We start from the raw sequence: 230,686 nt of genomic DNA, 5'->3' as shown, positions 1-230,686 counted from the left end.
GGATAAAAATGGTATAAAATCTTGTCTTTTATGACAAAAATATCAATGTTTCAGTAAATATAAAATATTTTTGTAATATTTCTACACAAAACCGTCAAGAAACGGTAATATTCAAACGGTATGATAGAAGCATAGTAAAAAGGAGAATTTTTAGAAATGACATTAACAACTAAACAAATTAAATTAACTCTTGCAGGAGCAGCAACTTTTCTTGCTTTCCTTGCACCATCACTTGCTTTTGCGGATGAAACAGTCACTTATACAGTGAAACCAGGTGACACTCTTTCAGAGATCGCTGAGAAGTACAATACTACTGTTGAAAAATTGGCAGAAAAAAATAAGATAGAGGATATTCATCTGATCTTTGTGGACCAAGTTTTGGTCATCGAGGGGACAGCTCCAGCTGCGACAACTTATGAAGCACCAGCTGCAACAGGAGAAACAATCGAAGAGGCTACGACTTACGAAGAAATAACTGAAACAACAACTTACGAAGCGCCAGCTGCTACAACAAGCACTTCTTATGAAGAAGAAAGCTACACAGCTTCAACTGTAAGTGGTTCTGAAGCAGAAGCCAAAGAATGGATCGCTCAAAAAGAATCAGGTGGTAGCTACACAGCTACAAACGGACGTTACATCGGACGTTACCAATTGACAGATTCATACTTGAACGGTGACTACTCAGCTGAAAACCAAGAACGTGTAGCAGATGCCTACGTTGCAGGACGTTACGGTTCATGGGCAGCTGCCAAGAACTTCTGGCTTAACAACGGTTGGTATTAAGAACTAACTAACAGAAACAGAATAAGAAGTAAAAGTCGAGGAATTTCCTCGACTTTTTTATATTTCCTTCGGTTGATGATAGGTCTCTACTTCTTTTTTGAGATGAGATAGCATGGAGGTCTCATCGGTTAGCTTCAGAAGGGAGAAACCTTTTTGGATAAGTTTAGAATCATCCGTACAAATCCCAATACGGACATAGCAGATAGCAAGCCTATCGTAGTTTTTCTTGTTCTTGGCATCCTCCAGTAAAGTGTAGCAGATTTGTTGGCACATGTTTTTATCTTGATTGTATAAGTAAATGGTGGAGAGGTTGAGTAGGATTGCCATTCGCAAGTCATATAAATGTTGATAGTTTTTATAGATTTCCAGGCGTTGCAAGATTTTTCCAGTGATAAGATGGATATGTTCTATAGGAAAGGTAAAGAGAATGGTATTGAGGATTTTTAAGTCATTCTCGTACCAAGTGTCCTGCTTTTCTATTTTCTTCCACAGCTTCTTTACAGTATTGTTAACTTCGGTTGACAGCTTTTTAGTCCCATTTTGGCGGATATAGATAACAATTTCTAGCATATCTCGTATCTCTTTGATAGGGAGATCGTGGTGGATCTTGAGGTAGTCTTGACATTTTTGAAATAGTTTTTCGAGTTCACTAGTCCCTAGGATTGAGCTCATATTGAGATAGGTTTGCATAATTTCTGTGCGTTGACTTGGTTGATAAAGTTGACAGATATAGTCAAACTCTTCAAAGGTCATATTGACTTGCTGGAGAAGAAACTCCATATTCTCATATTTAGGAGTTGTTTTCCCGCTTTCGATTTTTGATAGGCTGGTTCTTGAGAGAATATCCCCACAGACCTTCTCTTGGGTCAACCCTTTTGACTCACGGATTTCTTTATAAACATTTCCAAAATCGTAGCGCATGATTTTCTCCTTATTTGTGAAAAAGTTAACAATAAATTGAAATTGATTAAAAATATTGTATCATAGTAGTATAAAAAGTAAAAAAGAAATCTAAAATAAATCTGTGAAAAAGGTTGACATAGTTTAAAAATGGAACCAAAGATAAGAGGAAAAAGGATGAGTAGTGTAGATAAAATTCGTAAAATACACATTATCGTATGTTGGATGTATATATTTTTATCATTCAAGGGGATTATAAATGACACGGAGTATTTTTTGCTTATTTTTTTAGCTTTTATCTACTCAATAGTATCACTGCCTCTATATTCTGTGAAAAATAAAATAGTATCTATCTGTCTAGCCATAAATTCGGTTCTGTTAATGAGTTTCCCAATTTTAATCAATAAATTTTTCCCAGAAAGTTTTTTCACTTATATCGTATTAATAAGTGTTTTTATCCTAGAGTTAGCAATCTTTCATTTAATTGGTAAAGATTTTGATACTAAATTGACTAACGAATATAAAAAAATTAGTCAGTTCAAAAGCAAGGTGTCTCAATCTCCTCGGATAAAATACTTAGAGATTTCTAGTTTCATATTAACCATATTTCCATTTATTCTTCATGGTACAGTTGATAATCATGTACTGACTCTTATCTTTTTGATAAAAATTTGTGTAGATACTACGATAAAATTTTTATTCATCAGATTATTTGACACAAGTACTTTAATGAAGAGGAGAATATTTTTTCTTTTCGCATTGGATGTTATAGTTTACTTGTTTTTAGGATATCTTTTAGTGATTCAAAAAGCAGGCTATTTGTTTTCAGTTTTACTTCTTTTCTCTAATTTTTCAGTTCCATTTATCAAAGAAAAGGAATACGAATTATTTAAAAATAGTAATTAATAGAAACATAGGTTAAGTCTTAGAATAGCTTAAAATCAGATATGATAAAGGGAAATAGTCTTATCTAGGGAACTAAGTGCTATAAACACAGTCGACGATCACTTATTAGGAATACATTTTAATTAGGCTTAATAAGAATGGAGAAATCCTATGGAGAACGTATGACTCTTAAGCTTCAAATACCTTAGTTCTCGTGATTTTTGAGCTATTCTAGCTTTAGAATCCTTCAGAACGTAAAATTTTAAGCAGTCAAAGACCTAGAATACTCATAAAACATTTATTTTATAGCAATTCTAAGTTTAGAATTGCATGGATATATATATGTATTTGAGCTGTTCGATAGTTTGGACAGCTCTATTCTGAGAAATCTGAGCTATCAATGCTTTAGAATAGTATTTCGCCAATGGTTTTTATTGAAGGATTGCTTATTTTATGCTATTCTAAAATAAAACTGATTTAATGGAGCAAATGGAGAATCGTTACATGAAATATTTTTTTGCAGGAATTGGTGAGATAAGATTTATTAGTTATCTATTGTCTCTATGTGTAGGACTAGCCCCTCTTTTTCATATCTATGTTATAGGTTCTGAAATGAGTTTTGTGAACATAGTATTATCTATTTTGGGAATTATATTTGTTTGTATTTTAACTATTGCTCGATTTTATAGGAAGTTTTTCTATAAAGAATAGTTTGGATTTGAAAAGTGTCCAGATTGAAGAAAAAGTCCATTTTGGACAATTTTCTTCAATCTTTTTCTTTTACTAGAGAAAGTAGAAAACTCTTAAAAATAGCATTATATCAGCATTCCTAAGAGTTTCTACTATATAATAGCCAACCTTCAAAAGAGCAATTTTGCAACTCTGATAGGGTTTGTTTACGTTCTGAGAGTCCTTTAGGACTCTTTTTTGTTTTGCTAGAACAAAAAGTGTAAATATCTTTTCAGAATGATCTTTTTGTATGAATTCAATGCAATGTTTTAAATTGTCTTAAAACTCAAATAGTATAAATAAGCTTATTATATGTAAAAATATATCATATAATAAGAATTTTCTTGATTGAAGTGGAATAAAATACAGTTTTGACTTGACAAACGAGGTTGATAAGTGTATTATTTATACAATTTAAAAGTATAAAAATAAGAGGGGGGTTTTCTATGAATAAAGTAAAGAAGGTGCTGATGGCGATGTTTAGTTTGCTTATGTTTCCCTTATTGTTTGCTTGTAGTAACAGTCAGTCCCAAGGTGTTGAAGCCATTAAGGCTAAAGGAAAATTGGTGGTGGCCCTAAATCCAGAGTTTGCTCCATTTGAATACCAGAAATTGGTTCATGGGAAAAATCAGATTGTAGGTTCAGATGTTGAGCTAGCCAAAGCCATCGCAAAGGAACTAGGTGTAGAAGTGGAGTTCTCTCCAATGAGTTTTGACAATGTACTAGCTAGTCTTGATTCAGGTAAGGCCGATCTTGCCATATCAGGTGTTTCTAAAACGGAAGAGAGAAGTCAAGTTTACGATTTTTCAATTCCCTACTACGCTTCGAAAAATAAGGTTATCGTAAGAAAATCTGAATTAACGAATTACCAATCAGTGAAGGATTTAGCTCAGAAAAAGGTTGGAGCGCAGAAAGGTTCTATCCAGGAAACTCTGGTCAAAGAAACCTTACAGAATTCTTCTCTCGTTTCACTTCCTAAAAATGGAAATTTGATAACAGATTTGAAATCAGGGCAACTGGATGCTCTTATCTTTGAGGAACCAGTGGCGAAAGGATTTGTAGAGAATAATCCAGACCTAGCCGTCGCTGAGTTTGATGTTGACAATGACAAAGAAGATTCCTACGCTGTTGCGATGAAAAAAGACAGTAAAGAATTAAAAGAGGCGGTTGACAAAACCATCCAGAAGTTGAAGGATTCTGGGGAGTTGGACAAATTGATTGACGATGCTTTTAAAGCCTCTATCGAAAAATAGAAAGAAGGATGAGAAATGAGTAAGGAAAAAGTTATTTTAGCCTATTCAGGTGGATTGGATACGTCAGTTGCTATTACATGGTTAAAAAAAGACTATGATGTGATCGCTGTTTGTATGGATGTGGGTGAGGGAAAAGATTTGGAGTTCATCCATGATAAAGCTCTCAGGGTTGGGGCTGTAGAGTCTTATGTCATTGATGTTAAGGAAGAATTTGCTAATGATTATGTTTTAGTGGCCCTTCAGGCTCATGCCTACTATGAACAAAAGTATCCCTTGGTATCTGCTCTGAGTCGCCCTCTTATTTCAAAAAAACTCGTTGAAATAGCTCATCAGACGGGGGCAACCACAATTGCTCATGGTTGCACAGGTAAGGGAAACGACCAAGTTCGGTTTGAAGTCTCTATTGCAGCTTTGGATCCCAATTTAAAGGTGGTTGCGCCTGTTCGTGAGTGGAAATGGTCTCGTGAAGAAGAGATCCAATATGCCAAAGAAAACGGCGTTCCAGTTCCAGCTGACCTTGACAATCCTTACTCTGTCGACCAAAATCTATGGGGACGTGCAAATGAATGTGGTGTCTTGGAAAATCCTTGGAACCAAGCGCCAGAAGAAGCATTTGGAATCACATCTTCTCCAGAAGAGGCACCAGACAGTCCAGAATTTATTGACCTTGAGTTTAGCTGCGGGGTGCCCATCTCCCTCAATGGTGAGAAGATGAAAGTGGCTGATTTGATTCAAAAGCTAAATGAAATTGCAGGCAAACACGGTGTCGGTCGTATTGACCATGTGGAAAATCGCCTAGTCGGTATTAAGTCAAGAGAGATTTATGAGTGCCCAGGTGCTGTGACTTTATTGGCAGCTCATAAGGAGATTGAAGACTTGACTCTCGTGAGAGAAGTGGCTCATTTCAAACCTATTATCGAAAATGAGTTGTCCAATCTCATCTATAATGCCTTGTGGTTTAGCCCAGCAACTCAGGCTTTGATTGCCTATATCAAGGAGACACAGAAAGTTGTCAATGGAACTGCAAAAGTTAAACTCTATAAGGGGAACGCCCAGGTAGTGGCTCGGAAATCTCCAAATTCTCTTTACGATGAAAATTTGGCGACTTATACTAGTGCGGATACCTTTGACCAAGATGCAGCCGTTGGATTTATCAAGCTTTGGGGGCTTCCGACTAAGGTTTATTCAGAAGTTCAGAAAAATGTTGAGTAGTGACGCGATAGAAAGGGACGACAAGATATGTCGAAAAATACAAAATTATGGGGTGGTCGATTTGAAGGCGCTGTGGAAGAGTGGGTAGAACAGTTCGGTGCGAGTATTTCCTTTGACCACCAGCTGGCAAAATTTGATTTGATGGGCTCCCTAGCTCATGTTCAAATGCTAGGACAGACTGGCATTTTAAGCTTGGAAGAGGCAGAGCAGATCCAAGATGGTCTGAAAGCTTTGTTGCGAGATTTAGAGACAGGAGAGCTTCATTTTGATATTGCAAATGAAGATATTCATATGAACATGGAAGTGTTGCTGACAGAGAAAATCGGTCCTCTGGCTGGAAAACTACACACGGCTCGTTCTCGGAATGACCAAGTCGCAACGGATATGCACTTATATCTAAAGGAGCAACTTGACCATGTCTTGGATAAGTTGGCGAATCTGAACAGTGTTTTGCTGGATTTGGCTGAAAAACATGTGGAAACCATTATGCCAGGCTATACCCATTTACAACACGCCCAACCGATTAGTTTTGCCCACCATCTCATGGCTTATTACAATATGTTTCAAAGGGACAGCGAACGTTTTGCATTTAACCTAAAACATACGGACCTATCTCCACTGGGTGCGGCTGCATTGGCGGGGACAACTTTTCCAATCGATCGTCAATTATCGAGTGATTTACTGGGCTTCCAACAACCCTATACCAATTCCTTGGATGCAGTGAGTGACCGTGATTTTATCTTGGAATTTCTATCAAATGCCAGCATTTTGATGATGCATATGAGTCGTTTTTGTGAGGAAATCATCAATTGGTGCAGTTTTGAGTATCAGTACATTAGCTTGTCTGATAGCTTTTCAACAGGTTCATCTATCATGCCCCAGAAGAAAAATCCTGATATGGCCGAATTGATTCGAGGGAAGACAGGACGGGTTTACGGGCACTTACTTGGACTATTGACCGTCATGAAATCTTTGCCTCTGGCTTACAATAAGGATTTGCAAGAGGACAAGGAAGGCATGTTTGATACAGTAGAAACGATTTTGAATTCTCTGGATGTGTTGGCAGGTATGCTATCGAGCATGCAGATTAATAAGGTCAAAATGCAGCAATCTACAGAGAATGATTTTTCGAATGCGACCGAACTGGCAGATTATTTGGCTGGAAAAGGCCTCCCCTTTAGAGAAGCGCATGAAATAGTAGGGAAATTGGTTCTAGACTCTATCAAGCATGGTAAAAACATCCAAGATTGGGACTTGAAGGAGTTGCAAGCCTACCATCCCTTGATTGAAGAGGATATTTATATCTACTTGCGTCCGGAGACTGCTGTTCAGAGACGGAATTCCTTAGGAGGAACCGGCTTTGAGCAAGTGAAATACCAGATAGAACAAGCGAAAAAAGAACTTAAAGGGGAAAATTGATTCATTTGCAAAGTAAGAAAGAGAGGCTGAGATGATTTATCAGCCTCTTTCTTGTCTTCTCCAACCAAGCGTGTTATAATGAATACTGCTCAAGCGACCTTCAATCGTTAAAGCACACACGACCTTCAATCGTGAATTAGTCATTTCGTTTATCTTTTATTACGTCGTTAACTCGTCTTGCCTAACTCAAGTTATGCCTGCGACTCGTTGCCTAGTCCTAAAAGCAAACGAAAAGACTATACTTAAAGAAATTCTATTGAAAGTCATAATGAATAGAATTTTGAAGGGTATGAATAAACGAATAGATGGGAGACTTACCATGAGTGATAACTCTAAAACACGTGTTGTCGTGGGGATGAGTGGTGGTGTTGATTCGTCGGTGACGGCTCTCTTGCTCAAGGAGCAGGGCTACGATGTGATCGGTATCTTCATGAAGAACTGGGACGACACAGATGAAAATGGCGTCTGTACGGCAACCGAAGATTACAAGGATGTGGCTGCGGTGGCAGACCAGATTGGCATTCCTTACTACTCTGTCAATTTTGAAAAAGAGTACTGGGACCGCGTTTTTGAGTATTTCCTAGCAGAATACCGTGCAGGACGCACGCCAAACCCAGATGTTATGTGCAACAAGGAAATCAAGTTCAAGGCCTTTTTGGACTATGCCATGACCTTGGGAGCAGACTATGTAGCGACGGGGCATTATGCTCGAGTGGCGCGTGATGAGGATGGCATCGTTCACATGCTTCGTGGCGTGGACAATGGCAAGGACCAGACCTATTTTCTCAGCCAGCTTTCGCAAGAACAACTCCAAAAAACTATGTTCCCGTTGGGACATTTGGAAAAGCCTGAAGTTCGCAGACTCGCAGAAGAAGCAGGACTTGCGACTGCTAAGAAGAAAGACTCGACAGGGATTTGTTTTATCGGAGAAAAGAACTTTAAAAACTTCCTCAGTAACTACCTGCCAGCTCAGCCTGGTCGCATGATGACTGTGGATGGACGCGATATGGGTGAGCATGCAGGTCTGATGTATTATACGATTGGTCAGCGTGGCGGACTTGGTATCGGTGGCCAACACGGAGGAGACAATGCGCCGTGGTTCGTTGTCGGAAAAGACCTAAGCAAGAATATCCTCTATGTCGGACAAGGTTTCTACCATGATTCGCTTATGTCAACCAGTCTAGAGGCCAGTCAAGTTCACTTTACTCGTGACATGCCAGAGGAATTTACGCTCGAATGTACAGCTAAATTCCGCTACCGTCAGCCTGACTCTAAGGTGACAGTACATGTCAAAGGAGATAAGGCAGAAGTTATCTTTGCGGAACCGCAACGCGCGATCACACCAGGACAGGCAGTTGTCTTTTACGATGGCGAAGAGTGTCTCGGTGGTGGTTTGATTGACAATGCTTATCGAGATGGACAAGTTTGTCAGTACATTTAGATTGACAAATTTTCTCAATTTGCTACAATAATAAAAGCAATAGAAATGATGGTCAAAGCTCATGGATGTTGCAGGCTTTTTGTCCTGCACTTCTTTGGAGTTTTGACTGTTTTTGTGTCGTTTAATGGAAAGGACAAAAATGACTCAACAAGACTTTCGGACAAAAGTGGAAAATACTGTTTTTGGTGTTCGGGCGACAGCCTTGATTCTCCAAAATGGCAAGCTCCTAGTCACCAAAGACAAGGGCAAGTATTACACTATTGGCGGTGCGATTCAAGTCAATGAAAGCACGGAAGACGCGGTAGTCCGTGAAGTGAGGGAAGAACTGGGTGTCAAAGCTCAAGCTGGGCAGCTAGCTTTCGTGGTTGAAAATCGTTTTGAACAGGACGGTGTTTCCTATCACAACATCGAATTTCATTATCTGGTGGACTTGCTTGAAGATGCTCCATTGACCATGCAGGAAGACGAAAAACCGCAGCCTTGTGAGTGGATTGACTTGGATGAACTCCAGAATATACAGCTAGTTCCAGCCTTTTTAAAAACAGCCCTACCAGATTGGGACAGCCAACTAAGACACATTCATCTTGAAGAATAGGAGAGAAAATGATGGTTAAGCTTATTGCCCATGTACTTATTCATAGTGGTGGTGATTATTTGCTCATTCAGCGTTCGGAAATTAAAAGAGGAGAACCCAACGTTTATCCAACTTACTGGGATATTCCTGGTGGCGGGGTTGAAAAGGGTGAACTTCCGCGAGATGGTGCTCTTAGAGAATGCATTGAAGAAGCGGGAGTTAGGCTAGATAGCAGTTCGCTCAAACTTCTTCACGAAGATAGTCAACTGGATGCCTCTAAGGATACGGTCTTTACTCGCTTAGTTTATAAAGCAGAGTGGGTTGGGGAGAAGCCAATTATCAGATTAGATCCTGAAGAGCATACACACTTTAAATGGGTTACTATGGCTCAAGCTCTAGAGGAGGAGAAGTTAGTTCCTTATTTGCGAGAAATTTTTGAAAGGTTAAGAAATGACTTATAATTTTACAGAAGAATACGATATTATTGTAATCGGTGCGGGACATGCTGGGGTCGAGGCTTCCTTGGCTGCCAGCCGTATGGGCTGTAAAGTCTTGCTTGCGACTATCAACATTGAAATGCTGGCTTTCATGCCTTGTAATCCCTCTATCGGTGGTTCTGCCAAGGGGATTGTCGTGCGTGAAGTCGACGCCCTTGGTGGTGAAATGGCCAAGAATATTGACAAGACCTACATCCAGATGAAGATGCTCAACACTGGGAAAGGTCCAGCTGTCCGTGCTCTTCGTGCGCAGGCTGACAAGGAGCTTTACTCTAAGGAAATGCGCAAGACAGTTGAAAATCAAGAGAATCTCACCCTTCGTCAGACCATGATTGATGAAATCTTGGTGGAAGATGGCAAGGTTGTCGGTGTTCGTACAGCGACCCATCAAGAATATGCTGCTAAGGCTGTTATCGTGACCACAGGAACTGCCCTCCGTGGGGAAATCATCATCGGAGACCTCAAGTACTCGTCTGGCCCTAATCACAGCCTAGCTTCGATTAACCTAGCTGATAATCTCAAGGAACTGGGCCTCGAAATCGGTCGTTTCAAGACAGGAACCCCTCCACGTGTCAAGGCTTCTTCTATCAATTACGATGTGACAGAAATCCAACCAGGAGACGAAGTGCCTAATCACTTCTCCTACACTTCACGTGATGAAGATTATGTCAAGGACCAAGTACCATGCTGGTTGACTTATACCAACGGTACCAGTCATGAGATTATCCAAAACAACCTTCACCGTGCGCCTATGTTTACAGGTGTGGTCAAGGGAGTGGGGCCTCGCTACTGTCCGTCAATTGAGGACAAGATTGTGCGCTTTGCGGATAAGGAACGTCACCAACTCTTCCTTGAGCCGGAAGGGCGCAATACAGAGGAAGTTTATGTTCAAGGTCTTTCAACTAGTCTGCCTGAGGATGTACAGCGTGAGTTGGTTCATTCTATCAAAGGGTTGGAAAATGCAGAGATGATGCGAACAGGTTATGCTATTGAGTATGATATGGTCTTGCCTCATCAGTTGCGTGCGACTTTGGAAACCAAGAAAATCTCAGGACTTTTCACAGCTGGTCAGACCAATGGTACATCAGGTTATGAAGAGGCAGCTGGTCAAGGGATTATCGCGGGTATCAATGCGGCTCTGAAAATCCAAGGCAAGCCTGAATTGATTTTGAAGCGCAGTGACGGTTATATCGGGGTGATGATTGATGACTTGGTGACCAAGGGAACCATTGAACCCTACCGTCTCTTGACCAGTCGTGCTGAATACCGTCTCATCCTCCGTCATGATAATGCCGATATGCGTTTGACCGAGATGGGTCGTGAGATTGGACTTGTGGATGATGAACGCTGGGCTCGTTTTGAAATCAAGAAAAATCAATTTGACAATGAGATGAAGCGTCTCGATAGCATCAAACTTAAGCCAGTCAAGGAAACCAATGCCAAGGTTGAGGAGATGGGCTTCAAGCCGTTGACAGATGCAGTGACAGCCAAGGAATTCCTTCGCCGTCCAGAAGTGTCTTACCAGGATGTGGTGGCCTTCATCGGGCCAGCTGCTGAGGACTTGGATGACAAGATTATCGAATTGATTGAAACAGAAATCAAGTATGAAGGCTATATTTCCAAAGCCATGGATCAGGTTGCCAAGATGAAACGCATGGAAGAAAAACGCATTCCAGCCAATATTGATTGGGATGACATTGATTCTATCGCAACAGAAGCTCGCCAGAAGTTCAAACTCATCAATCCAGAAACCATCGGCCAGGCCAGCCGTATTTCGGGAGTAAACCCAGCAGATATTTCTATTTTGATGGTGTATTTGGAAGGTAAAAATCGTAGTATTTCTAAAAATCAAGAAAAGAAAGCATAGAGAAAAACAGCCCCGAAGACGGGGCTGTTTTGTTGGTTTATTCTTCTTCATCTGGTGTGAGGATCATCGGGATGATGATCGGTTCACGTTCTGTATTTTCATAGAGGAAGGGGCGAATAGCGTTGACAATGGCGCCATTGACAGATTGCACGCTAGCGTCCTTGTTTTTCAGTGCGATACGAATTGCATTGAAGAGGATGCGCTGGCTTTGGCGAATCAAGTCACCAGATTCTCTCATGTAGACAAAGCCTCGGCTGAGGATATCAGGCCCAGACAAGATCATTTTAGACTTGAAGTCAACAGTAGCGACTGCTAGAACGACACCGTCTTCAGATAGATCACGACGATCTTTGAGGACAGCCGCACCGATTTCGCCGATACGATTTCCATCGACATAGATGTCTTGGGCATTGAAGTGACCTGCGATACGGGCTGAGTTAGCAGTAAGGGCAAGCACATCACCATTGCTCATGATAAAGATATTGTCCTTCTCGACACCCGTATCCACCGCTAGTCCAGCGTGGACTTTCTGCATACGGTATTCACCATGGACAGGCATGAAGTATTTGGGCTTGATCAAGCGGAGCATGAGTTTTTGCTCTTGCTGACCACCGTGTCCAGAGGTGTGGATATTGTTAATCTTACCGTGGATGACTTCGACACCAGCTTCTGAGATAATGTTAATCAACTTGTTGACGCTAGTGGTGTTTCCAGGGATTGGGCTAGAAGAGAAGATAACGGTATCACCGGGTTGGAGTTGCACCTGACGGTGGGTTCCGTTAGCGATACGAGAGAGGGCTGCCATCGGCTCGCCCTGGCTACCTGTACAGAGAATCAGAACCTCGCCTGCAGGGTAGTCTTTGATTTCATTTGGCTCAATAAAGGTTCCCTTAGGAGCTTTGATGTAGCCAAGCTCGATTCCGTTGACAATGGCCTTTTCCATCGAACGTCCAAAGACAGCAATCTTGCGTCCAGTCTTAACAGCGGCATCCGTTGCCTGCTGGAGACGGAAGATATTTGAGGCAAAGGATGCAAAGATGATGCGTCCTTCAATGCCTTGGATAATCTTCATGATGGACTGACCAACGACTTTTTCAGAGTTGGTAAAGGTTGGCACTTCTGCATTTGTCGAGTCAGAGAGAAGGCAGAGCACACCCTCTTCACCAAGGGCTGCCATCCGGTGCAAGTCTGCAGGTTCCCCAACTGGAGTAAAGTCAAACTTAAAGTCACCCGTACAGACGATTTTTCCTTGAGGAGTATGAATGACAATTCCCAAAGGCTCTGGAATAGAGTGGGTTGTTCTAAAGAAAGTTGCCTTGAGATTTTTAAAGGTCAACTCAGTGTTGTGGTTGATTTCGTAAAGTTTGGCGTTGCGCAAGAGACCGTGTTCTTCGAGTTTCCCACGGATCAAAGCCAAGGCAAGTGGTCCAGCGTAGATAGGGACATTTGCTTGCTTGAGCAGGAAAGGAATTCCACCGATGTGGTCCTCGTGTCCGTGTGTGATCAAGACAGCCTTGACGCGGTCGATATTGTCTACGATGTAAGAGTAGTCGGGGATAACGTAGTCGATACCCAGCAAGTCATCTTCCGGGAATTTAATCCCAGCATCGACGATGATAATCTCATCTTGGTATTCAATTCCGTATGTATTTTTCCCGATTTCTCCCAGACCACCGATGGCAAAAACGCCGACTTCTTCAGGTTTAAGAGTATAGGCCATATTAGAACTCCGTGATTTCGAAGGCGCCAGTTTCTTTTTCGTAATCTAGCAATTTGTCAGACAAGAGTTCGATATACTCGATATTGTACTCTGGGCGATTTTCTTCGACAAGTTGACGAGCAGCGATACGGCCCTCAAGTTCTGAGCTGGCATCGATGTCTAGGTAAAGTGAGCGTGTTGTTTCACGACGTGGGCTACGTTCTTTTGTTTCTTGATAAAAAACTTTGTAAATCATATAGTTCCTTTCTATTTTACAGGTCAGCTTATTCCAAACTTTTAGTAGAGATTTGCTTGATTTCATTCCATTTTGTGTCTAGATTGACCTTGATTCGTTACAATTATTTCAATTATACCACAAAATGAAAAATTAGTAAAAGACGGAAAATGAGAAAGTTGTGAGGGAAAGAGGGGCAAAAAGATAGATAGAATTTGGTTGGAGAGCACTTAGGTGTTATAATGGAAAGAGAAAGGGAAATTTATGGATGGGAACGTTCCCTATAGCTTTTAAAACAAGGAGGATTAAGGATGTTTAGTTTGTTTGAATTTGCGATTGGGGTTCGCCTCTTGATGTTTGTAGTCTTTGTAGCTTGTGTTTATGGAGGAAATCTTATTTTTACATATCTAGAGCACCGAAAAACAAAATTCCTTTGGAAGCTGACCTTTGTAATACTCTACTCTATATTTCTGCTTCTTGTCACCTATGTTGTCTGGTTTGTTTTTCACTTCGGTTTAAATGCTTAAACTTAATTATTCATCTAAATAAACAGATACGAAAAGTTCACCCCGTCTTGATAGAAGGGGCGGATTTTTCTATTTTTAGATGAGCTCTTTATTGTTACGATGATGATTTCTCGCATCGAAAACCGAGTTGAAGCATATATGACTTATCTAAACTTCCTATGAAGGACCTTTCAATTGCCTTGGTTACTTTTCTATTCGGAAAAGATAGAAAAATCTACAACTTTTTTAAAATTTTTGTGCCTTCCTCTTTGTTTAAGTGGCAGGCACTTTTGTTTGGAAATAAAGAAAATTCCCATGCGCTGGCTTTTGTAGTATAATAGTAAACAGACAAAAAGATAGGAATGTGTTATGAAAGTATTAGCTTTTGATACGTCCAGCAAGGCTCTTTCTCTAGCCATTTTAGAGGACAAGCAGGTTCTTGCCGAGATGACGATTAATATCAAGAAGAATCACAGTATTACCCTCATGCCAGCCATCGATTTTTTGATGGCAAGTTTGGATTGGACACCCAAGGATTTGGATCGAATCGTGGTAGCTGAAGGACCAGGTAGCTACACAGGTTTGCGAATCGCGGTAGCAACTGCCAAGACCTTGGCTCATACCCTGAACATTGAGTTAGTTGGCATGTCTAGCCTCTTGGCTCTGGTACCGCGCCAACAAGAAGGCTTATTTGTTCCCCTGATGGATGCACGTCGCAACAATGTTTACGCAGGATTTTATGAAAATGCCAAACCTGTCATGCAAGAAGCACACCTGTCCTTTGCGGAAGTGCTAGAGCAGGTCAAGAATGCTGAACAGGTAACCTTTGTCGGAGAAGTTGGCCCCTTTGTGGAGCAGATCCAAGAACAGCTACCACAAGCTAGTTACCAGGAAACCTTGCCAAATGCAGCTAATCTAGCTCTTTGGGCATGGGACAAGAAAGCAGACTCCTTGCACGATTTTGTACCAAACTATCTCAAGCGTGTAGAAGCTGAGGAAAACTGGCTCAAGAACCATACCGAGTCTGGTGAGTCTTACATTAAACGCCTATGATAGAAATCAAACGAATCCAACAGCAACCTGACCTGGCTCAAGCCATCTACGCTGTCATGGCAGATGTTTACCCAGTCAGTCCTTGGACGCTGGAACAAATCCAAGCAGACCTGTCCCAAGACCAAACTTGGTATGCTCTGGCTTATGATGGGACAGAAGTGATTGGCTTTCTAGCCGTTCAGGAGAATCTCTTTGAGGCAGAAATCCTGCAAATCGCTGTCAAAGGAGCCTATCAGGGTCATGGAATTGCATCAGCCTTGTTTGCAACATTGCCGACAGATAAGGAAATTTTCCTTGAAGTCAGAAAGTCAAATCATCGAGCGCAAGCATTTTACAAGAAAGAAAAGATGGCGGTCATCGCTGAGCGAAAGTCCTATTACCATGACCCAGTCGAGGACGCCATCATCATGAAGAGAGAAATAGATGAAGGATAGATATATTTTAGCATTTGAAACATCTTGTGATGAGACCAGTGTTGCCGTCTTAAAAAACGACGACCAGCTCTTGTCCAATGTCATTGCTAGTCAAATTGAGAGTCACAAACGCTTTGGGGGCGTGGTGCCAGAAGTTGCCAGTCGTCACCATGTCGAGATCATTACAGCCTGTATCGAGGAGGCTCTAGTAGAAGCAGGAATTACCGAAGAGGACGTTACAGCTGTTGCGGTTACCTATGGACCTGGATTGGTTGGAGCTCTGCTAGTTGGTTTGTCAGCTGCCAAGGCCTTTGCTTGGGCGCATGGTCTACCACTTATCCCCGTTAACCACATGGCTGGCCACCTCATGGCGGCTCAGAGTGTGGAGCCTTTGGAGTTTCCTTTGTTGGCCCTCTTGGTCAGCGGTGGCCACACAGAGTTGGTCTATGTTTCTGAGGCTGGCGATTACAAGATTGTTGGGGAGACACGAGATGATGCGGTTGGGGAGGCTTATGACAAGGTCGGTCGTGTCATGGGCTTGACCTATCCTGCAGGTCGCGAGATTGATGAGTTGGCTCATCAGGGGCAGGATATTTATGATTTCCCTCGTGCCATGATTAAGGAGGACAATCTAGAGTTTTCATTCTCAGGTTTGAAGTCTGCCTTTATCAATCTCCATCATAATGCTGAGCAAAAGGGAGAAAGCCTGTCTACAGAGGATTTGTGTGCATCCTTCCAAGCAGCAGTCATGGATATTCTTATGGCCAAAACCAAGAAAGCTTTGGAGAAATATCCTGTTAAAACCCTAGTCGTGGCCGGTGGCGTGGCTGCCAATAAAGGTCTCAGAGAACGCTTGGCAGCTGAAATCACAGATGTCAAGGTCATTATCCCTCCTCTGCGCCTATGTGGAGACAATGCAGGCATGATTGCCTATGCCAGCGTCAGCGAGTGGAACAAAGAAAACTTTGCAGGCTTGGATCTCAATGCCAAACCGAGTCTCGCTTTTGATACCATAGAATAAAGAGTCAGCTTTGAGCTGGCTTTTTTGCTAAAATATTTTATAATATGATAAAAAAAGTAAAATTTTTTACGAATAGAATAGTAAAGGGAATCTTTAAAAGGGAGTTTAGCCATGATTGAAAAACAGGAATTGGGAGAATTTTACAAGGAATTACGCTTGGCGCGAAAACTCAAGCAGTCAGATGTAGCTTGTGATGGACTGACAGCATCCCAGCTATCCAAGTTTGAACTAGGACAGTCTATGCTGTCTGCGGATAAGCTGATCCTAGCTATCCAAGGGATAAATGTGACCTTTGATGAGTTTGGGCACAAGCTTAATAACTACCAAGAATCTCCCCATATGCGATTTGGTCGAAAGGTTGTGGATCGCTTTGCCCATCAAGATATAGCGGGTTTAGAGCAACTATTAGAGAAGGTCGAGCAGGAACAGATAGCGCAGACCTATCGTCGTTTGAATGCTATTGTGATTAAAAACGCTATCCATTCTCTGGATAAAAACTATCTGCTAGAAGAGGAGGATAGCGAGTTTTTGACTAGCTACCTCTATGCTATCGAGTCTTGGACCTGGTTTGAACTCTATCTTTTTTGCAATACCATGCCCTTCTTGAGTAATCAAGATCTGATCTTTTTATCAACCTCCTTACTCGAAAAATCCAAGGAATTTAAAGAATTGGCACACAATAGACTGTATATGAAAAGTGGCTATCTGAATATCATATCAGAGCTCATAGAGCGTAAGCTTTTCTCTTACATCCCAATCTTTGAGTCCGAGTTGGAGAGCATGCTTCGTCCGTATGATGTTTTTGAGAAATTATTGTGGCAATTTTTAAAGAAGATGAGTGTTTTCCTTCAAACTAAGGGAAGCAATCAAAAAGAGATTGAACACTTTATCCAATCTCTGCAAATATTAGAAAATCCACAATTAACAGCCCTTTTTGAACTACGCTTACAGCAATATAAAGAACTTATCGATTAGCTAAAGATGGGAAATGATAATAATATCAGCAACGATTGTCAATAATGCTATGATTTGTTTCTTCATTTCATGTCCTCCTACATAATGGTAACTATATTATATCAGTGAAATAATCAAATCAATCAAAATCGCAAATGTGAAATTTCCATGAGAAAAAATATCAAATATGCGATTTTCTAAAATAAGCCAATTTTCGTGTTACACTGTTCTTGTAAGACATTTGAAGCAAATCCTAGGTCGCAGAAGTGGTTTACAAATAACATAATTGAAGGAGTGTAAATGATGTTGAATTTACAATTTGCAGAAACAATGGAACTAACAGAAGTGGAGTTAGAGGCAGTTTACGGAGGAAGCCTTGTGGTTAACCCAGGCAATGGTGGTGGAATTGCTTTACCGATTTGGGGAGGCGGAGGTATTGGACCAAGCCCTTACGGAGCTTTTGATTGGATGAAAGGACTCTGGGCAGGTTTGGCTGAAAGAAGACGTAAATAAAACTTAAAAGGATCAACTATGAAAGGGAAAGAAACGAAATTTTATCTAGGGACCATTTTGGTGCTTGTGTCCTATTACTTGATTTTTAATCTTGTAGCAAAATTAGACTCAGTGAGCCAGTTATCTGATTTGGGATTTTATGGGATTCAAATTTTATTGATAGTAATTGAGGGAATTGTTGCTACTGTGGTTCTTGTAAAGAGTCAACGTTGGAAAGAGTACGGTCGATTCGAGTTTCGTTGGTCCTATCTGGGTATCTTCTTTCTTTCCTTTCTATTGATGTTTTTGTGGGTAAATATAACGACTCGGATCTTTCCCAGCACGCAAAATGGGAGTGCAATAGTGAAAGAAGCAGCTAATTTGACAGGAATTAGTTACTTTATAACGCGCATTTTATACGGTAGTCTCATTGCTCCTATAGTTGAAGAGTTGGTTTTTCGGGGGCTTCTGATGACATCCCTAACTAAATTTAAAAAATACTATGTTGACATAATTGTCTCCTCGACTCTATTCAGTCTTATCCATGTTTTGCAATATGGATGGGTGATAACAGACTTCATCATTTATGCAGGAGCAGGTCTGCTACTCTGTATGCTCTTTCGTTATACACGTTCAATTTATTGGTCAATGGCACTCCACATCTTGTGGAATAGCTTTTTAATTATCGTGAGTTTATTGGTGTTTGGGTATTAGGATTGGCAGAATTTTTTACATCACATAGATAAGGCTGGCTGCCCAGTCTTTTTCTTATTATGACGGTTTGTTACTGACTCTTGCTCAATTTAAAACAAAAAGAAGCATTTTTAAAATCAATCACGGAATCCGATTCTATCAAAGTTTGTCAGTCTGAGAGTTTTTTAGTATAGTAGAAATATGAAATTTACAAAAATAATCAGTAGTCTGCTTGCTCTTGGAGCTTTACTCATGCTTTTATCAGCTTGCCAGAATATCAAAAAGACACAACTGGTCTTGTTTGAATCCCTTTCATTCGGCATGTCTCCTAAATCCTTTGAAGAAGTATTTGGAGAGGCTAGCGAAGTGGAGGAGGAAACAGAAATGGCCTATCGCGATACTTGGCGTGCTGAAGACCCTTATTTCTATAAAACAGGGCGTCTTTTCTATGATTACGAAAATATTGCTTTGAATGGTTATACAGGTCGAGCAAGATTCACATTTTCAAAATCACATCGCTTGGAAAAAGCGACAGTTCATATTCCTGTAGCTTCAAAAGGGGAGCAATATGTAGTGCTCAACAATCTATCCCAGACTATAAAAAAAGAAATTGAAGCTCTTCCAAATGTTCAATCTGTAACTACCGAGACGGTAGGACTATACGATGACGGCTATCGCTATAAAGTCAAGTTGAAAGGACAAAGGAGAGAATTTTGGATCGATGTTTATCCGACAGAAGATGAAGATGCTAAAGAAATTGAAGATAAAAAGTATACTATTCGGGTGGATCAGTTTAGGATGCATTAATAACACTCATGGGATTTCAGCATTTTTTGCTAGCTACTAGTTTCAAACTCTAAACTTTTTTCTCTTCTTTTAATGTGTTATAATAGTCCTTGCTGTGGCTGTGACCTTGAACAGCCTCAATCGAAGAGAATAAGAGGAGAAAGATGAAAGAAAAAGGATTTTGGGAAGGTGTACAGGCTGCCATGCCGACTGCCCTTGGCTATGTCAGCATTGGTCTGGCTTGCGGGATTATCGGTGCACCTTATGTGACACCTGTTGAGATGGGCTTGATGAGCTTCTTTGTTTATGCTGGGAGCGCCCAGTTTGCCATGTTGGCATTGATTGCAGTACAAGCGCCTGTAGCAGCTATTGCTATGACGGTCTTTTTGATCAACTTGCGACTCTTTTTGCTGAGCTTGCATGCGTCGACTTATTTCCGTCATACTAGTCTCTGGCAAAATATCGGTATGTCCAGTCTCCTGACAGATGAGACCTATGGGGTTTTGATGGGAGAATTAGCCCATACAGATAAGGTTCATCCCATGTGGATGCACGGGAACAATCTCAATAGTTATGTAGCCTGGTTTATTGGGACAGTTGCGGGGACAGCTTTAGGTGCCCTTCTTCCAAATCCTGAGGTCTTTGGATTAGACTTTGCCCTTGTTGGGATGTTTATCGGGATTTTTACTTCGCAATTTCAGATTATGCAAAGACGGGTCCCTGTCCGCAATCTGCTGCTGATCCTAGCAGTTGTTGCGGTGTCTTTCTTTTTGCTCTTGACGGTGGTGACTCAGTCGCTAGCTGTTCTGTTTGCGACCTTGCTAGGTTGTACCATGGGGGTGGTCTTAGATGGTCAGTAAGTATATATTAATGGCAATCGTCTTTTCTGGATTGGTGACTTGGATTCCCCGTATGATTCCTTTCATCTTGGTTAAGTACAAGGGGTTGCCAGCTATCGTTGAGCAGTTTTTGAAGTTCTTACCTGTTTCCATTATCTTTGCCTTGATCCTTTCAAGCGTAGTGACCGGCAAGGTTGGGAGCCTTCCCCAAATCAAATGGCTGGACTTTTTAGCAGTCTTTCCAACGGCATTGGTAGCCTTCCGCTACCGCAATCTAGTGGGTACGGTTCTTTTTGGAGTAGTCCTGATTGCAGTCTTGCGTCTGGTCTTTTAGTCAGCCATAAAAAAAACCTATCACCGAGATAGGTATCATATAATGGCGAAAAAAATTTTTTTCTGTTAAGATAGTACAGTATTCTATTTTGGAGGAAATGACATGAAAAAAATCGTCAAATATTCATCTCTTGCTGCTCTAGGACTTGTTGCCGCAGGTGTACTAGCAGCTTGCTCAGGTGGAGATAAGAAAGATAGCGCATCTAGCGAAGCAGCAACATCTGCTAAGAAGGAAATTGTCGTAGCGACCAACGCTTCACCAAAACCATTTAACTACGAAGAAAATGGCGAGTTGACTGGTTATGAGATTGAAGTAGTCCGTGCTATCTTTAAAGACTCTGACAAGTACGATGTTAAGTTTGAGAAGACAGAGTGGTCAGGTGTCTTTGCAGGTCTTGACGCTGATCGCTACCAAATGGCTGTGAACAACATCAGCTATACCAAAGAACGTGCTGAAAAATACCTTTACGCAGCTCCAACTGCTAAAAACCCTAACGTTCTCGTTGTGAAGAAGGACGACAACAGTATTAAGTCTCTCGATGATATTGGTGGAAAATCTACTGAAGTCGTTCAAGGAACAACAACAGCTAAACAACTGGAAGACTATAACAAACAACACGCAGACAACCCAACGGTTCTTAACTACACCAAGGCTGATTTCCAACAAATCATGTCTCGTTTGAGCGATGGTCAATTTGACTACAAGATTTTTGATAAAATCGGTGTTGAAACAGTTATCAAAAACCAAGGTTTGGACAACTTGAAAGTGATTGAGCTTCCAAGCGACCAACAACCTTACGTATACCCACTTCTTGCTAAAGGTCAAGATGAGTTGAAATCATTTGTAGACAAACGTATCCAAGAACTCTACAAAGATGGAACTCTTGAAAAATTGTCTAAACAATTCTTCGGAGACACTTACCTTCCAGCAGAAGCTGACATTAAATAGTCTTATGAAATCATTCAGTCTGAGAAAGGCGGATGATTTTCTAATTTTTAGACATATAGTTTTAAACTATATGTCTGCCTATCTAATAACAATTTGCGAAATCAAATAAAGTATGAGATACTATTACAGTATTATTTTTAAAGGAGATGGAATCATGAAAATCAAAAAATGGCTCGGTGTAGTAGCTATCGCTACAGTCGCAGGTTTGGCTCTTGCAGCTTGCGGAAATTCAGAAAAGAAAGCGGACAATGAAACAGTTGTTAAAATCGCAACAGTTAACCGCAGTGGTTCTGAAGAAAAACGTTGGGATAAAATCCAAGAATTGGTTAAAAAAGATGGTATTAAATTGGAATTCACAGAGTTCACTGACTACTCTCAACCAAACAAGGCAACTGCTGATGGCGAAGTAGACTTGAATGCCTTCCAACACTACAACTTCTTGAACAACTGGAACAAAGAAAACGGGAAAGACCTTGTAGCGATTGCAGATACCTACATCTCACCAATCCGCCTTTACTCAGGTAAAAATGGAGAAGAAAACAAGTACACGAAGGTGGAAGAAATCCCAGATAAGGGTGAAATTGCTGTACCAAACGATGCAACAAACGAAAGCCGCGCGCTTTACTTGCTTCAATCAGCTGGTTTGATTAAATTGGACGTTTCTGGAACTGAACTTGCTACTATCGCAAACATCAAAGAAAATCCAAAGAATTTGAAAATCACTGAATTGGACGCTAGCCAAACCGCTCGTTCATTGTCATCAGTTGACGCTGCCGTCGTAAACAATACCTTCGTTACAGAAGCAAAATTGGACTACAAGAAAGCACTCTTCAAAGAACAAGCTGACGAAAACTCAAAACAATGGTACAACATCATCGTTGCGAAAAAAGATTGGGAGTCATCACCTAAAGCGGATGCCATCAAGAAAATTATTGCAGCTTACCACACTGATGAAGTGAAAAAAGTTATCGAAGAAACATCAGACGGTTTGGACCAACCAGTTTGGTAATAAGACACAGGGAGGTGGGAGAGAGTTTCCACCTCTTGCTTTTGTATAGAGAGTTGATTTTAAAGAAGCACTTGCAGTCGTTCCAAGGACGCAAGTACGTAGTAGAAAGAGAGAGAAAATGGTTTTTCCTAGCGAACAAGAGCAGATTGAAAAATTTGAAAAGGATCATGTGGCCCAGCATTATTTTGAAGTTTTGCGTACCTTGATTTCCAAGAAATCAGTCTTTGCTCAGCAGGTTGGACTCAAGGAAGTCGCAAACTATCTGGGTGAGATTTTCAAACGTGTTGGGGCTGAAGTGGAGATTGATGAGACTTACACGGCTCCCTTTGTCATGGCGCATTTCAAGAGTTCGCGTCCAGATGCCAAGACCTTGATCTTCTATAATCACTATGACACCGTGCCAGCGGATGGCGACCAGTTGTGGACAGAGGATCCTTTTACCCTTTCTGTGCGAAATGGCTTTATGTATGGACGTGGGGTTGACGACGACAAAGGCCACATCACAGCTCGTTTGAGTGCTTTGAGAAAGTATATGCAGCACCATGATGACCTGCCTGTCAATATCAGCTTTATCATGGAAGGGGCAGAGGAATCTGCTTCCATGGATCTAGATAAGTATTTAGAGAAACACGCAGACAAACTGCGTGGGGCGGACTTGCTAGTCTGGGAACAAGGGACCAAGAACGCCTTGGAACAGCTGGAAATCTCTGGCGGAAACAAGGGGATTGTGACCTTTGATGCTAAGGTGAAAAGTGCGGATGTGGATATCCACTCGAGTTATGGTGGTGTCGTGGAATCAGCTCCATGGTATCTTATCCAGGCCTTAAGTAGTCTACGTGCAGCAGATGGCCGAATCCTAGTAGAAGGCTTGTACGAGGATGTTCAAGAGCCAAATGAACGAGAACTAGCCTTGGTAGATACCTATGCCCAACGCAATCCTGAGGAAATTAGTCGCATTTATGGCTTGGAATTGCCTCTCTTACAAGAGGACCGCGCAGCCTTTCTAAAACGTTTCTTTTTCGAGCCAGCCCTTAATATCGAAGGGATTCAGTCAGGTTATCAAGGGCAAGGGGTTAAAACGATTTTGCCAGCAGAAGCTAGTGCTAAGCTAGAGGTTCGTTTGGTTCCTGGCCTAGAACCGCATGATGTTCTGGAAAAAATTCGGAAACAGCTAGACAAAAATGGCTTTGATAAGGTAGAATTATACTATACCTTGGGAGAGATGAGCTATCGAAGCGATATGAGTGCGCCAGCCATTCTCAATGTGATCGAGTTGGCCAAGAAATTCTATCCACAGGGCGTATCAGTCTTGCCAACAACAGCGGGAACAGGACCGATGCATACGGTCTTTGACGCCCTGGAAGTGCCAATGGTGGCTTTCGGTCTAGGAAATGCCAATAGCCGAGACCACGGTGGAGATGAAAACGTGCGAATCGCCGATTACTACACCCATATTGAATTAGTAGAGGAGCTGATTAGAAGCTATGAGTAGAGATATTATCAAGTTAGATCAGATTGATGTGACTTTTCACCAGAAGAAGAGAACCATCACAGCGGTCAAGGATGTGACTATTCACATTCAAGAAGGGGATATCTACGGAATCGTTGGATATTCTGGAGCAGGGAAATCAACCCTTGTACGGGTGATTAACCTCTTGCAAAAACCATCTGCTGGGAAAATTACCATTGATAACGACGTCATTTTTGATGGCAAAGTGACCTTGACGGCCGAGCAGTTGCGTCGTAAGCGTCAAGACATTGGAATGATTTTCCAGCATTTCAACCTGATGAGTCAAAAGACAGCAGAGGAAAATGTAGCCTTTGCCCTCAAACACTCTGGACTCAGCAAGGAAGAAAAGAAAGCCAAAGTAGCCAAGTTGTTGGACTTGGTTGGTTTGGCAGATCGTGCTGAAAACTACCCTTCACAGCTATCAGGAGGGCAAAAACAGCGTGTGGCCATTGCGCGTGCCTTGGCCAATGATCCAAAAATCTTGATTTCAGACGAGTCAACTTCTGCCCTTGATCCTAAGACAACCAAGCAGATTTTGGCCTTATTGCAAGATTTGAACCAAAAATTAGGCTTGACTGTTGTCTTGATTACGCATGAAATGCAGATTGTCAAAGATATTGCCAACCGTGTGGCAGTTATGCAGGATGGGCATTTGATTGAAGAGGGCAGTGTCCTTGAAATCTTCTCAGACCCTAAACAACCTTTGACTCAGGACTTTATCTCAACTGCGACAGGTATTGATGAAGCCATGGTTAAGATTGAGAAGCAAGAAATCGTAGAACATTTATCTGAGAACAGTATTTTAGTGCAGCTCAAGTATGCAGGGGCTTCGACAGACGAACCACTTTTGAATGAATTGTACAAGCGTTACCAAGTAACGGCCAATATCCTCTATGGGAATATCGAAATTCTCGATGGCACTCCCGTTGGAGAATTGGTTGTGGTCTTGTCAGGAGAAAAAGCAGCGCTAGCAGGTGCTCAAGAGGCTATCCGTCAGGCTGGTGTGCAGTTAAAAGTATTGAAGGGAGGACAGTAAGATGACAGAGTTTATTCAAACTTACTTACCAAATGTCTACAAGATGGGCTGGGCTGGTCAAGCTGGCTGGGGAACGGCTATCTATCTAACTCTTTATATGACGGTTCTTTCCTTCATCATTGGAGGGTTCTTGGGGCTAGTGGCAGGTCTCTTCCTTGTCTTGACAGCGCCAGGTGGTGTCTTGGAAAATAAGGTTGTCTTCTGGATTTTAGACAAGATTACCTCTATTTTCCGTGCGGTTCCTTTCATCATCCTCTTGGCGATCTTGTCTCCACTTTCTCACTTGATTGTCAAGACTAGTATTGGGCCAAATGCAGCCCTTGTGCCACTTTCTTTTGCAGTCTTTGCCTTCTTTGCCCGTCAGGTGCAGGTTGTCTTGGCTGAGCTGGATGGCGGTGTCATTGAGGCGGCGCAGGCTAGTGGAGCGACATTCTGGGACATCGTGGGTGTTTACCTATCCGAAGGTCTTCCAGATTTGATTCGTGTGACGACTGTGACCTTGATTTCCCTTGTTGGGGAAACAGCTATGGCCGGTGCGGTCGGAGCTGGCGGTATTGGTAATGTAGCCATTGCCTATGGATTTAACCGTTTCAATCACGATGTGACAGTTTTAGCAACCATCATTATCATCTTGATTATCTTCACGATCCAGTTCTTAGGAGATTTCTTGACCAAGAAATTAAGTCATAAATAAAAAGAGCCGAAGAGCTCTTTTTTAGTGATTAGATTTTGTGTGCAAACTTTTTACGAATAGCTTGCCCAAGCAAGGCACCAATTAAGGCACAAAGGAGGATGCTTGAAACAAAGAGAAGGATTTTGTCCCACTCTGGAGCGACCATGATACGGTCAATGTATTCTTGGGATTTTCCACGCGCGAGTAAGGTAGCCACGTAAGCTTTGGGACGGATCCACATGAGGAAGATAGGGCCACTTGTACTAAAAGCAAAGACGAGGAAGGAGAGAAGATTTTTAATCTTATCCTGATAGTTGCCGAGGCGAGCGATAGCATCTGCTGCAAGACCACAGGCGAGTCCTGGTAGAAAAGCGCCAGCGCCGTGTTTACTAGCTAGAAAAAAGAGAGCCATAAAGAGTCCGAGAGTGGTAATCGCTCCAAAACGAGGAACCTTTGCCAAAAGAAGCATGTAGACACTGCCACCGACAAGGGCAGAAAAGGCAGGCGCGTAGAACATATTGCCCGTTGAATCGACCAAGTGTCCAAGTACTACTCCGATTCCTAGACAGAGGAAGTAGAGGACGACGGCTAAGAGGGTAGTTAAGATATTTTTCTTCATGAGAATCTCCTTATATAAAACTGTCAAAATCAATTGTATCACGCTTTTAGAGGATTGTAAATGGGAGCTCTATGTTTTTGAAAACGTTTGAAATATGATATAATAGTCACATAGTTGTTTTAAGGAGGATATTATGGGAAAGTTTCTAGAATTCGTCTTTAATCGTTTCTTTTTAGGAATGATTGCGACGGCTTTTTTCTGGTTATTAACACTAGCAGGAGGTGTGGTCTTTGGTTTGGCACCAGCTAGTGCAACTCTTATTAGTTTATATGCGGAGCACGGTTATACTTATCGAGCTTATAGTTTGAAAGAAGCTTGGGAATTGTATAAGAGTAGCTTTGTCAAGAGTAACCTAGCTTTCTATAGTTTTGTACTTGTAGATCTAGTCTTAGTCTATGGTTTGTACCTTTTGGTTCAATTGCCTCATCAGACTATCTTCCATCTCTTGGCAACCTTTCTCAATATCCTTGTTGTTGCCTTTGTTTTTTTGGCTTATACCGTTTCATTGAAACTCCAAGTTCACTATGAGCTCTCTTATCGAAATACTGTAAAACTCGCTCTTATCGGAATTTTTATGAATTTGCCGGCAATTGCCAAGGTTTTATTTGGTACGGTCATGCTTGTAGGAATTGGTTACTATATGCCCGCCTTGCTTTCCTTCGTAGGAATTGGGATGTGGCATTTCTTTATCAGTGATATGTTGGAACCTGTATATGAAAGTATCCATGAAAAATTGGCGACAAAATAAAATGAAGCCGTTCTGGCTCCACTCGCTCTTGCGCATCTATACCTTGGTGATGATTGTGATCATTGCAAGTTTTGCGGTCATGCTCTCCTATGCTGACTGGAGTTCCCGTGAAAAAGAAGCCCAGCGAGTAGCTCAACGTGTAACGACTCGAACAGTGAGTGAGATTGAATATTACCACAGGGAGTCGACTCAGCTAGCGCAGGAACTGGTTGAAAATCGAGCACGGATTGAAGGGATTTACAAGTATTTTAGTCTGAGTACATCGGATTATTTTTACTGGCTGTTGCAACGTAAAGCGTCTCCCTATGTCTCAGTATCCTTGTATGAAAACATTGATGATTTGTATGTAAGAAATGACTTTGTGACAGGTGTTGCAATTGTTTTGCAAGACTACAAGGAAGTCTACGTTTCTACTAGAGAGAAACGTAGCGGGGAGAAAATTCCAGCAGAAAATTTCAAACCAGCAGCCAATAGTTTTGCCATACCAGTACTTGATCCTAACTCCGATCAGTCTCTAGGTGTTATCTACATTTCTTTATCGCAGGATGTACTTTACCAAGCAATTGATAATACTCGCGGTCTGATTCCTGTGGCCGTGACGATCACCTCCCCTTTTGATACTGAATTGTTTCATATAGGGGAAAATGTAGTAGCTGAACGCGAAAATTGGATTGTTGGTTTGACATCACATGGCTATCAAGTCCAATCAGCAGTTCCTAAGGATTTTGTTCTTACTGGGACTTTAACTAGTTCCGCTGTCATTGTTGGTTTGAGTGGTCTCTTTATTATTATTTTATATGTGACCTTGAGGCAGACCTTCTCCAATTACCAAAAGCAGGTTGTGGACTTGGTAGAGTCTATCGAGGTTATTGCCCAAGGAGAAGAGGGACTTCGGATCGATACTTCTGAAAAAGATCAAGAATTGCTGCTCATTGCAGAAACCACTAATGATATGTTGGATCGTCTGGAAAAAAATATCCATGATATCTATCAGCTAGAGCTCAGTCAGAAAGATGCCAATATGCGGGCCTTACAAGCTCAAATCAATCCTCACTTTATGTACAATACCTTAGAGTTTCTGCGCATGTATGCCGTCATGGAAAGCCAAGATGAACTGGCGGATATTATCTATGAATTTAGCAGTTTACTACGCAATAATATCTCCGATGAGCGGGAAACGACGCTGAAGCAAGAATTAGAATTTTGTCGCAAATACAGCTATCTCTGTATGGTACGTTATCCAAAGTCAGTTGCCTATGGTTTTAAGATCGCACCCGAATTAGAAAATATGAAGATTCCCAAGTTTACGCTCCAACCATTGGTCGAAAACTACTTTGCCCACGGTATTGACCACCGTCGAACAGATAATGTCATCAGCATCAAGGTCTTGAAGGGCCAAGGTTTTGTTGAAATCCTAGTGGTAGACAATGGTCGCGGGATGACTGCTGAGAAACTAGCTAGCTTGCAAGAAAAACTAACTCAGAGAAGTTTTGAGCACGAGGCAAGCTATAGCGGAGAGCGACAATCAATTGGAATAGTCAATGTACACGAACGCTTTGTTCTCTATTTTGGGGATCGCTACCAAATCAGTGTCGAGTCAGCTGAGCAAGAAGGTGTTCGTTACCGTATTACTATTCAAAATGAATAGAAAGGAAGGGAAATGTATAAAGTTTTATTAGTAGACGACGAGTATATGGTGACAGAGGGGCTCAAGCGATTAATCCCCTTTGAAAAATGGGATATGCAAGTCGTCGCAACAGCCAATCATGCTGATGATGCTTTAGACTATGTCAAGGAAAATCCAGTAGATGTGATCATTTCCGATGTCAATATGCCAGATAAGACAGGGCTTGAGATGATTAAGGAAATGAAGGAGCTGCTTCCAGATACCTATTATATCTTGCTGTCAGGTTATCAGGAATTTGACTATGTCAAGAAAGCAATGAACCTGAGTGTCGTGGATTATCTGGTGAAGCCAGTGGATAAGGTTGAGTTGAGTCATTTATTAGAAAAAATTGCGAGCCAACTTCAGGAAAAAGTGGAGCAGAGCCAGACTCTCAGCCAAGAATTGGATGAAGAAGGCTTTGTCAACTTCTTAGCAGGTAAAGACAACTGGTGGATAGGTCTTTCCAAGGAAAAGCAGGGCTCCTTCACTATTCCTTACTATGTTTTAGGTCAAGACTGGCAGATTTTTATCTCTGATCAACCACTAGATGGAATCGTAGTGACGCCTTTTGTAGCGCCCTACCAACAAGCCTTTGAAAAATGGAAGATCAACGCAGAAAAAGCTCTCTTTTACGGTTCTGTCAATCTAGAAAAATCCGAGAGTCTATTTGCTTATTATGAACCGATTTATCGCGTGATTATCCAAGGAAATATCAATCAAATCATCGAAGAATTAACCCTGCTGGAGAAGGTTGTCTTAGAGAACACACCGCGCGTGGCTATCACCAAACAGCTCTTCACCCAGTTTGTCATGGATGTCTTCCACTTGTTTGAGCACTTAAAAGCGGATGATATGACCGAGATTGTCAAAGCTATCCATGCCATTAACACCTTTGAAGAATTGGTTGCCTATATCAAAGAAACCTTGACCAAGTTCTTTGGCCAGTACCGCATGAATGAAAATGTGGTGAGTGTTCTGGAGGTGATTGGGCGTGATTATCAGAAAGAGCTCTCACTTAAGGATATCAGCAAGGATCTCTTTATTAATCCTGTCTATCTCGGTCAGCTGATCAAGCGAGAAACCAACTCAACCTTCGCAGAACTGCTCAACAAACAGCGCATCAAGGCGGCGCAACAGCTCTTGCTTTCAACCAATGATAGTATTGAAGATGTTTGCTATGCTGTTGGTTACAGCAATGTTGGATATTTCTACAAGGTTTTCCGTAAATTGTGCGGAAAATCACCAAAAGCTTACCGCAAACAAGTCGAAAGTTCCCTGTAAAACTTGTATTTACGTGCAAAAAATGCTATAATGTCCAAAATACCTTAAGGAGGAAAAATTATGAAAAAGAAACCAATTTATCTTTGGGTTCTATTAGTCCTATCAGCATTGATTTCAGCTATGTCTTTGTTTGGAATACTAAGTCCAGTTCCTAGTAAAGAAACACTAGGTGCCAGTCAAGCTCAAATTCAAGGTGCTAGCGCCCAGCAACTGGAGGATACGATTAATTATCTACATAAGACAGCTGAATTATCGCATTCGACTGTTAACATCGTTTTGATTATTTTATCTGCGATTTTAGTAGTCACAGGTATTGTGCTCTTGGTTCGTAATAATTTGCAATATGCAAATTATGCTTACATTGCTTATGTTTTGCTTGCCATTGTTGGTTCGATTTATACTTACATGGGTATGCAAGATGCTGTACAAGCCATCCGTGATGAAACTTTGCGACTAGGAACAGAAGTCCTTGGAAAGGGAACAACGATTTTATTTGTTGTTATCAATGTCCTCTTCCTTGCCATTGTCTTTTACAAGATGTGGCGTCAACAAAAGGACTTGACTGAGGAAGTCGAAACAGAAGAACTCGCATAAGAGTTGACAAAAGGGAACTATCAAGTTACAATCTTGTTAGTTCTTTTTATATCGTAAACATAAAAATCGAGGTTAACATGAAAAAAATATCCTTAGTGTATATCAGTTTGAGCGGGAATACAGAGAGTTTTGTAACTCGACTTAAGGACTATCTCTTGTCTCAGTACGAAGGGATTGAGGTCCAAAAGATTCATATCAAGGATCTGGTCAAGGAAGGTCAAGAATTCTTTGATATGGATCACCCTTATGTCGCCTTCTTACCAACTTATCTAGAAGGTGGAAATGGTGTCGATAACGGCGATGTTGAGATTTTAACGACTCCAGTGGGTGATTTTATCGCCTATGGGGACAATGCCAGTAAGTGTTTTGGTGTAGTGGGATCTGGTAATCGCAATTTTAACAATCAATACTGCCTGACAGCCAAGCAGTATAGCCAGCGCTTTGGTTTCCCGGTCCTAGCAGACTTTGAAATGCGTGGTATGCTGGGAGATATTAAAAAGGTCGCAGCGATTATTGCGGATTTGTATGGATTGGATTCAGAAAGTTAGAATCGTTCAAGTAGGCAGTTGGATTTTCTCAACTGCCTTTTGAATGCAGAAAAAAGCACCCAGACGAGGGTGATACTTTGTGAACTAACCTGCTTTTCCGATGGCAAGTGCATAGATAAAGAAGATGGCAAATCCAAAGAGGAAAATCAATCCTGCGATAGCGAGGAGTTTTAGCCAAGAAGGAAGATTTTTATTTTCACCTGTCACCAACACATAGTTCAAAAGGGCAAAGAATGGTGTTGTAAGAAAAGATCCAATCATGGCAAAGCGGAGCATGGTTGAAACTTGACCAGCAAAGAACTTGATGATGACGATACCAATGATAGCTGTGATGGTCATCCAGATGTTCAAAGATTTACGATTATCCTCTTTTTGATTTGCCAAGAGTTGAAGGGAGGCCTGGTTGACACGTGAATAGCCATCGATGACAGTAATGACTGTCCCAAAGATACAGAGGAAAGCGATGAAGGTAATCAAATATCGAGACCATTCCCCAAGAACAGAGGCATACATACCCACAAATTGCGAGATGTATTTGGCAGAAGCAGCTTCAACTGCTTGACCTGTAGGATACTGAATGAGTGCTCCTAGTGCTACAAAGAATACAGCTAGAATAGCCGTTCCAATGTAACCAACGTTAAAGTCGAAAAGAGCATCCTCTGTATTAAAGTTGACGGTCTTTTTCTTTTCGGCTGACCAAAGTGAGTTGATAGCTGAGATTTCAATAGGGGCAGGCATCCAGCCTAGAAGGGAAACGATAAAGGGTAGGGCTGCCATTTGCCAAGGTGTTTTCTCGATAAAATCAGAGCTGTATTCTGGGTGTTTAACGGCAGCAATGATGACGGCAAGAACAGTTGCAATAGTCAAGGCAGACATGATCCATTTTGCCATACCGTCCAATAGTTTGTAGCCCCCAAAGAGCAACATAGCCCAAATGACCGCAACAAGGATAAGGGACCATTGAGTGATGCTAAGACCAATCATTGGAAAGGCGCTAGCGATGATGGCTGAGCAAAGGATAGCGACTCCAGCTGTATTGACCATAGCAGAAAAGACATTTAGGATAAAGAAAATCCAGAGATAGAGTTTCCCTTTTTCGGCATAACCTTCGACCAAGGTTTTACCAGTGTCGGCAGTATATTCGGCACCAAAACGGAAAAATGGATATTTAAAAACATTGGCTAAGATGACCAAGAGAAGCAGCGACCATCCATAAGAACCACCGGCTTGAGTGGAGGATACGATGTGAGAACCTCCGACTGCAGCGGAAGCCATTAGGATCCCAGGTCCCATTGCTTTTAGCTTGCTTGTCCAGGTAGATTGGTGTGATGAAGTAACTTGTGACATAAAAACCTCCTATTTTTGAATTTTCAGAATAATCTGAATAGGTAGCTACTATTCTACAAGAAACTTATGAAAAATGCAAGAGAATTTTTGAAAAATTTAGAAAATTTCAGAAAAATCATATGAAAGATATGATTATCACAAGGAAATGGTATTGATGGGAGTAAAAAAACCGAGAAAAAAACTTCTCGGATTCCCTTATTTCAATTGCTCAGTGATTTCCTTAGAAAGCAGGAGTCCCAAACGGTACCCTTTATTGATGTAGTCAATCACATCATTGATATTTTCCGTTGTTTGGATCCTTTCGCGTATGTCTGTTTTGAAAACTTCGTCCTTCAGAAGCTGTTCCTGAAGGAGTTGTTGAAGTTTTTCTTTTTCGTATTTATTGATGAGAAAAAGAACGACAAGACTGATAAGAACTAAGATATAAGCATACTGGCTCATAAAATTTCTCCTGGTTTGATAAAAAAGTTGATGACATAAGAAAAGCGAAAGAAATTTTCGCTTTTCAATTAAGTGATTTAAAGATTACGACATGAACCAAATCAAATCGATTTTATTTGGTTTGGTGAATTAGTAAAGCGTTTAGGCAATTCGCCATAGTTACGACGTATTGTAATAGAAATCGATGTTATTTCTATTACAATACTAGTGAAGCAGTTAGCTAGTCCGCATACTAAGCGGCTAGCGTCTAACAATTAGGAACTTTAGTTCCAATTGTTAGTACTGAATCACATCTTCTCTGGAGCTTCTACTCCAAGCAAACGAAGGGCTTCTTTGAGAACAACAGCTGTTGCGTAGCTGAGGGCTAGACGGCTGTCGCGCTCTGGGCTTTCATCCAGAATACGAGTGTGGGCATAGTATTTATTGAAAGCTTGAGCCAAGCTGATTGCATACTTGGCAATGAGCGATGGATCATAGTTAACAGATGCGCGTTTGATGACACGGGCAAAGTCTTGGAGAAGTTTGATAATTTCCCAGCTTTCAGCATCATTTAGACTGTAACTTGCTTGAGCATTTGGTTGGAAGTCTGCTTTTCTAAGTAGAGACTGAATACGAGCGTAAGCGTATTGGATGTATGGACCAGTCTCTCCTTCAAAGGAAACCATAGCTTCAAGGTCAAAGTCGTAACCATTTCTGCGGTCCGTTTTGAGGTCGTAGAATTTAACAGCTCCCACTCCGACAGCTTGGGCAACCTGTTCCTTGTTTTCGAGGTCAGGATTTTTCGCTTCGATTTGTGCTTTGGCACGGCTGATAGCTTCTTGAAGAGTAGGTTCGAGCAGGATGATATTTCCTTTACGAGTAGAGAGCTTTTGACGATTCTTGGTTACCAAACCGAAGTCTACGTGAATCATATCATCGCTCCAGTCAAATCCCATTTTTTTCAAGACGGCTTTTAACTGTTTAAAGTGGTTAGACTGCTCTTGACCAACCGCATAGATATTCTTAACAAAATTGTAAGTACGTGCACGGTAGATAGCTGTCGCAATATCACGTGTAATGTAGAGGGTTGCACCGTCAGATTTTTTAATCATAGCAGGTGGCAGTTCGACATCATCTAGGTTGACAATGCTAGCGCCGCGTGATTCTTCTAGCAAGCCTTTTTCTTCAAGGATTTGCACGGCTTCGTCCATCTTGTCATTATAGAAGGCCTCCCCGTTTAAGCTGTCAAATTCAACGTTCAACAGTTTGTAAATGCGGTTGAACTCAACCAAACTTTCGTCACGGAACCATTGCCAGAGTTGAGTTGCTTCTGGATCGCCGTCTTCCAATTTTTTAAACCAAAGACGTCCTTCCTCATCAAGAACTGGGTCATTTTCGATTTCAGCATTGATGCGAACGTACAATTTCAACAATTCGTCAATCGGATTAGCTTCGACGGCTTCCTTACTTCCCCATTTTTTATAGGCAACCATGAGAAGGCCAAACTGTTTACCCCAGTCTCCAAGGTGGTTGATTTTAATAGTGTTGTAGCCCATTTTCTTAAAGATATTAGAAAGAGCATCTCCGATAACAGTTGAACGTAAGTGACCTACTGAGAAAGGTTTTGCGATGTTTGGACTTGATAGGTCAATCGTGATATTTTGCTCTTTGCCTTCCGTTTGTTGAGCGTAGTCAGATCCTTTTTCGATGATCTCTTTGATAACTGCTCCAGAAATGGCAGATTTATCAAGGAAGAAGTTGACGTAAGGGCCAGTTGCAACAACTTTTTCAAAGGCTTGGCTGTTGATTTTTTCAGCGATTTCAGCAGCAATCATTTGAGGTGCCTTGCGTTCGACTTTTGCAAGTGAGAAAGCAGGGAAAGCGATATCTCCCATGTCAGAGTTTTTTGGTTGTTCTAGTAAATTTAAAATAGCCTCTTGATCTAGGCTATCAATGACGCTAGCCAATTCACTAGCAATCAGTTTTTTTGTACTCATAAGTAGGCTCCTTTTGGACTTTTATTCTATTTTATCATAAATTTAGTGAAAGAAGAAAGATTTTTTTGAATTATTCAGTTTTTTTGGTATAATTATATCTAAAAATAAACCCGAAATCGGTTATAAATATTCATGTAAGAGGTTGATATGAGAAAAAAAGAACGGCACCAGTTGATTAAAAAGATGATCACTGAGGAAAAACTAGCTACACAAAAGGATATCCAAGATCGCCTAGAAGTTCGGAATGTCTTTGTGACGCAAACGACCTTGTCTCGCGACCTGCGCGAGATCGGCTTGATCAAGGTTAAGAAAAATGGTATGGTGTATTATGTGCTAGCGAATGAAACAGAAAAGATTGATTTGGTAGAGTTTTTGTCGCATCATCTAGAAGGGGTTGCGAGAGCAGAGTTTACTTTGGTACTTCATACCAAGCTGGGAGAAGCGGCCGTGTTAGCAAATATTGTTGATGAAAATAAGGACGAGGCGATTTTAGGGACGGTTGCTGGTGCCAATACCTTACTGGTTATTTGTCGAGACCAGCATGTTGCCAAGCTCATGGAAGAGCGTTTGCTAGATTTGATGAAGGATGAATAGGGTTTTGGGACTTGTTCCCAAGCCTTATTTTTGACAAGGAGAGAGCCAATATGACGACAGAAAAACTATCACCTGGTATGCAGCAGTATGTGGATATTAAAAAGCAATATCCAGATGCTTTTTTGCTCTTTCGGATGGGTGATTTTTATGAGCTGTTTTATGAAGATGCGGTCAATGCGGCGCAGATTTTAGAGATTTCACTGACCAGTCGTAATAAAAATGCAGAAAATCCGATACCCATGGCTGGTGTTCCCTATCATTCTGCCCAGCAGTATATCGATGTTTTGATTGAGCAGGGCTATAAGGTGGCTATTGCCGAGCAGATGGAAGACCCTAAACAAGCGGTTGGGGTTGTCAAGCGAGAGGTGGTTCAGGTCATCACCCCCGGTACAGTGGTTGATAGTAGTAAGCCCGATAGTCAGAACAATTTCTTGGTTGCCATAGATCGTGATGGCAATCAGTTTGGTCTGGCATATATGGATCTGGTGACGGGTGACTTTTATGTGACAGGTTTATTGGATTTCACGCTGGTTTGTGGGGAAATCCGTAACCTCAAGGCTCGTGAAGTGGTGCTGGGTTATGATTTGTCTGAGGAAGAAGAACAAATCCTCAGCCGTCAGATGAATTTGGTGCTTTCCTATGAGAAGGAAGGCTTTGAGGATATTCATTTACTGGATCAACGACTGGCAGCTGTGGAGCAAGCAGCAGCTAGTAAGCTCCTCCAGTATGTTCACCGTACCCAGATGCGGGAATTGAATCATCTCAAACCAGTTATCCGCTATGAAATCAAAGATTTCTTACAGATGGACTATGCGACAAAGGCTAGTCTGGATTTGGTTGAGAATGCTCGTTCCGGCAAGAAGCAAGGCAGTCTTTTCTGGCTTTTGGATGAAACCAAAACAGCTATGGGTATGCGACTCTTGCGTTCTTGGATCCATCGTCCTTTGATTGACAAGGAGCGAATCGTCCAACGTCAAGAGGTGGTGCAGGTCTTTCTTGACCACTTCTTTGAGCGCAGTGATTTGACAGACAGTCTCAAGGGTGTTTATGACATCGAACGCTTGGCTAGTCGGGTTTCTTTTGGCAAGACCAATCCCAAGGATCTCTTGCAACTGGCGACTACCTTATCTAGTGTGCCACGGATTCGAGCGATTTTAGAGGGAATGGAGCAGCCTGCTTTAGCTTATCTCATCGCACAGTTGGATGCCATTCCAGAGTTAGAGAGTTTGATTAGCGCAGCGATAGCCCCTGAAGCTCCTCATGTGATTACGGAAGGTGGCATTATCCGTACGGGATTTGATGAGACCTTGGATAAATACCGTCGTGTGCTCAGAGAAGGGACTAGCTGGATTGCTGAGATTGAGGCTAAGGAGCGAGAAAACTCTGGCATCAGCACGCTCAAGATTGACTACAATAAAAAGGATGGCTACTACTTCCATGTGACCAATTCGCAACTGGGAAATGTGCCAGCCCACTTTTTCCGAAAGGCGACGCTGAAAAACTCAGAACGCTTTGGTACCGAAGAATTAGCCCGTATCGAGGGAGATATGCTGGAGGCGCGTGAGAAGTCAGCCAACCTAGAATATGAAATCTTTATGCGTATCCGTGAGGAAGTCAGCAAGTACATCCAGCGTTTGCAGGCTTTAGCCCAAGGAATTGCGACGGTTGATGTCTTGCAAAGTCTCGCAGTTGTGGCTGAAACACAGCATTTGATTCGACCTGAGTTTGGAGACGATTCACAAATTGATATCCAGAAAGGGCGCCATGCTGTCGTTGAAAAGGTCATGGGAGCGCAGACCTACATTCCAAACAGTATCCAGATGTCAGAAGATACCAGCATTCAACTGATCACGGGACCCAACATGAGCGGGAAGTCCACCTATATGCGCCAACTAGCCATGATGGCGGTTATGGCCCAGCTAGGCTCGTATGTGCCGGCAGAGAGTGCCCATTTGCCTATCTTCGATGCTATCTTTACCCGTATCGGAGCAGCAGATGACTTGGTTTCAGGTCAATCAACCTTTATGGTGGAGATGATGGAGGCCAACAATGCCATTTCGCATGCGACCAAGAATTCCTTGATTCTCTTTGATGAATTGGGACGCGGAACTGCAACTTATGACGGGATGGCTCTTGCCCAGTCCATCATCGAATACATTCATGAACATATCGGAGCCAAAACCCTCTTTGCGACCCACTATCATGAGTTGACTAGTCTGGAGTCCAGTTTGGAACACTTGGTCAATGTCCACGTGGCAACCTTGGAGCAGGATGGGCAGGTCACCTTCCTTCACAAGATCGAACCAGGACCAGCTGACAAATCCTATGGTATCCACGTTGCTAAGATTGCTGGTTTACCGGCAGAACTTTTAGCAAGGGCAGATAAGATTTTGGCTCAGTTAGAGAGTCAGGGTACAGAAAGTCCAGCTCCGATGAGACAAACAAGTGCTGTTACAGAGCAGATGTCACTCTTTGACGCGCCTGAAGAGCATCCTATCCTAGCAGAATTAGCAGAACTGGATGTATACAATATGACACCTATGCAGGCTATGAATGTCTTAGTTGAGCTTAAACAAAAGTTATAAAAAGAATCCCACTCTCGCCTTTGTGAGTGGGATTTCTCTCTATTACTTTTTATGGGCCAAGAGTTGATTGATGTGGTCCACTTTTTTTGCTTCTCTTTTATAGAGAATAACCCAGATGATGAGGTAGACGATCGCAAACTCTGGAATGAGCTGGAGATAGAAGGTCCAGTGGAAAGGGAACCAACCAGCCATAGTTGCTAGTGGGACAAAGCCAGCCAGCATGAGGAAGAAGTGGGAAAGTGTTGCACGGAGCAGGCTCCAGTCACGGCTGAATAATCGGCTGCCAAAGCTAAAGAGAACGCCGATAGCTGACCAGATGACCATGCAGTAGAGCAAGACTAGGGCACCGTGAACCTGATGTTGAGCCATCGCTTGGCCGATAAGAGACTCGGGGCTTAGTGGGGCGTAGGTACTTGGTGCATAAATGAGTGAAAAGAGGATAGAGAGGATGAGGCCGATAAGTACACCAGCGGCTGCATCGTGAAAGATTTGTTTTTTCATAGTTCTAATTTCTCCTTGATGGTTTTTAGGTAACGGCGTGAAGAGTAGGTGAAACTTTCGTTTTTCAAGAAAATTTCAACCAGACCGTTGGGCGTGAGCCTGAGATGAGAGATGGAGTCGATATTGACGATTTCAGATTGGGAAATTTGGATAAAAGTGGTCGGCAGAATTTCAAGAACCTGATAGAGCCGCAAATCAATGCTGTAGGTCTGACTGGCAGTTTCTGCTAGAACCTTTCGATTCTCTATATAGAAGCGCTGAATCTTGCCAATTTCAACTAGATAGACCTGATCATCAATCTTTCCTTTGATTGTTTCTTTTTGGTCAAGATTTTCAGCGAACTCGATGACTTTCTGGACTTTTTCGGTCGGCTGAGGAGCTTGGACAATCAGCTTTTCCTCCTTATAAGTCTCACTAATCTGTAGTTCTACTTTCATAAATTTCTCTCCTTACATTTTATACAAAATTGTGATCACTTCTTGTACAACTTTATTAAACACTATTTTACTCCCTCTGGCAAGAGCTTTTGCCTATGTGGAGGGATTTGGAGTCTATGTGGTATTTGCTTTTTCTGATAGTATCTGAAATATGGTATAATAGCACTAATCAATTTCTAGGAAAATAGATACAGAAAGGGGCTGAAAGATGTCTCATATTATTGAATTGCCAGAGGTGCTGGCAAACCAAATCGCGGCAGGAGAGGTCATTGAACGTCCTGCCAGTGTAGTCAAAGAGTTGGTAGAAAATGCCATTGACGCGGGCTCTAGCCAGATTATCATTGAGATTGAGGAAGCTGGTCTCAAGAAAATCCAAATCACAGATAATGGTCATGGAATTGCCCACGATGAGGTGGAGTTGGCCTTGCGTCGCCATGCGACCAGTAAGATAAAAAATCAAGCTGATCTCTTTCGGATTCGGACGCTTGGATTTCGAGGTGAAGCCCTGCCCTCTATCGCCTCTGTTAGTGTGCTGACTCTGTTGACGGCGGTGGATGGTGCGAGTCATGGGACCAAGCTCGTTGCGCGTGGAGGTCAAGTTGAGGAAGTCATCCCAGCGACTAGTCCTGTGGGGACCAAAGTTTGTGTGGAGGACCTCTTTTTCAACACGCCTGCCCGCCTCAAGTATATGAAGAGCCAGCAAGCGGAGTTGTCTCATATCATTGATATTGTTAACCGTCTGGGATTGGCTCATCCTGAGATTTCTTTTAGTTTGATCAGTGATGGCAAGGAAATGACACGGACAGCAGGGACTGGTCAACTACGCCAAGCCATCGCAGGGATTTACGGTTTGGCGAGTGCTAAGAAGATGATTGCCATTGAGAACTCTGATTTAGATTTCGAAATTACAGGTTTTGTGTCTTTACCTGAATTGACTCGAGCTAATCGCAACTATATCAGTCTCTTCATCAATGGTCGTTATATCAAGAACTTCCTGCTCAATCGTGCCATTTTAGATGGTTATGGAAGCAAGCTCATGGTAGGTCGTTTTCCACTGGCAGTCATTCACATCCATATCGATCCTTATCTGGCTGATGTCAATGTGCATCCAACCAAACAAGAAGTGCGGATTTCTAAGGAAAGAGAACTGATGGCGCTGCTTTCAGAAGCTATTTCAAATAGTCTCAAGGAACAAGCCTTAATCCCTGATGCCTTGGAAAATCTTGCCAAATCGACCGTGCGCAATCGTCAAAAGGTAGAGCAGACCATTCTTCCACTCAAAGAAAATACGCTTTACTATGAAAAAACAGAGGTAACAAGACCCAGTCAAGCTGAGGTAGCTGATCATCAGGTTGAATTAACTGAGGATGGGCAGGATTTAACCCTGTTTGCCAAGGAAACCTTGGACCAGTTGACCAAGCCTGCAAAACTGCATTTTGCAGAGAGGAAACCAGCTAACTATGACCAACTAGACCATCCAGAGCTAGACCTTGCCAGTCTGGATAAGGCCTATGACAAGCTGGAGAGAGAAGAATCATCAAGCTTCCCAGAGTTGGAATTTTTTGGACAAATGCACGGGACTTATCTCTTTGCCCAAGGGCGAGATGGGCTCTACATCATAGACCAGCACGCGGCTCAGGAAAGGGTCAAGTACGAGGAATACCGTGAAAGCATTGGGAATGTTGACCAGAGTCAGCAGCAACTCCTAGTACCTTACATCTTTGAGTTTCCTGCGGATGATGCCCTTCGTCTTAGAGAAAGAATGCCTCTCTTAGAGGAAGTGGGCGTCTTTCTAGCAGAGTACGGAGAAAATCAATTTATTCTACGTGAACATCCTATTTGGATGGCAGAGGAAGAAATCGAGTCTGGCATCTATGAAATGTGTGACATGCTGCTCTTGACCAAGGAAGTTTCTATCAAGAAATACCGAGCGGAGCTGGCTATCATGATGTCCTGCAAGCGGTCTATCAAGGCCAATCACCGTATCGATGACCACTCAGCCAGACAGCTCCTTTATCAGCTCTCTCAATGCGACAACCCATATAACTGTCCTCATGGACGTCCTGTTTTGGTGCATTTCACCAAGTCGGATATGGAAAAAATGTTCCGACGCATTCAGGAAAATCATACTAGCCTCCGTGAGTTGGGGAAATATTAAGAACACAAAAAGCCTTTGTTTTTCCAAACAAGGCTTTTTAGCTTTTCTAAGGTGGAAACTTTGATTGGACATGTCAACTTGACATGAGGTTTACACTTGCTTGACAAGACCAGTCCTATCAAAGTATGAAAAATATGAATCAATTGACTCAAGGTTTCGCAGAGTTGTCTTGGTTTGAAGGATTCGCAAGACCAATCACTTTATCAAGATAACGTTGTTTGGTTTTGAGAGTCTTGTTGATCGCAGTAGCTGAAGCAATCAATAGAACGAAGGTCAGCCAAATCCAGGCAGTGAATTCGGCTGGGAAACTAGAACCGGCTAAAAAGAGATAGATAGCCAGAGCCAAGACGAAAATATAAATCACTTGCCAGAGACCATAGGATTTAACCTCTTTATAGTATTTTTCCTTGTCTTCTTCCCAGATCACTGCTGTGGAAGCTTTTTCAGAGTTTTTATCTAGTAGTAGATAGTCAGTTGTCACTTGGAAAATCTTGCTTAATTCAATGATTTTTTCGATTTCTGGAAGAACTTGTCCAGACTCCCATTTGGAGATGCTTTGCCGAGAAACATTGATTTGTTCTGCTAGCTTTTCCTGGGACCAACCTTTTTCCTTTCTGAGTTCAAATAGTTTTTCTGCGAGTTTCATCATTCTACCCTCCTTTTTCTACCTCTATCCTAACAATTTTTACTTATAATGAGAATACAATCTCCTGTACTTTTTGTCAACCAGAGGTTGCACCTTTTGTTGCAGTCTGTCTTGGGGAAATATGATATACTAGATAGGCAAAATAATGGAGAAAAATTATGTACGAATATCTAAAAGGAATTATTACCAAAATCACTGCTAAATACATCGTCCTAGAGGCGAATGGTATCGGTTATATCTTGCATGTAGCCAATCCCTATGCTTACTCAGGTCAGGTCAATCAAGAAACTCAAATTTATGTGCACCAAGTTGTTCGTGAGGACGCCCATCTGCTTTACGGTTTTCGCTCAGAAGATGAGAAGAAGCTCTTTCTCAGTTTGATCTCGGTTTCAGGGATTGGTCCTGTGTCAGCTTTGGCAATTATCGCTGCCGATGACAATGCTGGCTTGGTTCAAGCGATTGAGACCAAGAACATCACCTACTTGACAAAATTCCCTAAAATTGGCAAGAAAACAGCCCAGCAGATGCTGCTGGACTTGGAAGGCAAGGTAGTCGTGGCTAGTGATGACCTTCCTGCCAAGGCGGCAGTGCAAACCAGCGCTGAAAACCAAGAACTGGAAGAAGCCATGGAAGCCATGTTGGCACTGGGCTACAAGGCAACTGAACTCAAGAAAATCAAGAAATTCTTTGAAGGAACGACAGATACAGCCGAGAACTATATCAAATCAGCTCTTAAGATGTTGGTAAAATAGGAGAAGAGTATGCCAAAACGTTGTTCGTGGGTCAAGATGACCAATCCGCTCTACATCGCCTACCACGACCAGGAGTGGGGCAAGCCCCTTCATGACGACCGCGCTCTTTTTGAACTGCTCTGTATGGAGACTTATCAGGCTGGTCTGTCTTGGGAAACGGTACTAAACAAACGCCAAGCTTTCCGAGAAGCATTTCATGGCTATCAAATTCAAGCGGTCGCGGAAATGACAGATGGGGAGTTGGAAGCCTTGTTAGAGAATTCAGTCATCATCCGAAATCGTGCCAAGCTCTTTGCGACGCGTGCCAACGCCCAAGCATTTTTACAAGTCCAGGAAACCTACGGCTCTTTTGATGCCTATCTCTGGTCTTTTGTCAATGGACAAACCATCATCAATGATGTCCCTGACTATCGCCAGGCACCTGCTAAAACAGCCTTGTCTGAAAAATTATCTCAAGATCTCAAAAAACGAGGCTTCAAGTTTACAGGTCCAGTCGCGGTTTTGTCATTTTTACAAGCTGCTGGTCTGGTTGACGACCATGAGAATGATTGTGAATGGAAGGGAATTAAATGATGTCTAACAAAAATAAGGGAATTCTGATTTTTGCGATTCTCTATACAGTTCTCTTTGTGTTTGATGGCGTTAAATTGCTGGCTTCTTCGATGCCATCTGCCATTGCGAATTATCTAAAATATCTAGTCTATGTAGTATTAGCTCTATATGGCTCTTTCTTGTTCAAGGATAGATTGATTCAACAATGGAATGAGATTAGAAAGACTAAAAGAAAATTCTTCTTTGCCGTCTTAACAGGCTGGCTCTTTCTCATTCTGATGACGGTTGTCTTTGAATTTGTATCAGAGATGTTGAGGCAGTTTTTTGGGCTAGTCGGACAAGGTCTAAACCAGTCGAATATTCAAAGCACCTTTCAAGAACAACCGCTACTGATAGCAGTTTTTGCCTGCATCATTGGACCATTTGTGGAAGAACTCTTTTTCCGTCAGCTTTTATTGCATCACTTTCAAAAACGGTTGCCAGGTTTACTAAGCATTATTCTGGTAGGACTTGTCTTTGCCTTGGCACATATGCATAGTTTGGCTTTATCAGAGTGGGTCAGTGCAGTTGGTTACTTAGGTGGAGGCCTTGCCTTTTCTATTATTTATGTGAAAGAAAAAGAGAATATTTATTATCCTCTAGTTGTTCATATGTTAGGCAACAGCCTTTCCTTGATTATTTTAGTTATCAGTAGTATGTGACGTTTTAGTAGTTATACAAGAGAAAAAGCTGAGAAACTCATCTCAGCTTTTTGATTATATGCTAGTAACTTTTATAGTGCAGTAAGAAATGTCAGTCCACCTAAGACAACGCCAGCTGAGTTTGGAATAATTAGTATCCAATCCTTCTTAGGTTCTTTTGTCCACCCGTAAATAACCCAAATTAAACAAGATACTGCTGCGGATAAAGGCTGGAATGGTTGAGCTTTGTTGCCTTGTAAATTGGCAAAAATTTGTGGGATGTAGGCGATAAATACAATAATCCCGATAAAGGCTCCAATTGAACCGACAATTTGATTTATTTTTTGTTTAGTCATATATACCTCCTTCAAAAAGATATCATAGAAATAAGCAAAATGCAATAAATTTAGACACAAATTGTAACGAAAATCAATACCAAAGCACAAAAATAGAGAAATTGTTTATTTTTTGTTATGGTCAAAGCGAATGACTTGCTCCTGTGCATCCACATAAGCGTGAACGCCAAAGGGCACAATGGCTCTTGGAGTTGCGTGGCCGACATTCAGATTATAGACAATCGGGACATTGCTGTCAACTACATCCAATAGCGTCTCCTTATAGTCGTCATAGAAAGTTTCATCCATTGGTTTTCCGACCAAGAGACCGCTAATTATCTCAAATATTCCAGTTTCTTTCAAAGCCAGCAACATCTTTTTGAAGTCATCAGGCTCAGGCTTTTCTTCACTTGTTTCTAGTAAGAGAATCTTTCCTTCCCAGTCGGATAAGTCAGGGAAGAGTTTGTATTTTTGGCAGAGCTCCGTGCTATCTGCGTATCGAGAGTTGTCAAAGATATCATAGAGAGACTCAAGGCAACCGCCGAGGATTTCTCCCTCAAACTGGGTATTTCCTTGCAACAAGTCAAAACCAGTATTTGCATGACTGATACGAGCTGTTCCCAGGGCCGTGGGACTAAAGTCAGTCCGTTCTTCATACCAAACGTCGCTAGGGCGGATTTCTGAGATTCTTCCCATCTCTATCAATTCTTTAAAGTAGTGGAGACTATAGGGCAACATCTCTTTATCCAATTCACAAATGTCTGTTAGAAAGGATTGCCCATAAAAAGTCTTGACCCCTAGTTTGTGCAACATAAGGTGGTTCATAGTGGTATCCGAGAAGCCAAGAAAAATCTTTGGTTTGATAACCTTTTGAAGCTGGTCATTTTCAAAAAGATAAGGTAGCAAACGATAGGTATCATCCCCACCGATGGCGCATAGGATCATGTCGATGCTATCGTCCGAAAAGGCCTGCATCAAATCCTCTGCACGTGCTTCAGGATGATCCTTGATAAAGTCCAAGCCTTTTAACGAATGGGGCAAAAAGACAGGATTGAGTCCCAAATCCTTGAGGCGTTGGATACCCAATTCCACTTCGTGTTTGACAAAATCCTCTCCGATAATGCCACTAGATAAACTAACAATACCAATTGTAGAAACCATATCTCATCCTCCTAGAAATTGATTGAGCCTATTTTATCAAAAAAGATAAGAGAAAGCTATGGCGAATGTCAGAAGAATGCTTTTAAATCAAGAAAGTAGTAAAAAGCAACCGCCTGAGCAGTTGCTTTTCGTTTTTCTAATCTCACTAGATATGCGTCACTTGGTCAACTCTTGATTATAGGAGAGGGCTAAATCAATCCAGTAAGGAAGTTCTTTTTGACCTTCTATATCTAGGTCTATATAGCCATGATAACGTCGCCCTCTCATCAATGTAGTATGAGCTCCTATTCGGGGTAGAACTTGCTTTTCCATTTCTTTGCCAATTCTCACCATAACCAGTTCGTCCTTTCTGGAACTGACTGTAAGGACCATTTTCCCACGAATCATAAAGGCCAGGCCACCAAACAGTTTCTTTTCTTCTAACTCTTCTTCGAAAATTTGGGGAGGAAGTTTGAGTGCTAGAATTTTTCGAATCTGCTGAGCTAAAGATTGACTATATGCCATAGCTTTTCACTTTTCTTAATAACGTGATGGGCCCGCGCTTGCACTTCGGATGTTGAAACGTTTCTTGAGATAGAAGCGAAGGGCGAGAAGAGCCGCTCCTAGGATAGCCAAAGGCAATGGAGCAAGGACTGGATTGAGGCTGGCCGGTAGGAAGCTTGTTGCAAAGAAGACAACCAACCAAAGGACCATAGAGGCCAGAATGACGAGGATTGACTTCCAGAATGGAGGACGTTGGCTACGGTCTGTGTCTGGTCCATAGTACTGGTAGACAAAGTAGTACATCAAGTAGAAGGCAAGTCCTCCTACAAGTCCAACCAACAAGAGGGTAATCAACCCATAGCCAATAGCCTGATCTGTAGAGAAGAAGGTAGTTAGAGCGCTAACCAATGCAAAGAGACTGGTGATAAAAAGGGCTGAGTCCATAATCATGAGTTTTGGATCGTCATTTTCTTTTGGATGCTCTTTTTCATATTGCTCCTTGACAGTGAAGCTATGAGCCCAATGGGTTGGAGCTCCGTAGAGGGAACGCGCCGTCGTACCTTTGGCTTGCTCTTCAAGGATTTTAGGAATAACTTCCTCAAAGACAGCTTTGATTTCAGCGTCAGTTTTACCATCTTTGAGAAATTGTTGGGTAGCGATGTGGATAAACTCTTGGTTTTTCTTAGTTAGTTTTTGTAAATCAATCTGAGACATAGGGATTCCTCTTAGAACCATTTTTTATGGATGAGATAGAGAGTGAGCGAGACACTCATAGCAAAGGCGATAAAGACGATTAACCAGAAGGCGTGTGGCTCACCGTTCAGAGGGATTTCATTATCCTTAAAGTTCATCCCGTAGGCTGAGAAGATCATGGTTGGGACAGACATGACAATGGTCACGAGAGCCAGAGTCTTCATGATGTTGTTCTGGTTGTTGGAAATGATAGAGGCGAAAGTCTCTGTCATAGAGTGAAGGACGTTTCCATAGATATCTGCCATCTCAATGGCCTGTTGGGTTTCAATCAGGGTATCTTCGAGCAGGTCTTGGTCCTCTAGGTATTTCTTGATATTGCTAGTTGCACTGGTCAATTTCTTAATCACGCGCTCGTTTGTCTTAAGTGAGGCCTTGAAATAGACGATGGTCTTTTCCAATTCCATGAGCTCGATCAGTTCTTCGTTTCGAGTAGACTTGTGAAGTTGACTTTCGATTTGTTCACTCTTACGGTCGATCGAACGAAGGGCCGTAAGGTAAAGCTCTGCGTTGCGGTAGAGAATCTGGAAGATAAAGCGTGAACGCATGAAGGTGTAAAAGTTGCGCAGTCTACGGTTGATAAAGACATCGAGAACTGGGAGAGGTTCCAAGCAGGTAGTGATAATGGTCTCCTCGGTGATGATAATCCCAAGCGGAATCGTTACGTAGTAGGTGCGGTTGTTTCTCTCCTCTGTGATGGGAACGTCCACGATGATCAAAGTGTACTCATCTTCGATGGTAATACGGGACATTTCTTCCGCATCAAGTGGTGCTCGGAGGTCGGTGATGTCGATATCGAAGGCGTTGGCGATTTCCAACGATTCATTTTGTGTAGGATTGACGAGGTTGATCCAAGTACCCGGTTCAAGCGTGTCGATCTCTTTAAATTCAGTTGTTGTTGAGAGAAAAACTTGTTTCATATCCCCTATCCTTTCCTACTATTCAGTGATTCATTTTTTGCACCGTACTATTATACTATAAAAACAGCTTTTTGGGTAATAGAATTTCACATTTTTTGGTATAATGGAAAGCAACAATGGACTAGAAAGAACAAAGATGCAAGATAAAATTGTGATTCATGGGGCACGTGCCCATAACTTAAAAAATATCGATGTGGAGATTCCTAGAGACAAGCTGGTCGTCGTAACGGGCTTGTCAGGTTCTGGGAAATCCAGTCTAGCTTTTGATACCCTCTATGCTGAGGGGCAACGCCGCTATGTAGAGAGCTTGTCAGCCTACGCTCGTCAGTTCTTGGGCAATATGGAAAAACCAGATGTAGATGCCATTGATGGCCTCAGCCCAGCTATTTCCATCGACCAGAAAACCACCAGCAAAAACCCGCGCTCGACCGTTGGAACAACGACTGAAATCAATGACTATCTGCGTCTCCTCTACGCACGTGTGGGGACGCCTTACTGTATCAACGGGCATGGGGCCATCAAGGCCTCTTCTGTAGAGCAAATCGTGGATAAGGTCTTAGAATTGCCAGAACGCCAGCGCCTGCAAATCTTAGCTCCTGTCATTCGTAAGAAAAAAGGGCAACATAAGAGTGTCATTGAAAAGGTTCAGAAAGACGGTTATGTCCGTGTCCGAGTGGATGGGGAGGTCTATGATGTGACCGAAGTTCCAGAGCTGTCCAAGAGCAAGCAACACAATATCGATGTCGTGGTTGACCGTATTGTCATCAAGGAGGGCATCCGTAGCCGACTTTTTGACTCAATCGAGGCTGCCCTTCGTATCGCAGAAGGCTATGTGATTATCGACACTATGGACGATTCTGAGTTGCTCTTCTCTGAGCATTATGCCTGCCCGGTTTGTGGTTTTACCGTACCAGAGTTAGAGCCTCGTCTCTTCTCCTTTAATGCTCCTTTTGGCTCTTGTAGTGAGTGTGACGGTTTGGGCATCAAGCTGGAGGTTGATACTGACTTGGTAGTGCCAGACTCTAGCAAAACCTTACGTGAGGGGGCGCTGGCACCTTGGAATCCTATCTCGTCTAACTACTATCCAAATATGCTAGAGCAGGCCATGACAGCCTTTGGAGTGGATGTGGATAAGCCCTTTGAGGACTTGTCAGAAGAAGATAAGAACTTGATTCTCTATGGTTCTGATGGCAAGGAATTCCATTTCCATTATGAAAATGAATTTGGCGGTGTGCGCGACATTGACATTCCTTTTGAGGGGGTTGTCAATAATATCAAGCGTCGTTACCATGAGACTAACAGTGATTACACACGCACCCAGATGCGTCTCTACATGAATGAGCTAACCTGCGGAACTTGCCACGGCTACCGTCTCAATGACCAGGCCTTGTCTGTCCGTGTGGGTGGTGAGCAAGGGCCACATATCGGTGAAATCTCAGACCTGTCTATCGCAGACCACTTGGAGTTGGTGAGTCAGTTGACCTTGTCTGAAAATGAAGCCATCATCGCCCGTCCTATTCTCAAGGAAATCAAGGATCGATTGACCTTCCTCAATAACGTGGGGCTCAACTATCTGACGCTGTCGCGTTCGGCAGGTACCCTTTCAGGTGGTGAGAGCCAGCGTATTCGCTTGGCGACCCAAATTGGGTCTAACCTATCAGGTGTCCTCTATATCCTGGATGAGCCGTCGATTGGTCTCCACCAGAGGGATAATGACCGTCTCATTGCCAGTCTCAAAAAGATGCGTGATTTGGGCAATACTCTCATTGTAGTGGAACACGACGAAGACACCATGCGTGAGGCGGATTATCTGATTGACGTTGGTCCTGGTGCGGGTGTTTTTGGTGGAGAGATTGTTGCCGCAGGTACGCCCAAACAGGTGGCTCGCAACAGCAAGTCCATCACAGGCCAGTACTTGTCAGGTAAACGTGCCATTCCAGTACCAGAAGAGCGCCGTGTCGGAAATGGCCGCTTTATCGAGGTGACAGGAGCGCGTGAGAACAACTTGCAAAATATCACTGCTCGCTTCCCACTAGGAAAATTCATCGCGGTGACGGGGGTATCTGGCTCAGGGAAATCGACTTTGATTAACGGCATTCTCAAAAAAGCTATCGCTCAAAAGCTTAACCGCAATTCAGACAAACCTGGTAAGTTTAAAACGATTACGGGGATTGAGCATGTAGACCGCTTGATTGACATTGACCAGAGCCCTATCGGACGGACGCCAAGGTCTAACCCAGCTACTTATACGGGAGTTTTTGATGATATACGTGACCTCTTTGCCCAGACAAATGAAGCCAAGATTCGTGGTTACAAGAAGGGCCGTTTCAGTTTCAACGTCAAGGGTGGTCGTTGTGAAGCCTGCTCAGGTGACGGGATTATCAAGATTGAGATGCATTTCTTGCCAGATGTTTACGTTGCTTGTGAGGTCTGCCACGGAACCCGCTACAATAGTGAAACCCTTGAAGTCCACTACAAGGAAAAGAATATCTCGCAAGTCTTGGATATGACCGTCAACGATGCGGTAGAGTTCTTCCAACACATTCCTAAGATTCAACGCAAACTTCAGACCATCAAGGATGTGGGGCTGGGCTATGTAACGTTAGGGCAACCAGCTACGACCCTTTCAGGGGGAGAAGCCCAACGTATGAAGTTGGCTAGTGAACTCCACAAACGCTCGACAGGAAAATCTTTCTACATTCTGGATGAGCCAACGACAGGGCTTCATACTGAGGACATTGCTCGCTTGCTCAAGGTCTTAGCTCGCTTTGTCGACGATGGCAATACAGTCCTCGTCATCGAGCACAATTTGGATGTCATCAAGACGGCAGACCATATCATCGATTTGGGACCTGAGGGCGGTGTCGGTGGTGGAACCATCATCGCAACAGGAACTCCAGAAGAAGTAGCGGGCAATGAAGCCAGCTACACAGGACACTATTTGAAAGGAAAGTTACATCATGAATAAACGTGTGCAAGCATTTCTAGCTAAAATGCAAGAAAAAGAACTAGATGGAATCATTATCAACAACCTTAAAAATGTTTACTACTTGACTGGCTTTTGGGGTTCGAACGGAACAGTTTTTATCAGCCGTGACCGTCAGGTTTTGGTGACAGACTCTCGCTATATCATTGCAGCTAAGCAAGAAGTGACAGATTTTGAAATTGTGGCTGATCGTGATGAATTGGCTGTTATTGCAGGCATCGTTAAGGATATGGGTTTGTCTCGCACCGGTTTTGAGGACGAGATTTCGGTCTCTTATTACCACCGTATGCAGGCAGCTTTTGCGGGAATCGACTTGTTTCCGCAGACTCAGTTTGTTGAAGCGCTCCGTATGATTAAGGATGAGAAAGAGATTGCGACTATTCGCAAGGCTTGTTCTATCTCAGACCAAGCTTTCCGAGATGCACTTGACTTTATCAAACCAGGAAAAACTGAGATTGAAATTGCCAACTTCCTTGACTTCCGTATGCGTGAGTTGGGAGCGGCAGGCTTGTCTTTTGATACCATTTTAGCAAGTGGCATCAACTCTTCCAAACCCCATGCCCATCCAATGCACAAACCGGTTGAAGCGGGAGAAGCCATCACCATGGACTTCGGCTGTCTCTACGACCACTATGTTAGCGATATGACACGGACCATCTACCTCGGTCATGTCAGTGACGAGCAGGCAGAAATCTACAACACAGTTCTGAAAGCTAACCAAGCTCTGGTTGACCAAGCCAAGGCAGGTCTAGGTTTCCGTGACTTTGACAAAATCCCTCGCGATATTATCACCGAGGCAGGCTATGGCGACTACTTTACCCACGGTATTGGTCACGGTATCGGACTGGACATCCACGAAGAACCTTACTTTAGCCAAACTTCGAAAGAAGTCATTAAATCTGGTATGGTCTTGACTGATGAACCGGGTATCTATATTGAAGGTAAATACGGGGTTCGTATTGAAGATGATATCTTAATTACAGATAACGGTTGCGAATTGTTGACTCTAGCTCCAAAAGAATTAATTGTTATTTAAGAAAATTATGATAAATCATTGACTTTTATATTTTAAAGGTTTATACTGATAGACGAAAACGGTAGGTGAGGCTACCATAGGGATACGGATGACTACCGCAAAGCAGTGGAGACACTACTCGTTGGTCAACAGTCCTGGTCGCGAAGGCCAAGACTAAGCTCATTTCATTGCCCTATGGAGTTAAAGCTTGAACGAAAAAACAGATAATTAGTTTTTCAATCCTGCCATTTTATGGCAGGATTTTCTACTGTTTTAGAACAAGGAAAGGAGACAAACGATGCAAATTGACGATCATCCAGAACCGCACATACACAGCCAATCGCTGATTTGTGTCGTTCTGCCCTTATAAAGTGATTGGTCTCTGTGTATGAAACACATCATTCATACCAGATAGGAGAAACCAATGAAAACTACAAAAGAAAGATTAGCAACAGCTATTCACACACCTTTAAACGAAACTCTATCTTTTTATAAGACAAGTCTAACAGGCTTGACTGAGGAGCAGGTGGGAAAAAATCGTGACCTATATGGCGAAAACACCATCACCAAGGGTCAAGAAGACAGTATCCTCAAAAAGATTTACGAATCTATTATCAATCCATTTACAATCATCCTTCTTGTCATCGCTATGATTTCCATGGTGACCAATGTCTGGTTGGCGAAGCCTGGACAAGAAGATCCGACGACTTCTATCATCATCGTTGTTCTCGTTCTAATCTCTGGTGGCATACGCTTTGTCCAAGAACTGCGGAGTGACAAGGCTGCGACCAATCTATCAAAAATGATTGTGAACACAGCCACAGTTATTCGCGAAGACCAGAGTTTAGAGGTCGCAATTGAAGATTTGGTCGTTGGAGATATAGTCAAATTAAGTGCTGGGGACATGATTCCAGCAGACCTCATTTTAATTGAATCACGTGATTTCTTTGTCCAACAGTCTGGTTTGACAGGTGAAAGTGACTCGGTTGAGAAACTAGCCTTGTCAAAAATGAGTCAGTTAAACTTTGATAGTCTACTAGAAGCAGAAGCGCTCGCCTTTATGGGAACCAATGTGATATCAGGAAGTGCTAAGACTTTGATTCTAGCAGTCGGTGATGACACCATGATGGGAGAAATCGAGCAGACCCTCAATACCTATGACGAACCGACCTCTTTTGAGCGGGAGATGAACAGCATCTCTTGGCTCTTAATCCGTTTGATGTTAGTCATGGTTCCCATCGTGTTTCTCTCCAATGGCTTGACAGATGGAGATTGGTTAGAAGCTGGTGTATTTGCCTTGAGTGTGGGTGTCGGGCTCACACCTGAGATGCTTCCTATGATCATCACGGCCAGTCTAGCAAAAGGCTCCATTATCATGGCCAAGGAAAAAGTCGTCATCAAAAAACTCAATGCCATACAAGATCTAGGTGCTATTGATATTCTATGCACGGATAAAACGGGAACCCTTACCCAAGACGAAATTGTCCTTGAATATCCTTTGGATATACATGGAGATTTGGATTTGTCTGTGTTGAGACGTGCCTATCTCAATTCCTATTTTCAAACGGGATTGAAAAACTTGATGGACCGTGCCATTATCAGTAGAACTGAAAAAGAAGCTAAAGAACACGCTATTCTACAAAATTTGGATACTAGATTCCAAAAAATAGATGAATTGCCCTTTGACTTTGAGCGTAGACGGATGAGTGTCATCGTCAAGGATGAGAACGAAGTTGTTAGTTTGGTAACCAAGGGCGCCCTAGAGGAAATGCTTGCGATTTCAACCCATGTGGAATATCAAGGTCAGATTAGTCCTCTGACGGATGATATCCGAGTGGAAATCTTAAAAGAAGTGGACCAACTCAATCAACAGGGATTGCGAGTCTTGGGAGTCGCTTATAAAACAGGCCTAAAAGAAGGTTTCGCTTACTCAGTTGAAGATGAAAAAGAGATGATTCTAACAGGATATCTTGCCTTTCTAGATCCACCAAAACCATCAGCAGCACCTGCTATCCAAGCTTTGTTAGAACACGGTGTTCAAACAAAGATCTTGACGGGAGACAATGAGAAGGTAACCCAAGCAGTTTGCGAAAAAGTTGGTTTAGACGTTGATCAAATCTTGTTGGGTTCTGATATCGAAGCCATGACGGACGAAGAGTTGGCCCAAGCAGTTGAGAAGGTGACTGTCTTTGCCAAACTCTCTCCTGATCAAAAAGCACGAATCATTTTACAAATCAAATCGAATGGACATTGTGTCGGCTATATGGGAGATGGGATCAATGATGCCCCTTCTATGAAAGTAGCAGATGTGGGGATTTCTGTTGATACAGCAGTAGATATTGCCAAAGAAACGGCTGATGTCATTTTGCTAGATAAGGATTTGATGGTGCTTGAAAAAGGGCTGGTTGAAGGACGCAAAGTCTATGCTAACATGACCAAATATATCAAGATGACAGTTAGCTCCAATTTCGGGAACATTTTTTCACTTTTAGTGTCTGGTATCTTTTTACCTTTCCTTCCTATGGCTCCGATTCACTTGATTGTGTTAAACCTCGTCTACGACCTTTCTTGCATTGCCTTGCCATTTGATAATGTGGATGAAGACTTTTTGAAACATCCTCATAAGTGGGAAGCCAAGTCCATTACTCGCTTTATGATTTGGATGGGTCCGATTTCTTCTGCCTTTGATATTTTGACCTTTATCTTGCTCTATTTTGTCATTGTCCCAATGGCGACAGGTCATGCCTATGTTCACGGAGCAGAGTCTGCAACGGCCTTTATCATTTTGTTCCAGACAGGTTGGTTCATTGAATCCATGTGGTCCCAAACCATGGTTATCCATATGCTTCGTTCAGCAAAACTTCCTTTCTTACAAAGTCGTCCATCATGGTTTGTTCTTGGTACAACCTTGCTAGCAGCTAGTTTTGTGACCTTCCTTCCCTACTCTTCAATTGCTAGCCTGCTTCATTTAACCCCTTTGGAACCAATTTATTTCCTCTTTTTGCTTTTGATCATCGTTTTCTATATGATCAGTGTTACAGTAGTGAAACGAATCTATATCAAAAAATTTAAAAGTTGGCTATAAATTGATTTTGTCAAGAAAAAAGTACGAAAATCGCTAAAAAAGTTAAATTTTTTTAAAAATAGGTCGCAAGTCGGATGTTTTTTATGGTATAATAGACTAAACTGATAGTAACATGTAGCGAAAGGGGTAGGCACATGATTAAGATTTATACCGTCTCCAGTTGCACAAGCTGTAAGAAAGCGAAGACTTGGCTCAACGCACACCAGTTAAGTTATAAAGAACAAAACCTTGGTAAAGAAGGGATTACGAGAGAAGAACTACTTGATATTCTGACAAAGACAGATAATGGAATTGCTAGCATTGTATCGTCAAAAAACCGCTATGCGAAAGCTTTAGGAGTTGACATCGAAGATTTGAGTGTCAATGAAGTACTCAACTTAATCATGGAAACACCACGGATCTTAAAAAGTCCTATTCTAGTTGACGAGAAGCGTTTGCAGGTCGGTTACAAAGAAGATGATATCCGTGCCTTTTTACCACGCTCTGTCCGTAATGTAGAAAATGCAGAAGCACGTTTGCGTGCAGCTCTATAAACATCGAGGCTGGGGTATCTCCTAGCCTTGTTCATTTTTTATCAAAAAATTATGTGAGGAATTATGAAAAAGATAGTAATTGGCGCAGCTACTCTCCTCCTGCTACTTGCAGGATGTGGCCAAAAGAAGGAAACGACATCCAGTTCAAAACATGAATCCGAAACGCTCCAGTCTACTCTGCCCGTTTTGGAAAATGCGGAAAAGAATACGGTTGTGACCAAGACTTTGATTTTCCCTGAGTCAGGAGATGGCGTCAAGCAAACGCAAACCATTACCTATAAAGGGAAACAATTTCTAAAATTGGTTATTCGGCAGATACGGCCCTTAAGTGAGGAATTGAAATCCTTTATCGCTGACCACGGTCTTGAAGAAACTCAAAAAGCTCTTTTAGAAGCAGAAGAAAAGGATGAAATGCTTCAGGAAGCGCGCAAATTGGCAGGTTTTACACTTGAAACCAAACTGCTCAGTGAGACTGAAATCCAGACCACAACGACCTATGATTTACAAGTCTTGGATGTCAAAAAGGCGTCACAGACAGATTATTTGAAAAATCTTGGCTTAGAGACTCTTTTGAAAAATGAACCAAGCCAATATATCGCAGACAGAGTGGCAAATGGTGCGACAGAACAGTAAGAAAATCCAAATAAATGGATTGACTTAATTGTAGAACGTAAGGAAATATGCTATAATAGTACTATTCTAAGGAAAGAGGGTGTTAGAATGGGATTTACTGAAGAAACTGTACGTTTTAAATTGGATGATTCCAACAAGAAGGAAATCAGTGAAACGTTGACAGATGTCTATGCTTCTCTGAATGAAAAGGGTTATAATCCGATAAATCAAATCGTCGGTTATGTATTGAGTGGAGACCCTGCCTACGTTCCTCGTTACAACAATGCACGAAATCAAATCCGTAAGTATGAGCGTGATGAAATTGTTGAAGAATTGGTGCGCTACTACCTTAAAGGACAAGGAGTCGATCTATAATCTATGAGAATTATGGGATTGGACGTCGGTTCAAAAACGGTAGGCGTGGCCATTAGCGACCCACTAGGATTCACTGCTCAAGGACTTGAAATCATCCAAATCAATGAGGATCAGGGTCAGTTTGGCTTTGACCGTATCAAGGAATTGGTTGACAGCTATAAGGTGGAACGCTTTGTAGTAGGTCTGCCTAAAAACATGAACAATACCAGCGGTCCGCGAGTAGAAGCTAGTCAAGCCTATGGAGCAAAATTAGAGGAACTTTTTGGTTTACCAGTAGACTATCAAGATGAGCGTCTGACGACGGTCGCTGCGGAGCGTATGTTGATTGAACAAGCAGATATCAGTCGCAATAAGCGCAAGAAAGTTATCGATAAGTTGGCTGCTCAGCTAATTTTGCAAAATTATTTAGATAGAAAATTTTAAGACAGAGGAGAAACTATGTCACACGATCACAACCATGACCACGAAGAACGTGAATTGATTACACTAGTAGATGAGCAAGGAAATGAAACCTTGTTTGAAATTCTTTTGACCATCGACGGAAAAGAAGAATTTGGTAAAAACTATGTTCTTCTAGTGCCAGTTAACGCAGAAGAAGACGAGAACGGTGAAGTTGAAATCCAAGCTTACTCATTCATCGAAAATGAAGACGGAACAGAAGGCGAATTGCAACCAATCCCAGAAGACTCAGAAGACGAATGGAACATGATTGAAGAAGTCTTCAACAGCTTTATGGAGGAGTAAAAACGTCCGGGGGACGTTTTTAGCCCAACTCCTAGAAATTGGAAGAGTTGGAATATCCGGTGGACGTTTTTAGCCCACGTTGAAATTCATAGTAGCTAGTGATTAGCTAACCAGGTAAGAGGTCGGGATTTTAGTTCCAACCTCGCTTTTTATTTGTAATCATACTTTGATGCGGTAGTTGATTGGACTTTTGTTAAGGAGACATGTATGTTTGAAGTAGAAGAATGGCTTCATAGTCGAATTGGTTTAAATTTTAGATCTGGACTTGGACGAATGCAGCAAGCAGTGGATTTGCTGGGGAATCCTGAGAGGACTTATCCTATTATCCACGTAACAGGGACTAACGGTAAGGGGTCAACTATTGCCTTTATGAGGGAGTTGTTTGTTGCTCATGGTAAAAAAGTTGGTACTTTTACTTCTCCTCATATCATCAGTATCCATGATCGAATCTGTATCAATGGACAACCCATCGCAGATGAAGACTTTATCCGTATAGCTAGCCAAGTCAAAGAGATGGAAAAGACTCTTTTAGAAACACATGACCAATTGTCTTTTTTTGAGTTGTTGACCTTGATTGCTTTGATCTATTTTAAAGAGCAAAGAGTTGACCTAGTCCTGCTAGAAGTGGGGATTGGTGGTCTGCTTGACACGACTAATGTTGTAACAGGAGAGATCGCAGTTATTACTTCCATTGGGTTAGATCATCAGGAGACCTTGGGCGATAGTCTGGAGGAAATAGCAGAGCAGAAAGCTGGTATTTTCAAGTCTGGCAAGAAGGCGGTCATTGCCAAGCTTGCTCCAGAAGCGGAGTTTGTTTGTCAAAAAAGAGCAAAAGAGTTGGACGTAGACCTTTATCAAGCTGGGCAAGACTTCGCTTTGAAAACTGGAAATTTCTCAAGCAGCCTAGCAAGCTTTTCCCAGCTTGAAATCGGTTTGGAAGGTGCTTATCAGCAAGAAAATGCCGCCTTGGCTTTACAAACCTTTCTTCTATTTATGGCGTCAAGAGAGGAAAGGGTCGAAGAAGAGCTTACCAGACAGGCCTTGAAAGAAACACATTGGGCGGGTCGATTGGAACGGATTCGTCCGCAAATCTACCTAGATGGAGCTCACAATCTTCCAGCCTTAACCCGTCTGGTCGAGTTTATTCAGGAAAAAATCCAGCAAGGCTTCCAAGTTCAAATCCTTTTTGGCGCCCTTAAACGTAAGAATTATCAGGGGATGCTAGGCTATCTAACGGAGCAGTTGCCTCAGGTGGAACTTAAGGTAACAGGCTTTGACCACCAAGGCTCTCTGGATGAAAAGGATGTGGCGGGTTATGATTTGATTCCCTCCTATGGGGACTTTATCAGAGAATTTGAAGATAAGGCCAATGACCAGGACTTGCTTTTCGTGACGGGCTCCCTCTACTTTATCTCGGAAGTGCAAGCGAGTTTGTTAAGGAGCGATGAGATTAGTTGACCTTCTAGGTTTAAGTTGCTATACTGTAGCTAGGAGGTATATCTGGAAACGATTCCAGCAAAACATTGGCACAAAAGAAAGGAAATCGCTATGAAAACGAAAACATTCACACTTTCTATTGCTTCCCTAGCAATTCTTAGTCTTTTAGCAGCTTGTGGACCTAAGGCACAAGCCCCTACTCAGCAATCATCTTCTCAACAAGAATCATCTTCTAGTGCTGCTACAAGTGCTAGTCAACCACAAACGTCCTCAAGTCAGGACACTACTGTAGCTCAACCTACGAACATCGATGGTACCTATACTGGAAAAGATGAGAATGACCAAATCACTCTTGTTGTAACAGGTAAAACTGGTATATGGACTGAGGTCGAGCCAGATGGAGATAAGGAAATCAAGCAAGTCAGCTTTGAACCAGAAAATCAACGTGTTATTATCGGTGATGATGTCAAGATTTACGCAGTTAATGGTAATCAATTGATTATCGACGATATGGACCGAGAGGCATCTGACCGAGTGGTATTAACTAAGCAATAATGATTAAGTAAAAGTTCCAATGAGATGAAAGCTATCTTTTTGGAGCTTTTTTTCTTGAAAAAGTGGCTGGCTGTTCTTTACTAACTTTTTACTTAAAGCGCTTACAAATATTTGTAAAACTTCTTATAAGGTCGTATACTTATAGTAAATAATCAAATAGCGCAAAGACGCAGGAGGAAAAGCATATGGCTACATTTTACGTTCCATCAGTTAACCTTATCGGTAAAGGTGTTGTAAATGAAGTAGGTCCGTATATCAAGGAACTGGGGTATAAGAAGGCCCTTTTGGTGACAGATAAGTTCATCGAAGGCAGTGATATTTTACCTAAGGTCCTAAAACCACTAGATGCTGAGGGGATCGAATATGTGATCTTTAGCGATGTTGAGCCAAATCCGACTTGCAAGAACGTCAGAGACGGAGTGGCTGCCCTGAAAGAGCATGGATGTGACTTCATCATCAGTCTTGGGGGAGGATCTCCACAGGATGCGGCTAGTTGTATCTCTATCATTGCTACAAATGGTGGAAAACCTCAAGACTATGAGGGTCTCCACAAGTCTGCTGAAAAAGGGTTGCCAGTGGTTGCTATCAATACAACAGCTGGAACTTCAGCAGAAATCACCATTAACTATGTCATTACTGACGAAGAACGCAAGGTCAAGATGGTAATGGTTGATAAGAACAGCCTCGCCCTTATCTCTGTCAATGATCCAGAACTCATGCTTTCAAAACCGAAAGGATTGACAGCAGCGACAGGTATGGATGCTCTTACCCATGCTGTCGAAGCCTTGGTAACACCAGGTGCTTATAATGTGACCAAGAAACTCTCTATCGGAGCTATTGAGCTCATCAAGGAGTACCTTCCTCGTGCTGTAGCTAATGGACAAGATATCGAAGCGCGTGAGGCTATGGTCAATGCCATCTTCCTCGGTGGTATGAGCTTTAACAATGCTGGTTTGGGCTACGTTCACTCTATGGCTCACCAACTCGGTGCAGTATATAATTTACCGCATGGTGTCTGCTGTGCCATGCTTCTCCCTGTTGTAGAACGTGAAAATGCCAAACGTGTACCAGAAGCTTTCCGCAATGTAGCCAAGGCTTTGGGACTCCATGTGGAAGGGAAAACAGACCAAGAATGTGCTGACTATGCTATTGCTGAAATTGAAAAACTGTCTGAAACAGTAGGTATTCCGAAGAAACTAACTGAACTCGGTATCCAAGAAAAAGACTTTGACTTTGACTACCTTTCTAAGAATGCTTTGATTGATGCATGTGCGCCGGGCAATCCATTTATGCCAACCTTGGAAGAAACTATAGCTCTCTACAAAGAACTCTTCTAATTCATAAAGTGAAAAGAAGCTAAATAATGCTGGAAAGAACTATCATTTTGGTAGTTCTTTTTAAGTCTCTTAATATCTTAGTTAAAAATATAAAAAGGTAAAAGGTTGCCATCTACCCCTGAACTGAGGTATACTAGTAGAAACAGTAGTTTATCAAGCAGTTAAGGAGAATGTTAGAAAAGGAAAGGAATGTATGACAGCTAGAAAATTGCAGCTACTCATGTCCAAATATGGTTTTAGTATTACCATCATGTTGACAGAGTTGTTTCTCGTCTTTGGTTTATTTCTCTATCTAGGGCAGATGGCCCCGATTCTCTGGATTATCCTTGTCATTTTAGTAAGCTTAGCGACCATTGTATCGATTGTCAATCGGTCTATGAATCCTGAGAGTAAGGTAACATGGCTGTTAGTAGCCTTTGTGCCAGTATTTGGCCCCTTGCTCTATATCATGTTTGGAGAACGCCGTTTATCTAAAAGAGAAATGAAGCAACTAAAGCAGCTCCAATCAATGGTTGACCGAGAGGACAATAGCAGAGCCCTCCGTTTGGAGTTAAAGGAAGAGGATAAGTCGGCTTACGGCGTCATCAAATCTCTCCTCAGCATGGACACGAATGCGGATGTCTATAATCGAACAGATACCCATTTCTTCCCTTCAGGGGAAAGCATGTGGCATCAGATGCTAGAGGATCTCAAAAAAGCGGAGAAGTTTATCTTTCTCGAATACTATATCATCGAAGAAGGGTTGATGTGGAATAGTATTTTGGAGATTTTGGAAGAAAAGGCGGCTCAAGGAGTAGAAGTGAAGCTTCTCTATGATGATATTGGTTGTATGGCAACCTTGCCTGGAGATTACACCATCCAGCTTCGTGGCCGAGGGATTGAAGCCCACAAATTTAATAAGGTGATTCCACGTTTGACCGTTGCTTATAACAACCGTGATCACCGTAAAATCATGATTATCGATGGTCAAATTGCCTATACAGGTGGTGTCAATCTGGCAGATGAGTATATCAACCATATCGAACGTTTTGGCTATTGGAAGGATAGCGGTATTCGCCTAGATGGACCGGCTGTTAAGGCTTTTACCAGACTCTTTTTATCCACTTGGTATATCAACCGTGGGGAAATTAGTGACTTTGACCAATACCATCTCGAAAATCAACCTAGAGATGGGATGGGGCTTTGTATCCCTTACAGTAGTGGACCAAAACCCATCTACCGAGCTCAGGTAGGAAAAACGGTCTACCAAAATCTTATCAATCAAGCTACAGATTACGTCTACATCACGACTCCCTATCTGATCGCTGACTATGATCTAACCGAGAGTATCAAAAATGCAGCATTGAGAGGGGTAGATGTGCGAATTGTTACGCCGTGTATCCCAGATAAGGAGATTATCCAATTGGTTACTCGAGGAGCCTATCCAGACTTGCTATCTGCGGGAGTTCGCATTTACGAGTACAGTCCCGGATTTCTTCATAGCAAGCAAATGCTTGTCGATGGAGAGGTGGCTACTGTGGGAACCATCAATTTTGACTATCGTAGTTTGCTCCACCACTATGAAAATGCCGTCTTGCTTTATAAAACGCAGTCTATCATCGATATTGAAAGGGACTTCGAAGAGATTTTTAAAGTTTCTCAAGAAATTTATCCCCACACCATCAAAACAAGCTGGTATCAAAGCCTGATCAAGGAAATTGTCCAGTTGTTTGCGCCTATGCTCTAACTATACAAACAAGATCTAGCTCAAGGCTGGATCTTATTTTTGTCTTTTTGCGAATAGATAAGCAGGAGGATGAAAATGCTAAATCAAGAAGACTATGATTTTATCCTAGAGTTTCAAACAAGCAGTTTACACCGTTTTCGAGAGATTGAACGCTATGCTGAGCTAGATAAGAAGTTAAGGAAATATCAATCCCTAGCTGACATTCCTGTAAGATTTTGATATACTAAAACAGATAAACTTACTAGGAGAAATTGAATGAACATATATGGGGAAAAAGACGAACAGCTAGAAGGATCTCGATACCAGTATCGGGAACGGCTGGATCAAGAGTCTGAATTTGGACTGGAGCGAGGTAAGAGGAAACGAACTCCACTTCCGTTTTTTAGTGTGGCAATTTGGAGTCTGGCTGCTACAGCTGTTTCTGTAATGTTGCCTCTGATCTTTGGTTTGGTGAGCCCCCAACAGATGCAAGATCTTTATACTGGTTGGGCGCTACATCAGAGTGGGCAGATTTACACGGATTATTATGGTTCAAATGGACTGCTTTATTACGTACTAATCTATCTCTCTCAAGGGAGTATTCTTTTTGCTTTGGTGGAGTGGTTGGCCTTGTTCGGAGCTGGTGTTTTTCTATTTAAATCCGCAGATACCTTGACAGGTAAGGGAGAGCAAGCTAGACAGCTTTTGTTGGTTTTCTATCTGCTTGTGGGCAGTCTGGGATTTGCTGGTAGCTATGCAGTGGCTGTGGTCTTACCTTTTCTATTTTATAGTTTTAGCCTAGTGGCTGACTATCTGGATGATCCAAGTAACGATAAAGGTTTCTTGCGAGTTGGGATGAGTTTAGCATTAGCTTTCTTCCTATCACCTATTCCCACAGCCTTGTTTGCAGCTACACTTGCCTTAAGTTTGTTTGGATTTAATATTGCCAAGCGTAAATTTGCTCATGGTTTGTATCAATTTTTCGCATCAGCTCTAGGATTTTCTATCATTTTTTATCCAATTGGCTATTATACTGTATTAACAGGAACTTTTGGTGATGCGATTAGCCATACTTTGTATCCAATAGATACGCTTAGTCTATTTTCAAATGACAATCTTATGGAGAATGCTGCTTTCTATGGTTTGCTATCCATCGGTGTTGGGATTCTGACATTGATCTTTTCAGGATTGTTTCAGATCAAGTCAGCTAAACAATCTGCTGTCTCAATAGGCGCTATTTTAGGATTATTAGTAACTCTTTCTTTGTTAATTCTTTCAAAGGAACCTTTGCATGGCTCACGTTTGGCAGCGATTTTGCCCTTTCTGACATTGTTATTGTTAACCAACATCAAAGAAGGAAGCCCTGATCGTATCAGTCGTAGTAGACGAAGAGTCCGCTCTTCATCACTCTTTGGTCGCTACCTCAAGGGAAATTTCTATCTACCATTAGTTGCGATAGTCTATTTACTTTTCCTACCTGTTTTGAGTCGCTATATTTCGCATCCAAGTACTTATCAGGAACGTGAGCAGCTTGCTAGCTTGGTCAAACAGCAAACGAGTTCTGAGGATCGTGTCTATGCTTGGGATAATCGGCCAGATTTCTACCGCGCAAGTGAACGTTTGGCGCCAAGCTCTCTAGTAACACCAACACTCTATACTGCAAGCGACGAGAATAAAACGAAACTAGTCAATGACTTGAAAGAAAATCAACCGAAGATGATTTTGGTCAATCAAAAGGTTGCCTTGTGGTCGGATGTAGAGAGCCTACTTAGTGAAAAATACGAGCTTGTTCAGACGGATAGTAAGGAATTCAAGCTTTATAAATCTAAATAACAAATCAATATCTTGTGTATTTTTAAAAATTTTAGAATTTTTAACACAAGATATTGATTTTTCTTTTTAGAGTGGTATAATATCACTTAAGAAGAAAAATAGAAAAGAGCATGGATATGATTGTATTAGAAGAAAACCTTGCAACCGTTCCCACTTTGTTCGTTGAAAAACGAGATGGTAGACGTGTAGTGTTTGATGTAGACAAGATTGACAAGGCTCTCCACAAGGCGGCCGACAAAGTCATGGATGTGACACCCTTGGTCGAAAAACGTCTAAATGGACTGCTTGAGCGTATTGTTGCGGAAATTCACAGTCGTTTCCCTCAAGGTGTCAAGATTTACGAGATTCAGAATATCGTAGAGCATGAACTCCTTGAAGCCAAAGAATATGCGCTGGCTGAGGAGTATATCACTTATCGGACACAAAGGGATTTTGAGCGCTCAAAAGCGACAGATATCAACTTTAGCATTCATAAACTTCTCAATAAAGATCAGGCGGTTGTCAATGAAAATGCCAATAAAGACAGCGATGTCTTTAACACCCAGCGTGATTTGACAGCAGGGATTGTTGGGAAATCAATCGGACTGCAAATGCTTCCTAAGCACGTAGCCAATGCTCACCAAAAGGGGGATATCCACTATCATGACCTAGACTATAGCCCCTACACACCGATGACCAACTGCTGTTTGATTGATTTTAGAGGCATGCTAGAAAATGGTTTTAAGATTGGAAATGCAGAGGTAGAGAGTCCCAAGTCTATCCAGACTGCGACAGCTCAGATTTCACAAATCATCGCCAACGTCGCTTCTAGCCAGTACGGGGGCTGTTCAGCTGACCGTATCGATGAAGTCTTGGCTCCGTATGCAGAGAAGAATTACCAAAAACACCTCAAGGATGCAGAAGAATGGGTGTTGCCTGAAAAACGGGAAGATTACGCATGGAAGAAAACGCAGAAAGATATCTACGATGCCATGCAATCTCTTGAGTATGAAATCAACACTCTCTTCACTTCAAATGGACAAACACCTTTTACTTCACTAGGTTTTGGTCTAGGAACTAGTCGTTTTGAGCGTGAAATTCAAAAAGCTATCTTGACCATTCGTATCAAGGGTCTTGGTTCAGAACATCGTACAGCCATCTTCCCTAAACTCATCTTTACGCTGAAAAGAGGACTCAACTTAGAGGAAGGTTCACCTAACTACGACATCAAACAGTTGGCTCTTGAGTGTGCAACCAAGCGGATGTACCCAGATGTCTTGTCCTATGATAAGATTGTCGAGCTGACAGGTTCTTTCAAGGTTCCTATGGGTTGCCGTTCTTTCCTTCAAGGATGGAAGGATGAGAATGGCGTCGAGGTCAATTCAGGCCGTATGAATCTAGGTGTTGTGACAGTCAATCTGCCTCGTATCGCCCTCGAGTCTGAGGGTGACATGAATAAGTTCTGGGAAATCTTCAACGAGCGTATGAACATCGCAGAAGATGCTCTTGTTTACCGTGTGGAAAGAACCAAGGAAGCAACACCAGCGAATGCCCCTATCCTCTATCAGTACGGAGCCTTCGGTCGCCGTCTCGGAAAAGAAGAAAGTGTAGATCAACTCTTTAAGAATCGCCGTGCGACAGTTTCGCTGGGCTACATTGGTTTGTACGAAGTGGCTACTGTCTTCTTTGGCAATAACTGGGAAAAAAATCCTGAAGCCAAGGAGTTCACGCTTGAGATTATCCGTGACATGAAGCGTCGTGTAGAAGAGTGGTCTGACCAATATGGTTACCATTTCTCTATCTACTCCACACCGTCTGAAAGTCTGACAGACCGCTTTTGTCGCTTGGATACAGAGAAGTTTGGCCCTATTCCTGATATTACAGACAAGGAATACTACACCAACTCTTTCCACTATGATGTCCGTAAAAATCCAACACCGTTTGAAAAACTGGATTTTGAAAAAGTTTATCCAGAAGCAGGTGCGTCAGGTGGTTTCATCCATTATTGTGAGTATCCAGTTCTTCAGCAAAATCCTAAAGCCTTGGAAGCCGTCTGGGACTATGCCTATGACCGTGTCGGTTATCTAGGGACCAATACTCCGATCGATCGCTGTTACAAGTGTGACTTTGAAGGGGATTTTGAACCAACTGAAAGAGGCTTTGCTTGTCCCAACTGTGGCAATAGCGACCCTAAAACAGTAGATGTGGTCAAACGTACGTGTGGTTATCTGGGAAATCCTCAAGCGCGTCCGATGGTTAACGGACGCCACAAGGAAATCGCTGCGCGTGTCAAACACATGAATGGCTCTACTATCAAAACAGCTGGACATGAAGTAACAAATTAGAAGGAAACGCAATGGGGAAATACCAATTAGACGATAAGGGACGCGCACAAGTGACCCGTTATCACGAGAAACACTCGAAAGGTGGAATAGGTAAAAAAGAACGCTTGCTCAACCTCAGAGAACAGTTTTTAAACAAGAACAAGAAAAAATAAAAGTGAGAGTTGCCTCTCGCTTTTCTCTTAATTGGAGGTAAAAATGATACTACGCAGACCAACATTGGCAGATAAAGAAACAGTTTTAGAGATGATTGCGGAGTTTGAACAAGTACAGTCACCTCATGATGGTGGTTTCTGGGATACAGAGAACTTTGTGTATGAAGAGTGGTTGGAAATAAATATGCAAAAAGAGATGGGAATAAACTTGCCTGAAAATCGTGTTCCTTCTATTCAATTTGTATCATTTGATGATGTAGGTCGTGCTCTAGGATTTTTGAATCTGCGATTGAGACTGAATGAGGGTTTACTGAATCATGCTGGCCATATCGGCTATTCCATCCGCCCCACTGAAAGAGGCAAAGGTTATGCCAAAGAAGCACTCAGACAAGGTCTGCAAGTTGCCAAGGAAAAGAACATCAAAAAAGCGCTTGTGACCTGTAGTACGGAAAATCCTGCTAGTAGGGCGGTGATTGTGGCAAATGGTGGGGTGTTTGAGGATGTTCGAAACGGAACGGAGCGCTATTGGATAGAGTTGGAGTAGAAGGATGACATGGAATACACCAAAACCAGGTGAATGGAAAAGCGAGGAGCTTAGTAAAGGGAGAATCATTGACTACAAGGCCTTTAACTTTGTCGATGGAGAAGGCGTGCGCAATTCTCTTTATGTCGCAGGTTGCATGTTTCACTGTGAGGGGTGTTATAATGTGGCGACCTGGTCTTTCAATGCAGGCATTCCTTATACAGCAGAGTTAGAAGAACAAATCATGGCAGACCTTGCCCAGCCCTATGTTCAAGGATTGACTTTGCTGGGAGGGGAGCCTTTTCTCAATACGGGGATTCTCTTGCCACTCGTTAAGCGCATTCGAAAGGAATTACCAGACAAGGATATCTGGTCATGGACGGGCTACACTTGGGAAGAAATGATGCTGGAGACTCCAGATAAACTGGAACTCTTGTCTCTGATTGACATCCTTGTCGATGGACGTTATGACAAAAGCAAGCGCAATCTCATGCTCCAGTTCCGCGGTTCCTCTAATCAACGAATTATCGATGTGCAAAAATCTCTCAAAAGTGGGCAAGTAGTGATTTGGGATAAGCTCAATGACGGAAAAGAAAGCTATGAGCAGGTGAAGAGAGAATGAATAAAAGAGAGTTCATAAACAGTCTGGTTTTAGAGATAGAATCGGGGAAAGTCAACACACTGGGGATTTACGGTCATGGGGCATCAGGTAAGTCTACCTTTGCCCAAGACTTGTACCAAGCCCTAGATTCTGCAAAGGTAAACTTATTAGAAACTGATCCTTACATTACTTCAAACCGTCATCTGGTAGTACCAAAGCAAGCGACAGATCAAAAGGTGACAGCTTGTCTCTCAGTGGCACATGAATTGGCAAGTTTGCAGAGAGATATTCTCGCCTTGCAGGCGGGTATGGATGTCTTGACAATTGAAGAGCCTTGGAAGGCTAGTGAGGTCTTGTCAGGAGCCAAACCAATTCTGATTGTCGAAGGGATGTCTGTGGGTTTTCTACCAAAGGAACTCTTTGACAAAACCATCTGCTTCTACACGGACGAAGAAACAGAATTAGAGAGACGTCTAGCTCGGGATACGACAATGAGAAATCGAGATGCTTCCTTTGTGTTAGCTAGCCATCAGATGAGACGGGAGCAGTATCTGCATTACTATAGAGAAACCGAGTCTAAAGCAGATATCTTAGTGGATCAATCAGAAAGTAAATTCAAGGTCAAAATGACTCATATTATATAGAAGAAAAGAATAAATTTTAAGATCGTAAATCAGAAGTTATAGGAAGCTGAAATAGGAAAACAGTTTCATCCTAAAAAAACGAAAAAAACCTAACAAATCCCTTGCAATCGCAGGGGCTTTGTGTTATTCTATTATGGTGCTGTAAATTACAGCCTTAGCTTTGATGCAAGAGGTTGCGACACGCTCGGTTGCATTGCCACGCAACGCGCGTCGGTTTTCTTGTGGAGCTAGCCTATTATCTTAAATAGACGAAAAGGAGAAAAAGATGGCAAACAAAAAAATCCGTATCCGTTTGAAAGCTTACGAACACCGTACGCTTGACACAGCGGCTGCAAAAATCGTAGAATCAGCTACTCGTACAGGTGCACAAGTTGCGGGTCCAATCCCACTTCCGACTGAACGTAGCCTCTACACAATCATTCGTGCGACTCACAAATACAAAGACTCTCGCGAACAATTTGAAATGCGTACACACAAACGTTTGATCGATATCGTTAACCCAACTCAAAAAACAGTTGATGCTTTGATGAAATTGGATCTTCCAAGTGGTGTAAACGTAGAAATCAAACTTTAATCTAAAGCTTGATACCTTGAGCATGAAAAACGCTCGTTAAAAACTTTTTGAATAAAAAATATAGAAAAGGAACTATTTTCTCATGACAAAAGGAATCTTAGGGAAAAAAGTGGGAATGACTCAAATCTTCACTGAAGCTGGCGAATTGATCCCTGTAACAGTTATTGAAGCAACTCCAAACGTTGTTCTTCAAGTTAAAACTGTTGAAACAGACGGATACAACGCTATCCAAGTTGGTTTCGATGACAAACGCGAAGTATTGAGCAACAAACCTGCTAAAGGACATGTAGCGAAAGCTAACACGGCTCCTAAGCGCTTCATTCGTGAATTCAAAAACGTTGAAGGCTTGGAAGTTGGTGCTGAAATCACAGTTGAAACATTCGCAGCTGGAGACGTTGTTGACGTAACTGGTACTTCTAAAGGTAAAGGTTTCCAAGGTGTTATCAAACGCCACGGACAATCACGTGGACCAATGGCTCACGGTTCTCGTTACCACCGTCGTCCAGGTTCTATGGGACCTGTTGCACCTAACCGCGTATTCAAAGGTAAAAACCTTGCAGGACGTATGGGTGGCGACCGCGTAACAATTCAAAACCTTGAAGTTGTACAAGTTGTTCCAGAAAAGAACGTTATCCTTATCAAAGGTAACGTACCAGGTGCTAAGAAATCTCTTATCACTATCAAATCAGCAGTTAAAGCTGGTAAATAATAAAGAAAGGGGAAATCAGTCACAATGGCAAACGTAACATTATTTGACCAAACTGGTAAAGAAGCTGGCCAAGTTGTTCTTAACGATGCAGTATTTGGTATCGAACCAAATGAATCAGTTGTGTTTGATGTGATCATCAGTCAACGCGCAAGCCTTCGTCAAGGAACACACGCTGTTAAAAACCGCTCTGCAGTATCAGGTGGTGGACGCAAACCATGGCGTCAAAAAGGAACTGGACGTGCTCGTCAAGGTTCTATCCGCTCACCACAATGGCGTGGTGGTGGTGTTGTCTTCGGGCCAACTCCACGTTCATACGGCTACAAACTTCCACAAAAAGTTCGTCGCCTAGCTCTTAAATCAGTTTACTCTGAAAAAGTTGCTGAAAACAAATTCGTAGCTGTAGACGCTCTTTCATTTACAGCTCCAAAAACTGCTGAATTTGCAAAAGTTCTTGCAGCATTGAGCATCGATTCTAAAGTTCTTGTTATCCTTGAAGAAGGAAATGAATTCGCAGCTCTTTCAGCTCGTAACCTTCCAAATGTGAAAGTTGCAACTGCTACAACTGCAAGTGTTCTTGACATCGCAAATAGCGACAAACTTCTTGTCACACAAGCAGCTATCTCTAAAATCGAGGAGGTTCTTGCATAATGAATTTGTATGATGTTATCAAAAAACCTGTCATCACTGAAAGCTCAATGGCTCAACTTGAAGCAGGTAAATATGTATTTGAAGTTGACACTCGTGCACACAAACTTTTGATCAAGCAAGCTGTTGAAGCTGCTTTCGAAGGTGTTAAAGTTGCAAATGTTAACACAATCAACGTAAAACCTAAAGCTAAGCGTGTTGGACGTTACACTGGTTTTACTAACAAAACTAAAAAAGCTATCATCACTCTTACAGCTGATTCAAAAGCAATCGAGTTGTTTGCTGCTGAAGCTGAATAATCTAAGGAGGAAATATCGTGGGAATTCGTGTTTATAAACCAACAACAAACGGTCGCCGTAATATGACTTCTTTGGATTTCGCTGAAATCACAACAAGCACTCCTGAAAAATCATTGCTTGTTGCTTTGAAGAACAAGGCTGGTCGTAACAACAACGGTCGTATCACTGTTCGTCACCAAGGTGGTGGACACAAACGTTTCTACCGTTTGGTTGACTTCAAACGTAACAAAGACAACGTTGAAGCAGTTGTTAAAACAATCGAGTACGATCCAAACCGTTCTGCAAACATCGCTCTTGTACACTACACTGACGGTGTGAAAGCATACATCATCGCTCCAAAAGGTCTTGAAGTTGGTCAACGTATCGTTTCAGGTCCTGAAGCAGATATCAAAGTCGGAAACGCTCTTCCACTTGCAAACATCCCAGTTGGTACTTTGATCCACAACATCGAGTTGAAACCAGGTCGTGGTGGAGAATTGGTCCGTGCAGCTGGAGCTTCTGCTCAAGTATTAGGTCAAGAAGGTAAATACGTTCTTGTTCGTCTTCAATCTGGCGAAGTTCGTATGATTCTTGGAACTTGTCGTGCTACAGTTGGTGTTGTCGGAAACGAACAACATGGACTTGTGAACCTTGGTAAAGCGGGACGTAGCCGTTGGAAAGGTATCCGCCCAACAGTTCGTGGTTCTGTAATGAACCCTAACGATCACCCACACGGTGGTGGTGAAGGTAAAGCACCAGTTGGTCGTAAAGCACCATCTACTCCATGGGGCAAACCTGCTCTTGGTCTTAAAACTCGTAACAAGAAAGCGAAATCTGACAAACTTATCGTTCGTCGTCGCAACGAGAAATAATAGTAAACTAGTCGCTTAAGCAACTAGGAAATCCGCCAGCTCGGTAGCGCTCCATGTGAGCGCAAGCCGCTGTGGTACAATATTTAAAGGAGAAAACATAAAAATGGGACGCAGTCTTAAAAAAGGACCTTTCGTCGATGAGCATTTGATGAAAAAAGTTGAAGCTCAAGCTAACGACGAAAAGAAAAAAGTTATCAAAACTTGGTCACGTCGTTCAACGATCTTCCCAAGTTTCATTGGTTACACTATTGCAGTTTATGACGGACGTAAACACGTACCTGTTTACATCCAAGAAGACATGGTAGGTCACAAACTTGGTGAATTTGCACCAACTCGTACTTACAAAGGTCATGCTGCAGACGACAAGAAAACACGTAGAAAATAAGGAGAACATAAATGGCAGAAATTACTTCAGCTAAAGCAATGGCTCGTACAGTACGTGTTTCACCTCGTAAATCACGTCTTGTTCTTGACAACATCCGTGGTAAAAGCGTAGCCGATGCTATTGCAATCTTGACATTCACACCAAACAAAGCTGCTGAAATCATCTTGAAAGTTTTGAATTCAGCTGTAGCTAACGCTGAAAACAACTTTGGTTTGGACAAAGCTAACTTGGTAGTATCTGAAGCATTCGCAAACGAAGGACCAACTATGAAACGTTTCCGTCCACGTGCGAAAGGTTCAGCTTCACCAATCAACAAACGTACAGCTCACATCACTGTAGCTGTTGCAGAAAAATAAGGAGGTAAAATCGTGGGTCAAAAAGTACATCCAATTGGTATGCGTGTCGGCATCATCCGTGATTGGGATGCCAAATGGTATGCTGAAAAAGAATACGCGGATTACCTTCATGAAGATCTTGCAATCCGTAAATTCGTTCAAAAAGAACTTGCTGACGCAGCAGTTTCAACTATCGAAATCGAACGCGCAGTAAACAAAGTTAACGTTTCACTTCACACTGCTAAACCAGGTATGGTTATCGGTAAAGGTGGTGCTAACGTTGATGCACTCCGTGCAAAACTTAACAAATTGACTGGAAAACAAGTACACATCAACATCATCGAAATCAAACAACCTGATTTGGATGCTCATCTTGTAGGTGAAGGAATTGCTCGTCAATTGGAGCAACGTGTTGCTTTCCGTCGTGCACAAAAACAAGCAATCCAACGTGCAATGCGTGCTGGAGCTAAAGGAATCAAAACTCAAGTATCAGGTCGTTTGAACGGTGCAGATATCGCCCGTGCTGAAGGATACTCTGAAGGAACTGTTCCACTTCACACACTTCGTGCAGATATCGATTACGCTTGGGAAGAAGCAGATACTACATACGGTAAACTTGGTGTTAAAGTATGGATCTACCGTGGTGAAGTTCTTCCAGCTCGTAAAAACACTAAAGGAGGTAAATAACCAATGTTAGTACCTAAACGTGTTAAACACCGTCGTGAATTCCGTGGAAAAATGCGCGGTGAAGCAAAAGGTGGAAAAGAAGTAGCTTTCGGTGAATACGGTCTTCAAGCTACAACTAGCCACTGGATCACTAACCGCCAAATCGAAGCTGCTCGTATCGCCATGACTCGTTACATGAAACGTGGTGGTAAAGTTTGGATTAAAATCTTCCCACACAAATCATACACTGCTAAAGCTATCGGTGTGCGTATGGGATCTGGTAAAGGGGCACCTGAAGGTTGGGTAGCACCAGTTAAACGTGGTAAAGTGATGTTTGAAGTTGCTGGTGTATCTGAAGAGATCGCTCGCGAAGCGCTTCGTCTTGCTAGCCACAAATTGCCAGTTAAATGTAAATTCGTAAAACGTGAAGCAGAATAAGGAGAAGGCATGAAACTTAATGAAGTAAAAGAATTTGTTAAAGAACTTCGTGGTCTTTCTCAAGAAGAACTCGCGAAGCGCGAAAACGAATTGAAAAAAGAATTGTTTGAACTTCGTTTCCAAGCTGCTACTGGTCAATTGGAACAAACAGCTCGCTTGAAAGAAGTTAAAAAACAAATCGCTCGTATCAAAACAGTTCAATCTGAAGCGAAATAATAGACTAGGGAAGGAGAAATTTCAATGGAACGCAATAATCGTAAAGTTCTTGTTGGACGTGTTGTATCTGACAAAATGGACAAGACAATCACAGTTGTAGTTGAAACAAAACGTAACCACCCAGTCTATGGTAAACGTATTAACTACTCTAAAAAATACAAAGCACATGATGAAAACAATGTTGCCAAAGAAGGCGATATCGTACGTATCATGGAAACTCGTCCGCTTTCAGCTACAAAACGTTTCCGTCTTGTAGAAGTTGTTGAAGAAGCGGTCATCATCTAATCAAGCCTGAAAGGAGAAAACTGAAATGATTCAAACAGAAACTCGTTTGAAAGTCGCAGACAACAGCGGTGCACGCGAAATCTTGACTATCAAAGTTCTTGGTGGTTCTAAACGTAAATTTGCGAACATCGGTGATGTCATTGTGGCATCTGTAAAACAAGCTACTCCTGGTGGTGCGGTTAAAAAAGGTGACGTTGTAAAAGCTGTTATCGTTCGTACTAAATCAGGTGCTCGTCGTGCTGATGGTTCATACATCAAGTTTGACGAAAACGCAGCAGTTATCATCCGTGAAGACAAAACTCCTCGCGGAACACGTATCTTTGGCCCAGTTGCACGTGAATTGCGTGAAGGTGGCTTCATGAAGATTGTGTCACTTGCTCCAGAAGTACTTTAATTTTTAGAAACAAACTAGTCCCCTAGCTTCAAGCTAGGGTGCCCTTGTGGGCGTAAGAAAAATCAAGGAGAAACCTAATGTTTGTAAAAAAAGGCGACAAAGTTCGCGTAATCGCTGGTAAAGATAAGGGAACAGAAGCTGTTGTCCTTACTGCCCTTCCAAAAGTAAACAAAGTTATCGTTGAAGGTGTTAACATCGTTAAGAAACACCAACGTCCAACTAACGAGCTTCCTCAAGGTGGTATCATCGAGAAAGAAGCAGCTATCCACGTATCAAATGTTCAAGTATTGGATAAAAATGGTGTAGCTGGTCGTGTTGGTTACAAATTTGTAGACGGTAAGAAAGTTCGCTACAACAAAAAATCAGGCGAAGTGCTTGATTAATCACGAAGGAAAGGAGAAGTATAATGGCAAATCGTTTAAAAGAAAAATATCTTAATGAAGTAGTTCCTGCTTTGACAGAACAATTTAACTACTCATCAGTGATGGCTGTGCCTAAAGTAGATAAGATCGTTTTGAACATGGGTGTTGGTGAAGCTGTATCAAACGCTAAAAGCCTTGAAAAAGCTGCTGAAGAATTGGCACTCATCTCAGGTCAAAAACCACTTATCACTAAAGCTAAAAAATCAATCGCCGGCTTCCGTCTTCGTGAAGGTGTAGCGATCGGTGCAAAAGTTACCCTTCGTGGTGAACGTATGTACGAATTCTTGGACAAATTGGTTTCAGTTTCACTTCCACGTGTACGTGACTTCCACGGTGTTCCAACAAAATCATTTGATGGACGTGGAAACTACACACTTGGTGTGAAAGAACAATTGATCTTCCCAGAAATCAACTTTGATGACGTTGACAAAACTCGTGGTCTTGACATCGTTATCGTAACAACTGCTAACACTGACGAAGAGTCACGTGCATTGCTTACAGGCCTTGGAATGCCTTTTGCAAAATAATATAGGAGGTAAATCTAATGGCTAAAAAATCAATGATTGCTAAGAACAAACGTCCAGCGAAGTTCTCTACTCAAGCTTATACTCGTTGTGAAAAATGTGGTCGTCCACATTCAGTTTACCGCAAATTTAAACTTTGCCGTGTTTGCTTCCGTGAATTAGCTTACAAAGGACAAATTCCTGGTGTAACAAAAGCATCTTGGTAATATCATGATACAAAGAGCGTAACAACCACAGCAAAAATAGGAAAATTGGAGAAGGAGCGATGCTCCAAAACAAATTTATCTTTTTTTGCACAGGTTGTAGCTCGTGTTCAAATAAGAGTTCTCTCATTTGAATGTGTCAATACTATCTGAGCCCAGCTCAATCATTAACTAGCAAGTGCAACTTGCAAACTACTAGTAAGAGGAGAAAAACAAAATGGTTATGACTGACCCAATCGCAGACTTCCTAACTCGTATTCGTAACGCTAACCAAGCGAAACACGAAGTACTTGAAGTACCTGCATCAAACATCAAAAAAGGGATTGCTGAAATCCTTAAACGCGAAGGTTTTGTTAAGAACGTAGAAATCATCGAAGATGACAAACAAGGCATCATCCGTGTATTCCTTAAATACGGACCAAACGGTGAAAAAGTTATCACTAACTTGAAACGTGTTTCTAAACCAGGGCTTCGTGTCTACAAAAAACGTGAAGATCTTCCAAAAGTTCTTAACGGACTTGGAATTGCTATCCTTTCAACTTCTGAAGGTTTGCTTACTGATAAAGAAGCTCGCCAAAAGAACGTTGGTGGAGAAGTTATCGCTTACGTTTGGTAATATTTAGCTCCCAATTTCTTTGTGACTCTTCGTTATCGTCTCTTGCCTAACCCAAAGTTATGCCTGCGAGACGATGCCTAGATTCACTTTGAAATCGAAACCTAAATATTCCTTTAAATCGAGAAATCGATTTAACCCCGTGAAAACTGGCCATTCTGGCCTGACAATTTAACAGGAGAAAATAAACATGTCACGTATTGGTAATAAAGTTATCGTGTTGCCTGCTGGTGTTGAAATCACTAACAATGACAACGTTGTAACTGTAAAAGGACCTAAAGGAGAACTTACTCGTGAGTTCTCAAAAGATATTGAAATTCGTGTGGAAGGTACTGAAGTAACTCTTCACCGTCCAAACGATTCAAAAGAAATGAAAACAATCCACGGAACTACTCGTGCCCTTTTGAACAACATGGTTGTTGGTGTATCAGAAGGATTCAAGAAAGAACTTGAAATGCGTGGGGTTGGTTACCGTGCACAACTTCAAGGATCTAAACTTGTTTTGGCTGTTGGTAAATCTCATCCAGACGAAGTTGAAGCTCCAGAAGGAATTACTTTTGAACTTCCAAACCCAACAACAATCGTTGTTAGCGGAATTTCAAAAGAAGTAGTTGGTCAAACAGCTGCTTACGTACGTAGCCTTCGTTCACCAGAACCATATAAAGGTAAAGGTATCCGTTACGTTGGTGAATTCGTTCGCCGTAAAGAAGGTAAAACAGGTAAATAATGTTGAGTGGTTGATTTTTAACCACCAACCTATTTTCCAACTTAGTGCATAGCACACGATTTAAAACTAAAGAGGTGAAAACTGTGATTTCTAAACCAGATAAAAACAAACTCCGCCAAAAACGCCACCGTCGCGTTCGCGGAAAACTCTCTGGAACTGCTGATCGCCCACGTTTGAACGTATTCCGTTCTAATACAGGCATCTACGCTCAAGTGATTGATGACGTAGCGGGTGTAACGCTCGCAAGTGCTTCAACTCTTGACAAAGAAGTTTCAAAAGGAACTAAAACTGAACAAGCCGTTACTGTCGGTAAACTCGTTGCAGAACGTGCAAACGCTAAAGGTATTTCAGAAGTGGTGTTCGACCGCGGTGGATATCTATATCACGGACGTGTGAAAGCTTTGGCTGATGCAGCTCGTGAAAACGGATTGAAATTCTAATAGGAGGACACTAGAAAATGGCATTTAAAGACAATGCAGTTGAATTAGAAGAACGCGTAGTTGCTGTCAACCGTGTTACAAAAGTTGTTAAAGGTGGACGTCGTCTTCGTTTCGCAGCTCTTGTTGTTGTTGGTGACCACAACGGTCGCGTAGGATTTGGTACTGGTAAAGCTCAAGAAGTTCCAGAAGCAATCCGCAAAGCAGTGGAAGATGCTAAGAAAAACTTGATTGAAGTTCCTATGGTTGGAACAACAATCCCACACGAAGTTCTTTCAGAATTCGGTGGAGCTAAAGTATTGTTGAAACCTGCTGTAGAAGGTTCTGGAGTTGCCGCTGGTGGTGCAGTTCGTGCCGTTGTGGAATTGGCAGGTGTGGCAGATATTACATCTAAATCACTTGGTTCTAACACTCCAATCAACATTGTTCGCGCAACTGTTGAAGGTTTGAAACAATTGAAACGCGCTGAAGAAGTTGCTGCCCTTCGTGGTATCTCAGTTTCTGATTTGGCATAAGAAAGGGGATAAAATGGCTCAAATTAAAATTACTTTGACTAAGTCTCCAATCGGACGCATTCCATCACAACGTAAAACTGTTGTAGCACTTGGACTTGGCAAATTGAACAGCTCTGTTATCAAAGAAGACAACGCTGCTATTCGTGGTATGATCACTGCAGTATCTCACTTGGTAACAGTTGAAGAAGTAAACTAATGAATTTTTAGGGGATGTGGCAATACTCATCCCCTAAAACTAGGTATAGTCATCTAAGATGACGAATGTATAGGCGAGTTGATAAGGGAGACAACCTTTTCTCTCTTATCGGCGCTAGCATTTTACAAAAGAGGAGAAAATAATAATGAAACTTCATGAATTGAAACCTGCAGAAGGTTCTCGTAAAGTACGTAACCGTGTTGGTCGTGGTACTTCATCAGGTAACGGTAAAACATCTGGTCGCGGTCAAAAAGGTCAAAAAGCTCGTAGCGGTGGCGGAGTTCGCCTTGGTTTTGAAGGTGGACAAACTCCATTGTTCCGTCGTCTTCCAAAACGTGGATTCACTAACATCAACGCTAAAGAATACGCAATTGTAAATCTTGATCAATTGAACGTTTTTGAAGATGGTACTGAAGTTACTCCAGTTGTTCTTATCGAAGCAGGAATTGTAAAGGCTGAAAAATCAGGCGTTAAGATTCTTGGTAACGGTGAGTTGACTAAGAAGTTGACTGTGAAAGCAGCTAAATTCTCTAAAACAGCTGAAGAAGCTATCACTGCTAAAGGTGGTTCAGTAGAAGTCATCTAGAGAGGTGACCTATGTTTTTTAAATTATTAAAAGAGGCCCTCAAGGTTAAGAAAGTACGATCAAAAATTCTCTTTACGATTTTTATCATACTTGTCTTCCGTATCGGGACTAGTATTACTGTACCAGGTGTGAACGCAAAAAGTCTGGAAGCTTTGAGTGGATTATCCTTCTTGAACATGCTTAGTTTAGTTTCAGGGAATGCCATGAAGAACTTCTCGGTTTTTGCACTCGGTGTGAGTCCGTATATCACAGCTTCCATCGTTGTTCAATTGCTACAAATGGATATTGTTCCAAAGTTTGTAGAGTGGGGCAAGCAGGGGGAAGTAGGACGGAGAAAGATAAACCAAGCGACTCGTTATATTGCGCTTGTACTTGCGTTTGTGCAATCAATCGGAATCACTGCTGGTTTTAATACTCTATCTGGTGCAAAATTATTAACGACAGATCTAACCCCTCAAGTCTTTGTTACGATTGGTATTATCCTGACTGCAGGTACTATGATTGTTACTTGGCTAGGGGAGCAAATCACTGATAAGGGATATGGTAACGGGGTGTCTATGATTATCTTTGCAGGGATTGTGGCTTCAATTCCAGAGATGATTCATGGCATCTACGTGGACTATTTTGTCAATATTCCAAGTGATCGGTTGACGTCATCTATTATATTTGTCGTTATTCTCATTATCGCTGTCTTGTTGATTGTTTACTTTACAACATATGTACAACAGGCAGAATATAAAATTCCGATCCAATATACAAAAGTTGCTCAAGGTGCTCCATCCAGTTCTTACCTTCCTTTGAAGGTCAATCCTGCTGGTGTTATCCCAGTTATCTTTGCAAGTTCCATTACAGCAGCACCTGCGGCTATTCTTCAGTTTGTCAGCGCTACAGGTCATGATTGGGCTTGGGTACGTACAGCACAGGAAATGTTATCTACAACATCTCCAACAGGTGTTGCCATGTATGCACTGCTGATTATTCTCTTTACATTCTTCTATACATTTGTACAGATCAATCCAGAGAAAGCAGCAGAAAACTTGCAAAAGAGCGGAGCCTATATCCATGGTGTCCGTCCAGGTAAAGGAACGGAAGAGTTTATGTCAAAACTTCTTCGTCGCCTTGCAACCGTCGGTTCCCTTTTCCTTGGTGTGATTTCAATCTTGCCGATTGTAGCAAAAGATGTCTTTGGGCTCTCAGAAGCGGTTGCTTTTGGGGGAACTAGTCTTTTGATCATTATTTCGACAGGTATCGAAGGAATCAAACAGCTAGAAGGTTACCTATTGAAACGTAAGTATGTTGGTTTCATGGACAAAACAGAATAAAAGCAAGACTACTTTTGCTTAGAGAGTGGAGTATGAAGGTCTACCTATAAGAGAGACTTTCGTCTCCCCTCTTCTATTTTGTTTTTAAATAGGAGTTGAAACTAGCTTTTTGCTTCTATTTAAATACAAAATAAGGAGATCAGATCATGAATCTTTTGATTATGGGCTTACCTGGAGCAGGTAAGGGAACGCAAGCAGCTAAAATTGTGGAACAATTCCACGTGGCACACATTTCAACTGGAGATATGTTCCGTGCTGCTATGGCAAATCAAACTGAAATGGGTCTACTTGCAAAGTCATACATCGACAAAGGTGAGTTGGTTCCAGATGAAGTTACAAATGGTATTGTTAAAGAACGCCTGTCACAGGATGATATCAAAGAAACAGGTTTCTTGTTAGATGGTTACCCACGTACGATTGAACAAGCTCATGCCTTGGATAAAACATTGGCTGAACTTGGTATTGAATTGGAAGGTGTGATCAACATTGAAGTGAATCCAGACTGTCTCTTGGAACGTTTGAGTGGCCGTATCATCCACCGCGAAACAGGTGAAACCTTCCACAAAGTTTTCAACCCACCAGTTGACTACAAAGAAGAAGATTACTACCAACGTGAAGATGATAAACCTGAGACAGTGAAACGTCGCTTGGATGTGAATATCGCCCAAGGTGAACCAATCATTGCTCACTACCGTGCCAAAGGTTTGGTTCACGATATTGAAGGAAATCAAGATATCAATGATGTGTTCAAAGACATCGAAAAAGTATTGACAAATTTGAAATAAAGCGTTTTTCACACTTGCAAAAAATCGCTACAAATGTTATACTGAGATAGTCTGACTTATAATTGTTGTCTCTGTGTCTAGAGGCATCAAATCGAAATTTATGGAGGTGCTTTTGCGTGGCAAAAGACGATGTGATTGAAGTTGAAGGCAAAGTAGTTGATACAATGCCTAACGCAATGTTTACGGTTGAACTTGAAAATGGACATCAGATTTTAGCAACAGTTTCTGGTAAAATTCGTAAAAACTATATTCGTATTTTAGCGGGAGATCGTGTTACTGTCGAGATGAGTCCATATGACTTGACACGTGGACGTATCACTTACCGCTTTAAATAATCGAAAAACTTGGAGGGATAAGAAATGAAAGTAAGACCATCGGTCAAACCAATTTGCGAATACTGTAAAGTAATTCGTCGTAATGGTCGTGTTATGGTAATTTGCCCAGCAAATCCAAAACACAAACAACGTCAAGGATAAGATAGAAAGGAGAAAACATGGCTCGTATTGCTGGAGTTGACATTCCAAATGACAAACGCGTAGTAATCTCATTGACTTACGTTTATGGTATCGGACTTGCAACATCTAAGAAAATTTTGGCTGCTGCTGGAATCTCAGAAGATGTTCGTGTACGTGACCTTACATCAGATCAAGAAGATGCTATCCGTCGTGAAGTGGATGCAATCAAAGTTGAAGGTGACCTTCGTCGTGAAGTAAACTTGAACATCAAACGTTTGATGGAAATCGGTTCTTACCGTGGTATTCGTCACCGTCGTGGACTTCCTGTCCGTGGACAAAACACTAAAAACAACGCTCGCACTCGTAAAGGTAAAGCTGTTGCGATTGCTGGTAAGAAAAAATAATATAGGAGGTAAAAGTCTTGGCTAAACCAACACGTAAACGTCGTGTGAAAAAGAATATCGAATCTGGTATTGCTCATATTCACGCTACATTTAATAACACTATTGTTATGATTACTGATGTGCATGGTAATGCAATTGCTTGGTCATCAGCTGGTGCTCTTGGTTTCAAAGGTTCTCGTAAATCTACACCATTCGCTGCTCAAATGGCTTCTGAAGCTGCTGCTAAATCTGCACAAGAACACGGTCTTAAATCAGTTGAAGTTACTGTAAAAGGTCCAGGTTCTGGTCGTGAGTCAGCTATTCGTGCGCTTGCTGCCGCTGGTCTTGAAGTAACAGCAATTCGTGATGTGACTCCAGTGCCACACAATGGTGCTCGTCCTCCAAAACGTCGCCGTGTATAATCATCGCATTACACTGCTTTTCGTTTAAGAGGGAGTAACTAAATGATTGAGTTTGAAAAACCAAATATAACAAAAATTGATGAAAATAAAGATTATGGCAAGTTTGTAATCGAACCACTTGAACGTGGCTACGGTACAACTCTTGGTAACTCTCTTCGTCGTGTACTACTAGCTTCTCTACCGGGAGCAGCAGTGACATCTATCAACATTGAAGGTGTCTTGCATGAGTTCGACACAGTTCCAGGTGTTCGTGAAGACGTGATGCAAATCATTCTGAACATTAAAGGGATTGCAGTGAAATCATACGTTGAAGACGAAAAAATCATTGAACTTGACGTTGAAGGTCCTGCTGAAATTACAGCTGGAGATATTTTGACTGACAGTGATATTGAAATTGTAAATCCAGATCATTATCTCTTTACAATCGGTGAAGGTTCTTCTCTAAAAGCGACAATGACTGTTAACAGTGGTCGTGGATATGTACCTGCTGATGAAAACAAAAAAGATAATGCACCAGTTGGAACACTTGCTGTAGATTCTATTTATACACCAGTTACAAAAGTCAACTATCAAGTAGAGCCTGCTCGTGTAGGTAGCAATGATGGATTTGACAAATTAACCCTTGAAATCTTGACTAATGGAACAATTATTCCTGAAGATGCTTTAGGGCTTTCAGCACGTATCTTGACAGAACATCTTGATTTGTTTACAAATCTTACTGAGATTGCTAAGTCAACTGAAGTGATGAAAGAAGCTGATACTGAATCTGACGATCGTATTTTGGATCGGACGATTGAGGAACTGGACTTGTCTGTGCGTTCATACAATTGTTTGAAACGTGCCGGTATCAATACTGTGCATGATTTGACAGAAAAATCTGAAGCAGAGATGATGAAAGTACGAAATCTTGGACGCAAGAGTTTGGAAGAAGTGAAACTCAAACTCATTGACTTGGGTCTTGGATTAAAAGATAAATAAAGGAGGAATACATGGCTTACCGTAAACTAGGACGCACTAGCTCACAACGTAAAGCAATGCTTCGCGATTTGACAACTGACCTTTTGATCAACGAATCAATCGTGACAACTGAAGCTCGTGCTAAAGAAATCCGTAAAACTGTTGAAAAAATGATTACTCTAGGTAAACGTGGTGATTTGCATGCACGTCGTCAAGCAGCTGCTTTCGTACGTAATGAAATCGCATCTGAAAACTATGATGAAGCAACTGATAAGTACACTTCTACTACAGCACTTCAAAAATTGTTCTCAGAAATCGCACCTCGTTATGCTGAACGTAACGGCGGATACACTCGTATCCTTAAAACTGAACCACGTCGTGGTGATGCTGCGCCAATGGCGATCATCGAATTAGTATAAAATCATCAATTTTGTTGAGTGTTATGATGATGGAGTCTTGTGCTCTTAGTCTAGCTCTGGTCTACCGCTGGGACTTCGGTCCTAGCGGGAACACTCATCATCATTTGATAGGGTAGACGCTTGTTTACGAAATTGTTTTTTTCTTAAGAACAACTTCGTAAGCAGGCGTTTTTTAGTATTTTCTATGGAAATATGCTATACTAGGAAAAAAGAAAATCAAAAACGTTCAGGTTTTCTAAAAATCGTAGAAATGGGGTATAAGAATGAAGGCTATTATTACAGTAGTTGGTAAGGACAAGGCTGGGATCGTTGCAGGCGTGTCTACTAAGATTGCAGAGTTGGGTTTGAATATTGACGATATTTCTCAGACGGTGTTGGATGAATACTTTACCATGATGGCGGTCGTTTCTAGTGACGAAAAACAAGATTTCACTTATTTGCGAAATGAGTTTGAAACTTTCGGTCAGACCTTGAATGTCAAAATCAATATTCAGAGTGCGGCGATTTTTGACGCTATGTATAATATCTAGGAGGTGGCTATGGATATTAGACAAGTTACAGAAACCATTGCCATGATCGAGGAGCAGAACTTCGATATCAGAACCATCACCATGGGGATTTCCCTTTTGGACTGTACTGATCCAGACATCGAACGTGCTGCTGAAAAGATTTACCAAAAAATTACCACTAAAGCTGCAAATTTAGTGGCTGTAGGAGATGAAATTGCTGCGGAACTAGGGATTCCTATTGTTAATAAACGGGTATCGGTGACACCGATTTCTTTAATTGGTGCTGCGACTGATGCGACAGACTATGTTGTTTTGGCAAAGGCTCTTGATAGGGCTGCTAAGGAGATCGGTGTTGACTTTATTGGTGGATTCTCAGCTTTGGTACAAAAAGGCTACCAAAAAGGAGATGAAATTCTCATCAATTCTATCCCACGCGCTCTAGCTGAGACAGACAAGGTTTGTTCGTCCGTCAATATCGGCTCGACCAAGTCAGGTATCAACATGACTGCGGTCGCTGATATGGGACGTATCATCAAGGAAACAGCTGCGCTATCAGATATGGGTGCGGCCAAATTAGTCGTATTTGCTAATGCTGTTGAGGACAATCCTTTTATGGCAGGGGCCTTTCATGGTGTTGGCGAAGCAGATGTTATCATCAATGTCGGGGTTTCGGGTCCTGGTGTGGTCAAGCGTGCCTTGGAAAAAGTTCGTGGACAGAGCTTTGATGTGGTAGCGGAAACAGTCAAGAAAACGGCCTTCAAGATTACTCGTATCGGTCAATTAGTTGGTCAGATGGCCAGCGAGAGACTGGGTGTTGATTTTGGAATTGTCGACCTAAGTTTGGCACCTACTCCTGCAGTTGGCGATTCTGTGGCTCGTGTCCTTGAGGAAATGGGCCTAGAAACAGTTGGTACGCATGGGACGACGGCTGCCCTCGCTCTTTTGAATGACCAAGTTAAGAAGGGCGGAGTGATGGCTTGTAACCAAGTCGGTGGCTTGTCAGGTGCTTTTATCCCCGTTTCTGAAGATGAGGGGATGATTGCTGCGGTGCAAGATGGCTCTCTAAATTTAGAGAAACTAGAGGCCATGACGGCTATCTGTTCTGTTGGGTTGGATATGATTGCCATTCCGGAAGATACGCCTGCTGAAACCATTGCAGCTATGATTGCGGATGAGGCGGCAATCGGTGTTATTAACATGAAAACAACGGCTGTCCGTATTATTCCAAAGGGCAAAGAAGGCGATATGATTGAGTTTGGTGGTTTGCTAGGGACAGCTCCAGTTATGAAGGTCAACGGGGCTTCGTCTGTTGATTTCATCTCTCGCGGTGGGCAAATCCCAGCTCCAATCCATAGTTTTAAAAATTAATAAAAAAGCGAGAGGATTTAAGTTGAGTTTAAGGATGACTGTGTATACTATAATCATTAAATAAAGACCTCCTAACTTTATTTAATAGAAATCCTAAACTTTTTCATAATAATCTCCTAGGGAAGCTACCATGAGGGTAGCTTTTCTTGTGGCAAAATTAGGAGAAGGAGCTTTGCTTTTGAAAGCCAAATATTTCTTTGATCCATGATATAATAGAAGAAAATGGAGGATAGAAAATGTCTAAAGTAAGATTGTACTTGGTCCGTCATGGAAAAACCATGTTTAACACGATTGGACGTGCTCAAGGATGGAGTGATACACCTCTGACTGCAGAAGGTGAGTTGGGAATCCATGAACTGGGAATTGGCTTGAGAGAGTCTGGCTTGCAGTTTGACCGCGCTTATTCCAGTGATTCAGGTCGCACTATTCAAACCATGGGAATTATCCTAGAAGAACTTGGACTACAGGGGAAAATCCCTTACCGCATGGACAAGCGCATCAGAGAGTGGTGCTTTGGTAGTTTTGATGGGGCCTATGATGGGGACCTCTTTATGGGATTGATTCCGAGAATTTTCAATGTAGACCATGTTCATCAGTTGTCCTATGCAGAACTAGCAGAAGGTTTGGTAGAGGTTGATACTGCAGGCTGGGCTGAAGGTTGGGAAAAACTCAGTGGTCGAATCAAGGAAGGCTTTGAAGCGATTGCTAAAGAAATGGAAGAACAAGGTGGGGGTAATGCCCTCGTTGTGAGCCATGGAATGACGATTGGTACCATTGTTTATCTGATCAATGGCATGCATCCGCATGGTCTGGATAATGGTAGCGTGACGATTCTTGAATATGAGGACGGTCAGTTTAGCGTAGAAGTTGTTGGTGACCGTAGCTATCGAGAGCTCGGACGTGAGAAGATGGCAGAAATAAAAAATTGATAGAAGTTAGCTCCAAGTGGGAGCTAATTTTTTTCCTGTTAAATAAGGTGGATTTGCGACTCAGTATTTCTTGTTATCCAAGTCTAAAAGAACATTTCTCGTCTTTCAAATTCCCTCAAAAATGGTATAATAGTAACATCACAAAATTGGAGAGAGACCATGAGTTTTTACAATCATAAAGAAATTGAACCTAAGTGGCAGGGCTACTGGGCAGAACATCATACATTTAAGACAGGAACAGATGCATCAAAACCGAAGTTTTATGCTCTCGATATGTTCCCATATCCTTCAGGAGCTGGATTGCATGTAGGACACCCAGAAGGTTATACAGCAACCGATATCCTCAGCCGTTACAAACGTGCGCAAGGCTACAATGTCCTTCACCCAATGGGATGGGATGCTTTTGGTTTGCCAGCTGAGCAGTACGCTATGGATACGGGGAATGACCCAGCAGAATTCACAGCGGAAAACATTGCCAACTTCAAACGTCAAATCAATGCGCTTGGCTTCTCTTACGACTGGGATCGTGAAGTCAACACAACAGATCCAAACTACTACAAGTGGACGCAGTGGATCTTCACCAAGCTTTACGAAAAAGGCTTGGCCTATGAAGCTGAAGTACCAGTAAACTGGGTTGAGGAACTAGGAACAGCCATTGCTAACGAAGAAGTCCTTCCTGACGGAACTTCTGAACGTGGGGGCTATCCCGTTGTCCGCAAACCGATGCGTCAATGGATGCTCAAAATTACGGCCTATGCAGAGCGCTTGCTTAACGACTTGGATGAGTTGGATTGGCCAGAGTCTATCAAGGATATGCAACGCAACTGGATTGGAAAATCCACTGGTGCCAATGTAACTTTCAAAGTGAAAGGGACTGATAAGGAATTTACCGTCTTTACTACCCGTCCGGACACGCTTTTTGGTGCGACCTTCACAGTCTTGGCTCCTGAGCATGACTTGGTTGACGCCATCACAAGCCCAGAGCAAGCTGATGCAGTTGCAGACTACAAACACCAAGCTAGTCTCAAGTCTGACTTGGCTCGTACCGACCTTGCCAAAGAAAAAACTGGTGTATGGACTGGTGCTTATGCCATCAACCCTGTCAATGGCAAGGAAATTCCAATCTGGATCGCAGACTATGTTCTTGCTAGCTATGGGACAGGTGCGGTAATGGCTGTTCCTGCCCACGACCAACGTGACTGGGAATTTGCTAAACAATTTGACCTTCCAATTGTAGAGGTGCTGGAAGGTGGAAACGTTGAAGAGGCTGCTTACACAGAAGATGGACTTCATGTCAATTCAGACTTCCTTGATGGACTGAACAAAGAAGACGCTATTGCTAAGATTGTGGCTTGGTTGGAAGAAAAAGGTTGTGGTCAAGAGAAGGTTACCTACCGTCTCCGCGATTGGCTCTTTAGCCGTCAACGTTACTGGGGTGAGCCAATTCCAATCATTCATTGGGAAGATGGAACTTCAACAGCTGTCCCTGAAAATGAATTGCCACTTGTCTTGCCAGTCACCAAGGATATCCGTCCTTCTGGTACTGGGGAAAGCCCATTGGCTAACTTGACCGACTGGCTTGAAGTGACGCGTGAAGATGGTGTCAAAGGCCGTCGTGAAACAAACACTATGCCACAATGGGCTGGTTCAAGCTGGTACTACCTCCGTTATATTGACCCACACAATACTGAGAAATTGGCTGACGAGGATCTCCTCAAACAATGGTTGCCAGTAGATATCTATGTGGGTGGGGCAGAGCATGCCGTTCTTCACTTGCTTTATGCTCGTTTCTGGCACAAATTCCTCTATGACCTCGGTGTTGTTCCGACTAAGGAACCATTCCAAAAACTCTTTAACCAAGGAATGATTTTGGGAACAAGCTACCGTGACCACCGTGGAGCTCTTGTAGCGACTGATAAGGTTGAAAAACGTGACGGTTCTTTCTTCCATGTGGAAACAGGAGAAGAGTTGGAGCAAGCGCCAGCTAAGATGTCTAAATCGCTCAAGAACGTTGTCAACCCAGACGATGTGGTGGAACAATATGGTGCTGATACCCTTCGTGTTTATGAAATGTTCATGGGACCACTCGATGCTTCGATTGCTTGGTCAGAAGAAGGTCTGGAAGGAAGTCGTAAGTTCCTCGACCGTGTTTACCGTTTGATTACAAGTAAAGAAATTGTTGCGGAAAACAATGGCGCTCTTGACAAGGTCTACAATGAAACAGTCAAAGCTGTCACTGAGCAAATCGAATCTATGAAATTCAATACAGCCATTGCCCAACTTATGGTCTTTGTCAACGCTGCTAATAAGGTAGACAAACTCTATGTGGACTATGCCAAAGGCTTTATCCAATTGATTGCCCCATTTGCACCTCATTTGGCAGAAGAACTCTGGCAAACAGTTGCTGCAACAGGTGAGTCCATCTCTTATGTAGCTTGGCCAATTTGGGACGAAAGCAAATTGGTTGAAGACGAAATCGAAATCGTCATCCAAATCAAAGGAAAAGTCCGTGCCAAATTGATGGTCGCTAAAGACCTATCACGTGAAGAATTGCAAGAAATTGCTCTGGCTGACGAAAAAGTCAAAGTGGAGATTGATGGCAAGGAAATCGTGAAGGTGATTGCAGTACCTAATAAATTGGTTAATATCGTTGTGAAATAAGATAGGAATCCTTCAGAGTAGAATCTGGAGGATTTTTAAATTGGATTATGCTATAATAGTCCCAACTAAGATAAAAACACAGTTCTGGTTGGTAGTCCAGACGTAGGCAAGCCTATCAGTAACCTTCCTCCTTGGTTGTCCATTCTTAGGGATAGATTTAAGGAGGTGCTGTCGTGGAAATCGTTTCAATTGGCTTGACAGTTTATTTTGAAGATGGATTTTGGCATGGATTGTTTGAACAAGAGTATGAGGGAACTTATCAAGTTTGTCGAGTGACATTTGGTCAGGAACCAAAAGAGGATGAAATTTTGAAACTTTTACAGACTCAGTTTGTTCGGTTATCTTTTAGTCCAGAGGCAACAGTCAAACAGCATGTGAAGATTAAGAATCCGAAGCGTCTGCAGCGAGCTGTAAAGAAACAGGTGAAGCAGAAAGTTTCTTCTAAGTCACAAGAGCTTTTACAGTTGCAGTATGAGGAACGAAAAAAGCATTCAAAACAACAGTCCAGTCTCCAAAAGCAATTGCTCAAGCAAGAGAAATTTGAACGCAAACAGCAAAAATGTAGAGAGAAGCACAAGGGGCACTAGTGACTCTCTCTTTCATAAAATAGAACAGCTCTTCTTGGATAACAAGAGCTGTTTTTGCTTGTATTGAAGATTTCTTTCCTAATAGATAGACTTATCGTTAATGGCAGTTTCAAATTCAGGACCATACTTGCTTCAAATTCAATCCTACCCCATTCAGCATTTTCATTTTACTAGAAGGGAGTGTGTGCCATGATTTCTGATTCATTTTTTATTGTTTGGTTTAGCGAGAACAATACTATTGACTCCTGGATTTTTCTGCCGGATGCTATAAAATGCCTCTTTTATAGCGCATGTTTAAAAATATAATGTATGGTTGTAAGTGGTTTTAAACTTCCTCTAGTGATTCGATAGGAGAAAAACGAGCCTGCTCTACTTTAATTTAACCCCCATTATTTTACCACTTGGCCTTTCATTTTAACTGCTTATCTCAAAAGTCGATTTTTCTTTCATTCTTTTTGTTAAACTAGTGTGGTAAAGAGGAGGAAAAAATATGATTTTACAAGCTAAACATTTGACTAAACGGTACGGCAATCACATGGCTGTCGATGATATTCAGTTAGAGTTTGAAAAAGGAAGTTTCAATGCTATTTTGGGACCCAATGGTGCAGGGAAATCAACCACTATTTCCATGTTAATCGGTTTGAAAAATCCGACACAAGGTCAGATTCGATATGCGCCAAATACGAAAATCGGAGTGGTTTTTCAAGCTAGTGTACTGGATGAGATGTTGACGGTTAGGGAAAATCTCACGATTCGTGCTCAACAGTATAAGGAGATTGCGGCAAGTCGTGTGGATGATTTGATCCATCAACTGGGTTTGACTGCTTTCCAGAAACAACTCTATGGAACCTTGTCAGGTGGGCAAAAACGTCGGGTTGATATTGCGCGTGCTCTTCTTTCGCGACCAGATATTCTTTTCTTGGATGAACCAACGACAGGTCTTGATATTCAAACTCGCAAATCCATCTGGGATCTACTGTATCGACTACAAAAGGATGAAGGGATGACTATTATCTTAACGACTCATTATCTGGATGAAGCAGATGAAGCGGATCAGATCTATATCGTTGATCATGGGAAAGTGATTGCGCAAGGTTCTGCGATTGCTATTAAAAGTCAGTATGCATCTAATATCCTAAAAATTCGTTTTAAGGAAATGAAGGATCTAGAAAAATTGCTACAGACTGGAATGACAGTCGAGGAAGAAAATGAGATGGAATATCTTTTTTATCCAAGGACGTCACAGGAAGCCATTGAATATTTGGCAAAAGTTCGAGAAGAAATTGATTTTTTTGAGTTTCGTTCGGGTACTATGGATGATGCCTTTATTGCACTTACAGGAAGAGAGGTTCGCTAATGATAGCTTTATTGAAACGGAATTTTATCTTATATTTTCGTAATCGTTCGGGAGTATTTTTCTCATTATTGGGGGCATTGATTTCCTTCCTCCTTTATATCATTTTTTTGCAGAAGAATTTGACGGATTCTTGGTCCCAACTCCCTAATAGTACGAACCTTTTAAATAACTGGCTGATGGGTGGGACCTTGGCTGTGACTGGGATGACAACCAGTTTTACAGCTCTTAAACAAATGGTTCAGGACCGCGAAAATCAAGTGGATCAAGATCTCTTCTTGACAGATTTAGGTAACTGGGGCTTACAGGCGTCCTATCTAATCAGTAGTATTGTCATTTCTTTTGTCATGCAGGTGTTTATGTTTGCTGTTATGAGCCTTTATTTTAAAGAAAGTCCAGTTATCAGTCATTTACCGGAAATCGCTTTGATTATGTTATTAAGCAGTCTACTTTCAAGTTTGGTAAATGTTCTCTTGATTTACCGTTTTCAATCTGTAGATAGCCTTGGTAAACTGGCAACTATAGTGGGAACTGCTTCTGGATTTTTAGTAGGAACTTATATCCCTATTGGAGTATTACCTGATTCTGCACAGCTTTTCATGAAATGTACCCCTGCAACTTATATTGCTTCTCTCTATCGACAAGTCTTGATGAAAGAGCGGTTAGAGATCGCATTTTCAGGAAATAACAGTCTGTTACAGGAATTTCAAGAAAAAATGGGAATCCAAATCAACTGGCAAGAACTATTGACAAAGGGAGAAACATACTTTATAGTGGTTATTATCAGTCTCGTCGCTATTCTTCTTTGGCTTTTATTTGTTAAAGTGTCTAGCAAGAGAAAATAAAGATGTATTGGAGAGAAAATGAAGATTCGTTTTGAAATGAAGACAGAGTTTTCAGAAAAAGACCCACACATTTTAATTCAGGCAGCTCAGTTAACTGACCAAGCAAGAGAGGTCATGGAGTATTTAGAACAATTTTCAACGACCAATCAGGTGGTCATTCCTATTCGAACGGATGATCATCTGGTTATGGTGAAAATTGAGGATCTTATTCTAGCAGATATCGATAAGAATTTGTTGACCATTTATACGGTAGACGGGATTTATAAAACTAAGGAAACATTGACAAACTTTCAGAATCGAATTAATCGGCGTAACTTTATACAGATATCGCGTCATTCAATTATAAACATTGACCATTTAGAGTCATTATCGGATAGCTTTTCAGGGAACATGATGGCTAAGATGACTCGGGGTATCAAATCGAGTGTGAGTCGGAAATACGTTAAGTCCTTAATGGATTATCTAGGTTTATAGGAGAAAATCATGAAGCGATTGATTGCTTATTTTGTATCGGGAATGCGGACGGCCTCCTTTGTTTATTTGAGTTTGGTGTTATTGGCTCAGTTTTATTCAGGTATTACCTATCCCGCACCAACGACAAAAAATATTCTAGCTTTGTTTTTGATGAGTGGAATTATGGGGGTATTGACTTTAATCCTTGAAAGGCTAGAGTTTCTTGCTTATAGTATGCGTGTAGGAGTTCATTTATTAGCGACAGCTACTATTTTAGTATTGACCTACCTATTCTTTGGCTGGGGTTCAGCATTGTTGAGTCCCTTGCTTTGGTTCTTTTTCTTGTTGATTTATGGACTGATATGGTTGTACCAGATCTGGCAAACTCACAAGCTCACCCAACGGATTAATCAAGCCTTAGAAGATAAAAGAAAGAAAACGAATCACTAATGCAGTGAGTGGATGAGGTTTGAGGAGAGTGCTAGTTTCCATATAGAGCAATTTAGGATATAGTATTTTCAGCGTAAAACAAGGAGAAAAACGATGCCAGTAAATGAGTATGGTCAGATGATTGGTGAGTCAATGGAAGGTTATACACCAGGTGAATTGCCTTCCATTGATTTCTTAGAAGGGCGCTACGCTCGGATAGAGGCTCTTTCGGTGGGAAAGCATGCGGAGGATTTATTAGCTGTTTATGGTCCAGATACTCCTCGGGAGATGTGGACCTACCTCTTTCAGGAACCAGTGGCAGATATGGAGGAACTGGTTACCGTCTTAAATCAGATGTTAGCTCGTAAGGACCGTTTTTACTACGTGATTATAGATAAGACAACTTGTAAGGCTTTGGGAACTTTTTCTCTCATGCGTATTGACCAGAATAACCGAGTAATAGAAGTGGGTGCCGTCACTTTTTCTCCTGCTCTTAAGGGGACGAGGATAGGAACAGAAGCTCAGTATCTCTTGGCACGCTATGTTTTTGAGGAGCTTAACTATCGTCGCTATGAGTGGAAATGCGATGCTCTAAATTTTCCATCCAGACGAGCTGCGGAACGTTTGGGCTTTGTCTATGAAGGAACCTTCCGTCAGGCAGTCGTTTATAAGGGGCGCACGAGGGATACGGATTGGCTCGCTATGATTGATAAGGACTGGCCTCAAGTCAAATCCCGTTTGGAAGCATGGCTGTCTCCTGAAAACTTTTATAAAGATGGACGGCAGCACAAGAGCTTGAGAGAATTCTGAGAGGTATTGAGATGATTACTATTAGAAGGCAAGAAATCGTCAAGCTAGAGGATGTTTCGCATCTCTATCATGCAGTTGGATGGACAAATTATACACATCAACCTCAGATGTTGGAGAAGGCCTTGTCTCATTCATTAGCGATTTATCTGGCACATGATGGCGATGCCGTGGTGGGCTTGGTCCGTTTGGTCGGAGATGGTTTCTCATCGATTTTTGTCCAGGATTTGATCGTTTTGCCTAGCTATCAGCGCCAAGGGATTGGTAGCGACTTGATGAAAGAGGCTTTAGGTGACTTCAAAGATGCCTATCAAGTCCAACTAGTGACCGAACAGACAGAAAAAACCTTGGGATTCTATCGTTCTCTGGGATTTGAAACCTTATCTACTTATGATTGTACAGGCATGATTTGGGTGGATCGAAAAAGATAAAAAAATCATTTTTTCTTAAGTAAAGTTTAAGTCTCCTCTTGTATCATATAGTTATTAAATAAAGACCTCCTAATACTCTTCGAAAATCTCATCAACCTTCGTTAGAGTCGACTTAGCTAACTATAGTTATGCTTGCGTCTATCTGCCTAGTCTGATTTCGATTTTCATTGAGTACCCTTTATTTAATGAAATCCCAAACTTTTCTTTTTCATCATAATCTCCTAAAGAAGTCACCCAATCAGGTGGCTTTTTTGTGACTTGAGAAAGGAAATTTCATTTGGAAAAAATTTTTCTAAAAAAATGATAAATCAGAAAAAAGTTAAGGTAATTTTAAGTCTCCTCGTGTATCATATAGTCATTAGATAAAGACCTCCTAACTTTATTTAATGAGATCCTAATCCTTTCTTTTTCATAATAATCTCCCTAAACAGGCCACCCAATCAGGTGGCTTTTTTGTTTGAAAAAACTCCTTAGAAAAGACTAAGGAGAAAGAATCATGTTTTCTTTTTAAGTTGTTGATTTCGATACTGTCTAGGTGTTAAGTGATAGTGCTGCTTAAATTGACGGTTGAAGTTTGAAAGGTTGGTGAAACCGACTTGGCTTGCAATTTCTTGAATACTGAAGTTGGTTTGGACGAGTTTCTCACAGGATTTTTCAAGACGTAACTGGAGCAGGTAGTCCATACAACTGGCTCCAGTATGTTGCTTGAAAATACTCATAAAGTGATTTTTACTATATCCAAATGTTGTAGCTAGTTGCTCAATATGAATGGGTTCGGAGTAGTGCTGTTCAAGGTAGCAAATCACTTCTTTTAGTTTTTGGTAGGTATCATCTGTATAGTGTCGATTGACGTATCTATACTTAAAGAGAAGATGAAGCAATTCGTATAGTTTAGATTTTATGAGTAGATCGTAGTATATGCCTTTTTCTTCAAGGATAGAAAAGAGGGAAAGAAGGCAGGATTGAATTTGATCATAGGCCTTATCGCCTGGTGATATTTGAGGAGTAAGGCAAAAGTGACCAGAGTGGAGGGGTTGGATATAGCGTTGGCTAAAACTGTCAATTTGACTTCTACCTAGGAAATCTAAATGGATACGAAAAACTGTTGAAATTTGTTCTTGATTTTCAATAGGGTAGATAGCGTGAGGAGACGTTGGCTGAATTAGGAAAATATCACCTTCATGACTTTCAAAGCGCTCAGAGTTGATATAGAAGGTAGCAGTTCCTTTTTTGACATAGATTATCTCGAATTCAGGATGCCAATGATAAATTGTATTAGAAGATTGCTTGGATAGGATTTGTCTTTCAAAATCATATGGGAAGTCAGATGGGTTATCTCGCAAGAAACGTGAACGGTCTGCCATGGTAAATCCTCCCAATATACTATTACTACGTTTATTATACCAAAAAAACTTCCTTATCTAGGAAGTTTTCGGGCTTTAAGCTTTCTTTTTCATATAAAAAATAGTAAGCATAAGTCCAATGAAGGCCAAAGCAATAGCAACATAAAAAGCTACACTATAATTTCCATTATTAGCCATTGCTATTTGAACAGCGACTTTGGGAGCGAAAAATGCTGCTAAAGAATATCCAGTGAAGACGATACCGTAGTTGCCCCCTTGATTTGCAGGACCGTAATTTTCCATGACGATAGATGGGAAGACCCCCATAACACCACCAAAGCAGATACCAAGTCCTATAATTCCTAAGGTAAACCCGAATTGACCAGGGACGATAGTTAGGGAAAATAAAGCTAGGACAATGACAGAGTAGATAATTAATAAGGTCTTTGAACGGCCAATTTTATCAGAAAGTGATCCCCAGATAAAACGACCACTAGAGTTTGCGATTGAATAAAGAGAGACATAGAGAGCTGCAGTGCCTGCAGAGAGTCCAAACATTGATTGACCGATTGGTGATGCTTGAGAGGCAATCATCAAACCAGAAAAGGCGCCGACAAAGAACATGCTAATGATAATGTAAAACAGAGGACTTTGTAGCATTTGTTTCCAGTTTTTATTAGTAGCTCCTTGCTTGGTTGGGATAGGAGCTTTCCAGCCTGCTGGTTGGTAGCCGCTTGGAGCCGCCTTGATAAAGAAAATTGCACAGATGATAACAACAATATAGACTAGCCCAATGGTACGAAAAGCAAAGAAGGCATCTTGTTGTTGAATGAGATTGCTCGCGACTGGAGAAGCGATGACTGCAGCAAATCCCATGCCACCTGTCAGAATTCCAGAGGCTAAGCCACGTTTATCAGGGAAGAGGCGAAGTGAATTGGAGAGGGCACCTGAATAGGCAAAACCTTGACCAAGCCCGGCCATTAATCCATAGGTCAAATAAAGCATGGCTGGTGAATTGGCATAGCCGGTTAAGTAAAATCCGCTAGCAAATAGGAGAGCGCCGAGGGCGATGGTCCATTTTACATAACCTTTGTCAACTAAATAACCTCCTAGAATCATGGGGATAGGGCCGATTGCAGAGTTGATAGCAAATGCTAACATAATATCAGACATGGACCAGCCTGTTGAACTGCTAAGTGGTCCGGCAAAAACAGAAAAGGAATAGACGGCACCTGTGCAAAGAAGAATGGCTGTAGACGCGACTAAAATCCTCCAACGATTGAATGTCTCTTTCATAAAAACATCCTCCTTAAATGTATATTTTTTCACCAAGACTATATCATAGTTAAGGAAGCCGGTCAATAGTTTATGAAGATATTTTGTTAATTTTTTCACGAACTTGTACTAAAGTACGATAATCTGATAGAATAACACGGTCTTTATTATCAAGGATTTACAAGATTTTCTAAAGTAGTATAATGAAAGTAGATTAAATAAATGAAAGGGGTACCAAGATGAAACTAGTTGCTATCGTTGGAACCAATTCGGATCGCTCAACCAATCGGAAACTCTTGAAATTTATGCAAAAGCACTTTTCGGATAAAGCCGACATTGAGGTATTGGAAATCAAACAATTGCCAGCATTTAACGAACCTGAGGACAAGCAAGCGCCAGCTGAAGTTCAAGCTTTTTCAGAAAAAGTTCTTGCCGCAGATGGTGTGATTATTTCAACACCTGAGTACGACCACACGATACCAGCACCTTTGGCCTCTGCTTTAGAGTGGATTGCTTATACCAGTCGTGCCTTAATCAATAAACCAACGATGATTGTAGGTGCTTCTCTCGGTTTGCTAGGAACATCTAGAGCGCAGGCACATTTACGTCAGATTTTAGATGCGCCGGAGCTTAAAGCGAGAGTTATGCCTGGTACAGAGTTCTTTCTAGGTCATTCTGAGCAAGTCCTAGATGATGAGTGTCATTTGAACAATCCAGAAAAGGTTGCAGAACTGGAAGAACATTTTTCAGAATTTCAAAATTTTGTTGAACTAACAAAAGCTTTAGTAAAACCTGAAGATACAAATCGAAAAAAATCATTCATCTGGGAAGAATGGTTGAAAGCATAGGTATTTCAAGAAAGGAGAACAATCCATGAAATTAGTAGCTATTGTTGGGACTAATGCAAAAAAATCCTATAATCGCAACCTGTTGCAATTTATGAGAAGACATTTTGCTCAGAAAGCGGATATTGAGATTTTAGAAATAACAGATGTACCAATGTTCAATGAAACAGATAATCAAACAGACACACCTATTATTCAGAAGTTTAATCAAGCTATTTCAGAAGCTGATGGTGTCATTATCTCGACACCCGAGCACAATCATACGATTCCATCAAGTTTGAATAGCTTGCTCGAGTGGTTGTCTTTTAACATTCATCCACTAGACGGAAAGCCGACAATGATTGTCGGAGCTTCTTACGATATTCAAGGTTCTTCACGTGCCCAACTTCATCTTCGTCAGATTTTGGATGCTCCTGGGGTAAATGCAACAGTTATGCCAGGTAGTGAGTTTTTACTTGGTCGAGCGCATCGAGCGTTTGATGACAATGGAGATTTGATTGATGAGCGAACCGTTGATTTCCTAGATAGTTGTTTTTATCGCTTCCTTCGCTTTGTATCCGTTGCAAACCAACTAAATCTTCCTGAAGAAGTTCGCTTTGAACCGGGGACTTACCATGTTACAACTGAAGGCCATAATGGTAAATTACCGATGGATGTAACGGTTTCTGAGGACCGTATTGAAAAAATTGAAATCGATTCTTCTGGAGAATCTTCAGGAATCGCAGATGTCGTCTTTACCCGTATTCCAGCAGAAATCATTGAGGGACAAACCTTAAATGTTGATGCGGTGTCAGGAGCTTCTGTGACTTCAAATGGTGTTTTAGATGGAGTTGCGCGTGCAGTCAAACAAGCCGGTGCAAATCCAGATGTTTTACGGAAGCGTTCAAAAGCGCCATCTGCCCTAGATAAAGAAGATAAAACCTATCAGGCAGACGTTGTCATCGTCGGAGGCGGAGGAGCTGGATTAGCTGCAGCGGCTGCAGTCTTACAAGCTGGTAAGAAGCCAATTGTTGTTGAGAAATTTCCTGCAATTGGAGGAAATACTGTTCGTGCAGGTGGTCCAATGAATGCACCAGATCCAGCATGGCAAGGAACCTTCTCAGCTCATCCAGGTGAGGCTCATACGCTTCAAGAATTGATTACGACAGATGAATCAACGATTGATCCAGAATATTTAGAGGACTTTAGAGCCTTGAAAGTTGAGGTTGAACAGTATTTGCAGGATCCGAGCTATTTGTTCGATTCTACCTTGCTCTATCGTATCCAAACCTATATCGGTGGGAAACGAAAAGATTTACAAGGAAATGAAATTCATGGGCAATACGATTTGGTTTCTGTTTTAACCGAACGGGCCCTAGAGTCTGTTCGTTGGTTGGAAGACATCGGTGTTGAATTTGTTCGTAGTGAAGTGACAATGCCAGTTGGAGCCCTTTGGCGTCGTGGTCATAAGCCGGTTCAACCAATGGGGTATGCCTTTATATCCGTCCTACAAAAATATGTTCTAGAAAATGGTGGCAAGATTTTGACAGATTCTCCAGTTAAAGAATTGCTTGTAAAAGACGGGGCTGTCAAGGGTGTCAGAGCAGAAGGTCGAAACGGTCAAACCATCATTGTCAATGCAGATGCCGTTGTTCTAGCTTCTGGAGGATTTGGTGCCAATACAAAGATGCTACAAAAATACAATACCTACTGGACTGAAATTGCAGATGATATTGCCACATCTAATACACCAGCTGTAACAGGAGATGGTATTCTTTTAGGGCAAAGTGTAGGTGCAGATCTAGTGGGTATGGGCTTTAGTCAAATGATGCCAGTATCCGATCCAGTAACAGGTGCCCTCTTCTCAGGACTTCAAGTTCCTCCAGCTAACTTCATCATGGTAAATACTGAAGGGAAGCGCTTTGTAGATGAGTACGGTAGCCGAGACAAGCTATCTCAAGCAGCGATTGATAATGGAGGCTTGTTCTATCTAATCGCAGATGAACGTATCAAGGAAACTGCCTACAATACTAGCCAAGAAAAAATCGATGCCCAAGTCAAAGCAGGCACTCTCTATCGTGCAGATACGATAGAAGAGTTAGCGGTTCAGATTGGTATGGCCCCACAAGTTCTAGTGGAAACGATTAAGAATTACAATTCCTATGTTGATGCAGGCTTTGACCCTGAATTTAATAAAGGTAGTTTTGATCTCAAGTGTGAGGTTGCACCATTTTACGCAACACCGAGAAAACCAGCCGTTCACCATACAATGGGTGGACTCAAGATTGATACTTCAACACACGTTTTGAATGAAAACGGTCAAATTATTCCTGGTTTGTATGCTGCCGGAGAAGTCGCAGGTGGACTCCATGCAGGTAACCGTCTAGGAGGAAATTCGCTTACGGATATCTTTACTTTTGGACGTATTGCAGGTCAAACAGCTGTTAAAGAAAATTGTTAGTGATTGATTTTAAAAATTAAGGTAATTTTAAGTCTCCTCGTGTATCATATAGTCATTAGATAAAGACCTCCTAATACTTTTTGAAAATCTCACCATACTTCGTTAGAGTCGACTTAGCTAACTATAGTTATGCTTGCGTCTATCTGCCTAGTCTGATTTCGATTTTCATTGAGTACCCTTTATTTAATGAAATCCTAAACTTTTCTTTTTCATAATAATCTCCCTTAACTCCACCCAATCAGGTGGAGTTTTTGTTTGTGGCTTGGATTTTTGATATAATAGAGGCATGAGTAGAATTTTAGACAATGAGATAATGGGGGATGAGGAGTTAGTAGAACGTACGCTCCGTCCTCAGTATTTACGTGAATATATCGGTCAGGATAAGGTCAAGGATCAGCTGCAAATCTTTATCGAAGCTGCCAAAATGCGGGATGAAGCGCTGGACCATGTTCTTTTGTTTGGCCCTCCAGGACTTGGGAAAACGACCATGGCCTTTGTCATTGCCAATGAACTAGGAGTCAATCTCAAACAAACGTCAGGTCCCGTTATTGAAAAAGCGGGTGATCTGGTAGCGATTTTGAATGATTTGGAGCCTGGAGACGTCCTCTTTATAGACGAGATTCATCGCCTGCCCATGTCGGTGGAAGAGGTGCTTTATAGTGCTATGGAGGACTTTTACATTGACATCATGATTGGGGTTGGTGAGGGCAGTCGCAGTGTCCATTTAGACTTGCCACCTTTTACCTTGATTGGTGCAACGACCCGTGCGGGGATGCTTTCAAATCCTCTGCGGGCACGTTTTGGGATTACAGGTCATATGGAATACTATGCCCATGCTGACTTGACGGAAATTGTTGAACGGACGGCAGATATTTTTGAGATGGAAATCACTCATGAGGCAGCTTCGGAGTTGGCCTTACGCAGTCGTGGAACTCCTCGTATCGCCAATCGTCTCCTTAAGCGCGTGCGCGACTTTGCACAGATTATGGGTGATGGCTTGATTGATGATGTGATTACGGATAAGGCCTTGACCATGCTAGATGTTGACCATGAAGGTTTGGATTATGTGGACCAAAAAATCCTTCGGACCATGATTGAGATGTACGGTGGTGGTCCTGTCGGGCTCGGAACTCTCTCTGTTAATATTGCCGAGGAGCGCGAAACAGTCGAAGACATGTACGAGCCCTACTTGATCCAAAAAGGTTTTATCATGCGGACACGATCTGGACGAGTCGCCACAGCTAAGGCATATGAGCATTTAGGTTATGAATACAGTGAAAAATGAGCACGAAATTCTAGAGGCTTTCAGAGAAAATCCAGATATGATGGCCATTTTAACCATCATCCGAAACCTTGCTCTGAAAGACTCGTGGTTGGCAGCGGGTTCGGTTAGAAATTTCATCTGGAATCTCTTGTCAGACAAATCCCCTTTTGATCATGAAACGGACGTGGATGTGATTTTCTTTGATCCAGATATTTCTTATGAGGAAACAGTATCCCTAGAGAGCAAGCTGAGAGAAGATTTCCCTCAGTATCAGTGGGAGTTGAAAAATCAGGTCTATATGCATCTGCACAGTCCCCACACAGCGCCTTACACGAGTTCTCGTGATGCTATGAGTAAGTATCCAGAACGATGTACAGCGGTAGGCCTACGCTTGAATGAAGATTCCACTTTAGAGCTCTTTGCCCCCTATGGTTTAGAGGATATTTTGAACTTTCAAGTTCACCCGACTCCTCACTTCTTAGATAATGAAGACCGAATGAAGCTCTTTCAAGAACGCTTGTCCAAGAAACATTGGCAAGAAAAATGGAAAAATCTCACTTTCTCGAATCTTTGAAAAGAAGTTAGTGACTTGATCGCATAAGAATTCTATATGTGAGCTTGTAGTCATCACAAGATGAGCAGAGAAATCTAAAGATGCAAAAAATTATATACTCAACAGGAACAACTCATTCAATCTATCATAGCTAACAAAGATACCGAATTTGTGAGATTGAGTGAGAAAAACGTTTATTAAGGCTATCCTTATTGTTCTTGGAAGACAAGACTCCCGGGGGAATTATCCCAAGTAACTAACTTGAGCTTGAAAATTGGCATGTAAACGCTTTTGAAAAGTCGTAAATTATGATACAATGTTTAGAGAAATTACTGAGACGAGGATTTAGAAAACAATGAAAGTACATTTCACAAATTTATTTGGGCAAGCATCAACGAGTGTTGCCTTGATGGCGCAGAACAATGTCATGAAAATTGTTCGAGACTTTGGAGTTAACGAACTGGGGATATATTTTTATGATGCAAGCCATGAACCGTGGGAAGAACTGAACTCGCGAATGGATGGAATTGTCGCGGGGGTATCTTATGGAGATGTCGTTTTTTTCCAATCTCCTTCATGGAATAGTGTTGAATGGGACAATCACTTGATAGAAAAGTTAAAGCTTTCTCATGTAAAAATGGTGATGTTTATCCATGATGTTCAGCCACTAATGTTTGAGAGCAATTATTATCTTATGAAGGCCCACATTGATATGTATAACAAGTGTGATGTGGTGGTAGTACCATCCGAACAAATGTACCAGAAACTCGTTTCAGAAGGATTAACCGTCAAGAACTACGTTGTTCAAACACTCTGGGATCTTCCCCATGGTTTGGAACTCTATACTCCAAAGTTTGAGAAAAAATTAATCTTCTCAGGAGACCCATCTCGTTTTCCACATATCGTTGACTGGAAACAAAGTACACCCCTGCACGTTTACGCTACGAGAGCAGAGGGAGTAGATTATTCCAAAGTCCATCTTGAAGGTTGGCGAACTCAGCAGGAATTATTGTTGGAGTTGTCTAAAGGAGGAGGTTTTGGCCTAGTATGGGGAAATTCCGAAAATCCTGCGCAAGAGCGTGACTACTACAAAGAAAATGTTTCTTATAAGTTAACAACTTATCTGGCTGCGGGTATTCCTGTGGTTGTGCCAGACTATCTTTCTAATGTGGACTATATCCGTGAGAAAGGTTTGGGCTTTGTCGTGTCCAGTTTGGAAGAAGCTAGTCGTGTAGTTCAGGAATGTACGGAAGAAGAGTATGATCAAATGGTCACAAGAGCAAAATATACAGCTTACTTAATTAAAAATGGTTATTTCACAAAGAAATTGTTTATTGATTCCATGATGCTCTTAGATTAGTCAAAAGTCAGTCATCGGTTTACCACATTCAGATTTAGAAAGGCAAAATTTCAAGTCGAAGTTAGCTATCTGAGATAATTAGTTTTTTGTCAACTGTGTAGTGGGATGATGAAAAACCACATCTTGGAGGGAACCAATTTGGTTCTCTCCTTTTTGCTAGACGCTTGAAGCTGATTTCCTCTACTTATAAATTTAGACGTAACAAAACACCCCAAAACTATCTAACTTTTTTGGGGAGGTCATATAGGGAGGGGGGAGAGGATTACAAAATCATCACCAAGGTTCCAATCGTAATCAGTATACATCCAATGATTGTTTTAAACGTCAGGACATCTTGTAGAAAGAAAAAGGCTAAAACGAGTGTAATGACGAGACTAAACTTATCGACAGCAGATACCTCAGTCGCATTGCCCATCTGCAAGGCCTTGTAGTAGCAGAGCCAGGAGGCACCTGTTGCCAAACCAGACAGGATGAGAAAGAGCCAACTTTTTCTACTTATGTCGACAATCTCAGTCTGACTATTGGTCAAGAAAACCATGGCCCAAGCCATAAGGATGACGACGACCGTACGAATGGCTGTTGCTAGGTTGGACGGAACTCCCTCAATCCCAATCTTGGCTAAAATAGAAGTTAAGGCTGCAAAGACAGCAGATAAAAGTGCGAAGAAAAACCACATGGTAACTACCTCCTCTCTCTATTATAAGTAATCGAATCCTACTTGTCAGTTCTCAAGTGAAATCTTGCTCTGATGGTATTTTAAAAAACTATACCAATTTTTATACTTGACAAGTGAGAAAAACAAGTATATACTGTCTTTGCTGGTTCTGTAAAAGGGAAATCAGACTATACCAATTTAAGGAGAAAGCACAGCTGGTCTGTGTCGTATATACTATGTGTGGAATTGTTGGTGTTGTTGGAAACACAAATGCAACTGATATTTTGATTCAAGGGCTTGAAAAGCTCGAATACCGTGGCTATGATTCTGCGGGGATTTTTGTCCTAGGTGGTGCTGAAAATCATCTAGTTAAGGCTGTCGGTCGTATCGCAGAATTGTCTGCCAAGACAGCTGGTGTTGAGGGAACGACTGGTATCGGACATACGCGTTGGGCGACTCACGGGAAACCAACGGAAGACAATGCTCACCCACACCGCTCTGAGACAGGACGTTTTGTCTTGGTGCACAATGGAGTGATTGAAAACTACCTTGAAATCAAGGAAGAATACCTTGCAGGTCACCACTTCAAGGGGCAAACCGATACGGAAATCGCTGTTCACTTGATTGGGAAATTTGCAGAAGAAGAAGGTCTCTCAGTTCTTGAAGCCTTCAAAAAAGCCCTTCACATCATCCGTGGGTCTTATGCCTTTGCATTGATTGATTCACAAGATCCTGAAGTCATCTATGTCGCTAAGAACAAATCGCCACTTTTGATTGGTCTTGGAGAAGGCTATAACATGGTCTGCTCTGATGCTATGGCCATGATTCGTGAGACCAACCAATACATGGAAATTCATGACCAAGAGTTGGTAATCGTCAAGGCTGATAGCGTCGAAGTTCAAGACTATGATGGTAACAGCCGTGAGCGTGCTAGCTATACTGCTGAGCTCGACTTGTCAGATATCGGTAAGGGGACTTATCCTTACTACATGCTCAAGGAAATTGATGAGCAACCAACGGTTATGCGTAAACTCATCCAAGCCTACACAGATGAGGCGGGTCAAGTAGTGGTTGACCCTGCTATCATCAAGGCTGTTCAAGATGCAGACCGCATCTACATCCTTGCAGCTGGAACATCGTACCACGCAGGATTTGCTTCTAAGAAGATGTTGGAAGAATTGACAGGTACACCAGTAGAACTTGGAATCTCATCTGAGTGGGGCTACGGTATGCCACTTCTCAGCAAGAAACCGCTCTTCATCTTTATCAGCCAGTCTGGTGAAACAGCTGACAGCCGTCAGGTTTTGGTTAAGGCTAATGAAATGGGAATTCCGAGTTTGACAGTGACAAACGTGCCAGGTTCAACTCTTTCACGTGAAGCCAACCATACCATGCTTCTTCACGCGGGTCCTGAAATTGCCGTAGCATCAACAAAGGCCTATACGGCGCAAATCGCAGCCCTTGCCTTCCTTGCAAAAGCAGTTGGAGAAGCAAACGGCAATGCCAAAGCGCAAGCCTTTGACCTGGTTCATGAGTTGTCAATCGTAGCTCAGTCTATCGAATCAACTCTTTCTGAGAAAGAAAACATTGATGCCAAGGTTCGAGAGCTTCTTGAAACAACTCGCAACGCTTTTTACATTGGACGTGGTCAAGATTACTACGTAGCCATGGAAGCAAGTCTCAAACTCAAAGAGATTTCTTACATCCAGTGTGAAGGCTTTGCGGCAGGAGAACTCAAGCATGGAACCATTGCCTTGATTGAAGAAGGAACGCCTGTCTTGGCCCTCTTGTCAGATCCAGTCCTTGCTAACCACACTCGTGGAAATATCCAAGAGGTCGCAGCCCGTGGTGCCAAGGTTCTCACTATCGCAGAGGAAAATGTTGCTAAAGAGACAGATGATATCGTCCTTACGACCGTACACCCTTACCTTTCACCAATCTCAATGGTCGTACCGACACAACTAGTCGCTTACTTTGCAACCTTACACCGTGGCCTTGATGTGGACAAACCACGTAACCTTGCTAAGTCAGTAACTGTGGAATAAGCTAAGAAAGTCTAGTTGATCTAGGCTTTTTTCTAATGAGCAAATTCATTGAAAATAAAACTAATTAGTGATAAAATATCCTAAAACTAAAAGAGATAGCGAGGAAACAGGATGGTAGAATTAGGGATTTCAACATTTGGTGAAACAACAGCTCTAGAAGCGACTGGACAGATTTACAGTCATGATGAACGCATTCGTCAGTTGGTGGCAGAGATAGAGCTGGCTGATAAGGTTGGTTTGGATGTGTACGGGATTGGGGAGCATCATCGGGAGGACTTTGCGGTATCGGCGCCAGAGATTGTTCTTGCAGCTGGGGCAGTCAATACCAAGAAGATTCGTTTGACCAGTGCAGTCAGCATTCTCTCGAGTATGGATCCGATTCGCTTGTTCCAACAATATGCTACCATCGATGCCTTGTCAAATGGACGGGCAGAGATTATGGCTGGGCGTGGTTCATTTACCGAGTCTTTCCCACTGTTTGGCTATGACTTGAAAGACTATGAAGCTCTCTTTGATGAGAAATTAGACATGCTCCAGTTAGTCAATGAAAAGACCAAGATAGACTGGCAAGGTCAATTGACCCAAAGCATTGCTGGAAAAGAAGTCTATCCTCGTCCAGTTCAGGACAAATTGCCATTGTGGGTGGCGACAGGAGGTCATGTAGAGTCAACAGTGAAGATTGCTCGGGCGGGGTTGCCGATTGTCTATGCTATTATCGGTGGCAATCCGCGTTATTTTAAAAAGTTGATTCAAGCTTATCGTGAGATTGGGAGCGAAGCCGGTCATGCGGATAAAGACCTGAAAGTGGGAGCCCATTCTTGGGGCTGGATTGCTGAAGATGGCGAGCAGGCTGTCAAAGATTATTTCCATCCGACCAAGCAAGTGGTGGATGCAATTTCCAAAGACCGTCCGCACTGGCAGGAGTTGACCTATGAGCAATATTTGGAGCAAGTTGGACCAAATGGTGCCATGTTTGTGGGCAATCCAGATCAGGTGGCAGAAAAATTGATTCGCATGATTGAGGATTTAGGCTTGGACCGTTTCATGCTCCATCTACCGCTTGGTTCCATGCCTCATGATCAAGTTTTGAGAGCTATTGAACTCTTCGGCACACAAGTGGCGCCCAAAATACGTGCTTACTTTGCTATGAAAGAGGAGTTATAAAAAAATCCAATCAGTTGAGTCGATTGGTGAGGAACACCCATGGATTCAGCAACAGGTGGAAGTGGTACAAGGGGGAGAGCATACTATCTAGTGGAATATATACTGGTTTATACCAAGTACAAGATAAAATAGTAAAAAAGACGATTTCCGCTTGGAAATCGTCTTTTTTGATATTCTCATAAATACGATATCTTGTGGTTGGTGTAAACTGGTAGATAGCTCTCTTATTTATTTATCAAACCCTTGTAAGTTTTTTTGGCGCTCTTCAGTTTGACCCTTGGCATCCAATTTATTACCATTGTAAACAGTGCTTTCCCATGATCCGTACATTGGGTTAGGGAAAATGATGAATTTCTCACCAAACTCTTTTTGTAATTCCTCTAATTTTTGGTCGCGCTCAGTTTCAGAGGTCTTTGAAAACTCTGCAAAGTCCACAAGATTGTCTCCTAGTAGCATGACTAAGTTGGTTTTTTCTTGGACTGCTTGTCTACGACCTTCTTTAGATTTGACGCCTTTTTCTAAGAACATGAGATGATCGCGGCTTTGTACAGGAATTCCTTCATTTTCTAGGTTTTTGATCGTATCATCTACCTGATCTATCGTGCGGTCAGATACATAGTAAATTTGGACACCGTTTTGGTCTGCAAATTGGAGAAAGTCTTTAGCACCTGGTACAGCCTTGGCTGCGGCTTTTTTTACCCAGACATCCCAGTTTTCTGGGGTAAATGCTGTTCCATCTTTGACATTTTGCGCTTGATAAGGGCTATTGTCTAATACAGTTTCGTCCAAGTCCAAAACGATAGAGTAGGGTTTATCTGTCTGTGTTTTTAGTAGTTCTTTCAAACGATCAGTAGCGACATTGTAACCTTGTAGGTAGAGTGCTTTGGTCTCAGCTGCTTTTTGATACCAAAGAGTTGACATAGTGTTCTCTCTTGAACGCAACTGATCATAGGTCATTGTAACCTGATTATCAGATGTACTACTTTGTGTTGTCTGTGAATTTGCCGAATTTGTGCCACAGCCAGTCAGTAAAATGACGGAAGTAAGTGTAGAAGCAATTGTAATGGTAACTTTGGATATTTTCATAATCCCATCCTCCTAATAATAGTCTATTAATATTGTAGCGTTTTCAAGGGATTTGTGCAAGGAAATATCGAGAGAAAAGAAATTTTTCAGTAGTAATTTGGTATTAGGATAAAATTATGTACTTAATTTGGGAATGAAGATGGATATAAAAAATCCAATCGGCTTGATAGAAAATCTATATCAGCTTCTTTTTGGAAAATTGATGAAAATAAAGTGAATCTTTGAAAGGCTAGTAACATCAAGCTTTTCAGGGATTTTTTTCTTTATAGATATAAAAATTTCCAATCGAGTTGATAGTCAATATATATTGGGAAAAGGGGAAAAGGAGTGGTAAGATGGTTTCAATCCAAATGGAAGGAGAAAGGTATGGCAAGCAAAAGAGATTTAGTCTTTAGAGCGATTCGAGGCGATGAAGTGGAAAGAGTTCCTGTGGGATTTTGGTTTCATTTTGTAACACTCGAAGAAAAGGGGCAAGGATTAAATAATCCACGTATCTTTCAAAAGAGTGTTGATGGGCATCGCAACTATGTGGAAAGGATTCGTCCTGATTTTGTCAAAATTATGAGTGACGGTTTTTTCCTTTATCCAAGTAATGTCTATAGCCCTAAGATTGCAAGCATTCAGGAGCTGATTTCTATTGAGTCGATTGGTGAGGGACACCCATGGATTCAGCAACAGGTGGAAGTGGTACAAGCAATTCGAGAGACCTTTACCGAAGAGATTGCTTCTTTCTACAATATCTTTTCGCCGATCTCCTACCTCAAGCGCTGGTTCCGTACAGAAACTTCTCGAGGAGATAGGGAAGTGGCCGATCTATTGCTTGAAAATCCTGAGCAATTTAGAGCTATTCTAGATGTGATTGCAGGAGATATTGCTTCCCTAACTCAAAAAATCATCCAGCAAGGCGGTGTTGACGGGATTTATCTCAGCACCCAGGAAATTCAAGATGAGCGCATCACACCAGCACTCTACCAAACCTATATCGAACCAAGCAATATAGCAGTTTTAAAGGCGGCTAATCAGGTTGGTGGGACTAATATCCTTCATATCTGTGGTTTTGAAGGTGCGAGCAATGATGTGACGATATTTAAGGACTATCCAGCTCAAGTGGTCAACTGGGCGACTCACCATGAGGATGTTAGTTTGACACAGGGTCAAGAGCTGTTTCCAGGCAAGGCCGTTTTAGGCGGATTCGAAAATGGTAAGAAAAGCTTGCTTTATCAAGGTTCCAAGGCGGAATTGCAAAATGAAACAAGGCGGTTGCTGGCTGAAGCTGGTAGTAGAGGTGTTCTTCTGGGAGCTGACTGTACTGTTCCAGATGACTTTGACTTAGAGAGGCTGGACTGGATTCGACAGGCAGCTGTTCTCTAAAAGGAGGAGCTATGAAAAGTAAAAGATGGGGTATCTTCATTGCAGTTGTCGCTTTGCTGGCCTTGGTCGCCATAAGCGTCGTAAAAAATAGCCACTGCAAAAATGGAGAGAGATGTCGTGGAGTTCAGGATTTTTCCAAGTCCAGTCTCCCCTTTCTACGCTCGAATGATATCGCAAGCAGTTTATTAGTTGAAAAAGTAAGAAATGGAGAATAAGAATGTCAGAAAAAAAAGAATGGGTTTTAAAAGCATTTAGAGGTGAAAAGGTTGATCGTGTGCCAGTTGGTTTTTGGCATCATTTCACATCCGAAGACGAATGGCTACACGGATTCTCAAATCCAGTCATTATCGAGAAGAATATTGAGGGCCATAAGCGCTTTATCCGAGAAGTTCAGCCGGACTTTATCAAACTCATGAGTGATGGGTACTTTGCTTATCCAAATCCAGCGATTGCCAAAGGAAAATCACTTCAAGAATTGGCGACCATTCAACCACTCGGACCAGATCACGCTTGGATAAAAGAGCAGGTGGACTTGGTTAAGAAAATCAAGCAAGAGTTTACAGAAGATATTGTTGCGATTTACAATATTTTTGCTCCTGTGACCTATCTCAAGTGGCTGCTTGGGGAAGTGTCTGGTGGAGATGACCTCATTGCAGACTTTCTGGTGGAAGATCCTGAAGCCCTTAAAAAGGTGTTGGATGTGATTGCAGAGGATATTGCGAGTCTTAGCCGAGCTGTCATCAAAGAGGCTGGTGCAGATGGAATCTACCTCAGCGTGCAAAGTATCCAAGATCAACGAGTGTCGGCAGCAGCTTATCAAGCCGTCATTGCACCTAGCGAGATAACTGTCCTGGAAGCGGCTAGTGCTGTTGGTGGCGTCACTGTTCTTCATATCTGTGGCTACGAGGGGGCACGAAATGATATTCACCTTTTTGCAGACTATCCGGGCCAAGTCTTTAACTGGGCTGTAGGACCAGAGGGAATCACTCTCAAGGAAGGTCGTGAGATTTTCAAGGGGCGTACGGTTCTTGGAGGGTTCGAAAATGGCAAAACGGGCTTGCTGTATACTGGTAGCAAGGATGCCATTCAGGCTGAGGCAAAGAAACTAGTTGCAGAAGCTGGGGAACAGGGCTTGGTACTTGGGGCAGATTGTACCATTCCAAGTGATATCGCAGTTGAACGTATCCAGTGGGTGAGAGAAGCGCTTGAAAACTAAAGGAGAAAAAGATGAGTAAAAAAGCATGGATTATCGGTGGTATAGCAGTGGTTGCAGTAATTGGGGCAACGATTATCGGGAGAAGTTTAGCTGGCGTTCCAGCCAAGGAGGGAGAAACGGCTTCGTCTGCTGAAGTCATAACCTTGAAGGTTGCCCATACACAAAACTACGTACCTTATGACTTTGTCAATGAAAAAGGGGAATCGGATGGTTATGAAGTAGCTGTTTTGAAGGCTGTTGATGAGAAATTGGCAAACTATCAATTTGAATATACGGGTACCAGTGATGACGACCTCTTGATTGGTCTGGAATCAGGTAAGTATGACATCGGAACCAAGGGAGCTTGGTACACAGACGAACGAGCTAAAAAGTTTGTCATTCCATCTGAACCAGTGGGAGCGAGCATTATCGGATTTACTGTCAGAAAAGAAGATGAACAGAAATACAAAACCATTGATGACTTCGATAAGAATAAAGGGAAATTGGTTCCCATCTCTCCACAGAATGCTCAATGGAATGTCATCACCAGCTACAATGAAAAATATCAGGATGCACCGATTGAGCTAACAGCAGCTGAATCTTTTAAAGTGGCAGATGCCTATGCCTGGGTCTTAGAAGGACGTTATGACGCCTTCTTTGATATCAAACTGTCCTTTGAAAAAGCAGTTACCGCAGAAGATGGCCCTTACCACCAATATGCGGATAAACTCAGCTGGTTCCCATATAAAGGCATTCCAACTTATCCCTTGATTCACCGTGATGAAAAGGGTGAGAAATTTGCTAAAGAATACGAAAAAGCAATCAAAGAGTTGAAAGAAGATGGCACGCTTGCTAAGCTATCTCAGCAATACTTTAAAGAAGATGTCTTTAGTTATGTAGACAAAGACTAGACCAGAAATTTCAAGACTAGAAAGGGTTTTGTATGGTTTCTTATGATTTTTCCAAGGTCTTTCAGTTTTTGCCGACCTTATGGCAGGCGCTTCCGATGACCTTGTCCATTCTCTTTTTTACCACTCTTCTTGGTTCCCTTTTTGGAGGTCTCTTGGCCTGGGCGCAAGTAGGAGAAGACAAGAGTTTTGCAGCGATTTCCAAAGGCTATATCTTTACCCTTCGTTGTACACCGCCGATTGTCTTGCTTTTTCTAGTCTTTTATGGCTTGCCAGAATTTCTGAAATGGTGGCTTGGTTTAGATATCAACAACTGGTCTAAAACTATTTTTGTTCTCCTGACGATGATTCTCTTGTTTGCCGCTATTGTTGCAGAGGTTTTCAAGGCGAGCTATCAAGCTATTCCAAAGGGACAGACAGAGGCCGGGCTTAGTATTGGTTTGACTCCAAGTCAGACTTTTTGGAGAATCATTTTTCCCCAAGCTTTTCAAGTTGCTCTTCCCAACATAACGACTGCTATTCTCAATCTCATGCGGGATGCTGCTTTGGCTTATACGATTGGTTTCGTTGATGTTATGGGGGCAGGCAATCTCTTGATCAGTCGCAATTTAGGGAACTACTCTCTGGAAACCTATACGGCAGTTGCGCTTCTTTACTGGGGGATTGCCTTGGTTATTTCTAGCTTGAGTCGTTTGCTTGAGAAGTCTTTGGAAACAAAAGGGGGGTAAGAAATGGATATAGACTATATTGTAAAGACCTTTCTGGAGACCTTGAAGGGTGTGCCAATCACCTTGATTATCATGATTGTGGCTATGGTCTTAAGCTTTTTACCGGCTCTATTTTTAGCCTTGGGGCAGATCCACAAGATTCGAGGGGTGAGGAGTTTTTCTCTGGTCTATCTGGCTTTTATCCGAGCGACTCCTCCGATTTTATTGATTCTCTTCTTTTATAGTTTGTTTCCAAGTTTGCTGAATCAATTTTTCAAAAGCATAGGAAGCGACTTTGATATTTTCAAACTTGATCCTCTCTACTATGCCTTTATCATTTATAGTTTGATGACAGTCGGGAGTTTATCGGAGATTTTGCGTTCAGCTATCTTGACGGTGGACAAGGGACAGCTAGAGGCAGCGCATGCGATTGGACTGACTACGACTCAGGCCTATTTAAGGATTGTTTTTCCTCAAGCCTTGCGCTCAGCCTTGCCTAACTTGGCCAATCTGGTGATCAATATCGTCAAAGGGACCTCCCTGGTCTTTGTCATGACCATCAAGGATATCACCGCTATTGCTCGTGTGGAAGCGTCCTACGGCTACCAGTATTTTGAGTCTTATTTTGTGATCTTTTTGCAGTATATTTTGATCTGTGGTTTGATTCAGTGGGGCTTCTCCCTACTGGAGAAAGGCTATGTGAAAAAAGAAAAGAGAGCAAAAACATCTAGCGCGCGTTTTGTATAGGAGGACAAGATGTTACAAGTAGAACATATCGCAAAAACATTTGGAGAGAGGCAGGTCTTGGAGGATGTCAATCTCCAGGTCAATCAAGGGGATGTCGTTGTTATTTTAGGACCATCAGGTTCGGGGAAAACGACCTTTCTCCGTTGTCTCAACCACTTAGAAAAAGCTGATAGTGGCCGTTTGACCTTGGCAGGAAAAACCTATGACTTAGCCAAATTAAGCAAGAAAGACATTCTAGAAATTCGCCAAAAAACAGCCTTTGTTTTCCAACACTACAATCTCTTTGCAAATAAAACTGCTCTGGAAAATATTCTAGAAGGCCTAATTATAGCTCGTAGAGTTCCCAAGGAAGAAGCGCTCAAACGTGCAGAATCTGCCTTAGAAAAAGTTGGTTTACTGGCCTATAAGGACTACTACCCTTCACAACTATCTGGAGGGCAACAACAACGAATAGGAATTGCGCGTGCCATTGCCGTCAAGCCCGAGGTCATTTTGCTAGATGAACCAACATCGGCACTAGACCCTGAGTTGGTTGGAGATGTTTTGGATGTTCTGAAACAGTTAGCGGGAGAAGGTGTGACCATGGTGGTCGTCACGCATGAAATGGGATTTGCTAGAGATGTCGCTAACCACGTTATTTTTATGGATGGAGGCCGTATCGTAGAGGAGAACAATCCCCACGATTTCTTTAGTCGTCCACAAGAAGAACGAACCAAGCAGTTTCTAGCTCGTATCTTATCAGATGCCACCTATAGTGTAGAATACATGATTTGATAGATAAGTGCATTACGAAAGTAACTTATGAGGCAAAGTTTCAATCTATAAACTATGGGAAAAGGTGTCAGCTTGAAATGACTTTCAGAAAAAGCTAGGTTTTAGACTTAGATTGGCTATTTGAGATGATTTGAGGTACTTTTCGTACACTCAAGTGGGCAATCTTATTTTAGATTTTTCATTTCTCAAAAAACTTAAGAAAAATTTAAGCTAGGAGGTGTATACTAAGCTCATAAGTTAAGAAAAACTTAACTTAAACTCCTAAAATTTTTTCATAATAATCTCCCTATAAAATAAAGTCGCCCAATCAGGCGGCTTATTTTTGTCTATCTGTAAGCAGGAGCAGTAACTTAGCAATAGAAGAATAGAGGGAAATATGGTATAATGAAACGATAGATTTTTGAATAGGAATAAGATCATGTTTGGATTTTTTAAGAAAGATAAAGCTGTAGAAGTTGAGGTTCCAACACAGGTTCCTGCTCACATTGGCATCATCATGGATGGAAATGGTCGCTGGGCTAAAAAACGGATGCAACCACGGGTTTTTGGTCATAAGGCGGGGATGGAAGCCCTCCAAAAGGTGACCAAGGCAGCTAATAAGATGGGAGTTAAGGTCATCACAGTCTATGCCTTTTCAACGGAAAACTGGACGCGCCCAGATCAAGAAGTCAAGTTTATCATGAACTTGCCAGTCGAGTTTTATGATAACTACGTCCCTGAATTGCATGCAAATAATGTTAAGATTCAGATGATTGGGGAGACAGATCGCCTACCTAAGCCGACTTTTGAAGCTTTGAAAAAAGCAGAGGAGTTGACCAAGAACAATACAGGCTTGATTCTCAATTTTGCGCTTAACTATGGCGGTCGTGCTGAAATTACGCAGGCTTTTAAGAGCTTGGCTCAGGAAGTTCTAGATGCCAAAATCAATCCTGGTGATATTACAGAAGATATGATAGGGGATTATCTTTTCACACAACGCCTGCCAAAGGATTTGCGAGATCCTGATTTGATCATCCGTACGAGTGGTGAGTTGCGTTTGAGTAATTTCTTGCCATGGCAAGCAGCCTATAGCGAGCTTTACTTTACGGATACCTTGTGGCCTGATTTTGATGAAGCATCTTTGAAGGAGGCTATTACGGCCTATAATCGTCGCAATCGCCGTTTTGGAGGAGTTTAGGAGAAGATATGACCCAAGATTTACAAAAGAGAACGTTGTTTGCTGGATTGGCCCTGGCTATTTTCCTTCCAGTCTTATTTGTGGGGGGACTCTTATTGCAGATAGGGATTGGTTTGTTAGCCATGCTGGCTGTCCATGAACTCTTGCAGATGAAAGGGCTAAATACCATGACTATCGAGGGCGTCTTGACCCTCTTTGCGACCTTTGCCCTCACAATCCCCTTAGAAAATTATCTAACTTTTTTGCCTGTTGATGGGAATGTGGTTGCCTACAGCGTTTTGATTACAATTATGCTGGGGACGACCGTTTTCAGTAAAAATTATACGATTGAAGATGCTGCTTTTCCAATTGCTGTGAGCTTTTATGTTGGTTTTGGTTTTAATGCCTTACTAGATGCTCGGGTGGCAGGTTTTGACAAGGTGCTTCTGGCCCTCTTTATCGTTTGGGCGACAGATAGTGCGGCTTACCTGATAGGGATGAATTTTGGCAAGCATAAGTTGGCACCAAGAGTTTCTCCTAATAAGAGTATTGAGGGCTTTATCGGTGGTATTCTAGGTGCGGTACTGGTAACAGCAATCTTCATGCTAGTAGACAGCACAGTTGCTCTCCCTTATGGGATTTATAGAATGAGCCTCTTTGCCGTCTTCTTCAGTGTGGCAGGTCAGTTTGGTGACTTGATTGAGAGTGCTATGAAACGCCATTTTGGTGTCAAGGATTCAGGAAAATTTATCCCGGGGCATGGTGGTGTGTTGGATCGTTTTGACAGTATGCTAGTTGTCTTTCCTATCATGCACTTGTTTGGCCTCTTCTAAAGAAAGGAATATTGAATGATTGGATTGCTAACCTTTATCCTCGTTTTTGGGATTATTGTGGTGGTGCATGAGTTTGGACATTTTTATTTTGCCAAGAAATCAGGCATTTTAGTTCGTGAATTTGCCATTGGTATGGGGCCCAAGATTTTTGCCCATATTGGTAAGGATGGCACTGCTTATACCATTCGGATGCTCCCTCTAGGTGGCTACGTTCGTATGGCTGGTTGGGGCGATGATGCGACAGAAATCAAGACAGGAACCCCAGTCAGTTTAACACTTACTGATGATGGTAAGGTCAAACGGATCAACCTCTCAGGGAAGAAACTGGATCAAACAGCTCTCCCTATGCAGGTAACCCAGTTTGATTTCGAAGACAAGCTCTTCATTAAAGGCTTGGTCTTGGAAGAAGAAAAGACCTTTGCTGTGGATCATGATGCAACAGTTGTTGAGGCGGATGGTACCGAAGTACGCATCGCTCCTCTGGATGTACAGTATCAAAATGCTTCTATCTGGGGTAAGCTCATCACCAACTTTGCAGGTCCTATGAATAACTTTATCTTAGGTGTTGTTGTTTTTTGGATCTTGATCTTTTTACAAGGTGGTGTTAGAGATACTCAAACCAATCTCTTTCATGTCATGCCAGAGGGAGCATTGGCTAAGGTGGGTGTAGCTGAGACCGCTCAAATTACCAAGGTCGGCTCGCATGAGGTTAAGAATTGGCAAGACTTAACCCAGGCTGTGGAAGCAGATACCAAGGACAAGACCGCCCCGACCTTGGATGTGACCATTTCTGAAAATGGTAGCGAAAAACAAGTCACGGTGACTCCAGAAGAGAATCAAGGACGTTATATTCTTGGGGTTCAACCGGAAGTCAAGTCAGACCTCCTATCCATGTTTGTTGGTGGATTTACAACCGCTGCTGACTCAGGGCTCCGTATCCTTTCGGCTCTGAAAAACTTGATTTTCCATCCAGATTTGAACAAACTCGGTGGTCCCGTTGCCATTTTTAAGGCAAGTAGCGATGCTGCTAAAAATGGTCTTGAGAATGTCCTCTATTTCCTAGCTGTGATTTCCATCAATATCGGGATTTTTAACTTGATTCCTATCCCGGCTTTGGATGGTGGAAAGATTGTGCTCAATATCCTAGAGGCTATCCGCCGGAAACCCCTTAAACAAGAAATTGAAACCTATGTCACCATGGCTGGTGTAGTTATCATGGTTGTCTTGATGCTAGCTGTGACCTGGAATGACATTATGCGACTCTTCTTTTAGATAATCGAGGAATATTATGAAACAAAGTAAAATGCTAATCCCAACGCTTCGCGAAATGCCAAGTGATGCTCAAGTTATCAGCCATGCCCTTATGTTGCGTGCTGGTTATGTTCGTCAAGTTTCTGCCGGTGTTTACTCTTACCTACCACTTGCTAACCGTGTGATTGAAAAGGCTAAGAACATCATGCGCCAAGAGTTTGATAAGATTGGTGCAGTGGAGATGTTGGCTCCTGCCCTTCTCAGTGCTGATCTTTGGCGTGAATCAGGTCGTTATGAAACCTATGGTGAAGACCTTTATAAACTGAAAAATCGTGAAAAGTCAGACTTTATCCTAGGTCCAACACACGAAGAAACTTTTACAGCTATTGTTCGTGACTCTGTCAAGTCTTACAAGCAATTGCCACTCAACCTTTACCAAATCCAGCCCAAGTACCGTGATGAAAAACGTCCACGTAACGGACTTCTCCGTACACGTGAGTTCATCATGAAAGATGCTTACAGTTTCCACGCTAACTATGATAGTTTGGACAGTGTTTATGATGAGTACAAGGCGGCCTACGAACGCATCTTCACTCGCAGTGGTTTGGATTTCAAGGCTATCATCGGTGACGGTGGTGCCATGGGTGGTAAGGATAGCCAAGAATTTATGGCGATTACACCAGCCCGTACAGACCTCGACCGCTGGGTTGTCTTGGACAAGTCAGTTGCCTCATTTGATGAAATTCCTGCAGAAGTGCAAGAAGAAATCAAGGCAGAATTGCTCAAATGGATGGTTTCTGGTGAAGACACTATTGCCTACTCAAGTGAGTCTAGCTATGCGGCTAACTTAGAAATGGCAACAAACGAGTACAAACCAAGCAACCGTGTCGTTACTGAAGAAGAAGTAACTCGCGTGGAAACACCAGGTGTTAAATCCATTGACGAAGTCGCAGCCTTCCTAAATGTCCCAGAAGAACAAACAATCAAAACCCTCTTCTACATGGCAGATGGTGAGCTTGTTGCAGCCCTTCTAGTTGGAAATGACCAACTCAATGAAGTCAAGTTAAAGAACCACTTGGGTGCAGATTTCTTTGATGTTGCGAGCGAGGAAGAAGTAGCAAACGTTATTCCAGCTGGCTTTGGTTCGCTTGGTCCAGTTGGTTTGCCAGAAAATGTGAAAATCATTGCAGACCGTAAGGTGCAAGATGTTCGCAATGCTGTTGTAGGGGCTAACGAAGATGGCTACCACTTGACGGGTGTGAACCCAGGTCGTGATTTCACTGCAGAATACGTGGATATCCGCGAAGTTCGTGAGGGTGAAATTTCACCAGACGGACAAGGGGTTCTTAACTTCGCGCGTGGTATCGAGATCGGCCATATTTTCAAACTCGGAACTCGCTACTCAGCAAGCATGGGTGCAGATGTTTTGGATGAAAATGGCCGTGCTGTGCCAATCATCATGGGATGTTACGGTATCGGTGTTAGCCGTCTCCTTTCAGCCGTTATGGAGCAACACGCTCGGCTCTTTGTTAACAAAACGCCAAAAGGTGAATACCGTTACGCTTGGGGAGTTAACTTTCCTAAAGAATTGGCACCATTTGATGTGCACTTGATTACTGTCAATGTCAAGGACGAAGAAGCGCAAGCCTTGACAGAAAAACTGGAATCCAACTTGATGGAAGCTGGTTACGAAGTCTTGACAGATGACCGTAACGAACGTGTCGGTGTTAAATTCAGCGATAGCGACTTGATTGGGTTGCCAATCCGTATCACTGTTGGGAAGAAAGCAGCCGATGGCATCGTAGAAGTCAAAATCAAGGCGACTGGTGACACCATCGAAGTTCATGCAGACAACTTGCTCGAAACCCTTGAAATCCTAAGCAAGAAATAAAAACTATAATCAGAAGAAAAACAAGGCAAAAATGTAACTAGTTTTTACCTTGTTTTTTCTATATAATGGAAGTGAATAAAGACATAATCAAGTTAAGAGGTATAACAATGCTAAAATTTCCAAAGGATTTTGTTTGGGGTTCCTCCACTTCTGGACCACAGACAGAAGGACGAGTGCCAGGTGACGGCAAGGGAGATAATCTCTGGGATTATTGGTATCAAGTAGAGTCAAACCGCTACTACAATGGGATTGGACCTGATAAAACATCGACCTTCTATGAAAACTGGGAAAAGGATATTGAGCTTTTGGTAGAGACTGGGCATACAGCCTTTCGTACTTCTATCCAGTGGTCTCGTATTTTCCCGCAAGGCCGTGGAGAGGTTAATCCGCAAGGGGTGACTTTCTACCGTCAGGTCTTTGAAGCCATCAAGTCTAAGGGAATTCGTCTCTTAGTCAATCTCTATCACTTCGACCTGCCATTTGCCCTCCAAGAAGACGGCGATGGTTGGGAAAATAAGGCGACTGTCTCAGCCTATGAAGACTATGCTCGTTTTTGTTTTGAGACTTACGGTGACTTGGTGGACCAATGGATTACCTTTAACGAGCCCATTGTCCCCGTAGAGTTTGGCTATTTCTATGATGCCCACTATCCTCATAAGGTAGATGCCAAAGCAGCGGTTAAGGTTGCCTATCATACGCAACTGGCTAGCAGTCTTGCGGTTAAGGCCTGTCATGAGATTTTGCCGGAGTCTAAGATTGGGATTGTTCTTAACTTGACACCAGCTTACCCACGTAGCCAGCATCCTGCAGATGTCAAGGCCGCTCGCATTGCCGATCTCTTTCAAGCTCAATCTTTCCTAGATCCGTCTGTCTTGGGGACTTATCCAGAGGAATTGGTGGAAATTTTGTCTGAGCATGATTTGCTACCAGAGTACACTGTTGAAGAGTTAGAAGTCATTCGGGAGCATACAGTGGACTTTCTTGGAGTCAACTACTACCAACCTCTGCGTGTTATGGCGCCACGTTTTGCCAAGTATCCAGATAGCCCGCTCTTGCCAGAGCATTTCTATGAGCCATATGTCATGCCAGGCCGTAAGATCAATCCCCACCGTGGTTGGGAAATCTACGAGCAAGGGATTTATGATATTGCTCAAAATATCAAGGAAAATTATGGTAATATTGAGTGGATGTTGACAGAGAATGGCATGGGTGTTGAAGGTGAAGACAAGTTCCGTGAGAATGGCATGATTCAAGACGACTATCGTATTGACTTTGTCAAAGGCCATTTGCGTGAACTCCACCGTGCCATTGAAGACGGAGCCAACTGTAAGGGTTACTTGATTTGGACCTTTATCGATTGCTGGTCATGGCTCAATAGCTATAAAAACCGCTATGGTCTAGTTGAACTTGACTTGGAAACGCAGGAACGCCACCTGAAGAAATCAGGCCACTGGTTCAAAGAGCTCAGCGACAATAATGGATTTTAAAAATCATAACCACCCGTCAAACGGGTGGTTTGTACCAGGGCTATAAGCCCAAATCACCAGCCAGCGCCTAAAGACGCTGGCTTTCACGTTGTTCAAGCCTCATTGCTCTTGACTCGTCACTTGCCTCTCGAAGAGGCTTGGGTATTACTTACCACTATCCCTAAAGGGATCCTCATATTCTTTTACACTCAATTTATCTAGTACTATATCATGCTTTACTCGTTCTCGAATTTTCATACTCGTGAAGAAATCATCCACTGGATAATTTCTTTAATCTTGAATATATTTCTTAATTGTGGCTTCATTGAGCCCTACTGTACTCACATAATAACCTTCTGCCCAGAAATGCCGATTCCCAAACTTATACTTGAGATTAGCGTGTTTGTCAAACATCATGAGTGCACTTTTACCTTTTAAATATCCCATGAAACTTGAAATACTTATCCTCGGTGGAATACTTACTAACATCTGTACATGATCAGGCATCAAGTGACCTTCGATAATTCAACGCCTTTATAACTGCACAAACGATGAAATATTTCGCCTAAACTACTTCGATATTGATTATAGATCACTTTTCGTCTATACTTAGGGGTAAACACAATGTGATATTTACACATCCACTTTGTGTGTGATAAACTATGTGCCTTTTGTGCCATATTTTTCTCCTTTCGCTTTACAATTGGCTTGAACACCTTTATTGTATCGCGTTTGGAGTTTTTTGGGTATAACCTTCGATGCGCACCCGCATAGCGGGTGGTTTATTTGTCTCGCACCTGACGGAGCGAGACGGACTGAAAGTCACATATTAAAAAGTGAGATGATTTTCATCTCACTTTTTAATATGTGACTACGAGTCAGTATAGTTTTATCTATTACAAGTATGATAAAATCTTTCCATCTAAGTCGCAAGGGAGATGGTACTGGCTATATATTTTCTTTAATTATGGTAAAATAGTAAGAGAATAATGTGAGGAAATTGAATGTCAAGTAAGTTTGAAATTTTAATGAATCAACTAGGAATCTCTGATCAGCTGCGACAGGATCCTGCTCTTGTTGATGCAAGTATTGAGCGTGTTGTGGTTCATAAAATTAGTAAGATTTGGGAATTTCACTTTGTATTTTCTAATATTTTACCGATTGAAATCTTTTTAGAGTTAAAGAAAGGGCTTAGTGAAGAATTTTCTAAGACAGGGAATCGAGCTGTTTTCGAAATCAAGGCGCTCTCTCAGGAATTTTCTAATGAACTCTTGCAGGCCTACTATAAGGAGGCTTTTTCTGAAGGTCCGTGTGCTAGCCAAGGATTTAAGTCTCTTTATCAGAATCTGCAAGTTCGTGCGGAGGGAAATCAACTCTTTATTGAAGGTTCAGAGGCGATTGATAAGGAACACTTTAAGAAGAATCATCTTCCTAATCTAGCAAAGCAACTTGAAAAGTTTGGTTTCCCAGCCTTTGTATGCCAAATAGAAAAGAATGATGCCCTTACACAAGAGCAGGAGGAAGCCTTCTATACGGAGAATGAACAAATTGTACAGGCTGCCAATGAAGAGGCTTTGCGTGCTATGGAACAACTGGAACAAATGGCTCCTCCTCCAGTAGAAGAGAAACCAGCCTTCGATTTTCAGGCTAAAAAAGCTGCGGCTAAGCCAAAACTAGATAAGGCAGAAGTTACCCAGATGATCGACGTGACGACTGAGGAAAATCGTCTGGTCTTTGAAGGGGTCGTTTTTGATGTGGAACATAAAGTGACCAGAACTGGTCGCGTTTTGATCAATTTTAAAATGACGGACTACACTTCAAGTTTTTCAATGCAAAAATGGGTTAAGAATGAAGAAGAGGCTCAAAAATTTGATTTAATCAAGAAGAATTCTTGGCTCAGAGTGCGTGGGAATGTGGAGATGAATAACTTTACACGCGATTTGACCATGAACGTGCAGGATGTGCAGGAAGTTGTTCACTATGAGCGGAAGGATTTGATGCCAGAAGGTGAGCGTCGGGTTGAGTTTCATGCTCATACTAATATGTCGACCATGGATGCTCTACCAGAGGTCGAAGAAATCGTCGCGACAGCTGCAAAATGGGGTCACAAGGCGGTTGCCATTACGGACCATGGCAATGTTCAGTCCTTTCCACATGGCTATAAGGCTGCCAAGAAAGCGGGAATCCAGCTGATCTATGGAATGGAAGCCAATATCGTGGAGGATCGTGTTCCTATCGTCTATAACGAAGTGGAGATGGATCTATCTGAAGCAACCTACGTGGTCTTTGACGTGGAAACGACGGGGCTTTCAGCTATCTATAATGACTTGATTCAGGTTGCGGCCTCTAAGATGTACAAGGGGAATGTCATTGCTGAATTTGATGAATTTATCAATCCTGGACATCCCTTGTCAGCTTTTACTACTGAGTTGACTGGAATTACGGATGATCATGTCAAAAATGCCAAACCACTGGAACAAGTTTTGCAAGAATTCCAAGAATTCTGTAAGGATACCGTCCTAGTTGCCCACAATGCAACCTTTGATGTTGGCTTTATGAATGCCAACTATGAGCGCCATGGTCTGCCTAAGATTAGCCAGCCAGTTATCGATACGCTGGAGTTTGCTAGGAACCTCTATCCTGAGTATAAACGTCATGGTTTGGGACCTTTGACCAAGCGTTTTGGTGTGGCTCTAGAACACCACCACATGGCCAATTACGATGCAGAAGCTACGGGTCGTCTGCTTTTTATCTTTATCAAAGAGGTGGCAGAAAAACATAGTGTGACTGACTTGGCTAGACTAAACATTGATTTGATTAGTCCTGATTCTTATAAAAAAGCTCGGATCAAGCATGCGACCATTTATGTCAAGAATCAAGTTGGTTTAAAAAATATTTTTAAGCTGGTTTCTTTGTCCAATACTAAGTACTTTGAAGGAGTACCACGGATACCGAGAACGGTTCTAGATGCCCATCGGGAGGGCTTGATTTTAGGATCAGCCTGTTCAGAAGGTGAAGTTTTTGATACAGTTGTTTCCCAAGGTGTGGATGCAGCGGTTGAGGTGGCCAAGTATTATGACTTTATCGAGGTCATGCCACCAGCTATCTATGCTCCCTTGATTGCTAAGGAGCAGGTCAAGGATATGGATGAACTCCAGACCATTATCAAGAGTTTGATAGAGGTCGGGGACCGTCTTGGCAAGCCTGTTCTGGCTACGGGAAATGTCCATTATATCGAACCGGAAGAAGAGATTTACCGTGAAATTATCGTCCGTAGTTTGGGACAGGGGGCTATGATTAACCGAACTATTGGTCACGGTGAACATGCCCAACCAGCTCCGCTACCTAAAGCTCATTTTCGAACGACTAATGAGATGTTGGATGAATTTGCCTTCTTGGGCGAAGATCTAGCACGCAAATTGGTTATTGAAAATACCAATGCCTTGGCAGATATCTTTGAGTCTGTTGAGGTCGTTAAGGGTGACTTGTATACACCTTTCATCGACAAGGCTGAAGAAACGGTCGCTGAGCTGACCTATAAGAAAGCTTTTGAGATTTATGGAAATCCTCTGCCAGATATCGTTGATTTGCGGATTGAAAAGGAATTAACATCCATTCTGGGGAATGGATTTGCCGTGATTTATCTGGCATCTCAGATGTTGGTACAACGTTCCAATGAACGGGGCTACTTGGTGGGTTCTCGTGGATCTGTTGGGTCTAGTTTCGTTGCGACCATGATTGGGATTACGGAGGTTAACCCTCTCTCTCCTCATTATGTTTGTGGTCAGTGTCAGTACAGCGAGTTTATCACGGATGGTTCTTACGGTTCTGGTTTTGATATGCCTAATAAGGATTGTCCAAACTGTGGTCATAAACTTAGCAAAAATGGACAGGATATTCCGTTTGAGACCTTCCTTGGTTTTGATGGGGACAAGGTTCCCGATATTGACTTGAACTTCTCGGGAGAAGACCAGCCTAGCGCTCACTTGGATGTGCGTGATATCTTTGGTGAAGAATATGCCTTCCGTGCAGGAACGGTTGGTACAGTTGCTGCTAAGACTGCCTATGGATTTGTAAAGGGCTACGAGAGAGACTACGGGAAGTTTTATCGTGATGCAGAGGTGGAACGTCTTGCCCAAGGTGCTGCCGGTGTCAAGCGGACTACAGGACAACACCCGGGAGGAATCGTAGTTATTCCTAACTACATGGATGTCTACGACTTTACGCCTGTCCAGTATCCAGCAGATGATGTGACGGCTGAATGGCAGACGACTCACTTTAACTTCCACGATATCGATGAGAACGTCCTCAAACTCGATGTGCTGGGGCATGATGATCCGACCATGATTCGAAAATTGCAGGACTTGTCTGGGATTGACCCTAATGAAATTCCTATGGATGATGAAGGCGTGATGGCCCTCTTTTCTGGGACGGATGTACTTGGGGTGACGCCGGAGCAAATCGGTACGCCGACGGGTATGCTGGGAATTCCAGAGTTTGGAACAAACTTTGTACGTGGGATGGTAGACGAGACGCATCCGACGACTTTTGCGGAGTTGCTTCAGCTGTCTGGTCTGTCCCACGGTACCGATGTGTGGTTGGGAAATGCACAGGATCTGATCAAGCAAGGAATTGCGGATCTATCAACCGTTATCGGTTGTCGGGACGACATCATGGTTTACCTCATGCATGCTGGTCTCGAGCCTAAGATGGCCTTTACCATCATGGAACGGGTACGTAAGGGCCTATGGTTGAAGATTTCCGAAGAGGAGCGAAATGGCTACATTGAGGCTATGAAGGCAAATAAAGTGCCAGAGTGGTATATTGAATCCTGTGGGAAAATCAAGTATATGTTCCCTAAAGCCCACGCGGCAGCCTACGTTATGATGGCCTTGCGTGTGGCCTACTTCAAGGTTCATCACCCGATTTATTACTACTGTGCTTACTTCTCTATCCGCGCCAAGGCCTTTGATATCAAGACCATGGGAGCGGGCTTGGATGCCATCAAGCGCAGAATGGCAGAAATCGCTGAAAAACGCAAGAACAATGAAGCCTCTAATGTGGAGATTGACCTCTATACAACTCTTGAGATTGTCAATGAAATGTGGGAACGTGGTTTCAAGTTTGGCAAACTCGATCTCTATCGTAGTCAGGCGACAGAGTTCCTCATTGATGGGGATACCCTCATTCCACCATTTGTAGCAATGGATGGTCTGGGAGAGAACGTTGCTAAGCAGTTGGTGCGTGCGCGTGAAGAGGGTGAGTTCCTCTCTAAGACAGAATTACGCAAGCGCGGTGGACTCTCATCAACCTTGGTTGAAAAGATGGATGAAATGGGCATTCTCGGCAATATGCCAGAGGATAACCAGTTGAGTTTGTTTGATGAGTTGTTTTAAGAATTAGAACGGAGAACATCTTTATGAAACTTAGAATCTTTGCGGAAGATAAGCCAGCTGAAAAGGTTTTTGACTATCAGCTAGAGCTGGCAGATGAAACAATTATTCTATCGACAGCACTCTTGTCTGGTGCCATTGCTTTAGCAGGATTATTTTCTGCTTTGAAAGAAAAATAGAAAAGGAAGAATAGAATGGTTTTACCAAATTTTAAAGAAAATCTAGAAAAATATGCAAAATTGTTGGTTGCGAATGGAATTAACGTGCAACCTGGTCACACTTTGGCTCTCTCTATCGATGTGGAGCAACGTGAGTTGGCACATTTGATCGTGAAAGAAGCTTATGCCTTGGGTGCGCATGAGGTTATCGTTCAGTGGACAGATGATGTCATTAACCGTGAGAAATTCCTCCATGCGCCGATGGAGCGTCTGGACGATGTGCCAGAATACAAGATTGCTGAGATGAACTATCTTTTGGAGAACAAAGCTAGCCGTCTTGGGGTTCGTTCTTCTGATCCGGGTGCCTTGAACGGAGTGGACGCTGACAAGCTTTCAGCTTCTGCCAAAGCTATGGGGCTTGCCATGAAGCCAATGCGTATCGCAACGCAATCCAACAAGGTTAGTTGGACTGTAGCAGCCGCTGCTGGACTGGAGTGGGCTAAAAAAGTCTTTCCAAATGCTGCGAGTGACGAAGAAGCAGTCGATCTCCTTTGGGACCAAATCTTCAAAACTTGCCGTGTCTACGAAGAAGATCCTGTTAAGGCTTGGGAAGAGCATGCTGCTATCCTCAAGAGCAAGGCAGAAATGCTTAATAAAGAGCAATTTTCAGCCCTTCACTATACAGCTCCTGGAACAGACTTGACACTTGGTTTGCCTAAGAATCACGTTTGGGAATCAGCTGGTGCTATCAATGCACAGGGCGAAGGATTTTTGCCAAATATGCCGACAGAGGAAGTCTTTACTGCGCCTGACTTCCGTCGTGCAGATGGCTATGTCACCTCTACAAAACCACTTAGCTATAACGGCAATATCATTGAAGGTATTAAGGTAACCTTTAAGGATGGTCAAATCGTAGACATTACTGCTGAAAAGGGTGATCAGGTCATGAAGGACCTTGTCTTTGAAAATGCGGGCGCGCGTGCCTTGGGTGAATGTGCCTTGGTGCCAGATCCAAGCCCAATTTCACAGTCAGGCATTACCTTCTTCAACACCCTTTTCGATGAGAATGCTTCAAACCACTTGGCTATCGGTGCAGCCTATGCGACCAGCGTTGTTGGTGGAGCAGAGATGAGCGAAGAAGAGCTTGAAGCTGCAGGACTGAACCGTTCAGATGTTCACGTGGACTTTATGATTGGTTCTAGTCAAATGGATATCGATGGTATCCGTGAGGATGGAACACGCGTACCTCTCTTCCGCAAAGGAGACTGGGCTATTTAAGGAGTTACAATGCTTGGAAGTATGTTTGTTGGTCTCCTAGTGGGGCTCTTAGCAGGTGCTTTGACCAATCGCGGAGAAAGCATGGGATGCTTTGGGAAGATGTTTCTCGGTTGGATTGGTGCCTTTCTGGGTCACCTGCTCTTTGGGACTTGGGGACCAATTCTAGCGGGAACAGCTGTTATTCCTGCTGTTTTAGGTGCCATGATTGTCTTAGCTATTTTCTGGAGACGGGGAAGTTAAGTTCCTAAAACTAAATCTGAAAAGAAAAGGAGGTTGGTCATTGAGCCAGCCTCCTTTTGAGTATGATATAATAGTTCTATGAGATTAGATAAATTTTTAGTTGCCTGCGCTGTAGGGAGTCGGACTGAGGTCAAAAACTTGCTCAAGGCTGGGCGCGTGATGGTAAATGGTAAAAAAGAAAAATCAGCTAAATTGCAGATTAATGAAGAAAGAGATGAGATTCGCTTTGATGGCCAAGTGCTGGAGTACGAGGAGTTTGTCTACTACATGATGAACAAGCCCCAAGGAGTCATTTCAGCGACTGAAGATTCCAAGCATAGAACAGTTTTAGACTTGTTAGATGACTATGCTCGCGCCAAGGAAGTCTTTCCAGTGGGGCGCTTGGATATCGATACGCATGGTCTTCTGCTCTTGACCAATGACGGCAAACTAGCTCATGCTCTTCTTTCACCTAAACGTCATGTGGAAAAGACCTATTTGGCGCAAGTCGAGGGTATTATGACCCAAGAAGATGTGGAGACATTTGCCAAGGGCATTCCGCTCAAGGATTTTACCTGCCAGAAAGCTAAGCTGGAGATTGTGTCGGTAGATCCAGAAAAGAATCAAAGTCTGGTTCGCGTGACCATTGCAGAAGGGAAGTTTCATCAGGTCAAACGAATGGTGGCCTACTGTGGCAAGGAAGTAATAGACTTACAACGTTTGACGATGGGAACTCTAGTCTTGGATGAGAACTTAGAACAAGGAGAATGGCGTCGCTTGACCAAGGAGGAGTTAGAGAATCTCCTTGCTAGTATTGCTTAATTTGAATTATGTTAGAAAAGGTGAGGGAGAATGTCCTTGTCTTTTTAAGTTTTTCGGTTGCTTCCTTTGTGAAAAGAGTTATAATAGACAGTAGAATAAAAGGAGGAATCTATGAACGCGATTCAAGAATCATTTACAGATAAATTATTTGCCAACTATGAAGCAAATGTCAAATACCAAGCGATCGAAAATGCTGCCAGCCACAACGGAATTTTTGCAGCCCTTGAGCGTCGTCAAAGCCATGTAGACAATACACCTGTTTTCTCATTGGATTTGACCAAGGACAAGGTAACTAATCAGAAAGCGTCTGGTCGTTGTTGGATGTTTGCAGCTCTCAACACCTTCCGCCACAAACTCATCTCTCAATACAAACTGGAAAACTTTGAATTGTCACAAGCCCACACTTTCTTCTGGGACAAGTATGAGAAATCAAATTGGTTCTTGGAGCAAGTGATTGCGACTGCAGACCAAGACTTGACGAGCCGTAAGGTTAGCTTCCTACTCCAAACTCCACAACAAGACGGCGGTCAATGGGATATGGTGGTTGCTCTCTTTGAGAAATACGGTGTCGTTCCTAAGTCTGTCTATCCTGAGTCTGTTTCATCTAGCAATAGTCGTGAGCTCAATGCTATCCTTAACAAATTGCTCCGCCAAGATGCTCAAATCTTGCGTGACTTGCTTGCTTCTGGTGCAGACCAATCAACTGTTCAAACTAAGAAAGAAGACCTCTTGCAAGAAATCTTTAACTTCCTTGCTATGTCACTGGGTCTTCCACCGCGTAAATTTGACTTTGCTTATCGCGATAAGGATGATAACTACCAAAGTGAAAAAGGAATCACACCACAGGAATTTTACAAGAAATATGTCAATCTTCCTCTAGAAGACTACGTTTCTGTTATCAATGCTCCAACTGCTGACAAGCCTTACGGCAAATCTTACACAGTTGAGATGTTGGGGAATGTGGTTGGTAGCCGTGCAGTTCGCTACATCAACGTTCCTATGGAGCGCTTGAAAGAATTGGCGATTGCTCAAATGCAGACAGGAGAAACTGTTTGGTTTGGTTCAGATGTCGGCCAGCTCAGCAACCGCAAAGCTGGAATCCTTGCGACAGATGTTTATGACTTTGAATCAAGCATGGATATTCAACTCACTCAAGACAAAGCTGGACGTTTGGACTATAGCGAGAGCTTGATGACCCACGCCATGGTCTTGACAGGTGTTGATTTGGATGAAAATGGCAAGTCAACCAAGTGGAAGGTTGAAAACTCATGGGGAGATAAGGTCGGTACAGATGGTTACTTTGTTGCCTCAGACGCTTGGATGGACGAATACACTTACCAAATCGTTGTCCGTAAGGAATTGCTGACAGCAGAAGAGCAAGCTGCCTATGAAGCAGAACCAATCGTGTTAGCACCATGGGATCCAATGGGAGCCTTGGCAGAATAAAGCATAAAGAAAAGAGGTTAGGGGAATCCTAGCCTCTTTTTAAGTTCTTCTTGAAGTGGCGATAAATGATGCTTGCTAAGTGAGTTCTTCTTATTTTGAGTCTTTAAGTGACAGAGAAAAAGATATGTGTTACTATAGTAGTACAAAAGGATATCGGAGTAGAAATGAAGTATTTAAGTAGTCAAGACATCAAGGATCGCCAACGAAATATTAGCGACATTAAACCTTACAAAACAACCAAGGAAATCGTCATTTCAAATATCTTTACCTTCTTTAATGCCATGAATTTGGCTCTGGCGGTTCTGGTAGCCACAACCTTGCGATTTGAAAATATGCTCTTTTTAGGTGTGATTGCTATCAATACAGTCATCGGGATTTTCCAAGAAGTGCGTTCAAAAAATGCCTTAGAAAAGCTAAGTTTGCTTGGTAAAAGTAAGTACAAAGTCAATCGAGATGGTCAAACAATCGAGATTGATCCAGAGGACATCGTTCTGGGTGAGTACCTGCATCTCAATCTGGGTGACCAAGTGCCTGTAGATGCAGAAGTCCTTGAAGGGAATATTGAAGTTGATGAGTCTTTGCTGACGGGTGAGAGTGATTCGATCTTTAAAACGGTTGGTGACCAGCTGATGAGCGGAAGCAATGTCGTTAGCGGATCCTGCTTGGTCACGGCAACGGCTGTGGGGCAGGATAGTTATATCAACAAACTCGCAAAATCCAGCAAGGAATTCAAAAAATATCCTTCTCAACTGCGCGATTACATGGATAAGATTTTAAAAATCGTCTCTATCTTGCTGGTTCCAGTTGCGATTCTGCTTTATGTCAGAGGTTTTAGTCTAGGACGGTCTTATGTTGAGATTATCTTGGGAAGTTCTGGTGCCTTGGTCGGTATGATTCCAGAGGGCTTGATTCTCTTAGTTAGTGTGTCTCTAGCAGTAGCGGCTATGAAGCTGGCCAAAAAGAAGGTTCTGGTGCAGGAGCTATACTGTGTAGAGACCTTGGCGCGAGTAGATGTTCTTTGTTTTGATAAGACAGGAACTATCACGACGGGGAATATGAAGGTCCAAGAAATGGATGCTAATGTAGCAGAGAAACTATCTTCTTATCTGGCTTATTTCGAGGATGAAAATGCAACTTCCCGAGCTCTGAAGACTTACTTAACCTGTGAGAAAAAGTGGGAAGTTCAAGAAGTCGGTGCCTTTTCAAGCAAAAACAAGTATTCCTTTGTCCAAGTAAAAGATGGTGGGACCTATTTCTTCGGAGCCTATGAGTTTTTAGGCTTTACCCAGCCGATGGATGCCTACTATGAAGATCTAAAACAGCAAGGTTTTCGAATTTTGTCCCTTGCTCATAGCAAGGACCAGATTACGAGTCCAGCCAATATGGAACTCCTAGGCCATGTTGTTTTGTCAGATGAGATTAAGGACAATACCAAGGAAACCTTTGACTATTTCGAATCTCAAGGTGTTGAAGTGAAGATTATCAGTGGTGACAATCATGTTGCTGTATATGGGGTGGCTCGTAAAGCAGGTTTTAAGGAGGAAGCGCGTGCGATTGATATGACTAAGGTGAGCGATGATGACTTTGAAAGAGTGGTCTTGGAACATGATATCTTCGGTCGGGTGACACCTGAGCAGAAAGAAAAGATGGTGACCGTTTTGCAAAATGCTGATAAAACAGTTGCCATGAGCGGTGATGGAGTTAATGATGTTCTAGCTCTCAAAAAAGCAGATATTAGTTTCGCCATGAATGGTGCTACCAGCGCAGCCAAAAGTGTATCCAACATCGTCTTTCTCACAGATGATTTTGCAGTGTTTTACGATATTTTAATGGAAGGGCGCCGTGTCATCAATAATATCCAAAAGGTAGCCTCTCTCTTTCTAACAAAGACCTTCTTCTCCATCGTGTTTGCCATTTTGAGTGTGATCTTTGGTTTGGAATTTGCCTTTATCCCCATTCAGTTTACAATCATTTCAGCCATTACGATTGGGATTCCATCCTTCTTCCTAACTTTTGAGTCCAATAAAGAAAAGGTTAGCACACATTTTATGCGAGATATTTTGACCAATGCTGCGATTGGTGGTGGCATTCTGGTTGCTAGCGTTCTTCTGACGAACTTCTTTATCACTGTCCCAGGTCAGGTCAAATTTATTTGCTTCCTCCTTGCTTTGATCAATGGTCTGTGTCTAGTAGCCAAGGTCAGTCTGCCATTTAATCGATACAAACTAGCCTTGCTCACACTTTTGAGCCTTGCAGCCCTTGTTGGCGTACTTGCCAATACCTTTATCCTGCAAGGAGCGTTTGTGCCTTTAGAAACCACCCAAGTCGTCTATGTAGCCATCCTAGCAGTGGTGATTGGGGGCTTGCATTATCTTACTAGGAGAAAAAGTTGATACACAAAAAGAATCAGGTTTAGTCCTGATTCTTTTTTATCTATATTCTCGATGGCTTGGATTACATGATACCGAAGAAACGAGCTGCAATACCTACTGCAAAGAGAGCAAGGATGATCGCGATTGGTGATACTTTTTTCTTAAGCAACCACATGCAAAGGAAAGTAAGGAGAAGTCCCATCAATCCTGGAATCAATGAGTTCAACTGACCTTGAAGGGTTTGTGGTTGAATCTTATCTAAGCTCAATCCACCAAGTGCTTGACCAAGGATACCTTTCAATTCAGCACCTGATACAGGACCTTCTGGGAAGTTGATGTAAGCACCTTCTGCTAATTGTTTACCTGGAAGGTTCACAGTAAAGTTGATAGACACCCAACGTTGTACAAGAACGGCAAGGATGAACATACCAAGGATAGATGCTCCTTTGGTGATGTCTTTCAAGATACCACCAGACATGTCTTTAGTGATTTCAGATCCAGCTTTGTAACCGAACTCTTGTGTATACCATAGGAAGGCCATACGGATAGCATTCCATCCAAAGAAGAAGAGAAGTGGGCCAACAATGTTACCAGATGCAGCAAGTGATGCACCAAGGGCTCCAAGGATAGGACGAACTGTAAACCAGAATACTGGGTCACCGATACCAGCAAGAGGTCCCATCATACCGATCTTAACCCCTTGGATAGCAGCATCATCGATTTCAACACCGTTAGCGCGCTCTTCTTCAAGTGCAAGAGTAACCCCCATGATTGGAGCAGCTACGTATGGGTGAGTGTTGAAGAACTCAAGGTGACGCTCAAGAGCAGCCGCTTGGTCTTCTTTTTTAGTGTACAATTTTTTGATAGCTGGGATCAATGAGTAAGCCCAACCCAAGTTTTGCATACGTTCGTAGTTCCAAGAACCTTGAAGGAATTGTGAACGCCACCAAACTTTTTGACGATCTGATTTTGATAATTGAATTTTTTCAGCCATGATTGTTCCCCTTTCTAGTAGTCTTCTAGGATATCACCGATTGGGTCGTTAGAAGTCGCAGCTCCGCCGCCACCGTTTCCACCTTGTTTTGTAAGGTTAAGGTAGATGAAGGCAAGGGCAACACCGATGACACCAAGGGCAATCAAAGTCAATTGAGAGATTGCTGCAAGAGCAAAACCGATAGCGAAGAATGGCCATACTTCACGAGTCGCCATCATGTTGATAACCATAGCGTAACCAACGGCAACAACCATAGCACCACCAACAGCCATACCACCATTCAACCATTCTGGCATTAGACCAAGAGCGTCTTTAACAGCAGAAGCTGGGATAGCGATAAGGAAGGCTGCAGGGATAGCGATACGAAGACCTTGAAGAACAAGGGCAAAGTAGTGAGCGCGTTCAACAGCTGCAATGTTTCCTTCTTTTGCAGCTGCGTCAGCAGAGTGAACCAAGGCAACTGAGATTGTACGAACAATCATTGTCAAGAAAAGTCCAGCTACGGCAAGAGGGATAGCTGTTGCAGTTGCAACGGCGATACCTTCAGTAGTAAAGTTACCACCTTTAATCAAGATGATCGCTGCGGCAACAGATGCAAGAGCAGCGTCAGGAGCTACAGCAGCTCCGATGTTTGCCCAACCAAGGGCGATCATTTGAAGAGATCCACCAAGCATAACACCTGCTTCGAGGTTACCAGTTGCAAGTCCGATAAGGGTACATGCGACGATTGGTTGATGGAATTGGAATTGGTCGAGGATACCTTCAAGACCTGCAAGGAAGGCAACAACTACAACCAAGATAGCAGAAATGATTGAAATATCTGACATGGTTTTATTCCTTTTCTATTTAGCTTTAATAAAGTATTTAATCCTGTTTTCAAAATGATAGAAACAGATTAAAATTATTGAACGTTTGCTTTGTTAATCAAGTCAAACAAATCTTTTTTCGTGTCGTTTGGTACTTTACGTACATCAAATTCAACACCGAGGTCACGCATTTTTTCAAATGTTGCAACATCGTCTTTGTCCATAGACAAAACGTTGTTAATCATTGTTTTACCTGTTGAGTGTGCCATAGAACCAACGTTAAGGGTTTTGATTGGCACGCCACCTTCGATTGCACGAAGTGCATCTTGTGGAGTTTCAAACAAGATAAGGGCATGAGTGTCACCGAAACGTGGGTCTTTTGCAACGTCGATCAATTTTTGAATTGGAACAACGTTTGCTTTTACTCCGTTAGGAGCTGCTTGTTTGATCAATTCTTTACGCAAATCGTCGTTTGCAACGTTATCTGAAGCAACGATGATACGGTCTGCTTTTGAATCTGGTGTCCAAGCAGTTGCGACTTGTCCATGAAGAAGACGTGTGTCAAGACGAGCAAGATTGATTTTCAATTTACCGTCTCCGATAACAGTTCCTTCTGGAATAGCAGCTTGGGCAACTGGAGCAGCCGCAGCACTAGCCCCTTCCTCAACTGGGTTAAGCTCTTCTGGAAGAGCTTTGATGCCATCTTTGGCTTCTTTAATGATATTCGCAGCGACTTTATCCACACCTGCAGTAGCGTCCATAAGGCGCTCAGTGTAGGCTTGGATCAACATCGGCAAGTTCAGTCCTGTGATGATGGCAAACTTACGTTCTGGATTTTCTCCCATCACGCGGCTAGCTTGGTTGAATGGAGATCCACTCCAAAGGTCAGCCAATACTAGAACCTCATCTTCTGCGTCAAATGCAGCCACAGCGTTGTTGAATTTAGCGTAAAGGTCATCTGGACCTTCATTTGGCATAAAGGTTACAACTTGAACCTTTTCTTGTTCACCAAAGATCATAGATCCTGATTGATGAATACCCGCAGCAAATTCGCCGTGGCTCGCAATAATGATTCCGATACTCATTATTGTCATTCCTCCTTATAAAATGTTTGACTGTATGTTTAAGAAAACTTTAAGCCTAACTTTAAGTATAAACCGTTTTCATATAAAAATCAACCATTTCTTATAAATATGTATTGCTTTTCAATGAAAACTCGCTTACAAAATGTTAATATATAAAACTTTTTGTAGAAATGTTTAAAAAGATAAGGAAGTAATTTAATATAAAAAAATGAAAACAGGTCGATTAATTGAAAAATTGTGAAAATCAAAAAAGCTAGCACAAGCTAACTTTTTGAGTGTCATAGGAACAAATCTTGTAGGGTATGGGCAACACCATCTTCATCATTTGTCAGAGAGAGTTGCTCATCTGCATATGGTAGCAAATCGGGATTGGCATTCTTCATAGCATATCCCTTGCCTGCAAATGCCAACATTTCGGTGTCATTGTGCTCATCACCGAAGGCAATCAAATCTTGTCTGTCACGGTTCATAACATTGAGCAAGTATTCTAAAGCAAAGGCTTTGTTGACCCCTTTTGGTGTACATTCGAGAATGTTGAGGGGCCCTCCCCAGGTATTGATTGCTAGTTGGTGTTGGTAAAAACGATTCATCTCATCTGCTAGCGCGTATTTATCATCGACTCTTGTTTGCAAGAGGATACAGTTAGGGTCCTTGGTCACCAATTCAGATTTGAATTGATTTTCTGGTTGGAAATTTTCTACACCAAATAGTTTGGGATTGGCAATTTCTTCATTAGGAGCCGTGATATAAAATTTCTTGCGGTATTCTCCTGCAATAAAGTCGGCTTGGATATCCTCTTTGCGTTTGACCATGTCTAAGAGGTATTTTTTGTCCAAGGTCAAGCACTTTTCGTGTTCCCAAGTCTGTCCTGGTAGATGGGTAAGAGAACCGTTGAAGTTGATCATAGGTGTGTGCAACTCTAGTTCCTGATAAAATTCTTTTGCCATACGGTAAGGGCGCCCAGTAGTGATGATGACATGGTGGCCTTTTTCAGCAATTCGTTTAATTGTGTTTCGAGTAAAATCTGAAATCTTACTCTCTGAGTTGAGCAGGGTTCCGTCCAAATCGACTGCGATAATTTTTTTAGTCATATAAACCTTCCTAGTACATTCCAGATAAGATGTCTACTATTATATCAAAAAGAAAGAAGAAAAACAGACTCAAAACAAAAATAGAAATTTCATTTTGTTAAATAAATCAAACAAACATATTGAAAAGGTGAATGATAAATGATATAATACTCTCATTGTTCGTAAAAAACAAAAGGAGATTAAACATGGACAAACTATTTAAACTAAAAGAGCACGGGACAGATGTCCGTACAGAGGTGCTTGCTGGTTTAACAACATTCTTTGCAATGAGTTATATTCTCTTTGTAAACCCTCAAATGCTTTCACAAACAGGGATGCCTGTTCAAGGTGTGTTCTTGGCAACGATTATCGGTTCTGTAGTCGGTACTTTGATGATGGCTTTCTATGCTAATTTGCCCTACGCACAAGCACCAGGTATGGGGCTCAATGCCTTCTTTACATTTACAGTTGTGTTTGGGATGGGCTATACTTGGAAAGAAGCTCTTGGTATGGTCTTCATTTGTGGAATTATTTCACTGATTATCACTTTGACAAATGTTCGTAAAATGATCATCGAATCCATTCCTACAACACTTCGTTCAGCTATTTCGGCTGGTATTGGTGTTTTCCTTGCCTATGTTGGGATTAAGAATGCTGGTCTCTTGAAATTCTCAATCGATCCAGGTACTTATACTGTAGCAGGTGAGGGAGCAGACAAGGCTCAAGCTGCACTTACTGCAAACTCAGCAGCTGTTCCAGGATTGGTAGACTTCAATACTCCAGCAGTATTGGTGGCTCTTGCTGGTCTTGCCATTACGATCTTCTTTGTTGTTAAAGGCATCAAAGGTGGAATTATTCTTTCTATTTTAACAACGACTGTGCTTGCCATTGCTGTTGGTGTTGTGAATTTGTCAGGGATTGACTTCGCTAGCAACAATCTTTCATCAGCGGTTAATGATCTAGGAACTTTGTTTGGTGCTGCTCTTGGTTCAGAAGGTTTAGGATCTTTGATTTCAAACACTTCACGTTTACCAGAAACCTTGATGGCTATTCTTGCCTTCTCACTAACGGATATTTTTGACACAATTGGTACTCTTATCGGTACTGGTGAAAAAGTTGGTATCGTTGCGACAAGCGGTGAAAACCATGAATCTGCTAAATTGGACAAGGCTCTTTACTCTGACTTGGTAGCAACTTCAGTAGGTGCCATCGCAGGTACTTCAAACGTTACGACCTATGTTGAGTCTGCGGCGGGTATCGGTGCCGGTGGACGTACTGGTTTGACAGCCCTAGTAGTTGCAATCTGTTTTGCTCTATCTAGCTTCTTTAGCCCACTTCTAGCGATTGTTCCGACAGCTGCAACAGCGCCGATTTTGATCATCGTCGGAATCATGATGCTTTCTAACTTGAAAAATATTCCTTGGGATGATATGTCTGAGGCTGTTCCTGCCTTCTTTACATCTATCTTTATGGGCTTCAGCTACTCAATCACTCAAGGGATTGCAGTTGGTTTCTTGACTTACACCTTGACAAAAGTTGTCAAAGGTCAAGCCAAGGATGTGCACGTGATGATTTGGATTTTGGATGCCTTGTTTATCCTTAACTATATCAGTATGGCACTATAAATGGTATAATATAGAAAGGGGGGCCTCCCCTTTTTATTATAAGGAGGTATATCATGAAGAAAAAAAGTATCTGGCAAGAAATTCTGGATAGAGGAATATGGGTGTTGATTTTTTTAATAGGACTGGTGTTATCTCAACTTCCCTTAATTTTATCTGCCCTTTTATCCGCTAGACAATTCCCGCTCCTCCAGTCAGGACTCTTAGTGGCTTTGCTGTCGGTTGCTATTCTAACTGTTTTTATCTTTAGTGCGCGAAAAACAGAGATTGCGAGCTTCAATCTTTCTTTTTTCAAGGCAAAAGATCTAGCCCGCTTGGTTTTGAGTTATTTGGTTATTTTCACAAGTAATTTATTCGGATCTGCCTTGCTTCGTCTGATGAATGAATCTACGACCAGCAATCAATCAACTATTAATAATCTGGTTCAGAATAGCTCGTTGATTTCCAGTTTTTTCTTACTGGTTCTGATTGCTCCCATTTGTGAGGAAATATTGTGTCGTGGAATTATCCCTAAAAAGATCTTCCGTGGGAAGGAGAAGTTGGGTTATCTTGTAGGTGCAGTCGTCTTTGCCTTGCTCCACACACCGACCAATCTGCCTTCTCTCCTTATCTATGGAGGAATGTCGACAGTTTTAACTTGGACAGCTTACAGAACAGAACGCTTAGAGATGTCGATCTTGCTTCATATGATTGTCAATGGTATTGCCTTTTGTTTGCTGGCTTTACTGGTTTTGATTAGTCGAAATGTAGGCTTGCCTTTCTAAACTATTTCCTTACTTGGAAAAGATAAATGCTAGCGTATCCATCTTTTTCTTTTTATGGTAAAATAGAGAAATAATGTGGTGAAAAACCTTGAGGAGTGACCGTATGTCCAATAAAGCTAGTCAGGCAAAAACAGCCATTTGCGGAATTATCAATGTAACCCCAGATTCCTTTTCGGATGGTGGGCAGTTTTTTGCTGTTGACCAGGCTCTTCAGCAAGCCCGTAAATTGATAGCTGAAGGAGCAAGCATGCTAGATATCGGTGGAGAATCAACTCGTCCTGGAAGTAGCTATGTTGAGATAGAAGAGGAAATCCAGCGTGTTGTTCCAGTCATCGAAGCTATCCGTAAGGAAAGTGATGTCCTCATCTCCATCGATACTTGGAAAAGTCAGGTGGCAGAAGCTGCCTTGGCTGCTGGTGCCAATCTGGTAAATGACATTACGGGTCTCATGGGAGATGAGAAAATGGCGGATGTGGTTGCTAAGGCTGAAGCGAAAGTGGTTATCATGTTTAATCCAGTCATGGCTCGACCTCAGCACCCTAGTTCGCTCATCTTCCCTCATTTTGGCTTTGGACAAGCTTTTACAGAGAAAGAGATAGCTGGCTTTGAAAAAATGCCAATCGAAGATTCGATGAAGGCTTTCTTTGAACGAGCTCTAGCGAGAGCGGAGGAAGCTGGGATTGCAAGAGAAAATATTCTGCTGGATCCAGGAATTGGCTTTGGTCTGACTAAGAAGGAAAATCTGCTCCTTCTACGTGATCTGGATAAACTGCATCAGAAAGGCTATCCAATCTTTCTTGGAGTTTCGCGCAAGCGGTTTGTTATCAGTATTCTGGAGGAAAATGGTTTTGAAGTTAATCCTGAGACCGAACTTGGTTTCCGCAATCGGGATACTGCTTCGGCCCATGTGACCAGTATCGCTGCGAGACAGGGTGTCGAAGTGGTGCGCGTGCACGATGTAGCCAGTCATAAGATGGCAGTTGAAATTGCGTCAGCCATTCGTTTGGCAGATGATGCGGAAAATCTAGATTTAAAACAATATAAATAAGATGAAAGAAATTGAAAACAATCAGTGGATTGCCCACTATCGGACGGACCAACCGCATTTTGGCTTGGAACGAATGGTGGAACTATTAGCTTTGCGAGGCAATCCCCATCTCAAACTCAAGGTTATCCATATCGGCGGAACAAATGGTAAAGGTTCGACCATTGCTTTTTTGAAAAATATGTTGGAAAAGATGGGGTTGAAAGTTGGAGTTTTTAGCTCGCCTTATCTCATTCATTACACAGACCAGATTAGCATCAACGGGAAATCCATCCCAGAAGCTAGACTAGAAGCTATAATGGCGGACTATGAGTTTTTGCTTGAGGGGGAGAAGGTCGCTGATTTACAAGGAACGACCGAGTTTGAGATTATCACAGCCATAGCCTATGATTATTTTGCCACTGAAAAAGTTGATGTGGCTATCATGGAAGTCGGCATGGGTGGACTCTTGGATAGTACTAATGTCTGTCAGCCGATTCTAACAGGAATTACGACCATTGGACTGGATCATGTGGCCCTACTTGGTGACACCTTGGAAGCCATAGCAGAGCAGAAAGCTGGTATTGTCAAACAAGGGATTCCTTTGGTGACAGGAGGCATTGCTCCAGAAGCCTTGGCTGTTATCGACCATATGGCAGAAGCTAAACATGCACCGAGACTTGCCTATGGAAAAGATTATCAGGTTCGTCATCAAGAAAGCGTGGTAGCGGGTGAAATCTTTGATTATACCAGTTCTGTCAGACAAGGTCGCTTCCAGACAGGTCTGCTGGGCTTGCATCAGATCGAGAATGCGGGGATGGCCATAGCTTTACTTGATACTTTTTGTCAAGAAGATGGTCAAGAGCTAGCAAGCAATGACTTGGTTGCCCAAGCCTTGAAAGAAACAAGGTGGCCAGGGCGTTTGGAGGTCGTGTCTAGTGAACCTCTAATGATTTTAGATGGGGCTCATAATCCGCATGCTATCAAGGCTTTGTTGAATACTTTGCAAGAACGCTTTGCTGACTATCATAAAGAAATTCTCTTTACTTGTATCAAAACCAAGGCCTTGGAGGATATGTTGGATTTGCTAGAGTCGGTGCCAAATAGTCAACTGACTCTGACTTGTTTTGACGATAGTCGGGCGACAGATGAGAACGTGCTGAAAGAGACAGCTAAGTCTAGAAATCTCAATTACCAAAGTTGGCAGGAATTTTTAGAACAAAAAATGACAGAAGATGAAGAGAAAAAAACAGTTAGGCTTGTCACGGGTTCCTTGTATTTCTTGAGCCAAGTGAGAGCCTATCTGATGGAGAGGAAGAACGAGAATGGATACACAAAAGATTGAAACGGCTGTAAAAATGATTATTGAGGCTGTCGGTGAGGACGCTAACCGCGAGGGCTTGCAGGAAACACCTGCTCGTGTAGCCCGTATGTACCAAGAGATTTTTTCAGGTCTTGGTCAAACTGCTGAGGAACACCTGTCAAAATCTTTTGAGATTATTGATGACAATATGGTAGTGGAGAAGGATATCTTTTTCCATACCATGTGTGAACACCACTTCTTGCCCTTTTATGGGAGAGCGCACATTGCCTATGTTCCAGACGGTCGTGTGGCAGGCTTGTCCAAGCTAGCCCGTACGGTTGAAGTTTATTCTAAAAAACCACAGATTCAAGAACGGTTGAATATCGAAGTGGCCGATGCCTTGATGGACTACTTGGGGGCTAAGGGAGCCTTTGTTGTCATTGAGGCTGAGCATATGTGTATGAGCATGCGTGGTGTTCGAAAACCAGGTACTGCAACCTTGACGACAGTAGCTCGAGGTCTATTTGAGACCGATAAGGATCTCCGAGATCAGGCTTATCGTCTAATGGGACTATAAAAAGAATCCGCTTCATGCGGATTTTTCTAGAAAGGACTAGTTATGGATCAACTGCAGATTAAAGATTTGGAAATTTTTGCCTATCATGGTCTCTTTCCTAGTGAGAAAGAATTGGGGCAAAAGTTTGTTATTTCCGCAAGCTTATCCTATGATATGACCAAGGCGGCGACAGACTTGGATTTGGCGGCTTCTATCCATTACGGCGAACTTTGTCAGCAGTGGACAGCTTGGTTTCAGGAAACCACTGAGGACTTGATTGAAACGGTAGCTTACAAACTAGTTGAACGTACCTTTGAGACTTATCCTCTTGTCCAAGAGATTGAGTTGGAACTAAAAAAACCTTGGGCTCCAGTGCATTTACCGCTAGATACCTGCTCAGTGACCATCCGCCGTCGCAAGCAACGAGCTTTTATCGCTCTAGGAAGCAATATGGGGGACAAGCAAGCAAACTTGGAACAAGCCATTGACAAACTGCGAGTTCGAGGTATCCATATTCTCAAAGAATCCAGTGTCTTGACGACGGAACCTTGGGGTGGTGTGGAGCAGGATAGTTTTGCTAATCAGGTGATTGAAGTGGAAACATGGCTACCAGCACCAGTCTTGTTAGAGACCTTGTTAAGTATTGAGTCAGAAATGGGACGGGTTCGAGAGGTGCATTGGGGGCCTCGTTTGATTGATTTGGACCTACTCTTTGTGGAGGACCAGGTCATTTATACAGACGACCTCATCTTACCTCATCCTTATATAGCAGAACGCCTCTTTGTCCTTGAGTCTCTGCAAGAAATAGCTCCTCATTTTATTCATCCAATGCTAAAGCAACCAATTCGCCACTTGTATCAAGAATTGAACAAATAGAAAAAACTCTAGTTCCTCAGCAGTTTGCGCCGAGAAGCTAGAGTTTTTAAAATAGGTCATTTTCTTCAGGAAGGAGGATGGTTTCTTTCCCGTCCATGTCTAAAACAAGAACCCGAGGAGGGTAAAGAGGGTCGAAGGGATGATTAAAATCAAAGTCGATACTAGTCGGCAGGTGCTGACTAGAGAAATGGAAGGTGATGGTTCCCTCGTTATTTAGCAGTTGAAATTCAAGTTCCTCTTCTAATTCAAAGACGTTTTTCAAAAAATGATCGATAATATACCACAAAGAGTCGATAACATCGTCAGGCAAGCTGGTCACAACGCCAAAACTGGCCGAACGTCTCTGAGTATTTGTAAAAGCCATAAACATTCCCTCCCTCCTTTCATTTTTCCTTATCATACAGCAAAACATCCCAAAAATCAAGAAATCGTACTCGCTTTTTCAAAATGGGAATAGGTTGTGAAATTTTTTCAAAGTTTCTCTAAAAAATACTTGAAAGTGTTTACAATAAGTGATAAAATGGAGTAAGCAGATGTATGAAAGCGAAATTTTCAATATAGAAAGGAAACAGAATGAACACAGATGATACAGTAACGATTTATGATGTTGCCCGTGAAGCTGGGGTTTCAATGGCAACTGTTAGCCGTGTAGTGAATGGCAATAAGAACGTCAAAGAGAATACTCGTAAAAAAGTTCTAGAGGTGATTGATCGTCTTGACTACCGTCCAAATGCGGTAGCGCGTGGCTTGGCCAGCAAGAAAACCACGACAGTTGGTGTTGTGATTCCAAATATCACCAATGGCTATTTTTCAACCCTAGCCAAGGGGATTGATGATATTGCAGAGATGTATAAGTACAATATCGTCCTAGCCAACAGTGATGAAGATGATGAAAAAGAAGTTTCAGTAGTTAATACTCTCTTTTCAAAACAGGTTGACGGGATCATTTTTATGGGTTATCACTTGACTGAAAAGATTCGTTCAGAATTTTCTCGATCTCGGACACCAGTTGTCCTTGCAGGAACAGTGGATATCGAACACCAGTTGCCAAGTGTTAATATTGACTACAAACAAGCAACGATTGATGCAGTAACTCATTTGCTTCAGGAAAATGAAAAGATTGCCTTTGTCAGTGGGCCACTTGTTGATGATATCAACGGCAAAATTCGATTGATTGGTTACAAGGAAGCATTGAAAAAGGCAGGAATCCCTTATAGCGAGGGCTTGGTATTTGAGTCTAAATACAGCTATAATGATGGCTATGCCTTGGCAGAACGCTTGGTTTCTTCACAGGCTACAGCTGCAGTTGTGACAGGTGATGAATTGGCTGCGGGTGTGTTAAATGGCTTGGCAGATCACGGTATTTCTGTACCGGAAGAGTTTGAAATCATTACGACAGATGATTCTCAAATTGCACGATTCACTCGTCCAAACTTAACGACAATTGCTCAACCTCTATACGACCTTGGTGCTATCAGTATGCGTATGTTGACCAAGATTATGCATAAGGAAGAGTTGGAAGAACGTGAAGTTCTTTTGCCTCACGGTTTGACAGAACGTCGTTCGACACGAAAACGCAAGTAGAAAAAATCAGGGAATCGAGAAGATTTCCTGATTTTGTATTCTAGAGAAGAGGATTAGCCTTCCATATAGTCTTTTAAGGCCTGCCCTTTTAGTCCCGCGTTGATAGCAATCAATAATTTGAGGCGCGCTTTTTGAGCATTGAGTTCTTTGACAAAGAAAACACCAGCTCGTTGCAACTGCACTCCTCCGCCTTGGTAGGCATAAACAGGTTCTGCAATTCCGTTAAAACAACGTGAAACCAAGGCGACTGGAATGCCTTTTTGGAGGAGACTTTCTAATTTTTGAGCTGTTTCTTTGGGTACATTACCTGCTCCAAAAGCTTGAACGACTAATCCATCTAGGTGATCTAGGTCAAGCATATCAATCAGCTCATCTGTCATACCTGCATAGGCTGAGATGATGGGAACTAGACCTTGAATATGTTCGAGATCAAAGCGGACTCGCGGTTCAGCTGTTTTGAAGTAGAGGATTTCTTGCTTCATGATGAGACCGAGAGGCCCGTGAGTAGGAGTTTGAAAGGTACCGACGTTGGTCGTATGGGTTTTGGTAACATACTTGGCCGCGTGGATCTCATCATTCATGACGACCAGCACACCCTTGTCGGCTGCTTTGTCATCGCTGGCAACTCGTAAAGCACTCAGATAGTTATAAACTCCATCGCTACCGAGTTCGTTTGAACTACGCATAGCTCCTGTTAGAACGATGGGCATGGGCGGAATTTTCATGGTATCAAGGAAGTAGGCAGTTTCCTCTAGCGTATCTGTCCCATGTGTGATGACAACTCCATCGTAGTGGTCTGCTTCCTCTTTAATTTTATGATAGAGCGCAAGCATATGCTTGGGTTTGATATGGGGACTTGGCAGGTTAAAAAGGTCTAGGGCATGAACCTCAATCCCTTCAAGTGGATTGGATACATGGTTCATGGGATTGTCCTGGCTGGTCACAACTGCGCCAGAGGCGTCTGCTTGCATGGAAATAGTCCCACCTGTATGTAAAACAAGGATTTTCTTAGGCATGAATTACTCACTCTTTCTGAAATGTGGTATAATCATTGTAACACAAAAGGGGAGAATGGGATAGGATGGAAGTCAAAGCTGTTTTTTTTGATATCGATGGAACGCTAGTCAACGATCGTAAGAGTGTTTTGAAATCCACTAAGGACGCGATTAGGATTGTGAAAGAGCAAGGGGTGCTTGTTGGAGTAGCGACAGGACGAGGGCCGTTTTTTGTCAAGGAATTGATGGAAGATTTAGATCTGGATTTTGCAATAACTTATAACGGACAATATATCTTTAATAAAGAAAAAGTCTTATTTGCAAGTCCGATTGCTAAGTCAAGCCTGCGTCAACTGATTGCTTATGCTAAAAAGGAGCGAAAAGAAATTGCTCTTGGAACTGAGCATGCCGTTGTTGGTTCGAAAATTATGTCATTTGGTCTTGGATCCTTTTCGCAGCTGGTTAGCCGTTTCATTCCAACTGGCTTAACAAGAACCGTTAGTCGCTCTTTTAATCGGATGGTTAGCAAGGCAGTTCCTCAAAAGGAAGATGACCTACTTAACTTGATTAATCAACCCATTTATCAAGTTTTGATGCTGATGACGCCAGAAGAATCTGAGAAAGCTGCAAGTGATTTTGAAGATTTGAAATTGACTCGAAGCAATCCCTTCGCTGCGGATATCATCAACCAAGGAAATTCCAAACTAGAAGGCATTCGCCGAGTCGGGAAAGAGTATGGTTTTGATCTCAACCAAGTCATGGCTTTCGGAGATTCAGATAATGACCTGGAAATGTTGGCAGGTGTTGGTATGTCTGTAGCCATGGGAAATGGCAGTAGCAGCGTCAAAGAGGTTGCTAAGCACATTACTGCAAGTAACCAACAAGATGGCATCCACAAGGCGCTCGAACATTTTGGAGTCTTGGCTTCAGAAAAAGTGTTTGTCAGTCGAGATTACCACTTTAATAAGGTCAAGACCTTCCACCACATGATGGATGAACGGACGCAGGAAGAGCCACAGGCATGGGATGTTGAAGGTGCAACCCACCGCGCAGACTTTAAAATTGAAGAATTAGTAGAGTTTGTCCGAGCGGCAAGTTCTTCGGAGGAAGAATTCCAGCAGTCGCTTGCAAGCATGCATGCGGCACTTGACAAGGCGGCCGAAAAGGTGAGGCAAAAAACGCCTGCCCAAAAAGATCTAATCGGGCAGGTTGATGCCTTAATCGATACACTGTATTTTACTTACGGCAGTTTTGCCTTGATGGGAGTGGATCCAGAACGCATCTTTGATATTGTGCATGAGGCAAACATGGGGAAGGTTTTTCCTGATGGAAAAGCCCATTTTGATCCAGTTACACATAAAATCTTAAAACCGGATGACTGGGACGAAAAATATGCTCCAGAACCTGCTATCAGAAAGGAACTGCAGCGTCAGCTCAAGGCTTATGAGCGACATAAAGAGAGAAATAAGTAAGAAAAAAGGGAGCCTAGCAGGCTCCTTTTGTGTTTCTATAATGTTTTTTCTTGTTCTCTCACGACGAGCAAATCAACTTTTGCGTGGCGGAGGATGTATTCAGATGAAGAGCCAACCAAGAGGCGTTCAAAGGCATTAAGACCTGTTGCACCGACGAGAATCAAGTCAACATTTTCTGCGTCTGGAATGGTACGGGCAAGGAGAGTTTTTGGATTTCCCATTTCGATGACGGTATGAATATCGGTCACACCCGCATCTTTTGCACGTTTTTCGTACTCTTTCATCAAACTTTCAGCATCTACTTGAAGTTCTTCGTAGACTTCAGCATCAAAGGTAGATACGCTTTGAAGAGCGCGTGTGTCAATAACATGGGCAATGGTGAGCTTGGAATCATTGCGTAGAGCAGTGTAAACACCTTTAACAAAAGCCAAGTCTGCCTCTTTAGAACCATCAATTGCAACCATAACATTTTGGTAACGTTGTGCCATAATGAAACCTCCTGAAATTTTCTTACTGTTATTGTAATCCTTTTCACTAAAGAAGTAAAGTAAAAATCATATTTAAATAAATATTATCGGAGATTCGATTTGGTGGAGATATGTTAAAATAAAAGAAAACGGGATAGTAGGAAACATAGTGAGGGGATGAGAAAGTATGAAAGATTTTGTTCAAGCTTCTAAAAAAATAAGTCTTCTTTATCATGGAATCATCCTTGCGTCACTTGTAGGAGAAGTAGTGATGCTTTGGCAGCTGGAAAGAGTCGTGCCTGTTCTCTATCCAGGTTTTGTCGGCTTTCTTCTCTTTCACTTAGTCTACCACACCATTTTATTTGTGATTGCAAAGAGAAGTGGTCGCTTGGACTATTTGGTCACGTGGGGGCTCTTTCTCATGTTTAATCTTTTGTATGATTCTTTTTTAGCATTGGTCTTCCTAGGTTTGTCTTTTGGTATGTGAAAAAATACTTCTGCATTCTAATTGTTTAGACAGTGAGAACCTAGTCGTTGTGAGTTTTTTTCTTTGCTTGCTCATTTCAGGAAACTTGTCGCAATCCCTTTCTAGTGGTATAATGTTACTATCTCGATGAATTGAGGAAACAAGATGAAAGAATATAACAAGTCTAGTAAGTTAGAGCATGTTGCCTATGATATCCGTGGCCCTGTTTTGGAAGAAGCTATGCGGATGCGAGCAAACGGAGAAAAGATTTTACGTCTGAATACAGGGAATCCAGCAGAATTTGGCTTTACAGCGCCAGATGAGGTCATTCATGACTTGATTATGAATGCGCGTGATAGTGAAGGGTATTCTGACTCTAAAGGGATTTTCTCAGCCCGTAAGGCCATCATGCAGTATTGCCAACTGAAGAACTTCCCCAATGTAGACATTGATGATATTTACCTTGGAAATGGTGTCAGTGAACTGATTGTTATGTCCATGCAAGGGCTTTTGGATAATGGCGATGAGGTCTTGGTGCCTATGCCAGACTATCCTCTCTGGACAGCCGCTGTCAGCCTAGCTGGGGGAAATGCCGTTCACTATATCTGTGATGAAGCTGCAGAATGGTACCCTGATATTGACGATATCAAGTCAAAAATTACTTCCAATACCAAGGCAATCGTCCTTATCAACCCAAATAACCCAACTGGAGCCCTTTATCCTAAGGAACTCTTGTTGGAGATTATTGAAATCGCTCGTCAAAACGATTTGATCATCTTTGCGGATGAGATTTATGACCGTATGGTGATGGATGGGCATGTGCACACGCCTGTGGCAAGCTTGGCACCAGATGTCTTCTGTGTCAGCATGAACGGTCTTTCGAAATCCCACCGTATCGCTGGTTTTCGTGTGGGTTGGATGGTCTTGTCTGGTCCTAAGACTCATGTCAAGGGCTATATCGAAGGTCTCAATATGCTGTCCAACATGCGCCTTTGTTCTAACGTTTTGGCCCAGCAAGTCGTACAAACATCACTAGGTGGGCACCAGTCAGTGGACGAATTACTCCTTCCTGGTGGTCGTATCTATGAGCAAAGAAACTTCATTTACAATGCTATTCAAGATATTCCAGGTTTGTCTGCGGTCAAGCCGAAGGCGGGTCTTTATATCTTCCCGAAAATTGACCGCAATATGTACCGCATCAATGATGATGAACAGTTCGTTCTTGATTTCTTGAAACAAGAAAAGGTTCTCTTGGTTCATGGTCGCGGCTTTAATTGGCAAGAACCAGACCATTTCCGTATCGTTTACCTCCCACGAGTGGACGAATTAGCACAAATCCAAGAAAAGATGACTCGTTTCTTGAAACAGTATCGTAGATAGGGCTTTCATAGGAAAAGCTAGAAAACATTTGCTTGGAGCTATTGACAAAAGTGGCAGAATCAGATAGAATAGTAAAGTATGTTTAGTAACTGATCACTTTATAGCCGGCTAAACGAATACAAAATCTATGAGGAGGTATTCATCGTGAAACGTACTTATCAACCAAGTAAACTTCGTCGTGCGCGCAAACACGGATTCCGTAACCGTATGTCAACTAAAAACGGTCGTCGCGTATTGGCAGCTCGTCGTCGTAAAGGACGCAAAGTTTTGGCTGCATAATCCAAACGAATTCAACAAAGAAGTCAGTAGGAACTCGAGTCTACTGGCTTTTCTTTTTCCTATAATATCAGTCTGTAAATGCTTTATATTTTTTCTGAAATAGTGTATAATGTTTCACATACTATAAAAATGGAGAACAGTTATGAAGAAATCAAAAGCCCTCCTACTAGGGGCTGGAATTTTGAGTGCAAGCTTCTTGATGGTGGCTTGTAGTTCGGCGCAATCAAATACAGATAAAACCTACTCGTATGTATTTGCCAGCAATCCAGATACATTAGACTATATCACTTCGACACGTGGCTCGACTTCTAGCATTACGACAAACTTGATTGATGGTTTGTTGGAAAATGATAAGTACGGTAACCTCGTTCCTTCTATGGCAGAGTCATGGACAGTATCAAAAGACGGTTTAACCTATACCTATAAAATCCGCCAAGGGGCTAAGTGGTATACCTCTGAAGGAGAAGAGTATGCTGAAGTGACAGCACATGACTTTGTGACGGGTCTTAAGTATGCAGCGGATAAAAAGGCTGAGAACTTGTACTTGGTACAAGACTCCATCAAAGGTTTGGCAGATTATGTCGAAGGGAAAACATCTGACTTTGAGACGGTTGGAGTCAAGGCAGTGGACGACTATACTCTCCAATACACTTTGAACAAACCGGAGTCTTATTGGAATTCAAAGACAACAGGGGGAATTTTGAGTCCTGTCAATGAAGCCTTTTTGAAATCTAAGGGAGATGATTTTGGAAGTGTTACCCCATCTAGTATCCTGTCAAATGGGCCATACTTGTTCAAGTCTTTCACATCAAAATCTTTAATTGAGTTTGAAAAGAACCCTAATTACTGGGATAAGGACAACGTCAAGATTGAGAAGGTAAAACTTTCCTTCTATGATGGTTCAGACCAAGATAGTTTGGCTCGAGGATTCTTAGAAGGCAACTACACAGATGGCCGTATCTTCCCGACAAGCTCTGTCTTTGACCAGTTGAAAAAAGGGAATGAAGATAAGATTACCTATACTCCTCAGGATGCTGTGACTTTCTACTATCTCTTCAATGTCAACCGTCAAAGTTACAATCAAACAATGAAACAGACGGATAAAGAAAAGACGGATTCTCGTGCAGCTATGCAAAATAAGGACTTCCGTCAGGCGATTAACTTTGCCTTTGACCGTCATGCCTATGCCGCACAGACAAATGGAGAAGATGGAGCTGACCGTATCCTTCGAAACACTGTCACACCAAGCAACTTTGTTCAAATCGGTAGGAAAAACTTTGGAGATGCTGTCAATGAAAAGATAGTCAACTATGGTACAGAGTGGGCTAATGTCAATCTAAACGACGCTCAGCCTGCCTTCTTGAATGCTGATAAAGCCAAGGCAGAATTTGCCAAAGCCAAAGAAAGCTTACAGGCAGAAGGTGTGACCTTCCCTATCCATTTAGACATGCCGGTGGATCAGACTGCTAAGTTGGACGTACAGCAAGCCAGTTCTTTCAAGCAGACGGTTGAGGAGACACTTGGATCAGATAATATTGTTATCGATGTGATTCAACTTTCTCCAGACGAGAAAGACAATGCAACCTTCTTTGCTGACACAGCTGAACAAAAGGACTATGACATTGACATCTCAGGCTGGAGCGGAGATTACTCTGATCCCAAGACCTATCTTGACCTCTTGGATCCAGACTCTGGTTCTCAGTTAAAAAATCTTGGCTTGACTCCAGGAAAAGACAATGGTGTTAAGGAAAAAATCGGTCTCTCTACCTACAAGAAGTTGTTGGATGCGGCAGATAAAGAAGTTGAAAACACTCAGGTTCGCTATGAGAAATTTGCCGAAGTTCAAGCTTGGCTAACAGATAGTGCTCTCTTTATGCCAGTTCAAAGCGGAGGAGCTAATCCAATCTTCCGTAAGACTGTACCGTTCACAGGAGCCTTCTCATTTGTCGGACACAAAGGGGATGCGGACAACTACAAATACCTTGAGTTGCAAAAAGATCCCGTGACTGCGAAACAGTACCAAGAACTTTATGAAAAATGGCAAAAAGAAAAAACTGAGTCCAATAAAAAAGCTCAAGAAGATTTAGCTAACCACATTCAATAATATTCCTAGTCATGCTTTTTAGTTAAGCATAGTGGCTGGATTCAGAAAAAGGCCCCACCAGACGCTTTTTGGTTCTGGTAGGGCCTTTTCTTTATTCTTTTAAGTGATAAGAGTAGCTAGCGACAACGACGTCTTCGTGCCACCTGAGAGCGTATTTTAGTTTGAGGCTCATTTGATTGTGCAGGATATTTTGCCAAGGCTTGTTAGGGATAAACTGTGGGACAAGGACTGTAACGGTGTAGTTTTTTTGCTTAGCTTCTTGGGCGATTCGTTTGACATACTTAACACTAGGGGTGATGATGTCGCGGTAACTGGTATTGATATTCTTCAGAGTGATATTTGGGAAGTAGTCGGCAAATTCCTGAAGAATTTCTTGGTCTTTTTCTGCCGTTTCTTTAGTAGAAATGTGCATGGCTAACACTTCATCACCGATACTTTGAGCGTAGTTAATGGCTCCGACACTTACTCGAGTAACATTCCCTACTAGGACAAGGACAAGGTTGCCGTCATAAGTGCGCTTTTCAATTCCTTCGTAGAGTCGTAGCTGTTTTGCCACTTTTTGGTAATGGTTGTGAATGGACAAAAAGAGGAAAGTTAGAACTAGGATAATTGGGAAGAATGGCCAGATATCACCCAGTCTGAAGAGGAGTAAAATGAGGACAATGGCATAACAAATGATGGCCCCAAGGATATTAGCGAAGGCAGATTTTAAGAAGTTTACTCCTTTTTCCTTTTTCCAATGGCGAATCATCCCAGTCTGAGAAAGGGCAAAGGGAACGAAGACCCCGATAGTATAAAGAGGAATCAAGCGTTCAGTATTCCCATTAAAAATGAGAAGAAGGATCATAGCCCCAAAGGCCAGAGTTAAGATACCGTTGGAGTAGCCAAGACGATCCCCTTTTTCCATAAAGAGATGAGGCATGTACTTGTTTTTGGCCATATTGTAGGACAGCATAGGGAAGGCTGAAAAGCCAGTATTTGCAGCTACAGCTAGAATCAAGGCTGTTGAGAACTGGAAGAGATAGTAGCTAGCATGACCAAAGAATGAATCACCAAGAATGCCCTTGGCCATTTGTGAAAGGATGGTTTCTCCGTGTTGAGGCATAATCCCCATCCAGTAGTTTAGGAAGGTAATGCCTGCAAAAAGAAAACCTAAAATCAAGGACATGATGGTCAAGGTCTGAGCAGCATTCTTTTCTTTCGGAGTTTTGAAAAATGGTACCGCATTTGAAATAGCCTCAACCCCTGTCAGAGAGGCAGAGCCACTGGTAAAGGCTCTCAATAGGAGAACGATGGAAAGGCTCGGAACAGTTTGTCCAATGGTTGAAGTCGCCTGATAGTTTAGGGAACCTGTAAACAGTTGAAAGAACCCATAAAGCAAGAGAAAGACGGTACTGAAGATAAAGAGGTAGACGGGAATCATCAGAGAGCTGGCAGATTCTTTCAATCCTCTTAAATTCAAGAGCATGAGCAGGCAGACTAGGAAAATAGAGATATGAAGATTGTAGGGATGGAGGGCAGGAATGGCTGCTGTAATAGCATCAGCTCCCGACGCAACGGATACGGCTACTGTCAGCATATAGTCAATAAGGAGGCTTCCCCCTGCAATCAAGCCTAGTTCAGGGGAGAGATTTTCCCGAGTGACCATATAAGCCCCACCACCTTGAGGATAGGCGTGAATAATTTGACGATAGGAAATGGTCAAACTAGCGAGCAGTAAGAGGACAAAAATACCGATAGGGAGGCTCCACCAAATGGCGAGAGGAGAGAGACTGACTAAAACGAGAATGACTTGTTCAGGTCCATAGGCAATAGAAGACAGGGCATCACTGGATAACATTGCAAGTGCCTGCATTTTTCCAAGTAATCCCCCTTCACCATCTGTGAGAGACTTGAGTGGCCGACCGATAAAGGTATATTTTAATTTTCTAAACATTTTCTTTTCCTTTGCTGAAAATTTCAATAAGTGTTATTATACTGCTTTGAAAAAATGCAGTCAAGGGAGAATGATCGGTATTAGAATATTTTTACAAGCCGGGGGATGCTATTTTTGGTATAATAGATGGAAGAATGAGGTTAAGAGAAATGATTTTTGATACGCACACACATTTAAATGTAGAAGAATTTGCAGGACGTGAGGCAGAAGAAATCGCCTTGGCTGCTGAGATGGGTGTGACACAGATGAATATTGTTGGTTTTGATAAGCCAACCATTGAACGAGCCCTAGAGTTGGCAGATGAGTATGAGCAACTCTACGCAACTATTGGCTGGCATCCGACGGAAGCAGGCACTTACACAGATGAGATCGAAGCTTACTTGCTTGAAAAACTAAAACATCCTAAGGTCGTTGCCTTGGGGGAGATTGGTCTGGACTATCACTGGATGACAGCATCTAAGGAAGTGCAGGAACAGGTTTTTCGCCGTCAGATTCAGTTGTCTAAGGATTTGAATTTGCCTTTTGTGGTCCATACCCGTGATGCGCTAGAAGATACTTATGAGATTATCAAGAGTGAGGGCGTTGGTCCTCGTGGTGGGATTATGCATTCATTTTCAGGCTCTTTGGAGTGGGCTGAGAAGTTTGTCGAGCTTGGCATGACCATTTCTTTCTCGGGAGTGGTGACCTTTAAGAAAGCGACGGATATCCAAGAAGCTGCTAAAGAGCTACCTTTGGATAAAATTTTGGTAGAGACGGATGCCCCCTACCTGGCTCCTGTTCCTAAACGTGGCCGTGAAAACAAAACAGCCTACACACGCTATGTGGTGGACTTTATCGCGGATTTGCGTGGGATGACGACTGAGGAGTTAGCCGCAGTAACAACTGCAAATGCGGAGCGTATCTTTGGATTGGACAGCAAGTGATGAAAGAAAAAATTTCCCAAGTCATTGTGGTCGAAGGTCGCGATGATACGGCCAATCTCAAACGTTACTTTGATGTAGAGACCTATGAAACACGAGGTTCCGCAATAAATGACCAGGATATAGAGCGGATTCGTCGCCTGCATGAACTGCATGGAGTCATTGTCTTTACAGATCCAGATTTTAATGGGGAACGCATTCGTCGCATGATTATGACGGCCATTCCAACAGTGCAGCATGCCTTCCTCAAGCGAGATGAGGCTGTTCCCAAATCTAAGTCCAAGGGACGTTCTCTGGGAATTGAACACGCCAGCTATGAAGACCTAAAAACAGCGCTGGCTCAGGTGACAGAGCAATTTGAAAACGAGAGTCAGTTTGACCTCAGTCGGAGCGACTTGATTCGCCTAGGTTTCCTAGCGGGAGCAGACAGTCGTAGACGCCGAGAGTATCTAGGCGAACAGCTCCGCATCGGCTATTCCAATGGAAAACAGCTGCTCAAGCGGTTGGAGTTGTTTGGAGTAACCTTGGCAGAAGTGGAAAAAGTGATGACTAAGTATTCAAACTAAGGAAATCAGAAATGAAAAAAGTAATTATTACAGGTGGCAATAGTGGTATTGGCTACCAGTCTGCTAAACAGTTGGCTGAGAAGGGCTGGTCGGTGACCCTGTTTTGCCGGCGAAAAGAAGCTGCTGAGCAAGCCTGTGAGAAAATCCGTCAACAAACAGGAAATCCGCATGTAGATTATATCTTGGTTGATCTATCTGATGTGAAGAGTGTCAGAAAAGTGGCGGAACAGTATATTCAAAAAGAAGACGTTCTAGACGTTCTGATTAACAATGCAGCTGATTTTGATTTGTCAGTCAAAAAGCCAATCCTGACTAGAGAGGGATTAGAAAAGCAATTCGCGACCAACGTGGTTGCTCCCTTTTTACTTTCTACTTTGTTGAGAGGCTTGTTGGAAAAGTCTGAGAATGGTCGAATTATTAATATTTCTTCTCAAGGGCTGATGCTTTATCCCTTCATGAAGCTTGATTTTGAAAATTTAGCTGGTCAAAAACATTATAGTCCTGCTAAGACCTATTATCAGAATAAACTAGCCTTGTTGATGCTGTCGCTTTATATGCGGAAACATTGGAAAGGTATCAAGGTTCAGGCGATTCGTGTGACCAATGTCAAAGTTGATATGCGCCGCTATGATCACCTCAGCGCTTTTATGAAAAATCTGTATAAAATTAAGTCAAGATTTTCGATTAATCCTGAAGAAATGGCGAAAGTCTATACAGCTTTATCTACAGAAGATGGATATGACGGTTTTTTGTATGACGAGAAATGCAGAGAAGTAAAGGCTAACGCATCTGCGTACAAGGAAGAAGACCAGAAAAAACTCTACACCTTGTTAGAGAAAATGACATTTTCAAGAGACAATCTATAAAGAATTAGAAAAATAAATTTTATGCTTACTTCAATAGTGGAAAGAAATTTAGATATCGAAATCTGTTTGGAGAGTCCTGAAAAGTGATAACAATGACCCGATACCCCGAAAATATAAGGGGAATGTGTTACAATAGAGGTACCTAGATTTATTTTGATAGCGTTAAGATAGAAACTTATAAGGACAGTGCGAAATGAAAATTCGAGTTGATAGAGATTCTATTTGTATGGGGGATGATGTACTGCCTCATGAGGTGGAATTTGAGATTCCTGAAGATATGACGGTGAAAGAATTTTTTGACTTTCTAGAAAAGGAACGATATTTGCCGTCTGTTCGAGGAAACAATGTCGCTTGGGAACTCCGTACTCGAAATGGGGAACAAGGTGTTTATTTCACCAAAACACGAGAGGTTATCCATCCAGACGCGATCTTAAAAGAGATGTTGGAAGGTATTACTGAGACTCCCTTATTTGTTTTGCTCTATCATTATACTCCGGAAGCATATTATATTAGAAAAGAGAATAAATGAGAATTGCAGATTATAGCGTGACCAAGGCAGTGCTGGAGCGTCACGGTTTTACCTTTAAAAAGTCCTTCGGGCAAAATTTCCTGACGGATACCAATATCCTTCAAAAAATCGTGGATACAGCTGAAATTGATGATCAGGTTAATGTCATCGAAATCGGGCCAGGGATTGGTGCCTTGACAGAATTTTTGGCTGAGCGTGCAGCTCAAGTCATGGCATTTGAGATCGACCACCGTTTGGTACCGATTTTGGCAGATACCCTGCGTGATTTTGACAATGTAACAGTAGTCAACGAGGACATTCTCAAAGTTGACTTGGCCCAGAATATCCAGAATTTCAAAAATCCTGAATTGCCGATTAAGGTAGTTGCCAATTTGCCCTACTATATCACAACGCCTATTCTCATGCATTTAATCGAGAGTGGCATTCCTTTTAGTGAGTTTGTCGTCATGATGCAAAAAGAAGTGGCGGATCGCATCTCAGCACAGCCCAATACCAAGGCTTACGGTAGTTTGTCGATTGCTGTTCAATATTACATGACAGCAAAGGTTGCCTTTATCGTGCCTCGTACGGTCTTTGTACCAGCACCAAACGTGGACTCAGCTATCTTGAAAATGGTGCGCCGTCCAGACCCTGCCGTAGCAGTGGAAGATGAGCAGCTCTTCTTTAAGGTTTCCAAGGCTAGCTTCACTCATCGTCGCAAGACCTTATGGAACAATTTGACAGGCTACTTTGGGAAGACCGAAGAAATCAAGGACAAACTGACCAAGGCTTTGGACCAGGCAGGCTTATCTCCATCTGTGCGTGGGGAAGCTCTCAGCTTAGAAGAGTTTGCCAGCCTAGCAGATGCGCTTAAAGGACAGGGACTCTAAGATGCAGGGACAAATCATTAAAGCCTTAGCAGGATTCTACTATGTAGAGAGTGATGGTCAAGTCTATCAGACACGTGCGCGTGGGAATTTCCGTAAAAAAGGTCACACACCCTACGTCGGAGACTGGGTAGATTTTTCTGCTGAGGAAAATTCCGAAGGTTATATCCTCAAGATCCACGAACGGAAAAATAGTCTGGTCCGTCCGCCTATTGTTAATATTGACCAAGCAGTGGTTATCATGTCGGTCAAGGAGCCGGATTTTAATAGCAATTTGCTGGATCGCTTCTTGGTTCTTTTGGAGCACAAGGGTATCCATCCCATCGTCTATATTTCTAAAATGGATTTGCTAGAAGATAGGGAAGAATTAAGTTTTTACCAACAAACCTATCGTGCTATTGGTTACGACTTTGTGACTAGTAAGGAAGAGCTATTGCCTTTGTTGACAGGCAAAGTGACAGTTTTTATGGGGCAGACAGGTGTTGGGAAGTCAACCCTCCTCAATAAAATCGCACCGGACCTCAATCTTGAAACAGGAGAAATCTCAGACAGTCTTGGTCGCGGTCGTCATACCACTCGGGCTGTTAGTTTTTACAACCTCAATGGAGGTAAAATCGCAGACACGCCAGGATTTTCATCGCTGGATTATGAAGTGTCAACGGCTGAAGACCTCAATCAGGCCTTTCCAGAGATTGCCAGTGTCAGTCGAGACTGTAAGTTCCGTACTTGTACCCATACCCATGAGCCGTCCTGTGCGGTCAAGCCAGCTGTAGAAGAGGGTATCATTGCAACCTTCCGTTTTGACAACTACCTGCAATTCCTCAGCGAAATTGAAAATCGCAGAGAAACCTATAAAAAAGTCAGCAAAAAAATTCCAAAATAAGGAGAAACCTATGTCTCAATACAAGATTGCTCCGTCAATTCTGGCAGCAGATTATGCCAACTTTGAACGTGAAATCAAGCGCCTAGAAGCAACTGGTGCAGAATATGCCCATATCGATATCATGGATGGGGACTTTGTACCACAAATCAGTTTTGGTGCAGGTGTGGTTGAAGCTCTTCGGCCTCATAGCAAGATGGTCTTTGACTGCCACTTGATGGTGGCGAATCCTGAACACCACTTAGAAGATTTTGCGCGTGCAGGTGCAGACATCATCAGTATCCATGTAGAAGCAACGCATCATATTCATGGCGCTCTCCAAAAGATTCGTTCGCTCGGTGTCAAACCTTCGGTTGTCATCAATCCTGGGACACCTGTGGAGGCGATCAAGCACATCCTTCATCTAGTTGACCAAGTCTTGGTTATGACAGTTAACCCTGGCTTCGGTGGGCAAGCATTTCTACCTGAAACCATGGACAAGGTTCGTGAGTTGGTTGCCCTTCGTCAGGAAAAAGGTTTGAGCTTTGAGATTGAAGTCGATGGCGGTATTGATGACCAGACTATTGCTCAAGCCAAAGAAGCTGGTGCGACCGTTTTTGTAGCAGGATCCTATGTCTTTAAGGGAGATGTCAATGAACGAGTGCAAACTCTCAGAAAACAACTGGACTAGAGTTGCCGTTTTTGCAGGCGGAGATCGCGGTCATTACCGGACGGATTTTGATAGCTTTGTCGGTGTGGATCGAGGATCGCTCTGGGTCTTGGAAGAAAACCTTCCTCTTGCTCTAGCAGTTGGGGATTTTGATTCTGTGACCGCAGACGAACGTCAGTTAATTCAAGAACGTGCCCAGCATTTTGTCCAAGCCCGACCAGAAAAAGATGATACAGATTTGGAATTGGCTCTCTTGACCATCTTTGAGCAAAATCCTCAGGCTCAGGTGACTATTTTCGGTGCTCTTGGTGGTCGTATTGACCATATGCTGGCTAATGTCTTTCTGCCTAGCAATCCCAAGTTGGCACCCTATATGCGCCAGATAGCGATTGAGGATGGGCAAAATGTGATTGCCTATTGTCCAGAAGGGACGAGTCAGCTAGAACCACGCTCAGACTATGACTATCTAGCTTTTATGCCGGTTCGGGATAGCCAGCTGACCATTCTCGGTGCCAAGTATGAGTTGACAGAGGAAAATTTTTTCTTTAAAAAAGTGTATGCTTCTAACGAATATATAGATAGGGAAGTTTCGGTAACTTGCCCAGATGGCTATGTTGTTGTGCTGCATAGCAAGGACAGGAGGTAGGATGGAGACTGTATTACTACTATTATTAATTGCCAACCTAGCTGGACTCTTTCTGATTTGGCAAAGGCAGGATAAGCAAGATAAGCACCTAGCCAAGAGTTTGGAGGATCAAGCAGACAATCTTTCAGATCAACTGGATTATCGCTTTGAACAAGCCAGACAAGTCAGCCAGCTGGATCAAAAAGACTTGGAAGTGGCTGTCAGCGATCGTTTGCAAGAAGTGCGAATAGAGTTGCACCAAGGCCTGACTCAAGTTAGACAGGAGATGAACGAGAATCTCCTTCAAACCAGAGATAAGACCGACCAACGCCTTCAAGCCCTGCAGGAATCAAATGAGCAACGCTTGGAGCAAATGCGCCAGACGGTCGAGGAAAAACTGGAAAAGACCTTGCAGACGCGCTTGCAGGCTTCTTTTGAGACAGTTTCCAAGCAACTGGAGTCGGTCAATCGTGGTCTTGGAGAGATGCAGACAGTTGCCCGCGATGTCGGGGCCCTCAACAAGGTTCTCTCTGGGACCAAGACGCGAGGGATTCTGGGTGAATTGCAACTGGGGCAAATCATTGAAGACATCATGACACCTGCCCAGTACGAACGAGAATACGCAACGGTTGAGAACTCCGGCGAGCGAGTAGAGTATGCCATCAAGCTACCTGGCCAAGGCGATCAAGAATATGTCTACTTACCGATTGACTCCAAGTTTCCACTGGCGGATTATTACCGCTTAGAAGAAGCCTATGAAGCAGGCGATAAGAACGAAATTGAACGTTGTCGCAAGTCACTCCTAGCAAGCGTTAAGCGCTTTGCCAAGGATATCAAGAGTAAGTACCTGGCGCCACCTCGGACGACCAATTTTGGAGTCTTGTTTGTTCCGACAGAAGGCCTTTATTCAGAGATTGTTCGCAATCCGGTCTTCTTTGATGATTTGAGGCGGGAGGAACAGATTATTGTTGCTGGTCCAAGTACCCTATCAGCCCTGCTTAATTCCCTATCAGTTGGCTTCAAAACTCTCAATATCCAAAAGAGTGCTGACCATATCAGCAAGACCCTTGCTAGCGTCAAGACCGAGTTTGGCAAGTTCGGAGGCATTCTGGTCAAGGCACAAAAGCATCTCCAACATGCCTCTGGCAATATTGATGAATTATTAAACCGTCGTACTACAGCTATCGAGCGGACGCTCCGTCACATTGAATTATCAGAAGGTGAGCCTGCGCTTGATCTACTCCATTTCCAAGAAGATGAGGAAGAATATGAAGATTAATCACATGAAAAAAGATGAGCTGTTTGAAGGCTTTTACCTGATTAAGTCAGCTGACCTGAGACAGACGCGTGCTGGGAAAAACTACCTAGCCTTTACCTTCCAAGACGATAGTGGCGAGATTGAAGGAAAACTCTGGGATGCCCAGCCTCATAACGTTGAGGCCTTTACCGCTGGGAAAGTAGTCCACATGCAGGGACGTCGAGAAGTTTATAACAACACTCCTCAAGTTAATCAAATCACGCTTCGTTTACCTCAGCCTGGGGAACCCAATGATCCAGCTGATTTCAAGGTCAAGTCGCCAGTTGATGTCAAGGAAATCCGTGACTATATGTCGCAAATGATTTTCAAGATTGAAAATCCTGTTTGGCAGCGTATCGTTCGCAGTCTCTACACCAAGTATGATAAGGAATTCTACTCCTATCCAGCTGCCAAAACCAACCACCATGCCTTTGAAACGGGTTTGGCCTATCATACAGCAACCATGGTGCGCTTGGCAGATGCCATTAGCGAGATCTATCCTCAGCTCAACAAGAGCCTGCTCTATGCTGGGATTATGCTGCACGACTTGGCTAAGGTTTTAGAACTCAGTGGTCCCGATCAGACGGAGTACACAGTGCGAGGCAATCTCATCGGCCATATCGCCCTCATCGATAGCGAAATTACCAAGACAGTCATGGAACTCGGTATCGATGATACTAGAGAAGAAGTGGTGCTACTGCGCCATGTCATTCTCAGTCATCATGGCTTGCTGGAGTATGGAAGCCCAGTCCGTCCACGCATTATGGAGGCAGAGATTATTCATATGATCGATAATCTGGATGCCAGCATGATGATGATGTCAACGGCTCTAGCTTTGGTGGATAAAGGAGAGATGACCAATAAAATCTTCGCTATGGACAATCGTTCCTTCTATAAACCAGATTTAGATTAATGATTTAAGAAAAACGAGCATTTTTTACGCAATAATGTTCGTTTTTTTATGTGAATGTGGTATAATGGATAAAATATCAAAATTAAATGGAATGGTAAATAAAAATGAAATTAAGAAGAAGTGATCGGATGGTTGTCATTTCCAACTATTTGATTAATAATCCATACAAACTAACAAGTCTCAACACCTTTGCAGAAAAGTACGAATCTGCTAAATCATCGATTTCAGAGGACATCGTGATTATCAAGCGTGCCTTTGAGGAAATCGAAATCGGTCATATTCAGACTGTAACTGGAGCAGGTGGTGGCGTTATCTTTACACCATCAATCTCGAGTCATGAAGCCAAAGAAATGATCGCAGACTTGCGTGACAAACTTTCAGAAAGCGACCGTATCTTGCCAGGTGGCTATATCTACTTATCTGATTTGCTCAGTACACCTGCCATTTTGAAAAATATTGGGCGTATCATTGCCAAGAGCTTTATGGACCAAAAAATCGATGCCGTTATGACAGTGGCAACAAAAGGTGTGCCACTCGCAAATGCAGTTGCCAATGTCCTCAATGTTCCATTTGTCATTGTGCGTCGTGATTTGAAAATCACCGAAGGTTCAACGGTCAGTGTCAACTACGTATCAGGTTCAAGTGGAGACCGCATTGAGAAAATGTTCCTTTCAAAACGCAGTCTCAAGGCAGGCAGTCGTGTCTTGATTGTGGATGACTTCTTGAAAGGTGGCGGAACGGTCAACGGGATGATTAGTCTCTTGCGTGAGTTCGACTCTGAATTGGCTGGTGTCGCAGTCTTTGCAGATAATGCTCAAGAAGAACGTGAAAAGCAGTTCGATTACAAGTCACTCTTGAAAGTAACCAATATTGATGTCAAGAACCAATCCATCGATGTTGAGATTGGAAATATCTTTGACGAAGACAAATAAGAGATAGAACTAAAGGTTGGAACGATTGTCCCAGCCTTTCTTTGCAAACAGAATAGAAGGAAGCTTATGAAAACACCATTTATCAGCCGAGAAGATTTAGAAACAATTGTTGCAGAGTTCCCAACTCCCTTTCACTTGTACGACGAGAAGGGGATTCGTGAAAAAGCAAGAGCGGTCAACAAGGCTTTTTCGTGGAATGAGGGCTTTAAGGAATATTTTGCCGTCAAGGCCACTCCAACTCCAGCCATCTTGAAAATTCTCAAAGAGGAAGGTTGTGGTGTGGACTGTTCTAGTTATGTAGAGCTCTTGATGAGCCACAAACTGGATTTCCCCGGTTCTGAGATCATGTTCTCATCAAACAACACACCAGACCAAGAGTATGCTTATGCGCGTGAACTGGGCGCAACCATTAACTTGGATGCCTTTGAAGACATTGAGCATCTGGAGCGAGCGGCAGGCATTCCAGAAATCATCTCTTGTCGTTACAATCCTGGTGGTGTTTTTGAACTGGGGACAGACATCATGGACAATCCTGGGGAAGCCAAGTTTGGTATGACCAAGGCTCAGCTTTTTGAAGCCTTTGCTATTTTGAAGGAAAAAGGAGCCAAGACTTTTGGGATTCATTCCTTCCTAGCATCCAATACCGTCACCCATCTCTACTATCCAGAGTTGGCCCGCCAGCTTTTTGAATTGGCTGTTGAAATCAAGGACAAGTTGGGCATTTCGCTAGACTTTATCAATCTTTCTGGTGGAATCGGAGTCAACTACCGCCCAGACCAGGAGCCAAATGACATTGCTGTGATTGGTGAGGGAGTTCGTAAGGTTTATGAGGAAGTCCTCACGCCAGCAGGTCTTGGTCAGGTCAAGATTTTCACTGAATTGGGCCGTTTTATGCTGGCACCTCACGGAGTTCTCGTCACCAAAGTAACTCATAAAAAGAAAACCTACCGTACCTATCTAGGTGTGGATGCCTCGGCCGTCAACCTCATGCGCCCCGCCATGTATGGAGCCTACCATCATATCACCAATCTGACCCATCCAGATGGGCCAGTTGAGGTCGTAGACGTGGTCGGTTCACTCTGTGAAAACAATGATAAATTTGCCATTAATCGCGAACTACCTCATACAGAAATCGGTGATTTGCTGGTGATTCATGATACAGGTGCACATGGATTCTCCATGGGTTATCAGTACAATGCCAAACTGCGTTCGGCAGAAATCCTCTATACCGAAGAAGGCAAAGTCCGTCAAATCCGCCGTGCAGAGCGTCCTGAGGACTATTTCGCAACCTTGTATGGTTTTGATTTTGAACCCGATCATTAAAAAATGAAAATGAAAGTGAAAAACAGATTGCTTTCTAAAAAATAGACAAAAATCTTGTTTTTCCCTCAAGTCGTGATATAATAAAACTATAAAACGGTTTCAAGGAAGGTGACGATATGTCTGAAGAAACAATTGACTATGGACAAGTGACAGGAATGGTGCATTCGACAGAGAGTTTTGGGGCGGTAGATGGTCCTGGGATTCGTTTTATTGTCTTTTTGCAGGGTTGTCACATGCGTTGCCAGTACTGCCATAACCCAGACACATGGGCTATGGAGACCAATAAATCACGCGAACGGACAGTAGATGATGTCTTGACAGAAGCTCTTCGTTATCGTGGATTCTGGGGAGACAAGGGAGGAATCACTGTCAGTGGTGGAGAGGCACTCTTACAGATTGATTTCTTGATTGCCCTCTTTACCAAGGCCAAGGAAAAAGGAATCCACTGTACCTTGGACACCTGTGCCCTTCCATTCCGTAACAAGCCACGTTATCTCGAAAAGTTTAATAAACTCATGGCTGTGACAGATTTGGTTCTCTTGGATATCAAGGAAATCAACGAAGAACAGCACAAGATTGTTACCAGCCAAACCAATAAAAACATCTTGGCCTGTGCCCAGTATCTATCAGATATTGGAAAGCCTGTTTGGATTCGCCATGTGCTGGTTCCGGGATTGACAGACAGAGATGACGACTTGATCGAACTTGGTAAATTTGTCAAGACCCTCAAAAACGTTGACAAGTTTGAAATCCTACCTTATCACACTATGGGAGAATTCAAATGGCGTGAACTTGGGATCCCTTATTCGCTTGAAGGGGTCAAACCTCCCACAGCAGACCGTGTTAAGAATGCCAAGGAATTGATGGATACAGAAAGTTACCAAGACTACATGAAACGTGTTCATGGATAAAAAAGAAGCCTGATGGAAACATCGGGCTTTTGTGATGCAAAAAGACTTAGCCTTTCAGCTAAGCCTTTTGAGTCTTATCTAGATCGTTGTTTACCAGAGTTGCGGTTTTTCTTTTTCTTATTGGTCGTGATCGCTTGAGCCTGCTTAGGAGTCACGTCTTTTCTTGCACCTGCAGAAGGGCTGACTTTCGGAGGGTTCTTTTCGTATTCTTCACGTACTTTTTGACGAAGTTTTGGACGAACGACATAGTTGACGATAAACTGTTGGAGAATCATCATGAAACCACCGACAACCCAGTAAAGTGTTACACTGGCTGGTGAGAAGAGGGAGAAGATAACAATCATGAGTGGGCTCATGTAGATCATTTTCTTAAGTTGTTCTCTTTGCATCTCATCTTCTACTCCATGAAGCGAGAGGAGAGATTGGATGTAGTAAAGAATACCTGCAAAGGCTACGAGGAGCATGCTTGGTGAGCCTAGTTCGATACCGAGAAAGCTAGATCCTGCGACCCCTTCAGTATGTTGGGCTGCAAAGTAGATAGCAGAGAAGAAAGGCATTTGGAGCAAGATAGGGAAACATCCGACGCCTCCTAGCATGCTGATACCATGTTCTTTTTGGGCGGCAAAGAGAGCTTGTTGAGCCTCAAGTTTTTCTTCTTGAGTTGTTGCTTCTTTTAGACGTGTTTGATGTGGTTCAAGCACGTGTTTGAGGGCGTTCATCTTTTCAGAGTGAAGCGTCGCCTTCCACGATTGGTAGATACCGAGCGGCAAGATAATTAAACGCACGATAATGGTGACGATGATAATCCCCATCCCAAAACCAAGTCCCATATCATTAGCAAAGTATTTGATGGCCTCTGCCATAGGCGCTCCGATGGTGTTCCAGATAAATCCAGTCGGTTCTCCAGTCGTTTTATCAACAGAAACGCAACCTGTCAAGACGAGTAGCATAGCCACTCCCATAGCAGAGAGGGCAAAACGTTTAATAGATTTCAATGTTTTCATTCCTTCTTTAAAAATTATACCTTTCTATTCTACTGTTTTTTTGTAAAATATACAATAGTTCTGGAGACCTAATTTGCGACTTTGAAGTCCGAATAGGATGAAAAGTTGCTCATTTGCACATCTAGATAGGTAACTTTTGAAAAAGGCGTTGGACCTTTACGGATTTCTTGGATAAATTTTGCCATAGTGGCAGAGGAGTCTGCCTGAGCAAGAATTTCCACTGTGCCATCGTCATTATTCCAGACACGACCAGTGATGCCACCGATTTCAAGCGCTAGAGTATAAACGCCCCAGCGAAAACCAACACCCTGCACCCTACCTTGGGCAATCATTCTAACCTTTTGCATACCAAACCCCTTTGATTGTGTTATAATATTTCTATGACTATTATAACCTCAAAAGCCAATTCTGTGGTAAAAAATGCCAAGAAATTGCATCAAAAAAAATATCGAAAGTCTGCTTATTTGATTGAGGGTTGGCACTTATTCGAAGAAGCTGTTCAAGCTGGAGTGACGATTGAGAAGATTTTTGCCCTAGAAAGTTACCGAGATCAGCTAGCGGCTTTTCCTCAAACTGTCTGGGTTTCAGAGGAGATTTTGCGGGATTTGGCAGATTCTCAAACACCACAGGGAATCGTAGCAATCGTCCAAAAAGAAGAAGTAGGACTGCCTGATCTTCGTCAGGGTAAGTTTCTATTTTTAGAAGATGTTCAAGATCCTGGTAATGTTGGCACCATGATTCGGACTGCGGATGCGGCAGGTTTTACAGGGGTCATTGTTTCAGACAAGTCAGCAGATATATACAGCCTCAAGACCCTGCGTTCCATGCAAGGAAGTCATTTTCATTTGCCCATCTATCGTATGCCTGTTGCCACCTTTGTAGAAGGGGCTAAAAAGAGTGACTTGCCCATTCTGGCAACGACCTTATCGAGAGAGTCAAAGGATTATCGTGAGCTTTCTCCCCTAGAAGACTTTGTTTTAGTCATGGGAAATGAAGGACAGGGGATTAGTTCTGTCATGGCTGAGAGTGCTGATCAGCTGGTTCATATAAGCATGAAAGGTCGAGCAGAAAGTCTCAACGTGGCAGTTGCAGCAGGCATTTTGATGTTTTATTTCAGCTAATTTATAAAATCTTTGTTATAATCAAGACATATTTATAGAAAAAGGAGAATCAGAATGAATCAAACAATTATTCAAGAACGTTCAGGTCTCAATCAATTTTACGCTAAGGTTTATGCCTTTGTGGGACTTGGGATTGGTCTGTCAGCTCTCGTGTCAGCTTTGATGTTGACGGTCTTTCAGACTCAATTGGTCTACTTTTTAATGCATGGTCGTCTCTGGTTGATGATTGCAACTTTTGCAGAACTTGGTCTGGTCTTTGTTGCGAGTAGCATGGCTGCTAAAAACAGTCCAGCAGCTCTCCCAGTATTTTTAATTTATTCTGTTTTAAATGGCTTCACACTTAGCTTTGTCGTAGCCTTCTATACACCTGGGACCGTCTTATCAGCCTTTGTATCCAGCGCCCTTCTCTTCTTTGTCATGGCAGCAATCGGAATTTTCACTAAGAAAGATTTGAGTGGAATGGGACGTGCTCTGATGGCTGCGCTTGTTGGCCTCATCATTGCCATGATTGTGAATATTTTCTTAGCTAGTGGTTTCTTTGACTACATGATTAGTATTGCCATGGTCTTGGTCTTCTCAGGTTTGATTGCTTGGGACAACCAAAAGATTCGCTATGTTTATGAGCAGTCACGAGGGCAAGTAGCGACAGGTTGGGTCATTTCAATGGCGCTCAGCATCTACCTAGACTTTATCAACCTCTTCCTTAGCATCTTACGAATCTTTGGTCGAAACGATTAATGAATGACAGAGTCAGTGTTCTAAAGAGCGCTGACTTTTTCTTATTTACTCTTTCCTTTTCTTGAAAATAGGTGTATAATGCTTTTAATTAATTTTTTAGGAGTAGTTATGAAGAAAAGCTTTATTCATCAGCAAGAAGAAATTTCTTTTGTTAAAAACACCTTTACCCAGTATTTGAAAGATAAACTAGAAGTCGTGGAAGTTCAGGGACCTATCTTGAGCAAGGTCGGCGATGGTATGCAGGACAACCTGTCCGGTGTCGAACATCCAGTATCTGTCAAGGTTTTGCAGATTCCAGATGAAACCTATGAAGTCGTTCACTCACTTGCCAAATGGAAACGCCACACCTTGGCTCGTTTTGGTTTCGGTGAAGGTGAGGGTCTGTTTGTTCACATGAAGGCTCTTCGTCCAGACGAAGATTCGCTGGATGCAACCCACTCTGTTTATGTAGACCAGTGGGACTGGGAAAAAGTGATTCCAAATGGACAACGTAATATCGCCTATCTCAAAGAAACCGTTGAAAAGATTTATAAGGCTATTCGTCTGACAGAGCTGGCAGTAGAAGCACGCTATGATATTGAATCTATCTTGCCAAAACAGATTACCTTTATCCATACGGAAGAGTTGGTGGAACGCTATCCAGATCTAACACCGAAAGAGCGTGAAAACGCAATCTGTAAAGAGTTTGGTGCAGTCTTCTTGATTGGTATTGGTGGCGAGTTGCCTGACGGGAAACCTCATGACGGCCGCGCACCTGACTACGATGACTGGACAACAGAGTCTGAGAATGGCTACAAGGGACTGAATGGGGATATTCTGGTTTGGAATGAATCTCTTGGATGTGCCTTTGAACTTTCCTCAATGGGGATTCGGGTAGATGAAGACACGCTTCGTCGCCAAGTTGCCCTTACAGGAGACGAAGATCGTCTTGAGTTGGAATGGCATAAGGCTCTGCTTAACGGCCTTTTCCCATTGACAATCGGTGGGGGTATCGGACAGTCTCGGATGGCCATGTTCCTTCTTCGTAAGAAACACATCGGAGAGGTTCAGACCAGTGTCTGGCCTCAAGAAGTCCGCGACACTTATGAAAATATCTTGTAGGGAATCGAACCGTAAGGTTCGGTTTTCTTTCTCTTTTTGCCTATAATTTGGTATAATAAACGGTATGAAAATCGTATCAGGAATCTACGGAGGGCGTCCCCTCAAGACGCTAGAAGGCAAGACGACGAGGCCGACATCAGATAAGGTGCGTGGAGCTATCTTTAACATGATAGGCCCCTATTTTGAGGGTGGTCGTGTCTTGGATCTTTATGCTGGCAGTGGCGGTCTGTCTATTGAAGCTGTGTCAAGAGGGATGTCCCATGCTGTCTTAGTGGAACGGGATCGAAAGGCACAAGCTATCATCGCTGAAAATATCCAAATGACCAAAGAAGTTTCTAAATTTCAGCTCTTAAAGATGGAAGCTGAGCGTGCTTTGGAGCAAGTTACAGGTCCCTTTGACCTGGTCTTTTTAGATCCTCCCTATGCCAAGGAACAAATCGTTGCAGATATCGAAAAAATGGCGGAAAGAAATCTCTTCTCTGAAGAAGTCATGGTCGTCTGCGAAACCGATAAGTCTGTAGAACTTCCAGAAGAAATCGCCTGCTTAGGCATCTGGAAGGAAAAAATATATGGGATTAGTAAGGTGACAGTCTATGTCAGATAAAATTGGATTATTTACAGGATCATTTGATCCGATGACAAATGGACATCTGGATATCATTGAACGCGCCAGCAAACTCTTTGATAAGCTCTATGTCGGGGTGTTCTACAATCCCCACAAACAAGGTTTTCTCCCTGTTGAAAATCGCAAACGGGCAGTCGAAAAAGCTGTGGCGCATTTAGATAATGTAGAGGTAATAGCTTCTCACGACCAATTAGTTGTTGATGTTGCAAGAAGATTGGGAGCTAAAACTCTTGTCCGTGGTTTGCGGAATGCTACAGACTTGCAATATGAGGCTAGTTTTGACTACTACAATTATCAACTGGCTCCAGAAATCGGGACTGTCTACCTACATAGTCGCCCAGAGCATCTCTATATTAGCTCGTCAGCCGTGAGAGAGCTCCTGAAGTTTTGTCAGGAGATTCAGCAATATGTCCCAAACAGTGTTGTGGAGGAATTAGAACATGAAGAAAAAAACTAGATGGCCCTTATATGTCATCCTAGCACTAGTATTGACTTTTTTAGCCTTTGTAGTACCTTTACCATACTACATAGAAGTTCCAGGTGGAGCGGAAGATATTCGTCAAGTTTTAAAAGTCAATGAAACAGAAGACACAGAAGCAGGAGCTTACCAGTTTGTGACAGTTGGGATTCGACATGCAACCCTGTCGCATCTTGTCTATGCTTGGTTAACACCTTTCACGGATATTAGAAGCGCTCAGGAGACTACGGGTGGCTCTACTGATGCAGAGTTTATGCGGATCAATCAGTTCTACATGCAAACTTCTCAAAACATGGCCAAGTATCAAGGCTTGAAGACGGCTGGCAAGGATATAGAACTCAAGTACCTGGGAGTCTATGTCTTGACCGTGACAGAAAATTCAACTTTTAAGGGCATTCTGAACATTGCGGATACAGTGACGGCTGTTAATGACAAAACATTTGACAGTTCAAAAGACCTGATTGATTATGTCAACTCTCAAAAACTAGGGGATCCAGTCAAGGTAACCTACGAAGAAGACGGAAGAGTCAAGACTGCTGAAGGTAAAATTATCACTCTTGAAAACGGGAAAAACGGGATTGGGATTGGTTTAATTGACCGTACGGAAGTGACCAGTGATGTTCCAATTCGCTTTTCAACAGCTGGTATCGGGGGTCCAAGTGCAGGTCTCATGTTTAGCCTAGCTATTTACACCCAGATAGCAGATCCAGGACTTCGTAATGGCCGCATCGTTGCGGGAACGGGAACTATTGATCGCGATGGAAATGTTGGCGATATTGGTGGAATTGACAAAAAAGTAGTTGCAGCCTCTCGTCAGGGAGCCAACATCTTTTTTGCTCCTGACAATCCAGTCACCGAGGAAGCGAAAAAAGCAGATCCCAATGCGAAAAGCAACTATGAAACAGCCTTAGAAGCTGCTAAAACCATCAAGACAGAGATGAAAATCGTTCCCGTAAAAACCTTACAAGATGCGATTGATTACCTCAAAAAGAATCCCTAATTCGTAGAAAAATCGAAAACTAGCGCGCAAGCAGAGAAGATGGTATAATAGTCAAATGGTTCAATTATTATTCACTCTAAGTAGTCATATACTCTTTATTTATTTGAGTTTTTACCTTTTGAAGGACCTTGTGAGATGGGAAAAGGTTTTAAAAGTGACCGCTACTAACACAAAAAAAGTTCGTTTGTTGGTAGGCTTCTTTAGTATTGTAATGGGCTACATCTTGAGTTCATTCTTTATCAGTTTGTACCAACTGTGGCAAGAAGCACTTAGAGGACTGTTATAAAATCAAAAGTAAAGGAAAAACTATGGAAAAAATTGTGGTTCAAGGCGGAGATAATCGTCTGGTCGGGAGTGTGACGATCGAGGGAGCAAAGAATGCAGTCTTGCCCTTGTTGGCAGCGACTATTCTAGCAAGCAAGGGGAAGACAGTCTTGCAGAATGTCCCAATCTTGTCAGATGTTTTCACCATGAATCAAGTGGTTCGTGGTCTGAACGCCAAGGTTGATTTTGATGAGGAAGTTCATGTTGTCGAGGTCGATGCGACTGGTGATATCACGGAGGAAGCTCCATACAAGTATGTCAGCAAGATGCGGGCATCGATCGTTGTCTTAGGACCAATCCTTGCTCGCGTAGGCCACGCCAAGGTATCCATGCCAGGTGGTTGCACTATTGGGAGTCGTCCGATCGACCTCCACCTCAAAGGTTTGGAAGCTATGGGGGCAAAGATTAGCCAGACAGCTGGTTACATCGAAGCCAAGGCAGAACGCCTGCATGGAGCTCATATCTACATGGACTTTCCTAGTGTTGGCGCAACACAAAACCTCATGATGGCAGCGACTCTAGCTGATGGTGTGACGGTCATTGAAAATGCTGCGCGTGAGCCAGAAATTGTTGACCTCGCTATTCTCCTTAATGAAATGGGAGCCAAGGTCAAGGGAGCCGGTACAGAAACAATCACAGTGACTGGTGTTGAGGAACTCCATGGAACAACTCATAATGTGGTACAAGATCGTATCGAAGCTGGAACCTTTATGGTGGCTGCAGCTATGACTGGCGGAGATGTCCTCGTTCGTGATGCAGTCTGGGAACATAATCGCCCCTTAATCTCAAAACTACTTGAAATGGGTGTTGAAGTGACAGAGGAATCAGAAGGCATCCGTGTTCGTTCTCAACTTGAAAACCTCAAGGCTGTTCATGTAAAAACTTTACCACATCCAGGCTTCCCAACAGATATGCAGGCGCAATTTACAGCTCTGATGACAGTCGCAAAAGGGGAATCCACCATGGTGGAAACGGTGTTTGAGAATCGCTTCCAACACTTAGAGGAAATGCGCCGTATGGGCCTGCATTCGGAGATTATCCGTGATACAGCTCGTATTGTCGGAGGACAGGCTTTACAGGGGGCAGAAGTTCTATCAACGGACCTTCGTGCCAGCGCAGCCTTGATTCTGACAGGTTTGGTAGCACAAGGAGAGACAGTTGTCGGTAAATTAGTCCACCTTGATAGAGGTTACTACCGCTTCCATGAGAAGTTAGCTCATCTAGGAGCGAAGATTCAGCGGATTGAGGTTGATGATGAAGAGGAATAGAAATAAAAATAAGAGAATACGCTATGTACTCCGTCGCTTACTGTTGATTTTTATCGTACTCTTGCTGGGATTCGTTGCTTTAGGAATCGGCTTGATGATTGGCTATGGTATCTTAGGAAAGGGACAGGATCCGTGGGCTATCTTGTCTCCGGCGAAGTGGCAAGAATTGATTAGCAAATTTACAGGAAATTAGGCTGGGAGACCAGTCTTTTTCTAAAGAAATAAGGAGAAAAATGAACAAAAAAACGAGACAGGCTCTGATAGGGTTACTTATATTCTTACTCTTGGCTGCTGGAAGCTATTATATCAAGCAGATGCAGTTGACATCAAACACGCCTAAAACCAAAGTTAGTCAGAAAAAACAAGCTTCAGAAGCTCCTAGTCAGGAGCTGGCTGAAAGTGTCTTAACCGAGTCGGTCAAGAATCAAATAAAAGGTGGTCTAGAATGGAATGGGGCAGGTGCCTTTATTGTTAATGGTAATAAAACCAATCTAGATGCTAAGGTTTCTAGCAAACCCTATGCGGATAATAAAATAAAACCAGTCGGGAAAGAGACCGTCCCGACTGTTGCCAATGCTATCTTATCCAAAGCGACTCGGCAGTATAAGAATCGTGAAGAGACTGGAAATGGATCCACCTCTTGGACGCCACCAGGATGGCATCAGGTCAAGAATCTAAAGGGAACCTATACACATGCAGTTGATAGAGGACATCTGCTGGGCTATGCCTTGATAGGTGGTTTGGATGGTTTTGATGCCTCTACCAGCAATCCCAAGAACATTGCAGTCCAGACAGCTTGGGCAAACCAAGCGCAGGCTGAGGATTCGACAGGTCAGAACTACTATGAGAGTTTGGTCAGAAAAGCCTTGGACCAGAATAAGAGAGTCCGTTATCGGGTGACGCTTCACTATGCGACAAATGAGGATCTAGTTCCATCCGCTTCACAAATCGAAGCCAAGTCTTCGGATGGTGAATTGGAATTCAATGTCCTGATCCCCAATGTTCAAAAGGGAATCCAGCTTGATTACCGAACAGGTCAAGTCACAGTGACAAACTAGAAACAATCTACAAAAGAACAAAAATCGCTCCTTTGTTTATCATACGATAAGGGAGCGATTGTATAAATTGGAAAATAATGTGATTCCTACGCTAATTTGTGATATAATGGAACACAAGATACTATTTTAGGAGAAGGACTATGGAAGACCCGAGCAGTCAGAATTTGTTGCTACAGTTTGTACTTTTAGTTGTATTGACCTTTTTAAATGCCTTTTTCTCAGCTACAGAAATGGCTATGGTGTCACTAAATCGTGCCCGAGTAGAGCAAAAAGCAGAAGAAGGAGATAAACGTTATATCCGTTTGTTAAAGGTACTTGAAAACCCTAATCACTTTTTATCAACGATTCAAGTCGGTATCACCTTAATCACGATCTTGTCAGGGGCCAAATTGGCGGATACCCTTGGACAAGTGATCGCATCTTGGATGGGAAGCGGAGAGACGGCTTACGCCATTGCAAGTTTCCTCTCTTTGGCATTCTTGACCTATATCTCCATTGTTTTTGGTGAGCTCTATCCTAAGCGGATTGCCCTCAATCTGAAAGATGCTTTGGCGATTCGAACAGCACCAATTATTATTGGTCTTGGAAAGATTGTAAGTCCCTTTGTCTGGCTACTATCTGCTTCAACTAATTTGTTGAGTCGTGTGACCCCAATGACCTTTGATGATGCTGATGAAAAGATGACACGTGATGAAATAGAGTACATGCTCACCAATAGTGAAGAAACACTGGATGCAGATGAGATTGAAATGCTACAGGGGATCTTTTCTCTAGATGAACTAATGGCTCGTGAGCTAATGGTGCCTCGTACAGACGCCTTTATGGTAGATATTCAGGATGACAGTAAGGCGATTATCGAAAGTATTTTGAAGCAAAATTTCTCACGTATTCCTGTTTATGATGGGGATAAGGACAATGTCATCGGTTTGATTCATACCAAGCGCTTGCTAAACGCTGCCTATGCGGATGGTTTTGAAAATATTGTCTGGAAACGAATCCTCCAAACGCCACTATTTGTGCCTGAAACTATCTTTGTGGATGATCTCCTTAAAGAGCTTCGAAATACCCAAAATCAAATGGCTATCTTACTAGACGAATACGGTGGTATGGCTGGTTTGGTAACTCTGGAAGACCTCCTGGAGGAAATCGTCGGCGAAATTGATGACGAAACGGACAGAGCAGAAATCGAAGTCCATCAAATCGGTGAGGATACCTATATTGCACAAGGAACCATGAATCTTAATGACTTCAACGACTATTTTGGCGTTGAACTAGAAAGCGACGATGTGGATACTATCGCCGGTTATTATTTGACGGGTGTTGGTACGATCCCAACAACTGAAAAAATCAGTTATGAACTGGTCAGTCAAAACAAGCAGGTTATCTTGACCAATGATAAGGTGAAAAATGGACGTGTTACCAAGGTAAAAGTTCAAATCACCGAAATAGAACCCGAAGAAGAAACCGAGTAAAACAGTGATTTTCGTCACTGTTTTTTATTCGTCCCAAAAGATTTTCAAAGTTGTCCTTATTTGTCCGAAGAAAAAAACAAAAAAGCCCGATTTACGGGCTTTTCATTCGGTTAATTCCTGTTATTTCAGGTATTGAAAGGCGGTAGACGGATTTGAACCGACGATCAAGCTTTTGCAGAGCCGTGCCTTACCACTTGGCTATACCGCCTCAACGTTTAATATTATACCTTGAAAATGATTCTACGTCAATAGTTTCTTAATCGAAAATCCAATTTAGAAGATTGCCCTTTCTGATTGGATGGAAAAATGGGGAGAGAAAATCTGAAAATCAGGCTTTATAGAGCCTTAACTTCCCTTTTGATTCTATAGATAGCAAACAAAGAATAGAAAAATTTGATAAATGAAAGTTTTTTGTGGTTACACGCCTAAATATTCTGAAAATTCGTTTACTTTTTGAGAAATCTATGGTATAATTGGCAATAAGCCTAAATTTTTTAAGAGGAGTTACATACATGAAAAAAAGTAGAGTATTTGTTACAGCAGGGATTGCTTTGCTGGCAACTGGCGTTCTCGCTGCTTGTGGTTCTTCAAAATCATCTGATTCAACAGCTCCAAAATCCTATGGTTATGTTTATTCAGCTGACCCAGAAACATTGGATTACCTCATTTCAGGGAAACAAAGTACCAAAATTGCCACTTCAAATGGTATCGATGGTCTCTTTACAAATGATAAATATGGGAATTTGACTCCTGCAGTTGCAGAAGACTGGTCAGTCTCAAAAGATGGGTTGACTTATACCTACAAGATTCGTAAAGGTGTCAAATGGATGACATCAGATGGCGAAGAGTATGCTGAAGTGACAGCGAAAGACTTCGTAAATGGCTTGAAACACGCAGCTGATAACAAGTCTGAAGCACTTTATCTAGCAGAAGATTCAGTTAAAGGTCTAGCTGACTATAAAGCTGGAAACAATAAAGACTTTTCTTCAGTAGGTGTAAAGGCAGTTGATGATTATACTCTTGAGTATACTTTGAACAAACCTGAACCATACTGGAACTCTAAGATGGCTTATTCAATCTTCTGGCCATTGAACGAAGAATTTGAAAAATCAAAAGGATCTGACTTTGCTAAAGCGACTGACCCTACATCATTGCTTTACAATGGACCATTCTTGCTGAAAGGTTTGACTGCTAAGTCTTCTATCGAGTTCGCTAAAAATGAACAATACTGGGATAAAGACAATGTTCATCTTGATAAAGTAACACTTGCTTACTATGATGGTTCAGACCAAGAGTCTATTGAACGTAACTTTACAAGTGGAGCTTATAGCTATGCCCGTCTTTACCCAACAAGTTCAAACTACTCTAAAGTAGAAGAAACCTACAAGGAAAATATCTTCTACACCCCATCAGGACCTGGTATTGGTGGTTTGGGTGTGAATATTGACCGTCAAGGTTACAAATACACTTCTAAGACAACTGATGAAGAGAAGACTTCTACTAAGAAGGCCCTTCTTAACAAAGACTTCCGTCAGGCCTTGAACTTTGCCTTTGACCGTACTTCTTACTCAGCACAAATCAATGGTAAAGAAGGTGCTCCTCGTGCCGTTCGTAACCTCTTTGTAAAACCTGACTTCGTCTCTGCTGGTGAAAAAACTTTCGGTGACTTGGTAACTGAAAAGATGGCTGCTTACGGTGATGAGTGGAAGAATGTAAACTTTGCAGATGGTCAAGATGGACTTTTCAACGCCGATAAAGCCAAAGCCGAATTTGCCAAAGCCAAAACAGCATTGGAAGCAGAAGGTGTGAAATTCCCTATCCACTTGGATATCCCAGTAGACCAAACTGCTAAAAACTATATCGCACGTATCCAATCCTTCAAACAATCCGTTGAAACAGTGCTTGGTGAAGGCAATGTAGTCATCGATATCCAACAAGTTTCTAAAGATGAGTTTACTAATATTACCTACTATGCGGCGAATGCAGCAGCAGAAGACTGGGATCTCTCAGGTGGCGTTGGATGGAACCCAGACTATGAAGATCCATCAACTTACCTTGATATCTTGAAAACAACGAATGCTGAACAAACAAAAACATACATGGGTTACGAAGGTGCAGATAATGCTGCAGCAGCTCAAGTTGGTTTGAAAGAATACGATAAGCTAGTTGATGAAGCTGCTAAAGAAACAAGCGACTTGAATGTTCGTTATGAAAAATACGCGGCTGCTCAAGCTTGGTTGACAGATAGCTCACTCATCTTGCCAGCTATGTCATCAACTGGTGCTGCACCATTCATTTCTCGTGTTGTGCCATTCACAGCATCATACAGTCAATCTGGAGATAAGGGCTCAGACGTATACTTCAAGTATATTCAGTTACAAGATAAGGTTGTAACAAAAGCTGACTATGAACAAGCTCGTGAAAAATGGCTCAAAGAGAAAAAAGAATCAAACGAAAAAGTTCAAAAAGAATTGGCTAATCACGTTAAATAAATAACTCTCAAGAGAACTTTCTCTCCATGAGGAGAAGGTTCTTTTGGGATTTTAAAAGGAAACGATATGAAGAAATATATTTTTATGCGTGTATTGCGTTCATTGGTGTCTATCTTCTTGGTGACAACCTTGACCTACACGATTATCTATACGATGGTTCCTCGAAAACTGATTTTCAAGCAGGATACCAACTATAACAAGATTGCAACGACGCCAGATAAACGGGATAACTATGAAAATACCGTTTATGAGCGGATGGGCTATATCGAGTACTACGATACCAAGGAGTTGCAAGAAAAAGCGAGCACAATGGACTCATCTGTAACAGTAGATGCCAATGATACAAATAAGGCAATCTACGAAAAATACATCAACCAACTAGGTAATGGTTGGACACTCGGTGTATTCTCAGAAAGTGGTCAATTCTATGCCACGCGTGAAATTCCAATTTTTGAACGTGTTTTCAAATTCTACTCGAACTTGCTCGACATTGATCATACAAACAAGATTCAAGACCCTGAAAATCCAAACTTGGAACGTTATCTTCGTTTTGAAAATGACCCTGCTATCGGTTGGTCATTGGTTGGTTCAGGTACAAAACATAAATATCTTTTGTATTTCAACAATCAGTTCCCATTTGTACACCAAAACTTTGTGAACATTAACTTGGGAGACTCTTACCCAACTTATGCAAACACACCAGTGCTTCAAGTTATCACGCAGGGGCAAGGACAAACCAAGACATCAGAAGTTCAATTCCCTACGGGTAAAAAGACTTCCTCTGTAGATATTTACTCTCGTACCTACAAGTCACCAAGTCAAGCAGATGCGCGTGAGGTAGCTAACTATGGTAAAGACGATCCATATACAGCTACAGAAAGCAATTATCAATATCCATCAATGATTGCAAGCTCGGCTGTTGCTGGTTTGATCGGTTTGGTTATTTCTTATGCGATTGCCATTCCTCTTGGATCTGCTATGGCTCGCCACAAGAATACTTGGATTGATAGCTTCTCGACAGGTGCTCTAACCTTCTTGCTTGCCCTTCCAACGATCGCTTTGGTTTACATCGTGCGCTTGATTGGATCATCTATTGGTCTGCCTGACTCATTTCCTATCTTGGGGGCTGGAGATTGGCGTTCCTACGTCTTGCCAGCAGTCATTCTAGGTCTATTGGGTGCGCCAAGTACAGCTATCTGGATTCGTCGTTATATGATTGACTTGCAATCTCAAGATTTCGTTCGATTTGCTCGTGCAAAAGGACTGTCTGAAAAAGAAATTTCAAATAAACACATCTTTAAAAATGCCATGGTTCCTTTGGTTTCAGGTATTCCTGGTGCCGTAATCGGGGTTATTGGTGGTGCAACATTGACAGAAACAGTCTTCGCCTTCCCAGGTATGGGTAAAATGTTGATTGACTCTGTTAAGGCATCAAACAACTCAATGGTAGTTGGTCTTGTCTTCATCTTCACATGTATTTCTATCTTCTCACTCTTTGTAGGAGATATCTGGATGACCATGCTTGACCCACGTATTAAATTGACAGAGAAAGGAGGCAAATAATGTCAACAATCGGAAAAGAAAAATTTCAGTTCGTAAAACGTGACGATTTTGCCTCTGAAACAATTGATGCTCCTGCCTATTCATACTGGGGTTCTGTATTTAGACAGTTTCTAAAGAAAAAATCAACAGTCTTTATGCTAGGAATTTTGGTTGCCATTATCTTGATGAGCTTTATTTACCCAATGTTCTCAGATTTTGACTTCAACGATGTAAGTAAGGTCAATGACTTCTCTGCTCGTTTTATCAAGCCCAATGCTGAGCATTGGTTTGGTACAGATAGCAATGGTAAATCCTTGTTTGACGGGGTTTGGTTTGGGGCGCGTAACTCTATCCTCATCTCTGTCATTGCCACTTTTATCAACCTTGTGATTGGGGTTATTGTTGGTGGAATTTGGGGAATTTCAAAATCCGTTGACCGCGTCATGATGGAAGTTTATAACATTATTTCAAACATTCCATCTCTCTTGATTGTCATTGTCTTGACTTACTCAATTGGTGCTGGTTTCTGGAATTTGATTTTTGCCATGAGTGTGACAACTTGGATTGGGATTGCTTATATGATTCGTATCCAAATCATGCGTTACCGTGACTTGGAATACAACCTTGCTTCTCAAACACTTGGAACACCAACCTTTAAAATCATCGTTAAAAACATCATGCCACAATTGGTATCCGTTATTGTTTCTACGATGACCTTGATGTTGCCAAGCTTCATCTCTTATGAAGCCTTCCTTTCCTTCTTTGGATTGGGATTACCTGTAACAGTGCCAAGTTTGGGACGTTTGATCTCAGATTACTCACAAAACGTTACGACCAACGCTTACTTGTTCTGGATTCCGTTGACAACCTTGATCTTGGTATCCCTATCTCTTTTCGTTGTTGGTCAAAACCTAGCGGACGCTAGTGATCCACGTACACATAGATAGGAGTAGACATGACAAAAGAAAATAATGTAATTTTGACTGCTCGTGATATTGTCGTGGAATTTGACGTTCGTGACAAAGTTCTGACGGCTATCCGAGGAGTTTCTCTGGACCTGATTGAGGGAGAAGTTCTTGCATTGGTAGGTGAGTCTGGTTCTGGTAAATCTGTTTTAACAAAAACCTTTACAGGGATGTTAGAAGACAATGGACGTATTGCCCAAGGAAGTATCGACTATCGTGGACAAGACTTGACTGCTCTTACTTCTAACAAGGAATGGGAGAAGATTCGTGGTGCTAAAATTGCGACCATCTTCCAAGACCCTATGACAAGTTTGGACCCAATCAATACAATCGGTAGCCAAATCACTGAAGTTATTGTTAAACATCAAGGGAAAACAGCTAAGGAAGCCAAAGAGATGGCAATCGACTATATGAACAAGGTCGGAATTCCAGACGCTGAAAAACGTTTTGACGAGTATCCTTTCCAATATTCTGGAGGGATGCGCCAACGTATCGTTATTGCAATTGCCCTTGCCTGTCGTCCAGATATCTTGATCTGTGACGAGCCAACAACGGCCCTTGACGTTACCATTCAAGCGCAAATCATTGATTTGCTTAAAACCTTGCAAAATGAGTACCACTTTACCATTATCTTTATCACCCATGACCTTGGTGTGGTAGCAAGTATTGCCGATAAGGTAGCGGTTATGTATGCTGGTGAAATTGTAGAATACGGTACTGTTGAGGAAGTCTTCTACGATCCACGTCATCCATATACTTGGAGTCTCTTGTCTAGCTTGCCTCAGCTTGCTGATGATAAAGGAGAATTGTACTCTATCCCGGGAACACCACCGTCTCTTTATACTGAGTTGAAAGGTGATGCTTTTGCCCTTCGTTCAGATTATGCGATGCAAATTGATTTTGAAGAGAAGGCACCTAAGTTTTCAGTCACTGATACCCACTGGGCTAAGACTTGGTTGCTTCATGAGAATGCTCCTAAAGTTGAAAAACCTGGAGTCATTGCAGATTTGCATGACAAGATTCGTGATAAAATGGGCTTTGCTCATCTAGAAGACTAGGAGGAAGGAAATGTCTGAAAAATTAGTAGAAATTAAAGATTTAGAAATTTCCTTCGGTGAAGGAAGTAAGAAGTTTGTCGCGGTTAAAAACGCCAACTTCTTTATCAACAAGGGAGAAACTTTCTCTCTTGTAGGTGAGTCTGGTAGTGGGAAAACAACCATTGGTCGTGCCATTATTGGTTTAAATAATACCAGTAAAGGAGAGATTATCTTTGATGGCCAGAAAATTAATGGCAAAAAATCTCACAAGGAATCCTCAGACTTGATTCGTCGTATCCAGATGATTTTTCAGGACCCTGCAGCAAGCTTGAATGAGCGTGCGACGGTTGACTATATCATCTCTGAAGGTCTTTACAACTACCACTTGTTTAAAGACGAAGAAGATCGAAAAGAAAAAGTTCAAAAGATGATCCATGAAGTTGGACTTTTGAAAGAACACTTGACCCGTTATCCACACGAGTTTTCTGGTGGTCAACGTCAGCGTATCGGGATTGCCCGTGCCCTTGTGATGGAACCTGATTTTGTCATTGCAGATGAGCCAATTTCAGCCTTGGACGTATCAGTGCGTGCGCAAGTTTTGAACTTGCTCAAGAAGTTCCAAAAAGAGTTGGGCTTGACTTATCTCTTTATCGCGCATGACTTGTCAGTTGTTCGCTTTATCTCGGACCGTATCGCAGTTATTTATAAGGGAGTTATCGTCGAAGTGGCGGAGACAGAGGAGTTGTTTAACAATCCTGTCCACCCCTACACTCAAGCGCTTCTATCTGCTGTACCGATTCCAGATCCAATCTTGGAACGCAAGAAGGTCTTGAAAGTTTACGATCCTGACCAACATGACTATGAGACAGACAAGCCATCTATGGTAGAAATTCGTCCAGGTCACTATGTTTGGGCTAACCAAGCGGAAGTTGCTCGATACAAAGAAGCTCTTAAAAAATAAACCGATTAGGAGAGGACCGAAAGGTCTTCTCGTTTTTAATAGAAAAATCCCCTTCTACTAGCTTGTAAAAGGGGATTTGTATTATAATTAGCGTTTAGACCAAGTGCGTTTCATAAAGAGTAGTAAAATTGGGTAAATCTCTAAGCGGCCTGCAATCATTGCAAAGGAGAGCAGGATTTTAGAGATGGGACTAAAGATGGCAAAACTAGAGGTTGTACCTAGAATAGGTCCGATATTGTTAAAACAGCTGAAGACAGCACTGGTCACGACTAGAAAATCATTACTATCAAGACTGACGATAAAGATGAGAGAGAGTATAATCATCACGTAGATGGCAAAATATTTAAGAATCTTGTGCTGGGTATCCTTGTCAATCACAGTTTTGTTGACATGTAGAGTCAAGACACGGTGAGGGGATAAGATGGACAAAATCTGATTTTTAGCAATTTTTGAGAGGATGAGTCCTCTGATCACTTTGAGACCACCTGCAGTTGAGCCAGCTGATCCACCGATTCCCATGAGGAAGAGGAGGATAAACTGGGAGAAGAGAGGCCAGTTGGTAATATCTCCGTAACCAAAACCTGTTGTCGTGATGATATTGGAAACCTGGAAGAAGGCCATTTCAACACTCTTAGAGACACCTTGGTAGAGGTGGAGGGTGTTGAGGGTAATCAAGCCTGTAGACACTAGGACAATAATCACATAAGCCCGCAGTTCTTCATCTCCAAAGAAAGCCTTAACTCGGCGGAGCATGAGGTAGTAGTAGAGATTGAAGTTAACCCCAAAAACCAACACTCCGATACTAACTAGATAGGTGATGAGTGAGCTACCGTAGTGGGCAATTCCGTCGTTATAGACGGTAAAGCCCCCAGTTCCTGCTGTTCCCATAGCGATGACAAAACTATCATAGAGAGGCATGCCTGCTAGGTAGTAGATAACCACAAAAAGGGAGAAGAGAGCCAGATAAAGCAGATAGAGGATCTGGGCAGTGTTTTTTAGCTTGGATACGACCTTGCCAAAGACGGGGCCAGGGACCTCAGCCTTCATCACCTCCAAGTGGCTATTCTTAGCATTGTCCATAATGGCAAGCGCAAAGACGAGTACCCCCATCCCTCCGATCAAGTGGGTAAAACTTCGCCAGAAGAGGAGGGAACGACTGAGAACGGAAACATCGTTCAGAATAGTTGCTCCTGTAGTTGTAAAACCAGAGCTGATTTCAAAAAAGGCATCGATGACGCTTGGGATTTGTCCTGAAAAGACAAAGGGGAGGCCACCAAAGAAAGACCAGAGAATCCAACAGAGGGCAACGATTAAGACTCCCTCCTTGGCGTAAATCCGTTGATTTTTCGGTTTCCGTAAAACGCCAAGACCACCGAGAAGGATTAAAATTCCAATCGTAGAAAAGAGAGCGATAAATACTTGACTGGATTCTTGGTAATAGGTTGCTACACTAACAGGGACTAGAAGGAGAGCTGCCTCAATCAAGAGAAGTTTTGAGAGGAGGTAACGGATCATACTTTTATTCATTTTTTACCTCTCAATCAAATCATAAATCTTGGTGATGTTTGGCAACAGGGTGGTTACCAGTAACTTGTCTCCCACCTCAAGCATATCCTCTCCAGTAGGGAAGATTGTTTTTCCTTTTCGGATAATGGCTGCGATGAGAACCCCTTTCTTTAATTTTAACTGTGAAAGGGGTTTGGCAGTCATTTTATTGGCCTCCTTGATATGGAATTGCAGGGTTTCAATTTGGCCATTTGCTAGATGGTGCATGGCTTGAAGGTCTGAGTATTGGGCGTTTACCCGACCACGGATAAAGTGCATAATGGTATCCACTGCGATGATTTTCGGCGTGATGATACTTGAAAAATCAGGTGCATGGATAATCTCTAGAAGACTAGTTCGGTTGACTTTAGTGATGTTTTTTTGAACACCAACACGGTCAAGGAACATAGAGGTGATGATGTTTTCTTCGTCAACCCCAGTTAAGGTTGCGACCGCATCGTAGCTAGGGGCACTTTCTTCTAGTAAGATATCTTTTGCAGTTCCATCTCCTTGCACGATATAGAGATTAGGGAATTTTTCACTAAAGAAACGAGCTCTTTCAGGATTGATCTCGATAACCTTGGTATCGATGCGACTGTCTTTCAAAATACCAAGTAGATAATAAGCGATTTTTCCAGCTCCAACGATAAGCAAGCTTTTCACTGCACGTGATTTGAAATAGTTGTGGAAAAGCATCATATCTACACGATTTCCCGTAACAAAAATCCGATCCTTGTCTTGGATAGTAACATCACCACTTGGAATCATGAGTTGATGGTCTCTTTCCATAGCGCAGACAATGATGTTGCCAAATTTTTTACGGAAGTCTGAGATTGGCATTTGACAGAGCCCGCTAGAATCCTTGATAACAAACTCCATCAGGCTGACTCGACCTCCAGCAAAACGCTCAACTGAGAGGGCATTAGGAAAATCGATGATATTTGAGATGGCACGGGCTGCTAGGAGTTCTGGATTAACGATAAGTGAAAATCCAAGAATATTTTTCTCTTTAAAATAGGCATTAGAGTATTCAGGATTTCGCACTCGAACGATGGTTTCTTTAGCGCCCATTTTTTTAGCAAGTACCGCTGAAATCATATTCACTTCATCGTATTCAGTTAGAGCGATAAAGATATCACACTCTTGGACGCCGGCTTGCTCCAAGATGGCAAAGTCAGCACCATTTCCAAGGAGGCCCATGATATCAAAGCGACTGACAATATGGTTAAGTACAGTTTCATTTTGCTCGATGAGGACAACGTCATGGCTTTCCGCTACTAGTGAACGACAGAGGGCAAAACCAACTTTCCCTCCACCAACAAGGACAATTTTCATATAAAAAACCTACTTTTTCATGATGTAACTATCATACCCTTTTTTAGCAAAAAATGCACCTTCCAAGGCGGTTTTTAGGGGAAGAAAGGTCTTTTTCAAGTTTCTCAAGATAAATTTGCTTAACTTCTATAAAGATATTTCTGATTTGAAGTAATTTTACTCTTTTGATATCCCTTTTCAGAAAGAGAATGAGCAAGCATGAAATTATCATCAAAAAAAGTAAAAAAAATCAAGTCGTTTCTATTGACATTGATTCTGAAAGTGTTATACTAAGAAAGTAGTTTCGCTGATTTACTTCAAACCTGTTGTGAGGTAAGTTAACGATGCCTTAACCACGCTGTTTGCTGAGCTTGACTCCGGGCAGTGTGGCTATTTTTTTGCAATGATAAAAGGAAGCCAATTATGACAAATCACATTGTTTTATTTGAACCTCAGATTCCACAAAATACTGGCAACATCGCGCGTACTTGCGCTGCGACCAATTCTCCCCTCCATATTATCAAACCGATGGGATTTCCGATTGATGATCGCAAGATGAAGCGAGCAGGTTTGGATTACTGGGATAAGTTAGAGATTCATTTTTATGATAACTTGGCAGACTTTATGTCTCAGATGAAAGGGCAACTTTACTTGATTTCCAAATTTGCAGAAAAGGTCTATTCTGAGGCGAATTTGGCAAGTGGTGAAGATCAGTATTTTCTCTTCGGACGTGAAGACAAGGGCTTGCCAGAGGACTTTATGCGTGAACATCCAGAGAAAGCTCTCCGTATCCCTATGAATGATGAGCATGTTCGCAGTCTCAATGTTTCCAATACCGTCTGCATGATCGTCTACGAAGCTCTCCGTCAGCAAAATTTTGCAGGTCTTGAGCTTGTTCACACCTATGAAGCAGATAAATTGAAATAATCAAAATGCTTGCACTTGCAAGCGTTTTTTGTTATGATTAGAGGGTCTTCAGGGCTGGGTGTAATTCCCGACCGGCGGTGACTTTAATACTCTTCGAAAATCCAATTCAAACCACGTCAGCTTCGCCTTGCCGTACTCAAGTACAGCCCGCGGCTAGCTTCCTAGTTTGTTCTTTGATTTTCATTGAGTATCATTAGGAAAAAATTTTTCCTTTAAAACTTTGTTGACAAGCTTTGCCTAACCAAAAGTTATGCCTACAGCTTGTCGCCTAGTCTAAAAGAAAAATCTCTATTTCCTTCCCTTTAAAGAAGTCCGCGAGCGCAAGCTGATGTGGTGCGATTCCACAACCGACAGTATAGTCTGGATGGGAGAAGACGAAAGAATAGCTTTGTCTGTTCTGATGAGTTTATAGATGAATTGCAACCGCTTGCTCAAATGAGTGAGAGGGAACTTTTGGGATATAAAAAGTGAGAATAGATAGAGGGATCCTTTCCAACTTCTTCTGATTTTATAGAAAATTGGAGGAACCTGTTATGACAAACACACGTCGACTTTCGACCATTGCGATTTTATCAGCCATTTCATTTGTGCTGATGTACTTTGACTTTCCGCTCTTGCCAGCGGCAACCTTCCTCAAGATCGAGTTTAGTATCTTGCCAGTCCTTGTGGGCTTGGTGGTGATGGATTTGCCAGCTGCTCTAGGGATTCTCTTGTTGCGCTCACTCTTGAAGTTGCTTCTGAATAGCCAGGGAGTGAATACCTACATTGGTTTGCCAATGAATGTTGTAGCCTTGGGAGTTTTTGTTATCGCCTTTGGTTTGATTTGGAAAAAGGAACGTAGCACCCTTCGTTTCCTACTAGCATCTCTAGCGGGAACTATTGGGTTGACTTCTGCGATGTTGGTTCTCAACTATGTCTATGCGATTCCTTTATACGCGCAGTTTGCCAACTTTGATATTAGAGAAATTATAGGACTTTCTAACTACTTGATGACCATGGTTTTACCTTTTAACCTGATTGAAGGTTTCATCTTTGCCGTTTCATTCTGGTTGTTATACGTCCTCTTGAAACCAACCTTAAAACATTATGAGAGATAAACAAACATTTTTAATGAAGGGCAGTTTTGCCCTTTTACTTTTCGTCCTTCTTGGCTATATGGTTAAATTTTACCCTCAAACGCTGGTCGGTTTTGATCAACCGATTCAGACAGCCATTCGTGGGGACTTGCCAGATTATTTGACAGTTCTGTTCCGTGCCCTTACGCATTTGATTGATATCCCGGTGATTATCACCTGGGTTGCCATCGCAGCCTTTATCTTTTATCGTAAGCAGTGGAAGATAGAAAGCTACTTCATGGCGGGTAATCTAGCCTTAGCTGGTCTTTTAATCGTGACCTTTAAAAACATCTACCAGCGTCCACGGCCAGCTATCTTACACTTAGTAGAGGAAAAGGGATTTTCCTTCCCAAGTGGGCATTCTCTGGCTGTAACTTTGATGGTAGGCACTTTGATTGTCATTCTCAGTCAACGGATTAAAGATCCAGTCTGGAGAAAAGTCGTTCAAATCGTCCTTGGGTTCTACCTAGTCAGTGTGCTGGTATCAAGAGTCTATCTGGGGGTTCACTATCCATCTGATGTTCTTGCTAGTTTCTGTGTGGGTTTGGGAGTCCTGTTTATCGAATTTCCTTTCTATGACAAGCTTCGCTTCCAATGGCGATTTAAAGGCAAGCAGAAGTGAGTATCAAATTCCTTTGAGGAGAAAGAAATGAAAGTCAATATAACAGATCTCCATCCGACTCAACTATACTTATCAGAAAAGAAGTTACAAGATATCCAAATGCTTTATCAGCCGGAAGAAATGAGCAATGTTGCTCCAATCAGTATTCTTGCGTTCGGAGATTACTTGTTAATTACAGATGGGCATCACAGGGCTTATCAGGCTTTATTGGCAGGTAGGGATACGATTTCTGCTAAGTGGGATAGAGATGGTGGCGATGAACTGTATTATCTCTATGCGCAAGCTTGTGAGGAAAGAAAGATTTACTCTGTTCTGGATTTAAAAAATCATATCGTATCTCAAGATGAGTATGAAGCAAAATGGTATAACTGGTGTGATGGTTTTAATCAAGCAGCAACTCTTTTATTGAAAAGGAAAGCAGATGAAACAGACCCTGCAAATAGGTGATGCATTGTGTCTTGTTCCTTTTTATACTGAAATTAGTCTAATCTAACTTGTTTTTTAACTAAAAATCTGATAAACTAAGTAGTAATTGAATAGGAATCCGCAAGACTAGTAACTCAAGGGAAGTATATCAGGGAGGAGAGCCGTGACTGCAAGCTCTCTATATGAAAGCTGGGTGAATTCACTTGCGCATGGATTTAGAAATGAAGGTCTGACTTGTCAGATGAAAACGGATGGTACCGCGTGTCAACGCTCCGAGTGGAGTTTTTGGCATGTGGTTTTCTTTTTATCTACGAGAGACTGATGGAGGAATTATGTCAACTATTGAAGAACAATTAAAAGCGCTTCGAGAAGAAACGCTGGCTAGCTTGAAGCAGATTACTGCTGAAAATGAAAAAGAGATGCAAGACTTGCGTGTCTCTGTCCTTGGTAAAAAAGGGTCGCTTACGGAAATCCTCAAAGGGATGAAGGATGTCTCTGCTGAGATGCGTCCAATCATCGGGAAACACGTCAATGAAGCGCGTGATATCTTGACAGCGGCCTTTGAAGAAACAGCAAAGCTCTTGGAAGAAAAGAAAGTCGCAGCTCAACTAGCAAGTGAGAGCATTGATGTGACACTTCCAGGTCGCCCAGTTGCGACAGGTCACCGTCACGTTTTGACACAAACCAGTGAAGAAATCGAAGATATTTTCATCGGGATGGGTTACCAAGTCGTGGATGGTTTTGAAGTGGAGCAAGACTACTATAACTTCGAGCGTATGAACCTTCCAAAAGATCACCCAGCTCGCGATATGCAGGATACTTTCTACATCACAGAAGAGATTTTACTCCGTACCCACACGTCTCCAGTTCAGGCGCGTGCTATGGATGCTCATGATTTTTCAAAAGGTCCTTTGAAAATGATCTCACCGGGGCGCGTGTTCCGTCGTGACACAGACGATGCAACCCACAGTCACCAATTCCACCAAATCGAAGGTTTGGTTGTTGGGAAAAACATCTCTATGGCTGATCTTCAAGGAACGCTTCAGTTGATTGTCCAAAAAATGTTTGGCGAAGAGCGTCAAATTCGTTTGCGCCCATCTTATTTCCCATTCACAGAGCCATCTGTCGAGGTGGATGTTTCTTGCTTTAAGTGTGGTGGAGAAGGCTGTAACGTATGTAAGAAAACAGGTTGGATCGAAATCATGGGTGCTGGTATGGTTCACCCACGTGTCCTTGAAATGAGTGGAATCGATGCGACTGTCTACTCTGGATTTGCCTTTGGTCTTGGACAAGAGCGTGTAGCCATGCTTCGTTACGGAATCAACGATATCCGTGGATTCTATCAAGGAGATGTCCGCTTCTCAGAACAGTTTAAATAATGATTAGAAAAGTAGAAAAGGCAGATATTGGGGTGTTGTCCAAAATTGCCAAACAAACCTTTCGTGAAACATTTGCTCATGATAATACGGAAGAGCAGTTACAGGAATACTTTGAAGAGACTTATAGTCTGAGAGTTTTGCCAACTGAGTTGGAAAATCCAGATTCCGAAACCTATTTCATTATGCATGAAGAGGAGATAGCTGGTTTTCTCAAAGTCAACTGGGGAAGTGCTCAGACTGAGAGAGAATTAGAGGGTGCTTTTGAAATTCAACGCCTCTATGTGCTACAAAAATTCCAAGGATTTGGACTAGGTAAGCAACTGTTTGAATTCGCTCTTGAACTTGCTACCAAAAATAGTTTTTCCTGGGCTTGGTTAGGTGTTTGGGAGCATAATACAAAAGCTCAAGCGTTTTATAACCGATATGGTTTTGAAAAATTTAGCCAACATAGTTTTATGGTTGGTCAAAAAGTAGATACAGATTGGTTACTGAAAAAGAAATTAAGGTAAGAAGAGGATTCTTCTATTGAAATGATAGGAAAGGAAAAGAACTAGAGTGGCAACTGTCATTCTGGAGAACTAAATTATGCTTGTATCTTATAAATGGTTAAAAGAATTGGTGGACATTGATGTGCCATCACAAGAGTTGGCTGAAAAAATGTCAACTACAGGGATTGAGGTAGAGGGTGTCGAATCACCAGCTGCCGGTCTCTCAAAAATTGTCGTCGGTGAGGTCTTGTCTTGCGAAGATGTGCCAGGAACGCACCTTCATGTTTGTCAGGTTAATGTGGGCGAAGAAGAAGCGCGTCAGATCGTCTGTGGTGCCCCAAATGTGTGTGCTGGTATCAAGGTCATGGTAGCTCTTCCAGGAGCTCGTATTGCTGACAATTACAAGATTAAAAAAGGGAAAATCCGTGGCTTGGAGTCACTTGGAATGATCTGTTCACTTGGTGAATTAGGTATTTCTGACTCAGTTGTGCCAAAGGAATTTGCAGATGGTATTCAAATCTTGCCTCAAGATGCTGTTCCAGGGGATGAAGTCTTTTCTTACCTAGACTTGGATGATGAAATCATCGAACTTTCCATCACACCCAACCGTGCGGACGCTCTTTCTATGTGTGGCGTAGCGCACGAAGTGGCAGCCATCTATGACAAGGCAGTCAACTTTAAAGAATTCAGTTTAACAGAAACCAATGAAACTGCAGCAGATGCCCTTTCTGTAAGCATTGAGACAGACAAGGCACCTTATTATGCGGCCCGTATCTTGGACAATGTGACCATCGCACCAAGTCCACAATGGTTGCAAAACCTCCTTATGAACGAAGGCATCCGTCCGATTAACAATGTCGTAGACGTAACCAACTACATCCTGCTCTACTTTGGTCAACCAATGCATGCCTTTGACTTGGATACCTTTGAAGGGACTGACATCCGTGTGCGTGAAGCGCGTGCTGGTGAAAAATTGGTGACCTTGGACGGTGAAGAACGTGACTTGGAAACAAATGACATAGTCATCACTGTCGCAGACAAGCCAGTAGCTCTTGCAGGTGTCATGGGCGGGCAGGCTACAGAAATCTCTGAAAAATCTAGTCGTGTTGTCCTTGAAGCGGCTGTTTTCAATGGCAAATCGATTCGCAAGACTAGCGGTCGCCTCAACCTTCGTTCTGAGTCATCTTCTCGTTTTGAAAAAGGCATTAATGTAGCAACAGTCAATGAAGCCCTTGATGCGGCAGCTAGCATGATTGCTGAGCTTGCAGGTGCGACGGTTCGTAAGGGAATCGTTTCAGCAGGCCAGCTTGATACTTCTGATGTGGAAGTTTCTTCGACTCTTGCAGACGTTAACCGCGTCCTTGGTACGGAGCTTTCCTATGCTGATGTGGAAGATGTCTTCCGTCGTCTTGGCTTTGGCCTTTCTAGCAATGCAGAATCATTTACAGTCAGCGTACCCCGTCGTCGTTGGGATATCACTATCGAAGCGGACCTCTTTGAAGAAATCGCCCGTATCTATGGTTATGATCGCTTGCCAACTAGTCTTCCAAAAGATGATGGTACAGCTGGTGAATTGACTGCGACACAAAAATTGCGTCGCCAAGTTCGTACCATCGCCGAAGGAGCGGGTTTGACAGAAATCATTACCTACGCTCTGACAACTCCTGAAAAAGCAGTTGAGTTTACAGCTCAACCAAGCAAGCTGACAGAACTCATGTGGCCAATGACAGTGGATCGTTCAGTCCTCCGTCAAAATATGATTTCAGGTATCCTTGATACAGTTGCCTACAACGTGGCTCGTAAGAACAAAAACTTGGCACTTTACGAGATTGGAAAAGTCTTTGAACAAACAGGTAATCCAAAAGAAGAACTTCCAAATGAGATCAATAGCTTTGCCTTTGCCTTGACAGGCTTGGTTGCTGAAAAAGATTTCCAAACGGCAGCAGTTCCAGTTGATTTCTTCTATGCTAAGGGAATTCTAGAATCGCTCTTTACTCGCTTGGGCCTTGCAGTGACCTATACAGCAACAGATGAAATTGCTAGTCTTCACCCAGGCCGTACAGCTGTGATTTCACTCGGTGACCAAGTTCTTGGTTTCCTTGGCCAAGTGCATCCAGTCACTGCCAAGGCTTATGATATTCCAGAAACGTATGTAGCGGAGCTCAACCTTTCAGCTATCGAAGTTGCCCTTCAACCAGCTACTCCATTTGTGGAAATTACCAAATTCCCAGCGGTTAGTCGTGATATTGCTCTACTTCTCAAGGCAGAAGTCACTCACCAAGAAGTTGTAGATGCTATCCGAGCTGCAGGCGTGAAACGTTTGACAGATATCAAACTCTTTGACGTCTTCTCAGGTGAAAAATTGGGACTTGGTATGAAGTCAATGGCCTATAGCTTGACCTTCCAAAATCCAGAAGATAGCCTGACGGACGAAGAAGTGGCGCGCTACATGGAAAAAATCCAAGCTTCACTCGAAGAAAAAGTGAATGCAGAAGTGCGTTAACTCATCAATCCATCCTTCGGGGTGGATTTTTGCTTTTCAAAATGACAATTCAGGATCAAAAATGGACAATTGAGGAGTAAAAGCACCTTTATGCACTTTAATGGACTATAATTGTTCTATCACTTGGGTACTCAAAATCCTTAGAGAGTTTAGTTTTTAAGGAAGGATGAACAAGATAAAAATGTACATAAATCCTTGTAAAGGCTATCAAAAAGGAGTATAATAAGTGCAACATATTTCGGAGGTGAAAAATGCTAGAAGTAAGAAATCTAGAGAAAAGTTTCGGCTCCAAGCAAGTCTTGTTTGGTGTAGATTTTCAAGCAAGTCCAGGACGGATTCTTGGGCTTGTAGGGAAAAATGGTGCTGGGAAAACAACGATTTTCCACAGTATGTTGAAATTTTTAGAGTATCAAGGAGAGATCAGTCTGGATGGGCAGGAGATTCGTCAGGAAACCTATGCTCGGATTGGCTATCTGCCTGAGGAACGCAGCCTTATGCCTAAATTGACAGTCCTTGAGCAAGTTCGCTACTTGGCTACTCTAAAGGGCATGGATGCTAAGGAGGTCAAGGAAAAACTCCCTCAATGGATGGAGAAACTGGAAGTGAAAGGAAAGCTGACTGATAAAATCAAGAGCCTCTCCAAAGGGAATCAGCAGAAAATTCAGCTGATTATCACCCTGATCCATGAGCCAGACTTGATTATCCTGGATGAGCCTTTTAGTGGTTTGGATCCAGTCAATACTGAGTTGCTCAAGCAGGTCATCTTGAAAGAGAAAGAGCGCGGTGCAATCATTATCTTTTCTGACCATGTTATGACCAACGTCGAGGAACTTTGCGATGATATTCTGATGATTCGTGATGGGCGTGTGGTCTTGCATGGACCTGTTCAGGATGTTCGCAATCAATATGGGAAAACACGTCTCTTTGTTTCAAGTGAACGAAGCAAGGAAGAACTGGAAAACCTTCCTCATGTCAAACAGGTAAGCTTGACCAAGCAAGGCAGTTGGAAATTGATCCTAGATGATGAGAGTGCTGGAAGGGAACTCTTCCCAATCCTCACTCAAGGTCAATATATTGCGACCTTTGACCAACAAGCTCCAACAATCGATGAAATCTTTAAACTAGAATCAGGGGTGGAAGTATGAGAAATATGTGGGTTGTAATGAAGGAAACCTATCTTCGGCATGTCAAGTCGTGGAGTTTCTTCTTTATGGTGATTTCGCCGTTCCTCTTTTTAGCCTTATCTGTAGGAATCGGCTATCTACAAAATTCTTCGATGGCTAAAAATAGCAAGGTAGCAGTAGTAACAACAGTGCCATCTGTAGCTGAGGGACTCAAGAGTACCAATGGTATTAACTTTGACTACAAGGATGAAGCCAGTGCCCAGCAGGCTGTCAAGGATGAGAAAATCAAGGGTTACCTAACCGTCGACCAAGAGGACAGCGTCATCAAGGCCGTCTATCATGGTGAAACCTCTCTTGAAAGTGGCATCAAGCTAGCTGTAACCAATAAGCTAAATGAACTGCAATACCAACTCAATCGTTCGGCAGCCAATTTGTCTCAAGAACAGGAAAAACGCTTGAGTCAAACTGTTGACTTTACTGAGAGGATTGATGAATCCAAGGAAAATAAAAAAATTGTTCAAACCATCGCGGCCGCAGGGCTCGGTTTCTTCCTTTATATGATTTTGATTACCTATGCTAGTGTCACTGCTCAGGAAGTGGCTAGCGAGAAAGGAACTAAAATCATGGAGGTGGTCTTCTCTAGTATCCGAGCTAGTCATTATTTCTACGCTCGCATGCTGGCTCTGCTTCTTGTGATTTTGACTCATATTGGCATTTACGTCGTGGGTGGGCTGGTTGCCATTCTGCTCTTTAAAGATATCCCAATCTTGGCACAATCTGGTATTTTAAACCATATAGGAGAGGCATTCTCGCTCAATACCTTATTGTTTGTCTTGGTTAGCCTCTTTATGTACGTTGTTTTAGCAGCTTTCCTAGGATCTATGGTTTCTCGCCCTGAGGATTCAGGAAAGGCCTTGTCTCCATTGATGATCTTGATTATAGCAGGATTTGTCGGTGTGACCTCTCTAGGTGCTGCTGGGGATAATTTAGTTCTGAAAATTGGTTCCTACATTCCTTTCATTTCGACCTTCTTTATGCCATTTAGAGCTATAAATGGGTATGCAAGTGGTCTAGAAGCTTGGGTTTCCCTTGCCATAACGGTTGCTTTTGCAGTCACTGCAACAGTCTTTATCGGACGCATGTATGCCAGCCTAGTCCTTCAAACGGATGATTTAGGAATCTGGAAAACCTTTAAACGTGCCTTAGCTTACAAATAGGAGAGCCTCGCGAAAGCGAGGTTTTTCTAGATGTTAAACAGCGAAATCAGTAAAAATATTTTTCATATCTATTGACTTTTAGTAGTAAAATTTGGTATGATAGTAGACGGTATTGTTTACCCCATTTGTAAGGCCCCGGAACCTTTCAAATACCCCGCGGACCGGAACATCCGCCCCGTAAACAAAAATGATATTCATATAGGAGAAATCATGAACAAAACTACATTCATGGCTAAACCAGGCCAAGTAGAACGCAAATGGTACGTTGTTGACGCAACTGATGTACCTCTTGGACGCCTTTCAGCAGTTGTTGCTAGCGTACTTCGCGGAAAAAACAAACCAACATTCACACCACACACTGATACAGGTGACTTCGTAATCGTTATCAATGCTGAAAAAGTTAAATTGACTGGTAAAAAAGCAACTGATAAGATCTACTACACTCACTCAAACCACCCAGGTGGATTGAAACAAATCTCTGCTGGTGAACTTCGTTCTAAAAATGCAGTACGTTTGATCGAAAAATCAGTTAAAGGTATGCTTCCACACAATACTCTTGGCCGCGCTCAAGGTATGAAATTGAAAGTATTCGTTGGAGCTGAGCACACTCACGCTGCACAACAACCAGAAGTTCTTGATATTTCAGGACTTATCTAAGGAAAGGAACAATAAAGTATGTCACAAGCACAATATGCAGGTACTGGACGTCGTAAAAACGCTGTTGCACGCGTTCGCCTTGTTCCAGGAACTGGTAAAATCACTGTTAACAAAAAAGATGTTGAAGAGTACATCCCACACGCTGACCTTCGTCTTGTAATCAACCAACCATTCGCAGTTACTTCAACTGTAGGTTCATACGACGTTTTCGTTAACGTTGTAGGTGGTGGATACGCTGGTCAATCAGGAGCTATCCGTCACGGTATCGCTCGTGCCCTTCTTCAAGTAGACCCAGACTTCCGCGATTCATTGAAACGCGCAGGTCTTCTTACACGTGACTCACGTAAAGTTGAACGTAAGAAACCAGGTCTTAAGAAAGCTCGTAAAGCATCACAATTCTCAAAACGTTAATCAATACGATTATATCAACGTTTCGAAGCACTTCATGGTTCACACCATGGGGTGTTTTTTTGATTATTTTTAGCAAAATTCACACCACTTTTCACACCAAATTCACACTATTATTTTTTAAGATTACGAAAGGCAATTTCTCCAACAGCCATTGGAATTACATTTGAAGTGTTGACATAAGTCTTAGTTGTAATTGTATCACTGTGAGTGAGTGCTTCAGAAATATCTTCCATAGGGGTTCCTGCCTGTTTAGCGAGTGTGGCTCCTGTATGTCGTAATTTATGAGGGGTTGCATGTGCAAGATCTGGATGACGACGCTTAACAGATTTCATCTTGTTGTTAAGGTAATCAGCATGGAGACAACTGTTTACATTTCCCTTTGTATCAATGTACGTAAACACATACTGTTCTGGAGTCTGCATGATGTTAAATGAAGCCAGTTCAGATTTTTGTTGCTTCTTCCAAGAATTTAACAAGTCGGTAAGTTCTTGTGGAATCGAAAAAATCGTCTTTTTATTCCCTTTAGTTGACTTTCGATTTTTATATCGATCTAAGGCTTGAACCAATTGAATTTGTTGATTTTTGAAATCAATATGTTTCCATTGCAAAGCGTAGCTCTCTGACTTTCTATCTCCTAAAAAGAAGGTAGTATAGAACAAAACATAGTCTTTGAATAGAATTTTTTCAGTCTCTAAATCCTTTTCAAAAGCTGTAAACCATGCTTGAAGTTCTTCTTGAGATAGATATAAATCTTCATCTTTTTTAGATTCCTGTAGCTTGATTTTCTTAGTTGCTTTGATACGGCTAATGGTTTTAGAGAGACGATTAGTTTCGATATACTCTAATTCTTCTGCCCAGTCAAAGATAGAGTTAACGTAGCTCCTGATAACTTTGAAATTTGCATATTCTTCAGCCTTTTGAGTCAATAGATTTAGCACAACTTGCTTATTTTGATTAAGAAAGTCTATTGAATAATTCCCAAGTAAGGGTAAGATGTGTTTTCTAAAAGCAATTTCTGTTCCAACTATAGTTGCTTGAGATGGTGGTTTGGCAGCAGAAGTAGTTTGACCTGCTTTGTAAGATTGCCACCAAACGTTTTGATAGAAATCCGAAAAGAGAATAGAACCGCTATTCTCTAATGAAGCAGATCCGCCACTAAGAATTTTATCAATCTTATTTTGAAGTTCTCGTTCGTATCTTTTTGCTTCATCCCTTGATTTGAACCGTTTTTCAATCACTTTCTTATCAATACCTAGCGAAGATTTAACCTCCTCACGAATATAAACACGTAAGCGATAGGTTCCGTTTTTAGTTTTTGTAATAGACATAGTATTCTCCTTTTGAATTGAGCTAGAAAATACCATGGTTACATTATAACAAATGACCATAGAATTTCTACTGCTTTTGTAACCAGCGATTGATTTCTGTTTTGCTAAAGCGAACAGTTTTTCCAACCTTAATGCAAGGTAAGCCTTGCTTAATCCAGTTGTCTAAAGTATTGTTGGATATATTCAAATATTCACAAGTCTGCTTTTTATTTAAAAATTGATTGGTATTTTCATTAATATCCAAAAATTTATCCAGTTCTTTCTTAACAGTATCTGATATTAGTGATTGAAATTGCCGAATCACTTCGTCTGGAATAAATAAATTCATAAATAGTCCCGTTTATTTCTTTCTATTAGATTTAAATTTTTTTAGTTTGTATTTTGTTTTTTAAGTCTTCAAGGGTTGAAGACTTAAAAAATAGGGAAACGTTGCTGTAGCAATACTTTTCCATTTTTTAAATCAGACTTTATATTAAAATGGTAGATGTGTTTTCCAAGTTTTATTAAAAAAATAATCCAGGAATGAACCTATGTCTTTATCCTTGCTTTGAATAATTTCATTAAAAAATGGATCTTTTTTTCATTTGTAAAACTAGGGATTTTAAAAGAAAGGAGTTCATTATTTTGATTATCCTTGTAGCAACCAAAATCAAGGATAGTAACAAGAGATAGAGTATTTAGCATTAAGCGAAAGAGATATAGTACTTGCCATGTAATCATAATAGAAAGAAAATAACTTTCATTTTTTAAGTCATTCCTCCTACTTTCTTTAATAAGATTTTTTTTAGTTCTTGCAGAGTTTTTTGGATTTACAAATTCAGATACATCAATAAACAAGAAAATAGATTCATCCAATGTTAATGGATATAAATAATCCATAGCATGATTTAGTTGAGTTTCAAAAAATGTTTTTATATATCCATCTTTACCTTTTTCCTCGTACAATTCTTTTAACTTATTTTGGGTATCTCTTACTGAAGTTTGAACAATTATCTTAAAGTTTGATAATCCTTTCTTAATCACACTATATACAAATGAAGAGAGCTGATCATTATGTAGTTTATCTAAGTCAGTAGTCTTGAATTCACTTTTAATTTTTTTTCATTCAGTGTCATTTCGTATCTATAGATGCGGTATTTACGAGATACGTTTAATTCAATCTGTTTATTATGTTCTGCTTTTGCTGTTTTATCGTAAAGAACATGCGACAAGTTTTCATTTTTTTTACTTGAAAGAATATGGTGATCATCAGGAGTTGAACATTTTGTATAAACTATTTTATTTACTTGAGATGTATTAGATAAGCTCCTCAATAATAAATTCCTTGTTTGAAAATGAATAATCGCATCAGTAGCAAATGTAAATGCGATTTCCATTTCATGAACCCTAATAATTGTTGGGATAATCCAAATACCAGTTTGCTGTTTGATTCCTGTTATAACGTTTATTAGTTTCTTTCGTATTGCTGAAATAGAGAGAGTTTCAAAATTTAGACCTCCATGATTCAGCTGGAGTAAGCAATAATTAACAGTATCTCCGCTTTCTTTTTTATAAATTTTTCCAATTTCAAGTCTTCCGAATTCCCTTGATTGGATAATTAAATCTTCTATCTGATTTGAATTGTGAGTAAATTTTTTAACTTCATGAGGATTCTTTTTTTTGAATTCTATCAGTTTTTCAATGTCAACAATTAGTTTTTCACCTAAGTTAAAAACCATGCGATCAAACCCCCAGAAGGAATTCATAAAACTAAAACAAGATTGAATTTCTTTCTCATTTAAATGCATCTGTTTATTTTGACTTTTCATGATTTAAGGTTTCCTTTCTACTATTATTTTTGATTGAAATTATGCTAGGAAGTATTAGAGATTGAAAAAAGCAGTTAAATTATTTTAACCGCATTTGTAATTCAATTTATCCCTTTTTTTTTCATATATAATTAGTATGCCAGGAACTTCACTAAAAACTGTGTTTTTTTTATTTTTTAGTGAAAAAAATTTTTTAAAACAAAAAAACACTCAATTTTGAGTGCTTTAAAAACGCGTCGTAACAAGGTTTTGAAGAAAAAAAGTAGGTTTTTACCTACTTTAATTTTTTTAGTTTAGAACAAGAATGTTAAGAAAGAAATCAATACTTTCAGTACGATTTTTATTTAGTTGAATTTTTTAATTTTAATGAGAGATATATCATAATGTTTGGAAAAAGTTACTTAGTTTGCTTGTGAGATTAACTTATAGGCGTAGGATTTTTGAAATTCTTCTGGTCGATTGTGTCCGAGAGCACGTGATACAATTAAACAAGCCTTTCGATCAAGGGCAACACCTTTTAATTCGCCTCGTAGATAAATTTTTTCTTTTTTATCTTTGATATCTTTGGGATCTCGCGCGACAAGAAGATAAAGACGTTTTGCGTATTCAGCACGATATTTATGAGGTTTTAAAGCAGTTGGAACTTGAAACACACGTTTTTTACCAGCTAGTTTAAATTCTTCAACAAGCCTTTCTAATTCTTCTTTGTCTCGCGTAATAATCGGAACCCAACGATCTCGTGCTCCTTTTGATTTATGTTTTTTACCAATAATTTTAAGATAATATTGGCCATCCTCACGTTGGTAGAGGGAGTCTCCAGTAATAGCTTTTAATTCATTTTTTCGTAGTCCAGTGGCAGATACGATTGAGAACCAGCGATTATTTGTTTCTTCAGACATCCTGTCGTCATTAGACTTCAAACGATTATTCTTTTTGTCGGCTCGATATCGAATATCCGTTGCAATAAAAGCGGTAGAAGGTACTCCTAAAACTTTGGCTAATGCTGCTTTATAGGTTGACTGGGTTGGAGCAGAAAGTCCTAATTTCTTACAATGTTTTAAGTATTGATTTACTAAGTCAATCCATCCCTCAATATTGTTAGATTTTTCAAGAGCTTCTAAATCTTCGGCAGTAGTTATTGAGGCAACAAAGGAAGCAAATCTGCTCCAGGACCCAGCGTAGTTATGAAGAGTTCGGTCGGTATGGATTAAATGAATGTCCTCTCCCGTTTTTTTGGATTCATTTCGCTTGATACCCTTTCCTTTTTTAAAGCGCGTGACTAGATTAGTTAGTCCTTTAGATTGGACGAATTGTTTACGGCCTTCGAAAGTAGTTAGAGAATCCATCTGTTGTTTCTTAGCTTTCTCTTTAGCTTTTCGTCGATCAGCACGACTACGTCTCTTCTTTGCCATAGTTCTTTCCTTTCTATAGTAGATAATGTGCTTTTAAAGAAGATCTTAAGAAAAATCTTAAGGTCTTTTTTATTCAAGTTGAAGTAGTGCAGTGACTTAAGCTTATATTCACTGATGTAGTATCTTCCCTTTGCTTAGGGCGCTTCTTAATTGATGGCTAAGAAGATAACCAAGTCATTTTACAACATGACAAGTTGACTCAATTCAAATAAAATGTAGAGTTCCATCTTGCAGATAAAAATCTGTTGTTTTTTCTTGTTAGTCTTTTTCAGGTTTAATTGCTCTGAATTTAGCGACTGAGCTAAGCTAGTTTTTGTATTTGATTTTTAGACTTTTGTTATTTACTTTAGTTTTTATACTTTGATTTTTTACTTTGTTATGATCAAAAAATTTTTTTAAACTGCTGTTGACATTACTTTTATTATCTATACATTTATTTTTTATTGGTAAATGTAATACAAAAATTGGTTCCTGTTATTTACTTTCGTTTTTTACTTTTATTCTTTACTTTGTTACGATCAAAAAATTTTTTTAAACTGCTATTGACATCTTTTTTATTATCTATACATTTATTTTTTTTTAGTTAATGAAATACAAAACTGGTTCTTTCCTAACCCAGCTTAAACCTACTGTTTCCACGATAGCTACCTCCTTTCAAACATAAAAAACGTAGCTATATTAGTTACGTCTCTACTCAATCAATTATCTTGATATTATTAGTATGCCATAAATTTTAAAATAAAAAAATCAGGATAAGTTTTTTTACGTTATTCACTTTTACCTAGTACTGTGTGTTTAGCGTGACTTACACATACGTTCCTGTCAACGCTAAACACACAGAAAAAATCAGAATCGCAAAAAAAAAGAAAGATGAGAGAAAGAGGAAAAACTACAAAAAAATTGAGAAGAAAATAATACCTTTATCAGTTTTTTTAATTTTTTATTTTTATAATTTGAAAAAAAAGGCATACTATAATTATAAAAACAATTACGGAGGGAACAACTATGTTTCTAAAATATTATTCACTCATTAACTATATTCTCTATAAAAATCGCAGAGAATTCGAAAACTCATTTGATTGCTATCCGAAAAAGACAGTGTATGAGTTTTATATTAGGGAGTCTACAGGAGGAATGAAAATTAGGCAAAAAGAACATAATGCAATTCATGTTAGCCTATTTTCTAATAGTGGAAGTTATATTACACTTTACTTAAGGAATTTTACGTCAGAGGATTTGGTGGCTGTGATGAATTCATTAATCAAGCAGAAGAAAGAACTTGGATATGAGCGGTTGATTTGCTTGTTATCAGAGCTCAAAAATGATGAACGCTTAAGTTTATTGATGAAGTTATCCAAAATGAAATAAACATACTGGGACGAGTATCTCAGTGTGTTTTTGTGGTAAATTTGTCTTTAAAATAGATAAGATAGATTATTTGATAAAGCCATTGTATTAGATGATTGGTTTGCCAACAATGTAACAGATGAATTATTCATTCAGCTAGAGCTGGATAAAAACGCACCAAAATTGGTGCGTTTTTATTTTTTGTGCTATAATAGAAATAAATAAAAGGAGGAGTTACATGATTGGAGAAAATATAAAAACGTTACGTAAAACACATAAATTAACGCAGCCTGAGTTTGCAAAGATTGTTGGTATCTCTAGAAATAGTCTGAGTCGTTATGAAAATGGGACAAGTCGAGTTTCGACAGAATTAATAGATCGTATCTGCAAGAAATTTAATGTTTCGTATATCGATATCGTAGGGGAGGAAAAAATGCTCACACCAGTAGAAGATTATCAATTAACTCTGAAAATTGAAGTGATTAAAGAACGAGGGGCGAATATCTTAGCGCAACTTTATCGTTTTCAAGATGAACAAGGAATTGCATTTGATGATACTTTAAATCCTTGGGTTCTAATGAGCGATGATTTGTCTGATTTGATTAATACGAGGATTTATCTTGTTTCAACTTTTGAGGATATAGAGCGATTTAATGGCTATTTGGATGGTATTGAACGTATGCTAGAACAAGCTACTCATCTGGTGGTGGCTTAATGAAACTAGAAGAATTTAGTCAAGATAATTTTGAACAAGCCTCCAAACGGCTTATCCGTTCTTTAACTCGTGGAAAAACAACCTCATCTCATCCTAAGGCTATTTTGCTCGGTGGACAGAGTGGTGCTGGGAAAACAACGATTCATCGTATTAAACAAAGGGAATTTCAAGGTAATATCATTATCATTGATGGGGATAGTTATCGCTCTTTTCATCCGAACTACCTTGGCCTACAGGAAAAGTATGGCAAAGATAGTGTGGATTATACAAAAGTATTCGCGGGACAAATGGTTGAATATCTTGTAGATGAGTTGAGTAAAAAAGGTTATCATTTATTAATCGAGGGTACCTTGAGAACAACAGAAGTTCCCCGAAAAACGGCCCAATTATTGGCAACTAGAGGATATCAAGTCTCACTTGCACTGATTGCGACCAAGCCAGAATTGTCTTATCTCAGTACCTTGATACGTTATGAGGAGCTCCATGCTATAGACCCTAGTCAAGCAAGAGCGACTCCCAAAGAGCACCATGACGGAATTGTAGAACATTTAGTTGATAACTTACGAGAGTTGGAAACGGCTAAACTTTTTAGACAAATTCAAATTTATCAAAGAGATCAATCGTGTGTTTATAATTCGGAAGTAGATCAAATCTCAGCAGCAGAAGTTCTACACGAATGCCTATTTGGAAAATGGAACAAGGTGGAAAAAGAGATGTTGAAGATAGAGCAGGAACGGTTGAGAGAGTTGGGGGAAATTGATAAGTGACGAAGGGATAATTTATGAGTACATTTAAAAAAGTAATTTATTTTTGTACCAGATTTAACTACTCATAATCTATGGGAATTGGTTGAACAGTATAAAACAGGGAATTTAAGAGATTATGAATAGGGGCATTTTAAGTAATGTAAAGAAAAGCAAAGAATATGCAAAGTGTTTGTTTTAAGGCAATTATCACAAGTTAATTTTTAAAAATAATTTAGTATTTTTTGTTTTTTTGACCAAATCATGACCAAATCATGACCAAAATTAAATTTTTAGAAATTAATATAAAGTAAAGTAGATCAAGAAATTGGTCTATTTTTTGTGAAACAGTATTCAGAGTTATTAAAAAATATTCTATCATTTTCACTATGAAATTGTTCTGTCCATTTAAAAATGTTGGAAGAGATTTAATAGTATTTTTGGTTTATAGAACAGATATAAAGTTTTAAATATGATTACGCTTTAAAAAATGTTGTATTTTATTGTGTTATCCCTTGACAATTTTATTTAGAAAATATATGATAAGGATAATGACAGCGGTGTCATTTTGTCTGATATAAAAAAATTTAGTGATAGATAGTAAAAAAACAATAAAAAATTTGGAGGTGTTTTATGAAGCATTTTGTTCACAATGAGGTTTTTAGTATTCGGAAACTTAAGGTTGGATTGTGCCCTGTTTTGGTAGCGGTTTCATTCCTAGGGGTACAAAGTGTTTTTGCTGATGAAGTAGTTACAAGTGCTCCTCAAATATCTATGAATGAGCTTTATACTTCGACCACCAATAGTATAGAAGGTTCTTCAACTAGTAATCATGACAATCCTACTGGGATTGACTCTTCTACCTCACAATTAACCGATAGTAAAGTTGATTCTCCTTTGATATCTAATAAGGAATATAAAGAAGATGGGGTAAATACTGGATCTTTTGAAGATGAAATGAAAGATTCTCCGCTAGTTTCTAATAGTGCCCTTTCTAATTCAACTATCAAAAGTTTAGAAGGTTCCTTAACTAGTAATCATGTCAGTTTGACTGATTTTATTACTACTTATTCAAAGTCAGTTAGTTCTGAGAACGAAGTTGCAGATACTTCTAATAGGAATGAAGTGGGAGATAGTAACACTGCTTTAGAAAAAGGGACTGAAATTTCGGCTTTAAGTGTAAAAGATTATGGTGCAGTAGGTGATGGTGTATCAGATGATAGACAAGCAATTCAAGATACAATAGATGCAGCTGCTAAAGGATTAGGTGGAGGAAAAGTATATTTTCCTGAAGGGACTTATTTAGTTAAAGAAATTGTCTTTTTGAGAAGTCATACACACCTAGAAGTACATGAAAAAGCTACAATATTAAATGGTATCAATATCAAAAATCATCCTTCTATTGTATTCATGACAGGTTTATTCACTGATGATGGAGATCAAGTTGAGTGGGAACCAACCGAAGATATCAGTTACTCTGGTGGAACAATTGATATGAACGGAGCTTTGAATGAAGAGAGGACAAAAGCTAAGAATCTTCCTTTGATCAATTCTTCAGGTGCATTTGCTATTGGGAATTCAAATAACGTAACTATAAAAAATGTAACATTCAAGGATAGTTATCAAGGGCATGCTATTCAAATTGCAGGTTCGAAAAATGTATTAGTCGATAATTCTCGTTTTCTTGGTCAAGCTTTACCTAAAACTATGAAAGATGGGCAAATTATAAGTAAGGAGAGTATTCAGATTGAACCATTAACTAGAAAAGGTTTTCCTTATGCTTTGAATGATGATGGGAAAAAATCTGAAAATGTTACTATTCAAAATTCATATTTTGGTAAAAGTGAAAAATCAGGTGAATTAGTAACTGCAATTGGGACACATTATCAAACTGCAACAACTGAAAATCCTTCAAATATTAAAATTCTAAATAATCATTTTGATAATATGATGTATGCGGGCGTTCGCTTTACAGGATTTACTGATATTTTAATAAAAGGAAATAGGTTTGATAAGAAAACTAAAGAGGAAAGTGAACACTATCGTGAAAATGGTGCTGCTTTAGTTAATGCTTATAGTTATAAAAATGTTAAAGACGTATTAGATCTGAATAAACATGTGACTATTACTGAAAATGTATTTAATATTGCTGATGCTAAAACAAAAGCAATACGTGTTGCAAAAGATAGTGCAGATTATCTTGGAAAAGTAACTGATATTACTGTAACAAAGAATATCATTCATAATAATTCGCAAAATACTAAACAGCCAAATATTGAATTATTAAGAGTCAGCAACAATTTGGTAGTATCTGATAATATCATCTCGGGAGGTAAAGACGGAATCGTAATTGAAGAATCCGCTGGAACTATCACTGTCCTAAATAATCAACTTTCCAATTTAACAGGAAATCATGTTTCTTTACTTAAAACTGATTTTAATGGGACCAGCTCAGACACAAATAATAGTGTCGGTGATTTTAATATTATAACTGAGAATGAAAGTTATAAAATCTTTTCGCAAAATTCAGGTAATCACTCAGACAACCACTCAGATAAGCATGTAGAGGAAATAAAACCTGTAGCTGAAAACAAAAATAATTTAGCTAATAATTACTCAGTAAAAAGTGTAGATGATAAAATTGAAAAATCAAATCATGATTCAGGTAATGTAGTAACAGGAGAAATTTCACAAAAACAATATGACGTAACTAATGTTAGTGAAGTAGTTAAGACAAAAAATAATCAACATGCATTACCAAAAACTGGATTAAATAAAATGGTTGAGTTGCTTTTAACTATTATTGGAATTTGCCTTCTATTTGGACAATGGAGTTTAAAACGTCGTTATGAAGATAGATAGAATTTGCTCAATACAAGGTAGTGCTAAAGAGAACGAAGATAGCGTAGATTACAAAAATCAATATTTCTGGATTATAGATGGAGCAACAGATTTATTTAATTCAAAAGATTCTATAGGTTATTCAGTTTCGGAAGTATCTCATCTTATTTCTGAGTGTCTCAAGCAGTATTGTAACGATTCTTTATCATTGAAGAAAATTTTCGAGCTTGCTTTAGATGACGTTAGAAAAATAATAGAGATAGATAAGTGTGAGTTTGATGATTATTACCAGTTACCAACTTTTGCCTTTATTTTTGCGAAATTATCTGGTTTAAAATTAGAATACATAATGATTGGCGATTGTGTTATGATAGTCAACAATCAAGTGATTACAGATCATAGAGTAGATTGTCTTTTTGAGCAAGGAAAATTTACAATCAAATCTAATGATGAAGCTGATAAAAAGACTATATTACAAAATATTAGGAAGCTAGCTAATAAACCAGATGGATATTGGATAGGTTCACTAGACAAAAGTAGTATAAATCATGTTATCAATGGTAGTTTGGAAGTAACTAGTAATCATATTGTTTTAATGACTGATGGTTTTTACGATTTTTATACTCAAAATTCAGGCTACAATTTTGGAGAGTTAATTGAAATGAGAAAAGAATCTACAAATATTGATCCTATTTATGGTAAAAAAGATGATGCAAGTATTTTGATAATTGATGTTTAAAATAATTTCATCATATGATGAACTATAAAGACAGTTATCTATACGAGTTCTTTATAGTGCAATTGATTATTGAGGTTAGATAATGTTGAGAAAGCATTTTGACAATGAAATTATTGAGTTGTCTAATAATCTAGAAGATATATGGATTTCTATAATAAAAAAATATGAAATTATATTTGATGACTTAACCGAAGTTCAAAAACAAAGTATTATAGATAATGATTTAGTTATTAATGAAGCAGTTGTTACAATAGATATGAAAGGTATTGAACTCATCTGTTTACAACATCCTGTTTCTGTTGATTTGAGAAGAATTATAACTATAGTAAAATTATCCACAGATATTGAACGTATTGGTGATCGAATCATTGAAATAGTTAAGAATTTAAAAAATATTCATACAATGCATGAATGGGGACCATTATTTTATGAAATGCTAAAAATACATTTTATTATAGGGGATCACTTAAAGAAAACTCTAACATGGTATAAGAATAGAAACTATGAACCTGACGTATATGACTATAATAAAAAATGTAAGTTGATATCTGGTCTATGTCAAAAACTAGGAGACAAAGTAGTAGAGAACTTTCTTATTGAATTCTCAAATGTTGATGAAGCTATTGTATTTTTAGAAGTTATTAATATTCTTGATAAGATATCCCATACAACACAATCTATTTATAAATGGTTAGATTATCAGGAAATTGGAGTATTATAGTTAAAGAGGAGTATATATGCAGACAATAGTAGATAATTTTGCTAATAAAATTATTGAATATGGAATTTATAAATCGATGGACCAAATATATATAAAAAATAGAATATTGGCTTTAATCGGTGAAGAAGGAACTGATAAGATTTCAAATGAGAGTGATCTTAAAAAATTAAAAGACAATTTAGTAGAAATAGCTTTAAAGAATGGTAAAATTGCTGATTTAGCTGAGGCAAAGGAATGTTTAGGTGCAGAGCTGATGAATTTTATCGTTCCATTACCAAGTCGCCTTAATGATATTTTTTGGAGTTCATATGATGTTTCGCCACAGGAAGCAGTTGAAGAGTTCTATCAGTTAAGTAAAGATAGCGACTATATTAAATTGTCAGCTATCGCTAAAAATATAGCTTTTCATACTGAAACTAATTATGGTTCACTTGAAATTACAATCAATTTATCAAAACCGGAAAAAGATCCGAAAACAATCGCGGCAGAGAAATTGGTAAAGTCATCTAATTATCCAAAATGTTTACTTTGTATGGAAAATGAAGGTTATCAGGGGAGAATAAATTATCCAGCACGTGCAAATCATAGAATTATTCGGTTGGAACTGGGAGACGAAGTATGGGGTTTCCAGTATTCCCCATACTCATATTTTAATGAGCATGCGATATTCTTGAATAGTCAACATGTACCAATGGCTATTACGTCCAAAACATTTGAACAATTATTGGAGATTGTTGATATTTTACCAGGGTATTTTGCTGGTTCAAATTCTGATCTTCCTATCTCAGGAGGTTCTATTCTTAGTCATAATCACTACCAGGGAGGAAAACATATTTTCCCAATGGAAAAAGCAAAATTTGAGAGAGAATTTCTTTTTAAAGACTTTGAGGATGTTAAAGCAGGTATTGTAAAATGGCCGATGTCAGTGATTAGGCTACAAGGTGAAAATAAAAATCGTTTGGTAGAATTAGCTACTAAAATCCTAAATATCTGGAGAGAATATTCAGATTTAGAAGTAGACATCATTGCTAAGTCTGAAGATATTCCACACCATACGGTGACTCCTATTGCTCGTAAAGTGGATGGAAGATATGAATTGGATATTGTTCTGAGAGATAACCATACTACTAAACAATACCCAGATGGTGTTTACCACCCTCATCAAGATGTACAACATATTAAAAAGGAAAATATTGGGTTAATCGAAGTGATGGGACTTGCGATTTTACCACCTCGTTTGAAAACAGAGTTAGAAGAAGTTGAGAAATATCTTTTAGGAAAAGATAACGCAATTGCTGATTATCATTTAGAATGGGCCGTTCAATTGAAAGAAAAATATCCTGGACTTAAAGAGGAGGAGGCTCATAGCGTTGTTCAACATGAAGTAGGGCAAGTATTTGCGAGAGTTCTCGAAGATGCAGGTGTTTATAAGAATACTCAAACCGGACATGAAGCATTTATGAGATTTGTTAAATCGGTTGGAATTAATTAGGAGGAAGTAAAAATGGCAATATTGGTAACAGGCGGAGCTGGTTATATTGGTAGCCATACCGTAGTAGAATTACTAAATTTAGGTAAGGAAGTCGTTATTGTCGACAACCTTTCAAACTCAAGCATTTTAGTATTAGATCGTATTGAAGCAATTACAGGGCAACGTCCTGCGTTTTACGAATTAGATGTTTGTGATAAACAAGGATTGAGAAAAGTTTTTGAACAAGAATCTATTGAGGCTGCAATTCATTTTGCAGGATACAAAGCTGTCGGCGAATCCGTGCAAAAGCCTGTAATGTACTACGAAAATAATATTATGAGCACATTAGCTCTTGTTGAAGTGATGTCAGAGTTTAATGTTAAAAAGATTGTGTTTTCATCGAGTGCGACTGTATACGGCATTCACAATCAATCACCCCTTATTGAGACGATGCCGACAAGTGCAACGAATCCGTATGGGTACACAAAAGTGATGCTTGAACAAATTTTAAAAGATGTTCATGTAGCAGATTCAGAGTGGAGTATTGCGTTGCTTCGTTATTTCAATCCGATTGGTGCTCATGAGTCGGGGTTGATTGGAGAAGATCCATCAGGAATTCCTAACAACTTAATGCCTTTTATTGCACAAGTAGCGGTAGGTAAGCGACCAGAGCTAAGTGTTTTTGGAGATGATTATGATACGGTAGATGGTACTGGTGTTCGCGATTATATCCATGTAGTGGATTTAGCGATAGGGCATATAAAAGCTTTAGAGAAAGTATCTGAAAAAACAGATGTTTATATTTATAACCTTGGTTCAGGAGAAGGCACAAGTGTATTACAACTTGTAAATACATTTGAAAGTGTCAATAAGGTTCCAATTCCTTATAAAATTGTTCCAAGACGATCAGGAGACGTTGCGACTTGTTATGCAAATGCGGATAAGGCGTATAAGGAATTAAATTGGAAGACTACAAAAACGGTCGAAGACATGTGTAGAGATACATGGAATTGGCAATCAAAAAATCCTAATGGATACAATAAATAAAAAAGTTCGAGTAGTCTTGTAATATGTATATATTAAAAAAATTAAAAAAAACAATGAAAGCGCTTGACAAAGTAAACGATTACATTGTATAATATAAACATGAATGACACCGATGTCAAAAAATAAAAAAGAAGGTCTTTTTATGAAAAACTTAACAAAAATTAAGTTCAAAGAGAACGGGGAATTTAATCATTTCCCGGGGAATACAGTTGTAGCAAATCTTTATACTAATTCAGATTTGATGGAAGTTGTTGATATCATTCAATCACGCTATAGAGAGTTACCATTTATAGATAAATTCACATTAACTCCAAGAGATTCTATTCATATGACTGTAATTGAATTGCTTTGCCATGAAAATCGTGAGCCAGAATTTTGGAGTAGCCATCTACCATTGGATACGCCATTACAAGAAATTCATGATTACTTTGCAAAACAACTAGAAATTTTCCCATTGCTAAACGAAGATATTCATATGCGTGTGACTGAAATGGGAAATCAAAACATTTTAGTAGAACCAGCCGATGAGAAATCAGCTAAACGATTAGAAGAAATTAGAACATATGTTTCTGAAAAAGCAGGTGTTCGATTCCCTAATCATGATCGCTATCAATTCCATATCTCAATTGGATATCTTCGAGTTCCATTAACTGAAGAAGAAAATGAAGAGTTTACTAAAGTGAAAAAGGAATTAACGGAAGTTCTGCTTGAAAAGATTCCTGTCATTACAGTAAATCGTATCGATTACACAGTATTTGAAGATATGAGACGTTTTGTTCCATATTGTGAAAAATTTTAAAATAAAATTATAATTAAAAATAAAAAGGAGATTTCATATGAAAAAATCTAAATTATTATCGTTTTTAGCTGCAGGGGTTGCGGTTACAACATTGGCAGCATGTTCAGGTGGTTCAACTAATTCATCAAATTCTTCGAGCGATACACCTCAATCAGAAGAAAAAGCTGACAAGAGCCAAGAATTAGTAATTTATTCTAACTCTGTTTCAAACGGACGTGGGGATTGGTTAACTGCTAAGGCTAAAGAAGCTGGTTTCAATATTAAAATGGTTGACATTCCAGGTGCTCAGTTGGCCGATCGTGTTATTGCTGAAAAAAATAATGCAGTAGCTGATATGGTATTTGGTATTGGAGCTGTTGATTCAAATAAAATTAGAGATCAAAAATTATTGGTACAGTACAAACCTAAATGGTTAGATAAAATTGACCAATCTCTATCAGATAAAGATAACTACTACAATCCTGTAATTGTTCAGCCATTGGTCTTGATTGGTGCTCCTGATGTTACTGAAATGCCTAAAGATTGGACTGAGTTAGGCAGCAAATATAAAGGTAAATATTCAATTTCTGGACTTTCAGGGGGAACAGGGCGTGCGATCTTGGCAAGTATCCTTGTTCGCTATCTCGATGATAAAGGAGAATTAGGCGTTTCTGAAAAAGGTTGGCAAGCAGCTAAAGAATATTTGGAAAATGCGTACACTCTTCAAAAGGGTGAAAGTTCAATTGTTAAAATGTTAGATAAGGATGACCCAATCCAGTACGGTATGATGTGGGGTTCTGGTGCATTAGTTGGACAGAAAGAACAAAATGTTGTATTTAAAGTAATGTCTCCTGAAATTGGTGTCCCGTTTGTAACTGAACAAACAATGATTTTGAATACTAGTAAGAAACAAGCTTTAGCTAAAGAATTTATTGATTGGTTTGGTCAAACAGAAATTCAAGTAGAGTACAGCAAAAACTTTGGTTCTATTCCTGCAAATACTGAGGCAGTGAAAGAGTTACCAGAAGCTACTAAGAAATTTGTTGATCAAGTGAAACCGCAAAGTATTGATTGGGAAGCTGTTGGAAAACATTTGGATGAATGGGTTGAAAAAGCTGAACTAGAATATGTAAAATAGGACATAAGTGTAAATTTTAAAATTCCAGGTCTCTCTAAAGTTTCTAAACCTACATGAGAAATTAAGAGAGACTTTTCATTTATAAGTAAAGGAAGTTAGTAATATGATTAAATTTGATAACATTCAAATTAAATACGGTGATTTTATCGCGATTGATAATCTAAATTTAGATATTAAGGAAGGAGAATTCTTTACCTTCCTTGGACCATCTGGATGCGGTAAATCAACAACTTTGAGAGCTTTGGTAGGTTTTTTAGACCCTTCATCTGGAAGCATTGAGGTTAATGGGAAAGATGTTACTCATATGGAGCCAGAAAAACGTGGAATCGGGATCGTATTCCAATCTTACGCACTATTTCCAACAATGACAGTTTTTGATAATATTGCATTCGGTCTAAAGGTTAAAAAAGTTGCTCCAGATGTTATTAAAGCCAAGGTTTCTGCAGTGGCTGCTAAAATTAAGATTTCAGATCAACAATTGCAACGTAACGTTTCAGAATTATCTGGAGGACAACAGCAGCGTGTAGCTTTAGCTCGTGCTCTTGTTCTGGAACCTAAAATCCTATGTTTGGATGAACCCTTGTCAAACCTAGATGCAAAATTACGTGTGGATTTGAGAAAAGAGTTGAAACGTCTTCAAAAAGAATTGGGAATTACGACTCTATATGTTACACATGACCAAGAGGAAGCGTTAACGCTATCTGATAGGATTGCTGTTTTTAATAATGGTTTTATTGAACAAGTGGGAACACCAGTAGAAATTTATCATAATTCTCAAACAGAATTTGTATGTGATTTCATTGGAGACATTAACGTACTTACAGATGAAACTGTTCACGGAATTCTTCTAAATAATGCTCATGTTCTTTTGGAAGATAAAAAAGGTTACATTCGTTTAGAAAAAGTTCGCTTCAAACGTGAAACGGATCAGGATTTTGTCTTAAAAGGTTCAATTATTGATGTGGAATTTTCAGGAGTTACAATTCACTATACTGTTCAGGTATCTGAAAATCAAATTCTTAATGTAACAAGTATCGATAGTCAGTCAGCTATTAGATCTGTCGGAGAAAGTGTGGAATTATTTATCACACCATCAGACGTTCTGCAATTTTAAGGAGGTGCAGTATGCGTCATAAATTAAATTGGAAAGATTGGCTCATTCGTTTAGGCTTAATCTGGTTCTTGGTAACTTTCATCATTTATCCAAACTTTGATTTAGTAGTTAATGTATTTGTGAAAGGTGGGGAGTTTTCACTTGATGTCGTACAACGAGCTCTTAAATCTCAACGTGCGATTCAGAGTATTATGAACAGTTTTAAGTTAGCATTCTCACTAATTATAACTGTTAATGTTGTTGGTGTACTTTGTGTATTGTTTACAGAATATTTTGATATTAAAGGAGCTAAAATATTAAAACTAGGATACATGACGTCACTAATCTACGGTGGAGTAGTTTTGGCTACTGGTTATAAATTCGTTTATGGACCATATGGAATGATTACCAAATTTTTACAAGGTATTATTCCATCTTTAGATCCTAACTGGTTTATTGGTTATGGTGCAGTTCTATTTATTATGACATTTTCTGGTACTGCTAATCACACCTTATTCCTAACTAATACAATTCGTAGTGTAGACTATCATACTATTGAAGCTGCACGTAATATGGGTGCAAAACCATTTACAGTGTTTAGAAAAGTAGTATTGCCAACTCTTATTCCTACTTTATTCGCTCTGACAATTATGGTTTTTCTAAGTGGGTTATCAGCAGTAGCAGCACCTATGATTGTTGGTGGGAAAGAATTCCAAACTATTAACCCAATGATCATAACATTTGCTGGAATGGGAAATTCTCGTGACTTAGCCGCCTTTCTAGCAATTATTTTGGGTGTTGCCACTACGATTTTGCTTACTATTATGAACAAGATCGAAAAAGGCGGAAATTATATTTCTATTTCTAAAACGAAAGCACCTTTGAAAAAACAAAAAATCACATCTAAACCATGGAATATCATTGCACATATGGTTGCTTATGCTTTGTTCACTGTTTTCATGTTACCATTGATTTTCATTGTATTGTATTCATTTACTGACCCAGTTGCAATACAGACAGGAAACTTATCATTATCAAACTTTACTTTAGATAATTATAAGTTATTCTTTAGTAATAGTGCTGCGTTCTCTCCATTCTTAGTCAGCTTTATATACTCTATTATTGCTGCAACTACTGCAACAGTTCTTGCTGTTGTGTTTGCGCGAGTAGTTCGTAAACATAAAGCTCGATTTGATTTCTTGTTCGAATACGGAGCTCTTCTTCCTTGGCTATTACCAAGTACACTTCTAGCAGTTAGTTTATTATTCACTTTCAACCAACCTCAACTTTTAGTCTTTAACCAGATTCTAGTTGGTAGTTTAGTAATTTTGCTAATCGCTTATATTGTTGTAAAAATTCCATTCTCTTATAGAATGGTACGTGCAATCTTATTTAGTGTTGATGATGAGATGGAGGATGCTGCTAGAAGTATGGGGGCTTCACCATTTTACACAATGATGAAGGTTATTATTCCTTTCATCTTGCCGGTTGTTCTCTCTGTTATCGCACTGAACTTTAACTCTTTATTGACCGATTTCGATTTATCTGTATTCCTTTATCATCCATTGGCTCAACCATTAGGTATTACGATTCGTTCTGCAGGTGATGAAACAGCAACATCTAACGCACAAGCTCTTGTATTCGTTTATACAATTATTCTAATGATTATTTCTGGAACTGTGTTATACTTCACACAGAGACCACGCGGTAAGAAAAGGAAATAGTAATGCAAACATCCAGCATAGGACTATCGAACATCGAAATTATAATTAGAGTCGTATTATCTTTGGTCATTGGAAGTATTATTGGCTTAGAAAGAGGAAGTAAATCTCAACCAGCAGGTATTCGTACACATAGTATTGTTTGTATGGCTGCTTGTTTAATTATGATGACTAATGAATTCGTATCTTATAAGTTTGGAACAGGAGATCCGACACGGTTAGGTGCTCAGGTTATATCTGGTGTTGGTTTTCTTGGAGCTGGAACAATTCTAATCACAGATAAAAAGAAGGTTACGGGTCTGACAACTGCAGCAGGAATCTGGGCTTCAGCAGGAATAGGTTTAGCTATTGGAGTAGGTTTTTATGAAGGTGCTCTGTTAGTAGCTATTTCTGTTTGGAGTGTGATTTCTATGTTTCAGCCTTTAAAAAAATATCTTCAAAGTCGTTCAAAAGTTATTGAATTATATATTGTAGTTAAATCTACTGAGGCATATAATCGAGTATTAGTTTATTGTGCAGAAAATGGAATTCGATTGAATGATTCAAGAACTGCTTTTGGAGATGTTAATTCTGAAAGAATTGAATATTTTGATGTTCCAGACAAAAGAATAGCATCATTTATGACTCTAGAACTTTCAGGTAAGTTTGAACATCTTAAACTGATGGAAGAAATAGCAAATATTGTTGGTGTTATTTATGTTGAAGAAGTTAGTTGATATAGAATAAACAAAGGGGCAGTTATTCTTGTCTCTTTGTTTTTTAGGTGATAATTGACTCAAAATTATTTGCAAAGTATAAGGATAAACATAAATGAAGGTATATAATATTAATTTTGACTGTGGAAGAATAACGTATTTTGAATATAATTCTTTAGTGCAAGTATATAGATTTCATTCTTTTTATGATATTTGTGAAATTGTATTTTCGGCTTCTTTACCTGCTGATGATATACTATCAAAAGTTATTGTTAAGGAAAAGATTATTCCGATCTTAGACTGCTATGTCCAAATGTTATTAGATACTTTTATAGTTTCAATGGATTTTACCGAAAATGATTTTTTATATTTTCGTGGTAAGTTATTTTCATACAAGTTTATCAGTTGTGAAGTAGAAAAAATAGTAAAGAATAAAAATTTTAATTGTCAATGTTATTTTTTTGAATCGGATGAATAGAGTATAAAATAGAAAATTTTGAAATTAAAGTTTTTGTTAAGATACATTAAAATATTTTTCTAAATTCTCTTGTTAAAAAAAGTAAATATTGTATAATAAAATTAGATAAATCATAAATGGAGGACTAAAGTGAAAAATTTAAACGATAAAAAGGTAACTATTTATGATATTGCGCATTTATCAGGTTTTTCTCCAAAAACTGTTTCACGTGTTATTAACGGTGGTGAAAAGGTAAGAGAAGAAACTTATCGAGCTATTCAAAAAGTCATTGATGAGTTGTCGTATGTTCCAAATGCATATGCAAAAAATTTGACTAAGAAAGAAACTACAAACATTTTGATTTCCGTTAAAAAGATTGATTCTTTTCCCTTGATTTGGTTTCAAACTTTACTAGATAGAGTTCTACAAACTTGTAAAGAGTTTGGTGTAAACGCTATTGTTGAATACTTTGGTGAAGAAGATACGATTAGGAATTCAATAATTTCAAGCACAGGAAGCTTAATAGATGGAGTAATAGTATTTTATGAAAGTAAAGACGATATTCGGATTAATTATTTACAGAAGAATAATATGCCTTTTATAGTTTTTGGAGAATCTCGAACACCTGATGTTGTTTATGTATCTAATAACAATTTTCAAGCCACTTATGATATGATGGAATTAGTAACAAAAGAGAGTATTAAAAGTATGTTGTTACTTATGGGAGGGGAATCTCTTGTTAATAAGGATCGTGAAAAAGGTGTTCGTACTTTTTTGACTGATAAAAATTATTTAATGGATTTGCAAGTTATTTATGGTTTAACTACAATTGATTCAGTTTATTCATATGCTATAAATAATTTATCTAATCAAAATCATCCGGATATGATATTTGTTTCTGGGGATGAGAAGGTTCAAGGGCTGATTCGTGCGTGCTATGAGAAGGGGATTACCATTCCTGATGATATTTCAATAATTGGATTCGATAATATTCCTATTTCGCAATATTATACTCCAGCTCTGTCTACTATTTCTCCTAATTATGCTATGTTAGCCCAAAAAATGATAGAAGGTGTTTTAGCAATCATTAACGGTGAAAATATAGAATCCGTTGAAATATCTTCAAAAATTATTAGAAGACAAAGCTTTTAATCGGTAGAAAATACCGATTTTTTATTTGATAAAATATTAAAATAGTAGGTAGATGTATTTCTATGAATCAATTTTTTGCAGAAATTGGACTATCTATCTGATGCATAACTGGTTAAGCTGTAGCAGTATAGAACCTTGTATCTTCATAGAGTATATTGAAAGATATTTGCGATAATTTATATTGTATTCCGTATATCAAATGTACAAAACAATAATAATTCAAATGGTGTGAACTTTTTGGTAAAATCTAGCTCAATTTGTGTATTTTTAGGGTAAAATTCACACCATTTAATTGAAACTTATTCAAATTAGATGAAATTAGTTTTCTAAAAAAAGCGGAGAAACGCTGATTTAAAGGGGATTTTGAAACTTATTCAAATATAAATGTATCCAACCAGGTCTTAAGAAAGCTCGTAAAGCATCACAATTCTCAAAACGTTAATCAATACGATTATATCAACGTTTCAAAGCACTCAAAAGTTTACCTTATGGGTGCTTTTTTCGTGTTTTTTTAAAAAGTTTACCTCAAAGTTCACCTTATTTTTACCTTATTGTTTTAGAGACTTTAAAGCAAATTCCCCAACTGCCATAGGAACTACATTAGAGGTGTTGACATAAATTTGAGTTGTGCCTGTATCGCTATGCGTTAGTGCTTCAGAAATGGCTTCTAAGCTCATTCCTGCTTGTTTAGCAAGTGTTGCTCCTGTATGTCGTAGTTTATGAGGTGTAGCATGTGTCAGCTCTTTATGTCGCTTTCTAATACTTTTCATTTTGTTGTTTAGATAGTCAGCATGTAAAGGCTTATTGATGTTTCCTTTTGTGTCAATATATGTAAAAACAAATTGTTCTGGATTACTGATGATGCCAAACTTTGCCAGTTCATATTTTTGTTGTTCTTTCCAAGAGGTAAGGAGCTGAAGTAAGTCATTAGAAATAGAGAAAATAGTTTTCTTATTTCCCTTAGTAGATTTTACTTGTCCATATCTATCTAAAGCTTGAATTAGCTGAATCTGTGATTTTGAAAAGTCGATATGTTTCCATTGAAGAGCATAGGTTTCAGATTTTCTATCACCTAAGAAAAAAGTGAGATAAAATAAAACATAATCTTTCAGAGTTATTTTATCATTATCTAAATCTTCTTGAAATGCTGAGAACTATTCTTGGAGTTGTTCATGAGTTAGATATAAATCTTCCTCTCTCTTTGACTCTGCAAGTTGAATCTTTTTAATAGCTTTTATTCTTCTTAATATTTTTGCAACTTTATTAGCTTCTATATACTCAAGTTCTTCTGCCCAGTCAAAAATGGAAATTACATAACTACGTAAAGATTTGAAGTTCGCATATTCATTAGCCTTAGATGTCATTAGATTTAGGATAACTTGCTTATTTTGGTTTAAAAACTGTATCGTATAGTTTCCAAGAAGTGGCAGTATATGTTTTTCAAAACAGGTTTTGGTATTAGCAACTGTTGACCTGCTTGGTGGTTTAGAAGTAGATGTAGTTTGACCTGCTTTATAAGAGTCCCACCAGATATTGTTATAGAAGTCGGAGAAAAGAATATCTCCTTTTGCAAGTCCTGTAAATTCATTATCTTCTATTTGATTTAACTTGGTAAGCAAGTCTATCTCAGCTTGTCTTGCCTCCTTTCTAGTTTTAAATCGCTTATCGTAATAGTTGCTATTGACAATTCCAAGTGGCATTCGTGCTTCAATTGGGATATAGATTTTTAAGCGATAAGTTCCGTTTTTTGTCTTACTGATAGTCATGATATTCTCCTTGTGTATCGAACCAGAAAATATCATGACCATTATAAAATAAAAATCTTGATTTTTCTAGTTGTTACCGTTTAACCAGCGGTCAATAGAGTCTTTGTGGAATCGAATTGTTTTTCCAATTTTGATGGATGGAAGCCCCTTTTGAATCCATGAATCAAGTGTATTGTTGGAAATTCCCAAATAGTCGCAAGTCTGTTGTTTGTTAAAATAGGGATAACTTAAAGGCTTTTTTTCTAATTGTTGTTTAATTTCTTTTTGAATAAGATTGGATAGTAATAGTTGAATTTGGTGAATTTGCTCATCTGGTAGGATTACTTGCATTTATTACCCTCCTTCTTATCTTGGTTCCTCATTGGATTGCATCGACGTGAATCCAAATACTTAGCAAAAAAGTAGGTGCGCTCAATGATAAGTCCAAGAAGTGGTGTGTGATTAGCTCGTGCATACCAGACGAGTTCTTCAAACTCTGTGAAGTCATTCTGCTCAATAATATCCACAACTTCATGCATGAAATCATCTGAGTTATTTTCTACAAGAAATTTATCGAGATTAAAACCACATCCAACTTCAATATCATCTATATCATATTGAGTTTTCTCCTTACTTTCAGCATGAATGAAGTAGTCGAAAAGTCCTTTGGGTGATTGTACGATTTCTACATGAGCAGGGCCGTTCAACTTGTCCTTGATTATCTCAGAAACTTGTTTATAACTTTTGAGAGAATCAAAGAAGAAAGCCCCGTGTTTGTGATATTTTTTCAGTTCCCCAGTTTGTCGGTTAATATCCTTATCATGCCAAGGGCTCAGGATGAAGGGGATGTGTAGTTCTTCAAGAATTTCAAGATAGTCAGCAGGGGCACTTTCTTTGTAAAAAAGGAATGTCCACTTGCTAGAGCGTTGTTCTTTTGTCATTTTGATATGCCTTTCTGATTACTGATTACAGGATAATTGGGGGTCGTAGTTCCCCCCCAATTATCTTGTATAATGCTAGCAGGGGCTATCTGGCTACTGCTTAACGCAAGCCATAGCCCCTTTTTGTCGTTTTTTACCAACTAACCATAGTTTATTACGAATTCGATTTGGTGCTGAAAAGTAGTAGTCAGGATGCTGACTTGCAACTTCTTCTTTCAGTTGCGGGGTCATGTCACTCAAAATTTTTTGTCCCTGCTGGTCTCTAGGAACTTTGACAAAAATCGTTACATCATCTTTTCGTATGTCTACGACACTCTTATGTGCACAGTGATTAAAACTACTATTTATGGGATTGAAGGTAGTTATATTCTGATTGTCAATCATTGTTGTTTTTTCTGATTTCTCACGTTGCGTTAGAAACTGACGAAGTTTCAATGTAAAGTATACGGATTTAAAATAATTGAGTAGACTATCAAATCGAAATCGATTCAGAATTTCAAACATTACAGAAACAAATAGTATAAATAGAAGGATGGACAATGCTGTATAAGAATATTTGCTTCCTAATTCTAAATAGCTATTGAACTGGGAGAGGTCGAAAAAACTGAGAGGATTTAGTTTAAACTGATTTGATAGAAATTCCAGAGACCATCCTATAAATTCTGCTAGAAATGAAACTAGAATCAGATTGATGTTGAGGTTGAATGTCTTCATGAAGTAAGATTTTTTCATCATTAAATAATTCCTTTCTTTGTGTAATATGTTGGGCATAGTAGTGGAAGAACCTGATAAGGATGTTCATTATCAATCACTTGAATCAGACCTGTTCCATGTCCAGTAGGGATAACAATACCTTCTGGGTCGAGGTCGGGAAATAGAAATTGTGTCGTCTTCTTGTTAATGTTGCCAATCTGGATGAGGACATTAAGTTGTTCACGGACTGAAATAGGAATGGTAGTATGGTCGAACCTTTGGCTAACTAATAGTAAATGAAGTTTTGTAGCACGTCCTAGAAGTGCTATAGAAGATGAGAGTGAAAAAAACGATTCTTTAATTGTCTTATTGACTCCTTCGGATAATGCAAGAACTTCATCAATCACAATTGTCATATGAGTGAACTCATGACGTGGATTCTCGTATAGCATTGCTTGACGTTTTTGAATCAGCTCAAGGCATTGACTCAACTTCTCATTGATTTCTGATACAAAGTCGGACTTAGACCGATTTTCAACGGGATGAATCACTGCAATTTGATGTTCACGAGCCCAACGACTAGGTGTGTCAAATTTTGGGTCTACGATAATTAAATCGGATTGGTGTTTGAGCACACTCAGTAAATAGGTGAGAGCATAAGATTTACCCGACCCACTATTTCCACAGATTGCAATGTGATCGACCTTATCAAGATTAAGCGAAAAATTTTCCATAATTGGAATTTGATTTTTGGGCAAACTTGTTGTATATCTATCAAGGTCAGGAATGAGCAATCGTTTTGAAATTCCCACCTTCCACGGAAAGAAGAGTCCTCGCTGAACATGGATATCATCCGTTTTTAGAGGAACAAAGTATGTTGTATTTTGCTTCAATAAAGTATAATGTGGGTATAGGGATGCGTTAGCAATCAAGAAAATTTTATTATAGAGTTCATCATCTAAAATATAGGCACAGGGAAGTCGTGGGATGAAGATGAAACCGTTTTCTTGGATGGCGATGTTAAAACTGTTTGTATAACTTGTTTCGCCTTGCATCAAGGCTCCAAGAGCCATATTAAGGCTCTGGATCAAGTATGATTGCAAGACGGCATCTGTTTTCGATACCATTATTTAACCTCCTTAATGCCATCAGCTTTAAAGTAAACGATATAGCGTACTTCAACGGCTTGAAGGTTATCGAATTGAATCAAACTCATGAAATCAGGTAGCTTAATTTTGTCTTCAAACTTAACTTGGAACGGTTCGAGTCCTTCTTGGATGAAGGTTGCCTTGTAAGCGACGATTTCGCCAGTAGGTTTTCCATCCTCAAAGAGTTGCTGTGGTTCAAGTTCCGTACTTAAGCAGTAAATGCCTTGTTTGTTATCAATGTATTCATTAGCGGTAATAGTTGAATAGCCACCTTTGCGATTACGTGTTTTCATAAGAGTTACCTCGTATTCTAATTTAGAAATTATTGATAAGTATCACTCTCGCTATGATACTTAAGAGATAGCAACGAGAAGCTATATGTTTACAATGATAGTTTACAGCAAAAACAAGTTATATGAAATAGACTATTTTTTGATTATCTGAAAACAAAAGTATATAATATTGTTAAAACAAATCGCTTTTTTCTATTTTTTCATTACATTATTTTTGTGTTTTTAAAAATAAAAATATATAAGGAGAAATTATGGACCGTCATTTCTTTTCAACTTCGTCAGATTTTTTGAGCGAACAACTGCGGAATGATATATTTTCTTATATTAAAGAAAATGAACTTTATAGCTACGAATTGTTATATAATGCAGAATTAGATAGAGCGGAAGATAAGATGGGACTCTGGGAACCCTACTATGGTAATTCTAAGAATAGTTCGTCACAGGTTTTTAGTAGGTATAAAAACGACCCTAAAATATTAACAGATATGCAATTAAAATTTATTAGTGAGAATATGTCGAAGGATTCAATTGAATTATTTTTTGGATTTAAAAAAGTCAGAGGAATAAATAAAGAAGAATTTTTGTATATTGCTGATAATAAATTTTTATTCTTTTTTAATAAAATGCTAGAAGATGCTTTTATAATGGATTCACATTATGAAAAAATTATTGATACATTTGTAGATTATATTCCATTTTCAAAATATATCTCTAAAAAAGAGAGCTACCAATTTATAGAAACAAGCCATGAATCTAGAGAATCCTCTTGGTTGGATTATTTAAATTGTGAACTCCCTATTAAATCCTATAGAATGTATCAAGAGATAGATATTAGTAAGCAATATAATAGGCAAAAATTACTAATGGACTCTGACTTTGCAGAAATTTTCTGGAATTCAACTATCAGATTATTGGATAAAATAAATTTACAACTCTACAGTCAATTTGGACCTATAAATAATTTTGAAAATATAACGGCAAAATTCTTTAAGGATAAAAAGCTATTACTTAATACCGATACACTGATAAGTCAGTATTTTGAGTTCATTTATGAACGAGGTTATCTTAACTGTAAATATAGTACTATCTCAGATGTGTCATATGGGGAAATAGTTCGAAGCTTATTGAAAGATTCATATAATATTGAATTCGATAAAAGTAAATCTAATTATATAGAAAATCCAAACCAAAAATTATTTGATTTGAGGTATAGATTTGGAAATGAAGTGTTGATATTTGCTGATGCATTAGAAAATATTCAAGTGGAGATTGACAAAGAGGATAAGAAGGTATTAGAAAGACTTAAAGAAAATAATATTGAGCTATTTACTAAGGGAGAAGATGAGAGTGATGAGTATGAACCTAGATTCACTTCACCTTTTCTTATCCAGTGTTCTAACTGTCGATTTTCCAATTTAATTGATGAAGAATTTTTAAATAAAAATGTTTCAGATTATTATGCCTCTGCAGATTTATTTTGTAGACATTGTGATGACAAGCTAGAAGCTACAATTGAAATTCATGAAAATTTAAAATTGCAATACAATCTATGCAAGTGCAAAATTTTAAAAGAGCCAGATATTTGTTACATTGAGAAAGCACAAGTTTATTAATTTATCTTTAAATTTATCTTTAATAAAAATATTTACTTTAATGCTATCTCTACCTTCTTAATTTAATTAAATATAGTAGCATATATTTTCACTAAAATAAGTAGTTCGTGATATAATAGTAGCATTAATTATTTTATATGGAGATAATTGGTCTTAGATGTTAATTAGTAATTTTTAAAAAGTTATAGGAGAGTATTTTATAATAGTCGAGCAATTTAAAGAACGTTCACAAAAAAATGAAAAAGCTGAAGTAATTCAATACGTCAAAAGTCCGTTGGTAAAAGCTCATGAAGATACCAAAATGAGGATATAGAAAAATTAGTTCGATTTCTCCACATCCAAAATATGGTCTTGTTTGGGAAGGACATACTTACTTTTAATAGTGTTAAATCTACTCAAATTTCAATATAGCTAGCAATACCATGTCCAATATTATACTCACAAACGCCCCTTATAAAATTCTTATGTTCTCAATGTAATAAATTAAGTTATATAATATCCTCTCTTCCGAAAATTTATACTGATTTCTATTTTCTTAAATGTAGAATATTTTATATTTTTAGTTAGCTGGCTATAGAATATTCATAAACTATTCTTCCAAATGTACAGTATACATATTCTTCTTTTTATTAATAGAAAAAAATAGAGCATAAAACAGATTATTTTGATATAATAGAGTATGTACAAATAATAATTCAGGGAAAAATAATTGTGAGATTCAGAGATACGTTACAAAGTGCCTTAGATAATAAAATTGTAACTTTAGATGATGCTAAAATAGAATATAAATATGAAGAAATAAAAGTATATCGTGGAATAACTAGAAAAGACAAAACACCTTCTGATTTGAACGAAAATGATTTTCTTTCTCAGATGGAAAAATCTAAAAAAGCTAGAGGAATAAAAGTAGATGAACTAGAACTAAGTTCATACAGTTGTTCGGTATTTACAGATATTCAAGACTTAGAACGGGCACTTTATTTCCCAAAGCCTACTAAATTTATAGCTGAAAGTAAAATAAGTAGTGATACAAATTACTTTGGTCCAATTGGAAGAGATGACAGTAGTCATATAAATTTATGGTTAGAAGCAGATGCTAAACCATGGGAAATATTTCAATATATATTACAAGAGGAATCAAAATGAATGATAAAATATTATGCTTTAAAATAGATGGGAATGATTTATATTTACAGATAAGTTTAGTGCACTTCAATGAAATTCCTATATTTTTTCTATGTAGAGATAAAAATGGAGTTATATACGCTGTTCAATGTACGGATACTGAGGATTTAAACTATTATGTTGTCCAAGTTAATAGAAAAAATATTCTCGAATTGTTGAACAATACACTAACAATTCGAGATTTTATGAATTCATCTAATAAAAAATGGGAAATCCAATCTGGAGAAAATATAGAAGATGATATTGTTAGACAAATTGAGATATTAAATAAAGAAGATTTGGTTGATGAGGGTGTATTTTTAAAGTTAAACAATAAGGAAATAGAAGTTTTTAAAGATAAAATTAACAAAGAAATAAACATTGAATTTACTAAACAAAAATATCAAAATGCAGTTGCAGCAAATACAAAAATATCAGAACTGACTGTATCAAGTGCTACAAATCCCTATATTTTCAATAGAGAATTGAATAGTTTGACCAAAACGAATAGGATAATTCCATTTACTAATAAGACTGATTCGTACGAAAAAAATAGTCATTCCGAAATTTCAAATATTATGCAACAATCCATTAAAGATAGTGGATATAAAACTTCAAGTGAAAATTCAATAGTAAAAATGACACATAACGATGAATTAACTAAGATAATGGCTACAAAAAAACAAGAAACTATTCATTTTTGTAGTTAAAAAGGAAAATATAATGAAAATTGATATTTTATTTAAAAGAATTAACAAATTAAATTATACTATAAACGAGGATAGCCTTAAAGAACCACTAGAGGAAGCTCCTGAAGATATTAAAACTAAAAATGATTTTTCTTATATTCCTGTTTTGGAAGACAACAAAATTTTAGTTACAGTTAATACTTCAACAGAATCAAGGCGAGCAGGTAAAGAGTTCAGACGACTGGATATTGAAATTGATGTTTTACTTGAATTAGTTGATTTTTCATCAAATGATGACGAAAAAGAAATAATTGATAAAGTTCATGAACAATATGAGCTTCTGAATAAGATAATAATTGAAAACATTATGAACTCTATGACTAGCTTAGATGACCTTCCTAAATTATGATACGAGAAGTCTGTTTCACGTAATGTGGCAGACTTTTTGTTTCTTCAATTTCTTTTTGTTTACGGAGCGTCTTAAATCAAGGTTTTTTCGTTTCTACTGAAACGTAATGGCCCACTATTCCACTTCTGTAAAAATTAAATAAGGTAAACTTTTGATATTCTGGTTCGATTTTATTTTATTTTTAATGAAAGTTTACCTTGTTTTAATGAAAGTGATTGAAATTAATTGAAATTTTAATTTTTAAAAACTTATGAAAATGTTGATTTTAAAGCATTTTGAAATTAGATGAAATAAGTGGTGCCCCAACCAGGTTTTAAGAAATCGTAAAGCATCACAATTTAGTAAACGTTAATTCGAAAGAATTACTATACTTACCAAGAGCACCTTTCGAGGTGTTCTTTTTTATATTTTCATACTAAATTGGTGCAATTGACGTAGTTGTTGGGGCTTTAGCCACTTACAAATACGGCTGCAATCTGACAAAGTCAGTTGCTTCTAAACGTTAAGAACCAGCTACAATACAGCATTTTCAACACTTCATGGTTCACACCATGGGGTGTTTTTTGTTTTTCTCATCTTCTCACGATATTGCCCATGTGGTATAATGGGATAAGGATTGTTCCTCGTTTCAGACGAGTTTATGGATTTCAGGATAAGTTAGCAGGTGAGACGAGTATTTCTGTCAGTCTCCTATACACCTGTTAATAGCTATCCAAAATAAAAAGGGGATTGTAGATTGGTTTTATTGGTATTAGTGCTTTTGGGTTTGCTCATTCTAATCTTAAAAAGGAGACAGAAAACTGCTAAAAAATCTGAAGGAAAGGCCAAGAAAAGAAATTGGCTATTAATAGGTTGCTTATCCATAGTAATCCCAATCGTAATCTTCACAGTGCTTAGTCCTATTCTTGCTCTAATGGATATGTGGGGGCTATTTGCCCATGCAAGTCGAACTGAACTTGAGCAAGCTGTGCATCGTTCTTATCAAAATTACGGTCTTACAGGACAGTTTGAGTTAGAGGAATACGAGAAAAACTATACAAGCGTGGGAGGATTTATAATCCATGGTACCTACAGTGAAAATATAGCCGGAAAAACCTATCAGGTTAAAACTCGATTTAAATACTATACTCGCTTTTCGGAAAATAAAACATATAGAAAGACAGATGCAGAGGTTGATTACAAGAATTATAAAAAAATTTATGATGTTTTCCCAGAATTAGCCTATTTAGGTATTGAGGTTAGTCCAAGCACCGGCGAATTTTTAAAAACACTGGACAGTTCAATCAAGGATCCTAAACTTCCTGATTTGAAGTATCAAGGTATTGGTTTTGAATTTAATAACCAATCTGATAATATCTATCTTTATAATGAAATATTAGAGGAAAATCAAAGCAAGGGCCAAGCTCTGCAAGGAATGTATCCCATGGATGCTCAATATCTTTTCCAAAAAGAGATTTTTATACCAACATTTGAATTTCAGTATTTCGTTCCGAAGGAAAAAAGAGATCTCTTGTATGCTGACTATCTTAAAGAGCTTGAAAGGCTCATGAAGGAATTTTTTGCCAACCAACCCCTACCACGAGGCCTTTATGCTGTAAAAATTGCTAAGTATAAAGAGGATAAACTTGTCAGTGATAGTGGTGTATACTATGTGAGGATTGATAATCGTCAAGTTGTAAAGCTGTTGCAAAAATTAGAGTAGGAGTCGCTAGGTCTAGTCCAGTTTTTTGTTCATAATTTCCAGGTGCAGTTGTTAAAATTTGATTTTCCCAGTGGACAATCGTCCACTTTTTTTATATAATAAAACTAAACCAAATTGGTTGAATTTCAGAAATATGAGCTCAACAATCGATTTGTCTTTCTAAGAGAGATATTCTCAATAAAACATCACACTAGGGGGTGAATCATGTACCAACCAGAAAAACTCAAGGCTCGGAGAAAAGAGTTAAAATTGACACAGAAGGAAATTGCAGAGGAATTAGGAATTAGTTTTCAGGCTTACTCGGCTTGGGAACGTGGAATTAAGGAACCATCCAAGGAGAAGGTTGCTCAGCTAGAGAATATTTTAAAGGTGGCAAAGGGATATTTCACTCAGATCGAGATTGTTCGTCTCTACAATAGCCTCTCCAAGCAAGGGAAGGACAAGATTGTGCTTTATGCTCGCAACCTAGCTCAAGAGGAACAAACTCAGAAGGTGGCGACCATGCCAGAGCGCCTCTATGAGTACCGTGTCTACGAACGCATGTCAGCAGGGATCGGGGCTTCGGTCTACGATGACAAGAATTTTGATACGGTCTACTTTAACGAGGAGTTGGCCCATGATTTTGCGTCCTGGGTGGCTGGGGACTCTATGGAACCTAAATATCAAAATGGTTCGGTGGCTCTGATTCGAGAGACGGGATTTGACTATGACGGGGCAGTTTATGCAGTGGTCTGCAACAACCAGACCTATATCAAACGGGTTTATCGGGAGGAAGATGGCTTGCGTCTGGTATCGATCAATCCTAAATACAAGGACATTTTCATATCCTATGAAGAAGATCCTCGGATTGTGGGGATTATCGTTGGGAATTTTGTGCCAATGGAGGGCTAGCCTATGGGCTACTTTGATTATTCCAGAGAGCCCAAAAGTGACATTGCCTTTGTCGACATGAAATCCTTTTATGCCAGCGTTGAGTGTGTGAAACGGGGCTTGCATCCGCTGAAGACCTCGCTTTGTGTCATGAGTCGCGCGGATAATTCTACTGGTCTTATGCTAGCTTCCTCTCCCATGTTTAAGAAGATTTTTGGCAAGTCCAATGTTGGTCGGGCCTATGATCTGCCTTTTGATATCAAAACGCGCAAATTTTCTTATTGCAATGCTCGAAAGCAAGGCTTGCCTACTGACTCAGACTATGTTCGCTACATCGAAGATTGGGCTCAAGTGACTTTGATTGTGCCTCCTAGGATGGATGAGTACATAGCGGTCAATATGGAAATCCAGCGAATCTTTCAAAATTATGGTAGTCCAGATGATATTTATCCCTACTCTATCGATGAGGGCTTTATTGATCTGACTAGTTCGCTCAACTATTTCATCCCAGATAAGAGTCTCTCTCGCAAAGACAAGCTGGATCTGCTTTCTGCTCGCATCCAGAGGGATATTTGGAGGCATACAGGGATCTACTCTACGGTGGGTATGTCCAATGCCAATCCCTTACTGGCCAAGTTGGCTCTGGATAATGAGGCCAAGCACACTCCGACCATGAGGGCCAACTGGTCTTACCAGGATGTGGAAGAGAAGGTTTGGGCCATTCCCAATATGACGGACTTTTGGGGGATTGGCAGGCGGATGGAGAAACGCTTGCATACTCTGGGGATTTTTTCCATCAGAGAATTGGCCACCAGTAATCCAGACCAGCTACAGAAAACACTTGGTCAGGCTGGCCTGCGTTTGTGGTTTCATGCTAACGGGATTGATGAGAGCAATGTTCACAGGCCCTATAAAGCCAAGTCCCAAGGGTTAGGAAATTCTCAAATCTTGCCGAGAGACTACGTGAAGCTACGGGATATCGAAATTATTCTCCGAGAAATGGCGGAGCAGGTGGCTATTAGACTGAGAAGGGCGGGCAAGAAAACAACCCTTGTCTCTCTCTATGTTGGTTTCTCTAAACAGGAGGTCAGGCCGTCTATTCACACACAAATGAAGGTCGAACCGACCAATAATACAGCTATCTTAACGGATTATGTTTTGAAGCTATTTCATAACAAATACACTTCTGGAGCGGTCAGAAGTGTCGGAGTCAACTATTCAGGATTTGTGGACGAGTCCTTTGGCTTGATCTCCCTCTTTGATAATGTTGACAAGTTAGAAAAAGAAGAAAGGCTCCAGACGGCTATTGATGCCATTCGGGAACAATTTGGTTTCACCTCCCTCTTAAAGGCCAATGCACTGGAAGAAGCCTCTAGGAGTCTTGCTAGAAGCAAGCTAATTGGGGGGCATTCTGCTGGAGGATTAGATGGACTAAAATGATTGATCGTTCTTATTTACCCTTTCAATCTGCGCGTGACTATCAAGATCCAGGGATGCAGAAGTGGATGGGCTTTTTCCTCTCAGAGCATACTAGTTCACTCGGTGAAGAAAGAAATCGGGTTGCTTTTTCGACGAGTTTGAATCCCGTTGAGAAGTTGCTCTTGCTTTCGCAACTTTATGTCGGGCAACTAAAGGGATACTTTGTAGTCAAGGAAAAGAAACAAAAAACGACTATCGTCGGCAAGGTAAGCGAATTATCACCTCAAACTCTATCTATTAGGACCAATGAGGGCTATAGACTGATAGAGATTGTAGATGTCCTCGAAATTCGACTGTGGGAGGAGGGAGTGTATGACTAGAAAAGAGTTGTATGAAAACAAACTGCAGATGGATTATTTTTCAGATGCCTATATTCGTTTTGAAGAGGATTTTCAAAAATACTCTGCCATGAATGTGCCACTGACTTTCTTGATCGATGACATCCTACGAACCATGGCGATGAATCAGAAGAACTACTTTGTTTTAAACAAGGAAAACGCCAAGGATGGGCGGGAGCATCGCTTTTATTTTAGGGTGGTAACGGAAAAAGAGTGCCCCAGAAATCGAACCTATGCATACGCTGGACTCAAAAATAGTAGTCAGTGACTAGGTGTGGAAGAGGGAAGTTTGATTTAGGAAAGATGGCTTGTGAACGTCAGAAAATCTCATGGTATTGGGATTCGAAACACCATCTTTTATCTGTGGAGTTCTTGCAGAAACTTATGATGGATGTTCTGATGAGATAAGGCAAGGGGCACTCGCTTTTTTGGATGAGCGTTTATTTGAAAACGTGGTTGGATTTGAGAACAGCTATCTTCAATGATCATCTTACTTTATAGATTTATACCAAGACATCCATGTATATTTGTGGATGTTTTTTAATTTTACAGATAGAAAAAGAGAAGACCAAATGGTCTTCTCAACGGGGGAACTGAATAATTAGAAAGAATCAATCAAAGAGGGTTATTAGTCTTTGAAATTCTTTTGGAAGATGAGGAGAGATAAGATAGAAGTAATGGCTGCCAAGAAGAGGAAGGCAGTTGTTTCTTGTTCCCCAGTTGCAGGGAGTTCTCTTTCCTTGTCTTCTTTGATTGTAGCTGTAACAGGAGCTTTTTCATCTTTTGATGGTGAATTGTCTGTTACGGCTGGAGCAGGTTTTTCAGTCTCTCTTGGTAGAACATACTCAGGAAGAGTCACAACTGGTGGTGCCTCTGTTCCAACTGAGCTTTGTTTGCTACCTACCTCAATCACTCGATCTTGAGCTGGAGTTGCTTCTGTTTGGAGAACCTTGCGATTGTCGCCGTCCACTTCAACATATTCGACTAAGAGACCGTCTTTCCCTTCTGATAGAACTTGTTCTTTTCCTTTGTCTAGTTGTGGGTTTTCGCGACGGATAGTCTTGAACGGTACTGTCTTATTGACGATTTCCAAACTTGGAAGTGTAAAGACAAGGTCCTTGACCCCTTCCTCAGGACTTGAAGAAGTAATTGGTTTCTCAGGTTGAACTGGATTTTCAGGCTGCGCTGGTTTCTCAGGCTGCGCTGGTTTCTCAGGCTGAGCAGGCTTTTCAGGTTGAACTGGAGTTTCCGGTTGCGCCGGTTTCTCAGGTTCAGCCGGTTTTTCAGGCTGCGCTGGTTTCTCAGGCTGCGCTGGTTTCTCAGGCTGCGCTGGTTTCTCAGGCTGCGCTGGTTTCTCAGGCTGCGCTGGTTTCTCAGGCTGAGCAGGCTTTTCAGGTTGAACTGGAGTTTCCGGTTGCGCCGGTTTCTCAGGATCAGCCGGTTTTTCAGGATCAGCCGGTTTTTCAGGCTCAGCCGGTTTTTCAGGCTCAGCTGGTTTTTCAGGCTCAGCAGGTTTTTCAGGCTCAGCAGGTTTTTCAGGATCAGCCGGTTTTTCAGGTTCAGCTGGTTTCTCAGGTTGAACTGGATTTTCAGGCTGCGCTGGTTTCTCAGGCTGAGCAGGCTTTTCAGGTTGAACTGGAGTTTCTGGTTGCGCCGGTTTTTCAGGTTCAGCCGGTTTTTCAGGTTCAGCCGGTTTTTCAGGTTCAGCCGGTTTCTCAGGTTCAGCAGGTTTCTCAGGTTCAGCAGGTTTCTCAGGTTTAGCTGGTTTTTCAGGCTCAGCAGGTTTCTCAGGCTCAGCCGGTTTCTCAGGCTCAGCAGGATTTTCAGGTTCAGCAGGTTTCTCAGGCTGAACTGCTTCGAGCTTGCTGATTTGTTCGAGAGCAGTTTTTAGCGCTTGATTGACTGCTTCCTGAGTTTTCGCTTCTTGGATTGCAGCAATGGCTTGGTCAGCAATTGTTAGCAATTGCTTCTTAGCTTCCTTGTTGGATCCAAGCTCAGCGACCTTTTTCTCGATAGCTTTTGTCAAGCTGTCCATAGCCTTATCATACTCAATTTCCGGTTGTTTTGGTTCGGCTGGTTTCTCAGGTTGAGTCGGCTTTTCAGGTTCTTCTGGTTGTTCCGGTTGCTCTGGACTAGGTTCCTCTTGGCCTCTTTGATAGTTCTCATCCTTGGATAGGATATCTTGTAGGGCACTGACTGTCAACATGACTTCTTGAACATCCACTGCATCAGCATTGAGTTGGTTTCTCAATTTTTCTAGATTTGCTTGGAAA

At 41.0% G+C, this 230,686-nt stretch carries 240 protein-coding genes, 1 tRNA gene, 2 pseudogenes and 2 riboswitches (1 of these 245 running past the window's edge); of the genes and pseudogenes, 198 read left to right on the top strand and 45 right to left on the bottom strand.

All coding sequences use genetic code 11. From position 1 onward, the window contains the following. Positions 1–156: 156 nt before the first annotated feature. Entirely contained in the window at positions 157–783 is a 627-nt protein-coding gene (locus GOM48_RS09265; RefSeq protein ID WP_125449864.1) for a LysM peptidoglycan-binding domain-containing protein, read from the top strand. Positions 784–840: 57 nt separating this feature from the next. On the opposite strand, the gene GOM48_RS09260 is transcribed toward GOM48_RS09265, so the two are convergent. Continuing rightward, positions 841–1,704: a helix-turn-helix domain-containing protein gene (locus tag GOM48_RS09260; RefSeq protein ID WP_235097474.1), complete on the bottom strand. Its 864-nt coding sequence runs from the start codon at positions 1,702–1,704 to the stop codon at positions 841–843. A 156-nt stretch (positions 1,705–1,860) separates the two neighbouring features. Between GOM48_RS09260 and GOM48_RS09255 the strand changes: the two genes are divergently transcribed. The 9 genes from GOM48_RS09255 (at position 1,861) to mnmG (ending at position 11,560) form a co-directional block, all read left to right on the top strand. Next, positions 1,861–2,589 (top strand): hypothetical protein, encoded by a 729-nt coding sequence (locus GOM48_RS09255; protein WP_084925429.1) that lies wholly within the window; start codon positions 1,861–1,863, stop codon positions 2,587–2,589. A gap of 483 nt (positions 2,590–3,072) precedes the next feature. Further along, positions 3,073–3,279, top strand: coding sequence for a hypothetical protein (locus GOM48_RS09250; protein ID WP_084925431.1), 207 nt, complete (start codon positions 3,073–3,075; stop codon positions 3,277–3,279). A 464-nt stretch (positions 3,280–3,743) separates the two neighbouring features. Then, entirely contained in the window at positions 3,744–4,550 is an 807-nt protein-coding gene (locus tag GOM48_RS09245) for an ABC transporter substrate-binding protein (protein WP_235097471.1), read from the top strand. 15 nt (positions 4,551–4,565) lie between these two features. Further along, positions 4,566–5,762, top strand: coding sequence for an argininosuccinate synthase (locus GOM48_RS09240; RefSeq protein ID WP_235097469.1), 1,197 nt, complete (start codon positions 4,566–4,568; stop codon positions 5,760–5,762). A 27-nt stretch (positions 5,763–5,789) separates the two neighbouring features. Beyond that, a complete protein-coding gene (gene argH / locus GOM48_RS09235; RefSeq protein ID WP_235097468.1) occupies positions 5,790–7,181 on the top strand; it encodes an argininosuccinate lyase in 1,392 nt (463 codons plus the stop codon). A 319-nt stretch (positions 7,182–7,500) separates the two neighbouring features. Then, positions 7,501–8,622 (top strand): tRNA 2-thiouridine(34) synthase MnmA, encoded by a 1,122-nt coding sequence (mnmA, locus tag GOM48_RS09230; protein ID WP_001282944.1) that lies wholly within the window; start codon positions 7,501–7,503, stop codon positions 8,620–8,622. A 139-nt stretch (positions 8,623–8,761) separates the two neighbouring features. Then, positions 8,762–9,217, top strand: a complete 456-nt coding sequence (locus GOM48_RS09225; protein ID WP_235097465.1) for an NUDIX hydrolase — start codon at positions 8,762–8,764, stop codon at positions 9,215–9,217. Positions 9,218–9,225: 8 nt separating this feature from the next. Further along, positions 9,226–9,657: an NUDIX hydrolase gene (locus tag GOM48_RS09220; protein ID WP_235097464.1), complete on the top strand. Its 432-nt coding sequence runs from the start codon at positions 9,226–9,228 to the stop codon at positions 9,655–9,657. Further along, positions 9,647–11,560: a tRNA uridine-5-carboxymethylaminomethyl(34) synthesis enzyme MnmG gene (gene mnmG / locus GOM48_RS09215; protein ID WP_235097462.1), complete on the top strand. Its 1,914-nt coding sequence runs from the start codon at positions 9,647–9,649 to the stop codon at positions 11,558–11,560. The genes GOM48_RS09220 and mnmG overlap by 11 nt, the downstream gene beginning before the upstream one ends. Positions 11,561–11,597: 37 nt before the next feature. Here mnmG and rnjA read toward each other — a convergent pair whose 3' ends face one another. Both rnjA and GOM48_RS09205 read right to left on the bottom strand, forming a co-directional pair. Continuing rightward, positions 11,598–13,280 carry a ribonuclease J1 gene (rnjA, locus tag GOM48_RS09210; protein ID WP_000331971.1) on the bottom strand — a complete coding sequence of 561 codons (1,683 nt, stop codon included), beginning with the start codon at positions 13,278–13,280 and terminating at the stop codon, positions 11,598–11,600. Between the two features lies 1 nt (position 13,281). Beyond that, positions 13,282–13,515 carry a DNA-dependent RNA polymerase subunit epsilon gene (locus GOM48_RS09205; protein WP_000639587.1) on the bottom strand — a complete coding sequence of 78 codons (234 nt, stop codon included), beginning with the start codon at positions 13,513–13,515 and terminating at the stop codon, positions 13,282–13,284. A gap of 290 nt (positions 13,516–13,805) precedes the next feature. Between GOM48_RS09205 and GOM48_RS09200 the strand changes: the two genes are divergently transcribed. The 15 genes from GOM48_RS09200 to GOM48_RS09130 all read left to right on the top strand — a co-directional run bounded on the left by GOM48_RS09200 (position 13,806) and on the right by GOM48_RS09130 (position 25,782). Next, the gene (locus tag GOM48_RS09200; RefSeq protein ID WP_084974586.1) at positions 13,806–14,021 is read left to right on the top strand and encodes a hypothetical protein; all 216 of its coding nucleotides are present in this window, start codon (positions 13,806–13,808) and stop codon (positions 14,019–14,021) included. A 348-nt stretch (positions 14,022–14,369) separates the two neighbouring features. Next, positions 14,370–15,053, top strand: coding sequence for a tRNA (adenosine(37)-N6)-threonylcarbamoyltransferase complex dimerization subunit type 1 TsaB (tsaB, locus tag GOM48_RS09195; protein WP_235097460.1), 684 nt, complete (start codon positions 14,370–14,372; stop codon positions 15,051–15,053). Further along, positions 15,050–15,487, top strand: coding sequence for a ribosomal protein S18-alanine N-acetyltransferase (gene rimI / locus GOM48_RS09190; RefSeq protein ID WP_084974582.1), 438 nt, complete (start codon positions 15,050–15,052; stop codon positions 15,485–15,487). The genes tsaB and rimI overlap by 4 nt, the downstream gene beginning before the upstream one ends. Continuing rightward, complete coding sequence (gene tsaD / locus GOM48_RS09185) at positions 15,477–16,487, top strand: tRNA (adenosine(37)-N6)-threonylcarbamoyltransferase complex transferase subunit TsaD (RefSeq protein WP_235097458.1); 1,011 nt, start codon at positions 15,477–15,479, stop codon at positions 16,485–16,487. The genes rimI and tsaD overlap by 11 nt, the downstream gene beginning before the upstream one ends. Before the next feature lie 111 nt (positions 16,488–16,598). Continuing rightward, positions 16,599–17,462 carry an XRE/MutR family transcriptional regulator gene (locus GOM48_RS09180; RefSeq protein WP_235097456.1) on the top strand — a complete coding sequence of 288 codons (864 nt, stop codon included), beginning with the start codon at positions 16,599–16,601 and terminating at the stop codon, positions 17,460–17,462. Between the two features lie 282 nt (positions 17,463–17,744). Next, a complete protein-coding gene (locus GOM48_RS09175) occupies positions 17,745–17,954 on the top strand; it encodes a hypothetical protein (RefSeq protein ID WP_235098766.1) in 210 nt (69 codons plus the stop codon). Between the two features lie 18 nt (positions 17,955–17,972). Then, positions 17,973–18,647 carry a CPBP family intramembrane glutamic endopeptidase gene (locus tag GOM48_RS09170; RefSeq protein ID WP_235097453.1) on the top strand — a complete coding sequence of 225 codons (675 nt, stop codon included), beginning with the start codon at positions 17,973–17,975 and terminating at the stop codon, positions 18,645–18,647. Between the two features lie 180 nt (positions 18,648–18,827). Then, positions 18,828–19,433, top strand: a complete 606-nt coding sequence (locus GOM48_RS09165; RefSeq protein WP_235097451.1) for a hypothetical protein — start codon at positions 18,828–18,830, stop codon at positions 19,431–19,433. Positions 19,434–19,576: 143 nt separating this feature from the next. Continuing rightward, on the top strand, positions 19,577–20,272 hold the full coding sequence (locus GOM48_RS09160) for an AzlC family ABC transporter permease (protein ID WP_235097449.1): 696 nt from the start codon (positions 19,577–19,579) through the stop codon (positions 20,270–20,272). After that, the gene (locus GOM48_RS09155; protein WP_235097447.1) at positions 20,262–20,585 is read left to right on the top strand and encodes an AzlD domain-containing protein; all 324 of its coding nucleotides are present in this window, start codon (positions 20,262–20,264) and stop codon (positions 20,583–20,585) included. Before GOM48_RS09160 ends, GOM48_RS09155 begins: the two co-directional genes overlap by 11 nt. 102 nt (positions 20,586–20,687) lie before the next feature. Next, positions 20,688–21,533, top strand: coding sequence for an amino acid ABC transporter substrate-binding protein (locus GOM48_RS09150; RefSeq protein ID WP_235097445.1), 846 nt, complete (start codon positions 20,688–20,690; stop codon positions 21,531–21,533). Between the two features lie 154 nt (positions 21,534–21,687). After that, positions 21,688–22,542, top strand: a complete 855-nt coding sequence (locus GOM48_RS09145) for a MetQ/NlpA family ABC transporter substrate-binding protein (protein WP_235097443.1) — start codon at positions 21,688–21,690, stop codon at positions 22,540–22,542. Positions 22,543–22,660: 118 nt separating this feature from the next. Further along, positions 22,661–24,034 carry a M20 family metallopeptidase gene (locus GOM48_RS09140; protein WP_235097440.1) on the top strand — a complete coding sequence of 458 codons (1,374 nt, stop codon included), beginning with the start codon at positions 22,661–22,663 and terminating at the stop codon, positions 24,032–24,034. Then, entirely contained in the window at positions 24,027–25,088 is a 1,062-nt protein-coding gene (locus GOM48_RS09135) for a methionine ABC transporter ATP-binding protein (protein ID WP_213988594.1), read from the top strand. The genes GOM48_RS09140 and GOM48_RS09135 overlap by 8 nt, the downstream gene beginning before the upstream one ends. Position 25,089: 1 nt before the next feature. After that, complete coding sequence (locus tag GOM48_RS09130; RefSeq protein ID WP_000134267.1) at positions 25,090–25,782, top strand: methionine ABC transporter permease; 693 nt, start codon at positions 25,090–25,092, stop codon at positions 25,780–25,782. A gap of 28 nt (positions 25,783–25,810) precedes the next feature. Here GOM48_RS09130 and GOM48_RS09125 read toward each other — a convergent pair whose 3' ends face one another. After that, the gene (locus tag GOM48_RS09125; RefSeq protein ID WP_235097438.1) at positions 25,811–26,380 is read right to left on the bottom strand and encodes an MptD family putative ECF transporter S component; all 570 of its coding nucleotides are present in this window, start codon (positions 26,378–26,380) and stop codon (positions 25,811–25,813) included. A 133-nt stretch (positions 26,381–26,513) separates the two neighbouring features. Here GOM48_RS09125 and GOM48_RS09120 point away from each other — a divergent pair, with 133 nt between their 5' ends. The 5 genes from GOM48_RS09120 to nrdI all read left to right on the top strand — a co-directional run bounded on the left by GOM48_RS09120 (position 26,514) and on the right by nrdI (position 31,217). Beyond that, complete coding sequence (locus tag GOM48_RS09120) at positions 26,514–27,128, top strand: YesL family protein (RefSeq protein ID WP_235097436.1); 615 nt, start codon at positions 26,514–26,516, stop codon at positions 27,126–27,128. Further along, complete coding sequence (locus GOM48_RS09115; RefSeq protein WP_235097434.1) at positions 27,106–28,776, top strand: sensor histidine kinase; 1,671 nt, start codon at positions 27,106–27,108, stop codon at positions 28,774–28,776. Before GOM48_RS09120 ends, GOM48_RS09115 begins: the two co-directional genes overlap by 23 nt. 12 nt (positions 28,777–28,788) lie before the next feature. Then, positions 28,789–30,075, top strand: a complete 1,287-nt coding sequence (locus tag GOM48_RS09110; RefSeq protein WP_235097432.1) for a response regulator transcription factor — start codon at positions 28,789–28,791, stop codon at positions 30,073–30,075. 60 nt (positions 30,076–30,135) lie between these two features. Next, entirely contained in the window at positions 30,136–30,669 is a 534-nt protein-coding gene (locus tag GOM48_RS09105) for an ABC transporter permease (RefSeq protein WP_235097430.1), read from the top strand. Between the two features lie 77 nt (positions 30,670–30,746). After that, positions 30,747–31,217 (top strand): class Ib ribonucleoside-diphosphate reductase assembly flavoprotein NrdI, encoded by a 471-nt coding sequence (gene nrdI / locus GOM48_RS09100; protein WP_235097428.1) that lies wholly within the window; start codon positions 30,747–30,749, stop codon positions 31,215–31,217. Positions 31,218–31,301: 84 nt separating this feature from the next. Here the strand turns inward: nrdI and GOM48_RS09095 are convergent, their stop codons facing one another. From GOM48_RS09095 to argS, 3 genes are all read right to left on the bottom strand, one after another. Continuing rightward, the gene (locus GOM48_RS09095) at positions 31,302–32,564 is read right to left on the bottom strand and encodes an NRAMP family divalent metal transporter (protein WP_235097426.1); all 1,263 of its coding nucleotides are present in this window, start codon (positions 32,562–32,564) and stop codon (positions 31,302–31,304) included. A 195-nt stretch (positions 32,565–32,759) separates the two neighbouring features. After that, a complete protein-coding gene (locus tag GOM48_RS09090; RefSeq protein ID WP_132972795.1) occupies positions 32,760–33,005 on the bottom strand; it encodes a MarR family transcriptional regulator in 246 nt (81 codons plus the stop codon). 287 nt (positions 33,006–33,292) lie between these two features. Beyond that, positions 33,293–34,981, bottom strand: a complete 1,689-nt coding sequence (gene argS, locus GOM48_RS09085; protein ID WP_235097425.1) for an arginine--tRNA ligase — start codon at positions 34,979–34,981, stop codon at positions 33,293–33,295. Positions 34,982–35,128: 147 nt separating this feature from the next. Between argS and argR the strand changes: the two genes are divergently transcribed. Together argR and mutS are read left to right on the top strand one after the other, a co-directional pair. Next, positions 35,129–35,575 carry an arginine repressor gene (gene argR / locus GOM48_RS09080; RefSeq protein ID WP_061418468.1) on the top strand — a complete coding sequence of 149 codons (447 nt, stop codon included), beginning with the start codon at positions 35,129–35,131 and terminating at the stop codon, positions 35,573–35,575. Positions 35,576–35,625: 50 nt separating this feature from the next. Continuing rightward, complete coding sequence (gene mutS, locus GOM48_RS09075; protein ID WP_235097422.1) at positions 35,626–38,160, top strand: DNA mismatch repair protein MutS; 2,535 nt, start codon at positions 35,626–35,628, stop codon at positions 38,158–38,160. A 42-nt stretch (positions 38,161–38,202) separates the two neighbouring features. On the opposite strand, the gene GOM48_RS09070 is transcribed toward mutS, so the two are convergent. Together GOM48_RS09070 and GOM48_RS09065 are read right to left on the bottom strand one after the other, a co-directional pair. Beyond that, positions 38,203–38,661, bottom strand: coding sequence for a DUF3021 domain-containing protein (locus GOM48_RS09070; protein ID WP_235097420.1), 459 nt, complete (start codon positions 38,659–38,661; stop codon positions 38,203–38,205). Then, complete coding sequence (locus GOM48_RS09065; RefSeq protein ID WP_235097418.1) at positions 38,658–39,098, bottom strand: LytTR family DNA-binding domain-containing protein; 441 nt, start codon at positions 39,096–39,098, stop codon at positions 38,658–38,660. Before GOM48_RS09065 ends, GOM48_RS09070 begins: the two co-directional genes overlap by 4 nt. Before the next feature lie 208 nt (positions 39,099–39,306). Between GOM48_RS09065 and mutL the strand changes: the two genes are divergently transcribed. Further along, the gene (gene mutL / locus GOM48_RS09060) at positions 39,307–41,256 is read left to right on the top strand and encodes a DNA mismatch repair endonuclease MutL (RefSeq protein ID WP_235097416.1); all 1,950 of its coding nucleotides are present in this window, start codon (positions 39,307–39,309) and stop codon (positions 41,254–41,256) included. Positions 41,257–41,404: 148 nt separating this feature from the next. On the opposite strand, the gene GOM48_RS09055 is transcribed toward mutL, so the two are convergent. Continuing rightward, positions 41,405–41,902: a helix-turn-helix domain-containing protein gene (locus GOM48_RS09055; protein ID WP_235098764.1), complete on the bottom strand. Its 498-nt coding sequence runs from the start codon at positions 41,900–41,902 to the stop codon at positions 41,405–41,407. A 158-nt stretch (positions 41,903–42,060) separates the two neighbouring features. On the opposite strand from GOM48_RS09055, the gene ruvA reads away from it, so the two are divergent. The 3 genes from ruvA to GOM48_RS09040 are packed head-to-tail and all read left to right on the top strand — an operon-like array spanning position 42,061 to position 43,907. Continuing rightward, the gene (gene ruvA / locus GOM48_RS09050) at positions 42,061–42,654 is read left to right on the top strand and encodes a Holliday junction branch migration protein RuvA (protein WP_084925449.1); all 594 of its coding nucleotides are present in this window, start codon (positions 42,061–42,063) and stop codon (positions 42,652–42,654) included. A gap of 9 nt (positions 42,655–42,663) precedes the next feature. Next, positions 42,664–43,227, top strand: a complete 564-nt coding sequence (locus GOM48_RS09045) for a DNA-3-methyladenine glycosylase I (protein WP_235097415.1) — start codon at positions 42,664–42,666, stop codon at positions 43,225–43,227. Next, positions 43,224–43,907 (top strand): CPBP family intramembrane glutamic endopeptidase, encoded by a 684-nt coding sequence (locus tag GOM48_RS09040; RefSeq protein ID WP_235097413.1) that lies wholly within the window; start codon positions 43,224–43,226, stop codon positions 43,905–43,907. The genes GOM48_RS09045 and GOM48_RS09040 overlap by 4 nt, the downstream gene beginning before the upstream one ends. A 71-nt stretch (positions 43,908–43,978) precedes the next feature. Here the strand turns inward: GOM48_RS09040 and GOM48_RS09035 are convergent, their stop codons facing one another. From GOM48_RS09035 to GOM48_RS09015, 5 genes are all read right to left on the bottom strand, one after another. Further along, complete coding sequence (locus GOM48_RS09035) at positions 43,979–44,242, bottom strand: SemiSWEET family transporter (protein ID WP_000166112.1); 264 nt, start codon at positions 44,240–44,242, stop codon at positions 43,979–43,981. A 105-nt stretch (positions 44,243–44,347) separates the two neighbouring features. Further along, positions 44,348–45,382 carry a S66 peptidase family protein gene (locus GOM48_RS09030; protein WP_235097411.1) on the bottom strand — a complete coding sequence of 345 codons (1,035 nt, stop codon included), beginning with the start codon at positions 45,380–45,382 and terminating at the stop codon, positions 44,348–44,350. Positions 45,383–45,538: 156 nt separating this feature from the next. Beyond that, the gene (locus GOM48_RS09025) at positions 45,539–45,886 is read right to left on the bottom strand and encodes a hypothetical protein (RefSeq protein ID WP_213988578.1); all 348 of its coding nucleotides are present in this window, start codon (positions 45,884–45,886) and stop codon (positions 45,539–45,541) included. 15 nt (positions 45,887–45,901) lie between these two features. Then, on the bottom strand, positions 45,902–46,579 hold the full coding sequence (locus GOM48_RS09020; RefSeq protein ID WP_180364054.1) for a DUF1129 domain-containing protein: 678 nt from the start codon (positions 46,577–46,579) through the stop codon (positions 45,902–45,904). An 11-nt stretch (positions 46,580–46,590) separates the two neighbouring features. Next, a complete protein-coding gene (locus tag GOM48_RS09015) occupies positions 46,591–47,535 on the bottom strand; it encodes a magnesium transporter CorA family protein (protein ID WP_084974527.1) in 945 nt (314 codons plus the stop codon). A gap of 136 nt (positions 47,536–47,671) precedes the next feature. Here GOM48_RS09015 and uvrA point away from each other — a divergent pair, with 136 nt between their 5' ends. From uvrA to GOM48_RS08720, 59 genes are all read left to right on the top strand, one after another. Continuing rightward, positions 47,672–50,503, top strand: coding sequence for an excinuclease ABC subunit UvrA (gene uvrA, locus GOM48_RS09010; RefSeq protein ID WP_235097409.1), 2,832 nt, complete (start codon positions 47,672–47,674; stop codon positions 50,501–50,503). Next, positions 50,496–51,557 carry a M24 family metallopeptidase gene (locus GOM48_RS09005; RefSeq protein ID WP_235097406.1) on the top strand — a complete coding sequence of 354 codons (1,062 nt, stop codon included), beginning with the start codon at positions 50,496–50,498 and terminating at the stop codon, positions 51,555–51,557. The genes uvrA and GOM48_RS09005 overlap by 8 nt, the downstream gene beginning before the upstream one ends. 55 nt (positions 51,558–51,612) lie before the next feature. After that, positions 51,613–51,764, top strand: a riboswitch (M-box (ykoK) riboswitch). A 196-nt stretch (positions 51,765–51,960) separates the two neighbouring features. Further along, a complete protein-coding gene (gene mgtA, locus GOM48_RS09000) occupies positions 51,961–54,621 on the top strand; it encodes a magnesium-translocating P-type ATPase (RefSeq protein ID WP_235097404.1) in 2,661 nt (886 codons plus the stop codon). Positions 54,622–54,755: 134 nt separating this feature from the next. Continuing rightward, on the top strand, positions 54,756–55,154 hold the full coding sequence (gene spx / locus GOM48_RS08995) for a transcriptional regulator Spx (RefSeq protein ID WP_000591165.1): 399 nt from the start codon (positions 54,756–54,758) through the stop codon (positions 55,152–55,154). 63 nt (positions 55,155–55,217) lie between these two features. Continuing rightward, positions 55,218–55,787: an SP0191 family lipoprotein gene (locus GOM48_RS08990; RefSeq protein ID WP_000724879.1), complete on the top strand. Its 570-nt coding sequence runs from the start codon at positions 55,218–55,220 to the stop codon at positions 55,785–55,787. 87 nt (positions 55,788–55,874) lie between these two features. Further along, positions 55,875–56,141 (top strand): IreB family regulatory phosphoprotein, encoded by a 267-nt coding sequence (locus GOM48_RS08985; RefSeq protein WP_000507060.1) that lies wholly within the window; start codon positions 55,875–55,877, stop codon positions 56,139–56,141. A 3-nt stretch (positions 56,142–56,144) separates the two neighbouring features. Further along, positions 56,145–56,564, top strand: a complete 420-nt coding sequence (gene ruvX / locus GOM48_RS08980) for a Holliday junction resolvase RuvX (protein ID WP_002876031.1) — start codon at positions 56,145–56,147, stop codon at positions 56,562–56,564. Positions 56,565–56,579: 15 nt separating this feature from the next. Beyond that, the gene (locus tag GOM48_RS08975) at positions 56,580–56,885 is read left to right on the top strand and encodes a DUF1292 domain-containing protein (RefSeq protein WP_000017624.1); all 306 of its coding nucleotides are present in this window, start codon (positions 56,580–56,582) and stop codon (positions 56,883–56,885) included. A 207-nt stretch (positions 56,886–57,092) separates the two neighbouring features. Further along, positions 57,093–58,343, top strand: coding sequence for a bifunctional folylpolyglutamate synthase/dihydrofolate synthase (locus GOM48_RS08970; protein WP_235097385.1), 1,251 nt, complete (start codon positions 57,093–57,095; stop codon positions 58,341–58,343). A 90-nt stretch (positions 58,344–58,433) separates the two neighbouring features. Beyond that, positions 58,434–58,877 carry an SP_0198 family lipoprotein gene (locus tag GOM48_RS08965; RefSeq protein WP_235097369.1) on the top strand — a complete coding sequence of 148 codons (444 nt, stop codon included), beginning with the start codon at positions 58,434–58,436 and terminating at the stop codon, positions 58,875–58,877. A 185-nt stretch (positions 58,878–59,062) separates the two neighbouring features. Further along, entirely contained in the window at positions 59,063–60,214 is a 1,152-nt protein-coding gene (locus GOM48_RS08960) for an iron-containing alcohol dehydrogenase (RefSeq protein ID WP_235097359.1), read from the top strand. A 193-nt stretch (positions 60,215–60,407) separates the two neighbouring features. Next, positions 60,408–61,940, top strand: coding sequence for a cardiolipin synthase (gene cls, locus GOM48_RS08955; protein WP_235097357.1), 1,533 nt, complete (start codon positions 60,408–60,410; stop codon positions 61,938–61,940). A 75-nt stretch (positions 61,941–62,015) separates the two neighbouring features. Next, positions 62,016–62,159, top strand: coding sequence for a hypothetical protein (locus GOM48_RS08950; protein ID WP_235097348.1), 144 nt, complete (start codon positions 62,016–62,018; stop codon positions 62,157–62,159). A gap of 36 nt (positions 62,160–62,195) precedes the next feature. Next, complete coding sequence (locus tag GOM48_RS08945) at positions 62,196–63,752, top strand: damage-inducible protein CinA (RefSeq protein ID WP_235097346.1); 1,557 nt, start codon at positions 62,196–62,198, stop codon at positions 63,750–63,752. A gap of 116 nt (positions 63,753–63,868) precedes the next feature. Further along, positions 63,869–66,076, top strand: coding sequence for an anaerobic ribonucleoside-triphosphate reductase (gene nrdD, locus GOM48_RS08940; RefSeq protein WP_235097339.1), 2,208 nt, complete (start codon positions 63,869–63,871; stop codon positions 66,074–66,076). 11 nt (positions 66,077–66,087) lie between these two features. Then, positions 66,088–66,228 carry a hypothetical protein gene (locus GOM48_RS08935; protein ID WP_038804638.1) on the top strand — a complete coding sequence of 47 codons (141 nt, stop codon included), beginning with the start codon at positions 66,088–66,090 and terminating at the stop codon, positions 66,226–66,228. A gap of 43 nt (positions 66,229–66,271) precedes the next feature. Continuing rightward, positions 66,272–66,772, top strand: coding sequence for a GNAT family N-acetyltransferase (locus GOM48_RS08930; RefSeq protein ID WP_235097328.1), 501 nt, complete (start codon positions 66,272–66,274; stop codon positions 66,770–66,772). Positions 66,773–66,776: 4 nt separating this feature from the next. Continuing rightward, positions 66,777–67,373 carry an anaerobic ribonucleoside-triphosphate reductase activating protein gene (gene nrdG / locus GOM48_RS08925; protein WP_235097319.1) on the top strand — a complete coding sequence of 199 codons (597 nt, stop codon included), beginning with the start codon at positions 66,777–66,779 and terminating at the stop codon, positions 67,371–67,373. After that, positions 67,370–67,996 carry a uridine kinase gene (locus GOM48_RS08920; RefSeq protein ID WP_235097311.1) on the top strand — a complete coding sequence of 209 codons (627 nt, stop codon included), beginning with the start codon at positions 67,370–67,372 and terminating at the stop codon, positions 67,994–67,996. The genes nrdG and GOM48_RS08920 overlap by 4 nt, the downstream gene beginning before the upstream one ends. 265 nt (positions 67,997–68,261) lie before the next feature. Continuing rightward, on the top strand, positions 68,262–68,570 hold the full coding sequence (gene rpsJ / locus GOM48_RS08915; protein WP_001284513.1) for a 30S ribosomal protein S10: 309 nt from the start codon (positions 68,262–68,264) through the stop codon (positions 68,568–68,570). 82 nt (positions 68,571–68,652) lie between these two features. Then, a complete protein-coding gene (rplC, locus tag GOM48_RS08910; RefSeq protein ID WP_000160197.1) occupies positions 68,653–69,279 on the top strand; it encodes a 50S ribosomal protein L3 in 627 nt (208 codons plus the stop codon). Positions 69,280–69,303: 24 nt separating this feature from the next. Then, entirely contained in the window at positions 69,304–69,927 is a 624-nt protein-coding gene (gene rplD, locus GOM48_RS08905; RefSeq protein ID WP_000024537.1) for a 50S ribosomal protein L4, read from the top strand. After that, positions 69,927–70,223, top strand: coding sequence for a 50S ribosomal protein L23 (locus GOM48_RS08900; RefSeq protein ID WP_001055347.1), 297 nt, complete (start codon positions 69,927–69,929; stop codon positions 70,221–70,223). Before rplD ends, GOM48_RS08900 begins: the two co-directional genes overlap by 1 nt. A 17-nt stretch (positions 70,224–70,240) precedes the next feature. Then, positions 70,241–71,074 carry a 50S ribosomal protein L2 gene (rplB, locus tag GOM48_RS08895; RefSeq protein ID WP_000512905.1) on the top strand — a complete coding sequence of 278 codons (834 nt, stop codon included), beginning with the start codon at positions 70,241–70,243 and terminating at the stop codon, positions 71,072–71,074. A gap of 103 nt (positions 71,075–71,177) precedes the next feature. After that, positions 71,178–71,459, top strand: coding sequence for a 30S ribosomal protein S19 (gene rpsS / locus GOM48_RS08890; RefSeq protein ID WP_000533766.1), 282 nt, complete (start codon positions 71,178–71,180; stop codon positions 71,457–71,459). An 11-nt stretch (positions 71,460–71,470) separates the two neighbouring features. Further along, positions 71,471–71,815, top strand: a complete 345-nt coding sequence (gene rplV, locus GOM48_RS08885; protein WP_000818137.1) for a 50S ribosomal protein L22 — start codon at positions 71,471–71,473, stop codon at positions 71,813–71,815. Between the two features lie 12 nt (positions 71,816–71,827). Then, positions 71,828–72,481: a 30S ribosomal protein S3 gene (gene rpsC, locus GOM48_RS08880; RefSeq protein ID WP_000529936.1), complete on the top strand. Its 654-nt coding sequence runs from the start codon at positions 71,828–71,830 to the stop codon at positions 72,479–72,481. A 3-nt stretch (positions 72,482–72,484) separates the two neighbouring features. Further along, positions 72,485–72,898, top strand: coding sequence for a 50S ribosomal protein L16 (gene rplP / locus GOM48_RS08875; RefSeq protein ID WP_000960948.1), 414 nt, complete (start codon positions 72,485–72,487; stop codon positions 72,896–72,898). Between the two features lie 9 nt (positions 72,899–72,907). Further along, positions 72,908–73,114, top strand: coding sequence for a 50S ribosomal protein L29 (gene rpmC / locus GOM48_RS08870; protein WP_000772918.1), 207 nt, complete (start codon positions 72,908–72,910; stop codon positions 73,112–73,114). Positions 73,115–73,138: 24 nt separating this feature from the next. Continuing rightward, complete coding sequence (gene rpsQ, locus GOM48_RS08865; RefSeq protein WP_000440801.1) at positions 73,139–73,399, top strand: 30S ribosomal protein S17; 261 nt, start codon at positions 73,139–73,141, stop codon at positions 73,397–73,399. Positions 73,400–73,424: 25 nt separating this feature from the next. Then, positions 73,425–73,793, top strand: coding sequence for a 50S ribosomal protein L14 (gene rplN, locus GOM48_RS08860; protein WP_000616548.1), 369 nt, complete (start codon positions 73,425–73,427; stop codon positions 73,791–73,793). Between the two features lie 77 nt (positions 73,794–73,870). Beyond that, the gene (gene rplX / locus GOM48_RS08855; RefSeq protein ID WP_000497691.1) at positions 73,871–74,176 is read left to right on the top strand and encodes a 50S ribosomal protein L24; all 306 of its coding nucleotides are present in this window, start codon (positions 73,871–73,873) and stop codon (positions 74,174–74,176) included. A 23-nt stretch (positions 74,177–74,199) separates the two neighbouring features. After that, entirely contained in the window at positions 74,200–74,742 is a 543-nt protein-coding gene (gene rplE / locus GOM48_RS08850) for a 50S ribosomal protein L5 (protein ID WP_000013542.1), read from the top strand. 17 nt (positions 74,743–74,759) lie between these two features. After that, a complete protein-coding gene (locus GOM48_RS08845; RefSeq protein ID WP_001085697.1) occupies positions 74,760–74,945 on the top strand; it encodes a type Z 30S ribosomal protein S14 in 186 nt (61 codons plus the stop codon). A gap of 214 nt (positions 74,946–75,159) precedes the next feature. Then, positions 75,160–75,558: a 30S ribosomal protein S8 gene (rpsH, locus tag GOM48_RS08840; RefSeq protein ID WP_000245504.1), complete on the top strand. Its 399-nt coding sequence runs from the start codon at positions 75,160–75,162 to the stop codon at positions 75,556–75,558. A 187-nt stretch (positions 75,559–75,745) separates the two neighbouring features. Continuing rightward, positions 75,746–76,282 (top strand): 50S ribosomal protein L6, encoded by a 537-nt coding sequence (rplF, locus tag GOM48_RS08835; RefSeq protein ID WP_000086626.1) that lies wholly within the window; start codon positions 75,746–75,748, stop codon positions 76,280–76,282. A gap of 83 nt (positions 76,283–76,365) precedes the next feature. Further along, positions 76,366–76,722 (top strand): 50S ribosomal protein L18, encoded by a 357-nt coding sequence (gene rplR, locus GOM48_RS08830; protein WP_004244055.1) that lies wholly within the window; start codon positions 76,366–76,368, stop codon positions 76,720–76,722. Positions 76,723–76,739: 17 nt separating this feature from the next. Beyond that, the gene (rpsE, locus tag GOM48_RS08825) at positions 76,740–77,234 is read left to right on the top strand and encodes a 30S ribosomal protein S5 (RefSeq protein WP_000874204.1); all 495 of its coding nucleotides are present in this window, start codon (positions 76,740–76,742) and stop codon (positions 77,232–77,234) included. Positions 77,235–77,247: 13 nt separating this feature from the next. Continuing rightward, positions 77,248–77,430, top strand: a complete 183-nt coding sequence (gene rpmD, locus GOM48_RS08820) for a 50S ribosomal protein L30 (RefSeq protein WP_000057241.1) — start codon at positions 77,248–77,250, stop codon at positions 77,428–77,430. 145 nt (positions 77,431–77,575) lie between these two features. Beyond that, positions 77,576–78,016 carry a 50S ribosomal protein L15 gene (gene rplO, locus GOM48_RS08815; protein ID WP_000766092.1) on the top strand — a complete coding sequence of 147 codons (441 nt, stop codon included), beginning with the start codon at positions 77,576–77,578 and terminating at the stop codon, positions 78,014–78,016. An 11-nt stretch (positions 78,017–78,027) separates the two neighbouring features. Next, positions 78,028–79,338, top strand: coding sequence for a preprotein translocase subunit SecY (gene secY, locus GOM48_RS08810; RefSeq protein ID WP_038805841.1), 1,311 nt, complete (start codon positions 78,028–78,030; stop codon positions 79,336–79,338). Between the two features lie 146 nt (positions 79,339–79,484). Beyond that, complete coding sequence (locus tag GOM48_RS08805) at positions 79,485–80,123, top strand: adenylate kinase (protein ID WP_038804633.1); 639 nt, start codon at positions 79,485–79,487, stop codon at positions 80,121–80,123. Between the two features lie 116 nt (positions 80,124–80,239). Beyond that, a complete protein-coding gene (gene infA, locus GOM48_RS08800; RefSeq protein WP_001029883.1) occupies positions 80,240–80,458 on the top strand; it encodes a translation initiation factor IF-1 in 219 nt (72 codons plus the stop codon). 24 nt (positions 80,459–80,482) lie between these two features. Beyond that, complete coding sequence (gene rpmJ, locus GOM48_RS08795) at positions 80,483–80,599, top strand: 50S ribosomal protein L36 (protein WP_001808836.1); 117 nt, start codon at positions 80,483–80,485, stop codon at positions 80,597–80,599. Positions 80,600–80,616: 17 nt separating this feature from the next. Continuing rightward, on the top strand, positions 80,617–80,982 hold the full coding sequence (gene rpsM / locus GOM48_RS08790; RefSeq protein ID WP_000090781.1) for a 30S ribosomal protein S13: 366 nt from the start codon (positions 80,617–80,619) through the stop codon (positions 80,980–80,982). A gap of 17 nt (positions 80,983–80,999) precedes the next feature. Then, positions 81,000–81,383 (top strand): 30S ribosomal protein S11, encoded by a 384-nt coding sequence (gene rpsK, locus GOM48_RS08785; protein WP_001118385.1) that lies wholly within the window; start codon positions 81,000–81,002, stop codon positions 81,381–81,383. A 42-nt stretch (positions 81,384–81,425) separates the two neighbouring features. After that, positions 81,426–82,361 (top strand): DNA-directed RNA polymerase subunit alpha, encoded by a 936-nt coding sequence (locus GOM48_RS08780; protein ID WP_000568993.1) that lies wholly within the window; start codon positions 81,426–81,428, stop codon positions 82,359–82,361. 11 nt (positions 82,362–82,372) lie between these two features. Further along, complete coding sequence (rplQ, locus tag GOM48_RS08775; protein WP_000331493.1) at positions 82,373–82,759, top strand: 50S ribosomal protein L17; 387 nt, start codon at positions 82,373–82,375, stop codon at positions 82,757–82,759. Positions 82,760–83,022: 263 nt separating this feature from the next. Further along, a complete protein-coding gene (locus GOM48_RS08770; protein ID WP_000644111.1) occupies positions 83,023–83,289 on the top strand; it encodes an ACT domain-containing protein in 267 nt (88 codons plus the stop codon). A gap of 9 nt (positions 83,290–83,298) precedes the next feature. Next, entirely contained in the window at positions 83,299–84,636 is a 1,338-nt protein-coding gene (locus GOM48_RS08765; RefSeq protein WP_139658984.1) for a PFL family protein, read from the top strand. Between the two features lie 236 nt (positions 84,637–84,872). Beyond that, positions 84,873–85,565, top strand: coding sequence for a histidine phosphatase family protein (locus tag GOM48_RS08760; protein WP_235097303.1), 693 nt, complete (start codon positions 84,873–84,875; stop codon positions 85,563–85,565). Positions 85,566–85,724: 159 nt separating this feature from the next. Then, positions 85,725–88,226, top strand: a complete 2,502-nt coding sequence (gene leuS / locus GOM48_RS08755) for a leucine--tRNA ligase (protein WP_235097287.1) — start codon at positions 85,725–85,727, stop codon at positions 88,224–88,226. 173 nt (positions 88,227–88,399) lie between these two features. Continuing rightward, positions 88,400–88,813, top strand: coding sequence for a YjdF family protein (locus tag GOM48_RS08750; protein WP_235097268.1), 414 nt, complete (start codon positions 88,400–88,402; stop codon positions 88,811–88,813). 490 nt (positions 88,814–89,303) lie between these two features. Continuing rightward, positions 89,304–90,170, top strand: coding sequence for an ABC transporter ATP-binding protein (locus GOM48_RS08745; RefSeq protein WP_235097251.1), 867 nt, complete (start codon positions 89,304–89,306; stop codon positions 90,168–90,170). Continuing rightward, positions 90,170–91,012 carry an ABC transporter permease gene (locus GOM48_RS08740; RefSeq protein ID WP_235097241.1) on the top strand — a complete coding sequence of 281 codons (843 nt, stop codon included), beginning with the start codon at positions 90,170–90,172 and terminating at the stop codon, positions 91,010–91,012. The genes GOM48_RS08745 and GOM48_RS08740 overlap by 1 nt, the downstream gene beginning before the upstream one ends. A gap of 18 nt (positions 91,013–91,030) precedes the next feature. Beyond that, positions 91,031–91,486 (top strand): LytTR family DNA-binding domain-containing protein, encoded by a 456-nt coding sequence (locus GOM48_RS08735; protein WP_009729708.1) that lies wholly within the window; start codon positions 91,031–91,033, stop codon positions 91,484–91,486. Positions 91,487–91,495: 9 nt separating this feature from the next. Beyond that, positions 91,496–91,915: a DUF3021 domain-containing protein gene (locus tag GOM48_RS08730; protein WP_000825486.1), complete on the top strand. Its 420-nt coding sequence runs from the start codon at positions 91,496–91,498 to the stop codon at positions 91,913–91,915. A 93-nt stretch (positions 91,916–92,008) separates the two neighbouring features. Beyond that, complete coding sequence (locus GOM48_RS08725) at positions 92,009–92,704, top strand: GNAT family N-acetyltransferase (protein WP_235097233.1); 696 nt, start codon at positions 92,009–92,011, stop codon at positions 92,702–92,704. Between the two features lie 11 nt (positions 92,705–92,715). Next, positions 92,716–93,132: a GNAT family N-acetyltransferase gene (locus GOM48_RS08720; protein ID WP_235097219.1), complete on the top strand. Its 417-nt coding sequence runs from the start codon at positions 92,716–92,718 to the stop codon at positions 93,130–93,132. 494 nt (positions 93,133–93,626) lie between these two features. Here GOM48_RS08720 and GOM48_RS08715 read toward each other — a convergent pair whose 3' ends face one another. Both GOM48_RS08715 and GOM48_RS08710 read right to left on the bottom strand, forming a co-directional pair. Continuing rightward, positions 93,627–94,496, bottom strand: a complete 870-nt coding sequence (locus tag GOM48_RS08715) for an AraC family transcriptional regulator (protein WP_235097211.1) — start codon at positions 94,494–94,496, stop codon at positions 93,627–93,629. A gap of 75 nt (positions 94,497–94,571) precedes the next feature. Then, complete coding sequence (locus tag GOM48_RS08710) at positions 94,572–95,771, bottom strand: OFA family MFS transporter (protein ID WP_235097201.1); 1,200 nt, start codon at positions 95,769–95,771, stop codon at positions 94,572–94,574. 218 nt (positions 95,772–95,989) lie between these two features. Between GOM48_RS08710 and GOM48_RS08705 the strand changes: the two genes are divergently transcribed. The 5 genes from GOM48_RS08705 to GOM48_RS08685 all read left to right on the top strand — a co-directional run bounded on the left by GOM48_RS08705 (position 95,990) and on the right by GOM48_RS08685 (position 102,212). Further along, positions 95,990–96,598, top strand: a complete 609-nt coding sequence (locus GOM48_RS08705) for an NADPH-dependent FMN reductase (protein ID WP_235097191.1) — start codon at positions 95,990–95,992, stop codon at positions 96,596–96,598. Positions 96,599–96,623: 25 nt separating this feature from the next. Then, positions 96,624–99,035, top strand: coding sequence for a flavocytochrome c (locus GOM48_RS08700; RefSeq protein WP_235097182.1), 2,412 nt, complete (start codon positions 96,624–96,626; stop codon positions 99,033–99,035). Between the two features lie 286 nt (positions 99,036–99,321). Then, on the top strand, positions 99,322–100,320 hold the full coding sequence (gene ruvB, locus GOM48_RS08695) for a Holliday junction branch migration DNA helicase RuvB (RefSeq protein WP_321159611.1): 999 nt from the start codon (positions 99,322–99,324) through the stop codon (positions 100,318–100,320). After that, positions 100,301–100,873 (top strand): nucleotidyltransferase family protein, encoded by a 573-nt coding sequence (locus GOM48_RS08690; protein ID WP_235097160.1) that lies wholly within the window; start codon positions 100,301–100,303, stop codon positions 100,871–100,873. Before ruvB ends, GOM48_RS08690 begins: the two co-directional genes overlap by 20 nt. Positions 100,874–101,207: 334 nt before the next feature. Next, the gene (locus GOM48_RS08685) at positions 101,208–102,212 is read left to right on the top strand and encodes a sugar transferase (protein WP_235097159.1); all 1,005 of its coding nucleotides are present in this window, start codon (positions 101,208–101,210) and stop codon (positions 102,210–102,212) included. Positions 102,213–102,474: 262 nt separating this feature from the next. Here the strand turns inward: GOM48_RS08685 and GOM48_RS08680 are convergent, their stop codons facing one another. After that, on the bottom strand, positions 102,475–102,888 hold the full coding sequence (locus GOM48_RS08680; protein WP_235097158.1) for an EamA family transporter: 414 nt from the start codon (positions 102,886–102,888) through the stop codon (positions 102,475–102,477). 215 nt (positions 102,889–103,103) lie between these two features. Between GOM48_RS08680 and glmS the strand changes: the two genes are divergently transcribed. Both glmS and GOM48_RS08670 read left to right on the top strand, forming a co-directional pair. Next, positions 103,104–104,912 (top strand): glutamine--fructose-6-phosphate transaminase (isomerizing), encoded by a 1,809-nt coding sequence (glmS, locus tag GOM48_RS08675; RefSeq protein WP_235097157.1) that lies wholly within the window; start codon positions 103,104–103,106, stop codon positions 104,910–104,912. Between the two features lie 111 nt (positions 104,913–105,023). Continuing rightward, positions 105,024–106,076 (top strand): LLM class flavin-dependent oxidoreductase, encoded by a 1,053-nt coding sequence (locus tag GOM48_RS08670; protein ID WP_235097156.1) that lies wholly within the window; start codon positions 105,024–105,026, stop codon positions 106,074–106,076. Positions 106,077–106,304: 228 nt separating this feature from the next. Here the strand turns inward: GOM48_RS08670 and GOM48_RS08665 are convergent, their stop codons facing one another. Next, positions 106,305–107,162, bottom strand: a complete 858-nt coding sequence (locus tag GOM48_RS08665; RefSeq protein WP_000703387.1) for a 5'-nucleotidase, lipoprotein e(P4) family — start codon at positions 107,160–107,162, stop codon at positions 106,305–106,307. A gap of 366 nt (positions 107,163–107,528) precedes the next feature. On the opposite strand from GOM48_RS08665, the gene GOM48_RS08660 reads away from it, so the two are divergent. The 12 genes from GOM48_RS08660 to GOM48_RS08605 all read left to right on the top strand — a co-directional run bounded on the left by GOM48_RS08660 (position 107,529) and on the right by GOM48_RS08605 (position 119,482). Continuing rightward, the gene (locus GOM48_RS08660; protein WP_235097155.1) at positions 107,529–108,533 is read left to right on the top strand and encodes a uroporphyrinogen decarboxylase family protein; all 1,005 of its coding nucleotides are present in this window, start codon (positions 107,529–107,531) and stop codon (positions 108,531–108,533) included. An 11-nt stretch (positions 108,534–108,544) separates the two neighbouring features. After that, positions 108,545–108,748: a hypothetical protein gene (locus tag GOM48_RS08655; protein WP_235097154.1), complete on the top strand. Its 204-nt coding sequence runs from the start codon at positions 108,545–108,547 to the stop codon at positions 108,746–108,748. Between the two features lie 2 nt (positions 108,749–108,750). Further along, entirely contained in the window at positions 108,751–109,749 is a 999-nt protein-coding gene (locus GOM48_RS08650) for a uroporphyrinogen decarboxylase family protein (protein ID WP_235097153.1), read from the top strand. Between the two features lie 11 nt (positions 109,750–109,760). Beyond that, positions 109,761–110,639 carry a transporter substrate-binding domain-containing protein gene (locus GOM48_RS08645; RefSeq protein ID WP_235097152.1) on the top strand — a complete coding sequence of 293 codons (879 nt, stop codon included), beginning with the start codon at positions 109,761–109,763 and terminating at the stop codon, positions 110,637–110,639. Positions 110,640–110,671: 32 nt separating this feature from the next. Continuing rightward, entirely contained in the window at positions 110,672–111,364 is a 693-nt protein-coding gene (locus GOM48_RS08640; protein WP_235097151.1) for an amino acid ABC transporter permease, read from the top strand. Positions 111,365–111,367: 3 nt separating this feature from the next. After that, positions 111,368–112,090, top strand: coding sequence for an amino acid ABC transporter permease (locus tag GOM48_RS08635; RefSeq protein WP_235097150.1), 723 nt, complete (start codon positions 111,368–111,370; stop codon positions 112,088–112,090). 9 nt (positions 112,091–112,099) lie between these two features. Further along, positions 112,100–112,864 carry an amino acid ABC transporter ATP-binding protein gene (locus GOM48_RS08630; RefSeq protein ID WP_235097149.1) on the top strand — a complete coding sequence of 255 codons (765 nt, stop codon included), beginning with the start codon at positions 112,100–112,102 and terminating at the stop codon, positions 112,862–112,864. 418 nt (positions 112,865–113,282) lie between these two features. Continuing rightward, complete coding sequence (locus tag GOM48_RS08625) at positions 113,283–114,041, top strand: isoprenyl transferase (RefSeq protein WP_038805815.1); 759 nt, start codon at positions 113,283–113,285, stop codon at positions 114,039–114,041. Positions 114,042–114,049: 8 nt separating this feature from the next. After that, positions 114,050–114,853 carry a phosphatidate cytidylyltransferase gene (locus tag GOM48_RS08620; protein WP_235097148.1) on the top strand — a complete coding sequence of 268 codons (804 nt, stop codon included), beginning with the start codon at positions 114,050–114,052 and terminating at the stop codon, positions 114,851–114,853. Positions 114,854–114,868: 15 nt separating this feature from the next. Next, positions 114,869–116,125: an RIP metalloprotease RseP gene (rseP, locus tag GOM48_RS08615; protein WP_235097147.1), complete on the top strand. Its 1,257-nt coding sequence runs from the start codon at positions 114,869–114,871 to the stop codon at positions 116,123–116,125. A gap of 16 nt (positions 116,126–116,141) precedes the next feature. Further along, complete coding sequence (locus tag GOM48_RS08610) at positions 116,142–117,995, top strand: proline--tRNA ligase (RefSeq protein WP_235097146.1); 1,854 nt, start codon at positions 116,142–116,144, stop codon at positions 117,993–117,995. Positions 117,996–118,102: 107 nt separating this feature from the next. Continuing rightward, positions 118,103–119,482, top strand: a complete 1,380-nt coding sequence (locus tag GOM48_RS08605; protein WP_235097145.1) for a glycoside hydrolase family 1 protein — start codon at positions 118,103–118,105, stop codon at positions 119,480–119,482. A gap of 144 nt (positions 119,483–119,626) precedes the next feature. On the opposite strand, the pseudogene tnpA reads toward GOM48_RS08605, so the two are convergent. Beyond that, a pseudogene (tnpA, locus tag GOM48_RS08600) lies at positions 119,627–120,141 on the bottom strand (IS200/IS605 family transposase). Positions 120,142–120,465: 324 nt separating this feature from the next. Here tnpA and GOM48_RS08595 point away from each other — a divergent pair. The 7 genes from GOM48_RS08595 (at position 120,466) to GOM48_RS08565 (ending at position 131,170) form a co-directional block, all read left to right on the top strand. Further along, positions 120,466–124,857: a PolC-type DNA polymerase III gene (locus GOM48_RS08595; protein ID WP_235097144.1), complete on the top strand. Its 4,392-nt coding sequence runs from the start codon at positions 120,466–120,468 to the stop codon at positions 124,855–124,857. A 23-nt stretch (positions 124,858–124,880) separates the two neighbouring features. After that, positions 124,881–125,033 carry a hypothetical protein gene (locus GOM48_RS08590; RefSeq protein WP_000776617.1) on the top strand — a complete coding sequence of 51 codons (153 nt, stop codon included), beginning with the start codon at positions 124,881–124,883 and terminating at the stop codon, positions 125,031–125,033. Between the two features lie 15 nt (positions 125,034–125,048). After that, entirely contained in the window at positions 125,049–126,290 is a 1,242-nt protein-coding gene (locus GOM48_RS08585) for an aminopeptidase (protein ID WP_235097143.1), read from the top strand. A 9-nt stretch (positions 126,291–126,299) separates the two neighbouring features. Continuing rightward, positions 126,300–126,530, top strand: a complete 231-nt coding sequence (locus tag GOM48_RS08580) for a GlsB/YeaQ/YmgE family stress response membrane protein (RefSeq protein ID WP_084948385.1) — start codon at positions 126,300–126,302, stop codon at positions 126,528–126,530. Positions 126,531–126,608: 78 nt separating this feature from the next. Then, positions 126,609–127,331 carry a pseudouridine synthase gene (locus tag GOM48_RS08575; RefSeq protein WP_235097142.1) on the top strand — a complete coding sequence of 241 codons (723 nt, stop codon included), beginning with the start codon at positions 126,609–126,611 and terminating at the stop codon, positions 127,329–127,331. 111 nt (positions 127,332–127,442) lie between these two features. After that, positions 127,443–128,777, top strand: coding sequence for a C1 family peptidase (pepC, locus tag GOM48_RS08570; RefSeq protein ID WP_235097141.1), 1,335 nt, complete (start codon positions 127,443–127,445; stop codon positions 128,775–128,777). A 164-nt stretch (positions 128,778–128,941) separates the two neighbouring features. Further along, positions 128,942–131,170, top strand: a complete 2,229-nt coding sequence (locus GOM48_RS08565; RefSeq protein ID WP_235097140.1) for an HAD-IC family P-type ATPase — start codon at positions 128,942–128,944, stop codon at positions 131,168–131,170. Positions 131,171–131,231: 61 nt separating this feature from the next. On the opposite strand, the gene GOM48_RS08560 is transcribed toward GOM48_RS08565, so the two are convergent. The 4 genes from GOM48_RS08560 to GOM48_RS08545 form a co-directional block, all read right to left on the bottom strand. Continuing rightward, positions 131,232–132,143, bottom strand: a complete 912-nt coding sequence (locus GOM48_RS08560) for a PTS system mannose/fructose/sorbose family transporter subunit IID (RefSeq protein WP_084948393.1) — start codon at positions 132,141–132,143, stop codon at positions 131,232–131,234. Positions 132,144–132,157: 14 nt separating this feature from the next. Then, positions 132,158–132,970: a PTS mannose/fructose/sorbose transporter subunit IIC gene (locus GOM48_RS08555; protein WP_084948395.1), complete on the bottom strand. Its 813-nt coding sequence runs from the start codon at positions 132,968–132,970 to the stop codon at positions 132,158–132,160. A 74-nt stretch (positions 132,971–133,044) separates the two neighbouring features. Continuing rightward, on the bottom strand, positions 133,045–134,034 hold the full coding sequence (locus GOM48_RS08550) for a PTS sugar transporter subunit IIB (RefSeq protein ID WP_235097139.1): 990 nt from the start codon (positions 134,032–134,034) through the stop codon (positions 133,045–133,047). A gap of 278 nt (positions 134,035–134,312) precedes the next feature. Next, positions 134,313–135,125: a Cof-type HAD-IIB family hydrolase gene (locus GOM48_RS08545; protein WP_000162368.1), complete on the bottom strand. Its 813-nt coding sequence runs from the start codon at positions 135,123–135,125 to the stop codon at positions 134,313–134,315. Between the two features lie 185 nt (positions 135,126–135,310). Between GOM48_RS08545 and GOM48_RS08540 the strand changes: the two genes are divergently transcribed. The 6 genes from GOM48_RS08540 (at position 135,311) to folK (ending at position 141,249) form a co-directional block, all read left to right on the top strand. Then, a complete protein-coding gene (locus tag GOM48_RS08540) occupies positions 135,311–136,729 on the top strand; it encodes an NCS2 family permease (protein ID WP_235097138.1) in 1,419 nt (472 codons plus the stop codon). Positions 136,730–136,782: 53 nt separating this feature from the next. Then, a complete protein-coding gene (locus GOM48_RS08535; RefSeq protein WP_173259068.1) occupies positions 136,783–137,490 on the top strand; it encodes a CPBP family intramembrane glutamic endopeptidase in 708 nt (235 codons plus the stop codon). A gap of 103 nt (positions 137,491–137,593) precedes the next feature. Beyond that, entirely contained in the window at positions 137,594–138,538 is a 945-nt protein-coding gene (gene folP, locus GOM48_RS08530) for a dihydropteroate synthase (RefSeq protein WP_235097137.1), read from the top strand. A gap of 1 nt (position 138,539) precedes the next feature. Beyond that, positions 138,540–139,859, top strand: coding sequence for a bifunctional folylpolyglutamate synthase/dihydrofolate synthase (locus GOM48_RS08525; protein WP_235097136.1), 1,320 nt, complete (start codon positions 138,540–138,542; stop codon positions 139,857–139,859). Further along, positions 139,840–140,394: a GTP cyclohydrolase I FolE gene (gene folE / locus GOM48_RS08520; protein ID WP_235097135.1), complete on the top strand. Its 555-nt coding sequence runs from the start codon at positions 139,840–139,842 to the stop codon at positions 140,392–140,394. The genes GOM48_RS08525 and folE overlap by 20 nt, the downstream gene beginning before the upstream one ends. Before the next feature lie 42 nt (positions 140,395–140,436). Next, complete coding sequence (gene folK / locus GOM48_RS08515; RefSeq protein WP_235097134.1) at positions 140,437–141,249, top strand: 2-amino-4-hydroxy-6-hydroxymethyldihydropteridine diphosphokinase; 813 nt, start codon at positions 140,437–140,439, stop codon at positions 141,247–141,249. Between the two features lie 46 nt (positions 141,250–141,295). Here folK and GOM48_RS08510 read toward each other — a convergent pair whose 3' ends face one another. After that, the gene (locus GOM48_RS08510; protein WP_125394886.1) at positions 141,296–141,613 is read right to left on the bottom strand and encodes a DUF960 domain-containing protein; all 318 of its coding nucleotides are present in this window, start codon (positions 141,611–141,613) and stop codon (positions 141,296–141,298) included. A 209-nt stretch (positions 141,614–141,822) separates the two neighbouring features. On the opposite strand from GOM48_RS08510, the gene ccpA reads away from it, so the two are divergent. Further along, entirely contained in the window at positions 141,823–142,833 is a 1,011-nt protein-coding gene (ccpA, locus tag GOM48_RS08505) for a catabolite control protein A (protein WP_038804599.1), read from the top strand. Between the two features lie 53 nt (positions 142,834–142,886). On the opposite strand, the gene GOM48_RS08500 is transcribed toward ccpA, so the two are convergent. Then, the gene (locus GOM48_RS08500; protein ID WP_235097133.1) at positions 142,887–143,849 is read right to left on the bottom strand and encodes an asparaginase; all 963 of its coding nucleotides are present in this window, start codon (positions 143,847–143,849) and stop codon (positions 142,887–142,889) included. A gap of 65 nt (positions 143,850–143,914) precedes the next feature. Between GOM48_RS08500 and GOM48_RS08495 the strand changes: the two genes are divergently transcribed. Further along, positions 143,915–145,300 (top strand): Cof-type HAD-IIB family hydrolase, encoded by a 1,386-nt coding sequence (locus tag GOM48_RS08495; protein WP_235097132.1) that lies wholly within the window; start codon positions 143,915–143,917, stop codon positions 145,298–145,300. A 35-nt stretch (positions 145,301–145,335) separates the two neighbouring features. Here GOM48_RS08495 and GOM48_RS08490 read toward each other — a convergent pair whose 3' ends face one another. Beyond that, on the bottom strand, positions 145,336–145,788 hold the full coding sequence (locus GOM48_RS08490) for a universal stress protein (RefSeq protein ID WP_000079159.1): 453 nt from the start codon (positions 145,786–145,788) through the stop codon (positions 145,336–145,338). Positions 145,789–145,954: 166 nt separating this feature from the next. Between GOM48_RS08490 and GOM48_RS08485 the strand changes: the two genes are divergently transcribed. From GOM48_RS08485 to GOM48_RS08470, 4 genes are all read left to right on the top strand, one after another. Continuing rightward, on the top strand, positions 145,955–146,254 hold the full coding sequence (locus GOM48_RS08485) for a hypothetical protein (RefSeq protein ID WP_235097131.1): 300 nt from the start codon (positions 145,955–145,957) through the stop codon (positions 146,252–146,254). Positions 146,255–146,398: 144 nt separating this feature from the next. Next, complete coding sequence (locus GOM48_RS08480; protein ID WP_235097130.1) at positions 146,399–147,613, top strand: pyridoxal phosphate-dependent aminotransferase; 1,215 nt, start codon at positions 146,399–146,401, stop codon at positions 147,611–147,613. Positions 147,614–147,757: 144 nt separating this feature from the next. Then, on the top strand, positions 147,758–147,892 hold the full coding sequence (gene rpmH, locus GOM48_RS08475) for a 50S ribosomal protein L34 (protein ID WP_000831905.1): 135 nt from the start codon (positions 147,758–147,760) through the stop codon (positions 147,890–147,892). 142 nt (positions 147,893–148,034) lie between these two features. Then, the gene (locus GOM48_RS08470; RefSeq protein ID WP_235097129.1) at positions 148,035–149,996 is read left to right on the top strand and encodes a peptide ABC transporter substrate-binding protein; all 1,962 of its coding nucleotides are present in this window, start codon (positions 148,035–148,037) and stop codon (positions 149,994–149,996) included. A gap of 91 nt (positions 149,997–150,087) precedes the next feature. Here the strand turns inward: GOM48_RS08470 and GOM48_RS08465 are convergent, their stop codons facing one another. After that, positions 150,088–151,932 carry an APC family permease gene (locus GOM48_RS08465; RefSeq protein WP_235097128.1) on the bottom strand — a complete coding sequence of 615 codons (1,845 nt, stop codon included), beginning with the start codon at positions 151,930–151,932 and terminating at the stop codon, positions 150,088–150,090. A 149-nt stretch (positions 151,933–152,081) separates the two neighbouring features. Here GOM48_RS08465 and GOM48_RS08460 point away from each other — a divergent pair, with 149 nt between their 5' ends. The 13 genes from GOM48_RS08460 (at position 152,082) to pflA (ending at position 163,209) form a co-directional block, all read left to right on the top strand. Next, positions 152,082–152,855, top strand: a complete 774-nt coding sequence (locus GOM48_RS08460; protein WP_235097127.1) for a TatD family hydrolase — start codon at positions 152,082–152,084, stop codon at positions 152,853–152,855. After that, the gene (gene rnmV / locus GOM48_RS08455; RefSeq protein WP_235097126.1) at positions 152,855–153,418 is read left to right on the top strand and encodes a ribonuclease M5; all 564 of its coding nucleotides are present in this window, start codon (positions 152,855–152,857) and stop codon (positions 153,416–153,418) included. Before GOM48_RS08460 ends, rnmV begins: the two co-directional genes overlap by 1 nt. 11 nt (positions 153,419–153,429) lie before the next feature. Next, positions 153,430–154,284 carry an SDR family NAD(P)-dependent oxidoreductase gene (locus GOM48_RS08450; protein ID WP_235097125.1) on the top strand — a complete coding sequence of 285 codons (855 nt, stop codon included), beginning with the start codon at positions 153,430–153,432 and terminating at the stop codon, positions 154,282–154,284. 193 nt (positions 154,285–154,477) lie between these two features. After that, on the top strand, positions 154,478–154,813 hold the full coding sequence (locus GOM48_RS08445; protein ID WP_235097124.1) for a hypothetical protein: 336 nt from the start codon (positions 154,478–154,480) through the stop codon (positions 154,811–154,813). Then, the gene (gene rsmA, locus GOM48_RS08440; protein WP_235097123.1) at positions 154,810–155,682 is read left to right on the top strand and encodes a 16S rRNA (adenine(1518)-N(6)/adenine(1519)-N(6))-dimethyltransferase RsmA; all 873 of its coding nucleotides are present in this window, start codon (positions 154,810–154,812) and stop codon (positions 155,680–155,682) included. Before GOM48_RS08445 ends, rsmA begins: the two co-directional genes overlap by 4 nt. Position 155,683: 1 nt before the next feature. Next, positions 155,684–156,562 carry a ribosome small subunit-dependent GTPase A gene (rsgA, locus tag GOM48_RS08435; RefSeq protein WP_001161970.1) on the top strand — a complete coding sequence of 293 codons (879 nt, stop codon included), beginning with the start codon at positions 155,684–155,686 and terminating at the stop codon, positions 156,560–156,562. Positions 156,563–156,572: 10 nt separating this feature from the next. Next, positions 156,573–157,229 (top strand): ribulose-phosphate 3-epimerase, encoded by a 657-nt coding sequence (gene rpe, locus GOM48_RS08430; protein WP_000084982.1) that lies wholly within the window; start codon positions 156,573–156,575, stop codon positions 157,227–157,229. Next, positions 157,192–157,854, top strand: a complete 663-nt coding sequence (locus GOM48_RS08425) for a thiamine diphosphokinase (RefSeq protein WP_235097122.1) — start codon at positions 157,192–157,194, stop codon at positions 157,852–157,854. Before rpe ends, GOM48_RS08425 begins: the two co-directional genes overlap by 38 nt. Before the next feature lies 1 nt (position 157,855). Next, positions 157,856–159,112: a DNA recombination protein RmuC gene (gene rmuC, locus GOM48_RS08420; protein WP_235097121.1), complete on the top strand. Its 1,257-nt coding sequence runs from the start codon at positions 157,856–157,858 to the stop codon at positions 159,110–159,112. Beyond that, positions 159,102–160,043, top strand: a complete 942-nt coding sequence (locus GOM48_RS08415) for a 3'-5' exoribonuclease YhaM family protein (RefSeq protein ID WP_235097120.1) — start codon at positions 159,102–159,104, stop codon at positions 160,041–160,043. The genes rmuC and GOM48_RS08415 overlap by 11 nt, the downstream gene beginning before the upstream one ends. 104 nt (positions 160,044–160,147) lie before the next feature. Further along, on the top strand, positions 160,148–160,975 hold the full coding sequence (purR, locus tag GOM48_RS08410) for a pur operon repressor (protein WP_002874197.1): 828 nt from the start codon (positions 160,148–160,150) through the stop codon (positions 160,973–160,975). Positions 160,976–161,041: 66 nt separating this feature from the next. After that, a complete protein-coding gene (locus GOM48_RS08405) occupies positions 161,042–162,298 on the top strand; it encodes a diaminopimelate decarboxylase (protein WP_235097119.1) in 1,257 nt (418 codons plus the stop codon). Between the two features lie 116 nt (positions 162,299–162,414). Beyond that, positions 162,415–163,209 (top strand): pyruvate formate-lyase-activating protein, encoded by a 795-nt coding sequence (gene pflA, locus GOM48_RS08400; RefSeq protein WP_001288280.1) that lies wholly within the window; start codon positions 162,415–162,417, stop codon positions 163,207–163,209. Positions 163,210–163,283: 74 nt separating this feature from the next. Here pflA and yidC read toward each other — a convergent pair whose 3' ends face one another. After that, positions 163,284–164,204 carry a membrane protein insertase YidC gene (gene yidC, locus GOM48_RS08395; RefSeq protein WP_025168371.1) on the bottom strand — a complete coding sequence of 307 codons (921 nt, stop codon included), beginning with the start codon at positions 164,202–164,204 and terminating at the stop codon, positions 163,284–163,286. 77 nt (positions 164,205–164,281) lie between these two features. Then, entirely contained in the window at positions 164,282–164,560 is a 279-nt protein-coding gene (locus GOM48_RS08390; RefSeq protein WP_001174620.1) for an acylphosphatase, read from the bottom strand. A gap of 33 nt (positions 164,561–164,593) precedes the next feature. Here GOM48_RS08390 and GOM48_RS08385 point away from each other — a divergent pair, with 33 nt between their 5' ends. The 11 genes from GOM48_RS08385 (at position 164,594) to GOM48_RS08335 (ending at position 173,398) form a co-directional block, all read left to right on the top strand. After that, complete coding sequence (locus tag GOM48_RS08385) at positions 164,594–165,334, top strand: TrmH family RNA methyltransferase (protein WP_004246533.1); 741 nt, start codon at positions 164,594–164,596, stop codon at positions 165,332–165,334. Between the two features lie 54 nt (positions 165,335–165,388). Then, positions 165,389–166,072 (top strand): Bax inhibitor-1/YccA family protein, encoded by a 684-nt coding sequence (locus GOM48_RS08380; protein ID WP_001076875.1) that lies wholly within the window; start codon positions 165,389–165,391, stop codon positions 166,070–166,072. A 108-nt stretch (positions 166,073–166,180) separates the two neighbouring features. Further along, the gene (asnA, locus tag GOM48_RS08375; protein WP_000747987.1) at positions 166,181–167,173 is read left to right on the top strand and encodes an aspartate--ammonia ligase; all 993 of its coding nucleotides are present in this window, start codon (positions 166,181–166,183) and stop codon (positions 167,171–167,173) included. Positions 167,174–167,237: 64 nt separating this feature from the next. Then, a complete protein-coding gene (gene rsmD, locus GOM48_RS08370; protein ID WP_000706947.1) occupies positions 167,238–167,777 on the top strand; it encodes a 16S rRNA (guanine(966)-N(2))-methyltransferase RsmD in 540 nt (179 codons plus the stop codon). Further along, positions 167,767–168,255, top strand: coding sequence for a pantetheine-phosphate adenylyltransferase (gene coaD / locus GOM48_RS08365; protein ID WP_001280709.1), 489 nt, complete (start codon positions 167,767–167,769; stop codon positions 168,253–168,255). The genes rsmD and coaD overlap by 11 nt, the downstream gene beginning before the upstream one ends. Next, a complete protein-coding gene (locus GOM48_RS08360; protein WP_000730769.1) occupies positions 168,239–169,276 on the top strand; it encodes a SepM family pheromone-processing serine protease in 1,038 nt (345 codons plus the stop codon). The genes coaD and GOM48_RS08360 overlap by 17 nt, the downstream gene beginning before the upstream one ends. A gap of 55 nt (positions 169,277–169,331) precedes the next feature. Next, positions 169,332–169,562: a DUF1146 family protein gene (locus GOM48_RS08355; protein WP_002892633.1), complete on the top strand. Its 231-nt coding sequence runs from the start codon at positions 169,332–169,334 to the stop codon at positions 169,560–169,562. Positions 169,563–169,584: 22 nt separating this feature from the next. Further along, complete coding sequence (murA, locus tag GOM48_RS08350) at positions 169,585–170,868, top strand: UDP-N-acetylglucosamine 1-carboxyvinyltransferase (protein WP_000411923.1); 1,284 nt, start codon at positions 169,585–169,587, stop codon at positions 170,866–170,868. Then, positions 170,855–171,061 carry a DNA-directed RNA polymerase subunit beta gene (locus GOM48_RS08345; RefSeq protein ID WP_000828205.1) on the top strand — a complete coding sequence of 69 codons (207 nt, stop codon included), beginning with the start codon at positions 170,855–170,857 and terminating at the stop codon, positions 171,059–171,061. The genes murA and GOM48_RS08345 overlap by 14 nt, the downstream gene beginning before the upstream one ends. A 40-nt stretch (positions 171,062–171,101) precedes the next feature. Then, on the top strand, positions 171,102–171,926 hold the full coding sequence (locus GOM48_RS08340) for a DNA/RNA non-specific endonuclease (protein ID WP_001036766.1): 825 nt from the start codon (positions 171,102–171,104) through the stop codon (positions 171,924–171,926). 140 nt (positions 171,927–172,066) lie between these two features. Next, positions 172,067–173,398 (top strand): hemolysin family protein, encoded by a 1,332-nt coding sequence (locus GOM48_RS08335; protein ID WP_000390050.1) that lies wholly within the window; start codon positions 172,067–172,069, stop codon positions 173,396–173,398. 137 nt (positions 173,399–173,535) lie between these two features. On the opposite strand, the gene GOM48_RS08330 is transcribed toward GOM48_RS08335, so the two are convergent. Then, positions 173,536–173,606 (bottom strand) — tRNA-Cys (locus GOM48_RS08330). Positions 173,607–173,910: 304 nt separating this feature from the next. Between GOM48_RS08330 and GOM48_RS08325 the strand changes: the two genes are divergently transcribed. The 5 genes from GOM48_RS08325 to GOM48_RS08305 all read left to right on the top strand — a co-directional run bounded on the left by GOM48_RS08325 (position 173,911) and on the right by GOM48_RS08305 (position 180,395). Further along, positions 173,911–175,890, top strand: a complete 1,980-nt coding sequence (locus tag GOM48_RS08325) for a peptide ABC transporter substrate-binding protein (protein ID WP_000749717.1) — start codon at positions 173,911–173,913, stop codon at positions 175,888–175,890. A 66-nt stretch (positions 175,891–175,956) separates the two neighbouring features. Then, entirely contained in the window at positions 175,957–177,453 is a 1,497-nt protein-coding gene (locus GOM48_RS08320; RefSeq protein WP_000759921.1) for an ABC transporter permease, read from the top strand. Next, positions 177,453–178,379, top strand: coding sequence for an oligopeptide ABC transporter permease OppC (gene oppC, locus GOM48_RS08315; protein ID WP_000103934.1), 927 nt, complete (start codon positions 177,453–177,455; stop codon positions 178,377–178,379). Before GOM48_RS08320 ends, oppC begins: the two co-directional genes overlap by 1 nt. 8 nt (positions 178,380–178,387) lie before the next feature. After that, positions 178,388–179,455 carry an ABC transporter ATP-binding protein gene (locus GOM48_RS08310; protein WP_000159698.1) on the top strand — a complete coding sequence of 356 codons (1,068 nt, stop codon included), beginning with the start codon at positions 178,388–178,390 and terminating at the stop codon, positions 179,453–179,455. Positions 179,456–179,465: 10 nt separating this feature from the next. Beyond that, on the top strand, positions 179,466–180,395 hold the full coding sequence (locus GOM48_RS08305) for an ATP-binding cassette domain-containing protein (protein WP_001291316.1): 930 nt from the start codon (positions 179,466–179,468) through the stop codon (positions 180,393–180,395). An 87-nt stretch (positions 180,396–180,482) separates the two neighbouring features. On the opposite strand, the gene GOM48_RS08300 is transcribed toward GOM48_RS08305, so the two are convergent. Together GOM48_RS08300 and trkA are read right to left on the bottom strand one after the other, a co-directional pair. Continuing rightward, positions 180,483–181,922 (bottom strand): TrkH family potassium uptake protein, encoded by a 1,440-nt coding sequence (locus GOM48_RS08300; RefSeq protein ID WP_235097118.1) that lies wholly within the window; start codon positions 181,920–181,922, stop codon positions 180,483–180,485. A 3-nt stretch (positions 181,923–181,925) separates the two neighbouring features. Beyond that, positions 181,926–183,275, bottom strand: coding sequence for a Trk system potassium transporter TrkA (gene trkA / locus GOM48_RS08295; RefSeq protein WP_235097117.1), 1,350 nt, complete (start codon positions 183,273–183,275; stop codon positions 181,926–181,928). Between the two features lie 402 nt (positions 183,276–183,677). Between trkA and GOM48_RS08290 the strand changes: the two genes are divergently transcribed. The 11 genes from GOM48_RS08290 to rpsI all read left to right on the top strand — a co-directional run bounded on the left by GOM48_RS08290 (position 183,678) and on the right by rpsI (position 194,123). Continuing rightward, a complete protein-coding gene (locus tag GOM48_RS08290; protein WP_235097116.1) occupies positions 183,678–184,181 on the top strand; it encodes a tRNA (cytidine(34)-2'-O)-methyltransferase in 504 nt (167 codons plus the stop codon). Positions 184,182–184,221: 40 nt separating this feature from the next. After that, positions 184,222–184,561: riboswitch (FMN riboswitch) on the top strand. Between the two features lie 153 nt (positions 184,562–184,714). Further along, on the top strand, positions 184,715–185,278 hold the full coding sequence (locus tag GOM48_RS08285; protein WP_235097115.1) for an ECF transporter S component: 564 nt from the start codon (positions 184,715–184,717) through the stop codon (positions 185,276–185,278). After that, on the top strand, positions 185,268–185,918 hold the full coding sequence (locus tag GOM48_RS08280; RefSeq protein ID WP_235097114.1) for a phosphatase PAP2 family protein: 651 nt from the start codon (positions 185,268–185,270) through the stop codon (positions 185,916–185,918). Before GOM48_RS08285 ends, GOM48_RS08280 begins: the two co-directional genes overlap by 11 nt. Positions 185,919–185,945: 27 nt before the next feature. Then, the gene (locus GOM48_RS08275) at positions 185,946–186,365 is read left to right on the top strand and encodes a chromosome partitioning protein ParB (protein ID WP_235097113.1); all 420 of its coding nucleotides are present in this window, start codon (positions 185,946–185,948) and stop codon (positions 186,363–186,365) included. Between the two features lie 311 nt (positions 186,366–186,676). Next, positions 186,677–187,723: a phenylalanine--tRNA ligase subunit alpha gene (gene pheS / locus GOM48_RS08270; protein ID WP_000103739.1), complete on the top strand. Its 1,047-nt coding sequence runs from the start codon at positions 186,677–186,679 to the stop codon at positions 187,721–187,723. Beyond that, positions 187,723–188,232: a GNAT family N-acetyltransferase gene (locus tag GOM48_RS08265; RefSeq protein WP_235097112.1), complete on the top strand. Its 510-nt coding sequence runs from the start codon at positions 187,723–187,725 to the stop codon at positions 188,230–188,232. The genes pheS and GOM48_RS08265 overlap by 1 nt, the downstream gene beginning before the upstream one ends. A 76-nt stretch (positions 188,233–188,308) precedes the next feature. Then, positions 188,309–190,714, top strand: coding sequence for a phenylalanine--tRNA ligase subunit beta (gene pheT / locus GOM48_RS08260; protein WP_235097111.1), 2,406 nt, complete (start codon positions 188,309–188,311; stop codon positions 190,712–190,714). Between the two features lie 251 nt (positions 190,715–190,965). Then, a complete protein-coding gene (locus GOM48_RS08255; RefSeq protein ID WP_235097110.1) occupies positions 190,966–191,859 on the top strand; it encodes an ABC transporter ATP-binding protein in 894 nt (297 codons plus the stop codon). Next, on the top strand, positions 191,856–193,055 hold the full coding sequence (locus GOM48_RS08250) for an ABC transporter permease (RefSeq protein WP_235097109.1): 1,200 nt from the start codon (positions 191,856–191,858) through the stop codon (positions 193,053–193,055). Before GOM48_RS08255 ends, GOM48_RS08250 begins: the two co-directional genes overlap by 4 nt. Positions 193,056–193,265: 210 nt before the next feature. Next, positions 193,266–193,712: a 50S ribosomal protein L13 gene (gene rplM / locus GOM48_RS08245; RefSeq protein ID WP_001044624.1), complete on the top strand. Its 447-nt coding sequence runs from the start codon at positions 193,266–193,268 to the stop codon at positions 193,710–193,712. An 18-nt stretch (positions 193,713–193,730) separates the two neighbouring features. Then, the gene (gene rpsI, locus GOM48_RS08240; protein ID WP_000075973.1) at positions 193,731–194,123 is read left to right on the top strand and encodes a 30S ribosomal protein S9; all 393 of its coding nucleotides are present in this window, start codon (positions 193,731–193,733) and stop codon (positions 194,121–194,123) included. Between the two features lie 110 nt (positions 194,124–194,233). Here rpsI and GOM48_RS08235 read toward each other — a convergent pair whose 3' ends face one another. The 5 genes from GOM48_RS08235 to GOM48_RS08215 form a co-directional block, all read right to left on the bottom strand. Continuing rightward, a complete protein-coding gene (locus tag GOM48_RS08235; protein ID WP_049478365.1) occupies positions 194,234–195,451 on the bottom strand; it encodes a site-specific integrase in 1,218 nt (405 codons plus the stop codon). A 67-nt stretch (positions 195,452–195,518) separates the two neighbouring features. Next, positions 195,519–195,779 (bottom strand): helix-turn-helix domain-containing protein, encoded by a 261-nt coding sequence (locus GOM48_RS08230; protein WP_041784047.1) that lies wholly within the window; start codon positions 195,777–195,779, stop codon positions 195,519–195,521. A 200-nt stretch (positions 195,780–195,979) separates the two neighbouring features. Then, a complete protein-coding gene (locus tag GOM48_RS08225; protein ID WP_235097108.1) occupies positions 195,980–196,474 on the bottom strand; it encodes a hypothetical protein in 495 nt (164 codons plus the stop codon). Between the two features lie 41 nt (positions 196,475–196,515). Further along, positions 196,516–197,259: a hypothetical protein gene (locus tag GOM48_RS08220; protein WP_235097107.1), complete on the bottom strand. Its 744-nt coding sequence runs from the start codon at positions 197,257–197,259 to the stop codon at positions 196,516–196,518. A gap of 401 nt (positions 197,260–197,660) precedes the next feature. Next, positions 197,661–198,671, bottom strand: coding sequence for a site-specific integrase (locus tag GOM48_RS08215; protein ID WP_001085615.1), 1,011 nt, complete (start codon positions 198,669–198,671; stop codon positions 197,661–197,663). Positions 198,672–199,805: 1,134 nt separating this feature from the next. Here GOM48_RS08215 and GOM48_RS08210 point away from each other — a divergent pair. The 15 genes from GOM48_RS08210 (at position 199,806) to GOM48_RS08140 (ending at position 215,329) form a co-directional block, all read left to right on the top strand. Further along, entirely contained in the window at positions 199,806–200,039 is a 234-nt protein-coding gene (locus tag GOM48_RS08210) for a hypothetical protein (RefSeq protein ID WP_235097106.1), read from the top strand. A gap of 217 nt (positions 200,040–200,256) precedes the next feature. Further along, on the top strand, positions 200,257–200,733 hold the full coding sequence (pezA, locus tag GOM48_RS08205) for a type II toxin-antitoxin system antitoxin PezA (protein ID WP_000578854.1): 477 nt from the start codon (positions 200,257–200,259) through the stop codon (positions 200,731–200,733). Then, complete coding sequence (pezT, locus tag GOM48_RS08200; protein ID WP_000762940.1) at positions 200,733–201,500, top strand: type II toxin-antitoxin system toxin PezT; 768 nt, start codon at positions 200,733–200,735, stop codon at positions 201,498–201,500. The genes pezA and pezT overlap by 1 nt, the downstream gene beginning before the upstream one ends. 609 nt (positions 201,501–202,109) lie before the next feature. Continuing rightward, a complete protein-coding gene (locus GOM48_RS08195) occupies positions 202,110–204,338 on the top strand; it encodes a glycosyl hydrolase family 28-related protein (protein WP_235097105.1) in 2,229 nt (742 codons plus the stop codon). Beyond that, positions 204,325–205,056 (top strand): protein phosphatase 2C domain-containing protein, encoded by a 732-nt coding sequence (locus tag GOM48_RS08190; protein WP_000687248.1) that lies wholly within the window; start codon positions 204,325–204,327, stop codon positions 205,054–205,056. The genes GOM48_RS08195 and GOM48_RS08190 overlap by 14 nt, the downstream gene beginning before the upstream one ends. Before the next feature lie 82 nt (positions 205,057–205,138). After that, on the top strand, positions 205,139–205,777 hold the full coding sequence (locus GOM48_RS08185) for a phosphate signaling complex PhoU family protein (RefSeq protein ID WP_033585727.1): 639 nt from the start codon (positions 205,139–205,141) through the stop codon (positions 205,775–205,777). Positions 205,778–205,793: 16 nt separating this feature from the next. After that, positions 205,794–207,269 (top strand): UDP-glucose--hexose-1-phosphate uridylyltransferase, encoded by a 1,476-nt coding sequence (gene galT / locus GOM48_RS08180; protein ID WP_235097104.1) that lies wholly within the window; start codon positions 205,794–205,796, stop codon positions 207,267–207,269. A 12-nt stretch (positions 207,270–207,281) separates the two neighbouring features. Further along, positions 207,282–208,295 (top strand): UDP-glucose 4-epimerase GalE, encoded by a 1,014-nt coding sequence (gene galE / locus GOM48_RS08175; protein ID WP_235097103.1) that lies wholly within the window; start codon positions 207,282–207,284, stop codon positions 208,293–208,295. A 142-nt stretch (positions 208,296–208,437) separates the two neighbouring features. Beyond that, positions 208,438–209,094, top strand: a complete 657-nt coding sequence (locus GOM48_RS08170; RefSeq protein WP_000793817.1) for a DUF1868 domain-containing protein — start codon at positions 208,438–208,440, stop codon at positions 209,092–209,094. Positions 209,095–209,131: 37 nt separating this feature from the next. Next, positions 209,132–210,211 carry an extracellular solute-binding protein gene (locus tag GOM48_RS08165; protein ID WP_000748691.1) on the top strand — a complete coding sequence of 360 codons (1,080 nt, stop codon included), beginning with the start codon at positions 209,132–209,134 and terminating at the stop codon, positions 210,209–210,211. 103 nt (positions 210,212–210,314) lie between these two features. Further along, positions 210,315–211,325: an ABC transporter ATP-binding protein gene (locus GOM48_RS08160; protein ID WP_000589129.1), complete on the top strand. Its 1,011-nt coding sequence runs from the start codon at positions 210,315–210,317 to the stop codon at positions 211,323–211,325. Between the two features lie 11 nt (positions 211,326–211,336). Next, entirely contained in the window at positions 211,337–213,028 is a 1,692-nt protein-coding gene (locus tag GOM48_RS08155; RefSeq protein ID WP_235097102.1) for an ABC transporter permease, read from the top strand. Between the two features lie 2 nt (positions 213,029–213,030). Next, positions 213,031–213,741: an MgtC/SapB family protein gene (locus GOM48_RS08150; protein WP_195216408.1), complete on the top strand. Its 711-nt coding sequence runs from the start codon at positions 213,031–213,033 to the stop codon at positions 213,739–213,741. Positions 213,742–213,835: 94 nt separating this feature from the next. Further along, positions 213,836–214,198, top strand: a complete 363-nt coding sequence (locus GOM48_RS08145) for a hypothetical protein (RefSeq protein WP_235097101.1) — start codon at positions 213,836–213,838, stop codon at positions 214,196–214,198. 129 nt (positions 214,199–214,327) lie between these two features. Beyond that, on the top strand, positions 214,328–215,329 hold the full coding sequence (locus tag GOM48_RS08140; protein WP_235097100.1) for a LacI family DNA-binding transcriptional regulator: 1,002 nt from the start codon (positions 214,328–214,330) through the stop codon (positions 215,327–215,329). A 548-nt stretch (positions 215,330–215,877) separates the two neighbouring features. Here GOM48_RS08140 and xerC read toward each other — a convergent pair. The 6 genes and pseudogenes from xerC to GOM48_RS08110 all read right to left on the bottom strand — a co-directional run bounded on the left by xerC (position 215,878) and on the right by GOM48_RS08110 (position 220,149). Continuing rightward, positions 215,878–217,095, bottom strand: a pseudogene (xerC, locus tag GOM48_RS08135) (site-specific integrase). Between the two features lie 66 nt (positions 217,096–217,161). Then, positions 217,162–217,425, bottom strand: coding sequence for a helix-turn-helix domain-containing protein (locus tag GOM48_RS08130; protein ID WP_235097099.1), 264 nt, complete (start codon positions 217,423–217,425; stop codon positions 217,162–217,164). Beyond that, entirely contained in the window at positions 217,416–218,015 is a 600-nt protein-coding gene (locus tag GOM48_RS08125; RefSeq protein ID WP_235097098.1) for a replication protein, read from the bottom strand. Before GOM48_RS08125 ends, GOM48_RS08130 begins: the two co-directional genes overlap by 10 nt. Positions 218,016–218,108: 93 nt before the next feature. Further along, positions 218,109–218,750, bottom strand: coding sequence for a hypothetical protein (locus tag GOM48_RS08120; protein WP_235097097.1), 642 nt, complete (start codon positions 218,748–218,750; stop codon positions 218,109–218,111). Beyond that, complete coding sequence (locus GOM48_RS08115; protein ID WP_235097096.1) at positions 218,750–219,835, bottom strand: AAA family ATPase; 1,086 nt, start codon at positions 219,833–219,835, stop codon at positions 218,750–218,752. The genes GOM48_RS08120 and GOM48_RS08115 overlap by 1 nt, the downstream gene beginning before the upstream one ends. Beyond that, positions 219,835–220,149 (bottom strand): hypothetical protein, encoded by a 315-nt coding sequence (locus GOM48_RS08110; RefSeq protein ID WP_235097095.1) that lies wholly within the window; start codon positions 220,147–220,149, stop codon positions 219,835–219,837. Before GOM48_RS08110 ends, GOM48_RS08115 begins: the two co-directional genes overlap by 1 nt. A 251-nt stretch (positions 220,150–220,400) precedes the next feature. Here GOM48_RS08110 and GOM48_RS08105 point away from each other — a divergent pair, with 251 nt between their 5' ends. From GOM48_RS08105 to GOM48_RS08060, 10 genes are all read left to right on the top strand, one after another. After that, positions 220,401–221,762: a hypothetical protein gene (locus GOM48_RS08105; protein WP_235097094.1), complete on the top strand. Its 1,362-nt coding sequence runs from the start codon at positions 220,401–220,403 to the stop codon at positions 221,760–221,762. Positions 221,763–222,473: 711 nt separating this feature from the next. Continuing rightward, positions 222,474–222,908 carry a hypothetical protein gene (locus GOM48_RS08100; protein WP_001212196.1) on the top strand — a complete coding sequence of 145 codons (435 nt, stop codon included), beginning with the start codon at positions 222,474–222,476 and terminating at the stop codon, positions 222,906–222,908. Next, positions 222,905–223,636: a hypothetical protein gene (locus tag GOM48_RS08095; protein ID WP_235097093.1), complete on the top strand. Its 732-nt coding sequence runs from the start codon at positions 222,905–222,907 to the stop codon at positions 223,634–223,636. The genes GOM48_RS08100 and GOM48_RS08095 overlap by 4 nt, the downstream gene beginning before the upstream one ends. A 13-nt stretch (positions 223,637–223,649) precedes the next feature. Next, complete coding sequence (locus tag GOM48_RS08090) at positions 223,650–224,024, top strand: hypothetical protein (protein WP_235097092.1); 375 nt, start codon at positions 223,650–223,652, stop codon at positions 224,022–224,024. Positions 224,025–224,760: 736 nt separating this feature from the next. Further along, entirely contained in the window at positions 224,761–225,726 is a 966-nt protein-coding gene (locus GOM48_RS08085; protein ID WP_235097091.1) for a hypothetical protein, read from the top strand. 204 nt (positions 225,727–225,930) lie between these two features. Further along, positions 225,931–226,617 (top strand): XRE family transcriptional regulator, encoded by a 687-nt coding sequence (locus tag GOM48_RS08080; RefSeq protein ID WP_235097090.1) that lies wholly within the window; start codon positions 225,931–225,933, stop codon positions 226,615–226,617. A 3-nt stretch (positions 226,618–226,620) separates the two neighbouring features. Further along, positions 226,621–228,036: a Y-family DNA polymerase gene (locus GOM48_RS08075; protein WP_235097089.1), complete on the top strand. Its 1,416-nt coding sequence runs from the start codon at positions 226,621–226,623 to the stop codon at positions 228,034–228,036. Then, entirely contained in the window at positions 228,033–228,395 is a 363-nt protein-coding gene (locus GOM48_RS08070) for a hypothetical protein (RefSeq protein WP_235097088.1), read from the top strand. The genes GOM48_RS08075 and GOM48_RS08070 overlap by 4 nt, the downstream gene beginning before the upstream one ends. Then, positions 228,388–228,681 (top strand): DUF5960 family protein, encoded by a 294-nt coding sequence (locus tag GOM48_RS08065; protein WP_049490283.1) that lies wholly within the window; start codon positions 228,388–228,390, stop codon positions 228,679–228,681. The genes GOM48_RS08070 and GOM48_RS08065 overlap by 8 nt, the downstream gene beginning before the upstream one ends. A gap of 61 nt (positions 228,682–228,742) precedes the next feature. Continuing rightward, a complete protein-coding gene (locus GOM48_RS08060; RefSeq protein ID WP_235097087.1) occupies positions 228,743–228,898 on the top strand; it encodes an ADP-ribosylation/crystallin J1 in 156 nt (51 codons plus the stop codon). A 143-nt stretch (positions 228,899–229,041) separates the two neighbouring features. Here the strand turns inward: GOM48_RS08060 and GOM48_RS08055 are convergent, their stop codons facing one another. Beyond that, on the bottom strand, positions 229,042–230,686 hold the end of the coding sequence (locus tag GOM48_RS08055; RefSeq protein WP_235097086.1) for an alpha-L-fucosidase. It continues 4,574 nt past the right edge of the window; 1,645 of the gene's 6,219 nt are visible here — the last part of the coding sequence; the start codon falls outside the window, past its right edge; its stop codon occupies positions 229,042–229,044.

Source organism: Streptococcus oralis (assembly GCF_021497885.1).
GTDB classification, from domain to species: Bacteria; Bacillota; Bacilli; order Lactobacillales; family Streptococcaceae; genus Streptococcus; species Streptococcus oralis_BQ.
This window is presented reverse-complemented; position numbering and strand designations above follow the sequence as displayed.

Coding starts and splice junctions, on each gene's coding strand:
- GOM48_RS09265 (WP_125449864.1), top strand. CDS start 157: ATGACATTAACAACTAAACAAATTAAATTAACTCTTGCAGGAGCAGCA.
- GOM48_RS09260 (WP_235097474.1), bottom strand. CDS start 1,704: ATGCGCTACGATTTTGGAAATGTTTATAAAGAAATCCGTGAGTCAAAA.
- GOM48_RS09255 (WP_084925429.1), top strand. CDS start 1,861: ATGAGTAGTGTAGATAAAATTCGTAAAATACACATTATCGTATGTTGG.
- GOM48_RS09250 (WP_084925431.1), top strand. CDS start 3,073: ATGAAATATTTTTTTGCAGGAATTGGTGAGATAAGATTTATTAGTTAT.
- GOM48_RS09245 (WP_235097471.1), top strand. CDS start 3,744: ATGAATAAAGTAAAGAAGGTGCTGATGGCGATGTTTAGTTTGCTTATG.
- GOM48_RS09240 (WP_235097469.1), top strand. CDS start 4,566: ATGAGTAAGGAAAAAGTTATTTTAGCCTATTCAGGTGGATTGGATACG.
- argH (WP_235097468.1), top strand. CDS start 5,790: ATGTCGAAAAATACAAAATTATGGGGTGGTCGATTTGAAGGCGCTGTG.
- mnmA (WP_001282944.1), top strand. CDS start 7,501: ATGAGTGATAACTCTAAAACACGTGTTGTCGTGGGGATGAGTGGTGGT.
- GOM48_RS09225 (WP_235097465.1), top strand. CDS start 8,762: ATGACTCAACAAGACTTTCGGACAAAAGTGGAAAATACTGTTTTTGGT.
- GOM48_RS09220 (WP_235097464.1), top strand. CDS start 9,226: ATGATGGTTAAGCTTATTGCCCATGTACTTATTCATAGTGGTGGTGAT.
- mnmG (WP_235097462.1), top strand. CDS start 9,647: ATGACTTATAATTTTACAGAAGAATACGATATTATTGTAATCGGTGCG.
- rnjA (WP_000331971.1), bottom strand. CDS start 13,280: ATGGCCTATACTCTTAAACCTGAAGAAGTCGGCGTTTTTGCCATCGGT.
- GOM48_RS09205 (WP_000639587.1), bottom strand. CDS start 13,515: ATGATTTACAAAGTTTTTTATCAAGAAACAAAAGAACGTAGCCCACGT.
- GOM48_RS09200 (WP_084974586.1), top strand. CDS start 13,806: ATGTTTAGTTTGTTTGAATTTGCGATTGGGGTTCGCCTCTTGATGTTT.
- tsaB (WP_235097460.1), top strand. CDS start 14,370: ATGAAAGTATTAGCTTTTGATACGTCCAGCAAGGCTCTTTCTCTAGCC.
- rimI (WP_084974582.1), top strand. CDS start 15,050: ATGATAGAAATCAAACGAATCCAACAGCAACCTGACCTGGCTCAAGCC.
- tsaD (WP_235097458.1), top strand. CDS start 15,477: ATGAAGGATAGATATATTTTAGCATTTGAAACATCTTGTGATGAGACC.
- GOM48_RS09180 (WP_235097456.1), top strand. CDS start 16,599: ATGATTGAAAAACAGGAATTGGGAGAATTTTACAAGGAATTACGCTTG.
- GOM48_RS09175 (WP_235098766.1), top strand. CDS start 17,745: ATGTTGAATTTACAATTTGCAGAAACAATGGAACTAACAGAAGTGGAG.
- GOM48_RS09170 (WP_235097453.1), top strand. CDS start 17,973: ATGAAAGGGAAAGAAACGAAATTTTATCTAGGGACCATTTTGGTGCTT.
- GOM48_RS09165 (WP_235097451.1), top strand. CDS start 18,828: ATGAAATTTACAAAAATAATCAGTAGTCTGCTTGCTCTTGGAGCTTTA.
- GOM48_RS09160 (WP_235097449.1), top strand. CDS start 19,577: ATGAAAGAAAAAGGATTTTGGGAAGGTGTACAGGCTGCCATGCCGACT.
- GOM48_RS09155 (WP_235097447.1), top strand. CDS start 20,262: ATGGTCAGTAAGTATATATTAATGGCAATCGTCTTTTCTGGATTGGTG.
- GOM48_RS09150 (WP_235097445.1), top strand. CDS start 20,688: ATGAAAAAAATCGTCAAATATTCATCTCTTGCTGCTCTAGGACTTGTT.
- GOM48_RS09145 (WP_235097443.1), top strand. CDS start 21,688: ATGAAAATCAAAAAATGGCTCGGTGTAGTAGCTATCGCTACAGTCGCA.
- GOM48_RS09140 (WP_235097440.1), top strand. CDS start 22,661: ATGGTTTTTCCTAGCGAACAAGAGCAGATTGAAAAATTTGAAAAGGAT.
- GOM48_RS09135 (WP_213988594.1), top strand. CDS start 24,027: ATGAGTAGAGATATTATCAAGTTAGATCAGATTGATGTGACTTTTCAC.
- GOM48_RS09130 (WP_000134267.1), top strand. CDS start 25,090: ATGACAGAGTTTATTCAAACTTACTTACCAAATGTCTACAAGATGGGC.
- GOM48_RS09125 (WP_235097438.1), bottom strand. CDS start 26,380: ATGAAGAAAAATATCTTAACTACCCTCTTAGCCGTCGTCCTCTACTTC.
- GOM48_RS09120 (WP_235097436.1), top strand. CDS start 26,514: ATGGGAAAGTTTCTAGAATTCGTCTTTAATCGTTTCTTTTTAGGAATG.
- GOM48_RS09115 (WP_235097434.1), top strand. CDS start 27,106: ATGAAAAATTGGCGACAAAATAAAATGAAGCCGTTCTGGCTCCACTCG.
- GOM48_RS09110 (WP_235097432.1), top strand. CDS start 28,789: ATGTATAAAGTTTTATTAGTAGACGACGAGTATATGGTGACAGAGGGG.
- GOM48_RS09105 (WP_235097430.1), top strand. CDS start 30,136: ATGAAAAAGAAACCAATTTATCTTTGGGTTCTATTAGTCCTATCAGCA.
- nrdI (WP_235097428.1), top strand. CDS start 30,747: ATGAAAAAAATATCCTTAGTGTATATCAGTTTGAGCGGGAATACAGAG.
- GOM48_RS09095 (WP_235097426.1), bottom strand. CDS start 32,564: ATGTCACAAGTTACTTCATCACACCAATCTACCTGGACAAGCAAGCTA.
- GOM48_RS09090 (WP_132972795.1), bottom strand. CDS start 33,005: ATGAGCCAGTATGCTTATATCTTAGTTCTTATCAGTCTTGTCGTTCTT.
- argS (WP_235097425.1), bottom strand. CDS start 34,981: ATGAGTACAAAAAAACTGATTGCTAGTGAATTGGCTAGCGTCATTGAT.
- argR (WP_061418468.1), top strand. CDS start 35,129: ATGAGAAAAAAAGAACGGCACCAGTTGATTAAAAAGATGATCACTGAG.
- mutS (WP_235097422.1), top strand. CDS start 35,626: ATGACGACAGAAAAACTATCACCTGGTATGCAGCAGTATGTGGATATT.
- GOM48_RS09070 (WP_235097420.1), bottom strand. CDS start 38,661: ATGAAAAAACAAATCTTTCACGATGCAGCCGCTGGTGTACTTATCGGC.
- GOM48_RS09065 (WP_235097418.1), bottom strand. CDS start 39,098: ATGAAAGTAGAACTACAGATTAGTGAGACTTATAAGGAGGAAAAGCTG.
- mutL (WP_235097416.1), top strand. CDS start 39,307: ATGTCTCATATTATTGAATTGCCAGAGGTGCTGGCAAACCAAATCGCG.
- GOM48_RS09055 (WP_235098764.1), bottom strand. CDS start 41,902: ATGAAACTCGCAGAAAAACTATTTGAACTCAGAAAGGAAAAAGGTTGG.
- ruvA (WP_084925449.1), top strand. CDS start 42,061: ATGTACGAATATCTAAAAGGAATTATTACCAAAATCACTGCTAAATAC.
- GOM48_RS09045 (WP_235097415.1), top strand. CDS start 42,664: ATGCCAAAACGTTGTTCGTGGGTCAAGATGACCAATCCGCTCTACATC.
- GOM48_RS09040 (WP_235097413.1), top strand. CDS start 43,224: ATGATGTCTAACAAAAATAAGGGAATTCTGATTTTTGCGATTCTCTAT.
- GOM48_RS09035 (WP_000166112.1), bottom strand. CDS start 44,242: ATGACTAAACAAAAAATAAATCAAATTGTCGGTTCAATTGGAGCCTTT.
- GOM48_RS09030 (WP_235097411.1), bottom strand. CDS start 45,382: ATGGTTTCTACAATTGGTATTGTTAGTTTATCTAGTGGCATTATCGGA.
- GOM48_RS09025 (WP_213988578.1), bottom strand. CDS start 45,886: ATGGCATATAGTCAATCTTTAGCTCAGCAGATTCGAAAAATTCTAGCA.
- GOM48_RS09020 (WP_180364054.1), bottom strand. CDS start 46,579: ATGTCTCAGATTGATTTACAAAAACTAACTAAGAAAAACCAAGAGTTT.
- GOM48_RS09015 (WP_084974527.1), bottom strand. CDS start 47,535: ATGAAACAAGTTTTTCTCTCAACAACAACTGAATTTAAAGAGATCGAC.
- uvrA (WP_235097409.1), top strand. CDS start 47,672: ATGCAAGATAAAATTGTGATTCATGGGGCACGTGCCCATAACTTAAAA.
- GOM48_RS09005 (WP_235097406.1), top strand. CDS start 50,496: ATGAATAAACGTGTGCAAGCATTTCTAGCTAAAATGCAAGAAAAAGAA.
- mgtA (WP_235097404.1), top strand. CDS start 51,961: ATGAAAACTACAAAAGAAAGATTAGCAACAGCTATTCACACACCTTTA.
- spx (WP_000591165.1), top strand. CDS start 54,756: ATGATTAAGATTTATACCGTCTCCAGTTGCACAAGCTGTAAGAAAGCG.
- GOM48_RS08990 (WP_000724879.1), top strand. CDS start 55,218: ATGAAAAAGATAGTAATTGGCGCAGCTACTCTCCTCCTGCTACTTGCA.
- GOM48_RS08985 (WP_000507060.1), top strand. CDS start 55,875: ATGGGATTTACTGAAGAAACTGTACGTTTTAAATTGGATGATTCCAAC.
- ruvX (WP_002876031.1), top strand. CDS start 56,145: ATGAGAATTATGGGATTGGACGTCGGTTCAAAAACGGTAGGCGTGGCC.
- GOM48_RS08975 (WP_000017624.1), top strand. CDS start 56,580: ATGTCACACGATCACAACCATGACCACGAAGAACGTGAATTGATTACA.
- GOM48_RS08970 (WP_235097385.1), top strand. CDS start 57,093: ATGTTTGAAGTAGAAGAATGGCTTCATAGTCGAATTGGTTTAAATTTT.
- GOM48_RS08965 (WP_235097369.1), top strand. CDS start 58,434: ATGAAAACGAAAACATTCACACTTTCTATTGCTTCCCTAGCAATTCTT.
- GOM48_RS08960 (WP_235097359.1), top strand. CDS start 59,063: ATGGCTACATTTTACGTTCCATCAGTTAACCTTATCGGTAAAGGTGTT.
- cls (WP_235097357.1), top strand. CDS start 60,408: ATGACAGCTAGAAAATTGCAGCTACTCATGTCCAAATATGGTTTTAGT.
- GOM48_RS08950 (WP_235097348.1), top strand. CDS start 62,016: ATGCTAAATCAAGAAGACTATGATTTTATCCTAGAGTTTCAAACAAGC.
- GOM48_RS08945 (WP_235097346.1), top strand. CDS start 62,196: ATGAACATATATGGGGAAAAAGACGAACAGCTAGAAGGATCTCGATAC.
- nrdD (WP_235097339.1), top strand. CDS start 63,869: ATGATTGTATTAGAAGAAAACCTTGCAACCGTTCCCACTTTGTTCGTT.
- GOM48_RS08935 (WP_038804638.1), top strand. CDS start 66,088: ATGGGGAAATACCAATTAGACGATAAGGGACGCGCACAAGTGACCCGT.
- GOM48_RS08930 (WP_235097328.1), top strand. CDS start 66,272: ATGATACTACGCAGACCAACATTGGCAGATAAAGAAACAGTTTTAGAG.
- nrdG (WP_235097319.1), top strand. CDS start 66,777: ATGACATGGAATACACCAAAACCAGGTGAATGGAAAAGCGAGGAGCTT.
- GOM48_RS08920 (WP_235097311.1), top strand. CDS start 67,370: ATGAATAAAAGAGAGTTCATAAACAGTCTGGTTTTAGAGATAGAATCG.
- rpsJ (WP_001284513.1), top strand. CDS start 68,262: ATGGCAAACAAAAAAATCCGTATCCGTTTGAAAGCTTACGAACACCGT.
- rplC (WP_000160197.1), top strand. CDS start 68,653: ATGACAAAAGGAATCTTAGGGAAAAAAGTGGGAATGACTCAAATCTTC.
- rplD (WP_000024537.1), top strand. CDS start 69,304: ATGGCAAACGTAACATTATTTGACCAAACTGGTAAAGAAGCTGGCCAA.
- GOM48_RS08900 (WP_001055347.1), top strand. CDS start 69,927: ATGAATTTGTATGATGTTATCAAAAAACCTGTCATCACTGAAAGCTCA.
- rpsS (WP_000533766.1), top strand. CDS start 71,178: ATGGGACGCAGTCTTAAAAAAGGACCTTTCGTCGATGAGCATTTGATG.
- rplV (WP_000818137.1), top strand. CDS start 71,471: ATGGCAGAAATTACTTCAGCTAAAGCAATGGCTCGTACAGTACGTGTT.
- rplP (WP_000960948.1), top strand. CDS start 72,485: ATGTTAGTACCTAAACGTGTTAAACACCGTCGTGAATTCCGTGGAAAA.
- rpmC (WP_000772918.1), top strand. CDS start 72,908: ATGAAACTTAATGAAGTAAAAGAATTTGTTAAAGAACTTCGTGGTCTT.
- rpsQ (WP_000440801.1), top strand. CDS start 73,139: ATGGAACGCAATAATCGTAAAGTTCTTGTTGGACGTGTTGTATCTGAC.
- rplN (WP_000616548.1), top strand. CDS start 73,425: ATGATTCAAACAGAAACTCGTTTGAAAGTCGCAGACAACAGCGGTGCA.
- rplX (WP_000497691.1), top strand. CDS start 73,871: ATGTTTGTAAAAAAAGGCGACAAAGTTCGCGTAATCGCTGGTAAAGAT.
- rplE (WP_000013542.1), top strand. CDS start 74,200: ATGGCAAATCGTTTAAAAGAAAAATATCTTAATGAAGTAGTTCCTGCT.
- GOM48_RS08845 (WP_001085697.1), top strand. CDS start 74,760: ATGGCTAAAAAATCAATGATTGCTAAGAACAAACGTCCAGCGAAGTTC.
- rpsH (WP_000245504.1), top strand. CDS start 75,160: ATGGTTATGACTGACCCAATCGCAGACTTCCTAACTCGTATTCGTAAC.
- rplF (WP_000086626.1), top strand. CDS start 75,746: ATGTCACGTATTGGTAATAAAGTTATCGTGTTGCCTGCTGGTGTTGAA.
- rpsE (WP_000874204.1), top strand. CDS start 76,740: ATGGCATTTAAAGACAATGCAGTTGAATTAGAAGAACGCGTAGTTGCT.
- rpmD (WP_000057241.1), top strand. CDS start 77,248: ATGGCTCAAATTAAAATTACTTTGACTAAGTCTCCAATCGGACGCATT.
- rplO (WP_000766092.1), top strand. CDS start 77,576: ATGAAACTTCATGAATTGAAACCTGCAGAAGGTTCTCGTAAAGTACGT.
- secY (WP_038805841.1), top strand. CDS start 78,028: ATGTTTTTTAAATTATTAAAAGAGGCCCTCAAGGTTAAGAAAGTACGA.
- GOM48_RS08805 (WP_038804633.1), top strand. CDS start 79,485: ATGAATCTTTTGATTATGGGCTTACCTGGAGCAGGTAAGGGAACGCAA.
- rpmJ (WP_001808836.1), top strand. CDS start 80,483: ATGAAAGTAAGACCATCGGTCAAACCAATTTGCGAATACTGTAAAGTA.
- rpsM (WP_000090781.1), top strand. CDS start 80,617: ATGGCTCGTATTGCTGGAGTTGACATTCCAAATGACAAACGCGTAGTA.
- GOM48_RS08780 (WP_000568993.1), top strand. CDS start 81,426: ATGATTGAGTTTGAAAAACCAAATATAACAAAAATTGATGAAAATAAA.
- rplQ (WP_000331493.1), top strand. CDS start 82,373: ATGGCTTACCGTAAACTAGGACGCACTAGCTCACAACGTAAAGCAATG.
- GOM48_RS08770 (WP_000644111.1), top strand. CDS start 83,023: ATGAAGGCTATTATTACAGTAGTTGGTAAGGACAAGGCTGGGATCGTT.
- GOM48_RS08765 (WP_139658984.1), top strand. CDS start 83,299: ATGGATATTAGACAAGTTACAGAAACCATTGCCATGATCGAGGAGCAG.
- GOM48_RS08760 (WP_235097303.1), top strand. CDS start 84,873: ATGTCTAAAGTAAGATTGTACTTGGTCCGTCATGGAAAAACCATGTTT.
- leuS (WP_235097287.1), top strand. CDS start 85,725: ATGAGTTTTTACAATCATAAAGAAATTGAACCTAAGTGGCAGGGCTAC.
- GOM48_RS08745 (WP_235097251.1), top strand. CDS start 89,304: ATGATTTTACAAGCTAAACATTTGACTAAACGGTACGGCAATCACATG.
- GOM48_RS08740 (WP_235097241.1), top strand. CDS start 90,170: ATGATAGCTTTATTGAAACGGAATTTTATCTTATATTTTCGTAATCGT.
- GOM48_RS08735 (WP_009729708.1), top strand. CDS start 91,031: ATGAAGATTCGTTTTGAAATGAAGACAGAGTTTTCAGAAAAAGACCCA.
- GOM48_RS08730 (WP_000825486.1), top strand. CDS start 91,496: ATGAAGCGATTGATTGCTTATTTTGTATCGGGAATGCGGACGGCCTCC.
- GOM48_RS08725 (WP_235097233.1), top strand. CDS start 92,009: ATGCCAGTAAATGAGTATGGTCAGATGATTGGTGAGTCAATGGAAGGT.
- GOM48_RS08720 (WP_235097219.1), top strand. CDS start 92,716: ATGATTACTATTAGAAGGCAAGAAATCGTCAAGCTAGAGGATGTTTCG.
- GOM48_RS08715 (WP_235097211.1), bottom strand. CDS start 94,496: ATGGCAGACCGTTCACGTTTCTTGCGAGATAACCCATCTGACTTCCCA.
- GOM48_RS08710 (WP_235097201.1), bottom strand. CDS start 95,771: ATGAAAGAGACATTCAATCGTTGGAGGATTTTAGTCGCGTCTACAGCC.
- GOM48_RS08705 (WP_235097191.1), top strand. CDS start 95,990: ATGAAACTAGTTGCTATCGTTGGAACCAATTCGGATCGCTCAACCAAT.
- GOM48_RS08700 (WP_235097182.1), top strand. CDS start 96,624: ATGAAATTAGTAGCTATTGTTGGGACTAATGCAAAAAAATCCTATAAT.
- ruvB (WP_321159611.1), top strand. CDS start 99,322: ATGAGTAGAATTTTAGACAATGAGATAATGGGGGATGAGGAGTTAGTA.
- GOM48_RS08690 (WP_235097160.1), top strand. CDS start 100,301: ATGAATACAGTGAAAAATGAGCACGAAATTCTAGAGGCTTTCAGAGAA.
- GOM48_RS08685 (WP_235097159.1), top strand. CDS start 101,208: ATGAAAGTACATTTCACAAATTTATTTGGGCAAGCATCAACGAGTGTT.
- GOM48_RS08680 (WP_235097158.1), bottom strand. CDS start 102,888: ATGTGGTTTTTCTTCGCACTTTTATCTGCTGTCTTTGCAGCCTTAACT.
- glmS (WP_235097157.1), top strand. CDS start 103,104: ATGTGTGGAATTGTTGGTGTTGTTGGAAACACAAATGCAACTGATATT.
- GOM48_RS08670 (WP_235097156.1), top strand. CDS start 105,024: ATGGTAGAATTAGGGATTTCAACATTTGGTGAAACAACAGCTCTAGAA.
- GOM48_RS08665 (WP_000703387.1), bottom strand. CDS start 107,162: ATGAAAATATCCAAAGTTACCATTACAATTGCTTCTACACTTACTTCC.
- GOM48_RS08660 (WP_235097155.1), top strand. CDS start 107,529: ATGGCAAGCAAAAGAGATTTAGTCTTTAGAGCGATTCGAGGCGATGAA.
- GOM48_RS08655 (WP_235097154.1), top strand. CDS start 108,545: ATGAAAAGTAAAAGATGGGGTATCTTCATTGCAGTTGTCGCTTTGCTG.
- GOM48_RS08650 (WP_235097153.1), top strand. CDS start 108,751: ATGTCAGAAAAAAAAGAATGGGTTTTAAAAGCATTTAGAGGTGAAAAG.
- GOM48_RS08645 (WP_235097152.1), top strand. CDS start 109,761: ATGAGTAAAAAAGCATGGATTATCGGTGGTATAGCAGTGGTTGCAGTA.
- GOM48_RS08640 (WP_235097151.1), top strand. CDS start 110,672: ATGGTTTCTTATGATTTTTCCAAGGTCTTTCAGTTTTTGCCGACCTTA.
- GOM48_RS08635 (WP_235097150.1), top strand. CDS start 111,368: ATGGATATAGACTATATTGTAAAGACCTTTCTGGAGACCTTGAAGGGT.
- GOM48_RS08630 (WP_235097149.1), top strand. CDS start 112,100: ATGTTACAAGTAGAACATATCGCAAAAACATTTGGAGAGAGGCAGGTC.
- GOM48_RS08625 (WP_038805815.1), top strand. CDS start 113,283: ATGTTTGGATTTTTTAAGAAAGATAAAGCTGTAGAAGTTGAGGTTCCA.
- GOM48_RS08620 (WP_235097148.1), top strand. CDS start 114,050: ATGACCCAAGATTTACAAAAGAGAACGTTGTTTGCTGGATTGGCCCTG.
- rseP (WP_235097147.1), top strand. CDS start 114,869: ATGATTGGATTGCTAACCTTTATCCTCGTTTTTGGGATTATTGTGGTG.
- GOM48_RS08610 (WP_235097146.1), top strand. CDS start 116,142: ATGAAACAAAGTAAAATGCTAATCCCAACGCTTCGCGAAATGCCAAGT.
- GOM48_RS08605 (WP_235097145.1), top strand. CDS start 118,103: ATGCTAAAATTTCCAAAGGATTTTGTTTGGGGTTCCTCCACTTCTGGA.
- GOM48_RS08595 (WP_235097144.1), top strand. CDS start 120,466: ATGTCAAGTAAGTTTGAAATTTTAATGAATCAACTAGGAATCTCTGAT.
- GOM48_RS08590 (WP_000776617.1), top strand. CDS start 124,881: ATGAAACTTAGAATCTTTGCGGAAGATAAGCCAGCTGAAAAGGTTTTT.
- GOM48_RS08585 (WP_235097143.1), top strand. CDS start 125,049: ATGGTTTTACCAAATTTTAAAGAAAATCTAGAAAAATATGCAAAATTG.
- GOM48_RS08580 (WP_084948385.1), top strand. CDS start 126,300: ATGCTTGGAAGTATGTTTGTTGGTCTCCTAGTGGGGCTCTTAGCAGGT.
- GOM48_RS08575 (WP_235097142.1), top strand. CDS start 126,609: ATGAGATTAGATAAATTTTTAGTTGCCTGCGCTGTAGGGAGTCGGACT.
- pepC (WP_235097141.1), top strand. CDS start 127,443: ATGAACGCGATTCAAGAATCATTTACAGATAAATTATTTGCCAACTAT.
- GOM48_RS08565 (WP_235097140.1), top strand. CDS start 128,942: ATGAAGTATTTAAGTAGTCAAGACATCAAGGATCGCCAACGAAATATT.
- GOM48_RS08560 (WP_084948393.1), bottom strand. CDS start 132,143: ATGGCTGAAAAAATTCAATTATCAAAATCAGATCGTCAAAAAGTTTGG.
- GOM48_RS08555 (WP_084948395.1), bottom strand. CDS start 132,970: ATGTCAGATATTTCAATCATTTCTGCTATCTTGGTTGTAGTTGTTGCC.
- GOM48_RS08550 (WP_235097139.1), bottom strand. CDS start 134,034: ATGAGTATCGGAATCATTATTGCGAGCCACGGCGAATTTGCTGCGGGT.
- GOM48_RS08545 (WP_000162368.1), bottom strand. CDS start 135,125: ATGACTAAAAAAATTATCGCAGTCGATTTGGACGGAACCCTGCTCAAC.
- GOM48_RS08540 (WP_235097138.1), top strand. CDS start 135,311: ATGGACAAACTATTTAAACTAAAAGAGCACGGGACAGATGTCCGTACA.
- GOM48_RS08535 (WP_173259068.1), top strand. CDS start 136,783: ATGAAGAAAAAAAGTATCTGGCAAGAAATTCTGGATAGAGGAATATGG.
- folP (WP_235097137.1), top strand. CDS start 137,594: ATGTCCAATAAAGCTAGTCAGGCAAAAACAGCCATTTGCGGAATTATC.
- GOM48_RS08525 (WP_235097136.1), top strand. CDS start 138,540: ATGAAAGAAATTGAAAACAATCAGTGGATTGCCCACTATCGGACGGAC.
- folE (WP_235097135.1), top strand. CDS start 139,840: ATGGATACACAAAAGATTGAAACGGCTGTAAAAATGATTATTGAGGCT.
- folK (WP_235097134.1), top strand. CDS start 140,437: ATGGATCAACTGCAGATTAAAGATTTGGAAATTTTTGCCTATCATGGT.
- GOM48_RS08510 (WP_125394886.1), bottom strand. CDS start 141,613: ATGGCTTTTACAAATACTCAGAGACGTTCGGCCAGTTTTGGCGTTGTG.
- ccpA (WP_038804599.1), top strand. CDS start 141,823: ATGAACACAGATGATACAGTAACGATTTATGATGTTGCCCGTGAAGCT.
- GOM48_RS08500 (WP_235097133.1), bottom strand. CDS start 143,849: ATGCCTAAGAAAATCCTTGTTTTACATACAGGTGGGACTATTTCCATG.
- GOM48_RS08495 (WP_235097132.1), top strand. CDS start 143,915: ATGGAAGTCAAAGCTGTTTTTTTTGATATCGATGGAACGCTAGTCAAC.
- GOM48_RS08490 (WP_000079159.1), bottom strand. CDS start 145,788: ATGGCACAACGTTACCAAAATGTTATGGTTGCAATTGATGGTTCTAAA.
- GOM48_RS08485 (WP_235097131.1), top strand. CDS start 145,955: ATGAAAGATTTTGTTCAAGCTTCTAAAAAAATAAGTCTTCTTTATCAT.
- GOM48_RS08480 (WP_235097130.1), top strand. CDS start 146,399: ATGAAAGAATATAACAAGTCTAGTAAGTTAGAGCATGTTGCCTATGAT.
- GOM48_RS08470 (WP_235097129.1), top strand. CDS start 148,035: ATGAAGAAATCAAAAGCCCTCCTACTAGGGGCTGGAATTTTGAGTGCA.
- GOM48_RS08465 (WP_235097128.1), bottom strand. CDS start 151,932: ATGTTTAGAAAATTAAAATATACCTTTATCGGTCGGCCACTCAAGTCT.
- GOM48_RS08460 (WP_235097127.1), top strand. CDS start 152,082: ATGATTTTTGATACGCACACACATTTAAATGTAGAAGAATTTGCAGGA.
- rnmV (WP_235097126.1), top strand. CDS start 152,855: ATGAAAGAAAAAATTTCCCAAGTCATTGTGGTCGAAGGTCGCGATGAT.
- GOM48_RS08450 (WP_235097125.1), top strand. CDS start 153,430: ATGAAAAAAGTAATTATTACAGGTGGCAATAGTGGTATTGGCTACCAG.
- GOM48_RS08445 (WP_235097124.1), top strand. CDS start 154,478: ATGAAAATTCGAGTTGATAGAGATTCTATTTGTATGGGGGATGATGTA.
- rsmA (WP_235097123.1), top strand. CDS start 154,810: ATGAGAATTGCAGATTATAGCGTGACCAAGGCAGTGCTGGAGCGTCAC.
- rsgA (WP_001161970.1), top strand. CDS start 155,684: ATGCAGGGACAAATCATTAAAGCCTTAGCAGGATTCTACTATGTAGAG.
- rpe (WP_000084982.1), top strand. CDS start 156,573: ATGTCTCAATACAAGATTGCTCCGTCAATTCTGGCAGCAGATTATGCC.
- GOM48_RS08425 (WP_235097122.1), top strand. CDS start 157,192: ATGAACGAGTGCAAACTCTCAGAAAACAACTGGACTAGAGTTGCCGTT.
- rmuC (WP_235097121.1), top strand. CDS start 157,856: ATGGAGACTGTATTACTACTATTATTAATTGCCAACCTAGCTGGACTC.
- GOM48_RS08415 (WP_235097120.1), top strand. CDS start 159,102: ATGAAGATTAATCACATGAAAAAAGATGAGCTGTTTGAAGGCTTTTAC.
- purR (WP_002874197.1), top strand. CDS start 160,148: ATGAAATTAAGAAGAAGTGATCGGATGGTTGTCATTTCCAACTATTTG.
- GOM48_RS08405 (WP_235097119.1), top strand. CDS start 161,042: ATGAAAACACCATTTATCAGCCGAGAAGATTTAGAAACAATTGTTGCA.
- pflA (WP_001288280.1), top strand. CDS start 162,415: ATGTCTGAAGAAACAATTGACTATGGACAAGTGACAGGAATGGTGCAT.
- GOM48_RS08390 (WP_001174620.1), bottom strand. CDS start 164,560: ATGCAAAAGGTTAGAATGATTGCCCAAGGTAGGGTGCAGGGTGTTGGT.
- GOM48_RS08385 (WP_004246533.1), top strand. CDS start 164,594: ATGACTATTATAACCTCAAAAGCCAATTCTGTGGTAAAAAATGCCAAG.
- GOM48_RS08380 (WP_001076875.1), top strand. CDS start 165,389: ATGAATCAAACAATTATTCAAGAACGTTCAGGTCTCAATCAATTTTAC.
- asnA (WP_000747987.1), top strand. CDS start 166,181: ATGAAGAAAAGCTTTATTCATCAGCAAGAAGAAATTTCTTTTGTTAAA.
- rsmD (WP_000706947.1), top strand. CDS start 167,238: ATGAAAATCGTATCAGGAATCTACGGAGGGCGTCCCCTCAAGACGCTA.
- coaD (WP_001280709.1), top strand. CDS start 167,767: ATGTCAGATAAAATTGGATTATTTACAGGATCATTTGATCCGATGACA.
- GOM48_RS08360 (WP_000730769.1), top strand. CDS start 168,239: ATGAAGAAAAAAACTAGATGGCCCTTATATGTCATCCTAGCACTAGTA.
- GOM48_RS08355 (WP_002892633.1), top strand. CDS start 169,332: ATGGTTCAATTATTATTCACTCTAAGTAGTCATATACTCTTTATTTAT.
- murA (WP_000411923.1), top strand. CDS start 169,585: ATGGAAAAAATTGTGGTTCAAGGCGGAGATAATCGTCTGGTCGGGAGT.
- GOM48_RS08345 (WP_000828205.1), top strand. CDS start 170,855: ATGAAGAGGAATAGAAATAAAAATAAGAGAATACGCTATGTACTCCGT.
- GOM48_RS08340 (WP_001036766.1), top strand. CDS start 171,102: ATGAACAAAAAAACGAGACAGGCTCTGATAGGGTTACTTATATTCTTA.
- GOM48_RS08335 (WP_000390050.1), top strand. CDS start 172,067: ATGGAAGACCCGAGCAGTCAGAATTTGTTGCTACAGTTTGTACTTTTA.
- GOM48_RS08325 (WP_000749717.1), top strand. CDS start 173,911: ATGAAAAAAAGTAGAGTATTTGTTACAGCAGGGATTGCTTTGCTGGCA.
- GOM48_RS08320 (WP_000759921.1), top strand. CDS start 175,957: ATGAAGAAATATATTTTTATGCGTGTATTGCGTTCATTGGTGTCTATC.
- oppC (WP_000103934.1), top strand. CDS start 177,453: ATGTCAACAATCGGAAAAGAAAAATTTCAGTTCGTAAAACGTGACGAT.
- GOM48_RS08310 (WP_000159698.1), top strand. CDS start 178,388: ATGACAAAAGAAAATAATGTAATTTTGACTGCTCGTGATATTGTCGTG.
- GOM48_RS08305 (WP_001291316.1), top strand. CDS start 179,466: ATGTCTGAAAAATTAGTAGAAATTAAAGATTTAGAAATTTCCTTCGGT.
- GOM48_RS08300 (WP_235097118.1), bottom strand. CDS start 181,922: ATGAATAAAAGTATGATCCGTTACCTCCTCTCAAAACTTCTCTTGATT.
- trkA (WP_235097117.1), bottom strand. CDS start 183,275: ATGAAAATTGTCCTTGTTGGTGGAGGGAAAGTTGGTTTTGCCCTCTGT.
- GOM48_RS08290 (WP_235097116.1), top strand. CDS start 183,678: ATGACAAATCACATTGTTTTATTTGAACCTCAGATTCCACAAAATACT.
- GOM48_RS08285 (WP_235097115.1), top strand. CDS start 184,715: ATGACAAACACACGTCGACTTTCGACCATTGCGATTTTATCAGCCATT.
- GOM48_RS08280 (WP_235097114.1), top strand. CDS start 185,268: ATGAGAGATAAACAAACATTTTTAATGAAGGGCAGTTTTGCCCTTTTA.
- GOM48_RS08275 (WP_235097113.1), top strand. CDS start 185,946: ATGAAAGTCAATATAACAGATCTCCATCCGACTCAACTATACTTATCA.
- pheS (WP_000103739.1), top strand. CDS start 186,677: ATGTCAACTATTGAAGAACAATTAAAAGCGCTTCGAGAAGAAACGCTG.
- GOM48_RS08265 (WP_235097112.1), top strand. CDS start 187,723: ATGATTAGAAAAGTAGAAAAGGCAGATATTGGGGTGTTGTCCAAAATT.
- pheT (WP_235097111.1), top strand. CDS start 188,309: ATGCTTGTATCTTATAAATGGTTAAAAGAATTGGTGGACATTGATGTG.
- GOM48_RS08255 (WP_235097110.1), top strand. CDS start 190,966: ATGCTAGAAGTAAGAAATCTAGAGAAAAGTTTCGGCTCCAAGCAAGTC.
- GOM48_RS08250 (WP_235097109.1), top strand. CDS start 191,856: ATGAGAAATATGTGGGTTGTAATGAAGGAAACCTATCTTCGGCATGTC.
- rplM (WP_001044624.1), top strand. CDS start 193,266: ATGAACAAAACTACATTCATGGCTAAACCAGGCCAAGTAGAACGCAAA.
- rpsI (WP_000075973.1), top strand. CDS start 193,731: ATGTCACAAGCACAATATGCAGGTACTGGACGTCGTAAAAACGCTGTT.
- GOM48_RS08235 (WP_049478365.1), bottom strand. CDS start 195,451: ATGTCTATTACAAAAACTAAAAACGGAACCTATCGCTTACGTGTTTAT.
- GOM48_RS08230 (WP_041784047.1), bottom strand. CDS start 195,779: ATGAATTTATTTATTCCAGACGAAGTGATTCGGCAATTTCAATCACTA.
- GOM48_RS08220 (WP_235097107.1), bottom strand. CDS start 197,259: ATGAAAAGTCAAAATAAACAGATGCATTTAAATGAGAAAGAAATTCAA.
- GOM48_RS08215 (WP_001085615.1), bottom strand. CDS start 198,671: ATGGCAAAGAAGAGACGTAGTCGTGCTGATCGACGAAAAGCTAAAGAG.
- GOM48_RS08210 (WP_235097106.1), top strand. CDS start 199,806: ATGAAAATTAGGCAAAAAGAACATAATGCAATTCATGTTAGCCTATTT.
- pezA (WP_000578854.1), top strand. CDS start 200,257: ATGATTGGAGAAAATATAAAAACGTTACGTAAAACACATAAATTAACG.
- pezT (WP_000762940.1), top strand. CDS start 200,733: ATGAAACTAGAAGAATTTAGTCAAGATAATTTTGAACAAGCCTCCAAA.
- GOM48_RS08195 (WP_235097105.1), top strand. CDS start 202,110: ATGAAGCATTTTGTTCACAATGAGGTTTTTAGTATTCGGAAACTTAAG.
- GOM48_RS08190 (WP_000687248.1), top strand. CDS start 204,325: ATGAAGATAGATAGAATTTGCTCAATACAAGGTAGTGCTAAAGAGAAC.
- GOM48_RS08185 (WP_033585727.1), top strand. CDS start 205,139: ATGTTGAGAAAGCATTTTGACAATGAAATTATTGAGTTGTCTAATAAT.
- galT (WP_235097104.1), top strand. CDS start 205,794: ATGCAGACAATAGTAGATAATTTTGCTAATAAAATTATTGAATATGGA.
- galE (WP_235097103.1), top strand. CDS start 207,282: ATGGCAATATTGGTAACAGGCGGAGCTGGTTATATTGGTAGCCATACC.
- GOM48_RS08170 (WP_000793817.1), top strand. CDS start 208,438: ATGAAAAACTTAACAAAAATTAAGTTCAAAGAGAACGGGGAATTTAAT.
- GOM48_RS08165 (WP_000748691.1), top strand. CDS start 209,132: ATGAAAAAATCTAAATTATTATCGTTTTTAGCTGCAGGGGTTGCGGTT.
- GOM48_RS08160 (WP_000589129.1), top strand. CDS start 210,315: ATGATTAAATTTGATAACATTCAAATTAAATACGGTGATTTTATCGCG.
- GOM48_RS08155 (WP_235097102.1), top strand. CDS start 211,337: ATGCGTCATAAATTAAATTGGAAAGATTGGCTCATTCGTTTAGGCTTA.
- GOM48_RS08150 (WP_195216408.1), top strand. CDS start 213,031: ATGCAAACATCCAGCATAGGACTATCGAACATCGAAATTATAATTAGA.
- GOM48_RS08145 (WP_235097101.1), top strand. CDS start 213,836: ATGAAGGTATATAATATTAATTTTGACTGTGGAAGAATAACGTATTTT.
- GOM48_RS08130 (WP_235097099.1), bottom strand. CDS start 217,425: ATGCAAGTAATCCTACCAGATGAGCAAATTCACCAAATTCAACTATTA.
- GOM48_RS08125 (WP_235097098.1), bottom strand. CDS start 218,015: ATGACAAAAGAACAACGCTCTAGCAAGTGGACATTCCTTTTTTACAAA.
- GOM48_RS08120 (WP_235097097.1), bottom strand. CDS start 218,750: ATGATGAAAAAATCTTACTTCATGAAGACATTCAACCTCAACATCAAT.
- GOM48_RS08115 (WP_235097096.1), bottom strand. CDS start 219,835: ATGGTATCGAAAACAGATGCCGTCTTGCAATCATACTTGATCCAGAGC.
- GOM48_RS08110 (WP_235097095.1), bottom strand. CDS start 220,149: ATGAAAACACGTAATCGCAAAGGTGGCTATTCAACTATTACCGCTAAT.
- GOM48_RS08105 (WP_235097094.1), top strand. CDS start 220,401: ATGGACCGTCATTTCTTTTCAACTTCGTCAGATTTTTTGAGCGAACAA.
- GOM48_RS08095 (WP_235097093.1), top strand. CDS start 222,905: ATGAATGATAAAATATTATGCTTTAAAATAGATGGGAATGATTTATAT.
- GOM48_RS08090 (WP_235097092.1), top strand. CDS start 223,650: ATGAAAATTGATATTTTATTTAAAAGAATTAACAAATTAAATTATACT.
- GOM48_RS08080 (WP_235097090.1), top strand. CDS start 225,931: ATGTACCAACCAGAAAAACTCAAGGCTCGGAGAAAAGAGTTAAAATTG.
- GOM48_RS08075 (WP_235097089.1), top strand. CDS start 226,621: ATGGGCTACTTTGATTATTCCAGAGAGCCCAAAAGTGACATTGCCTTT.
- GOM48_RS08070 (WP_235097088.1), top strand. CDS start 228,033: ATGATTGATCGTTCTTATTTACCCTTTCAATCTGCGCGTGACTATCAA.
- GOM48_RS08065 (WP_049490283.1), top strand. CDS start 228,388: ATGACTAGAAAAGAGTTGTATGAAAACAAACTGCAGATGGATTATTTT.
- GOM48_RS08060 (WP_235097087.1), top strand. CDS start 228,743: ATGGTATTGGGATTCGAAACACCATCTTTTATCTGTGGAGTTCTTGCA.